This window comes from Streptomyces graminofaciens (assembly GCF_030294945.1).
Classification (GTDB): Bacteria; Actinomycetota; Actinomycetes; order Streptomycetales; family Streptomycetaceae; genus Streptomyces; species Streptomyces graminofaciens.
This window is the reverse complement of the sequence record NZ_AP018448.1, coordinates 4,016,021-4,246,706: the sequence shown is the minus strand read 5'-3', so window position 1 is coordinate 4,246,706 and position 230,686 is coordinate 4,016,021. Positions and strand designations below refer to the sequence as shown.

Sequence of the window (230,686 nt, the reverse complement as noted above, 5' to 3'; positions counted from 1 at the left end):
AGGTGAGCGCGCCCGCGATGTCGAACCGTCCCGGGTGGCGCTCCGACTCGCTGATGTACATCGGCGCGAGCACGGCGATCAGCACGCCGATCGGTACGTTGACGAAGAGCACCCAGCGCCAGTCGAGCCACTCGGTGAGCATGCCGCCCGCGAGCAGGCCGATGGCGCCGCCGCCCGCCGAGACCGCGGCGAAGACACCGAAGGCCCGGTTGCGTTCCGGGCCTTCGGCGAATGTCGTGGTGATCAGTGCCAGCGAGGTGGGCGAGGCTATCGCGCCGCCCATGCCCTGCAAGGCGCGTGCGGCCAGCAGTTGCCAGGGCTCCTGCGCGAGTCCGCCCAGCAGCGAGGCGAGGGTGAAGAGCAGGATTCCGGTCATGAAGACGCGACGACGGCCGAGGATGTCTCCGGCCCGGCCGCCCAGGAGGAGCAGGCCGCCGAAGGTCAGTGTGTAGGCGCTGACCACCCAGGTCAGGTCGGTCGTGCTGAACTTGAGAGCGTCTTGAATGTGCGGGAGTGCGATGTTCACAATCGTCGCGTCGAGTACCACCATGAGTTGGCAGGCCGCGATGACCGTGAGCGCGATGCCGGGGTGTCCCTCCCGGCGGGCCGCTCCCGGCTTCTGATCCCGAATCAACGGAGAGGTTGTCACTATGGGTCCCCCACAAGTGAGTTAGTGAACGCTCGCGTTCACTGTCACGTCAACGGTAGTGAGTCCCCCTTAGTGAACGCAAGCGTTCACCAAAGTCGCCGCCGAGGCGTGTGCCGTCCGTCCGCTCGTACTCCCCGAAAACCCACCTCAAGGCTCAACGGAGAAGCACAGATGGTCACTTCGCGCTGGACGACCGCCCCCGATCAGACGGTCTCCCCGCGCCGGCGCGGCGCCGTGCTCGAACGCGCGATCCTCGACGCCGCGCTGGAGCAGCTCAGTACGGTCGGCTGGAGCGGCCTCACCATGGAGGGCGTCGCCGCCGGTGCCCAGACGGGCAAGGCCGCGGTCTACCGGCGCTGGCCCTCCAAGGAGGACCTCGTCGCGGACGCGCTCCAGGCCGGAATCCCGCGCTTCGACGAGGCGCCCGATCTCGGCAGCGTGCGTGCGGATCTGCTGGAGCTGTGCCGGCAGGCGCGCGAGGCGATGTTCTCCCGCCCCGGGTTCGCGCTGCGCTCGGTGATTCACGAGTGCGACAACATTCAGGCCGAGCGCTTCCATGGTGTGATCATCGGAGGGGTCGTGGAGCCGATGGTCAAGCTGCTGCGTGAGGTCATCGAACGGGGGATTCGGCGGGGAGAGGTGCGGGCCGACGCGATAAACGGCCATGTCCTCGATGCCATTCCGGCGATGATGATGTACCGGTCGAAGATGTGCGGCAGCGAATGGAGTGTGCAGGACATCGAGGAGATGATCGACCAGTTGATGGTGCCGCTGCTGTGCCGGCGAGGTGTGTGAGCCGGGGCTGTGGGCTCGGCCGGGCGAGGTTCGAAGGGGCAGCGGGCTTGGCCGAACCGGGTGCGACGGCCTGGCCGAACCGGGTTTGGGGGCAGGGGCTGAGCAGGTCCGGGGTGTCGCTGGAGATGCCCGGGGAACCTGGGTGTCGTGCGGGGTTCCGGGCGGCGTAGGCTAAGGCTGCCATGCCGTACGAACCACCCACTCACACCGTCGAGCGCTCCCTGCGCGCCACGACCGGAGCGAAGGTCATTGCCGGTGTCGACGAGGTGGGGCGCGGAGCCTGGGCCGGACCCGTCACCGTCTGCGCGGCGGTCACCGGACTGCGCCGACCGCCCGAGGGCCTCACCGACTCCAAACTCCTGACGGTCAAGCGTCGCGAGACGCTTGCCGAGCAACTGCGGACGTGGGTGACGTCGTACGCCCTCGGTCATGCCTCTCCGGAGGAGATCGACGACCTGGGTATGACGGCCGCGCTGCGGCTCGCCGCCGGGCGGGCCCTCGAGGCGCTCCCGGTCCGGCCCGACGCGGTCATCCTCGACGGCAAGCACGACTACCTCGGCTCGCCCTGGCAGGTCCGTACGGTGATCAAGGGCGACCAGTCGTGCATCGCGGTCGCGGCGGCCTCGGTGATCGCCAAGGTTCAGCGCGACAAAATGATGGCCGAACTGGGTGTCGACCATGCAGACTTCGGATTCGCGGCCAACGCCGGGTATCCGTCGCCGGTGCACAAGGCCGCGCTGGCGGAGCGGGGACCCACCCCGTACCACCGGCTGTCGTGGGCGTATCTTGATGCGCTGCCCCAGTGGCGGCACCTCAAGAAGGTCCGCAACTGGGCGGACGCAGGCGTTCCGGGGATCGAGGGGCAGCTCGGCTTCGATTTCTGACCGTTTCGTTCGCACTCATGTGCCACCCGCCGACGCGAGTCGCACCGGCGTTTGATAAACATCAGCTCATGCCTCTCATTCCCGAGGAGCCTCAGATTCACGAGAGTGCCCAGGGCCCGCGTGTTACTCCGGCCAGCGGCCGTGTCGCGCCGACCCCCCGTCCCGTACCCGGTCCCCGTCCCGCGGCCCCGCCGCGTCCCGGCCGCCCGGGTCCCGCCCGGCCGGTGCCGGTCCAGCGCACGCCGCACGCCGCGGCCAAGCCCGGTCCGCCCGCTCCGGCCGCAACCCCGCAGATCCAGCTGATCCCGGCTTCGGCCGAGGGCGCGCTGGACGCCGCCGAGGAAGCCGTCGACCTGCTGCTGGAGTCGGGCCGCGCCCCCGGCGACGTGCTGGTCGTCACCACCGGCGAGCCGCATCCGTGGGCCGCCCACGAGCTGTCCTTCGGCGACGCCGCCTACTGGGCGCAGCACGACGCCGGTGACGACGTCTTCTACGCCGATGCCTCCGTCGTCGGCCGGGCCGCGTCCCGCCCGGTGGTCGTGGTCGCCGTCAACGGCGGTGCCGAAGACATCACCGCGCGGACACTGCCCCTGGCCCTCGGCCGTGCCGGTGCCCTGCTGATCGTCTGCGGCGACGCGCAGAAGATCAACTCGATGCTGGGCGCCGGAGTCTGAGCGGCTGCGCACCTCGCCCCGGTCGGCCCTGACAGGGTCCGGCCCGGGGTTCGGCGAGGTGCGTCGGGGCAGCCGTTCCCGTCCGGGAGAAGTGCTGAGGGTGCCGCTCGGGCCGCACCTCGACGCGGGCGGGCGTCGTGCCCGCGCGGCGCCTGCGGGGTGCCCTGGGCAGCTTGCCGCCCATGGCTCTACCCGCTGATCCCGTACGGGTTCATGGCGCCTGATCCCGTACGGGTTCATGGCGCCGTCGGACCTGCTCGTGTGAGTTCCGTACGGCTGGAGTCGTGGGCGTGCTTGTCATGCCCGCGCTCCAGCGATCGGCGCCGCCGGGGGCGTGGGCGGCCTTGAGCTTCGCCGAGTTCCGTCGCCGGGGCCCGTCCTTCGCCGGGTCGGCCGTCGTTTCGGGACCTGGTCGGTGTTTCCGCTCGCCTGGCTCGACGGCGGCTGCGCGCCAGTCGGCTTCAGCCGCCACCCCCAGCCACGCCGTCCGAAGGTCGGCTGGTGACGGGTGTGTGCGTCATCGTTCCCGGGCCCGGGCGCGTGAGCCGCAGCCCGGGTTCGCCGATTTCACCGGCGTACGCGCCGGTCTCGTGCTCGGGAGACCGGCGCTTCAGCGTGCTGCCGCGCGACGCAGCACTTCGGACGCCACTCCGCCCGTGCGCGGCATCGGTGGCGGTGCCTCGGACAGGGCGAACGGCTCCGCCGGTGAGTCCGAGTTGGGCCGACGCCCGCCGCGGCCCTCGCCGAGGACCTGCCAGCCGTCACGTGTCAGCGTGATGTACGCCCCGCAGCGCAGCCCGTGCAGCGTGCAGGCGTCCCGCAGCCCCCACATCCACGCCCCGTCCTCCTCCGTCCAACGCGCGTCGCCGTCACGGCAGTAGAGCAGCACGGCCGTACGCACCGGCGTGCGACGACGCAGGTCGTGCGGGATGACCCGGCGCAACTGCGCGAGCAGGGCGTTGCGGAACATCCAGCCGTCGGCCGGGGCGGCCGTGCGTCTGGTGAACGAGGCGCTGGCCCGCAGTCGTTCGTCCGGATCCAGCACGGCGACCACCGCGGTCGCCGGCCGGGGCCGGTGCCGTGCGTGCAGCCCGCTGACGACCTCCCGGGGATTACGCAGCAGCGGAATCCCGGCGGCGGCCCATTCCGCGGGCTCGAGCAGACGGTTGGCGGAAGCGGCGGACAAGTCGGCAGAGGTCGACATGGAGGCCGCCGAGGACGGAGCGAATCCGAAGGTCACGATCCTCCCTTCGGCTACGCGCCCACACAGCGGGCGGGGGTCGGACTTGGGGGAGCGCACGCCGCAGCAGAAGCCCTACCGATTCACAGTTGGCCGTGCGGGGAGCGGACTCCAATTCTTCCTGCCGAACTTGGTTGCGGCAACGAGCAATTGGGGCCACTGGCGGTTTTGTGGCGATCCACCGCTTATATCCCTGCACACTGGTTTCACGAAACCACCCGATGCGGCCCAACACAGGCGGACGGCAGCGTGATTCGGGGTCCGGTTCGCGCCGGATGTCGACGGGGGCGTACGGCGAGTACCAGTGGCGCCACTCACTGTGCACTCGCACGCCGGAGCGCGTCGTCACGCTGGGTGAGGTGGCCCGCTGCCCTCGCGATCGGGTTGCATGGGGGTATGGACGTTCTGGAGCTGCGCGCCGAAGCCGATGCCATCCTCGCCGAGCTCGTCGGTGACCCGGGGGGCTCGGCGCGGCTGCGCGAGGACCAGTGGCAGGCGGTGGCGGCCCTGGTCGAGGACCGTCGGCGGGCGCTGGTGGTGCAGCGCACCGGCTGGGGCAAGTCGGCGGTGTACTTCGTCGCCACGGCCCTGCTGCGCCGACGTGGCTCCGGCCCCACGGTGATCGTCTCGCCGCTGCTGGCGCTCATGCGCAACCAGGTCGAGTCGGCGGCGCGGGCGGGCATCCGCGCACGCACCATCAACTCGGCCAACCCGGAGGAGTGGGACTCCATCCACGAGGAGGTCGAGCGCGGCGAGACCGACGTTCTCCTCGTCAGCCCGGAACGCCTCAACTCTGTCGATTTTCGCGAGCAGATGCTGCCCAAGCTGGCGTCCACGACCGGTCTGCTGGTGGTCGACGAGGCGCACTGCATCTCCGACTGGGGCCACGACTTCCGCCCCGACTACCGGCGGCTGCGGGCGATGCTCGCCGAGCTCGCCCCCGGTGTGCCCGTGCTGGCCACCACCGCGACGGCCAACGCGCGGGTCACCGCGGATGTGGCCGAGCAGCTGGGCACCGGCGCCGGTGAGGCCCTGGTGCTGCGCGGCACGCTGGAGCGGGAGAGCCTGCGCCTGGGAGTGGTCCGGTTGCCGGACGCCGCACACCGCCTGGGCTGGCTCGCCGAGCACCTGGACGAGCTGCCGGGCTCCGGCATCGTCTACACCCTCACGGTGGCCGCCGCCGAGGAGGCCACGGCCTTCCTGCGGCAGGCAGGCTTCCGGGTGGCCTCCTACACGGGGCGCACGGAGAACGCCGACCGGTTGCAGGCCGAGGCCGATCTGCTGGACAACCGGGTCAAGGCGCTGGTCGCGACCTCGGCGCTGGGCATGGGCTTCGACAAGCCGGATCTGGGCTTCGTGGTCCATCTCGGCTCGCCTTCGTCGCCGATCGCCTACTACCAGCAGGTGGGACGCGCGGGCCGTGGAGTCGAGCACGCCGATGTGCTGCTGCTGCCGGGCAAGGAGGACGAGGCCATCTGGCGCTACTTCGCCGACACCGCCTTCCCGCCCGAGGAGCAGGTCCGGCAGACCCTCTCGGCCCTGGCCGCCGCGGGACGGCCGCTCTCCGTGCCGGCGCTGGAGGCCCAGGTCGACCTCCGGCGCACCCGTCTGGAGACCATGCTGAAGGTCCTGGACGTCGACGGCGCGGTGCGGCGGGTGAAGGGCGGCTGGATCTCCACCGGCGAACAGTGGGTCTACGACTCCGAGCGGTACGCCTGGGTCGCCCGCCAGCGCGCGGCCGAGCAGCAGGCCATGCGCGACTACGTGAGCACGTCCCGGTGCCGGATGGAGTTCCTGCGCCTGCAGCTGGACGACGAGGGGGCGGCCCCCTGCGGCCGGTGCGACAACTGCGCGGGAGCCTGGGCCGACTCCTCTGTGTCGGCCGGCACGCTGACGGGCGCGGCGAAGGAGCTGGACCGCCCGGGGGTGGAGATCGAGCCCCGCCGGATGTGGCCGACGGGGATGCCCGCGCTCGGCATCGACCTCAAGGGCCGTATCCCGGTCAACGAGCAGTGCGCCACCGGGCGTGCCCTGGGCAGGCTCTCGGACATCGGCTGGGGCAACCGGCTGCGCCCGCTGCTGGCCGAGAACGCGCCCGACGGGCCGGTCCCCGACGACGTCCTGCGGGCCGCGGTGGCGGTCCTCGCCGACTGGGCGCGCTCTCCGGGCGGCTGGGCCCCGGATGTCCCGGATGCCTCCGCCCGGCCGGTGGGAGTCGTCGCCGTGCCGTCCCTGGCCCGCCCGCAGCTGGTCGGATCCCTCGCCGAAGGGATCGCGACCGTCGGCCGCCTCCCCTTCCTGGGCACCCTGACCTACACCGGGCCGGGCGGTGCGCACGCGGCACGACGCAGCAACTCCGCGCAGCGCCTGAAGTCGCTGTTCGGCGCCTTCACGGTCTCCGAGGAACTCGCCGGTGCCCTGGCGGGCTCTCCCGGCCCGGTCCTGCTCGTGGACGACTGCACCGACTCCGGCTGGACCCTCGCGGTCGCGGCCCGTCTGCTCCGCCGGGCAGGCGGCGAAGGGGTTCTTCCGCTGGTCCTCGCCGCGGCGGGCTGAGCCGGTCGCGGCGGGTCGCCAGGGCCTATGGCGGTCATGTCGCGGAACACGTGGGCTCGGGGCGGTGGCGGTGGCTGTGCGGTTGACGTCGGGGCGGTTGCCTGCGGACGGGCACGCTGACGTCAGTCGGTGTCAGGGCGCGGGCGTGGGCCCATGCCCCTGTGTAGCGTTGCGGCCAGGCGCGGCCGGCGCATCCGGGGCCGGTCGAGACCCGGTTCTTCGAGGTGATCAATACCCGGAACGCCGCCGTCACCGGCCGGTTCCATATGCCCGAGCCGGTCGTCCGGGCCGCGCTGAAGGCCCTCGAACGGGACCGGGCGTACGTGACGCCGGGACTCGGCAACGCCCTCATGGCGCACCTGATGCCCCGGCGCCCGCGCACGCTGGTCGCCCGGGTCGGCGAGCGGATCCGCCGCAAGGCCCTGGAGCCGGAGGGGGGCCGGGTCGCTGCCAGGGCCCAGGGCTGAACGGCCGCCCGAGGAACGGGCCCTCCGCCTCAGGTGAGGCAAGCCTCAGTCGAACCGGTCCGGGGACAGGAAGCCGAGCGGCACCTTCGTCGGCTCGCCCTGTACGAGGTCCGCCAGGGCCTCGCCGATGGCGGGCGCGTGGGCGAAGCCGTGCGCGTTGCCGCCGGCCGCGACGACCACGCGCGCGTCGTCCCCGGGGCGTCCGACCACGAACTGCCCGTCCGGGGTGCGGGTCCGCAGACCCATCGCGATCCGGGCGGGCAGGGGCCGCAGGCCGGGCACCTTGGCGGGCAGCAGGCGCGCCAGGTCCTGCCAGTCGTCGGGCGTCACCGAGCGGTCGTCGTCCTCGGGCTCGACCGGCTTGGCGGCCGCCCCCGGGTCCTCAAGGCCGAGCCTGACGTCGTGGCCGCCCTCCAGGCCGCTGCCCCACAGCACCCGGCCGTCGTCCAGTTCGCGCACGAAGGCGGGGAAGCCCTCCAGCTCGAAGTCGCCGTCGGACTCGAGCGGCCGGAACCAGGTGACGGGTGTGCGCACCGTGTCCAGCGGCAGCCCGGGCAGCAGCGCCGGGAGCCGGGCTCCGACGGCCAGAACGACCTGGCGCACCTTCACCAGACCGTGCGGGGTGTGCAGATGAACACCGCCGGGCACCAGCTCGACGGAGGTGACGCGGGTGTCGGTGTGCACGCGTGCGCCCGCGTTCCGGGCGAGCGTCACCGTGGTCCGTACGGCGTGCTCCGCGCGCAGGAGCCCCGCGTGCGGATCCCATACGCCGATGTGGTGGCGCGGCAGGCCGACGTGGCGTGGGTACTGGATGCGCAGTGCGGTGGCCGTGAAGGTGCGGACCCTGACTCCGTACTCCCGGGCCGTGCGGAGGGTGCCGCCGGCGACGCGCCCGTGTTCCGGGCCGATCAGCAGTCCGCCCGAGGGCACGAAGAGCTTCGTCTGCCCGGCGTCCTCCAGTTCGGCCCACAGCTCCCTCGACCGGTGGGCCAGCGGGATCAGCCCCGGATGCTCCGGGCATGCCAGCCGGAACAGCTGAGAGCCGCCGTGCGACGAGCCGGGCGCCTGCCCCGGCGTGAAGCGTTCGAGTCCCAGGACGTCGACGCCCCGCGCCGCCAGCCGCCACAACGCCGCGGCTCCCCATGCTCCGAGCCCCACGACCGCGGTCTCGGCATCCCAGTGGGCCATGCCCTCCACTCCCTTCGTCGTCACGCTGCCTGAGCTCCAGCCGACCACGGGCGGTCGTGCGTGCACGTGAGTAACCGGCACTCACCTTCCGGCCCCCCACCGGCCCCCGGGCCGCCACGGCGGCCGGACGGTGTGACCGAGGACACGGTTTCCGGCGGAGGTTTGGAGTACCTGAGTACTCATGTCGCGGGGCACCGGCCCGTGATGACCTCGTTACGCCGCGCGGTGCGGGCCGCGACGAGCGGGTGGAGGTTTCTCATGCAGTTCCGGGTACTGGGACCCCCTGGGATCTACGACGACGTCAGGCAGCGGAGTGTCCAGCTGTCGAGTCCCAAGCAGCGGGTGCTGCTCGGCGCGCTGCTGGTGCGCGCGGGGGCGCCGGTGCCGACCGACGAGCTGATCTTCGAGCTGTGGGGCAACAACGCACCGGACAAGGCGGGGAACGCGCTGCAGGCACACGTCTCGCGGCTGCGCCAGCAGCTGATCGAGGTGGAGCCCGCGCGTGCGAGCTGCCCGCGCCTGGTGGCACGCGGCCAGGGCTATCTGCTGCAGGCCCGGCCGGAGGAGCTGGACAGCGTGCAGTTCCGGCTTCAGGTCGCGCGCGCGGGGCGGCAGCTGGAGGCCGACCCGCGTACCGCGTCCGTGCTGCTGCGCAGGGCCCTGGGCCTGTGGCGCGGCCCCGCGCTGGAGGGGGGCTCGCACGGCCCGCTGTGTGTGGCCGCCGCGGCCCGGCTGGAGGAGGAGCGGCTGCTCGCCCTGGAGGACCTGTGCGACGCCACGCTGAGTCTCGGCCAGCACCGCCAGGTCGTGGACCAGCTGGAGCAACTGGTGGCGGCCCACCCGCTCCGCAAGCGGTTCCGCGACCAGCTCGTGCTCTCGCTGCAGCGCTGTGGGCGGCAGGGCGAGGCACGGGCCGTGAAGGACATGGCCGGGCACCGCCGGAGCGCGGAGCATGGCGGCACGGGCGCGCCCGTCGGCCGCCCCGGCAACGTACGGCTGCTCAGTGACGCGGCGCACGGCCGCACCGGGCTCCTCGCCGCCGAGCACACGCTCACGGAGCCGCCCGTCGGCCGCCCCGGCGACCGGGAGCCGGACGGCCGCCCCGGCGTCGCACCAGGCGTCGCGGCGGGTGTCGCACCAGGTGGCGTACCCGGCCACGAGCTGCTGCGGCTGCGCCGGCGCGTGGAGGAGCTGACCTCGCAGCAGGACGAGCTGCGGTCGGAGGTGAGGCGGCTGATGGCCCTCATGGAGGAACGCACCCTGAGCCAGAGCCGGGATTCCGCGTGACGGGACGCCGTACGGCGTTCGTGGCGCCCGCCTTTGTCAAGTGCGGGCGCGTTCGCCTGTCAGGGTGTCAATTTCATGTCAGGTGAAGGCATTCAGCCGCTCCGTCGAGTGGTTTTCGACCCTAAACTGCGGTGCGCCGCGGGGCGGTAATTCGCGTTTCCAGAAATTTTCGAGAAGGGGATTTCCATGGCCGTACTGCACACCACGCGCAGGGGTGCCGGAACACCGGATCAGGTGTGGAAGGTGCTGCGCGACATCGAGGCGTTCCCCGATTTCATGGAGGGCGTCAACGAGGTGACGGTCACCGGCGAGGACAGCGGCCGCCGCACCAGCAGCTGGATCGTCGAGCTCAAGGGTTCCGAGATGGAGTGGGACCAGGAGGACGTCCTCGACCCGGAGCGGCGTCGCTGGGAGTTCCGCCAGACCGACGGCGACCTCGCCCACTACCAGGGCTACTGGCAGATCCACGAGGACGAGGCGGGTACGGCGCTCGAACTCAACGTGGAATTCGACATCGGCCTTCCCATGGTGGAGGAAATGATCCACCCCGCGGTGGCGAAGGCCCTCGAGAGTTACCAGCAGGGAATCGTCGACCAGACCCAGTGAGGGGGCGGAAGAACATGTTTGAGCGACGTTCGGCAGTCAGTGCCGAGGCCAGCGCCGAGGGCAGTGTCGATGTAAGTGCCAAGGAGACCGCCAAGGAAACGTTCCGGCGTGTGAAGCGCCATTTCTCCCCCGCGCTCTCCGTGGCCGGGAAATTCACCGGCCAGGGTGCCGTCGAGGCGGCCGCCGAGGGCAGCCGCGTGACCCTGTCGGACGGCCGGTCCGTGCTGGACTTCGGCAGTTACGCGGTCGCCCTGCTCGGGCACCGCAACCCCGCGGTCGTGTCCGCGGTCCGTGCCCAGCTGGACCTGATGCCCGCGTCCACGCGGACCGTGCAGAGCCCGGTGCCGCCGCTGGCCGCGGAGACCCTGACCGGTTACCTGGGCGGCGGCCTCGACCGGGTGTTCTTCGGCTGCGGCGGGGCGGACGCCGTCGAGGTGTCCGTCAAGCTCGCCCGCATGGCCACGGGCCGTATGACGGTGATCGCGGTCGAGGGCGCCTTCCACGGCAAGACCCTCGGCGCCCTCGCGCTCACCGACAACCCCCGCTTCAAGAAGGGCATCGAGCCGCTCCTCCAGGGGGTCGTGCACGTCTCGCCGGACGATCCGGAGGCGGTCGCGAAGGTCGTACGGGAGCACGACGTGGCGGCCGTGATCTTCGAGCCGGTGCAGGCCGAGAACGGCGTACGGCTGCTCGACGAGACCGTGCTCGCGCGGTGGTGCGAGGACGCCCACGCGCACGGCGCGCTGGTCATCGCCGACGAGATCCAGGTCGGCCTGCGCCGCTGCGGACCCCGGTCGGTCGCCCTGGACGCCGGGCTCCCGGTGGACGGCGTACTGCTCGGCAAACCGCTGGGCGGCGGCATCGTGCCGGTCTCGGCGGCCGTCTGCAACGACCGGCTCTACGCGCCGCTGCTCTCGGACCCGCTGCTGCACACCGCCACCTTCAGCGGTCACCCGCTGGGCACCGCGGTGATCCCGGCGGCGCTCGACGCCATCGAGGGGCAGGCCGAGAACGGGGCCCGGGTCGCCGCGGCGATGAAGGAGGGCCTTTCCGACCTGCGCCGTCAGTACCCGGACGCGCTGGTCGAGGTGCGCGGCCGAGGCCTGTTGTGGGGCATGGACTTCCGCTCGCCGGAGATGGCGGGCGACGTGCTGACCGGGCTCGCCCAGGCCGGCCTCGTCGTCTCGCCCTGCATCAGCCGGCCCACCACGATCCGGCTGCTCCCGCCGATCGTCGCCACCGACCAGGACGTCAAGGAAGCGCTCTCGCTGCTCGGCGAGGCCATAGCAAAGGCCGTCGCGGCGTAACACCGACCGCGGCGGTATTCCCGGCGACGGTGCCGGGAGTCGGAACGCCACCGGGAAGGAACGTACATACGTCATGACTTCGACGACGCTCAAAGGAGTCGCCGAGGAGTTCGCAGCCGACATCGTGCTGGCCGAGGACATCACCGGTTTCGAGGCACCGGAACCGCATGAGGTGTCCGAGGTGCTGCTCACCGGCGCGACGGGCTTCCTCGGGGCATTCCTGCTGCGGGACCTGCTGGCACACGGCCTCGTCGTGCACTGCCTGGTGCGCGGCGCGGACCCCGGCGCGGGCCTGGACCGGCTCAAGGAGAACCTGCGCGGGTACGAGCTGCTGGACGGCCTCGACCTGGACCGGGTGAGGGTGCACAACGGGGACGTCGCCAAGCCCCGCCTCGGCATGACCGAGGAGGCCTACGCCGAACTGGCGGGCCGGGTCGACGCGATCTACCACTCCGCGGCCAAGGTCAACTTCCTCACCGTCTACAAGTGGCTGCGCAAGGCCATCGTCGACGCGACCCACGAGATCCTGCGGTTCGCGGGCGAGGCCCGGGCCACCCTCCACCACGTCTCCACCACCGGGGTGTTCCTGCCGGCCGAGGACGGCACCCCGCGTGGCGAACTCGACCGCAGCGGGCCCCCCGAGGACCTGGCGCTCGGCTACACCAAGAGCAAGTGGGTCGCCGAGCAGCTGGTGCTGGAGGCCCGGCGCCGGGGCGTACCGGTGACGATCCACCGCCCCGGTCAGGTGTGGGGCGACTCGAGCACCGGGGCCTGCCAGCCGAACGATTTCGTGTGGCGGTTCATGAAGGGCTCCATCCAGGCCGGCTGCTACCCGCGGAAGTTCCGGCTGCGGATGAACATGGTCCCGATCGACTACGTCAGCCGGGCCATCGTCGCCCTGTCCCGGGACCCGCAGGCGCTGGGCGGGGTCTACCACCAGGTCAGCCCCGGCTCGCTGGACGCCGCGGACCTGCTGAGGCTGCTGCGCGCCGCCGGGTACGAGCTGACGGAGCTCAGCACCCTGCGGTGGATGAAGGCCGTCTCGGCGGACGTCAACAACTCCATGGTCCCGCTGATGCGCGTCCTGGTGGACACGGAGAAGACGGAACTGGCGGAGTTCTCGGACGAGCTCACCCGGGAGCGGCTGAAGGGCACCGACGTGACCTGCCCGGTCATCGACGACAAGGTGTTCGGCGCCTACGTGGACTACTTCGTGCGCCAGGGAGTGCTGCCCGCTCCAGGGCTGTGAACCCCCAAGCCGAACGACGGTGCCCCCGCGAGGAATCCCTCGCGGGGGCACCGTCGTGACGGGCGTCAGGCGACCCGCTCCGCCCCGGCGGGCCGCATCAGCTGCAGCGGCGCCGTGAGAGGGGTGCTCTCCGTGCGCGCGATCACCGCTTCCAGACCCCGTCCGAGGTCACTGCGGGCGGTGATGCCCAGCTTGTGGTAGATGCGGTGCAGATGGTTCTCGACCGTGCGGACGGAGACCACCAGACGATCGGCGATGTCCCGGTTGGACAGGCCGGTCGAGGCGAGCGCGGCGACCTCCCGCTCGCGCGGGGTGAGCGGCGCGACGTCCCGCTCCTGTGTACTCTCCCGGTCCGTCCACGGCGGCAGCCCGGAGTCACAGCCGCGCAGCAGCTCCCGGCAGGCGGCCCACGCCTCCCGGCCCTTGCGGCGCTGCCCCGATGCCCGGTGGGCACGGACCGCCAGGGCAGCGGCCTCCGCGGCGAGCGGCAGCGCGCCCATGTCGCTGAACTGCTCGGACACCTTGGTCAGCGCGTTGCCGTCGCCGTCGGCGAGCGCCCGGACGTGGTCGGCGATCACCCGGACGATGCCACCGGTGTTGCGTGCCGCCAGCAGCAGGGCCTGGTCGCGGAAACGGAGCGCGGCGCCGTCCGTGATCCGCGCCGCGAGGTGCAGCGCGAACACGGCCCGGACCAGGCGGCCCGCGGCACCGGCCCGCTCGACGACCTCCCGGGCCTGCGCGACGGCCCCGGAGTGGTCGCCCGTGTGCGCGAGTACGAGAGCGCTCTCGTACTCGATCTCGTCCTCCGCGATGGGGGAGGAGAGGATCTCGCTGCGCACCGAGCGGACCTCGACCAGGGTGCGCAGCGCCTCCGCGTGGCGGCCCGACTCGGCGAGCGCGCCCGCCAGTTGGGCCAGCGGCCAGGCCTTGGTCGCGGGGAACTCGTGCGTCGTCTCCACCGCGAGCGACTGCCGCAGCAGGATCACCGCGTGCTCGGGCTGCCCCAGCAGCCGCAGCAGCCGGGCCCGGTCGAGGACGCTCTGCATCAGCACCGGCTGCCGGTCGGCGGCGTCGCGGTGGATTGCGTCGAGCTCCTCGGCGGCCCCCCTGAGGTTGCCGAGGAGGTACGAGCAGCGCGCGGAGACGGCGTTGGCGAGGAGCATGGCGTCGGTGTCCCAGTCCAGGGAGACCTCGCGGTAGCGGTCCAGGAGCGCCAAGGCGCCCGCCGGATCGCCGAGTTCGGTCCGCGCGAACGTCACCGTCGGCAGCAGCGTCTGGGTGACGGGCAGGTCGGCGGACTCGTCGCACAGCACCGAGTCCCCTATGTCGACCGCGCTCTGCAACTGGTCCGAGAGTACGGCGATCATGGCCCGGGTGGCGTGCAGCATCCCGGCGTGCTCGGGGCCGATGGCCGCGATGGCGGTGGCCAGCACGCGGCCGGCGTCGGCGACGCGCCTGAGGCTCCACGCCATGTTGATCACCCGGGCGTGCGTGGCGACGACGTACTCGTCGAGCGGTACCTCGACACCGGAGTCCAGGGCCGTGGCGAGGACCGTCTCGGCGTCCTCGTGGTCGCCCTTGCCGACGAGCACCTGGCCGAGCAGCAGAGCCGCCCGTACACAGTCGGTCGCGTTCGCCGGGTCGCTCCCGACGCGTGCCAGGACCCGGCGCAGCCCCGCGCCGTACCGGGCCGACTGCGGCACCGGGTCGAACAAGGACGTCTCCGCCTCCGAGGGGGAGTCCCGCAGCGCGAGCAGGCACAGGCGCTCGGCAAGCGTGTTGTCCTTGCGCCGGATCGCGGTGCGGGCCGCGGTGAGCAGCTGTTCGCGCCCGGGGACGAGTCCGGCCTCCATGCGCAGCGAGACGATGCGCAGGATGTCGTCCTCGCGGCGGGCACCCGTGCGTTCCAGCGCGTCGGCGACCTGACGGCGCAGCCGCTGGGCGGTGAGGTCGGACATCCGCGACGCCACCACGACCCGGCTGAGGGGTATGGCGAGACGCAGCCGGACCCGGGCGCGGGTGCGCTCGACGCTGATGATGCCGCGCAGGTCGAGCGACTCGGCCGCCTTGGCGAGGCCGAAGGAGGTGACGATCTCGGCCTCCAGCGGCTCGGCGACGGCGAGCATGTGGACCAGTTCGTGCTCGTCGTGGCTGAGATCGCGCAGTCCGACCCGGATGACGTCGGAGAGCCGCTTGCCCGGGCGCTCGGTCAGACCGCCCCACACCCAGGTCCCGTTGACGCAGGTCAGGGACTCGTCCTCCAGGGCGTGCTCGACGAGTTCGCGCAGCATCAGGGCGTTGCCGTGGGTCGCGGCCCACAGCCGCTCCAGCGTCGAGGTGTCGATGTGGCCGCCCAGCCGGGCGTGCAGGACGCTGCCCAGTGCGGTGCTGTCGAAGGGCGCCACCTCTATGTGTTCGACGAGCCGCTCCACCCAGAGTTTGTCTATTCCGGGCGGTGCGGACGCGTCCTGCCGGGCGGTGGCCAGGACGCTGAGGCGTCCGGCGGCGACCAGCCGGTGCAGTCGGTCGCCGGCGACGGCGTCGACCAGGTGGGCGTCGTCGATGCCCACGAGGGGACGGTCGGACGCGCTGCCCACCAGAGTGGACGGATCGAGGGATCCGAGGCATTCGGCGAGCGAGCCGAATCCCCGAGCCCTGGTTCCGCTGATCCAGCTCGCTCCGCCGACCGAGAGGACCATTCTGCCCTCGTCGGCCGCCTGTTGGAGTGCGGTGGACAACAGGCGGCTCTTGCCTACGCCCGTGGGGCCCACCAGTAAAGCGCCACCGCCGCTCACGACGGCTGTTCTGCTGGCGCGCAGTTCGTTTTCACGCGCGGTTATTGGCCAGTGAAAGGAATTATCCGTTGACATCCGCTTCAAACCCCCGCTCGAATAATGTCAACACGTAGTGATCAATGTCCGAATTTCATCGGGAGGTTGCCCATGACCGTTCGGTGAAAATCCTGCCGCAGGAAGAGGAACCGATCCTTGGGCGTATGCTCGACTGCCCAGGGGAGTCGCTCCGTCGATCGGCAAGTTCGCTCCAGTCCCGGTCAAGAATGATTATAGGACAACTCGACGGAAGGGAATCTGGAATTTGTTTCGCAGGGCTTCGATCTATTGAAATGCCTGGTGACGCGGCCATTCGGAACCCGGCTTCACGTCCGGGGCGGCAACTTCGACCGGCAATTCTTTATGCCCGAGCGAGTTGCCGCCCCGGGGCGGCTGGAAACTTTTCGTTGAACGGTGAAATGGTTGCTTACCCGAGGCGACTTTTCATCGGGTGTTCTGTCGGGCGAGACGCCATCCCTCCGCCCTGCTGCGCTCGGCCCAGAACGACGCGTACCGGCCGCCGGCGGCGACGAGACGCGCGTGTGTGCCGTTCTCGACGATCCTCCCCTCGTCGAGGAACAGGATCTGGTCGGCTGCCGCCACGGTCTGCAGCCGGTGGGCGATGACGAGCAGAGTGCGCCCGGCGGTCAGGGCGCTCAGCGCGTCCTGGACCGCCTGCTCGTTCTCCGGGTCGAGCGAGGCGGTGGCCTCGTCGAGCAGCACGATCGGCGCGTCCTTGAGGATGGCGCGGGCGATCGACACCCGCTGGCGCTCACCACCGGAGAGCAGTGCGCCGCCCTCGCCGACCTTCGTGTCCCAGCCGTCGGGCAGCCGGTGCACGATCTCCTCGACCCGGGCGAGCCGCGCGGCCTCGCGGACCTCGGCGTCGCTCGCCGTGGGGCGCCCGACGCGGATGTTGTCCACGATGGTGCCCTCGAAGAGGTACACGTCCTGGAACACCACCGAGATCCGGGACATCAGCTCCTCCGGCTCGATGTCCCGCACGTCCACACCGCCCACGCGCACCACGCCCGAGTCCACGTCCCAGAACCGCGGGATCAGCTTGCCGATCGTGGTCTTGCCGGAGCCGGACGGTCCGACCAGCGCGGTCATCGTGCCCTCGGCCAGGGTCAGGGACACGTCGTGGAGCACCGGCTTGCCGTCGTAGCCGAAGTCGACCTCACGGAACTCGACGTCGTTGCCGTCGGGCACGCGCGGGTCGTCGGCGGGGGGCAGCACGGGCTGCGCCAGCAGATCGGCGACCCGGTCGAGCGCCGAACGGGCCGTGCGCAGGGTCGAGCCGAGCACCGCGGTCTCGGCGATCGGCTCGGTGAAGCGCACCGCGAGCACCAGGATCGCCAGCAGCTTGGCGACGTCCAGGCTGCCGTCCAGCGCCAGATAGGTGCCGGTGACCAGGATGACGGTGAACGCCGCCTGGATCACCAGCGCGAAGCTGATCAGCCCCGGCACCCCGGTGACCAGGGAGCGGCGGGACGCCTCGGTCTGCGTGCGCAACGCGTCGTCGAGCCGGGTGTCCGAGTGCGCGCCACTGCGGCCGAACACCCGCAGCACCGGCTGGAGCTGGGCGAACTCGACCACCCGGCCGCCCGTCTCGGCGTGTGCGGCGGTGCGGACCTCGTCGGCGGCGCGGGTCAGTCGGGTGCTCCACCGGTAGACCGCGACGATCACCGGCACGGTGAGCGTGGCGGCGAGCGCGAGGCGCCAGTCGAAGAGATACATCAGCGCGACCACCGTCACCGGCGTGACATAGCTGGTCACCAGGGGGCGCAGCAGATGTGCCGGCACACCCATGATGTCCATGACGCTCTTGGTGGCGAGCTGCCCCAGCTGACCCACCCGCTCCGGCGCGAACCAGCCGAGCGGCAGCGAGGACACCCGGTCGCCGATGCGGTGGTGCAGGCTCCTGGAGAGCGCCGCGCCCGCGTCGAAGCCGGTGCGCATGCTGTCGTAGTAGGCCAGGCAGTACAGCACCGACACCCCGAGCATCGCCCAGAGCCAGGGCCAGACCTCGTCCGGGTCGGAGCCGAGCAGTGCCTGGAGGATCGGGACGAGCAGGGCGAAGGCGATGCCCTGCAGCACCGCGCCCACCACCAGACCGGTGACCATCCTGCGCAGAGGCCGGGCGTGCTCGGGGCCCACCACGTCGATGAGTTGACGGATCATCAGCTGTTGCCTCCTGTCGCGGTGCCCACGACGCTCGCGGTGCTCGTGGCCGACGCGGCCGCGATGTCCGTCAGGGCCGTGCTGTCCGGCGCCGGGCCGTGCGGCTGCCACCGGGCCGTGCGCTCGTGGGCGTGCCACATGCGGGCGTACCTGCCGTCCGCGGCGACCAGTTCCTCGTGCCTGCCCCGCTCGACGATCTTGCCGTCCTCCAGCACCGCGATCTGGTCGGCGCCGACGACGCTGGACAGGCGGTGGGCGATCATCAGCACGATCTTGCCCCGGGTCAGCTCGGACAGGGCGTCCTGCACGGCGGCCTCGGAGTGCGGGTCGGCGTAGGCGGCGGCCTCGTCGAGGACGATCACCGGGGTGTCCGCGAGCAGGGCGCGGGCGATCGAGACGCGCTGCGCCTGACCGCCGGACAGCCGTGCGTCCTGCCCGATCACCGAGTCGTAGCCCTGCGGCAGCGCCTCGATCACGTCGTCGACACAGGCCGCCCGGGCCGCGGCGCGCACCTCGTCGAGACTCGCGTCGGGCCGCGCCATACGGATGTTCTCGGCGACGGTGTCCTGGGTCAGCCGTACGTCCTGGAAGACGAACGCGACCCGGCGGTACAGGTCCTCGAGCGGCATCTCCCTGATGTCGACGCCCCCGATGCGGATCGCGCCGCCGGTCACGTCCCCGAACCGGGGCAGCAGCGTGGCCAGGGTGCTCTTGCCCGAGCCTGACGGTCCGACCAGCGCGGTGACCGTGCCCAGGGCGAGCTCCAGGTCGACGCCGGCGACGGCGTCCTGCTTGCCGTCGTAGCTGAAGCGCACGCCCCGGTAGCTGACGTGGTTGTCGACCGGGACGCTCGGGTCGTCCGGCACCGGGAGCTCCTCGGTGTCGAGGATCTCGGTGACGCGTTCGGCGGCGCCCTTGGCGATGCGCAGGTCGTAGCTCGAGTAGAACAGCGAGAGGATCGGCGCGGTCAGGCCGACGCCGATGAGCGCGAAGGGGAGCAGGTCCACGGCGTCGAGCCAGCCCTGGGTGACGAACAGCGCGCCGCCGACCAGCGTGGCCACGAGCCCCGCGACCGGCGACAGCACGATCTCGGCGGCTGCCTTGGAGCTCTGGGTCGACTTGACCCAGGACCGGAAGAACGAGGAGAAGTCGTCGGCCGCCGAGGCGAACTCGCGGTGCGCCCGGCGGGTCTGGCCGAAGGTCTTGACGACCGCGATGCCCTGCACGAACTCGACGGCGCTGCCGTTGATCCGGCCCATCGCCCGGTCGTACTCGGGCAGGTGCTTGGACATCCCGGCCATGGTGGCGCTGTACAGCGACAGCCCGACGATCAGCGGTGTGATCGTCACCAGCGTCATCCGCCAGTCCACCCAGAACAGGTACGCCAGCGAGGTCGCCGGGACGACGGTCGCCGCGGTCATGTCGAGCATCGAGTGGGCGATCAGATGGTGCATCGCCTCCACGTCGTCCTGCACGGCCTTCTTCACCTGGCCGGAGTTGCGGGACGAGAACCACCCCAGCGGCACCCGGCCGAGGCGGTCGACGAGACCGCGCCGGATGTGCAGCTGGAGTTCGTTGTCCGCGAAGTGGGAGACGGCGCCCGATGCCAGCAGGAAGACCAGCCGGATCAGCAGGGCGCCGGCGCCGATCGCGGTGACGGTCCAGGCGTCACCGTCACGGTCGGGGCCGTCGTCGAGCAGTATCCGGCCCAGTTCGGCGATGGCGATGAAGGGCACGACGCCCGCGGCCGCCGAAACGGCCTGCGCCGCGATCGCCCACCGCAGCCTTCCCTTGATCGGGCGGAGAATCGCGCCGAGTGCGGCCTTTTCCGCGGCCATCCGGTCCTCCAGGTCCTTGGCTTGGACGGCTGTTAGACGATGTCTAACAGACGTTACGACTGTAGCGGAAGCCCGACACGGCACGTCAAGCACCGGCGGGCGGGACAAGTGGTGAATTCCCTTGCGGGAGTGGGTTGTTGAGCGTCCGAGCGGAGTTCCGGGCTCCAGTTCCGCCGGCATGGAGCGGGGCCGAAGTGCCGCGGGGGATCGGCACTTCGGCCCCTCGGAGGGAAGGTCAGCCTGCGACGGGGACGCGCTCCGGCGATTCCGATGCCGCGGGCACTCCGTCGGTCTCCTTGATGCCGTACTTGGTGTAGAACCGGGCCAGCGGACCCGGGGCCCACCAACCGGCCCTGCCCATCAGCTTCATGACGGCCGGCACCAGCAGGATGCGGACCACGGCCACGTCCAGCAGGATCGCGATCACCATGCCGACGCCGAACAGCTTCATGGTCAGCACACCGCTGGTCGCCATCGCCGCGAGCGGCACGATCATCAGCAGCGCGGCGCTCGCGATCAGCCGCCCGATGCTCTGCAGCCCGGTGGCCACGGCGGCCGTGGGGTCGCCCAGCAGGTCGTACTGCTCGCGGATCCGGGACACGAGGAACACCTCGTAGTCCATGGAGAGGCCGAAGATCAGCGCGAACAGCATGATCGGCATGTTGGGCTCGATGCTGCCCGTCGGGTCGAAGCGCAGCACGTCCTGCAGATGGCCGTCCTGGAAGAGCCAGACCAGCACACCGAAGGTCGCCGACAGCGACAGCAGGTTCATCGCGATCGCCTTCAGCGGCAGCAGCACCGAACCGAACGAGAGGAACAGCAGGATGTACGTCGCCACCGCGATGTAGAGCAGCATCCACGGAAGCACCCCGCCGAGCGCGTCCAGCGTGTCGTCGAACACCGCCGTCTCACCGCCGAGGTACACCTTGGCACCGGGCGGCGCGGGCACGTCCTTGAGCCGGTTCACCAGGTCGCGGGCCTCCGTGGAGACCGCGGTGCCCTCGAACGTGACCGACACGCGGGCCGTCCTGCCCGTGGCCCCGGTGATCTGCGCGCCCTTCGCGCCCTTGGTGCTGCCCAGCTTCTCGGCGTAGGCCTGCAGAGCGGCGCCCTGCTCCTTGGAGGTGGCGGCACCCTTGAGCGTCAGCAGCGCGTCGATGGACTTGGCGGCGTCGCTGTCGAAGTCGCGCTCCAGGGTGTTGTGCACCTTGCGCCCTTCGGCGCTGTTCGGCAGCTGCCGTGCGTCGTTGGCGCCGAACTCGATCCGCAGGAACGGCAGCGCGAGAGCCAGGAGGACTGCCAGTGTGCCGAGGCCCACCACGGCCGGGCGGCGCATCAGACCGTGCGCCAGCCGGTACCAGGCACCCTGGCCGGTCGGCGCGGCGGCCTTCTTGCGGCGCAGCGACAGGGCGTTGACCTTCTGGCCCATCACCGCGAGCGCGGCGGGCAGCGCGATCAGCGAGAAGAACACCGACAGCACGACCGCGGCCACACCGCCGTACGCCATGGACTTCAGGAACCCGAACGGGAAGAAGGTCATGCCGGCCAGCGCCACCGCGACCGTGATGCCGGAGATGACCACGGTGCGCCCGGCGGTGGCCACCGTGCGTGCGAGGGCCTCCTCGCCGGCGTGGCCGCGCTCCAGCTCCTCGCGGTAGCGGCTCACGATCAGCAGGCCGTAGTCGATGGCGACCGCGAGGCCGAGGACCGTGACCAGGCTCATGGCGAACACCGAGACATCGGTGATCTGTGCGATCACCCGCAGTACGGCCATGGAACCGAGGATCGACAGACCGCCGACCACCAGCGGCAGACTGGCCGCGGCCAGGCCGCCGAAGACGACCACCAGCAGGATGAACAGCACGGGGAAGGACAGCCCCTCGGCCATGCCGAGGTCCTTGCCGATCTCGTCGCCGGCCTGGTGGCCGGTGGGGACGGGCCCGCCGCGCAGGGTCGTCAGACCCGGCACCGCGAGCTTGTCCTTGATCGCCTTGTACGACTCCTCCTTGCCGTTGTCGTCACTGCCCCGGAGGTTCATGGCGACGTAGGTGGCGTGCCGGTCCCGGCTCACCTGCTCCGGCATCTTGGTCATCCAGAAGTGCGCGTAGCCGGTGACCTCGGACTTCGGCAACGACTCCATGCGCTTGACGACCGCGTCCCGGAACGACGCGTCGTCGACCGTCCGGTCGTCGTCGCGGTAGACGATCACCGCGTCGGGTGCTCGTTGTGGGAAGGCCTGCTCGGCCAGCCGCGCCGCCTTCCGGCTCTCCGAGCCCGGATCCTCGAATCCGCCGGGCTTCATGTCGCCGAAGACGCCGACGCCGTAGGCACCGGCGAGTACGGCGAACAGCAACGTCAGAACCAGTAGAGGCTTCCGCCTCTGGTGAATGAAACGCCCCAACCCCTCAAACATGGGTCTCCCTAGATCGATCGCGAGCGTGCCGCATACCGCGGCCCGGATCTGGCGCCGCCGCAAACGTAACACCGTTTTTATCGCCTCCTCCAGCCCTATTAGACGCTGTCTAACTGAACGATCATCAAGTTACCGTCTCTGACCTGCGAAGATGCGTCGAAAAAATTCGCTGACATGGAGCTCGGCGGCTGGCCCGGCATCCTGACGGCAACCTGACACGGCTTGGGGGGCTCAATGAAAACGCTGTTGCGGTAACGTTGAGGGATGATGGCCAGGCCAAAGACACATGACGAAGCACTCCGTCAGCGCCTGCTCCACCGTGCGGCCGCCACGGTCTTCGACCGTGGCCCGACGGCGTTGAGCCTGCGGCAGCTCGCGGCGGACGTGAAAACCTCGACCACGGCGGTGTACTCGCTGTTCGGCAACAAGTCGGGACTGCTCGACAGCCTCCTGCAGGAGGCCGCCCGCCTCTTCGTCGCGCGCCTCGCGACGGTGCAGCAGACGCCCGACCCGGCCGGAGACGTCATCCGGCTGGGTCTCGCCTATCGCGAGTACGCCGTCGCCAACCCGCATCTGTACGCGATCCTCTTCTCCGCCCGCACCAGCAGCTTCGAGCCCACCGACGAGCGCCAGGGAGAGGTGCTCGAGACCTACCAGCCACTTGTCGACGCGGTGCGCCGGGGGCAGTCGGTGGGACAGTTCACGGCGGAGTTCGACGCCGAGGCCATCGCGCTGGCGTGCTGGGCGACGGCGCACGGTCTGGTGTCACTGGAGATCGCGGGGCAGGAACCGCCCGGAGTGAAGACCGTCGACTGCTACGAGCGCACCCTGCGCTCGGTCGTCGTCGGGTGGGGGGCGGATCGGGTACTGGTGTGAACGGACGCGCGCCGTTCGTGGGTGAATTCCGGGCGGGGGCCCGTGATGCCGATCCCGTCGCCGGCGCCGGTCCCGCGGTCCGCCCGGAGGGCGGACCCCACGGGTGGGTGAGGATTGTCCGACGTGTCCCAGGGGCGAAATCCGGTGCCCTGACCGGCGCCTGCGCGCCCCCACGGTCATCGTTGTCACGGTAGCGATGCGGCTCACCAGTGCGGCTCACCAGGGTGACTTCTAATTCCCGTAGTTGCTTTTCCGCCTCTACGAGCTAGTCACGGCTGATTTCCAACTCTTCGCACACGCCGCCAAATCTCCATACTTGAGCAGCCGTCGCCGTATGGCCTCCGCCAGGGGGTTGACCGACGTGCGTCGCTTCCGTGTCGTCATCACAGATGCGGTTGCGACAGTCCACAACTGCTCGTGAAAGGCGGGGGGATGGCTGATGACCGCTGGGGAGATGTTCTGCGCAGTGCTCGGATCCGGGCGCAACTGACCCAGGACGAGGTGGCTCGGCGGGCCGGGATCAGCGTCAGGACGGTGCGGCACATCGAGCGCGGCCAGGTCACACCGCGCCCGGCCACGCTGGAGCGCATGTCAGAGGTGTTCGGTTACGACGTGACCGATGTCGGCCGCGGGCCGGGAAGTTCCCGAATGCCGTGCGAGATACGGGTGTTGGGGCCGATGACGGTGCGCTGCGCGGGGCTTCCGGTTGACATGCCCCTGAAGCAGCGCATGTTGCTCGGCCTGCTCGCGGTCCAGCCCGACCAGGTCGTCGGCCACGAGGAGATCGCCGACGCGTTATGGGGCGACGGGGCACAGTCCTGCCGCCGGCACCTGGTGTACACGTACGTTGCGCGGCTGCGCCGGCTCATCACACCGCGCGACGACCGCAAGGGGGCGGGCGGGGACCATATCAGCACCGTGCACGGCGGCTATGTGCTGAACAGCCGTGGCATGGGGCTCGACCTGTGTCGGTTCGAGGAGCGGGCGGCCCGGGCGGCCCGCATGGCCGGCACCGATCCGGTGGCCGCGCTCGACCTGTACGCCCAGGCGCTGAACGGCTGGCAGGGGCGGCTCCTGCAGGACCTGCCCCATCTGCGGCAGCACCCCGCTGTGGTGCAGGTCGCGCAGCGGCACATCGACGTGGCCGTCGACTTCGCCGACCTGGCCCTGAGCCTCGGCCGGCCCGCCTGCGCGGTGGAACAGCTCACCGTCGCCTCGTCCGAGGAGCCGCTGCACGAGGCGTTGCAGGCACGGATCATGCTGGTCCTCGCCGGCACCGGCCGCCGTGCGGCGGCACTGCGCCTCTTCGGCGACCTGCGGCTGCGGCTGAGCGCGGAACTCGGCGTCGAACCGAGCGAGGAGCTCTGGGAGGCCCGACGCGCCATCCTGGACCGAAACGGACCCGAGCGCGGTTCCGAGCCCGACGAGTCGGATTTACCCGAGGAGCCCGACCAGGCGTCTGCCGCGTCTCCCGCTTCCTCAAGGGGTGTGGACTCATCCGACACCGGTGACGTTTCCCAGGAGAAGGTGTTCCTGCCGCGGTAGGGACAGCCCTGCCGCTGTTCACAGGCATTCGGTCGCAGGCCTCGTAAACGTGGCGCGCGTGTCGAACGGCGGGCGCCCGGCAGGGGTGCGGAGACCGGCTCTCGGCCGGGTGTACCGAGCGGCCGGGCGTGTGCCCGGCCGCTTTCTCGCGCGTGCTCGTCGCCCTCCACACGGTTGCCCCTATTCACGCGGTCGCCCGCACGACCCGCGGTCGGCCGCATTCTTCTGCTCGCCCCCATTCGCGCGCCCGTCCCGATTCACGAGGACTTCGCGGAACTCTCGTACGGCGCGGTGGAATTCCCCGCACGGGAAGCAGGGGCACCGCCCGCGGTACGCGTGGAGCCGGACTTCTTTCCCCGGTCCACGAGAAATCGGCGGCCCTTCGCGGCAATGGCCGACCGGCTGACACGGACGCTGACAGCCTTGCGTGAGGCTGACGTGTGTGTCATTCCTTCTTCGGGCCCTCGCAATCGCCGCAGCTCAGCGGCTGGAATGCGGAGCAATTCCGGCCGGCCGCCGGGGCCGTCGACGCCGTATCACCCTTTGTTGACACGGAGTTCGGTTGCCCGGAGTGAGGCATCGGCCTAAGTTCACAGCCTGCCGGCACGGCCCGCGTCGAGGCCTCTGCCCGTCAATCCCCATGTCTGCCCCAGAGGCGTAGCGCGGGTATTTCCCGACGTCCCGGCATGCGTGCGACAAGCCGTTCGGAGAGGATCGGAAATGGTTAGCATTACGGCCGACGAAGCCCAGAAGTGGCTGATCGAGGAGATCGCCAAGCGCGTGGGCGTCGAACCGTCCGAGGTCCCGCCGGACCAGTACTTCGACGAACTCGACCTGGACAGCACCGCCGCGCTGATCATCGCCGGCGAGATGGAGAGCTGGCTGGGCTTCGAGCTCGGCACCACCGCCCTCTGGTACCACCCGACCATCGAAGCCCTGTCGGCCCACATCGCCGAGGAGTGCGAACGGCGCGCGGCCGCGGCATAGCCGGTGGGCCCCTACCCCGGCCCGGTGTCCAGACCCGGACCGGGGACCCACCGCGCGGCCCGGCGAGTGCGCCCCCGCTCGCTCGCCGGGCCGAACTCCGCGTAGGTAGCGGGCCCCTCCGGGGAACGCAGCCGCTCGCTTCGGGCCTGCGCTGTCCGCGGTCCCCGCACCGCGACCGAATCGAAGTCCCTGTTCGCCCAGATCCAGAGAGACTTGCCGTGAACTCTTCACAGGAATCCGACCTCGACCGTCGGCTCGCCCGGGACCCCATCGCCATCGTCGGCCTCTCCGCGCTCTACCCCAAGTCCAGCAACCTGCGGGACTTCTGGGCGAACGTCGTCTCGGCCGCCGACTGCATCGACGACGTCCCCGCCGATCACTGGGACGTCGCCGAGCACTACGACCCGGACCCCACCGTCCCGGACAAGACGTACTCCACGCGCGGCGGCTTCATCCCCGACGTGCCCTTCAACCCGCTGGAGTTCGGCCTCCCGCCGAACACCCTGGAGGTCACGGACGTCCTCCAGCTGCTCAGCCTGGTCGTCGCCCGCGACCTGCTGAAGGACGCCGGAGCCGAGCAGCCCTGGTACGACAAGTCCCGTACCGGTGTCGTCCTCGGCATCACCGGTGCCAACCAGCTCACCCAGCCGCTCACCGCCCGGTTGCAGAGCGGCGTCCTGAAAGAGGTCGTCCGAAGCTGCGGACTGACCGACCGGGACGCCGAGGAGATCGTCGCCAAGTTCCGCCTGGCTTACGCCCCGTGGGAGGAGAACTCCTTCCCCGGCATGCTCGGCAACGTGGTCGCCGGCCGGATCGCCAACCGGTTCGACCTCGGCGGCATCAACATGACGATCGACGCCGCCTGCGCCAGCTCGCTCGGCGCCGTGCGCACCGCCGCCAGCGAGCTGCTGGAGCGCCGCGCCGACACCATGCTGGTCGGTGGCTGCGACGCCGAGAACACCATCTTCATGTACCTGTGCTTCAGCAAGACGCCCGCGCTGTCCAAGTCCGGCCGTATCCGGCCCTTCGACAAGGACGCCGACGGCACGCTGATCGGCGAGGGCATCGGCATGCTCGCCCTGCGCCGCCTGTCCGACGCCGAGCGCGACGGCAACCGGATCTACGCCGTCCTGCGCGGCATCGGCACCTCCAGCGACGGCCGCTTCAAGTCCATCTACGCCCCGCGCAAGGAGGGCCAGATGGTCGCCCTGCGCCGCGCGTACGAGGACGCCGACTGCTCGCCCGCGAGCATCGAACTCTTCGAGGCGCACGGCACCGGTACCGCCGTCGGCGACGCCACCGAGCTCAGCGCCCTGTCCGCGGTGCTCTCCGAGACCTCCGAGAGCACCCGGTACGCGGCCGTCGGCAGCGTCAAGTCGCAGATCGGGCACACCAAGGCGGCGGCCGGCGCGGCCGGCATGATCAAGCTGGCGCTCGCGCTGCACCACAAGGTGCTGCCGCCCACCATCAACGTCGACGAGCCCAACCCCACCATCGACTTCGAGTCGGGCCCGTTCTACGTCAACACCGAGGCCCGGCCCTGGATCCGTACCCCGGAGCGCCCCAAGCGCCGTGCGGCCATCTCCTCGTTCGGCTTCGGCGGCACCAACTTCCACATGGTGCTGGAGGAGCACGGCGACGGCGACGACGTGCGCGTGACGCACCCCGTGGCCGCGGTGCACCTGTGGCACGCCCCCGACACGGCCGCGCTCACCGAGGCCCTCGTCTCCGGCGCACCCGCGACCGGCGGCCCCGCCCCCGAGGGCCACGCACGCGTCGCGCTCGTCGCCCGCACCGACGCCGAGCTGGCCACCCTGCGCGAGCTCGCGCTCGGCGAGCTGCGCTCCCGACCCGACGCGGAGGCCTGGTCGCACCCCAAGGGCGTCCACTTCCGCCGCCGCGCCGCCCAGCTCGGCAAGGTCGCCGCGCTGTTCGCCGGGCAGGGCAGCCAGTACGTCAACCTCGGCCGGTCCGCCGTGATGGCGCTGCCGCCGTTGCGGGCCGCCTTCGACGCCGCCAACCGGCACTTCGAGGGCGCCGAGCCGTTGTCCCGGATCGCCTTCCCGCCGCCCGTCTTCGGCGACACCGCGCGCGCCGAACAGGAGACCCAGCTGCGCGCCACCGCCTACGCCCAGCCCGCCATCGGCGCGCTGTCGGCGGGGCAGTACCGCTATCTGACCGAACTCGGGTTCACCGCCGAGGGGTTCCTCGGCCACAGCTTCGGTGAGCTGACCGCCCTGTGGGCCGCCGGCGCCCTAGACGACGAGGCGTTCTTCGCGCTGGCCCGCGCCCGTGGCCGGGCGATGGCCCCGCCGAGCGAGGCCGGCTTCGACGCCGGCGCGATGGCCGCCGTCTCCGCGCCCGAGGAGCGCGTCGCCGAACTCCTCGCCGCGGACAAGGACCTGGTGATCTGCAACCGCAACGCCCCCGACCAGATCGTGGTCGGCGGCGCCACCGAGGCGGTCGACCGCCTGGTCGCGCGGGCCACCGAGGCCGGACTCCGGGCGAGCAGGCTGCCCGTGTCCGCCGCGTTCCACACCCCGTACGTCGGCCACGCCGTGGAGGCGTTCCGCGCCGACGTCGAGCGGGTCGAGGTGGGACGGCCGAACGGCACCGTCTTCGCCAACACCCGTGGCGCGGTCTACGGCGACGACGTCGCAGCCAACCGCGGCGTCCTCGCCGAACAGCTCATCAACCCGGTGGACTTCGCCGCCCGCGTGGAGGAGATGTACGCCGCCGGGTACCGGGTGTTCGTCGAGTTCGGGCCCAAGTCGGTGCTCACCCAGCTCGTTCGCCGAGTCCTCGGGGACCGCGAGCACACGGTCCTCGCCCTGGACGCCGGGCCCGGAAAGGACGCGGACGCCGCCCTGAAGCAGGGTGTCGCCCAGCTCGCCGCCCTCGGCCTGCCGCTCGCCACCGCCGACCGTTACGTCGCCGAGCCGGTCGTGGCCGAGCCCACCAAGGGCATGTCGATCCTCCTGAACGGCATCAACTACGTCTCGCCCGAGCGGCGGGCCGCCTACCGGGACGCGATCGAGAACGGCTACCGGATCGCGGTGCCGTCGGTGCCGGGTGCGCCGGCCGCGCTCACCCCCGGGCGCCCGTCCGACGGTACGGCCGCACCCGTGTCCGGCGGCTCGGGCGGGGGAGCCTCCACGGCTCCGAGCCCGGCCGTGCCCGGACGTGTGCCCGTCGCCGTCGGCGCTCTTCCGGGCGCGAACGGTTCCGGTGCGCCGCTGAGCGGTTCCGGCCCGGTTCCGGCCATGCGTCCGGCGATGCCGGCCCCGGTCGCCCCGGTCGCCCCGCTCGCTCCGGCCGCCGTCGCCGAACACGCGCCGGGCGCGGTCGGCACAGCGGTCGCGACCGCGCCGGCCGCCGTGCCCGCGCCGACCCCCACTCCCGTCCCCATTCCCACCGCCATGGAGTCAGCTCACGTGGACAGTGACCGCCTGGCCGGTCTAGTGGCCGACCATCTCGCCCTGCACGACGACTACCTGAACAGCCAGCTGCAGAGCGCCGAGCGCCTCACCGGCCTGCTGGAGCGCGCCGCCGAGCAGGGCCGACTCGGCCAGGTGCTCCCCGGCATCAACGCCGTGAAGGAACACGGCCTGGACATCGGGCGCAGCCACCTGCGGGCCAACGAGATCCTGCGCGATCTGGCGGCCCTCGAACTGGGTACGGCTGCTCCGGCACCGACCCGCGCCACCACGGCCGCGACGGCGCCGGCCACGTTCCAGCCGGCCCCGCAGCACGCGCTCCCGGCCCCGGCGACCACCGCACCGGCGGCCACCGCACCGGCGGCTCCGGCCCCGGCCCCGGCCGCACTCGCCCCGGCCCCGGCCGCGCTGGCCCCGGCCCCGGCCCCGGCCGCGCTGGCCCCGGCCCCGGCCGCACTGGCCCCGGCCCCGGTGGCGACCCCCACCCCGGCCCTGGCCCCCGCACCCGCCCCGGCCCTGGTCGCCTCCGCGGTGAGCGTCGCCGACCGGCTTCCCACCCCCGCGCCGACCGGCCCGGACGCGGCCGGCGTCGAGGCGGCGCTCCTGGAGGTCGTGGGCGCCAAGACCGGCTACCCGGCGGAGATGCTGGATCTGGATCTGGACATTGAGGCGGATCTGGGGATCGACTCGATCAAGCGGGTCGAGATCATGGGTGTGATGCAGGAGCGGTTCGGTGGTGGTGTCGCTGCTGGTCCGGAGCAGCTTGCGGAGTTGCGGACGCTGCGTCACATCGTGGACTTCATGGCGTCGGCTGCTCCGGCCGCTGCTCCTGTGGCTGCTGCTGTTCCGGTCGTTGACGCGGCCGGCGTCGAGGCGGCGCTGTTGGAGGTTGTGGGCGCCAAGACGGGTTATCCGGCGGAGATGCTGGATCTGGATCTGGACATTGAGGCGGATCTGGGGATCGACTCGATCAAGCGGGTCGAGATCATGGGTGTGATGCAGGAGCGGTTCGGTGGTGGTGTCGCTGCTGGTCCGGAGCAGCTTGCGGAGTTGCGGACGCTGCGTCACATCGTGGACTTCATGGCGGGTGCCTCGGATGCTGTCGCGCCTGTTTCTGCCGCTGCCGCGCCGGTTGTCGACGCGGCAGCTGTCGAGAAGGCGCTGTTGGAGGTTGTGGGCGCCAAGACGGGTTATCCGGCGGAGATGCTGGATCTGGATCTGGACATTGAGGCGGATCTGGGGATCGACTCGATCAAGCGGGTCGAGATCATGGGTGTGATGCAGGAGCGGTTCGGTGGTGGTGTTGCCGCTGGTCCGGAGCAGCTTGCGGAGTTGCGGACGCTGCGTCACATCGTGGACTTCATGGCCGGTGCCTCGGGCGCTTCCGCTCCGCAGGGCGCCGCCGTGCGAGCGGACGAGTCCGCCGGGACCGGCGCCGCCACTCCGAAGGGCATAGGCCGAGCCCAGGCCGCCCTCGTCGAACTGCCCACGCCTGACCTGCTGGTCGGCGCATACCCCCAGGGGTCCGGCGCGCTCGTCGTGGACGACGGGTCGGAGCTGGCGCCGGCGGTCGCGGCCGCGCTCGTCGACTCGGGACGGCACGTGCATGTGCTGCGGCTGCCCGGTGTGGCCCAGCGGATCACCGGCGTCAAGGACCACGCCCTGTCCGGCTGGGGGGTGACGGAGCTGGCCGAGCGTATCGAGTCCATCCTCGCCGACCGGATCAGCCTGGTCCTCGACCTCGCCGCCACGCGTCACGACGACTGGGCCGACGGCACGCGACGCCTGGCGCACACGCTGCTCGTGGCCAAGCACGCCGTCGAGCCGCTGACCACCGCGGCCGGGACGGGCCGTGCAGCCTACGTCACCGTCACCCGGCTCGACGGCACCTTCGGCCTCGGCGGAGTGAACGAACACCTCGCCCCGGCCGCCGGTGTGACCGGCCTGGTCAAGACGCTGGCCGTGGAAGCCCCGCGACTGTTCTGCCGGTCCGTCGACCTGGCCCCCGCGCTCACCCCGGAAGCCGGCGCCGCCCTCGTCCTGGACGAGCTGCACGACGTCGTCACCGACACCACGCAGGTCGGCCACGACGGCACCCGCCGCCTCGGCCTCGGCCTCGCCGAGCAGCCGCTGACCGCGCCGGAGGCCGAGGTCCCGGGACTCACCTCCGACGACCTGCTCGTCGTCACCGGCGGCGGCCGCGGCATCACCGCCGCCTGCGTCACCGAACTCGCCCGGAACCACCGCACGGGGCTGCTCCTGCTCGGCCGTACCCCGCTGGCGGACGAGCCGGCCTGGGCCCAGGGCGTCGAGGACCCCGCCCTCAAGGCCGCGGCCGCCGCACAGCTGAAGGCGGAAGGGGAGAAGCCCACCCCGAAGCGCGTCGAGCAGCTCTACGGTGCCGTCATCGGCGCCCGGGAGATCCAGGCCACCCTGGCGGACATCCGGGCCACCGGCAGCACGGCCGAGTACCTGGCCGTCGACATCACCGACGCGACCGCCACCGCCGCCGCGCTCGCCCCGTACAAGGGGCGCGTCACGGGCCTCGTACACGGCGCGGGCGTCCTCGCCGACCAGCTCATCGCCAACAAGAAGGCCTCCGAGATCGAGCGGGTCTTCGCGCCCAAGCTGACCGGCCTGCGCTCGGTCGCCGCCGCGCTCGACACGGACACCCTGCGGCACGTGGTCCTGTTCTCCTCGGTCGCCGGCTTCTTCGGCAACCGCGGCCAGTCCGACTACGCGATGGCCAACGAGGTCCTCAACGCCTGGGCCTCCTCCTTCAAGCAGCTCCACCCCGCCGCCCGCGTCACCTCGCTCAACTGGGGCGCCTGGGACAGCGGGATGGTCTCGCCGCAGATCAAGGCCGTGTTCCAGGAGCGCGGCATCACCCTGATCCCGGTGGACACCGGAGCCCGGCTGTTCACCGAGCAGTTCGCCGCGGAGCGCGCCGCCGACGTGGTGACCGTGCTCGGCCCGACGACCCCGCTGTCCGAGCCCGAGCGGCCCGCCGCGACCGGCACCGTCACCGTCGAGCGGGCGATCGGCTCGCTGCGGGCCGAGCCGATCGTGGCCGACCACGTCATCGGTGACGCCCCGGTGCTCCCGGCGGCCGTCGCGCTCGGCTGGGCGATCGGCGCGGTCGAGCGGACCACCGCCACAGAGGTCCGGCAGATCCGCGACTTCTCGGTCCACAAGGGCATCGTCTTCGACGGCACCCAGCCCGAGCGCCTCACCCTGGCGATGACCCCGGCGGGCGACACCGTCGAGGTCGCCATCCGGTCCACCGGCGACGAGGGCACCGTACGACCGCACTACGCGGCCGTGGCCGTACCGGGCACGGCGCCCGCCGTGACCACCGCCGGCAGCCTGCCCGCACTCGGCTCCGGCCGCGACGCGGCGGAGCTGTACACCGACGGCACGCTCTTCCACGGCCCGGCCCTGCGCGGTGTGCGCCGGGTCCTCGCCGAGGCGGAGAACCGCCTTGTCCTGGAGTGCGACCTGGCCGAACTCAGCCCCGAGGGCGGCGCGTTCAGCGGCTCCCGGTACGCGCCCGGCACGGCCGACCTGCTGCTCCAGGCGGGCCTCGTCTGGGTGCGCCTGTTCCGCGGCACGGCCGGACTGCCCCTGTCGGTGGGCCGCGCCGACCTGCACCGCGCACTGCCCGACGGCGAGCCCTTCCTGGTCGTCGTCGAGCCGGCCGAGCCGGTCAGCGGCACCACCGCCTCGCTGACGATCACCGCCTGCGCCCCCGACGGGACAGTGCTGGCCCGGTTCGACGGCGTACGCGTCGTCTCGGCGCCGCAGCTGGCGGCCAAGTTCATCAGCGGCTGATTTCCGCTCCGTGTCCGACGCAAGCGATCGGGCCGGCCCGGACGGTTTCGCCAAGTGCCGACCGTCCGGGCCGGCCGCCCCCAGAAGGGACCCGAGAGCTCTCATGAGCAAGTACGCCATTGTTGGCCTCTCCTGCCTGTTCCCGGGAGCGGAGACGCCCGCCGAGTTCTGGCAGAACCTCCGTGCCGGCGCCGACAGCCGCCGGGAAGGGGGCGAGGAGGTGTTCGGCCGCAAGCCCGAGGCCAGGGACGCCGATCCTCAGCACGAGATCTACTGCGTCCGGGGCGGATTCCTCACCGACTTCGCCTTCGACCCGAGCGGCTATCTCCTCGACCCAGGTCATCTCGCCGGCCTGGACCGGCTCTTCCACTGGTCGCTGCACGTGGCCAGGGAAGCGCTGCGGGACAGCGGACACGCCGACCGCCCCGACGTCCTGGCCCGCACCGCCCTCGTCCTCGGCAACTACTCGTTCCCGACGCCCTCCTCGGCCCGGGTCAGCGTCCCGCTGGTCCAGGAAGCGGTCCTGGAAGGGCTGCGCCGCGCCGGGCACCCACCGCTCGGCGCGCTCGCGCACGCCGAGGACCGCATCGACCCGGCCCGGCTGAACCCCGAGGACCTGAAGGTCAGCGGCTCCCCGGCGTCCGTCGCCGCCACCGCCCTCGGCCTCGGCGGCCCCCGCTACGCGCTCGACGCGGCCTGCTCGTCGGCGCTGTACGCGCTCAAGCTGGCCTGCGACCACCTCGCCGCCGGTCAGGCCGACCTGGTCCTCGCCGGCGGCGTCTGCGCGCCCGATCCCACGCTGATCCACCTGTCCTTCGGTGACCTCCAGGCCTATCCGCGCGACGGCTTCAGCCAGCCCTTCGACTCCCGCTCCGGTGGCATCCTCACCGGGCAGGGCGCGGGCATGGTCGCCGTCAAGCGGCTGGAGGACGCGGTACGCGACGGCGACCGCATCCACGCGGTCGTCGACGGCATCGGGCTCACCAACGACGGCAGCGGCCGCCACCTGCTGGTCCCGCGCGGCGAGGGACAACTGCAGTCGTACGAACTCGCCTACGCGCAGGCCGGCATCGACCCGGCCACCATCGACTACCTGGAGTGCCACGCCACCGGCACCCCCATCGGCGACGCCACCGAGGCCCAGTCCGTGGCCGACCACTTCGGCGCCGCCGGGAAAATCCCGCTGATCGGCTCCGTCAAGGGCAACATCGGCCACCTGCTCACCGTGGCCGGGCTCAGCAGCCTGCTCAAGGTCGTGCTCGCCATGGGCAACGCGCACATCCCGCCGACGATCGGGGTCGATCAGCCCATCCGCTCCAAGGACGGGCGGGTCGGCGAGGAGACCATGGTCCGCGCCGGCCGCGACTGGCCGCGCGGCGACGGTCCGCGCCGGGCGGCGGTCTCCGCGTTCGGCTTCGGCGGCACCAACGCACACGTGGTGCTCTCCGAGGCGCGGCACGCCGAGAACGGCGTGGACGCGGCGAACGCCGACGGGCCCGCCACCGCCGTGCCCGCGCTCGACGTCGTCGGCCTCGGCGCGCACTTCGGCTCGTTCGACTCCCTCGACGCGTACGAGCGTGCCGTCCACGCGGGACAGGACGCCCTGGTGCCGCTGCCCGAGCGGCGCTGGCGCGGCCTCGACCAGACCCGGGACGGCACGCTCACGCACGGTGCCGGCGTCACGCCCGACGCGCTGCCGCACGGAGCGTTCGTGGACGGCCTCGGCATCGACCCGATGGACCTCAAGATCCCGCCCGCGGACCTGCGCACCTACAACCTCCAGCACGCCCTCGCCATCAAGGTCGCCGACGAGGCCCTGCACGACGCCGGATTCAGCCGCGCCGTGCCCAAGGGGCAGACCGCGCCCGCACCGCGCCGGATCGCGGTCGTCGTCGCCATGGAGATGGAGCCCACCACCCACCTGCGGATCACCCGCTACGGCCTCGGCGCCTTCGTACGCCAGGAGTTCGAGCGGGCCGGTGTGCGGGTCGACGAGGCCGAGCTCGCCCGGCTCACGGCCGCCGGCCGGGACGCCGTGGTCGACCCGATCGTCGCCAACGAGGTGCTCAGCTACATCGGCAACGTCATGGCCAGCCGCATCTCCTCGCTGTGGAACCTCACCGGGCCCTCCTTCACCGTCTCCTCCGACGGCTCGGGCACCGCCGAGGCCCTCCAGGTCGCGCGGCTGCTGCTGCTCGACCCGGGCATCGAGGCCGTCGTGGTCGGCGCCGTCGACCTCGCCGGCTCCGCCGAGAACCTGCTGCTGCGCCCCGACGTCGTCGCCGAGGCCGGACTGACCTTCGGCGAGGGCAGCCGGGGCCGCCGCATCGGCGAGGGCGCCGGAGCGGTCGTCGTCACCCGGCCCGGCGACTCGCAGGCACCGGTGTACGCACGCCTGGACGCCATCGCGATCCGGCACGCCACCCCTGTCGACGGCACCGTGCCCGAGGCGGACGCGGAGACCTACGCGGCCGCCGCCGAGGAGGCGTTCGCCGCGGCCGGCGTCACCGCCGCCGACATCGGCTACACGGAGGCACACGCGGGCGGCACCGAGGCCCAGGACCGCGCCGAGATCGCCGGGCTCGCCCGCGTCCACCCGGCCGACGGCCACCAGGTGGCGCTCGGCAGCGTCAAGGCCCAGATCGGCGACGCGGGGTGCGCGGCGACCATGGCAGGGCTCATCCGGTCCGTGCTGTGCCTGCACCACGGCTATCTGCCCGGCACCCGCGACTGGAGCGGCCCGGCCACCGAACTCGCCGAGGACTTCGCGGCCTCCGGGCTGTACGTGCCGGACGCCTCGCGCCCCTGGCTGCGCGCGGCCAGGGGATCCCGCCGGTACGCGGCCGTCGGCTTCATCGGAGCCTCGGGCGCGCACGGGCACCTGGTGCTGTCCGCCGGCGCCACCCGTGGCACGGTCGTACCGAACGACTGGCAGCGTGGCGGCGGGCCCGTGGTCCTGCCGCTGTCCGCCGACTCCTTCGACGGGCTGCTCGCCGAGGTCGCCCGGCACCGGGACCTGATCGCCGACGGCGCCGACTCCTACGCCCTCGCCCGGGACGCGGCCCGCCTGCTGCCGGGCCGGAGCCGGCGCGTGGTGCTCGTCGGCCGGGACCGCGACGAACTGCGGGCCCAGCTCGACCTCGCCGTCCGCGGCCTGCCCGCCGCGCACGCCTCCGGCGGCGAGTGGGCGACACCCGCCGGGAGCTGCTTCACCGAGCGGCCCATCGGCCCCGGCGGCAAGGTCGCCCTCGTCTACCCGGGCGCGTTCAACTCGTACCCCGGACTCGGCCAGGACCTGTTCCGCGCGTTCCCGAGCCTGCTCGACGGGTTCGAGGACATGGCCGACGAGCCGGAGCGGCACCTGCGGGCCGCCGCGCTGTACCCCCGCTCGCAGAAGCCTCTCGGCCGACGGGAGCTGATGGGCCTCGAAGCGGGGCTGTCCGAGGACATCCCGTTCATGCTCGCCACCGGCACCAGCTTCGCGATCCTGTACACGGACCTCGTCCGCGAGATGCTCGGGGTCACCGCGCACGGCGGGTTCGGCTACAGCCTGGGCGAGTCGAGCATGCTCTTCGCCACCCGGGGCTGGCTGCCGGACAGCCGCGACGACGCGCTGATCAGCAACACGCCGATCTTCAAGGACCGGCTGTGCGGGGCGCGGCGCACGGTGCGCGAGGCCTGGGGCCTGGCGGACGGCGTCCCCGACGAGGCGGTCTGGGCGAGCCACGTACTGCTCGCCGACGAGGAGTCCGTACGGGCCGTGCTGCCCCGCTACGACCGCGTCCACCTCACCCACGTCAACACGCCCGGAGAGCTGGTCATCGCCGGGGACCCGGCGCAGTGCCGCGCGCTCATCAAGGACGTCGGCTGCTCGGCCGCCCGCTCGCCCGTCAACGCGGTCATGCACTGCCCGGTCGTGGACGCGGAGTTCGACGGGCTCGCGGGCCTGAACGACTACCCCACGGGCTCGTTCGGCGACCTGGAACTGTTCAGCGCCTACGACTACGACGCGCTTCCCGCGGGCCTGGACCGCAAGGAGATCGGCCGCCGCATCGCGACGACCCTGCGCTCACCGATCGACTTCCCGCGCCTGGTCCGTACCGCGTACGAACGAGGGTTCCGCTACTTCCTGGAGGTCGGCCCCAGCGCCACCTGCGCCCGCTGGATCCGCGACACCCTCGGCGACACGCCGCATGTGGCGGCCCCGATCGACCGCCGAGGCGTCCCGACGGCGAAGTCGATCGCCCAGCTGGCGGCCCGCCTCACGGCCCACGGCCTCGACCTGGACCTGACCCCGCTGCTCAGCCCGGCGGCCGAACGCGTCCCGGCCCGCCCGGCCCGCCCGACCCCCTTCCGGGTGGGCGGAGCGGACCCGGCCCCGGCACGCATCGCCCGGGAACTCGCCGTGGCGCATGCCGCCACCGGCGTCGCCTCGACGGGCGGCGGCACGGCCGCCACGCCGTCCCCGGCCACACCCGCCCACGCGTCCGGCGACGCCGGCCTGGTGTCGCTCGCCGGTTCCACGACGTCCGTCGGCCGGATGGCCGCCGGTTCCGCTCCGGCCGCGTCGTCCGGCACCCCGACCGGCCGGGTGTCCGGCGCCGGTCCCACGACGCGCACGGCCACCGCCCACGCCACGGGCGGCTCGGCTCCGGGGCCCCGCCCGACCGCGTCCGGTGCCGGTTCCGGTGCCGGACAGGTTCCCGGACGCCGCCCCGCCGACTCGTCGGCCCCGTCCACTCCGTCCGCCCCTCCATCGTCCGTACCGCCGGAGGACTCCGCTCTCATGCCTGCAGACCCGACTCTCGCCGATGCCGAGGTCATCGCCTTCGACGGCACCCCGATCTCGTACCTGCCCTGGGCGCCGTCCGCCCCGGCCGCCGCGCCCGAACCGGCCGGCACCGCCGTGACGCCCGCCGCCCCGACTCCGCCGCCCGCCCCGGCCGCCCCGGCCGCCCAAGTCCCGGGGGAGGGGCCGGGGTCCGCCGCCGAGCTCGTCCGGGAGATACGCCGCCAGATGCTCACCACGCACTCGGTGGTGATGGAGACCCAGCACATCCTCCAGTCGGCCACGCTCAACCGGGTCGAGTCCCTGCTGGACGGGACACCGCAGACCACCGCGTACGCCGAGGAACAGCCGGCCCTCCGGGCCCCGGCCGCCCCGCAGGCCGCCCGCCCGGCCCTGCCCCCGGCCCCCGCTCCCGTCCCGGCCGTGCCGGCCCCGGCCGCGCAGCGCCCCGCCGAGCCGACTCCGGTGGCCCCGGCCCACGGCGACCCCGCCCCGGCCGACGGCCGCGTCAAGGAAGGCGTCATCTGGGACGAGGAGGACCTGCTCGAATTCGCCGTCGGCTCCATCGCCAAGGTCTTCGGCCCGGAGTTCGGCGTGATCGACGGATACGCCAAGCGCGTGCGGCTGCCCGCGCCGCCGTACCACTTCGTCACCCGCGTCACCGCGCTCGAAGGCACCACCGGCGAGTTCAAGCCCGCCACCATCACCACGGAGTACGACATCCCGGAGGACGCCTGGTACGCCGTCGACGGCGGCGCGCCCCCGGCCGTCACCGTCGAGGCGGGCCAGTGCGACCTGCTGCTCGTCAGCTACCTCGGGATCGACTTCCGGAACAAGGGCGAGCGCGTCTACCGCCTGCTGGACAGCACGCTGATCTTCCGCGGCGACCTGCCCCGCGTCGGCCAGACCCTGCGCTACGACATCTCCATCGACCGCTTCGTGCACCAGGGCGACACGACCCTCTTCTTCTTCAGCTACAAGTGCTACGCCGACGGCAAGCTGATCCTCGAACTCCACGACGCCTGCGCCGGGTTCTTCAGCCAGGCCGAGCTCGACACCCCGCTCGGCGTCGTGATGACGGACAAGGAGAAGGCCGAGCGGGCCGCCCTGCCCAGGGGGTACTTCAAGCCGCTCGCGTACACCGACAAGAACCGCCTGACCGAGCACGACCTGGAACTGCTCGCCGAAGGCCGCCCCGGTGACGTCTTCGGGCCGGACCACGCCCAGGACCCGGGGATCAACCCCGGCCTGCGCCTGCCGGACGCCAGGATGCGGATGATCGACGAGGTCGAGATCGACCGCAAGGGAGGCCCGCGCGGCCTCGGCAGGATCAGCGCCGTCAAGCGGCTGCAGCCCGACGCCTGGTACTTCACCTGCCACTTCCCGGACGACCATGTGCTCGCCGGCTCCCTGGTCGCCGAGGGCGCCGTCCAGCTGCTGCAGATCTACCTGATGCACCAGGGCCTGCACCTGACGCTGCCGGACGCCCGCTTCCAGTGTGTGACCGACACCCCCATCGAGGTCCAGGTCCGCGGCCAGATCACCCAGGCCGACGCGGAGATCCGCTACGAGGTCGAGGTCATGGAGCTCACCCTCCTGCCGCGCGCCACGGTCATCGCGGACGTCCTCATCTACCTCGGCGACAAGCCGGTGGTCCGGATGAAGAACCTCGGCCTCCAGGTCCGCGAGAAGGAGGGCACGCCGTACCGCCCGGAGACCGGCGGCATCCCGAAGTTCCTCGGCCGCCGCAACCGGGCCGGCGAGCCCGCGATGATCAACGAGCTGCACCTGGCGCACGCCGCCAAGGGCCTGCTCGACATGGCGATGGGCCCGGAGTTCGAGGTCTACCGCAACAGCCGCGCCCCCTACATCCCGAACGGCGACTTCCAGTTCGTCGACCGCGTCATGTCCCTCAAGGGCACACGCGGCGACCTCTCGCCCGGCTCGGAGATGGTCACCGAGTACGACTCCCCGGTCGACGCCTGGTACTACGAGCAGAACGCGTACCCGCACATGCCGAACTGCGTGTACATGGAGACCTCGCTGCAGGCCGCGATCTTCCTCGGCTACTACCTCGGCGCCACGCTGAAGAACACCGACGAGCAGTACGCCATCCGCAACCTCGACGGCCGCGCCACCCTCGTCAAGGACATCGACCTGCGCGGCAAGACCATCCGGCACCACTCCAAGCTGCTGATGACCAGCGCCGTGCAGGGCGCGGTGCTGCAGAACTTCAGCTACGAACTCTCCGCGGACGGCGAGGTCTTCTACACCGGCGAGTCCCTCTTCGGCTACTTCAGCGACGCGGCCCTCGCCAACCAGGTCGGCCTCGACAACGGCCAGTACATCGCCCCCTGGATCGAGGCCGAGCGACCGGACGCCACCCGCGTACGCCGCATCGAACTGCCCGGACACGCACCGGCGTTCACCGACCCCGCCGGCGGTCACCTGCGGCTGGCCGGCGAGAACTTCGCGCTCGTCGACCACGTCGACCTGGTCGCGGACGGCGGCCGGCACGGCCACGGCTATCTGCACGGCCGCCGCGAGGTCCGCCCCGACGAGTGGTACTTCGACTGCCACTTCCACCGCGACCCCGTGATGCCCGGCTCGCTCGGCGTCGAGGCGGTACTGCAGGCCATGCGCCTGTACGTACTGGAGCAGAACCTCGCCGACGGCATGGAGCGGCCCCACTTCGCCATGGCCACCGACGTGGAGATGTGCTGGAAGTACCGCGGCCAGATCCTCCGCCACGACAAGGAACTCTTCTTCGACGTGCACGTCAAGGAGGTCCGCCGCGAGGAGGGCCGCCTGCTCGTCATCGCGGACGCCGACCTGTGGAAGCCGGGCCTGCGCATCTACGAACTGACCGACGTGGCCATCGAGGTCCGTTCCGCCGGGGAGTGACGGCCCACCCGCCCCGCCGCATCGCCAAGGAGCTTCGTTTTCCCATGGACATTCGCGACACCCCTCTCCGGTGGTACGGAGAGCGGTACCCCAGCACGGACCCCGCCGGCATCTACCACGTGCTGGCCGACCTGGACCAGCCCTGCTTCATCACGGTCACCCCCGAGGGCATCGGCGCGGTCTCCGGAGGCTTCGCCGCCGCCGAGGGCGACGGCCTGCCGCTGCTCGCCGCCGCCCAGCCGCTGCCCCCGGAGCGCCTCGGCTCGGCCGCCTTCCGCGCCGCGCACGGCGTCGCCCAGCCCTACATGGCCGGGGCCATGGCCGGCGGGATCGCCTCCGCCGACATGGTCATCGCCCTGGCGAGGGAGGGCTTCCTCGCCTCCTTCGGCGCGGCCGGCCTGCTGCCCGAGCACATCGAGCGGGCGCTGGCCCGGTTCGCCACCGAGATCCCCGGCCTGCCGTACGCCGTCAACCTGATCCACAGTCCCAGCGAGGACCGGCTGGAGCGGGAGGCCGTCGAGCTGTTCCTGCGGCACGGTGTGCGCTGCGTGGAGGCGTCCGCGTACATGGGCCTCACCCCGCACGTCGTGCGCTACCGGCTGGCCGGGCTGCGCCGGGACCCCGACGGCCGTGTGGTCGCCGAGAACCGGCTCATCGCCAAGGTCTCCCGGGCCGAGACCGCCGAGCGGTTCATGCGCCCCGCCCCGTCCACCCTGGTCAGCGCCCTCCTCGAACAGGGCCTGATCACCGCCGACCAGGCCGCGCTCGCCCACCACGTGCCGCTCGCCGACGACATCACCGTGGAGGCCGACTCCGGCGGCCACACCGACCGGCGCCCGCTGCCCGCGCTGCTGCCGACCATCCTGCGGCTGCGCGACACCGTGCAGCGGGAGTTCCGCTACGCCGTGCCGGTGCGAGTGGGCGCGGGCGGCGGGCTCGGCACCCCGGCCGCGGTGGCCGCGGCCTTCGCGATGGGCGCCGCGTACGTGGTCACCGGCTCGGTCAACCAGTCCTGCCTGGAGTCCGGCGCCTCCGCCAAGGCGAAGGCCATGCTCGCCGAGGCGGGCATCGCCGACTGCGAGATGGCCCCGGCCGCCGACATGTTCGAGATGGGCGTGGAACTCCAGGTCCTGAAGAAGGGCACGTTCTTCCCGATGCGGGCCAAGCGCCTGTACGAGCTCTACCAGACGTGCGACGGCCTGGAGGCGATCCCGCCGGCCGACCGGGCCAAGCTGGAGCAGCAGGTCTTCAAGCGGTCCCTGGAGGACATCTGGCAGGACTGCGTCACCTACTTCAGCCGCCGCGACCCGGAACAGCTCGAACGCGCCGCGGGCAACCCGAAGCGCCGGATGGCGCTGGTCTTCCGCTGGTACCTGGGCATGTCGTCACGCTGGGCGGTCGTCGGCGACGAGGACCGCGCGATGGACTACCAGGTCTGGTGCGGCCCGGCGATGGGCAGCTTCAACGACTGGGTGACCGGCAGCTACCTCAAGACGCCGGGCAACCGCCGGGTCGCCGACGTGGCCCACCACCTGATGCGCGGCGCCGCCTTCCACACCCGGCTGGCCCAGCTGCGGACCGCGGGCGTGCACATCCCGCCGTCCGCCGCCGACTACCGGCCCGTTCCGATGGAGAGCCCGGCCCCCGGATCCTCGGTGGGGCTGCGATGAGAGCGCTGACACCCGAGGAACTGGAGGAGCGGCTCGGCGACCCCGCCGACGCGACCAACCCGTACGGCTTCGCGGCCGCCGTCGCGCGCGACGAGCGGGAGGAGTTCCCCGAGGAGCTCTGCAAGGAGCTGGTCCGCGCCGGGTTCCACCTCAACTACCTGCCCGTGGAGTGGGGCGGCGCCTTCGAGTCCTTCGACCGCAGCCTCACCCTGGTCCGCTCGGCCGCCCGCCGGGACGTCAACATCATGCCCGGCACGATGTTCAGCATCATCGCCGCCACCTGTCTGCAGCTCCACGGCAGCGAGGAGCAGCGGCGGCGGGCCGCCGAGATCCTGTGCGGCGGCGGCGCGGTGGCCTTCGCCCTCACCGAGGCCGCGCACGGCAGCGATCTGCTCGCGGGCGAGGTACGCCTCAGCCCGGACGGGGTGCTGAACGGCGAGAAGTGGATGGTCGGCCTCGGCCGGCGCTGCGAGGCGGTCTACGTGGTCGCCCGCACCGGTGAGCGCGGCCCGGCCGCCTTCTCGGCGGTGCTGCTGGAGACCGCGGACGTGCCCGAGGGGCGGCTGGAGCGGGTACCCGCGCCGCGCACGGGCGGAATGCGGGGCATCGACCTCGCGACCCTGCGCTTCCACGACACCCCGGTTCCGGCCGAGGCGCTGGTCGGCAAGGAGGGCGAAGGCCTGGAGGCCGCCGTCAAGGCCCAGCAGGCCGTACGGCTGATGAGCATGGCCGGCAGCCTGGGCATCGCCGACACCGCCGTACGCCTCGCCCTGGACTTCGCCACCGAACGGCGTGTCGGCCGTACGGTGCTCGCCGAAACCCCCTACGCCGAACGGGAGCTGGCCGTCGCCTCGACGGCGCTGCTCGCGGCCGACGCGGTGGGGCTGAGCGCCGCGCGGGGCGTGCATGTGGTGCCGGAGGCGTTCAGTGTGTGGGCGCTCGCCGCCAAGCACGTGGTCGCGGAGGCCTCCGACGAACTGATCCGGCGCTGCGGCACGGTCCTCGCCACCCGCTCGGTGCTGCGCGAGGGCGCCCCGGGTGCCGGGCTGTTCCAGAAGCTCCAGCGCGACTCGGCGGTGGTCCGCGTGATCGACGCCAGTACGCTCGCCAACCTCCGCTCGTACGCGGGCCAGCTGCCGACCCTCACCGAGGGCGAGGGCCGTCCCGACCCGGCCGCCGTGGAGAAGGTGTTCACCCTCGACGCCGAGCTGCCGCCGTACGATCCCGCCCGGCTCGACATGTTCGCCCGCGGGGCCGACCCGGTCCTCGCCGGCCTCCCGCAGGCCGCGGCCGTCGCCGACGAGCTCGGTGAGGTCGGCGTCCTCGTACGACAGCTGGCCGACGCGGTGGCCGGGCTGGGGGAGCTGACCCGGGCCGCGCGAAAGCCCGGCGCCGACCCGAACGCGCTGGTCGACGCCGCCGAGCGGTACGCGTGGCTGCACGCCGCCGCGTGCTGCCTCCACCTGTGGCGCGCGGGCCGCGACCGCTCCCTGTACGGCGCCGAACCGGGCGACACGGGCTGGCTCGGAGCCGTGCTCGGCTACCTGCTGGCCCGCGCCGACGGCGTGGACCCCCGCCGCCACGGGGCCCTGCTGACGCCCGCGCTCGACGCCGTCCGCGCACTGCGGGACTCGGGCCGACTGTTCACCGCCCTGCCCGTACGCCTGGCCGCCTCTCATCAGACAGCCCGTTAGGAGCGCACTCATGTCCAAGGCAGATCTCGTCGCCCTGGCCGCCGAACTGGAGCGGTACCTCGGCGACCCGTACGACGCCGAGAGCCGGATGTCCTTCGCCCGGGTGCTGCGCGGCGACGAGCGCGAGGAGTACCCGCACTCCTTCGTGAACCAGCTCCGCCGCTTCGGCGTCCACGAGTACTCGCTCCCCGCCGAACAGGGCGGCCGGGCCGGCAACGTGGAGACCGGGTTCAACCTGATGCGGATCGTCGCCCGCCGCGATCCCACGACCGCCACCGCACTCGTCATCACCAACCTCGCCTTCATGCCGGTCTGGATCGCGGGCACCGACGAGCAGAAGCAGCGGCTCATCGCCGACTTCAAGCACGGCGGCGGACTGTCGTGGGGACTGTCCGAGCGCGACCACGGCAGTGACCTCCTCGCCAACGAGACGGTCGCCGAGAAGGTCGACGGGGGCTACCTCCTCACCGGCGAGAAGTGGCTGATCGGCAACGCGACCGTCGCCGACAAGATGGCTGTCTTCGCCCGCACCGGCAAGCGCGGCGGCCCGGCCGCCCACTCCATCTTCATCCTGGACAAGACCACGGCCGCGCCGGACACCATCGAGGAACTGCCCGGCGAGCCCCTGCACGGGCTGCGCGCCCTCGACCTGAGCGGGGTGCGTCTGAAGGGCGCGTTCGTGCCGGACGAGTGGCTGATCGGCGGCGAGGGCCAAGGCCTGGAGATCGCGCTCAAGGCCAGCCAGGCCATGCGCGCCGTCATCAGCAGCCTCGCGCTCTCGGCCGTCGACACCACCCTGCGGGTCAACCTCGACTTCACCGAGAACCGCGTGCTGTTCGGCGGCGCCGTCAGCGACGTCCCCTACACCCGGCGCCAGCTGACGGAGGCGTTCGCCGACCTGATGGTGGCCGACGCGGTGAGCATCGGCGCCTCCCGAGGCCTCCAGGCGGCCCCGGACCAGGTCAGCGTCGTGTCCTCGGTGGCCAAGTACCTGCTCCCCACGCTGTTGGAGAAGTCCATGGCGGAGCTGAACACGGTGCTCGGCGCCCGTATGTTCCTGCGCGGGCAGGGGCACTACTCCATGCATCAGAAGATGCTGCGCGACCTGCTGGTGACCAACTTCGCCGACGGCAACACCGTGGTGAACCTGCGCAACCTCGGCCATCAGCTCGGCGGGCTGCTCAACACGATCACCAGCGCCGGCCCGGAGACCGACGCGCGGGCCGCCGAGCGCGTCGAGGTCCTCTTCGGCATCGACCGCGAACTGCCGGTCTACGAGCCGTGGAAGCAGGAGCTGTTCAGCCGGGGCCTCGACGACGTCGTGCAGGCCGCCCCCGACGGACTGCTCCGGCTGCGCGCCCTGGCCGCCGCCGCCAAGGGAACCGAGCGCGACCGGCTGCGGCTGGCCGCCGACGTGGCCGAGGAGATACTCGACCGCGTCTGGCCGCTCGCCGACCGCGCGGCCGCCTACAAGACCTCGATGGGCCGTGCCTACGCGCAGTCGCCCGAACTGTTCGACATGGCCAAGGAGTACTGCCTGCTGCACGCCGCCGCCGCGTGTGTCCACACCTATGTGCACTCGCACGAGGTGCTTGAGGACCCGCTGCCCAGCGGGGCGCTGCTCCTGCTGCAACTGGAGCGACTGCGCAGGCAGTTGTGGCCGCACGAGCTCATCACCGACCAGTCCGTCGTCGACGAGGTCATGCAGGTGCTGCGCCACCTCCACCGCGAGAACCGGCTGTTCTCGCACTGGCAGTTCCCGCTCGCGGAGCGCGCCGACGACCTGTAGGCCGCTCCGCCGTGCCCCGGGGGCGTGTGGCGGAAGCCCCCACACGTCCCAGCCCGCCCCCGATCGCCGAGGAGTGCCGTGTGACCCGGAGTGAGACGACCCATCTGTGGCTGCTGCCCGAACGGGCCGTGGACTCCTTCGCCGACGCCCTCGGCGGCACCCGGCTGCTCACCGCCGAGGAGCAGGTGGGCCTCGACCGCCGGCTCACCCTGGGCGCGCGGCGCCGTTACCTCGGCGCACGCCTGCTGTGCCGCTACGCGCTCACCGCCCGCACCGGCCGCCCGCTGGACCACTGGCGCTTCACGACCGGCGGTCACGGGCGGCCCGAGCCCGAACCGGCCCACGACGGCGTACGGTTCAACCTCTCGCACAGCGCGGGGCTCATCGCCTGCGTCGTCACCCGGGGCCGCGGCTGCGGCGTCGACGTGGAGAGCACGCCCGCCTCCGCCGAGCTGACGGCCCATGTGGCCCGGCGGCTCGCCCCGGCCGAGCGGGCGGAGCTCTTCGACGCCGCGCCCGGTGCGCGGGGGGCGCTGGCCAGCGAGCTGTGGGTGCTGAAGGAGGCGTACCTCAAGGGGCTGGGCACCGGGCTGACCCGGGACCTCGGCTCGTTCGCCGTCGCACACCGTGCGGGGGACCGCATCACCGTGCGGGACCCGCTGGGGCCGCCGGGCGCGGACGCCCGCTGGTGGTTCGACCTGCTCCGTCCCGGCCCCGGCCACGTCCTGGCGGTGGCGACGGAGCACGGCCGGCCGGGAGGCCTGCGCCGCACCGACCTGGCGGACCTGACCGACCCCTCCGCTTCCTCGGGTCTCACCGTTTTCGCCGACCTCTCGTACGTATGACACCGATTGTGAAGGACATGACCATGCCGCAGCCCACCATTCCCCGTATCGCCGTCGTCGGTGCCGGTGTCTCCGGTATCTCCGCGGCCTACCACCTGCGCGACCGCGCCCGCATCACGATCTTCGACCGCGAGGACCGGATCGGCGGCCACGCCAACACCGTGGAGGTCGAGGAGAACGGCAGGACCCTCGGCATCGACACGGCGTTCGTCGTGTTCAACCGGCCCGCCTACACGAACCTCTGCGAGTTCTTCGAAGAGCTGGGCGTGGAGATGGTCGAGCACAAGGGCGCCTTCAACTTCTTCGACCTGGACAGCGGCCTGGAGTACGGCACCAGGGAGTTCGACCTCGCGGAGGAGGAGGTGGCGGCCCGCTACTCGGAGGAGTTCCTGACCATCTGGCGCGACGCGCGCCGCTTCCACACCGAGGGACGCCGGGACTTCGTCCGCAAGAAGGCCGACATCCCGCTCGGTGAGTACCTCGACCGGGGCGGCTACAGCCAGGCGTTCCGCACCTCGTACGTCATCCTGCTGTGCTCGGCCGTCTGGTCCATCCCCGCCGAGCTGATCTGGAAGATGCCCGCCAGCACCGCCATCGCCTTCTTCATGGGCCACGACGAGGGCGGTCTCGGCGGCCGCGAGGTGGACTGGCGCACGGTCGGCGGCGGTTCGATCTCCTACGTCCGCAAGGCGCTCGCCGCCATCGGCGCCGACATCCGCACCGGCGAGCCGGTCACCTCGATCCGCCAGGACGACGACGGTGTCATGGTCACCACGGCCAAGGGCAGTGAGCGCTTCGACCACGTCGTCGTCGGCGCCCACGCGGACGAGGCGCTCGCCATGCTCGACAACCCCACCGAGCGCCAGCGCGAGGTCCTGTCCAAGGTCCGCTACAACGGCTCCCGGGTCGTCCTGCACACCGACCCCTCGGTGATGCCGGCCGACCGTGAGCGGTGGGAGGCCTGGAACTACGGCAAGGTGCAGGTCGACGGCCAGGACCGCACATATGTCGCGTACTACATGAACAAGCTCCACGGATTCACCGCCGAGAAGGATTACTTCGTCACACTCGACTATCCGCGGGAGGTCGCCCCGGAATCGGTCATCGCCGAATTCCCCTACACGCACCCGATCATCGACGTGCCCGTCCGTGAGATGCAGAAGGACATCTACGACGTGAACATCGGAACCCGGGTCAAGCTGTGCGGTTCGTACTTCCACGCGAAGCGTCACGGTGTGGACCAGATCGGGTCCCACGAAGCCGGGTATTCCTCCGGAATGGACGTCGCTCGGCAGATCGTCGGCGAGCTCTGATTCCCTCACCCGTAAAACGCCTTGCGCCCCCGCTTTCCGGCGGGGGCGCAAGGCGTTTTACGGGTGCCGGGGCCTTTCGGCTCCTCACACACGTGGGGACAGCAGGACCTGTCCGCTGAGCAGCTCCGCCAGATAACCGAACACCGAGTGCACGGACTCGTGGTCCGCCTCGGGCCGGACGGCCTCCCGGGGTCGGGCGTCGGGGGCGGGCGGCACGAGGGAGCGGGCGCCGATGCGCGCGAGGCGTGCGGTCAGCAGCGGCGTGCGGTCGGCCTCGGCGGGCAGGTGGCGACGGGCCCGGTGGTAGACGCCGATCGCGTCGGCCTCCCGCCCGCAGCCGCACAGGGCCTCCATCAGCTGGTCGTGGAAGCGCTCACGACGCGGATGGGCGGCGGTGACCTCCTCCAGCTCGGGCACGATGTAGCGGTGCAGGCCGGCGCGGAGCGCGCAGTCGAAGAGCAGCTCCAGGGCCTGCTGCCGTTCCTCCTCCAGACGGGCCGTCAGCTCCGCGCACAGGGGGCCGTGGGCGCCGCCCTCCAGTACGGTGCCGCGCCACAGTCCGAGCGCCTCGCGCAGCGCCGTGCAGGCGTTCTCGGGGTCCAGGGCGGCCGTTCGACGCGTCCGGTCCAGCGCCTGGCCGAAGCGCCCGAAGTCGGTCTCCTCGGGGGCGGCCTCTAGGAGGTATCCGGAGCCCCGTGCCACGAGCCGCGGCGCGTTCGCCCGCTCCGGCTCCACCTCGAGCAGGGCTTTGCGCAGCAGCGAGACATGGGCGTTGAGTGTGCTCGCCGATTTTCGTGGCGGTGTTCCGCCCCACAGTTCCCTGACGAGTGTCTCCCGCGGCACCGTGCGATTGGGGTGAGAGAGCAGAGCGCCGAGCAGCAGGCGTTGTTTGGGAGCATTGAGCGGAATGTGTCGGTGGCGGACGTCGTCGTACAACTCGGGTGATCCCAGAATTCGGAAGCGCATTTTCTTTCCTCCCCGCGAAGTGTTTCGGGCACGGTGGGCGTGCCGTCCGTTCGCACCGAGAAGACCATGCGGAAGGGCATGCGTTCCTGAGTTGTGGGTACTCAGTTGTCCATGTGGAAAGCAGAGTCCCGCACCGGTGGAGAGCGCGGTATCCGAAGGGAATTGAGTACCTCTCACTCACGCCTGGCCGTGCTCCGGGGCGCTGAAGTGGGGGAGGCGGGGAAGCGGATCAGGTGCCGTACCGGGCCTGGGACTCGGCCTCCTGCGCGAGCCGGCGCAGCGCGAGCAGCGCGGGCTCCAGCAGGAACGTCAGCAGCACCGCGCGCTCGGCCTTCTCGATCGGGTCCAGCGGTGCCTGGAGCTGGTCGAGGTCCAGGGCGGCGGTCTGCTCCGCGAGCCGGGCGTAGGGCACGAGCGACCGCCAGTCGTAGTCCACGCCCAGCGAGCGCAGGGTCTGCAGCGTCTCGTCGATGACGTGCCGGGCCGGGTTGTGCTCCGTGGTGGACCATCCCATCTCGGTGAGCAGGGCGCCGGCCTCCGAGTCGCCCGGTGCGCAGGACTCCGGTTCGCCGGGTTCCTCGCCGGGTTTGGCGGAGGTCGACAGTCCGAAGACGAGGCCGAGCATCGAATGCGTGTCGGTCTCGCCCTCGGACATGGCGTCCAGCACGTTCCTGGCCGCGCTGACGGACAGTCCCCGCACCCCGATCAGGGCGCGGATCAGCCGCAGCCGGCGGACGTGGTGCTCGTCGTACTCCGCCTGCGTCGCGGCGGTCGGGCGACCGGGCGGCAACAGACCTTCTCGCAGGTAGTACTTGATCGTCGCGGTCGGCACACCGCTGCGACGGCTCAGCTCCGAGATACGCACAGCTTTTCCGCTCCATCCACTGGCAATTGGGCAGTGTCACTGTCTAGTATAGATACCGCCACTCACCAACTGTGGAGGCGAGACTACCGTGCCCACTCTTCCCTGGGCGAAGCCGAACCCGGCCAGGCCCGACACCACCGCCTTCGTCATGGCCTCGCGGCTGGAGGTGCGGTCGATGAAGGACGTACCGCGCTTCTTCCTGAAGTCCCTCTCCGCCTGGGGGCAGGTGCGCAAGGCGCCCGGGGCGCTCGGCGCCTCCCTGGAGGCCCAGCTGACGAAGGGCGTGTTCTTCACGCTGTCGGCCTGGGAGAACCGCGACGCCTTGTACAAGTACGCGAGGACGGAACCCCACAAGAGCATCATGATCGGCCTGCGCTCGACCATGCGTGACTCGACGTTCACCTTCTGGGAGGTGCCGGTCGAGCAGCTGCCGATCGACTGGAAGGACGCGAAGCGGCGCATCGACGACCAGGCGCGCGCCGACGCGGCCGGCGGCGGAACCGCCGCCCACTGAACGTCCGGTCCGGGGACACCCCCGCCCCCGGGCCGGGCCAGCAGAACAGAGGCCGCCCACCGTTAAAGGTGGGCGGCCTCTGCCGTGTGTCCGCGTGGGCGTGTCAGTGTCCGCGTCCGCGTCCGCGTCGCGCGAACGGTGTGGTGCGGTGTCTCTCCGGTGCCGATGGTTCTCCGGTCCCGGGCGTTTCCCGGTCCCGGTGGTTCGGATGGTTCGGACACAGGCTCAGGCTGTGCCGTCTCGTACGGACGTCACAGCCTGAGCCTGCCTTGTGCCGGGCGGCGCCGCGTCCGACCGGTGCCGGGTGCGCGGTGCCGCGTCCGTCCTAGGCCGGATGTGCGGCGCTCTCCGCCGGCTCCGCCGCGCGCGTGTGCTGCTCGTCGACGGGTTCCGGTCGCGCGGAGGGGCGTACGACGAGCAGGACGAGGACGCCGGCGACGAGGGCCGCGAGGCCGCTCGCCAGGAACGCCAGGTCCAGACCGGCGGCGTAGGCGTCCTCGACGACGGTCGCCGCCGCGGCCTTCGACTGCTCCGGGACCCCGGCGAGCACGCTCGCCGACTGCCCTCCGGTGACGAGTTCGGCCGCGCTGTCGGCGTCGTCGAACAGCCCGCTGTCGGTGAGCTTGGTCGCGACCGCGCCGGACACGAGGGTGCCCACGGCCGGGATGCCCAGCGCGAAGCCCAGCTGACGGAAGGTGTTGGCGGCGCCGCCCGCCATGCCCGCGCGGTCGGCCGGGGCGGCGGCGAGCGCGGCCGAGGCGAGGATCGGCGAGGCGATGCCGACGCCGAGGCCGGTGAGGAGGAAGCCGGGCAGCAGGGCGATCCAGCCCGAGGAGCCGGTGACGAGCATTTCGAGCAGTGTGCCCGCGCCGATCAGCAGCAGGCCGGCGCCGATCGGGTACTGCGGCGGCACCTGGGCGAGGAAACGGCCCGCGAGCCCCGCGGCGACGAACGACATGAGGCTGAGCGGCATCAGGATCAGGCCCGCCTTGACGGGGCTGAAGTCGAGCACCGTCTGGGCCCACACCGACACGAACACCAGATTGGCGAAGGCGGCGGCGCTGAACACGAGGGCCCCGGTCATCAGGCCGCCGAAGGACGGGGTGCGCAGCAGGCCGAGGTCCAGCATCGGGTCCCGCCTGCCGCGCTCGGCGAGCACGAACAGGATCAGCGCGAGCGCGCAACCGCCGAACAGCAGCAGGGTGCTCGTCGCGCCCCAGCCGTCCTCGCCCGCGCGGATCAACGCGAAGATGAGCAGGGTCGAGGCGAGTGTGAAGGTGACGGTGCCCGGCAGGTCGACGCGACGGTCGGTCCGGGTGGACGAGCCGCTCAGGTGCTTGCCGCCGATGTACAGGGCGACGGCGGCGACGGGCAGGTTGACCAGGAAGATCCACCGCCAGTCGAGGTGCTCGGTGAGCACGCCGCCGAGGATGGGCCCGGCGGCCGCGGCGGCGCCGTTGACCGCGCCCCACATGCCGAACGCGACGCCGCGGTCACGGCCCTCGTAATTGCTCGCGAGGAGCGCGGTGTTGGTGGCGAACATGGCCGCCGCGCCGAGGCCCTGTACGCCGCGGGCCGCGATCAGCAGCTCGCTGCTGTTGGCGAGGCCGCAGGCGAGTGAGGCGACGGCGAACACGGCGAGACCGGCCAGGTAGACGCGGCGGGCGCCGGTGAGGTCGGACAGCGAGCCGAGCGCCATCAGCAGGGCGGCGAGCACCAGGACGTAGATGTCGACCACCCACTGCAGGGCGGAGAACGACGCGTCCAGGGAATCGGTCATCTGGGGCAGGGCGACGCTCACGATGGTGACGTCGACGAGGAGCATGAAGGTGCCTAGGCACACGGCCAGCAGTGGCATCCATTTACGCATGGGCGTGGAGCCTCTCCGGGAGGAGTGGGTCGGGATCGAGTGGGATGGATCGAGGGGCGCGCGTGGGCGCCCGGGTGCGGCGCGAGGGGCCACGGACGTATCGGGACGAGAGTCGTGCGGGCCGCCGGCCGTACCGGACGGGTGGTGCGCGCGGGTCGGCCCAGAGGGTCGACGGGAATCCTCTTAGACAGTGGCTAATAGATTACAGCATCCTCTTAGACAGTGGCTAATAGGTTAGGGTTGGACCTGATAACGCGTCTGGTGGGAACTGCCGCCGCCGCGCCGACCGACTCCCATTGATAGGTGGTTTCGCCATGTCGCAGACAGCGCCCCGCCGCAAGTCACGCGCCTCGGCGGGCCTGCCGCCGATCACGGCGGACAAGATCATCGACAGCGCGCTCGAACTCACCGCCGAGCGCGGGCTGGACGGCTGGTCGATCCGTCAGGTCTCCACGAAGCTCGGCGTCTGGCCAGGCGTCATCGCCCATCACGTCGGCGACCGCGAGGCGGTGGTCATGGGGGTCACCGATCGCGTGATCTCCCGGATCCCGGTGCCGGACACGGACGTGCCGTGGCGCGACTGGTTCGGCACGCTGATGCTCGAAGGGCGGGCGGTGCTGCGGCAGTACCCCGGGGTGGCCCGGCGGATGGTCGTGGTGGGGCCCAATGTCCCGGCGGCTCTGTCCACCATCGACAAGGGCATAAAGGTGCTGCTGGACGCCGGGTTCGGCGGGCAGGCCACGCAGATCTACCGCTACCTCCTCAACAGCGCCTTCATGCTGGTGGCCGTGGAGGACGACCGTGGTGACTTCCCCACGGCGCGGGCGGACATGGGCCGCGCGATGGCGGCCTTCGCCGACGACGACTCCCACCCCGGCCTCGCCGCCGCGGCCGCCCAGGCGATCGCCCGCAGCGAGGCCCAGGCCGACCACGCCGAGCACGAGCTGGACTTCTTCCGCTTCACCGTCGAACGCTCCCTGGACGGCGCCGAAGCGATGCTGAACAGGCCCGCTGACAGTCGCTGACGCGTCCCTGGCAACGAATCCGCCGAGTTCGAACGGCCGGCGAAGCCGTCCCGAAAGGGGCGCTCCGCCGGTGCGAGGCCCCGGCGACGACGTCGGCCGGCCGGCCCGCGCCTGACAGCGATCCGGGCTCGCTGGGTGAGCCCTCCGGTGCGGGCGGATTCGTGGAGCCGCTGGGGCGGTCGTGGTGGATACCCCCGGTGCGGCCGGACCTGTCATGCGGAGAGGCCCGTGGTGTGGGCGAGCCGGTGACGCGCCCCGATCCGCGATGCGGGCCGGGCGGCGACGGGCGGGCCGGTGACGGCCGGAGGGGCCGGACGCGACGGCGTCCGGCCCCTCGGTCTGTCGGCTTCGTCGGTCGGATCCGCACATCCGTCCCTGTCGTGTGCCGACAGCCGCCGCGGTCACCGGGACCGGCCGCACCCGGTCGTGTGCCGGTGAGCGCGGCGGCAGATGGGCGACGGCCACCCAGGAGGCCGCCGCCACGTGCTACGCCGTGGGCTGTTCCTCGACGGCGTGGGCGTCCGTGAGGACGCCGGCCAGGTAGCCCGCGATCTCGCTCACCGTGGGGTAGTTCCACAGCAGCGTCGCGGGCAGGGCCACACCCAGATCCCGTTCGAGGGCGACCCGGATGGCCGCGGCGAGCAGGGAGTCGACGCCCGCCTCGGTCAGGGGCCGGTGGACGCCGACGGCCTCCGGCCGCACCCCGAGCACGGACGCGACCCGTTGCCGTACGTCGTCCAGGAGGTACTCGGCCAGCTCGTCGCCCGTGAGGCCGACCCAGTCGGGCACCTCCTGGGGCTGAGCCGAGCCGTCGACGGCCAGTTCGGCGAGGAGCGCGGGACGCGGCCCGGTGTGGCCGCGCAGCAGACCGATCACGGCCACCAGGCCGCTCGCGACCCGCCCGACGGTCTGGTCGAAGGCGCGCAGCGCCTGGTCCGGGGCGATGTCGGCGGTGCCACGGGCCGCCAGCTCCATGTCGGTGGCCTCGGCCGACGTGGCCATGCCCATACCGCGCCAGCTCGTCCACGCCATGGAGACCGATTCAGCGTGCCCGCCGGTCCGCCGGTGCGCCGCGAGCGCGTCGAGGAACGCGTTGGCGGCGGCGTACGCGCCCTGGCCCGGCAGGCCGAGCAGCGGGCCGGCGGAGGAGAACAGCACGAAGAAGTCCGTCGTACCCGGCGGGAACAGCTCGTGCAGGACCAGCGCGCCCTCGACCTTGGGCCGCATGACCGCACGCAACTCGCCGGCCCCCAGACGGTGCATCAAGGCGTTGTGCACCGTGCCCGCGGCGTGCACCACGCCCCGCACCGGCGGCAGGTCGAGCGCGTCGAGCGCGGTCCGCACCCGCTCCGCGTCCGTGATGTCGGCGGCCACCGTGCGGACGGTGACCCCGGCCGCCTCCAGGCGCCGCAGCGCCTCGACGCGCGGATCGCCGTCGACCCACTGGGCACGCCGCGGCACCGGCGTACGGCCGAGCAGCACGATCCGGCGGGCGCCGCGCGCGGCGAGGTGACCGGCCAGCTCCAGACCGAGCACGCCGAGACCGCCGGTGACCAGGTACGTACCGTCCGGGCGGCAGGTGAACTGCTCGCCGTCCGGGGCGGGTTCGGCCGGCACCAGCCGTGGCGTGAACACCTCGCCGCCGGACACGGCGAGCACCGGCTCGGCGGGCCGCAGATGCAGCAGGTGGAACAGCGGCCGCGCGGGCAGCTCCTCCGCCGGCCCCACCGGCAGGTCGACGACGCCGCCCCAGAACTCGGGGTGCTCGCTCGCCGTGACCCGGCCCATGCCCCACAGCGGGGCCCCGCCGAGGTGTCCGACGGCCGCCGCGTCGCGCACCCCTCGGGTCAGGCACCACAGCAGCGGCTTGCGGTCCGGCAGCGCGGCGATCTCGGCCACTAGGCGGGCGAACTCCACGGCGACGTCGGCCGGTTCGGCGGCGCCGGGCGCGAACAGCACGTGGTCGGCGTCGGCGAGCCCGGACCGGTCGACGCTCACCGTCGCTCCGTGCGCGGCGGCCTCCGGCACCAGCGCCCGTGCCAGGTCGGTCGCGCCCAGCACCAGGACGGTGCGGCCCACCAGACTGGACCGTGCCGCGCTGTCCACCGGGAACGGCCGCCAGGCCATCTCGAACCGGCCGCCGGCGCACTGCTCCTCGCCGGACAGCTCGCCGTCGAGCTCGCCGTAGTGCAGCCCGCGCAGCGTCAGCACCGACTCCGGACCGTCCGCGTCAACCGCCTCTTCCGTGTCGTCCGGCACCCCGCGCACGTCGACGTGCACGGTGGTCGGCTGGTCCTCGTCGAGCCGGACCGAGATGACGGCCCGGCGCGGCGGCGCGCCGCGGCGGGTGACCTGGTCGATGTGCGCGGGCATCCGCAGTACCCCGGGGCCGGAGAAGATCACCGACGCCATGGACAGCGCGGCGTCCAGGATCGCCGCCCAGCTGCGGTCGAGGTCCGCGCTCGCGACGGCCGTCAACGTGCCCTCGCCGCGCCGGAGTTCCTCGATCGTCCACGGGTACCCCATGTCGGCGACGCCGAGTTCCGCGAGCCGCTCGACCACATACCCGGGGTCGAGCGACTCGGAGGCGTTCGTGACGACGACCGGGGCGGTGGGCTCGGGGCTCTCCCCGACCGCGGCGAGCGTGTGAGCCGCCCACGACGCGTCGGGCGCCCCGAGCCGGCGCGAGACCAGGCGCAGCCCGCCCTCGTCGCACACGACCTGCACCTCGCGCGTCTCCTGCTGCGGGACGACCACCGGCTGCCGCAGCCGCAGGTCGGTCAGGACGTCCGTACGGCCCGCCGTGAGGAAGGTGTTGACGAGGACGGCGGCCGGGACGATCTCGGTGCCGAGGACGGGATGCCGTCTCGGATACGGCCGGGTGCGCAGGTCGAGCGTGGTCTGCCAGACCCGGGTGCGCGAACCGTGCACCGCGGTCTCGGCGCCGAGCAGCGTGTCGACCGGCGGCTCGGTGCCGCCGCGCGCGTCGACCCAGTGCCGGTCGTGCTGCCAGGCGGTGGTGGGCAGATCGGTGCGGCGCCCCGTGGGCTGCAGGACCGACCAGTCGACCGCCACGCCCCGGCAGTGCAGCGCGGCCAGCGAGGTCAGCAGCGTGGCCTTCTCGGGCCGGTTGCGGCGCAGGCTGGGCACGACCAGCGCGTCCCCGGCGCCGGCCAGGATCTCGGTGATCGAGTGGCTGACCACCGGGTGCGCGGAGACCTCCAGGAACAGTCGGTGCCCGTCCTCGACCGCCGCCTGCACCGCCTGGTGGAAGCGGACGGGGTTGCGCAGGTTGGCGGCCCAGTAGTGCGCGTCCTGCCGTCGGCCGCAGCGCGGGTCGTCGACCGCGGTGAGGTAGAGCGGCACCTGGGCCGGGCGGGGCTCCAGATCGGCGACGGCGACGGCGAGGTCGGCGCTGATCTCGTCCATGTGGCTGCTGTGGAAGGCGACGTCGGAGTCGACCCGGCGGATCGTCCAGCCGAGAGCGGCCCACCGCTCGGCGGCCTCGTCGACGGCCGCGATGTCGCCCGCGACGACGGTCGAGGAGGGGGCGGCGGCGATGGCCGCGCGCAGGTCGTCCCGGGCGACGCCGATGCGGTCGCTCACCTCGTCGAAGGACCGGTCCACCATGATCATGGCGCCCTTGCCCGCGACCTTGCGCAGCAGGGCGGAGCGGCGGCAGATGAGCCGGGCGCCGTCCTCCTCGGTCAGCACACCGGCCGTGACCGCCGCGGCGATCTCGCCCACGGAGTGCCCGATGATCGCGTCCGGCGCGAGGCCGTGGCGGCGCCACACCTCGACGAGGCCGATCTGCACGGCGAACAGCATCGACTGGATGACGTCCACCGACCCCAGATCGTCGCCGGTGAGCACCTCGCGCGGGGTGATGCCGAGTTCCTCGGCGTAGACGGGGCCGAGGCGGTCGATCGCCGCGGCGAACACCGGCTCCTCGGCGAGCAGGTCCCGGCCCATGCCCGCCCACTGGGCGCCGTGGCCGGAGAACACCCACACCGGGTTCCGCGGCCGGCCCGCGGGCTCGCCGGTCACCACGGCGGGGTCCGGCCGGCCCTCGGCCAACGCGCGCATCCCCTCGGCGAGTTCGTCCCGGCCGGTGGCGAGGATCACCGCGCGGGCGGCGAGGTGCGTTCGGCGGTGGGCGAGCGTGTGACCGACGTCGGCCGGCTCGTGCGCGTCGAGCGCCCCGGCCAGCCGGGCGGCCTGCGCGGCGAGCCCCGGCACGGTCGCCGACGACACCGGGTACAGGGCGGGCCCGGCGGCCTGTGGGGCCTCATGGCCCTCATGGCCCTCATGGCCCTCATGGCCCTCATGGCCCTCATGGCCCTCATGGCCCTGTGGGTCCTGCGAGTCCCGCGGGTCCTGTGGCGCCTGTTCCAGCACCGCGTGCGCGATGGTGCCGCCGTACCCGTAACTGGCCACGCCCGCCAGCCGCGGGCGGCCGGTCTCGGGCCACGGCGTCGGCTCGGTGACCACGCTCAGGCCCGAGGTCGCCCAGGGGATGTCCCGGCGCGGCCCGGCCACCGACAGGGTGGGCGGGATGACGCCGTGCTCCATGGCGAGCGCCGTCTTGATGAGCCCGGCGATGCCCGCCGCGGCCTCGCAGTGACCGATGTTGGTCTTCACCGAGCCGATGAGGCACGGCCGCCCGTCCTCCGCCCGGGCCCCCACGACCGCGGCGAGCGCGGACGCCTCGATGGGGTCGCCGACCCGGGTGCCGGTGCCGTGCGCCTCCACGTAGTCGACCTCGTGCGGGGCGACACCGGCCGCCTCGTACGCCTTGCGCATCAGATGCGCCTGGGCGGTGGCGCTGGGCGCCATGATGCCGTCGGTGCGGCCGTCCTGGTGGACGGCGGTGCCGCGGATCAGCGTGATGACCCGGTCGCCGTCGCGGCGGGCGTCGGCGAGGCGCTTGAGTACGACGATGCCGCAGCCCTCGCCGCGGCCGTAGCCGTTGGCGGCCTCGTCGAAGGCCTTGGAGCGGCCGTCCGGCGAGATGGCGCCCGCGAGGTCCAGGACCGTGGTCAGGCCCGGGCCCGCCATCAGCATGACACCGCCCGCGAGAGCGACCGGCACCTCGCCGGAGCGCAGGCTCGCGCACGCCTGGTGCACGGCCACGAGCGAGGACGAGCACGCGGTGTCGACGGCGAGGGACGGGCCGCGCAGGTCGAGGGTGTACGAGATGCGGTTGGGCACGCCGCACAGCGAGGAGCCGATACCGGTCCAGGCCTCCACCCCGGGCAGGTCCTCCAGCAGCCGGCGTCCGTAGTCGTCGGTGCCGACGCCGATGAACACGCCCGCGTCGGTGCCCGCGAGGTCGGAGGCCGGGATGCCCGCATGCTCCAGCGCCTCCCAGGCGACCTCCAGCGCCATCCGCTGCTGCGGGTCGAGCTGGCGGGCCTCGGTGGCCGAGATGCCGAAGAACGACGCGTCGAACCCGGCGATGTCGTCGAGGAACGCGCCGTTCGCCGTCACCCGGGACAGCACGGCCGCGTTCTCGCGCGACTGCGCCCGCTGCGGCGCCCACCGCTCCTCGGGTATCGGACCGGACGCGTCCACCGCGTCCATCAGCAACTCCCACAGGGCCTGCGGCGAATCGACGCCACCGGGGAAACGGCAGCCGATGCCGACCACCGCGATCGGGTCCTCGGGGCTCGGCGGAAGGGGGGACAGCTCACTCATGGGGTCACCGCTCAGCGTCGGCGTCGTCCGCGGTGGACGACGAGAAGGGGAAGGGAGGTCAAGGGAGTCGGCCGAGGTGCTCATGAGAACGTGACCCCCTTGCTCCACGCGTCCCAGTCCTCGCCCTCCGCGTAGAGATAGCGGGCCTTGAGGATGTCCCGCTGCGCGGTGAGGGCCTCGGCGGGGACGAGCGTGCCGGGGGCCAGGCCGGTGACACGGTGCGGGACTCCGAGCTCGCGGTCGATGGCCTCGCCCAGCTCCTTGACGGCCCGGTCGCGGACCGCGTCCGGCACCTCGAACTCGACGCGCAGCACGTCGTGGTGGGCCATGGCCCGCCAGAACAGCACCTCGTAGCTCGCAGGGAGGCCGAACACCAGCTCCTCCAGGCGTTCCTGAGTGACCGAGGCGGAGCCCACCGGGTATGCCGTGCCCGCGCGGCCGAGCACCCGCACCGTCGGCAGCAGCCATCCGCAACCGCACGGGTCGTGGGACACCTCGACCTCGTCGGCGAGGTTGTAGCGCAGCAGGGGCATCGCGTCGCGGTACAGCGGTGTCACCACGATCTGGCCGCGCCCGGACTGCGACAGCTCGCCCGTCCGGGGGTCGTACACCTCGAAGATCGCGCGGTCCGCCCACAGGTGCAGCACCCCGTCCGGGCACTGTCCCGCGATCGTGCCGGTCTCGGTCGAGCCGTACTCCTCGACGATCGGGATGCCGCCCCACAGCTCGCTGAGCCGCTGCCGGCGCACCGCCGTGAGCGGCTCGGCCGCCGTGAACATCGCCCGCAGGGACGGGAAGTCCTCCGCAGGGCGCAGACCGGCCGCCCTGGCCGTGGCGGCCAGCAGCGCGATCTCGGTCGGATTGCACCAGGTGAGGGTCACGTCGAGGGACTTCATGACGCGCACGATCCGCGACAGCGGAGTGGCGAGCGAGCGCGCGTCGCCCGGCACGACGGTGGCACCGCGCAGTCGGCCGGCGGCCTGCGCGAGATGACCGGTGATCACCAGACCGTAGGGGGTGCGCACCAGGAACGTGTCGGAGGGGTCGATCCCCACCCACTTGCGCGCGAACCGCTCGGCGAGGTCGGTCCAGTCCTCGTCGGTGTAGTACGAGGCGGTCGGGTCGCCCGCCGTACCGCTGGACTCGTGGTAGGTGGCGAGCCGCTCGCGCTCCACCGCGAGCATCCCGAACGGGTACTGGTCGCGCAGATCCTGCTTGGTGGTCGGCTCGACGCCGGTGAAGTCCTCCGCGGTGCGCGGCGCGTCACGGCCCTCGTAACGGGCCGCGTAGAACGGCGAGCGCAGCGCCTGGGCGAGCACTCTCGGCAGCTGTGCCCGCTGGAGCTCGGCGAGTTCCGCGGCATTCGACCAGTCGCCCGGTTCCGGACGCGACCTCGACATGGGTTCTCCCTCGTGACCTCGTGAGTGCCTGGGCCCCAGCAGCACAGCAGCGAGGCCCGCACAGCGGCGCGAGTAGTCGGTACTCAAATCAGCCATCGGGCGCGCCGCGCGAAAGGGGGTGCAGGACCTGCGCAACCCACCCCGGCCGGGGGGTGAGCGGGCCCCGGCCGGTTGAGTACCGCCTACTCATGAGCCCCGGACACGACCGGTGTTGTGCTTGCGGCCGACGCACCCAGGGCCCGTCCGGGGCGGCGAACGCCCCACCCCCACCGCTCACGTGCGTGATCCACCCACGAAGGAATCAACCCCGTGAAGGAGTCGGCTCGATGAGGACTGCGAACCTGTATCTCGCCGGGATCGGCAGCCACCTGCCGCCCCTGCTCCCGGCCGAGCGCGCGGTCGCGGAAGGCCTGTACGACGAGGGGGCCCGTACGGCCTCGGGCATGCGGTCGGCGGCCGTCAGTGAGTCGACTCCCGCCCCGCAGCTGGCGATCGACGCGGCACGGACCGCGCTGGCCGGCTCCGGACACGGCCCCGACGACATAGGCGTCCTGCTGCACAGCTACACGCACCACCAGGGCCCCGACGGCTGGTCCGCGGTGCACTACATCCTCAACAACACCGTCGACCGTCCGGTTCCGGCCGTCGAGGTCAAGCAGGGCTGCCTCGGCATGCTGGCCTCCGTGGAGATCGCGGCCAACCGGCTGATCGCCAACCCCACCCACGACGCGGCGTTGATCACCACCGGCGACAACTACTCGACGCCCGGTGTCGACCGCTGGCGTGCCTCGGGGCTGTTCGTGCTCGCCGACGCGGGCTCGGCCGTGGTCCTCTCGCGCCGCTCCGGCTTCGCCGAGCTGCTCGCGGTCGGCTCCCTGTCCGACTCCTCGATGGAGATCCTGCACCGCGCGGGCGAGGAGCTCTTCCCGCCCGGCGTCACCCGCGGCCGGGGCCTGAACTTCGCCGAGCGCGCCGAGAAGGTCCGCGAGCAGTGGGCGGAGGGCCAGGCCCCGCCCATCAAGAACTTCGGCGACCGCGTCGCCGAGATCACCGAACGCACCCTGAAGGAAGCCGACCTGACGTTCGACCAGATCACCAAGGTGTGCCACGTCGGCTTCGGCCGGCCCGCCCTGGAGGCCATGTTCCTGCTGCCGCTCGACGTGCCCGAGGAGAAGACCGTCTGGGAGTACGTCAGCACGATCGGGCACACCGGCGCGGCCGACCTCTTCCTCGGCCTGGAGCACGTGTGGCGCACCGGACAGGTGGGCCCCGGCGACAACGTGCTGCTCATCGGCGCGAGCACCGGCATGGAGGCCGGCGCCGCCGTGGTCCGCATCACCGAAGCCGCCCCGGAAGCCGCGTAGGAGCCGACGATGCTTGACGGATGCACCCCCTGGCCCGAGGACGTCGCCCGCCGCTACCGCGAGCAGGGCGTCTGGCGCGGTGACACGCTCGGCACGGTGCTGCGCGACTGCGCGCGGCGCTACGGCGACAAGCCCGCGCTCGTGCACGGCGACCGCCGTATCGGCTACGCCGAACTCGACCGCTGGGCCGACCGGCTGGCGGCCGGATTCGCCGCGCACGGTGTGCGCCCGGGCGACCGGGTCGTCGTCCAGCTGCCCAACGTGCCGGAGTTCGTGGCGATCGCCTTCGGCCTGATGCGGCTCGGCGCCAAGCTGGTCTTCTCGCTCCCCGCGCACCGCGCCAGCGAGATCACCCACCTCGTCGAGCTGAGCGGAGCGGTCGGGTACGTGGTGCCCGAGACGCACCGGGGCTTCGACCACCGCGAACTGGCCCGCCAGGTCCAGGCCGCGACCGGCACCCTCGACTCCCTGTTCGTGCTGGGCGACAAGGCCGAGGGCTTCGTGTCGGTGGCCGAGCTGGAGGCGGCGGCCGGCGAGGCGAAGCCGTTGCCCGAGCCCGACCCCACGGACGTGGCGTTCTTCCTGCTGTCGGGCGGCACGACGGCTCTGCCGAAGCTGATCCCGCGGACCCACGACGACTACGTCCACATGTCCGACCGAGCCGCCCAGGTGTGCGAGCTGACCGAAGAGGACGTCTACCTCGCCGTACTGCCCATCGAGTTCAACTTCGCCTTCGGCTGCCCCGGTGTGGTCGGCACCTTCCAGACCGGTGGCACCGTGATCCTCGCCGACACGCCCAACCCGGCGGACTGCTTCCCGCTGATCGAACGGCACGGGGCCACCGTCACCGCGATGGTGCCCTCGATCATGGCGCTGTGGCTGGACGACGCCGAGTGGACCGACGCCGACCTGTCCAGCCTGCGCCTGGTGCAGGTCGGCGGGGCGCGCATGCCGCGCGAGTTCACCGAACGCATCCAGCCCACTCTGGGCGCCCGGCTCCAGCAGGTGTTCGGCATGGCCGAGGGCCTGCTCACCTTCAGCCGGCCGGACGACCCGGACGACTCGGTGCTCACCACCCAGGGCAAGGCGGTCTCCGAGGGCGACGAGATCCGCATCGTCGGCGAGGACGGCGCGGAGCTGCCCGCCGGCGAGATCGGCGAACTCCTCACCCGCGGCCCGTACACGCTGCGCGGCTACTACCGGGTGCCGGAGTACAACAAGCGGGCGTTCACCGAGGACGGCTTCTACCGCACGGGTGACCTGGCCCTGCTCACCGCGGACGGCGACCTGGTCATCGCGGGCCGCATCAAGGAGATGATCATCCGCGGCGGCGACAAGATCTCCGCCGGCGAGGTGGAGGACCTGCTGCTCGCCCACCCGGCCGTCGCGGCGGTGGCCGTGATCGGCGTACCCGACGAGTTCCTCGGCGAGCGGATCTGCGCCTACCTCGTCGCCGACGGCGCCGAGGTCCCGCTCGCCGAACTCAAGCGGTCGGTGCACGCCCGGGGCGTCGCCGACTACAAGCTCCCCGACGCGGTGCGGTACCTGCCCGAACTTCCCCTGACCCCCCTCGGCAAAGTCGACAAGAAGGCGCTGGCCGCACACGCCGCGTCCGAGCAGGAAGGCTGACGTGGACACCTCTCCCATACCCACCGAACAGGAGCTGCGGGCGATCCTCGCGCCCGTGCTCGGGGTCGAGCCCGCCGACATCGACGCGGACGCGAGCCTCGTCGTCATGGGCCTGAGTTCGCTGGAGATCATGCGGTTGGTCAGCCGCTGGCGCAAGCAGCGCGTCCCGGCCGACTTCGAGGCGCTGGTCGGCGCGCCCACGCTGAAGGGGTGGCTCGCGCACTTCGAGTCCCTCGCCCGGCCCGAGCCCGGGGTGGTGTCATGAGTGTCCAGCTGATCTCCGGCGGCACCGTCTACACCGCCGACGCCCAGGAGTCGGTGCACGCGCGCGGCGCCGTACTGATCGTCGACGACAAGATCGCCGCGGTGGGATCCGCCGCCGAGGTCGACGCGGCGGTCGCCGCCCTCGACCCCGCCCGCCGGGCCGAGCTGCGCACCGTCGACGCGGGCCGGATGATGGTCCTGCCCGGTTTCGTGAACGCGCACTGGCACGAGATGTTCGCGATGCGCTTTCCGATGCGCGGCGCGCTCAGGCCCGTCTCGGACCGTGACGACCAGGTCGCGTTCATGGGCGGCGGCGGTGACATGCACCAGATCTCCGCCACGTTCGACCGATTCGACGACCTGATCGACGGCATGACGCCGGACGAGGCGCAGGCCATCGCCGAGTACTCGATGTGGACGCAGCTGCGCGGCGGCGTCACCACCCTCGGCGACATGGGCTCCCTCAACCGCCCGGCGTCCATGGTCGCCGGGGCCCGCCGGCTCGGCATCCGCTTCTCGGCCAGCACCTGGGCGAGCGACGCGATCTGCCCGCCCGAGCAGTCGCGCTTCGTACGCACCCGGGACACCGAGGGGGTCCTCGCCGGCTTCGAGGAGCTGCTCGGCCTGGTCGCGGCCGACACCTCGGGCCGCCTGAGGTGCCGGCCGAGCATCGCCTACGTCACCAACATGACGGACGAACTGGCCCGGGGCATGGCCGAGCTGGTCGCCCGCCACGACCTGCCCTTCGCCACGCATGTGGGCGCGCTGCGCAACGAGGCCGACCTGATGCGCACCTACTACGGCGAGTCGGGGCTGCGGCGGCTGGCCGAACTCGGCCTGGTGGACGACCGGCTGATGGCGGGCCACGCCGGGTTCCTGGACGAGCACGAGCAGAAGCTGATGCTCACGGCCCGGGCCCACATCAGCCACTCACCCGGCAAGTACGGCCCGTCCGGCGAGTCCTCACTGACCGAGACCGGCGTCGTACCGGCGCTGCGCCGCGCCGGACTGGACGTGTCGCTGTCCACCGACGGTTCGTCGATGCCCAGCGCCGGTATCGCCGAGACGATGCGCGCCGCCTGGCAGATGTACAACGAGATGAGCGCCGACCAGACCGAGGTGCTGCCCACCGACGCGCTGGCGATGGGCACCCGGATCGCCGCCAAGGGGCTGCGCTGGGACGACGCCGTCGGCAGCCTGGAGCCCGGCAAACAGGCCGACCTGCTGCTGATCCCGGCCGACGACTGGCGCTACCTGCTCAACCCGCGACCGCTGGAGAGCTTCCTGTGGCTGGCCGGGTCCGCGGACGTGGACACGGTGATCGTCGGCGGCCGTACCCTGCTGCGCGGCGGCAGGGGAGTGGAGGTCGACGAGGCTGCGCTGCAGGACCGCTACCTGGAGGCGCTGCGCGGCTTCACGACCCGCACGCTGCGGATCCCCGACGAGGTGGTCGGGCGCGTCCTCGGGCAGGTGACCCGATGACCGCCCCGGCCGTACGCACTGGACCGGCCGCGCCCTCGCACGAGCTGTCCGGGGTGGCCGTGGTGACCGGGGCGGCGGGCGGCATCGGCGCCGAGACCGTACGGGCGCTCGTGGCCACCGGCATCCCGGTGGCGCTGCTCGACCGGGACATCACGGCGCTGTGGCAGCTGGCGGCAGCCCTGGAGGAGCACGGCGACCGGGTGCTCGCGGTCGCCGTGGACGTCGCGGACAGCGCCGACGTGGACGCGGCGATCGCCAAGGTGGAGGCCGAACTGGGGCCGATCACCCACCTGGTGAACGCGGCGGGTGTGCTGCGCAGCGGAACGGCCAGCGAACTCACCGACGAGGAGTGGGACATCACGTTCGCCGTCAACGCGAGCGGGGTGTTCCACGTCAGCCGGTCCGTCGCCCGCCGCATGGCACCGCGTGGCCGGGGCTCGATCGTGACGGTCGCGTCCAACGCGGCGTTCACGCCCCGGGTGGCGATGTCCGCGTACGCCGCGTCCAAGGCGGCCTCCGCCATGTTCACCAAGTGCCTGGGCCTGGAACTGGCCGGCCAGGGCATCCGCTGCAACGTGGTCGCCCCCGGCTCCACCCGCACCCCGATGCTGACGGCCCTCCAGGGCGACGCGGCCGAACGCGCCTCCGTCGCGGGCGTCCCGGACGCCTACCGCCTGGGCATCCCCCTCGGCCGTATCGCCGAGCCCGCCCACATCGCCGACGCGGTCCTGTTCCTGCTGTCGGACCGGGCCGCCCACATCACGATGCACGAACTGACCGTGGACGGCGGAGCGGCACTGGGCGTCTGAACCCCGGGCCCAGGGCACCCCGCCGACGGCCCACGGCCCCCCGTCGTGCGACCGCCGCCCCACCGGTGGCCGCTCACGCCCCAGCCGCACGACGACCGCTGCCCCACACGGCGAACGTCACCGTCCGCGCCCGCACGGCGCCGAACGTCCCCGACCCGTGAAAGGAACCGCGACGTGGCGATCGCACCGATCGACCCGTACCAGATGCCTCACCCCACCGAACTGCCGGTGAACACCGCCACCTGGACGGTCGACCCGAGCCGGGCGGTGCTGCTGGTGCACGACATGCAGCACTACTTCCTCGCCCCCTTCGCCGGGGCCGCCCAGCCGCGTACCGACCTGCTGGCCAATGTCACCGCGTTGCGCGAGCGGTGCGCCGAGGCCGGCGTCCCCGTCGTGTACACGGCGCAGCCCGGCGGCATGACACCCGAGCAGCGCGGACTGCTCAAGGACTTCTGGGGAGCCGGCATGTCCGCGGACCCGGCGGACCGCGGCATCCCCGAGGCGATCGCGCCCGGCGGGCACGACACCGTCCTGACCAAGTGGCGGGCCAGTGCCTTCCACCGCACCGGCCTGGTCGACCTGCTCCGCGAACAGGGCCGCGACCAGCTGGTGATCTGCGGGGTCTACGCCCATGTGGGGATCCTGCTCACCGCCTGCGACGCGTTCGCGCACGACGTCCAGCCCTTCGTCGTGGCCGACGCGGTCGCCGACTTCACGCCCGAGTTCCACCGGATGGCCCTCCAGTACGCGGCGACTCGGTGCGCCATGACCCTGCCGACCGCCACGGTGCTCCAGGCGCTCCCGGCGGCTGCCCTCGCGCCCGTAGGAGACCCCTCATGATCGGACTGGCGGAACTCGCCGACTCCGGACGCCCCTTCGCGGTGCTCCACCGCCCCGAGAGCGGCACCCCCGGCCGGATCGACCTGCTGACCGGCGACTTCACCGAGGTGGCCGGCACCGCCGAGCTGCCCGTCCCCGACCTGGGCCGGGCCGGCACCCACGAGGTGCTCGCCGTGCTGCCGTACCGGGTGATCGGCGAGCGCGGCTACGACCACCACGACGACGGCGAACCCGTCCTCGCCATGTCCGTGCGCGAGCAGACGCTGCTGCCCGTCGACGAGGTGCTCGACCTGGTGCTGCGGTGGCCCGTCGAGACCGGCGAGGGCGGCTTCGACCTGGACGACGAGGCGTACGGCGACCTCGTGCGCCGGGTCCTGGCCGAGGAGATCGGGCACGGCTCCGGAGCCAACTTCGTCCTCAAGCGCACCTACCTCACCGAGATCCCCGCCTGGTCGGTGCGCACGGCACTGGCGCTGTGGGGCCGGCTGCTGCGCGGCGAACCCGGGGCGTACTGGACGTTCCTCATCCACACCGGAGAGCGCACCTTCATCGGCGCGAGCCCGGAGCGGCACGTCAGCCTCGACGACGGCGTCGCGGTGATGAACCCGATCAGCGGCACCTACCGCTACCCGGACGGCGGCCCGACCACCTCGTCGGTGCTGGAGTTCCTCGCCGACGGCAAGGAGACCAACGAGCTGTACATGGTGCTCGACGAGGAACTGAAGATGATGAGCCGCGTGTGCGACGACGCGCACGTGGTCGGGCCGAACCTCAAGGAGATGGCCCACCTAGCCCACACCGAGTACCGCATCGTCGGGCACAGCCACCACGACGTACGGGAGATCCTGCGGGAGACGCTGCTCGCGCCCACGGTCACCGGCAGCCCGGTGCAGAGCGCCTGCCGGGTCATCGCCAAGTTCGAGCCCGGGGGCCGCGGTTACTACTCCGGCGTGGCCGCCCTGATCGGCCGCGACGCCACGAACCGCCGCCGCATGGACTCGGCCATCATGATCAGGACGGCGGACGTGGACGCGGCGGGCCGGATGCGCATCGGCGTCGGCGCCACCCTCGTACGCGACTCCGACCCGGCGGGCGAGGCCGCCGAGACCCGGGCGAAGGCCGCCGGGCTGCTCGACGCCCTGCACCGCGGGGCACGCACCGGACGTCCGGCCGGACTCGACGAACATCCGCAGATCAGAGCCGCGCTGGACCGGCGCAACGCCCCCCTGTCGGACTTCTGGCTCGCTCCCGCCCCCGTACGATCCGGAGCGCGCGGCAAGCTGCTGATCGTGGACGCCGAGGACACGTTCACCGCGATGAGCGCACTGCAACTGCGCAGCCTCGGCTACGACGTGACCGTCCGCCGCTTCGACGAGCCGTACCGCGTCAGCGGATACGACCTGGTCGTGCTCGGCCCCGGCCCCGGCGACCCGCGCGACGGCGACCACCCCAAGATCGCGCATCTGCGCGCGGTCACGGGCAGCCTGCTCAACCTGCGCATCCCGTTCGTCTCCGTGTGCCTGAGCCACCAGGTCCTCTGCCGGCTGCTCGGACTTCCGCTGCGCCGGCTGGACTTCCCGAACCAGGGCGTGCGGCGGACGATCGACCTGTTCGGCACCCCGGAGCCGGTCTACTTCTACAACACGTTCACCGCCCACTCCGACAGCGCGCTGCTGGCCAGCCCGCTGTGCCCGGGCCTGGTGGAGGTGGCGCACGACCCGGTCACCGGCGAGGTGCACGCGCTGCGCGGACCCGGCTTCACCTCGGTGCAGTTCCACCCCGAGTCCGTGATGACCCGGCACGGCTCGGCGATCCTCGACGACCTGGTCACCGGTGCGCTCGCGCCGGTGCCGCACGGAGCGGAGCTCACGGCGTGACCCCAGGAACGGACTCCTTGACGGAGCCTCTGACGGACCTACCGGCCGCGCACGCCGAGACGAGCCGGCGCTCGCTGCCGGCCAGGCAGCAGCCCCGGTGGCCGGACCCGGTCGCACGGGACGCGGCGGTCGCCGCGCTCTCGGCGAGCCTGCCGCTGGTGGTGCCGCGCGAGTGCGATCGGCTCACCGGCCGGCTGGCCGCGGTCGCGCGCGGCGAGGCGTTCCTCGTCCAGGGCGGCGACTGCGCCGAGTCCCTGGAGGCGGTCGACGCCGCGTCCATCGGCCGCAGCGCGAGCCTGCTCCAGCAACTCGCCACCGTCTTCGGGTACGCGATGTCGCTGCCGACGGTCACGGTCGCGCGCATGGCCGGACAGTACGCCAAGCCGCGCTCGGCCCCGACCGAGGTGCGGGGCGGTGTGGAACTGCCGGTCTACCGGGGCGACGCGGTCAACGGCCACGCGTTCACGGCGGCCGACCGGACCCCCGACCCGCACCGGATGCTCCGCGTCTACCACGCGTCCGCCGCCACCCTGAACCTCGTCAGGGCGTACGTCGGCGGGGAGCACTCCGATCCCTCGTACGCCCTGGAGCGCGTCCTGCGGTTCGCGAACGCCTCGCCGGAGCGGGCCCACCACGCGGTGCTCGCCAAGGAGATCGAACGCGCGGGTGGCTTCACCGGGGCCGACGGCTGGTACACACCGGGCGAACTGTTCATGTCGCACGAAGGGCTGCTGCTGGACTACGAGTCGGCGCTGACCCGCGTCGACCCGGCCACCGGCCGCGCCTACGCCACGTCGGGCCATCTGCTGTGGATCGGCGAACGCACGCGGCAGCTCGACGGCGCGCACGTGGAGTACTTCGCCAAGATCAGCAACCCGATCGCGGTGAAGGTCGGACCGACCGCCACCGAGGACGAACTACTGCGCCTGATCGACCGGTTGTCCCCCGAGGGCGAGCCGGGCCGGCTCACCCTGGTGGTGCGCATGGGCGCGGACCGTATCCGGGCCGCGCTGCCCGCCCTGGTCGAGCGGGTCACGGCCGAGGGCCGTGCCGTGGCGTGGATCTCCGACCCGATGCACGGCAACACGATCACCGCGCCCACCGGCCACAAGACCCGCCGCCTCGACGACGTCAGGGCCGAACTCACCGCCTTCTTCGAGATCGTCCGCGCCCAGGGCGCCCACCCAGGCGGTGTCCACCTGGAACTGACGGGCGACGATGTGACGGAGTGCGTCGGCACGGACACCGGCTTCGACGACCTCCCCACCCGCTACCGATCGGTCTGCGACCCCCGGCTGAACCCCGCCCAGTCCCTGGATCTGGCCTTCCACCTCACCGAAGTCCTGACCACGGCGGGCTCGACGAGCTCCTGACCACGGCGGGCCCGACGGTGCGAGCTCCGCTGCCCCGTGCCACGCACGGAGCAGCGGGGTGAGTGGCGACCACTCAGAGCGGCTTGCGCATACAGGCCCGCGGCCACCTGTCCAGCCCGTGCGCGGCCTCAGCGGCCCGGATCTCGCGGAGCCCCGGCGTCCACTCCGACTCGGGCAGCAGCCGGAACCCGAGCTTCTCGTAGTACGGCCCGTTCCAGACCACCTCGGTGAAGGTCGTGAGGGTGAGTGCCGGCGCGCCCTGTGCCCTGGCCCAGTCCTCGGCGTGCTCGATGAGCGCCTTGCCGATCCGCTTGCCGGCATGGTCGGGATGGACGGACACCTGCTCCACATGCCCGTTGCCGTCCACCAGTTCCGCGATCAGATAGGCGACCGGCAGATCGCCGTCGTCCGCCCACACCCAGGCCCGGCCGTCCCGCTCGAACCCGCCGAGGACCTCCAGCGACGGCGGCGCGTCCTCCGCGACCGCGAGCATGCCGATGTCGGCGAAGACCTCTCCGGCGGCCCGCTCGATGTCCTGCAGAATCGGCAGTTCCGCCGCTCTGGCCAACCGGATCATGACACTCCTTCGTTCATCCCGTGTGTGCGTCGAAGGAAGATTAGCCGCCCATGACCGATCAGGGGCGAGCTTGGCTGAATACGAAATTCCGCTAGGGAATGAGTAGTGACTACTCAGGCCGCCTGACGGCCACCGTGTTGTGCTTGCACCCAGATGAGGACGCCGTCAAGGCACGGACATCTTCGCCGGACGGTTTCGCGGCCGGTTCAGAATTGAATTCGTAGTCGGAGTCGGATTCGCAGTCGGTTTCAAAGGGGGGAAAGAATTTATGGAGTCGGCAACGGGCGGGGACCGAAGGAAAGGGAATCCGGGGTCCCCGCACTTACCGTCGATCGTTTCCGAGGACGGCGTACGGTGGGTCGACTACCGCAGGACGTTGCAGCCCCGCTACGGAATCGTGTGGCGCGACATCGGCTTCTGCCATCTCTTTCTGGCCGTCGGCGCCCTCGCCGTCCCCGTCGCGTCGCAGGTGCTCCCCGCGGCGGCGACCGCCGCGCTCGTCGTACTCGCGGCCTGCTGGATCGGCTTCTGGCTGCACTCGCTGTTCCTGTTCGGTCACGAGGCCGCGCACACCAATCTCGCGTCGCGCCGCAAGACCAACGACCGGCTGGGTGACTGGTTCGTCTGGATCCTGTACGGCTCCACGACCGTCAACTACCGCTACACACACATGACCCACCACGCGCACCTCGGCGACCACGAGGACACGGAGACCACCTACCACCTGTGCCTCTCCGTCCTGAACATGCTCAAGGCGGTCACCGGAATCCATGTGCTGGAGGTCCTGCTCCGCAACCGGGGTCACAGCGAGAAACACAAGAAGTCCACGCGTACGTCCAGCGGCGTGCTGGCCTCGCTGCGCTCGGTCGTCGTGCACGCGGCGGTCGTCGCCGGCCTGCTCGCGGCGGGCTCCCGGCTCGGCGCGCTGACCTGGGTCATCGCGGTCGGAGCGGTGTTCCCGCTGCTGGCGACCGTACGGACGATCGTCGAGCACCGGCAGCTGGAGGCCCCCTGCGACGTCGACTTCTCGGTCGAGCTGCACGGGCCGGTGAACCGGCTGTTCGGGACGGGGCCGGTGTCGCGGACCTTCGGCTCGGCCGGCTTCAACCAGCACCTGCTGCACCACTGGGATCCGGCGATCTCGTACACCCGCTTCGCGGAGATGGGGGAGTTCCTTTCCCGCACCCCGCTCGCCGCGGAGATGGAGGCCAGTCGCACCGGCTACGGCGCGGCCTTCAGGACGCTGATAAGGGAGGCTCGTCATGGCTGAGAAACTGATGGCTTGCCCGGTCTGCGGAGAGACCGCGGTCGAGTTGTTCGCCAAGGCGTACGACAAGGAATACTTCACCAGCGACAAGCAGTACAGCTACGCACGTTGCCCGTCGTGCACCGCCGTGTACCTGGATTCGCCGCCCGCGGACCGGCTCGACGAGATCTATCCGCCGAACTACTACTCGTACGGCGGCATCGCCGAGTCGACCAATTTCACCGAGCGCGTCAAGGAATGGCTCGACGTGCGCATGCTCGCCAAGGTGCTCAAGGGAATACCTGGCGAAAAACTGCGGGTGCTCGACGTCGGCGGCGGGGCCGGCTGGCTGCTCACCACCGTGCGCCGGGCGGACGAGCGGGTCACGGAGACCCACGAGGTCGATCTGCAGGAGGAGGCCGCGCGGGCGGCCGAGGCGGCGGGCCACGTCTACCACTGCATGCCCATCGAGGAGTTCACGTCGGACGAGCCGTTCGACCTGATCCTGATGATGAGCATCATCGAGCACGTGCCCGACCCGCGCAGGGTCATGGCCGCGATGACCGGCCTGCTGTCAAAGAACGGCGTCCTGCTGATGAAGACGCCCAACACCGCCACGGTCGACGCGCGTGTCTTCCGCCATCGCAACTGGGGCGGACTGCACTGCCCGAGGCACTTCGTCCTGTTCACCGAGCCCGGCCTCGACCGGCTCGGCGCCGAGGTGGGCCTCGTCAAGTCGGACAGCTACTACACCCAGGGCGCCCCCCAGTGGGCGATCAGCGTGATGGCGTGGCTCAGCGACCGCGGCTGGATCAAGGTCACTCCGCAGCGGCCCGCCTACATGAACCGGGTGTACGAGCCGCTGACCGCGTTCTTCGCCGCCATCGACTTCGCGCGCGCCAGGTTCGCGCCCACCGCCCAGATGATGATCAGTTTCAAGCGATCCGCCTGATACGTGTTCAAACGATCCGCCTGATACGTGCCGCCTGATGGCAGAGGCCGTCAGAGCCGGCCACGACCGTAGGGACAACATGAGCCGGATACTCAACGAGCAGCACACCGACTCGGCCGACAGCGTGGACCTCAGCTTCGTCATCCCCATGTACAAGGAGGAGGACATAGCCCGGGAGGCCGTGGAGCGGGCGGTGCGGGTCGGCAAGAACTGGGGCCGTTCCTTCGAGGTGCTCGCCGTCGACGACGGCAGTACGGACGCCACCCCGCGCATCCTGGCCGAACTACGGGCCACGACACCGGAGTTCCGCTGGGTCCAGCTCCGCCCGAACTGCGGGCAGCCCGCGTCGAGCAAGGCGGGCATGCTCTCCGCACGCGGCGCGATGGTCTGCGTGCTCGACGCCGACATGCAGACCCCGCCCGAGGTGGTGCCGCAGCTGGTCGCCGCGCTGGAGCAGGAAGGCCCCGACGTCGCCGCGGTGTTCGGGGTGACGTCCACCCGCAAGCGCGACGACCCGGCGCGGCTGCTGGCCGGGCAGGCGGTGTTCTACTTCCTGGAGACCCGCTTCGGCAGGCACCCGATCCCGCACGGCGCCAGCTCGTTCTTCGTCATGCGCCAGGACGTCGCCCGCAGGCTGGGCGACCTCACGTTCACCAAGGGCAACGTCGGCGCGATCATGGCCGCGCTCGGACTCGGCATGCGCACGGTCTCCTACGTCAAACCCAAGAGTTACCGCGACGATTCCCGGCTGGGCCTGCGCGGCCACGTCGAGGAGGCGGTGGGATCGCTCGCGCTGACCGGGGTGCTGAGCCGGTTCGGCCTGGCCGGCGGGGCGGCGGCCGCGATCGCGGGCGCCCGGTCCGGCAGGCGATGGGTCCGCGTGGCGGCCGGTCTCGCGGCGGCCACGTCGCTGGGGTCGGTGGCCGCCGCCGAGCGGTTCAACAGGCGCTCGCTGCGGGTCTCCAGCACCCCGCTGCCGATGTTCGAAGGCGAAGCGGCGGTCCTGGAGCAGGTCTGAACACCCGCCCGTCCACCACGGGCGAAGCCATGGGCACGTCCGGGGCCGGGCGCTGCCACAACCGATTACGACGAAAGGGGGGAACGTGCGAGTCGCAGCCATCGGGCAGGGGTACGTGGGTCTGCCGCTTTCCATCGCCATCGCGTCCTCGGGCCACACCCTTTACGCGGTCGAGATAGACCCGGCCCGGTTCGAGTCACTGCGGGCCTGTCGGTCGTACCTCGTCGACGTCACCGACGAGGAACTGCGCAGAGAGACCGAGAACAAGCGCTACGTGCCGGTGAACGACCTGGCCGAGGTGCCGGAGGTCGACATCTACGTCATCTCCACACCCACTCCGCTCACTGAGGAGAAGACACCCGATCTCACCTATCTCGACCGGGCGTTGGCGCAGATCGCCCAGGTCGCGAGGCCGGGCGCCCTGATCGTGATCGAGTCGACGATCTTCCCCGGCGCGACCCGCCGGCACATCGCGCCCCTCTTCGAGGAGCTCTCCGGACTGAAGCCGGGCGTCGACGTGTTCTTCGCCTACAGCCCGGACCGGGTCGACCCCGGCCGCGACAGCGTGCTCTGCGACGTGCCCAAGCTGGTCTCCGGCCTCGACGCCCCGTCGCTCGACGCGATCAGCGACTTCTACGGGACGGTCTTCAAGGAGGTCGTACCGGTCTCCAGCTGTGAGGTGGCCGAGTTCACCAAGCTCCTGGAGAACACCTTCCGCTATGTGAACATCGCCTTCGTCAACGAACTGAGCAAGGCGACCTCGCAGATGAACATCAGTCTGCGCGAGGTGATCTCCGCCGCGTCGACCAAGCCGTTCGGCTACATGCCGTTCCACCACGGGCCGGGCGTCGGCGGGCACTGCCTGCCCAACAACGTGCACTACCTCAACCACGCGCTGAACTCCGCGGGGCACAAGAGCGAACTGCTCAACGCGGCGGCCGAGATCAACGACTCGATGCCGCGGCACGTGATGCAGCGGCTGGCCACGTGCCTGGAACGGCAGGGCAAGAGTCTGCAGGGCGCGACCGTGCTCATCCTCGGAGTCGCGTTCAAGTCGGGGGTGGCGGACTCGCGCAACTCGCCCGCGCTCGCCATCGGCGCCGAACTGGTCAGCATGGGCACCACGGTCAAGGTCACCGACCCGTGGCTGGGCATCGACATGGCCTCCCAGTCGTTCACCGCCGTCGAGCTGACCGCGGAGGAGTGCCGCGGCGCCGACGCCGTACTGCTGGTGACCGACCACGAGGAGATCGACTACGACACGGTCCTCGCCTCCTCGAACCTGATCCTCGACTGCCGGGGCACGCTCAACGCCGCGGAGGTCGAGCAACTGTGAGCGGAGCGCGAGCGACGCTGCGGCTGACCTTCGACGGCCTGCGGCGCGGCCAGATCGACACCCGGTGGGCCCGTGAACTCGGCGGCCTCGAGGCGTATGTCTTCGACGGCGACGACATCGCCGACGAGGACCAGTGGCGGACGCTGGGCGAGAACCTGCGTCACGCGTCGGACCTCGGAGCCCGGGCGCTGACCCTGCACTTCCCGACGGAGAACGCCGACTGGGTCGCCGACCGAGCCGTCTACGACCGGCTGCGCCGGTTCTGCGACCTGGCCGCCGAGACGGGTGCCCGGGGCGTCGTGCTGCACGCGAACCAGTTCGTCTCCCTGGCCGACTGGCCCACGTTCGACCTGCCCACCACCCGGGCCGGGGTGGTGGACAGGGTCGCCGAGCTCGACGAGTACCTGGGCGACTCGCCGATCTGGATCGGCATCGAGAACCTACCGGTCATCGGCGCCCAGGGAATCGACTTCGACTCGGTCTTCGTACGGCCGGCCGACTTCGACCCGCTCGCCGAACTCGGCTCGGACCGCGTCGGGGTCACCTGGGACGTCTGCCACTGGGCGGTGACGTACTCGACGCTGACCGCGATGGCACGGCTGGAGCAGCGACCGGACCCCGTGTCCGCGTTCGAGCTCCCCGCGCTGCCCGTCAAACACGTGCACTTCGCCTCCTTCTCCGGGCACGCCATGCCGACCTGGCCGGACCAGTGCCTCGAAGGCGTACCGCCACTGGCCGGCGACATCTCGCCCGACCTGCTCGCGGGCATGCTCGCCGCCGCCCTCGACGCGGCGACCGGCGACGGGGGAGAGACCGGCGTCGTCTTCGAGGTGCAGGAGAGCGACTACGAGAGCCGCAAGAACTGCTGGGCGACCTACGACTGGCTGGCGTCAGTCCCCGAACTGGCCGCGCGCGTCGACTGCACGAGGAGGGCCGATGGCTGAACCCGAACTGCCCTACGCCCGCCCCCACTGGGACGCCGAGGAAGCCGCGGCCCTGATGACGACCCTGGAGTCCGGGTTCTGGACCAACGGCGGCCAGGTGCTGCGGTTCGAGGAGGAACTCGGGCGCCTCACCGGTGCGCCCACGGTCACCGTGTCGAGCGGAACCAGCGCGGTCTTCGCACTGCTGCACGCGCTGGGGCGTTCGGTGTCCGGGCCGAAGCTGCTCGTGTCACCGGCGCTCAACTTTGCAGCGGCCCCGGCCTCCGCCAAGCTGCTCGGCTGGGACGTCGCCCTGTGCGACGTGATCGCCGACGACCTGACCGTGTGCCCCGCGAGCCTCGCCGAACTCCTGGACCGCGTGCACCTCGACTACGCCAGGATCGTCGTGCTGCCCGTTCACTACGCGGGTCACTCGGCCGACATGGCCGCACTGTCGGCGCTGTGCGAGCGCTACGGCGCGGACCTGGTCGAGGACGCCTGCCACGCGATCGGCGGCACCTACGACGGCACCCTGCCGGTGGGCTCGTGGCTGACGTCCGTCGCGGCGTACTTCAGCTTCCACCCGACCAAGCCGGTCGCGGCCGGCGAGGGCGGCGCGGTCAGCACGACGGACCCGGCGCTGCTGCGGGAACTGCGCGCGCTGCGCAACCACAACATGTCGCCGGTCGACGCGCACACCGGCGATCACGACCCATGGCCGTACTCGATCCCGGCGCCGGGACTGAACCTGCGCCTGTCGGAGTTCAACGCGGCCGTCGGCGCGGTGCAGGCGGGCCGGGCGGAGGAGTCCCGGCTGGAGCGCGCCCGGCTGGCCGCGCGCTACCACGAGCGGCTGGACGGACTGCCGTTCGTACGCGCCGTGCCGGGGCAGCGGCGCGCCGGGTCCGCGCACCATCTGTTTCCCGTCGTCTTCGACGTCGAGGGCCTCGGAATGTCCAAGAAGGACCTGCTGGACACCTTCTTCTCCCGCCGGATCCGGTGCCAGGTGCACTACACGCCGCTGCACCGGCTGCCCGCGTTCGCCGATATCGGACCACGGCTGACGACGTCGTTCACCACGGTGGACACCGCTTTCCCCGGACTGGTCTCGCTGCCGCTGTGGCGCGGGATGACCGACGACGACTGCGACCGGGTCGCCGACGCCGTCGCCGGGATCGTGCACGGATCGACCCACGCGAGGGGGAGGGCATGACCGAGTCACGCGAGGGGGAGGGCATGAGCGAGCGGCACACCGCGCCACGCACGTTGATCACCGGCGGATTCGGCTTCCTGGCCACCTGGGTCGCCGCCGGTCTGGTCCGCTCGGGCCACCGGGTGGTCCTGGTCGACAACCGGGAACCGGAGGGCACGCCCGCCTGGCTCTCCGGGCTGCTGGGCGACGCCGCCGTGGAGACCGGCCGGGCCGACATCACCGAGCGCGGCTCGCTCGACGAGTTCGGCGAGGTCGACCACGTGGTCCACGCCGCCGCGCTGCTCGGCGTGAACAAGGTGCGCAGCGCGCCCCGCGAGACCCTGCGGGTCAACATCGACGGCACCGCGGTCGCCCTGGACTACGCCGCCCGCAATCCACGGCTGCGCCGCTTCCTGCTGCTGAGCACCAGCGAGGTGTACGGCAGCGACGCCAAGGGCGCGGAGGAGAACGAGTGGCTGTCGGTACGCGCCGACGACCCGCGCTGGTCCTACGCGGTCAGCAAGGTCACGGCGGAGTCGATGACCGCGGCCTGGGGCACCGAGGACGACCTGCCGTTCGCGATCGTGCGGCCCTTCAACGTCTACGGCCCCTACCGGACCGGCGCGTACGCGGTCGGAGTCCTGGCGGCGCAGGCCGTGGCCGGGCAGCCGATCACCGTGCACGGCGACGGCTCGCAGTCACGGGCCTGGTGCCACGCCGAGGACTTCGCCGCCGGCCTGATCCGCGCCCTGCAGGTGCCCGAGGCCGTCGGAGAGGCCTTCAACATCGGCGACGACACCAACGACATGACGGTGGCGGAACTGGCCGGGCTGACCCGCGACCTCAGCGGAACCCCGGCCGGGATCGAACACATCCCGCACACCGGCCCGGACATCCAGTCGCGCAAGCCCGACCTGACCAAGGCCCGCACCCTGCTGGGCTACCGGCCCAGCCGCGACTTCGAGGCCGGACTGCGCGAGACGATCGAGTGGGTCCGCGGGGGCGGCGGCGCATTGCCGCTGCGCCTGGAGCGCACCGACTGGCCGCGGTGGAACGACCAGGCGGGGGCACGGCGACCGTGATCCTCGACCGGACCGAGCCGTCCGACCTGTGGTACGCGCCCCCGCCGCGCCGCCCGGTCGGCTATCTCCACCCCTCCCGCATGACCGCGGGCCGCCTGGCCGCGACCATGGGCGCGGCGGCCCGGGCGGGGCACGCCCGCACGGACCTCGCCGCCCGGCTGCGCGAGCACACCGGACGGAAGCGGTGCGTCCTGACCGCGACCGGGCGCGCCGCGCTCGCACTCGCGGTGCGGCAGACCGGTGCGGACGAGGTCGTGCTGTCCACCTTCAACTGCTCCGCCGTGGCGGACGCCGTCCTCGCGGCGGGTGCCCGGCCGGTGCTGGTCGACGCGGATCCCGAGCGGGGCCCCGCGTTCACCTCGGTGGACCTCACCGGCCGTGCGGTGGTGCTGACCAACGGGCTCGGCCTGGACGAGTGGTCGGCCCACGCGGCCCGGATCGCCGAGCGCGGCGGCCAGGTGGTCCTCGACCTGGCGCAGGCCGGCGTCTCGCCCTCGGTGCTGCGCCGGTTCCGGGAGTCCGGCTGCCCCATCGTGCTGAGCTTCGGCGAGGGCAAGCCGCTCGGCGGACTCGGCGGCGGGGCGCTGCTCACCTCGGCGCCGGTCACCGGCGGGGGAGGACTGCGACGCGGCGGGGAACTGGCTCCGCTGCGGCGGGCGGTGGCCTCGCGGCTCGTCGCCCACGCGCCGGGTGTGGTCCGTGCCGCGGTGCGGCGGGCCGAGGCCCGCACGCCCGGCTGGTCGCACACCAAGGCCGACCATCTGCCCGCCGAGGCGGGCGAGGTGCGCCAGGACGATCCGTCGCGCTGGGAGATCGCGTCGGCGGCCGCCCTGCTGCGGACCGCGTCCGGCGTCGCGGACGCTGCCGCGGCCCTCCACGAACGGGTCCGCGCCGCGGTGGCCGGCGAGCTGACGACCTGTGAGCCGATCGCCGCCGACCCCGACCTCGGGCCGGGCGTCGAGCTGCTGTTCCGGCGCCCCGGACAGCGGTTCCCGTTCGCCCGGGCACTGGCCGAACGCGGCGTTCCCAGCACATGGAACTACTACCCGCTCCACAGGCTCGCCCCGTACGCCCGGTTCGCGGCGGGGCCGATGACGGCCGCGGACTCGCTGTGGCCGCGCGTGCTGACGGTGGCCAAGCAGCCGCAGCCGCGGCTCACGGCACGGCTGCTGGTGGAAGCGATGATCGCGGCCGACCGGTCGGTGCGGGACCAGGAGGCCGGCCGTGGCTGAACCGGGGGAGAAGGCCGTCGTGTCGGTGCTGTCGGAGTCCGCGTGGGACGCCCGGCTGGCGGCCGCGCGGGCGGAGCTGCCGTTCGCGCGGCGCCACTGGCTCGCCCTCGGCCTCGCGGACTCGCCACAGCTGCGGCTCGTCCCGACGGCCGTGCGGTGGGGGCAGTCCGACGAGGTCCTGGTGCCGCTGTGCGTGTCCGGCAGGCGGGCGCAGATCGGCTGCTACGGCTACGGCTCCCTGGCCGGGCCCGCCGCCCGGCGGGGTGAGCCGGTCGACTTCGCGGACCTCGCCGAGGCCGTGTGCCGCGACCAGGGGCTGGCCGAACTGACCACGCTCCTGCCACCGGAGGGCGCCTTCCCGGGCCTGGACCGGCAGAGCGGGCACTGGCCGACCCGGCCCGGCCGGGACACGTACCTCCTCGACCTCGGCGAGGGCGCGCGGGTGGTGTGGCAGGCGGCCAGGGGCAGCTGCCGTACGGCGGTCCGGCGGGCCGGCGCACTCGGTCTCGTCGCGTCCGCCGCGGTGCCCGGGCACGAGGACGAACTGCTGCGACTGCACCGGCAGACGCTGGCGCGCCATGACGTGGAGTCGGCGCTGAGCGCGCCGGACCTCGCGTTCCTCGTCGGCGGCGACCACGCCGTCACCACGGTGGTCGCCGACGACGACGGGCTCCACGCGGCATCGGTGTTCGCGGTGGGCGCGGCGGGCGCGTTCCACATCATGCAGCTGACCTCCGAGCGCGGCCGCGCCGCCAACGCCGGTCACCTGGCGTTCTGGTCGGCGGTCACCGAGCTGGCCGAGCGCGGTGTCCGGACGGTCGATCTCGGCGCGGCGACCGGAGAGGGCCACGCGAGGTTCAAGACGGGCTGGGGCGCGGTCGCGGCGGCGGCACGCGTCGTCCACTGGCGGAACGGAGAGGCACGATGATCATCAGCGCGCACCAGCCGGCCTATCTGCCGTGGCTGGGCTACTTCGCCAAGATCGCCCGCTCGGACCTGTTCGTCCTGCACGACCGCAGCCGGATCGGCCGGCGGAACATGCTCAACCGCAACAAGATCGGCGGCCCGGGCGGCGAACTGCTCCTGACCATTCCCCTCGACCATGCGGACCTGCGGGCCGAGCGGCCCCTCGACGAGGTGCGGCTGGTCGACGACGGCTGGCGGCGCAGGCACTGGAAGGCCATTCAGATGGCCTACCGCCGGGCCCCGTACTTCCGGCTGCACACGGACTTCCTGGAGGCCTACTACGCGACCGAGTTCGCCACGCTCGACGACGTGTGCCTGCCGTTCATCGACTACTGCCTCGACCAGCTCAAGATCGACTGCCCGGTGCACCGGATCTCCCGGCTCCAGCTGCCCGAGTTCGACCGCCAGACGATCATCCCGCTGCTGTGCGAGACGTTCGGCGCCGACACGTTCATCGCGGGACCGCAGGCGGCGAACTACCTGGAATCCGCCGGCCTGAAGGACATCCGGATCGACTACTTCCACTACGCGCACCCCGTCTACCCGCAGACGGGCGACAGCTTCCTCTCGCACCTGTCGGTGCTCGATCTGTTGATGAACTGCGGGCCGGAGAGCGCCGACATCGTCAGGGGGACCCCGTCATGAGCACGGTGCTCGCCGTCGTCGCACACCCCGACGACGAGGTGATCGGCCCGGGCGGCACGCTGGCCCGGCACGCCGAGGCAGGGGACGAGGTGCACGTACTGATCCTCGCCGAGGGCAAGACGTCCCGGGCGGACGACCCGGACCCCGGGGCCAGCGCGGCACTGTCGGCGCAGGAGACGGAGGCGTCCCGCGCGGCCCTGGGGAGCACCGCGGTGCACCGGCTCGACCTCGCCGACAACCAGCTCGACACCTACCCGCTGCTCACCCTCGCCCAGCAGGTCGGCGCGGTCGTCGAACGGCTCGCCCCGCACACCGTCTACACGCACCACAGCGGCGACCTCAACGTCGATCACGAGCTGACGGCCCGCGCCTGCATGATCGCGTGCAGACCGCACGCGAGTCCGGTGCGCTGGCTGCTCGGGTTCTCCACGCTGTCGGCCACCGACGCCGGTTACGCGGGCCGCGACCCCTTCGTGCCCGCCCTCTACAGCGACATCACCGACACGCTGGACCGCAAGCTCGACGCGATGCGCTGCTACCGCTCGGAACTACGGGACTTCCCCCACCCGCGCTCACTCAAGGCCATCGGTCTGCAGGCCGAACTCTTCGGCGCGCACGCCAACACCGCCGCGGCGGAGGCGTTCTCCGTGCTGCGCGGCGCCTGGGGCCCACACATCAGTCAGTCGAAGGAGGTGTGACCGCTGTGGCCGGTCACTTGGCGCCGCCGGCGCCGACGAAGGTGAAGAACCATCCGTTCATGGTGTGGGGCCGACGCGTCGAGCCCGATGGCGACGCCCGCGTGCTGGAGTTCCCCAACGGAGCGAGGAGCGCGGTCCCGCTGCTGACCCCGGCGCTCGCCGATCAGCTGCGCCACCCTCCGACCGAGCTCGCCGAGACCCCGCTGCAGGAGATCGTCGCCTACCTCAACCGGATCGGGCACCTGTGGAACAACGAGGAGTACGCGCGCCGCAGGCTCTACATCCGTGAGCTCAAGCGGATGCACGGCTACTCGCAGCAGATGGCCGACGCCGAAGCCGATCTGATCTCGACGACCCTGCGGGCGCACGGGCACCTGCACGACATGGTGGCCGTCGAGCTGGGCCACCGGCAGATCATGGACCGCTGGATTCCCCGTGAGGACGCCGAGGTGCGGGCCTACCCGCGAGGGCGCAGCGTGCACATCCTGCCGGGCAACGTCCCGTACTCGACCACGGTTTCCCTGGTCCGCGCGCTGCTCACCAAGAACACCTCGGTGCTCAAGTACGCCGCGGGCGAGCCCGTCACCGCGGTCGTACTGGCGCAGAGCTTCACCGACATCGACCCCGACCACCCGGTGACCCGATCGGTGAGCGCGGTGTTCTGGGAGCGGGACAGCGAGCTGGGCCGGCAGGTCCTCGCGGACGCCGATGTGATCTGCGCGTGGGGCGGCGCCGAGGCGGTGAACACGGCCTACCGGAACTGCTCGTCCGAGGCGATAGTGGTCCCCTACGGCCCGCGCCGCAGCTTCACCGTCGTCGGCAAGGACGCCGACATGGCGCGGGCGGCCCGCGGTATCGCGCACGACGCGTCGATGTACGAACAGCGCGCCTGCTTCTCCACGCACCAGGTGTTCACCGACGCCGACCCCGAGGAGTTCGCCGACCGGCTCCAGGCCGAGCTGGTGCGCTACGAGGACATGCTGCCGCGCACGTCGGTCACCGCCGACGAGGCCGCACAGGCGTCGATGGAGGTCGCCGCCCAGCGGTTCCTCGGCCGGCGGACCCGTACCGGCTCCTGGGGATCGATCCTGATCACCGACCCGGCCACGGTCACCGAACTGCCCAGCGCCCGCACGGTGTTCATCCATCCGGTCAAGGACCTGGCCGAGGTGGCGCAGTGGGTCGACCCGACGGTGCAGACCATCGGCCTGGCCCCGTGGACGCTGCACGAACGGCTGCGCCACGAGCTGGCCCGGCGCGGCGCCTGCCGGTTCGTCGAGGCCGGGCTGTCGCCCCTGTTCCGGCTCGGCGGCTCCCACGACGGCCTCCAGCCGCTGCAGCTGATGACCCGGATGGTCTCGGTCGAGGCGCCACGGCTCGACTACGGCAAGGGAATGGTCGTACCGATCGACCAGTCGGAGTTCCTGGAGCACCGCCGTCTGCGCGACCTGCTCATGTGACGGACCGCATCCGACTCCCGTCTTTCCACGGCCGATCCGGCCCCTTCACGGCCGATCCAGGCCTTCGCAACGGACAACTGATCAGAGGAGAAAACTGATGGACATGGGCGTGATGCTCACGACGGCCCACCCCGACCACTGGACCGAGACGGAGGTCTTCGACAACTCGATCGACTTCGCCGTCGCCGCCGACGAGCTCGGCTACCAGTCGGCGTGGCTGCTCGAGCACCACTTCACCCGCTACGGTCTGTGCCCGAACACGCTGACCATGGCCGGCTACGTGCTCGGCAAGACCAAGCAGATCAAGGTCGGCACGGCGGTGGTCATCCTGCCGCTGGACCACCCCATCCGTATCGCCGAGCAGACCAACATGCTCGACCAGCTCAGCCACGGCCGGTTCATCCTGGGTGTGGGCCGCGGCTACTTCCCGAAGGACTTCGAGGCCTTCGGTGTGGACCCGGCCAAGTCGCACGTCCTGCAGACCGAGTACGTCGACGTCATCCGCAGCATCTGGGAGACCGGCAGCGCCAAGTGGGACGGCCAGGAGATAACCCTGCCCGATGTGACGCCGTTCCCCACGCAGTACACCCGCCCGAACCCGCCGATGTACGGCGTGGGCCAGTCCCCCTCGACGATCGAGTGGGCCGCCTCCCGCGGCCTGCCGCTGATCATGCCCGTCATCGGTACGCACGAGGCGATGCGCTCCATCCTCGACCTCTACAACGAGACCGCCGAGAGCCACGGCATCGACCCGACCACCGTGGAGCACGCCATGTGCACCGTCGCCCACGTCGCCAACACCACGCAGGAGGCGCGGGACGAGATCTGGAAGCACATGTGCTGGTGGGAGCAGGAGCACGACGACGCCGCGTTCACCATGGAGCAGCTCCAGAAGCTGCCGAACTACCGCTTCCAGTACGGCGAGTGGCAGGCCGCCGCGCTGCGCGGCGACCGCACCAACGCGGACTTCACCAACTACATGCTGGACCACAGCATCGTGGGCAGCGTGGAGGAGTGCGTGGACCGCATAGGCCGCACCATGGAGGTCACCGGCGTACGCAACTTCCAGCTCGGTGTGGAGGCCACCCTCAACCGCGGCCGGATCCTCGAGAACATGAACATGTTCGCCGAGGAAGTCCTGCCGCGCGTCGGCTGGAAGCCCAACGGGGCCACCTCGTGACCACTCCGACCGGCGCCGGGCCGCGTTCGTCCGGTCCGCTCACCGGCACCGAGTTCGCCGAACTCGACCGGCTGATCTTCGAGGACGACGACTGGTGGGCGATGCCGAGCGCGGACCAGACCGCGCTGCGCCACCGGCTCGTCACCGCGGCGGTGACCCACCACCTGGAGCACAGCGCGGACTACCGCCGGTTCGCCGAGGCGAGCGGGTTCACCCTCGCGGACCTCGACGACCCGGCCGGCCTGGCGCGGGTGCCGCAGTTCCCCACCCGGATGTTCAAACGGATGGAGATCCGCAGCGTCCCCGCGCAGGACTGCGACGTGTTCAAGTCCAGCGGCACCAGCGGCACCCAGAGCAGGGTCTGGCGGGACGAACCGTCCCTGGAGCGGCTCGCCGGCTCGCTGCGCCCCGAGGGAGACATCTGGCGCACCCTCTACGGCGACATCGATCTCGACGACGACGGCGAGATGGTGCACCTCGGCCCGCACCGCCATGAGGCGGACGGCGTGTGGATCAGCTACCTCATGACCCTGGTCGAGATGTTCGCCGCCACCCGCTCCTACGTCCACGACGGGGTGCTGTGGCTGCAGGACGCCGTACGCGACGTGGGGACCGCGCTGGCCGACGGACGGTTCGTCTGTGTGGCGGGCCCGCCGGTGTTCGTGGCGGAACTGCTGCGGCACATGGCGGACAACAGCATCAAGCTGTCCGCGGGCGACCGGATGGCGGTGATCACCGGCGGCGGCTGGAAGAAGAACGAGTCCACCAGGCTCGACCCGGACGAGCTGCGCTCGCTCGCGATGGACACCTTCGGCCTGGCCTCGGCGTCCCAGGTGCGCGACGTGTTCAACCAGGTCGAACTGAACACGGCGTTCATCGAATGCGAGCACCACCGCAAGCACGTGCCGCCATGGGTCGAGGTGATCGTGCGCGACCCGCACGATCTCGCCCCGGTCCCGGCCGGGCGGCCCGGCCTCATGTCCTATCTGGACCCGACGGCGCGCAGCTACCCGTGCTTCCTGCTGGCGGAGGACTTCGGAACCGCCGAGACCGACACCTGCCCGTGCGGGCGCGGCGGCACCACGGTCGACATCCACCGCAGGATGCGGACGTCCAGCCACCACGGCTGCGCCCTGCGCCTCGCCGAGACCGTGCGGACCGCCTGACCGGCAGGACGGACAAGAGACACATCAACGGAGGGAGAGCCATGTCGACAGAGTGCTTCGACGTGAAGACCAAGGAGGGCAGGACCGTCGCGGTGTGGCGGGACAGCCCGCCGGACAAGGACGCCACCGGGCCCGTCGTCGTCATGGCGCCGGGGTTCGGCCAGCGGATGCGCAGCTCCGGGGTGCTCGCGCTGATGCTGACGTACAACGGCGCCACGGTGTACCGGTTCGACGCGCTCGACCATGTCGGGCTCAGCGACGGCGAGATCGTCGACTACTCCACCACCCAGCTGATGGAGGCCCTCACGGCCGTGGTCGACACCGTGTGCGAACGCGAGGGGGTGGCGTCCGTCTCGATGGTTGCCACCAGCCTCTCGGCGCTGCCGGTGCTGCAGCTCGCGGCGGACAGGAAGTGCGCGGACAACATCGCGCTGATGCTCGGTGTGGTCAACGGCAGGCAGACCCTGCTCAAGGTGCTCGACACCGACTATCTGGACTGGGAGTTGGACGACCTGCCGGCCCGGGTGCAGATCGACAAGCACTCGGTGGACCCGCGTCCGATCGTCGCGGAGACCAGGGTCGTGGGCTGGTGGGAGCTGTCCGCCACGGTCGACGCCCTGTCGGTGCTCAACATCCCGGTGCGCAACTTCGTCGCCACCGACGACGACTGGGTCGACATCGCCGATGTGCGCACGGCGTTCGAGGCCGCCAACCTCGACCAGGGCAACGTCGTCGAGGTCGCGGTCTCCGGGCACGCGCTGCTGCGCAACCCGGTGGCTCTCAAAGCCCTGTTGACGGATGTGACCCGCAGCCTGGTCGGCGGTGACGACGAGCCGGTCATGCCGAGCTTCGAGGAGATCGTCTCGCTGCGCGGTTCCGAACGCGAACTCGAGCGCCGGCATCTGGCCTCCCGCACCGGCGGCCGGACAGAACCCACGGAGTAGGTCTGATGAAGGTGGATCCGGCAACCCAGGACCAGGGCGGGACAGCGGCCGACCCGACAGCGGACTCGACCCTGATGGACGCCGCGTACAGCGGTGTCTACGGCGAGATCTACCGCACGCACTGGTGGTGGCGCGCCCGCGAGCACCAGGTGCTGCACTACGTCGGCAAGCACGGCCGGTGGCACGGCCGCCGCGCGAAGATCCTCGACGTCGGCTGCGGCGACGGGTTCATCTGGCGGCGACTGGAACCCTTCGGCGACGTCGAGGGGATCGAGCCCGACCGGTTGCTCGTGGCGCCCGATTCACCGCGCCGCGACCGCATAGAGGTCGCGGACTTCGCGCAGGGACGGCCGCGCGGCGCGGACCACGACCTGGTGCTGATGCTCGATGTGCTGGAGCACATCGACGACCAGGGCGCGGCGCTGCGCCGGGTGGCGTCCCTGCTCGGCCCCGACGGCCGGGGCGTCATCACCGTCCCCGCGCTGATGGCCCTGTGGAGTGAGTTCGACGAACTGAGCGGCCACTTCCGGCGCTACACCCGCACCTCCCTGCGCACCGCACTGGAGAGCGCGGGGCTGCGGGTGCTGGACGTGCGCTACTACTACGCGTGGACGGTGCTGCCGCTCTTCCTGCGCCGGCTGCTCTTCAAGGCGGACGCCTCGGAGCACAGCCACTTCGTGAAGGCCCCCGCGTGGCCGGTCAACCAGCTCATGTACCGGCTGAGCCGCATCGATCACTGGCTCACCCGCCGACTGCCCGCCCCCGCCGGCAGCTCGCTCATCGCCGTGGTCGCCAGAAAACCCTGACACCGGACAACGACGAACCACAGCGACAGCGACGAACGACAAGAACCTCGAACGACAAGAACCTCGAACGACAAACCACGAACGACGAAACGACGAAGGAACAGACATGTCGGAAGATCGTGCGCGGTGGTCCCGCCGCGTCCGGGCCGTCGCCGTCGCGGCGTGCACCGCAGCCCTCGCGGCGGTCGTACCGGGTTCGGCCGGAGCCGCGGAGCCCAGCGCCGCCGCGGTGGACGAGATCGCCTGGGCCGACTGTGGTGAGGGCTCGGTGCCCGATGCCCAGTGCGCGGCGATACAGGTGCCGCTGGACTGGGCGAAGCCCGACGGCGAGAAGATCACCCTTGCCCTCTCCAGACTGCCCGCCCGGGACCCGGAGAAGCGGATCGGCCCGCTGCTGTTCAACCCCGGCGGCCCCGGAGGCTCCGGCGCGGCCGTGGTGGCCTACAGCGATCTGCTCACCGCCGCCCCCGAGTTCGAGCCGCTGCGGGACCGGTTCGACCTGATCGGGTTCGACCCGCGCGGTGTCGGCCAGAGCACGCCGATCACCTGCCCGAAGCCGCTGCACGACCCGGCGGTCAGCGTGTTCCCGCGCACCCGGACCGCGTTCGAGGACCTGAAGCGGACCAACCGCACGGCGGGGCGGGCCTGCCGCGAGGCGACCGGCCCGCTGATCGACCATGTCGACACCGCCAGTGTCGTCTCCGACGTCGAGGCCCTGCGCAAGGCCCTCGGCACGGAGAAGATCTCGTGGCTGGGCCTGTCGTACGGCACCGAGATCGGCTCGCTGTACGCCCAGCGCCATCCGGACCGGGTACGGACGATGGTGCTCGACGGAGTCGTCGACCACAGCCTGTCGGCCCGCCGGGCCGCGGTCGACGAGGCCCGCGCCACCGAGAAGGCACTGCGGCGCTTCGCCCGGTGGTGCCGCGGCGACGAGCAGTGCGCACTGCGCGGCACCGACGCGGTCGCCGTGTACGACACCGTCATGGCCCGCGCCGGGACCTCCGGCATCCCCGCGGCGGGCCTGGGCCGCGACGCCGGCGCGGAGGAACTCGCGAGCGGCGCCTACACCTACCTGACGCAGCCGTCCACGTGGCCGTACCTGGCCGGCGCGCTCGCGGCAGCCTCGGGACAGGCCGGGGACGCCGACGCCACCGACCTGGCGGCTCCCGCGTCCTACCTGCAGCCGGAGTACAAGGCGTACCGAGCCGTGGGCTGCCACGACTTCGCGCCGGACACCCGCGACTTCCTCGACCTGCGTGCGCAGACCGCCCACCTGCGTGCCGTCGCCCCGCACACCTGGCGTTACTCGGAGTTCTGGGACTGGACCAGCGGCTGTCTGGACTGGCCGGTGGCCGCCGCCAATCCGCCGGCCCCGCTGAAGGTCCGCAATGCGCCGCCCATCCTGCTGGTCAACACACGCCACGACGCGGCGACCCCGTACCGCTGGGCGGAGCGGGTCGCGGCGAAGATCGTCGGCGGCAGGCTGCTCACCGTCGAGGGCGACGGCCACACCGGCATCCTCAACTCCTCCTGCGCACGCGCCCACGAGGCCGAGTACCTGGTGACCGGGAAGACGCCCGCGGCGGGCACGACCTGTGCCGCTTCGCAGTCGGCCGAGGTCGCCGCCTCGATCACCGGAGGCGGTCCGCGGTGACCGGGACACCGGACGCGCCCGTCGCCGAGGACACCGAGGCCCCGCACGGCAAGGCCACGTACCACGAGTGGCTCGGCCTCGTGGTGATCGTGCTGTGCTGCGTCCTCGTGGCGATGGACATCAGCGTGCTGTTCTACGCGGTGCCCTTCGTCGCGGCCGACCTCAGCCCCACCACCTCCGAGGTGCTGTGGGTGATGGACATCTACGGCTTCCTGCTGGCGGGCCTGCTGATCACGATGGGCGCGCTGGGCGACCGCATCGGGCGGCGCAGGCTGCTCATGCTCGGCGCGGCCGGGTTCGGGGTCGCGTCGGTCCTCGCGGCCTACTCGAGCAGTCCCGGACTGCTCATCGCCAGCCGGGCCCTGCTGGGCGTCGCCGGCGCGACGCTGGCACCGTCGACGCTGTCCCTGATCCGCAACATGTTCCACGACGAGGGACAGCGCCGCGCGGCGATCGGTCTGTGGACCGCCGGGTTCGCCGCCGGCGCGATGTTCGGTCCGATCACCGCCGGCGTGCTGCTGGAGCACTTCTGGTGGGGCTCGGTGTTCCTCATCAACGTGCCGGTCATGCTCATCGCGCTCGTACTCGGCCCCATCCTGCTGCCGGAGTACCGCAGCCCGAGCCCGGAACGGTTCGACCTGTTCAGCGCGGCACTGTCGCTGTCGGCGGTCCTGCCCGTGGTCTACGGGGCCAAGAGGTTCGCCGAGGGCCACCTCGACGGGAGGGCGGTGGTGTCGGTCGTCGCCGGACTCGCGGTCGGCGTGCTGTTCATCCGGCGGCAGCGCCGCTCGCCCGACCCGCTCATCGACACCAAGCTGTTCCGGGACCGCGCGTTCAGCACCGCCATCGCCACCACCACGGTGGTGCAGTTCGCGATGCTCGGCATGATGATGCTCACCTCGCAGTACGCCCTGTCGGTCCTTGGACTGCGACCGCTCATCGCGTCGTTGTGGCAACTTCCCGCGATCGTCACGCTGTTCCTCGGGCTCACGGTGGCGGGGGTGCTGGCCCAGCGGGTCCGGCCCGCGGCCGTCGTGTGCACCGGCCTCACCCTCGCCGGTGCGGGCTTCGCGGTGATGAGCCTGGTGGAGTCGGACGGCGGGCTCGCCGTCATCGTGACCGGCGCGAGCATCATGACCTTCGGGGTGGGCATGGTCGTCCTGCTGGCGACCGATGTCGTGGTCGCCACCGCGCCACGGGAACGCGCGGGGTCGGCGTCGGCTCTGTCGGAGACCAGCAACGAGTTCGGCGGCGCCATCGGCATCGCGATGCTCGGCAGCATCGCGCTGACGGTGTACCGCCGCGAGGTCGAGGACGTCATCCCGGCCGGTCTGCCTCCCGAGGCGGGCGAGGCCACCCGCTCCACCCTGCAGGCGGCGGTGGAGGTCTCCAAGACCCTGCCCGACCCCGCGGGCCCGGCCCTCGAACAGGGCAGCATCGAGGCGTTCACGGACGGGTTGCAGGTCGCGGTGCTCACCGGATCGGCGATCCTGCTGGTCGTCGCCGTGGCGGCGGCGATCGCGCTGCGACCGGTACGCATCGAGGCGCACCCCCCGGGGGACTGACAGCGACTCCCCACCACGCGGCCTTCCCCGACAGCGGGGCCCGGCCCCTTCCCACCACCCGGGGCCGGCCCCTTTCTCCTCTGCCCCTGCCAATGTCTTCCCTGCCTCTATCAATCGATCAATGGATCGGAGGTCCAAACGGTGAACGGGACCTGGCCATGACCATCGACGGAACGGCCCTGCGCACCGCCCTGCGACCGTACGCGTCGGGGGTGGCGGTGCTCACCGCCACGGACTCCGCAGGCCCTGTGGGGGTGACCATCACCTCGCTGACATCGATCAGCACGGAACCCGCGCTGGTCTCCTTCGCCCTGGCCGACACCTCTTCGACGTGGGCCCGGATCAAGGACAGCCGCTGGTTCGGCATCCACATCCTGGCCGGGGACCAGATGGAGCTGGCCGGACGCTTCGCCACCCGCGGCGTCGACCGCTTCGCCCCTCCCACCCGCTGGCACATCGGACCTCATGGTGTCCCCCTCCTCGACGACTGCCTGTCCTGGCTGGTCTGTTCCCGCTACGACCGCATCCGGCTCGGAGACCACCACCTGGTCGTAGCCGCCGTGGATCACGCGCAGACCGGCGCGGAAGGAGACAGCCTGATCCACCTCCACGGCGCCTTGCACCCGGTCGCCCCCATCGTCCTCACGACAGGCATGTAGGGCAGGCAGGCAGGACACGTCTCCGTCGCTCATGGCCCCATACAAACCGATGCCTCGGACATCGCGGGGACGAGCAGGTCGAGCTGTGGACAACTGCTGACGCGGTCATGCCCGAACTTGTCCACAGGTCAAAGCGGAACTCCAAGATCCGCGAGATGGTCGCCGCATGACGAATCACAGCGAAGCAGCCGGGACCGCCGGCAACGGTGACATCAACGGGCAGAGCGAGTACGGCGAGCCCGCCCCGCACACGGGACACCGGCACCCCGCGCCCGCCCCGTACACGGGACACGGCCACCTCGTACCCGCCGGGCCCTCCTCGTACGCAGGACAGGGCATGACCGGCCGCCTCCGTGGCGAGCAGCAGGTCACGCTGCGCACACCGGCCGAACTCGCCGACGCCTTGCCGTATCTGCTCGGCTATCGGCCCGAGGACAGCATCGTCCTCGTCGCGCTGCACGACGGCGACGGACCCGGACGGTTCGGCGGGCGGGCCCGGCTCGGGATCCCGGCCCACGCGGACGACTGGCCGTCCGTGGCCCAGCAGTTGGCCCACGGGCTCGTGACGGGAAGCGAGCGCCGCGGCGTCAAGCCGGGGAGCATGGTCGCCTTCCTCTGCCAGGACCCGTCGAGCGGTGAGTCGGGCCGAGAGGTCATGGAGCGACTTCGGCCGCTGGCCCAGCTGTTGCGGCGGGCCTGCGGCAGCCTCGACGTCCCCGTGGTGGAGGCCCTGTGCATCTCCGACGGCCGCTTCTGGTCGTACTGCTGCCCGGGCAACGGGTGTTGCGCGCCCGACGGCCAGCCGATGGGCCTGCCGGGCACCTCGGTGCTGGCCGCCGCCGCGACCTACGCGGGTCTGCGGGTGCGCGGCAGCCTGCGGGAGCTGAGGGCGCGGCTCATGCCATGGGAAACCGCCGCCGCGCTCCGGCAGGAGGAGGCCCTCGACGCCGCACAGTCGGCCCTCGTCCCACGGATCCTGGACGCGGAGAGCCGAGCGGCCGTGGGCGAGGAGACGCTGGCGCTCGCCCACCGCGTCATCGGCCGGCTCACGGACACCCCGCCCCCGTCCGACACGCTCGACGCGGACCTCCGCGACGACGAACTCCTCGGACACGAGGACGCCGCCACCCTGATCCTCGGCCTTCAGGACCGCGCGACCCGCGACCGCGCCGCCGAGTGGATGGAAGGCGACGAGGCCGCCCCGGCGGTTCGGCTGTGGCGCGCCCTGGCCCGTCGCTGCGTCGGCCCCTACGGCGAGCACGCGGCGGCGCCGCTCACACTCGTCGGCTGGGTCGCCTGGTCCACCGGCGACGAACTGGAGGCCCGTGAGGCCCTGGCCATGGCCCTCGCCGCAGACCCCGACTACCTCTTCGCCCGCCTCCTGCACCAGGCCTGCAACGAAGGCCTCGACCCGGAGTCGATCCGCCGCTGCCTGCGCGCGGAACGCAAGGGGCGCGACCGGGCGGAGCCGATTTTGGAGCCGGCATCGACGGACCGGAGCGGACCCGTGGGCCGTCAGGACCAGGCAACGGCCTCGCAGAAGCCTGTCGCGCCGGAAGACGCGGTGATCCCCGATCCCGCCGACGAGCCGACCCCCTCCGAGCGGCCCCGAGACACGGACTCCCGCTCCGACCAGCCGTGCGCCACCTCCACCCGGCGCCGACGCAGGCCGCGCCCGGAAGAGGGCACCCGTGCTCGCGGCCCCCGACGATCCCCAGGAGGGGCCGACGCCCGACGCCCACACCCCCACGACGACACCTCGGCCCCCACCCGACGACCGGGACGTACGGCCGACGGCGCGACCGGCCGGGCCCGTGCCCGGCACGGCGACGGAGGACAGGGCACTGAGGGTGACACGTGAGTGCGCCACCCCCACCGGACGAGCACGAGCACGCGTGGACCACGACCCACCACGACATCCCGCCCCGCGCGACCCCGGCTCATTGCCTTTCGGCCCCCCCGCGCCACACCACCCCGCGGCCATTCGGTCGGCTTCCCGGAACGGGGGCGTGACCCGGAGCGGAGCCGCTCCGTTCACCTGAGTGGCGGTACCCATGGTTCGCATGCCGCCGTGTCAGTCCTGTCCCGCCCGATCACCCGGTGCCGAGCACACCCCACGCGCGCCGAGCGCGGAAGAAGCCGCCCCATGCCCCTGCACTCCTCGCCCGACGCCTTCGATACCTCAGACGACGACGGCCTGCCACTGCGCGGGCTCACAGAGCCCTCCACGCGCGGGGCGGGCACGCGGACACCGCGCACGGACACGCGCAGCCCGACTCCACACCTCATGGGCGCGCGCCCAGCGGCCACGGGGGGCACCGCGCCGCTTCCCATGGGTGCGGGCGGCGCTCCGGAGCGCGCCCCCGCCGGGGCGCGCGGCCAGGTGCCCCCGCCGGCGCCGCCCGCCATTCCGCGCAAGCCCGCAGAGCTGCCGCCCGCCCACACCACGCTGATCTGTGTCGCCCTGCCGGGCCTCGCGATCTCGACGGACCAGGGGCAGTTGACCGGGCAGGGCCTGGAAGGCTTCTACCGCGCGGGCCGGCGCATGCTCTCCCGCTGTGAGGTACGGGTGGCCGGGCGGGAACCCCTGGCGGTGCAGGCACGGATGGTCACGGCCGACCGGGCCAGATTCATGGGCACCCTGCGCATGTCCGCCGACGCCGGGCCCGACCCGGACGTCATGGTCGAGCGCACACGGCACGCGGACGGCACGGAGCGGATCACCCTGCACAACACGGCCCTCCGCCCGATGCGCCTGCCCGTCGAGGTGGCCCTGGGCACGGACCTCGCGGAACTGGGCGCGGTGGCCTCCGGCAGAGCCGGGCCGGAGCTGCCGGCCAGCGTCCACGACTCCGGCCTGCGCTGGTCCGGAGCCACAGGGCAGTCGACCGTCACGGCCCACCCGCCGCCCGCGGACGCGCTGGCCTCCGCCGGGCTGCTGCGCTGGGAGCTCGAACTACCACCGGGGGGCACACGCAGCGTGGAGCTCCGGGTACGGCCGGACGGGGCGGGACCCATCCGGCCGGTCGGGCGCGGTGCCACGAGCCCCATCGCCCAGGCCCGTGCTGCGGGTGACGACCCCGGAGCCCAGGCACTGCTGCACACCTGCCTGGAGGACCTCGAAGCGCTGCTGCTCCGCGATCCCGCGAACCCGTCCGACACCCACCTCGCGGCGGGCGCGCCCTGGCGCTGCGGCATGGCACCGGCCGACGCGCTGGCCGCCGCCCGGATGACGCTGCCGCTCGGCACCCGCCTCGCCGTAGGCACCCTGCGCACGCTCGCGCGCACCCAGCTCGCGGGGCCGGGAGCACAGTTCGGCCTGATCCCCGGCCCCCGGCGGGACGTGGGCCCGCACCTGCCGCCGGGCTGCACCGGCACCGAGGCGACCCTCCTGTTCCCCGTACTCCTCGCCGAAGCCAGACGCTGGGGTCTCCCCGAGCAGGAGACAGCGGAACTGCTGCCCGCCGCCGAGCGCTGTCTGCAGTGGCTGCGGACCACGACCGGAGACATCACCTACCTGGCCGACCCGCGCCCCGGCGGACCACTGCGCTGCGAGACACAGGCACATGCCCATCGGGCCGCACTGCTGGGCGCGGACCTCCTCGACGCGTACGCCAGGCCGGGCGGAGCGGAGCTGAGGGAGTGGGCCCGGCTGCTGCGGCACCGGTTCCGGGCGGACTTCTGGGCAGAGGACCGCGGCGGCGGCAGACCCGCTGCCGCCCGCACCCCGGACGGCCGCCTCGTGCCGCACCTGGGCGCCGCCGCCGTCCACCTCCTCGACACCGGCCTGCTCGGCGCGGGCACCCACGCGCCAGGACTGCTCGACAAGGTGCAGACCGAGCAACTCGCGCGGCTGCTCGGCGGCCCGGCCATGGACTCCGGGTGGGGACTGCGCAGCCTGGGCGCGAAGGAATCGGCGTACAACCCCTTCGGGCATCGCAGTGGAGCCGTACGTGTCCACGAGACGGCGGTCGCGGTCGCGGGGCTGGCGGCCGCCGGGTACGAGAAGGAGGCGAGTTCGCTGTTGCGGGGGGTGCTGGCGGCGGCCGACGGCTTCGGCCACCGGCTGCCCGAGATGTACGCGGGGGAGCAGCGGACGGCGGGCGGCGCGCCCCTGCCCCATCCCGCCGCCTGCAGACCGGCCGCGACGGCGGCGGCCGCCGGGGTCCTGCTCCTCACCACCCTCGCCGGTATCCGCCCCGACGCCCCTGCCGGGACGGTGACGCTGCGCCCGGTGTGCAGCGCGCCGCTGGGCGAGATCGGCCTGACCGGACTGCGAGTCGCGGGCGCCCCCTTCGCCGTACGCGTCAGCAGACTCGGACTGGCCATGGTCGAGGAGGCGGCCGACGGGCTGCAGTTGGGAGTGTGACCCCAGGTGAGAAGTGATCGCACGATCAGTGGCGGCTCATCAGCGCCGCCTCGGCCGGAATTCATGAGTGCCGATGGGACAGAACGCAGGAGAGCGGTATCGGACAGAAGTGGATCAAGCTGGCCGTGACCGGTGAAGGGAGTGTTTATCGTCAGGCAGACGACTATGATCGCGGCATGCCCTACGACCCGTCGGCCTACCCGCCCTTCGCCGTAACCGTGGACCTGGTCGTACTGACCGTCCGTCGTCACGCGCTCTGCGCGCTGACGGTACGGCGGGGCGAGCAGCCGTTCCAGGGCCGGTGGGCGCTGCCCGGCGGCTTCGTGAGACCGGACGAGGACCTGGCGCAGGCCGCGGCACGCGAGCTGGGCGAGGAGACCGGGCTGAGCGCCCACGACCCGTCCGCCCCCGCACAGGACAACGGCGCCCACCTGGAACAGCTCGCGACCTACGGCGACCCGAAGCGTGACCCGCGGATGAGAGTCGTCAGCGTCGCCCACCTCGCGCTCGCCCCCGATCTGCCGGCCCCCCGGCCGGGCGGCGACGCCAACAGCGCACGCTGGGCACCCGTCGAGGAACTGCTCCAACAGGGCGGTTACGGCCGAGACGGCGAACCGGTGGCGCCGCTGGCCTTCGACCACGCGCAGATCCTCGCGGACGGCGTCGAGCGCGCCCGCTCCAAGATCGAGTACTCGTCGCTGGCCACCGCCTTCTGCCCGCCGGAGTTCACCGTCGGTGAGCTGCGCCGGGTCTACGAGGCCGTCTGGGGCGTGGCCCTCGACCCACGGAACTTCCACCGCAAGGTGACGGGCACCCCCGGCTTCCTGGTGCCGACCGGCGGGACCACCACACGCCAGGGCGGCCGCCCGGCCCAGCTCTTCCGCGCAGGTGGCGCCACCCTCCTCAACCCGCCGATGCTGCGCCCCGAGGTCTGACGGACGCGAGTGCGGGGTGCGCTCCGCGAACGCCTGCCCAAGCCGTGAGAGGCCTGCCTCGAAGCGACCTGTGGCCTGCCCCCGAAGCGAGGCTCGAGCTGCCCGGAAAACCGGACATACCGCGCTATCTTGCTTTGGGTGATCCAGGCCATCGGACTGACCAGCAACCCTCGCAGGGAGCTTCCGCCAACCGTCGACGACGTGTCCTTCGAGGCCCGTTCCGGCCGCGTCACCGCACTCCTCGGCACCCCGGGCGCGGGCAAGACGACGGCGCTGAGGCTCGCGCTCGAACTCCAACAGGGCCGCGGCATCACCTACTTCAGAGGCCGCCCCCTCCACCGCATCGCCCACCCGACCCGGGAGGTGGGCGTGCTGCTCGGCGACGTACCCGGCCACCCGTCCCGTACGGTCCGCGGCCACCTCCGCATGCTGTGCGCCGCCGCGGGCCTGCCCGTACGGCGCGCCGACGAAGTCCTCGAAGTCGTGGGCCTGATCGGCCTGTGCGACGCGCGCCTGGGCACGCTCTCACGGGGCATGGACCGCCGTCTCGGTCTGGCCTGCGCCCTGCTGGCCGACCCGCACACGCTCGTGCTCGACGGCCCCGCCGACGGACTGTCGATCCGTGAAAGCCGCTGGCTGCACGGGATTCTGCGGGCCCACGCCACCCAGGGCGGCACCGTCCTGTTCGCCACGCGTGACCCCAAGGAGGCGTCCCGGACCGCCGACCGGGTCCTCACCCTCGAACAGGGCAGGCTCGTCGCCGACCAGGAGGCCACCGACTTCTCCCGCACCAGGCTGCGCCCACGCGTCGTCGTCCGCACGCCGCACGCCGCACGCCTCGGCGCTCTGCTCACCAAGGAGGCCAGGTCCGCACGACGATCCGTGGAGATCGTCCGGGAGGGCGGCAACCGGTTGTCGGTGTACGGCAGTACGTGCGCCGAGGTCGGCGAGACAGCGTTCCGGCACGGCATCCTCGTACACCAACTCGCGGACGAGATCGGCGACATGGGGCCGATGCGGATGCCGATGGCAACGCCGCCGTCGACGCCGGGCCTGGATCCGTCCTCGGCCGACGGGCCCCAGCCTTCGGTCGAGGGGTCGCACGCGCCCGCCGCGGGCCCCCGACCACCGATGGCGGATCCTCCGGCCACGATCGAAGACCCTCACCCGTCGGCCGAGCCCCTTCAAACGCCCTCCGGACCCTGTCGGCCGTCGGGCGAGAGCCTGCCGCCCGCCGTCGAAGCACCTCGGTCCACCGAATCACCTCGGTCCACCGAATCACCTCGGTCCACCGAAACGCCTCCGTCCGCCGCCGACGGGGAGCAGACCCCGGCCGAGACCCCGGAGGCACCCCGCGGCCGACCTCGGGCGAGCGTCGGCAATCCGCAGGCGTCAACCCGCGTCCAGGAAGCCGACGGGCCCGTACCTCTTTCGGGGCGGGCCCCGGCGACCGATCCGCTGCCTCCGCTTCCGCCGAGGATCACCGTCCGCCCGGCCCGCAGCCCCCTGCGCCCGGTGCGCTACGAGCTGCGCCGGGCCACCGGGATCGGCACCGCGTACGTCACCGCGGCCGCCGTACTCGTCACCTCCGCGCTCACCGCCGTACTGCTGGCCCGGATCGGGCACACCCCGCAGCCGCGGTTGCTGGCCGCGTGGCCCCGGGAGCTGCCGTTGCCACCGGCGGCGCTCGGCGCGGGGCTGCTCGGCGCGCTCGCCTTCGGTGACGAGTTCCGCCACCCCGCCCTGGCCGCCGACCGCGGCACCGTCCCCCGCCGCCTGGGACTGCTCGCCGCGAAGCTCCTTGTCGCCGCGGCCACCGCGCTGCTGCTGGCCTTCCTCACCGTGGGCTGCGACCTCGAAGTGCTGTATCTCGTCTACGGCCGGGAGCTGACCTCGCCTCCCGCCGACTGGTTCGCGCTCGGCGCGAGTTGGCTCGGCCTGGTCGTGGGCTGCGCCTGGGCGGGAGTGCTCGCGGCCGGAGTCTTCCGTTCCACGACCGCCGGGCTCGCGGCCGTGCTCGGCGTGCCCCTCCTCGTCGTACCCCTGGTGCAGAAGGTGCTGGAGGGGCCGACGGTACGGACCGCGGCCGGTCTGCCGCTGCGTCTGCGTGAGCATGTGCTGGTCCAGTGGCCGTTCGGAGGGGAGCGGTACCTGGCCGCTGCGGCGCGTGTGATCGCCCAACCCGTGGGCGGCGCCCTGCTGTTGTCGCTGACCGTGCTGCTGTGCGCGTATCTCATGACGACCATGCGAAGCCGGGTTCGGTGACGACCGTTCGTATCTCTCTGCGGTCACCGTTCGTGACCCTGTGTTCCCCTCGCGCGCACAACTCCTCGAAAAACGCCCATTTCTTTCAGATAAGGCGTCAATTGCGACGGGGTGAGCGATCACCCTTTCGTGTGCTTTTCACCAAAGACCTCAAGGGAGTTGAGACGGCAGCCGACAAAGGATGCGTGAGTACCCTTGCGCACACCATGATGACCGCCGCCCGCTCCGCCGACTCCGGCCTCGCAGGACCGGGCGAACTCGACCGCTATCACTACGCGGAGCCCCCCGGCGTCGACCGCGTCGGTGCCCCCGTCTGGGACACCACGGACGCCGAGCTCGGGCGCGTCGGCCGACGCGCCGCGGGGAGCCGCGGCCGCGGGCTGCACGGCCAACTCGTCCAACAACTGGGCCAGATGATCGTCTCCGGCGATCTCGGCGCAGATCGCCCCCTCGTACCCGAGGAGATCGGCCAGCGGTTCGAGGTCTCCCGCACCGTCGTCCGTGAGTCCCTGCGTGTCCTGGAGGCGAAGGGGCTGGTCAGCGCCCGTCCCAACGTCGGCACGCGCGTGCGCCCGGTCAGCGACTGGAACCTCCTCGACCCGGACATCATCGAGTGGCGCGCCTTCGGCCCGCAGCGCGACGACCAGCGGCGAGAGCTGAGCGAGCTGCGCTGGACCATCGAGCCCCTCGCCGCGCGCCTCGCCGCCGGGCACGGCCGCGACGACGTCCAGCAGCGGCTCGGCGACATGGTCGAGCTCATGGGCCACGCCATGGCCCAGGGTGACGCACTGACCTTCTCGCGCGCGGACGCAGAGTTCCACTCGCTGCTCATCCAGGTCGCGGGCAACCGCATGCTGGAGCACCTCTCCGGGATCGTCTCGGCCGCCCTGCAGGTCTCCGGCGGCCCGGTCACCGGCTGTGACAGGCCGGGCGAGGTGTCACTCGCGCACCACGCCCGGATCGTCGACGCCCTCGCGGCCGGCGACGGAGCGGCGGCCGAGACGGCCGTGCGGCAACTGCTCACCGTTCACCCCGAGGTCGAGCGCGTGGTGCCCGCACCGCGCGAACACTGAGCGCGCCGAGAGCACCGCAAGCGTGGCACGGCCGCGGGCCTGAGCCCTTTCGCGGCATCGCTCGACCGGCGACCCCTTGTGCCGCCGGACCCCATCGGATCCTTCCGGGACCCGACGGCGTCCGGCGGCGCGCCGGAGCACGGACATCACGCGAGGCATGAGGTGGCGCACGTCACGTGCGCACCACGTGCCCACCGCCGGGCGGCGCCGGGAAGCGACGGGACGGCGATCCCCGCTCTGCCGCCGGGGCCCTCTTCGGCCCCGCCGAAGATCGCCCGTGAGCGGTTCAGAAACTCATCGAACGTTCGGGAACCCGTCGAACGGGTATGACCCCGACTGTGATCGATGACCTCTGACCATATTTGACCTCTTTTGCGCGCTTACGGGGTGTGACTCGGGCCACGCAGATTGGGCGTAACGCTCGTGGGACCAGCGCGATGACCTAAGAGGTGACAGCCGAGGAGGGAATACGGACGCCGTTCACGGCGCTGTGCATCTTCCCGGCCCGCGCCCGCGCCGTCGGCCCATCCCCAAGCCGGTGGTCGGCTCCTGTTCGCTATGGACGGGGCCGGAAGCCGTTTTCCAACGTTCCGAGAGGTTGTTCGTGTCGGCCAGCACATCCCGTACGCTCCCGCCGGAGATCGCCGAGTCCGTCTCTGTCATGGCGCTCATCGAGCGGGGAAAGGCTGAGGGGCAGATCGCCGGCGACGATGTGCGTCGGGCCTTCGAAGCCGACCAGATCCCGGCCACTCAGTGGAAGAACGTACTGCGCAGCCTCAACCAGATCCTCGAGGAAGAGGGTGTGACGCTGATGGTCAGTGCCGCGGAGCCCAAGCGCACCCGAAAGAGCGTCGCAGCGAAGAGTCCCGCCAAGCGCACCGCCACCAAGACGGTCGCGGCGAAGACGGTGACCACCAAGAAGGCCCCCGCAGCCACCGCCCCCGCGGCGCCTGCGGTCGACGCCTCCACCGAGGACGCCGCGCCCGCCAAGAAGGCGGCGGCGAAGAAGACGACGACCGCCAAGAAGGCGGTCGCGAAGAAGACCGTCGCCAAGAAGACGGCGGCCAAGAAGACGACCGCCGGCAAGGACGACGCCGAGGTCCTCGAGGACGAGGTCATCGAGGACATCAAGCCCGGCGAAGAGGAAGAGGAGGGGGCCGAGAACAAGGGCTTCGTCCTCTCCGACGACGACGAGGACGACGCGCCCGCCCAGCAGGTCGCCGTGGCCGGTGCCACCGCCGACCCCGTCAAGGACTACCTCAAGCAGATCGGCAAGGTCCCCCTGCTCAACGCCGAGCAGGAGGTCGAGCTCGCCAAGCGCATCGAGGCCGGTCTGTTCGCCGAGGACAAGCTGTCGAACGCCGACAAGCTGGCGCCGAAGCTCAAGCGCGAGCTGGAGATCATCGCCGAGGACGGCCGCCGCGCCAAGAACCACCTCCTGGAGGCCAACCTCCGTCTGGTGGTCTCCCTGGCCAAGCGCTACACCGGCCGCGGCATGCTCTTCCTGGACCTCATCCAGGAGGGCAACCTCGGTCTGATCCGCGCGGTCGAGAAGTTCGACTACACCAAGGGCTACAAGTTCTCCACGTATGCCACCTGGTGGATCCGCCAGGCGATCACCCGCGCCATGGCCGACCAGGCCCGCACCATCCGTATCCCGGTGCACATGGTCGAGGTCATCAACAAGCTCGCGCGTGTGCAGCGCCAGATGCTCCAGGACCTGGGCCGCGAGCCCACCCCGGAGGAGCTGGCCAAGGAACTCGACATGACCCCCGAGAAGGTCATCGAGGTCCAGAAGTACGGCCGCGAGCCCATCTCGCTGCACACCCCGCTGGGCGAGGACGGCGACAGCGAGTTCGGTGACCTCATCGAGGACTCCGAGGCCGTCGTCCCGGCCGACGCGGTCAGCTTCACGCTCCTGCAGGAGCAGCTGCACTCCGTCCTCGACACCCTCTCCGAGCGCGAGGCGGGCGTCGTCTCCATGCGCTTCGGTCTCACCGACGGTCAGCCGAAGACCCTCGACGAGATCGGCAAGGTGTACGGCGTCACGCGTGAGCGCATCCGCCAGATCGAGTCCAAGACGATGTCGAAGCTGCGCCACCCGTCCCGTTCGCAGGTGCTGCGCGACTACCTCGACTAGGACACCCGTCCGGACGGCCGTGTTCGAGGCCGTTCCGTACGACCGTCAAGGCCCGGTTCCCCCGAGGGAGCCGGGCCTTCGGCGTGTGTGCGGCATGCGGGCGCCCGGTCCGTGGATGACGCTGGGTGTGCCATCAACGCCCCAGAGTGAGGAGTGCGAATGCGTCCGTCCTTCGCTCGGCTGCTGGCCCTTGCGGCCACCACGGCCGTGATACCGCTGGCGTCACCCCCGTCCGCGACCGCCGATGTCGTCATCGGTGGTCATCCGGTCGACATCTCGACCGCGCCCTGGACGGTGGCACTGTCCAGCCGTGACCGGTTCGGGGGTACGCGGGCCGGACAGTTCTGCGGCGGTGTCGCGGTCGACCGCTCGACGGTGCTGACAGCCGCCCACTGCCTCAGCGAGGACGTACTGGGGGCGCCGCCCGACCTCATTGGGGACCTGAAGGTCATCGCGGGCCGCGGCGAGCTGATATCGAACGAGGGCCAGGAGATCCCGGTGCACGGCACCTGGATCGACCCGGACTACGACGCCGATACGAACGCCGGGGACTTCGCCGTCATAACCCTCGCCTCGCCGCTGCCGGCAGACTCCGTCATCCCCGTGGCGAGCGCGGGTGATCCGGCGTACGAGCCGGGCACGGGTGCCGTCGTCTACGGCTGGGGCGACACCACAGGGGCCGGAAACTACCCGCGGAGTCTGCGGGCCGCGAACGTCACAGTGCTCTCCGACAGCGTCTGTCAGCAGGCATACCCAGGAAGTGTGGAGGGCCGATACCTGGCCGACTCCATGATGTGCGCGGGGGAGATCACCGGTGGTCGGGACGCCTGCCAGGGGGACAGCGGCGGGCCGCTCGTCGCCGAGGGAAAGCTGATCGGGCTGGTGTCCTGGGGGATCGGCTGCGGGGTAGCCGGAAACCCCGGTGTCTACACCGGGGGCTCGTACATCGCCCGGAAGCTGGCCGAGGCCGCTGAGAGCGGCCGGCGGCCGCTGACGGTCGACCGGCCGACGATCACCGGCGGCGCCGTCCCGCTTGTCGCGGCGGGTGCGGTACGCGAGCGGGCGGCCACCCCGAGGGTACGGGAGTGGCCGCCCGGTCACCGGCCTTGAGCCGGCGGCGGCTCGTCGTGGACGCGAAGTGTCAGCGTTCGTCGTCGTTTGCGCTCGCGGGAACGGACGTCAGCCGCTCCGTCTCGTCCTGTATGTCCGCGGCGATCTTCTTGAGTTCCGGCTCGAACTTACGCCCGTGGTGGGCGCAGAACAGCAACTCTCCACCGCTGAGCAGAACGACGCGCAGGTAAGCCTGGGCGCCGCAGCGGTCGCATCGGTCTGCGGCCGTCAGCGGGGTCGCGGGGGTCAGAACAGTAGTCACGTCGCCTCTTCTCTAGCTCGACGAGCTGTCGTACCAGGGTCAACATCCAACCAGGCCGAAAACGTTCCCGCTCGCGGCTTTAACTCGAAAAAATCTTTCCGGGCCGGCTGTCTGCTGCCGGTTGGCGGCGAATGAGCCGTAGTGCGTGTCTTCGTGTCGTACGGGTTCGCGCTGGCTGTTGGGGGGTTCTTGTTGGTTGCTTTTTCGGTTGTACGGTCCTCCCGGCTGCGTTGCCGGTTGTTCATGAGGACGTGCCCGGAGCCTAAATGGTTCATGCCTCGAAGGGAACGTGATATGTACTTCACTCCATCGAGGGATCGAACACGCATACGACTCTGGACTAGTCTGCGTTCAGACGAGGGTGGCGTTACAACGGCTCTACCAGGCCTCGGTACCCTCGGAGCGGCAACAGAGCCGGGCCCCTTACCCAAAAGGGCCTCACCTGAAATTCAGCGAGGAGCGAACCGCGTGACCGCCGAGACGTCCGTGCCGTCCACAGCGTTGCTGACCGGAGCCGACCGGGACGGTTCCAACTACACCGCGCGGCACCTGCTCGTCCTCGAGGGCCTCGAGGCCGTACGCAAGCGCCCGGGTATGTACATCGGCTCGACAGACAGTCGTGGCCTGATGCACTGCCTCTGGGAGATCATCGACAACTCCGTCGACGAAGCCCTCGGTGGCTACTGCGACCACATCGAGGTGATCCTCCACGACGACGCCTCGGTCGAGGTGCGGGACAACGGCCGCGGCATCCCCGTCGACGTCGAGCCCAAGACCGGCCTGTCCGGTGTCGAGGTCGTCATGACCAAGCTGCACGCCGGCGGCAAGTTCGGCGGCGGCTCGTACGCGGCCTCCGGTGGTCTGCACGGCGTGGGCGCCTCCGTGGTGAACGCGCTCTCCGCCCGACTGGACGTCGAGGTCGACCGCAGTGGCTCCACGCACGCGATCAGCTTCCGGCGCGGTGTGCCGGGAGCCTTCGCCGGGGCGGGCCCGGACGCCAAGTTCGAGACGGGCGGTCTGCGCAAGACCAAGCGGATCCCCAAGACCCGCACCGGCACGCGCGTGCGTTACTGGGCCGACCGCCAGATCTTCCTCAAGGACGCCAAGCTCTCGCTGGAGCACCTGCACCAGCGGGCCCGCCAGACCGCGTTCCTCGTGCCGGGCCTGACCATCGTGGTCCGTGACGAGTTCGGGCTCGGTGACGGCGGCAGCAAGGGCGAGGAGTCCTTCCGCTTCGACGGCGGCATCAGCGAGTTCTGCGAGTTCCTGGCCACCGACAAGGCTGTCTGCGACGTGCTCCGCTTCACCGGCACGGGCACCTTCAAGGAGACGGTCCCGGTCCTGGACGAGCACGGTCAGATGACCCCCACCCAGGTCACCCGCGAACTCGGTGTGGACGTCGCCATGCGCTGGGGCACCGGCTACGACACGACCCTCAAGTCGTTCGTGAACATCATCGCCACGCCCAAGGGCGGCACGCACGTCGCCGGCTACGAGCAGGCCGTGGCGAGCACGATGAACGAGGTGCTGCGCGCCAAGAAGCTGCTGCGTGTCGCCGAGGACGACGTCGTCAAGGACGACGCCCTCGAAGGCCTGACCGCCGTCGTCACCGTGCGCCTCGCCGAGCCGCAGTTCGAGGGCCAGACCAAGGAGGTCCTCGGTACCTCGGCGGCCCGCCGCATCGTGGCGCAGGTGATCGCCAAGGAGCTCAAGGCGTTCCTGACCTCCACCAAGCGGGACGCCGCCGCGCAGGCCCGGGTCGTGATGGAGAAGGCCGTCGCGGCCGCCCGTACGCGTATCGCCGCCCGTCAGCACAAGGACGCGCAGCGCCGGAAGACGGCTCTGGAGTCCTCGTCGCTGCCCGCCAAGCTCGCCGACTGCCGCAGCGACGACGTCGACCGCAGCGAGCTGTTCATCGTCGAGGGCGACTCGGCGCTCGGTACGGCCAAGCTGGCCCGGAACTCCGAATTCCAGGCGCTGCTGCCGATCCGAGGCAAGATCCTCAACGTCCAGAAGTCGTCCGTGACCGACATGCTCAAGAACGCCGAGTGCGGCGCGATCATCCAGGTCATAGGGGCTGGGTCCGGGCGTACGTTCGATATCGACACGGCCCGGTACGGCAAGATCATCATGATGACCGACGCCGATGTGGACGGCTCCCACATCCGCTGCCTGCTGCTGACGCTGTTCCAGCGCTACATGCGGCCCATGGTCGAGGCCGGCCGTGTGTTCGCCGCGGTGCCGCCGCTTCACCGGATCGAGCTGGTCCAGCCGAAGAGGGGCCAGGACAAGTACGTCTACACGTACTCGGACCGTGAGCTGCGTGACAAGCTGCTGGAGTTCCAGACCAAGGGCGTGCGCTACAAGGACTCCATCCAGCGGTACAAGGGCCTCGGCGAGATGGACGCCGACCAGCTGGCGGAGACGACGATGGACCCGCGTCACCGGACGCTGCGGCGGATCAACCTGTCGGACCTCGAAGCCGCCGAGCAGGTCTTCGACCTGCTGATGGGCAATGACGTGGCCCCCCGCAAGGAGTTCATCTCCAGCTCTGCGGCCACGCTGGACCGCTCGCGCATCGACGCGTGACCGCTCACGCGGGAGGTGCCCACGCACCTCCCGCGGGCCCGGTGACTTCGCCGAGAGTCACCTGATGGGGTGAAGAATGGTGAAGGGGAGAGTCGGGGATCTTCCCGTTCTGCCCATGCTTGGGCATGCAGTCAAGCACCGGTCACCCCCGCAGACGCGGGGGCGGTCCTGAAAGTCCGGTCGAGCGGCACGAGGGCCATGACCCCGTCCCCGCCGATGTGCGGTTCGACGACCCCTGGTACGACGCGTTGGCCTCCGGCTGGGGCGAGCTGGACGGTACGGGCGCTCCGGCGCCGATGGTTCCGTCCGCCCGGGAGGAGAGGAGCCGGGGCGCGGCCGACGTCTATCTGGAGGTGCAGCGCAGCGCTGCCTTCCAGGAGGTGCGCAGCCGCTACCGCAGGTTCGTGATCCCGGGCGCCGCCGTCTTCTTCAGCTGGTACGTGGGCTATGTGGTGACGGCGACCACGGCCCCTGCGCTGATGGCGAGGCCGGTGGCCGGCGCGGTCAACGTGGCGATGCTGGCCGGGCTCGGACAGTTCCTCACCACCTTCCTGTTCACCTGGGCGTACGCGCGCCACGCACGGCTGCGCCGGGACCGGGCCGCGCTCGATCTGCGCTGGGACACCCAGGAATTGACGCGCGGGATCGGAAGGGGCGAGCGGTGACGGCCGATCAGCAGACCCTGGCGCTGCTGCTGTTCAGCGCGTTCGTCGCGGTCACACTGGGGATCACGACCTGGGTGAGCCGCAACCGACATGGCTCCGCGGAGGAGTTCTACGCCGGTGGGCGGCTGTTCTCGCCGATGGAGAATGGTTTTGCCATCGCGGGCGACTACATGTCGGCGGCCTCGTTCCTCGGTATCTCCGGGCTCATCGCCCTCTTCGGGTACGACGGGCTGCTGTACTCGGTGGGCTTTCTCGTCGCCTGGCTCGTGGTTCTCTTCCTGGTGGCCGAACTGGTACGCAACTGCGGCCGGTTCACGCTCGCCGACGTGGTCGCGGCGCGGATGAGCGAGCGGCCGGTGCGGATCGCGGCGGGAACTTCCTCGGTGACCGTGTCCGTTCTGTATCTGGTGGCGCAGATGGTGGGAGCGGGCACCCTCGTCGCGCTGCTGCTGGGGGGTACGAGCGGGGCGGCGCAGGCCTGGACGGTCATCGGCGTCGGCGCGCTCATGGTCGTCTATGTGTCGTTGGGAGGGATGCGGGCCACCACGTGGATCCAGATCGTGAAGGCGGTCCTGCTGATGGGCGGGGCGATCGCGCTGACCGTGCTCGTCCTGGTGCGCTTCCACGGCGACTTCGACCAGCTGTTGCGGACGGCGGCCGCGCGCAGCGGACACGGGGACGCGTTCCTCGCACCCGGACTGAAGTACGGCGGTGACTGGGCCGCGCGCCTCGACTTCATCAGCCTCGGTCTCGCCCTGGTGCTGGGCACGGCCGGGCTGCCGCACATCCTGTCGCGCTTCTACACGGTGCCCACCGCGCGGGCCGCACGCCGCTCGGTGGTCTGGTCGATCGGCCTCATCGGGGGCTTCTACCTGATGACGATCGTGCTGGGCTTCGGCGCGGCCGCGATCGTCGGCCCGGACGCCGTACGTGGTTCGAACGCGGCCGGGAACACCGCGGTGCCGCTGCTGGCACTCGATCTGGGCGGCGGCGCGGGCTCCACTGGCGGAACGGTTCTGTTCGCGATCGTCGCCGCCATCGCCTTCGCCACGATCCTCGCGGTCGTCGCCGGGATCACCCTCGCCTCGTCAGCGTCCGTGGCCCACGACCTGTACGCCTCGCTGCGGCGCCGACGCGCCAAGCCGTACAGCGAGGTCGCCGTGGCGCGCGCTGCCGCCGTCGGCATCGGCGTGGTCGCGATCGGCCTCGGCCTGCTCGCCAAGGACCTCAACGTGGCCTTCCTCGTCGGCCTCGCCTTCGCGGTCGCGGCCTCGGCCAATCTGCCCGTGCTGCTGTACTCCCTGTTCTGGCGCGGCTTCACGACCCGTGGCGCGGTCTGGTCCGTGTACGGCGGCCTGGTCCCGGCGGTGGTTCTCGTGCTGCTGTCGCCGGTCGTGTCGGGCAGCCCGGACTCGCTCTTCCCCGGCGTCGACTTCCAGTTCTTCCCGCTGCAGAACCCCGGCCTGGTCTCGATCCCCCTGGGCTTCCTCGCGGGCTGGCTCGGCACGGTGACCTCCGCCGAGCCGCCGGACGAGGGGAAGCACGCGGAGACGGAGGTGCGGTCGCTTACGGGCGCGGGGGCGGTGTGACGGCTCTGTCGGCGCCTTCATGCGCCTTCACCTTCAAGCGCCTTAAGCGGCTTCTGGGGCTTTCCGGGCTTCCTGGGGCTTCCTCTCCTCAGAGGTTGCCCAAGGGCCGGGACACATCGGTCTCAGGCGCGTGTGGCCCACTCGTAGCGGTGCTCCGGGCGTCCGGCGTCGCCGTATTTCAGGGTCAGCCGGGCCCGCCCCGTGCGCTCCAGGAGCTTCAGATAGCGCTGGGCGGTCTGGCGGCTCAGGCCCGTCCGGTCGGCGATCTCCTGGGCGGACAGCGGGCCCTCGGCGGTCATCAGGGCGCGGCGCACCACTTCGGTGGTGGTGGCGGAGTGGCCCTTGGGCAGGTCCGGCTCGCCGCCCGCCGAGAGCGCGCCGAAGATCCGGTCCACCTCGGCCTGTTCGGCCTCGCCGCCGCCGTCCAGCGTCCGGCGCAGCTCGGCGTACGCCTCGAGCTTCGCGCGCAGCCCGGCGAACGCGAACGGCTTGACCAGGTACTGGAGCGCGCCCTGCCGCATCGCCGCCTGGACCGTCGAGACGTCTCGGGCCGCCGTCACCATGATCACGTCGGTCTGGTGGCCACGTCTGCGCATCTCCTGGACCACCGCGAGACCTGTGCCGTCCGGCAGGTAGTGGTCCAGGAGGACCAGGTCCACCTGGACCAGTGACTCCAGCCGGCTCAGCGCCTCGGCCGCGCTGTGCGCCTCGCCCGCCACGTGGAAGCCCGCCACCTTTCCCACGTAGGCGGCGTTGACCCGGGCTACGCGGACATCGTCGTCCACGACCAGGACCTCGATCATCGCGACTCCTTTTCGGCGAAGGTGGCGGCTGGGGCTGGGGCCGGGGCTGGGATTGGGGCCTCGGGTGTGGTTGTGGCTCTGGCTGTGGCTTCGGGTTCCTCGGCCGTATCCGGACTCGGTCCGTTCCCGGGCGCCCTGGACGTAGGCGTTTGCGTCGACGTTTGTGTCACCAGACCCGGCTCCGTCAGGGCCTCCGGGAGTACGACGGTGAACTCCGCGCCCCCGCCCTCCGCCTCCGCGACCCGGGCGCTGCCTCCCTGACGTTCGGCGAGGCGGCGCACCAGGGAGAGCCCGATGCCGCGCTCGCGGTGGGCGGGCGGTGTCTTCGTGGACCAGCCCTCCGTGAAGATCAACTCCCGCTGGTCGGCCGGGACTCCGGGGCCGGTGTCGCGGACGCGGAGCGTCGCCGCACGTCCTTCGGCGCGCAATTCGACCTCCACGCGCGCGTGCGGTGTGCCCGCGACGGCGTCGAGCGCGTTGTCGACGAGGTTGCCGACGACGGTGACCAGCCCACGCGGGTCGACCACGCGGTCGGGTAGCAGCGTCCCGTGGGCGATCGACAGGGCCACTCCGCGCTCGGCTGCGACGGCCGCCTTGCCGACCAGCAGTGCGGCGAGGAGCGGATCGTGGATCTTCTCGGTGACCTGCTCGGCGGTCGCCCTGTGGTCGCCGACCACCTCGCCGACGAACTCCATGGCCTCGTCGTACATCTCCAGATCGAGCAGACCCAGGAGCGTGTGCATCCGGTTGGCGTGCTCGTGGTCCTGGGCGCGCAGGGCGTCGATCAGGCCGCGCGTCGAGTCGAGTTCGCGGCCCAGCTGATCCAGTTCGGTGCGGTCGCGCAGGGTGGCGACGGCGCCCCCGTCGTCGGTGGGCATGCGGTTGGCGATCAGCACGCGCTGGCCGCGCACGGTGAGCAGATCGGTGCCCGTGACGCGGCCGGTCAGCACATCGGTCGTACGGCCGGGTCCGAGCGCGTCGTCCAGCGAGCGGCCGACCACCTCGTCGCCGATGCCGAGCAGTCGCTGCGCCTCGTCGTTGAGGAGGCGTACGCGCCCCGCGCGGTCCAGCGCGACCACGCCTTCCCGGATGCCGTGCAGCATCGCCTCGCGCTCCGCCAGCAGCCCCGAGATATCGGAGAAGGCCAGGTCACGGGTCTGACGGTGGACCCGGCGGGAGATCAGATAGGCGGCCAGCGCACCGACTGCCATGGCCCCGCCGGCGTAGGCGAGGAGCCCCGGGATCGCGTGGATCAGCCGGGCGCGCACACTGTCGTACTCGATACCGACCGAGACCGCGCCGACGATCTTCCCGTCCGCGTCGCGCAGCGGCACCTTGCCACGGGCGGAGCGCCCGAGGGTGCCCGAGTCGATCTCCATGATCTCGTCCCCGGCCAGGGCCCGCCTGGGGTCGGTCGAGACCTTCCTGCCGATCTCCGCCGGGTCGGTGTGCGACCAGCGGATTCCCGTCGTGCCCATCACGACGACGTACTCGGCTCCGCTGGCCTTGCGGATCCGCTCGGCCTCGGCCTGCACGGGCCCGTCGGCGGACGGCTCGCTCGACACGAGATCCTCGGCGAGCTGCGGCTGGGCCGCCGTGGTCTGCGCGATCGCGAGGGCGCGGCGCATCGCCTGGTCGTCCAGCTGTTCGCTGAGCGGCGCGAGGAACAGCCCGGTCGCGAGCACGGCGACGCCGGCGGCGATCGCCACCTGCATCAGCAGCACCTGCGAGAACACCCGCCGCGGCAGACCTAGACGCAGGCGGCGTGCGGGGGGAGTGGGGCTCATACCCATGACGGTACGTGGCCGGATGGGGTCGGTCGTAGAGGGGTGTGGCGTGGATCTCAGGCGAGAGGTGTTTGCGTCCCGGCGTCGACAGAAGAGGAGCCTGGCCGGTGCGAGGGGACGGTGACCGTGCTGAGTGGTGCGAGCGCGACGAGGGGGGTCCGCCGGTCACGAGAGGGTGCGACCGCGACGAGGGGGGTCCGCCGGTCACGAGAGGGCGCGACCGTTCGGTCGGTCCGCGAGTCGGTCAGCCCGCGAGCACCGCCGGGAACAGCTCCCTTACGGCCACCACGTCCATCCGGGCCGGGGAGCCCAGCGCCGAGCCGCAGCTCTCCTGGCGGGGCGGCAGGGAGGCGCCCTGGGCGACCGCGACGCTCCAGCGGCGGCCGTCGGCGTGGGCGACGGTCACGTCCCAGTGCGGAGCCGCTCCCTCCGTCCGGATCACGGCGAGCGCGTCCGAGGCCTCCTCACCGGTCGCCGCGCGCACCGCGAGTTCGGCGGCCTGTCCGGGCCGCTCCCAGGCGGAGGCGCCACGGCAACCCTCGGTGACGATCCGGCCCTCCCGTACGCCCCGGAGGACCTCCTTGACGTGTTGGGCCTCGGCGCGGCCGTACACGTAGCCGAACGGCAGTACGAGCAGGGTGGGGGAGAAGCGGTGGCCGCCCAGGTGGGTGACCTCCCAGGTTCCCCTCACCCCGGAAGCGCTCAGTTCGGCGGCGAGCGGCCTGCCGAGCAGGGCGCAGCAGCGGTCGCGCTTGCCGTTGGTGCAGATGAACGCGAGCGGGTCGCCGATGTGGGGTCGGCCCCCCAGCACCGCGTCGAAGGTGCGGTGGTCGCCCATGCCGAGCGCGGTGAAGTCGAGGTCCAGCAGGGTTCCGGGGTCGGTCGTCGTGGCTTCGCGCAGCCATGCGTTCCCCGGAACGGTGTGGGCGACGTACACCTGACGCTCGCGGACATCGCGGCAGTCCGCGTGGCGGCCCGGACGGCGGATGAGCGCCACGCGTACGCCGGTGCCCTCAGCGGCGGCTTCCAGGGCGCGGCCGAGCACGGGGTCCAGGTGGCTCGAAGTGAGCGCCCTGACACCCCAGGGACCCGGCTGTTCCAGCAGCAGCCATGTCCGCGCCGTGGGGGCGGTCCCGGCGAGAGGCTCGGCGAAGTGCCGGGACGCGGATGTGCACGTACTCACAGAGGTGAGCCTAACCTGACTTACGCGCGGGTGACTGCCTGCCGGGCCGAACGGGTGTGAGAGCCGGGCCGAACGGCGGCTGGGGCGGTCGCGTCCGCACGTACGCCCCGCTCGGGCGCCTCCGCCGCGGGCGCTCCCCGTACTCCTCCAGGGTGTGGACGATCCAGCCCGCCGTGCGTGCCACCGCTGGCAGTGGCCAAGCCCGGGACACGGCGGCGGCCCGCGCGCGATTCCTCTGCGACCACCGGGGCGGCGCTGCCGTGGTCCAGCACGTCGAGGAGCCGCCGGTGGGCAGTGCGCCGGCTGCGCCGTGCAGCGGGCCCTTCCAGGCGCCGAGTCCGGCCGGGACGGCGGCGTACGCGTGGCGGGGGCCGACGCGGCGACGCGGACCGTGAAGGTGGAGGCGGCAAGGTCGTGGTCGACGAGCAGCCCGAGTGCCCTGTCCTGGACACGCGGTGACGTCTCGTCGGGGGCGCGGTCGCTGAGTCGTGTCCAGGGGGCGGTGGGCCGGCGGGACCGAGTCGCGGTGACTGCCCAGGGAGCCCGGGGAGGGTGATCCGGGTGGGTGCGGACGGACACCGCTGGTCGGGGCGGGAGGCCCGGCGGCGACCCTCAAGTCGGCGACAAGGAGTTGCCTGCCACCTGCCCGGGGACGGCGCACAGAGACTCAAGGCGGGTCGGCGGCCGATCAGCGGCCCCTCGGGGGCCTGTCCGCCCACTCGTATCCTGGGGCGGCATTCCAAGGTCGTACGAAAGCCGCAGCGTTCCGGCGATGCGATGGTCGAGAGAGAGCGTGTGTTGAGTCAGACGTCGAGTTCCGGTTCCCGGGGTTCCCAGCAGATCCCGGTCGTCGTCCTCGCCGGGTTCCTCGGCTCCGGCAAGACCACCCTGCTCAACCACCTCCTGCACCGCAGCGGCGGCAGCCGTATCGGTGCCGTCGTGAACGACTTCGGGGCCATCGAGATCGACGCGATGGCCGTGGCCGGGGCGCTCGGGGACTCCACCGTGTCGCTCGGCAACGGGTGTCTGTGCTGTGCCGTCGACGTCAGCGAGCTGGATCTCTATCTGGAGCGGCTGGCCGACCCGTCGGCGCGGATCGACGTCATCGTCATCGAGGCCAGCGGGCTCGCCGAGCCGCAGGAACTCGTGCGGATGGTGCTCGCCAGCGAGAACCCCAGGGTCGTCTACGGCGGGCTCGTCGAGGTCGTCGACGCCGCCGAGTTCCTCGAGACCCGGCAGCGGCATCCCGAGATCGACCGGCATCTCGCCATCGCCGACCTCGTCGTCGTCAACAAGGTCGACCGGGCCGAGGACGGGGACCGCGTTCTCGAACTCGTGCGTTCGCTCGGCGAGGGCGCCGCAGTCGTACCCGCCACCTACGGCCGCATCGACCCCGAGTTCCTCTTCGACTGCCGCCCGAGCGAGGAACGCGTCGGGCAGCTCTCCTTCGACGACCTGCACCGCCACGACGACGGCGACGACCATGGCGACGGGCACGGCCACGGCGGCCATGACGGTCACCTCGGCCACCTGCACACCGCCTACGACAGCGTCTCGTTCACCTCCGACACGCCCATGAACCCCCAGCGGCTCATGGAGTTCCTCGACACCCGGCCCGACGGGCTCTACCGCATCAAGGGGTACGTCGACTTCGGGCCGCACGACGCCCGTAACCGCTATGCCGTGCACGCCGTCGGACGGTTCCTGCGGTTCTATCCCGAGCCCTGGGCGGCGATCGCGGGCGAGGAGCGTCGGCTCACCCAGCTCGTCCTCATCGGCGCCGGGATCGACGCCACAGCCCTCGCCAAGGAACTGGAGGCGTGCAAGGACGACGCCCCACACGCCGACGAGCACAGCATGTGGGGCGTCCTCCGCTACGTACCGGAGAAGGACGGCGACGAGGTCTAGGGCCTGACCGGCGGATCATGCTGGCGCCGCGGGGCAGGCCCTACGCGGACCTCCGCACTCACACCGGCCCGGCCGCCGACCACACCGTCTTCTGCAGGGACACGCCCGAGCCGTCGCGGCGCGGGTCCATCTCCGGGAGGTCCGCCGGCATGCCGGTCTTCTGCGCGGCGCGGGCGGGGGTGGGACCGGCCCAGGCGAACGACAGGCAGTCCTCGCCCTTCAGGAACCGCTGGCAGCGGACGCCGCCCGTGGCGCGGCCCTTGCGCGGGTACTGGTCGAAGGGGGTGAGCTTGGCGGTGGTCTGGACGGAGTCGTCCAGCGTGCCGCGGGAGCCCGCCACGGTGAAGACCACCGCGTCCGCGGCCGGGTCGATCGCCGTGAAGGAGATCACCTTCGCGCCCTCGGTGAGCTTGACGCCGGCCATACCGCCGGCCGGGCGGCCCTGCGGGCGGACCTGTGAGGCCTGGTAGCGCAGCAGCTGGGCGTCGTCCGTGATGAAGACCAGGTCCTCCTCGCCCGTGCGCAGCTCGACCGCGCCGACGATCCGGTCGCCCTCCTTGAGCGTGATGACCTCCAACTCCTCCTTGTTGGACGGGTAGTCGGGGACCACACGCTTGACGACACCCTGCTCGGTGCCGATGGCCAGACCGGGCGACGACTCGTCGAGCGTCGTCAGACAGACCACCGTCTCGCCGTCCTCGAGGGTGAGGAACTCGGCGAGCGGGGCGCCGCCCGACAGGTTCGGGGCCGCCGCCGTCTCCGGCAGCTGCGGCAGGTCGACCACGTTCAGCCGCAGCAGGCGGCCCGTGGACGTCACCGCGCCCACCTCGCCGCGCGCCGTCGCCGGCACCGCGGAGACGATGACGTCGTGCTTGGTGCGCTTGCCGTCCTCGTCCTCCGCGAAGGGCTCAATGCCCGCCGTACGGGCCAGCAGACCCGTCGAGGACAGCAGCACCCGGCACGGGTCGTCCGCCACCTGGAGCGGGACCGCGGCCGTCTGGGTGCCCGCCGCCTCCAGCAGGACCGTACGACGCTCCGTGCCGAACTTCTTGGCCACCGCGGCCAGTTCGGCCGACACGAGCTTGCGCAGCTCCGTGTCCGACTCCAGGATGCGGGTCAGCTCCGCGATCTCCGCGTTGAGCCTGTCCTTCTCCGACTCCAGCTCGATACGGTCGTACTTGGTGAGGCGGCGCAGCGGGGTGTCCAGGATGTACTGCGTCTGGATGTCCGACAGGGAGAAGCGCTCCATCAGGCGCTCCTTGGCCTGCGCGGAGTTCTCGCTGGAGCGGATCAGCCGGATGACCTCGTCGATGTCCACCAGCGCCGTGAGCAGGCCCTCGACCAGGTGCAGACGGTCCCGCCGCTTGCCGCGGCGGAACTCCGAGCGGCGGCGTACGACGTCGAAGCGGTGGTCGAGGTAGACCTCGAGCAGCTCCTTGAGGCCGAGCGTGAGGGGCTGGCCGTCGACCAGCGCCACGTTGTTGATGCCGAAGGACTCCTCCATCGGCGTCAGCTTGTAGAGCTGCTCCAGGACGGCTTCCGGGACGAAGCCGTTCTTGATCTCGATGACCAGGCGCAGGCCGTGCTGGCGGTCGGTGAGGTCCTTGACGTCGGCGATGCCCTGCAGCTTCTTCGAACCGACCAGGTCCTTGATCTTGGCGATCACCTTCTCCGGGCCGACGGTGAACGGCAGTTCTGTGACGACCAGGCCCTTGCGGCGCGCCGTGACCGTCTCCACCGCCACCGTGGCGCGGATCTTGAACGTGCCGCGGCCCGTCTCGTAGGCGTCCCGGACGCCGGAGAGGCCGACGATCCGGCCGCCCGTGGGCAGGTCGGGGCCCGGGACGTACCGCATCAGGGTGTCCAGGTCGGCGTTCGGATATCTGATGAGGTGGCGGGCGGCCGCGATGACCTCGCTCAGGTTGTGCGGCGGCATATTGGTCGCCATGCCGACGGCGATGCCCGACGAGCCGTTGACCAGCAGGTTCGGGAAGGCGGCGGGCAGCGCCACCGGCTCCTGCTCCTGGCCGTCGTAGTTCGGGGAGAAGTCGACCGTGTTCTCCTCGATCGACTCCGTCATCAGGCTCGTCGCGTCGGCCATCCGGCACTCGGTGTACCGCATGGCGGCCGGCGGGTCGTCGTTGCCCAGCGAGCCGAAGTTGCCGTGGCCGTCGACCAGGGGCAGGCGCATGGAGAACGGCTGGGCGAGGCGCACCAGGGCGTCGTAGATCGACGAGTCTCCGTGCGGGTGCAACTTACCCATGACCTCGCCGACGACGCGCGCGCACTTCACATAGCCGCGGTCGGGGCGCAGGCCCATCTCGTTCATCTGGTAGACGATCCGGCGGTGTACCGGCTTCAGACCGTCGCGAGCGTCGGGCAGGGCTCGGGAGTAGATGACCGAGTACGCGTACTCCAGGAAGGAGCCCTGCATCTCGTCGACGACGTCGATGTCGAGGATCCGCTCCTCGAACGCGTCGTCGGGCGGCGGGGTCTTCGTGCTGCGGCGGGCCATCGCTGCCGGCTCCTTGCTGAGGCGTGAACGGGATCTGACGCGACCATTGTGGACTGCCGCACTGACAACGCGGACACGACCCGGCCCCGACCGCCCGGCCGGGCCGTCCGGGCCCCGCGTCAACATGGTGTGCCGACCTTGATCGGCCCGTGGTGTCGGTAACTCCGGTCTCGCTCTGGGCGTACGACCTCCGGGAACTTCGCCGGACGTCCGCGCGCTTGCATACAGTGACAGGACCGGCAGGAAAACTGCGGTAGCGAACGACCGCTCTCGCGATCGAAGGGACGTACATGCCCATGGGTCACACGGCCACAGCCGAGGCAGGCTCCGGAGGCCTGACAGCGACCGAGCATCGTCTGGCCAACGGCCTGCGCGTGGTGCTCTCCGAGGACCACCTGACCCCGGTCGCGGCGGTGTGCCTCTGGTACGACGTCGGCTCCCGTCACGAGGTCAAGGGCCGTACCGGCCTCGCCCACCTCTTCGAGCACCTGATGTTCCAGGGCTCCGCCCAGGTCAAGGGCAACGGCCACTTCGAACTGGTCCAGGGCGCGGGCGGCTCGCTGAACGGCACGACCAGTTTCGAGCGCACCAACTACTTCGAGACCATGCCCACCCACCAGCTGGAGCTCGCCCTCTGGCTGGAGGCCGACCGCATGGGCTCGCTGCTCGCGGCCCTCGACGACGAGTCGATGGAGAACCAGCGGGACGTCGTCAAGAACGAGCGCCGCCAGCGCTACGACAACGTCCCCTACGGCACCGCCTTCGAGAAGCTGACCGCCCTCGCCTACCCGGAGGGCCACCCCTACCACCACACCCCGATCGGGTCGATGGCGGACCTGGACGCGGCCACCCTGGAGGACGCCCGCGCGTTCTTCCGCACCTACTACGCGCCCAACAACGCGGTGCTCTCGGTGGTCGGCGACATCGACCCCGAGCAGACGCTCGCCTGGGTCGAGAAGTACTTCGGCTCCATCCCGGGGCACGACGGCAAGCCCGCCCCGCGTGACGGCGCGCTGCCCGAGATCATCGGCGAGGAACTGCGCGAGATCATCGAGGAAGAGGTCCCCGCGCGCGCGTTGATGGCCGCCTACCGGCTGCCGGAGGACGGCACGCGCGCGTGCGACGCGGTCGACCTGGCGCTGACGATCCTCGGCGGCGGCGAGTCGTCCCGCCTCTACAACCGGCTCGTACGCCGTGACCGCACCGCCGTCGCCGCCGGCTTCTACCTGCTGAGGCTGGCCGGCGCACCCTCCCTGGGCTGGTTCGACGTGAAGACCTCCGGCGACGTGGAGGTACCGGTCATCGAGACCGCCGTCGACGAGGAGCTCGCCCGGTTCGCCGAGGAGGGCCCCACGGCCGAGGAGATGGAGCGCGCCCAGGCCCAGTTGGAGCGCGAGTGGCTGGACCGCCTCGGCACGGTCGCGGGCCGCGCCGACGAACTGTGCCGCTTCGCCGTCCTGTTCGGCGACCCGCAGCTCGCCCTGACCGCCGTCAAGCGCGTCCTCGAGGTGACCCCCGAGGAGGTCCAGGAGGTCGCCAAGGCCCGCCTGCGCCCCGACAACCGCGCGGTGCTCGTCTACGAGCCGGTCGCCCCCGAAGCCGACGACGCCGAGACCACCGACGAGAACGAGGAGTCGGCGAAGTGACCGAACTCGCGAACATGGAGTTCCACCCGCAGCCCCAGGCCGGCGACGCCAAGCCCTGGGCGTTCCCGGCGCCCGAGCGCGCCGCGCTGGACAACGGCCTGACCGTCCTGCGCTGCCACCGCCCCGGCCAGCAGGTCGTCGCCGTGGAGGTCCTCCTCGACGCGCCCCTGGACGCCGAGCCGGCCGGCCTCGACGGCGTCGCCACGATCATGGCCCGCGCCTTCTCCGAGGGCACCGACAAGCACACCGCCGAGGAGTTCGCCGCCGAGCTGGAGCGCTGCGGCGCCACCCTCGACTCGCACGCGGACCACCCCGGCGTACGCCTGTCCCTCGAAGTCCCCGTGTCGCGGCTGCCCAAGGCGCTCGGTCTGCTCGCCGACGCCCTGCGGGCCCCCGCGTTCGCGGACAGCGAGGTCGAGCGGCTCGTCGCCAACCGCCTGGACGAGATCCCGCACGAGACGGCCAACCCGGGCCGCCGTGCCGCGAAGCAGCTCTCCAAGGAGCTGTTCCCGGCGGCTTCGCGCATGTCCCGCCCGCGCCAGGGCACCGAGGAGACCGTCGAGGGCATCGACTCCGCGGCCGTACGCGCCTTCTACGAGAAGCACGTACGCCCCGCGACGGCCACCGCCGTGGTCGTCGGCGACCTCACCGGTGTCGACCTGGACGCGCTCCTCGGCGACACCCTGGGCGCCTGGACCGGCTCCTCGGCCCAGCCGCGCCCCGTGCCGCCGGTGAGCGCCGACGACACCGGACGTGTCGTCATCGTGGACCGTCCCGGCGCCGTCCAGACGCAGCTGCTCATCGGCCGCGTCGGCGCCGACCGCCACGACCGCGTGTGGGCCGCCCAGGTGCTCGGCACGTACTGCCTCGGCGGCACCCTCACCTCCCGCCTGGACCGCGTCCTGCGGGAGGAAAAGGGCTACACCTACGGTGTGCGCGCGTTCGGCCAGGTGTTGCGTTCCGCGCCGGACGGCTCGGGTGCCTCGATGCTCGCCATCAGCGGTTCGGTCGACACGCCGAACACGGGCCCGGCGCTCGACGACCTGTGGACGGTCCTGCGCACGCTCGCCGCCGAGGGCCTGACCGACGCCGAGCGCGATGTCGCCGTGCAGAACCTCGTCGGGGTCGCCCCCCTCAAGTACGAGACGGCCGCGGCCGTGGCGAGCACGCTGGCCGACCAGGTCGAGCAGTACCTGCCGGACGACTACCAGGCGACGCTCTATCAGCAGCTCGCCGCGACCGGCACGGTGGAGGCCACCGCGGCCGCGGTCAACGCCTTCCCGGTGGACCGTCTGGTGACGATCCTCGTCGGCGACGCCGCGCAGATCGAGGAGCCGGTCAGGGCCCTCGGCATCGGCGAAGTCACCGTCGTACCGGCCGAGTAGAGGACCGGGCGGATCCGGGCGGAAGCTCGCAAACCGCAGGGGCCCCAGTGACTGAAGAGTCACCGGGGCCCCTGTTTGTCCCTATTAATGGGGGAGGTTGTGTGTCTGACCTGTGGCGTACGCAACAAAACCCGTGATCCGTTTGTTATTTCGAAGTGGCCCACTTAGCGTCGGTCCGGCTGTTCGCCAGCAGTTCGCCGCAGCCGCGGCACCGGACAGTCATCGCCGAGTCCCCGTACGGCGCGAGCCAGGGGAGCCGGGGACCCAACCGCAGTCCCTGGGGTGAATCGGACGCCCTTCACCAGTTGAGGGGTTTCCGTAGGAGACCTTCCTGCTCCGAACCCGTCAGCTAACCCGGTAGGCGAGAGGGAAGGAAAGGACCAGCCACTTGATGGCGTTCACCCGTGCCGCTGGGAAGCATCGCCGTCCCGGCCGTGTGAAGCGCTCGACCACGAGGACCGTGGGCGTCGCCGCTCTCACCACCACCGGTGTCATAGGCACCCTTTCGGCTCCGGCGCTCGCCGCGGGCGCCTCCGTCCCGGAGTCACCCTCCGAGCAGACCGGGCTGAACCAGATCATCACCCTCGGCGACACGGTCGCCGAGCAGGTCGACACCCAGGCCGCCGCCCAGCAGCAGGCCGCCGAGGTGGCCGCCGCCAAGAAGCAGGCGCAGGAGCAGGCCCGGGCGCAAGCCGCCGCGAAGGCCAAGGCGGACCGCGAGGTCGAGGTCCGCGCCGCCCGCGCCGCCGAGCGCAAGCGCCTCAACACCTTCGTCTCCCCGATCAGCGGCTCGTACATCTCCACCGGCTACAAGGCCGGCGGCGCCGTCTGGTCCTCCGGCACCCACACCGGTGTCGACTTCCACGCCGCGTCCGGCACGGTCGTCCACGCGGTCGGCTCCGGCACCGTCGTCGAGGCGGGTTGGGGCGGCGCGTACGGCAACAACATCGTCATCAAGATGAACGACGGCACGTACACCCAGTACGGCCACCTGTCGTCCATCGGCGTCTCCGTCGGCCAGACGGTCACCCCCGGCCAGCAGATCGGCCTCTCCGGCGCGACGGGCAACGTCACCGGCCCGCATCTGCACTTCGAGGCCCGTACGTCGCCCGACTACGGCTCGGACATCGACCCCGTCGCGTACCTGCGCTCGCACGGCGTGAACGTCTGACGAACCGCTCAGCGCTTCCCGCGAGGCCCCGGCTCACCGAGCCGGGGCTTTCGTCGTTGTGCGGGACCTCCTCGTTGTGACGTACCTCCTGTCCAAAAAATATCCATGGATTCCGGCCCGCCATCGGAAATTCCGGCCCGCTGCAATAGAGTCGCTGGAACACACGTCAATCATCGACGTTTCACGGGGATTAAGGCGGAGGTCGGTCATGCGTATTCCGGCGCATTCGGTATGCACGGCGATCCGTGATGACATCGTCGCGGGTGTCTACGAGCGCGGCGGCCGTCTCACCGAGGAACTGCTCGCCCGCCGCTACGGCGTCAGCCGCGTCCCCGTGCGCGAGGCGCTGCGCACGCTGGAGGCCGAGGGCTTCGTGGTGACGCGCAGGCACGCGGGCGCGTGCGTCGCCGAGCCGACCGAGCAGGAGGCCGCCGACCTGCTGGAGATGCGCATGCTGCTGGAGCCGCTGGGCGCCGCCCGTGCCGCCCAGCGCCGTACGGAGGCGCACCTCAAGGTGCTGCGCGGCCTGGTCAGGCTGGGCCAGGAGCGGGCCAGGCGGGGCAACAGCGAGGACCTGCGCTCCCTGGGCGGCTGGTTCCACGAGACGCTCGCCCAGGCCTCCGGCAGCCCCGCGCTGACCTCGACGCTCGCCCAGCTGCGGCACAAGATCGCCTGGATGTACGCGGTCGAGGCGCCGGCCAACCCCGTGGAGTCCTGGGCGGAGCACGGCGGCATCGTGGACGCGGTCGCGCGCGGCGACAGCGACCGGGCGCGGACGATCACCGCCCTGCACACCGAGCGGGCGACCGCCGCACACCGTCTCCGATTTCCGGGCGGGCCCGCCGGGGCGGAGCGCGCGGACCGTGTGAGGACTTCGCAACATCACGTAAACATGACGGGCCCGCGGCTTTAACACGGGAGCCGTATACAAAGACAGTGGGAATTCGCGGGGCATTATTTTTGCTGCCCGCAGAAAGATTTCCCTGCCAACGTCCCGTCGTTCGCCGAACGAAAACAGGCCGCCTGCGGAACGGAAATGCGAAGGGCCCGCCCGATAAATCGGACGAGCCCTTCGGTGTCGCGTGCGGGTGGTGGTGGCCCTCAGGGCCTCACCGCGTCGCTCAGACCGTCTCGGGAAGCTCCTCGAGCCCCTCGGAGACGAGCTTGGCCAGACGGTCGAGCGCGATGTCCGCGCCCTCCGCGTCGGAGGCCAGGACGATCTCCTCGCCGCCCTGGGCGCCGAGGCCCAGGACCGCCAGCATGGAGGCCGCGTTGACGGCGTTGCCGTCGGCCTTGGCGATCGTCACGGGGATACCGGCGGCCGTGGTGGCCCGGACGAAGATGGATGCGGGGCGGGCGTGGAGGCCCTCGGCCCAGCCGACGTTGACGCGGCGCTCAGCCATGTGATGCTGCCCTTCGGATGTATTGAGTGACTCAAGAGGTCTAGACCGGGTTGTCTAGACCAGTTTCCCATATCGTGAAGCGCGCCGGAATCGGGCCCACGGCCTGACCGTCAACCGGCAGTTGTGCTTCCCCAGACTGCCTCGCGCCGCACACGGACGCGAGCCGTACTCTGGGGCCCATGCAGACCTCGTCGGACCGGCACGAGTACCCCGCCCACTGGGAGGCCGACGTGGTGCTGCGCGACGGCGGCACCGCACGCGTCAGGCCCATCACCGTTGATGACGCCGAGCGCCTGGTCAGCTTCTACGAGCAGGTCTCGGACGAGTCGAAGTACTACCGCTTCTTCGCGCCGTACCCTCGCCTGTCCGCCAAGGACGTCCACCGCTTCACGCACCACGACTTCGTGGACCGGGTGGGACTCGCGGCCACGGTCGGCGGCGAGTTCATCGCCACCGTACGCTATGACCGAATCGACGCCGACGGCATGCCCGCGTCGGCCCCCGCCGACGAGGCCGAGGTCGCCTTCCTCGTCCAGGACGCCCATCAGGGGCGTGGCGTCGCCTCCGCTCTCCTCGAACACATCGCCGCTGTCGCCCGCGAGCGCGGCATCAGGCGCTTCGCCGCCGAGGTGCTCCCTGCCAACAGCAAGATGATCAAGGTGTTCACGGACGCCGGGTACCAGCAGAAGCGCAGCTTCGAGGACGGCGTCGTACGCCTCGAATTCGGCCTGGAGCCCACCGACCGCTCCCTCGCCGTGCAGCGCGCGCGGGAGCAGCGCGCCGAGGCCCGGTCCGTGCAGCGACTGCTCGCCCCCGGCTCGGTCGCCGTCGTCGGCGCCGGGCGCGCGTCCGGGGGAGTGGGCCGCAGCGTGCTCGCCAACCTGCGGGACGCGGGGTTCTGCGGGAAGTTGTACGCGGTGAACAAGGGCATGCGGGAAGAGGAGAAGGAACTCGACGGCGTCCCGGCGTACCGCTCCGTCGGGGACATCGAGGGGCCCGTCGACCTCGCGGTCGTCGCCGTCCCGGCCGCCTACGTCCCCGAGGCCGTCGCCGAGTGCGGCGAGCACGGCGTGCAGGGGCTCGTGGTCGTCTCCGCCGGGTACGCCGAGAGCGGTCCCGAGGGGCGTGAGCGCCAGCGCGATCTGGTCCGCCAGGCGCGCACGTACGGCATGCGCATCATCGGCCCGAACGCCTTCGGCATCATCAACACCTCCCCCGAGGTACGGCTGAACGCCTCGCTCGCCCCCGAGATGCCCCGCTCCGGCCGTATCGGCCTCTTCGCCCAGTCCGGCGCCATCGGCATCGCCCTGCTGTCCCGGCTGCACCGACGCGGGGGAGGAGTCACCGGGGTCACAGGCGTGTCGACATTCGTGTCGTCGGGCAACCGGGCGGACGTCTCGGGGAACGACGTCCTCCAGTACTGGTACGAGGACCCGGACACCGATGTCGTCCTGATGTACCTGGAGTCCATCGGCAACCCGCGCAAGTTCACCCGCCTCGCCCGGCGCACGGCCGCGGTCAAGCCGCTCGTGGTGGTGCAGGGGGCGCGTCACGGCTCCGCTCCCCAGGGGCACGCCGTACGAGCCACGCGGCTGCCCCACGCCACGGTGTCCGAGCTGCTGCGCCAGGCAGGGGTGATCCGGGTCGACACGATCACGGACCTGGTCGACACGGGGCTGCTGCTGGCCCGGCAGCCGCTGCCGGCGGGGCCGAGGGTGGCGATCCTGGGGAACTCGGAGTCGCTGGGGCTGCTCACCTACGACGCGTGCCTCTCCGAGGGGCTGCGACCGCTGCGTCCGCTGGACCTGACCACGGGCGCCTCGGCGCAGGACTTCCACGCGGCGTTGTCGCGGGCGCTGGCCGACGACTCGTGCGACGCGGTGGTGGTGACCGCGATACCGGCGCTCGGGGAGGTGTCGCCCGGCGATGCGGAGCTGGCGGAGGCGTTGCGGGCAGCGGCGGCGGCGACGCCGTCGAAGCCGGTGCTCGTGGTGCACGTCGAGCTGGGCGGCCTGGCGGCGGCGTTGTCCGCTGCGGCCAGCACCGGGCCCCAGGCGGCCGAATCGGCACCCGGCGCCGCAGGCGGTGCCCACCCGTTCCGCCCTGCGGAACGACCTCCCACCGAAGTGCGGGAGGCGTCGGACGCGCCCTCTTCGGACGCCCGCCTCATCCCCGCCTACCCCGCCGCCGAGCGCGCCGTCCGCGCCCTCGCCGAAGCCGTGAAGTACGCCCAGTGGCGGCGGGACGGGGTGGACCCCGGGAAAGTGCCCGTGTACGAGGACATCGACGAGAAGGGGGCCGCCGAGCAGATCGACGGGCTGCTCGCGCGAGGCGAGGGGCTCACGCTCGGTACGGCCGAGACCTGTGAGCTGCTCGCGCGCTACGGCATCCGGGTGCGGGAGGCTCGGCCCGCGCCCACCCCGGACGAGGCCGTGGCCGCGGCCCGCGCGATCGGCTACCCCGTGGCGCTCAAGACGACCGCCCCGCACCTGCGGCACCGCGCCGACCTGGGCGGCGTCCGCCTCGACCTGGCGGACGAGGAGCAACTGCGGCGGGCGTACGCCGAGTTGACGGAGCTGTTCGGCGGGCCGGAAGAGCTGCGTCCGGTCGTCCAGGGCATGGCCCCGCGCGGCGTCGACACGATCGTGCGGACGGTGATCGACCCCGCGGCCGGAGCGGTGCTGTCCTTCGGGCTCGCCGGGCCCGCGTCGCAGCTGCTCGGAGACATCGCGCACCGGCTGATTCCGGCCACCGGGCGGGACGTGGCCTCACTGGTCCGGTCGATCCGGACGGCACCCCTCCTCTTCGGCTGGAGGGGCTCGGCCCCGGTCGACACGGGTGCGCTGGAGGAACTGCTGTCCCGGGTGTCGCGGCTGGTCGACGACCACCCCGAGGTCGTCGCGGTCTCCCTGGAACCGGTCGTCGTCGCCCCGCGAGGACTGAGCGTGCTCGGCGCCACCGTGCGGCTCGCGCGCCCGCCCGTCCGCGACGACCTCGGCCCGAGGACGCTCCCGGTGTACTGACCGGGCGCCGGTCAGGTGCCGACCGGGCGGCGGGCGGGTACCGATGGTGTGCGGCCGGGTACACATGGAGTACAGACCGTCGTACCGATCCGTCCATGACAGAGAGGGCAGAGCGGTCCCTCGCAGTCAGTGCGCCACCGTAGGATGGACGTCATGGCCAAGACCAGTACGACGACCCAGGGGCTGCGTGCGGCGATCGAGCGCAGCGGCTACTACCCGGCCCTCGTGGCCGAGGCGGTGGAGGCCGCTGTCGGCGGCGAGGCCATCAAGTCGTACCTGGTCCATCAGGAGACCACGTTCGACGCCAACGAGGTGCGGCGGCACGTGACCGTGCTGGTCCTCACGGGCAACCGCTTCATCGTCAGCCACACCGACGAGCAGGCCGCGGACAACACCTCCCCGACGCCGTACGCCACGACGTCCACGGAGTCCGTGAAGCTCGGCCGGATCTCATCGGTCGTCGTCAGCCGCGTGGTCGCCAACCCGGAGTCGTACAAGCCGGGCACGCTGCCCCGTGAGGTCGTCCTGACCATCGGCTGGGGCGCCGTCTCCCGCATCGACCTGGAGCCCGCGGCCTGCGGCGACCCCAACTGCGAGGCGGACCACGGATACACGGGCAGCTCGACGGCGGACGACCTCAGCCTGCGCGTCAGCGAGGCCGGGGACGGCCCGGAGACCGTGCGTCAGGCGCTCGCCTTCGCGCAGTCCCTCTCCGAGGCGACCGCGGACCTCGCCCGCTGATGGCACTGCCCACCTGGGACCACCCGGAGCCCCTCGCCGTCGGATCCGCGCCCGTCCCCGAGTACGGCGCCGGCTCGCTCGCCGACCTCCTGCCCACCCTCGCGGCGGGCATGAGCGTCCCCGGGGCGACCGCCGCGATACCGGAACTGACCGCGGCCGACCGCAACTGCGTCTTCCTGATCGACGGGCTGGGCTGGGAGCAGCTGAGGGCGCACCCGGACGAGGCCCCCTTCATGACCTCGCTGCTGGCGTCCTCGCGCGGCGGCACGGGCCGCCCCATCACCGCGGGCTACCCGGCGACGACGGCGACCTCACTGGCCTCCGTGGGCACGGGCCTGCCGCCGGGGGCGCACGGCCTGCCCGGATACACCGCCCGCAACCCGGAGACCGGCGAGCTGATGAACCAGCTCCGCTGGCAGCCGTGGACCTCGCCGCGCGCATGGCAGCCGTACCCCACGATCTTCCAGCTGGCCGACGACGCGGGTGTGCACACCGCCCAGGTCTCGTCGCCGGCCTTCCAGAACACCCCGCTCACCCAGATCGCCCTCAGCGGCGGCACGTTCCACGGCCGTCTCTCCGGCGAGGACCGCATGGACCTGGCCGCCGAGCAACTGGCCGCCGGGGACCGCTCGTTGGTCTACACGTACTACTCCGAGGTGGACGGCAAGGGGCACCGCTTCGGCGTCGACTCCGACGCCTGGCGCGGACAACTCATGTACGTCGACCGGCTGGTCCAGCGCCTCGCGGAGCAACTCCCGCCGCGCACGGCCCTGTACGTCACCGCCGACCACGGCATGATCGACATCCCGTTCGACGAACAGCACCGCATCGACTTCGACGAGGACTGGGAACTGCGCGCCGGGGTCGCCCTGCTGGGCGGCGAGGGCCGCGCCCGTCACGTCTACGCGCTGCCCGGCGCCGAGTCGGACGTGCTGACCTGCTGGCGCGAGGTGCTCGGCGAGCAGTTCTGGGTGGCCTCACGGGACGAGGCGATCGCGGCGGGCTGGTTCGGCCCGCAGGTGGACGAACGGGTGTACGCCCGGATCGGTGACGTGGTCGCGGCCGCCCGGGACGACGTCCTGATCATCGCCTCCGAGCGGGAGCCCAAGGAGTCGGCGATGGTCGGCAACCACGGCTCGATGACGCCGGTCGAACAGCTCGTCCCACTCCTGGAAGTACGTTCCTGAGCCGCGGGCCGTCCGCCTTGCCTCTCCCGCATCCTCTCCTCCGCCGAAAGGTCCTCAACTCCCCATGCCCGAGCTTGTGTTCTTCTCCGGAACCATGGACTGCGGGAAGTCGACGCTGGCCCTCCAGATAGAGCACAACCGCTCCGCGCGCGGCCTCCAGGGCATGATCTTCACGCGTGACGACCGCGCGGGCGAGGGTAAGCTCTCCTCCCGCCTCGGCCTGGTCACGGACGCCGTGGAGGTCGAGGACGGCCAGGACCTCTACGCCTACCTCGTCGACCACCTCTCGAAAGGCCGCCGCGCGGACTACGTGATCGCGGACGAGGCGCAGTTCCTCGCCCCCGAGCAGATCGACCAACTGGCCCGCGTCGTCGACGACCTGGGCCTAGACGTCTACGCCTTCGGCATCACCACCGACTTCCGCTCCAAGCTCTTCCCCGGCTCCCAGCGACTCGTCGAACTCGCCGACCGGGTCGAGGTCCTCCAGGTCGAGGCCCTGTGCTGGTGCGGCGCCCGCGCCACCCACAACGCCCGCACCGTCGGCGGCCACATGGTCGTAGAGGGCGCCCAGGTGGTCGTAGGCGACGTCAACCAAGCGGAAGCCGTGGGCTACGAGGTCCTCTGCCGCCGCCACCACCGCCGCCGCATGACGGCGGCCACGGCCCGAGCGGCAGCCCTGTCCCCGGACGTACTGCCGGTGTCCCAGACCTAGGTCTGTCCCTGGCCCGACGTCGGCGGAGAAGCCGCGCCCCCGTACGACCTCTTGGCGGCCCGACCCCTCAGTCTTCACCCCGCACCATGTGCACCAGTGCGAACACCGCCCCCTCCGGGTCCGTCACCTTGGCCACACGGCCCTGGGGGGTGTCGTGGGGCGGGGTCAGAACATGGCCGCCCAGTTCGACCGCTCGGGTGGCCGCCTCGTCGGTATCGGCGACCTCGAAGTAGGTGAGCCAGTGGGCGCCGCGGTCGCGGGGGAGGGTGTTGCCGACGCCGTGGATGCCTGCGACCGGGTGGCCCTTGATGTTGAGGGTGACGGGGTCGAGGTCGGCGGAGACGACCGTCTCCTCCTCGTAGCCGAAGGCGGTCCGGTAGAACTTGGCGACGTTCGCGGAGTCGTAGGTGAGGAGTTCGTCCCAGGCCGGGGTACCGGGCACCCCCGTGATGTCCGTGCCGAGGAGTTCGGCGGCCTGCCAGATGCCGAAGACCGCGCCCATGGGGTCCGAGGCGATCGCCAGCCGTCCGGCCGCGCCCGCGTCCAACGGACCGACCCCCACCGTGCCACCGCAGTGCCGTACCGTCTCGGCAGTCAGGTCCACGTCGTCCGAGGCGAAGTACGGCGTCCACGCGATGGGCAGGTGCCGGTCGGGCGGCAGCTGGCCGATGCCCGCCACCTCATGCCCGTCGAGCAGTGCGCGCACGTACGGCCCTAGCTGCTGGGGACCGGGTTGGAATTCCCAACCGAACAGCTCACCGTAGAACTCCTGGGTCGTGGCCAGCCCGTGCACCATCAGACTCACCCAGCAGGGTGTGCCGGGCGGGTGCCTCTCACCGTGCAGGCCGGTCGACCCCCGTGCCTCGGTCATCGTCACTCTCTCCTCGGCCCCTCGCGGCGGCCGTGTCCATCCGCTCCGCGATACACGCGCACCGCGGTCACACGCGATCACACTCCGTGCCGATGCTCGCACCACGCGTCGCGCCCCGCGCCCGTGCCGCACCGTCGTGACTCGGTACGGCGAAAGGGTGCCCGGCCTGCCTTCGCTCATCCGTGTCGGCGCCCTTGCCAACCGCGATGCCCATCGGCTGTACGGCATGTGCCCGATCCCATACGCCACGTGATCGGACCCGCCGGCGGGCAGAGTATCCGGAGCGGAGCCAGGCGGCCACCCCGTGCGCAAGGATGGGCACCATGAACGCCATCATTTCCGCAGCCGAACTCGCCGACGAGCTGGCGGGATCCAATCCGCCCGTCCTCCTGGACGTCCGCTGGCAGTTGGGTGGCCCGAAGCTGCGCACCGAGTACGAGAAGGCGCATCTGCAGGGAGCCGTTTTCGTCGATTTGGATTCCGAACTCGCCGGCCCGGCCGGCGACGGAGGCAGGCACCCGCTGCCCGACCTGGAGGTCTTCGGCGCGGCGATGCGGGCCGCCGGAGTCTGCGCCGACCGGGACGTCGTCGTGTACGACGGCGGTCTGGGCTGGGCAGCCGCGCGCGCGTGGTGGCTGCTCCGCTGGACGGGACACCCGTCGGTACGCGTCCTGGACGGCGGCCTTGCGGCCTGGGACGGTCCGCTGACCGACAAGATCCCGGAGCCGTTCCCCGGCACCTTCGCCCCGGCCCCGGGCACCCTCCCGCTGCTCGACGCGGACGGCGCGGCCGCGCTGGCCCGTTCGGGGCTGCTGCTCGACGCGCGCGCGGCCGAGCGGTACCGCGGTGACGTGGAGCCCATCGACCCTGTCGGCGGCCACATCCCGGGCGCGGTGTCCGCACCGACCACCGAGAACGTGACCGAATCCGGTCGGTTCCGCCCGGCCGCCGACCTCGCCGACCGCTTCGAGTCCCTCGGCGCGACGGGCGCCACCGAGGTCGGCGTCTACTGCGGCTCAGGTGTCTCCGGCGCCCACCAGGTGCTCGCCCTGGCCGTCGCGGGCATCCCGGCGGCCCTGTACGTCGGCTCGTGGTCGGAGTGGTCCCGCGACGGCGATCGACCGGTGGCGACAGGCCCCGACCCGCAGTGACACATGACGTGGGGTCCGCGTCTGAACGACGCGGACCCCACGCACGTATGAATGAACGGTCCTGCAGTAACTGAAGAGCGGAGATCACCGCAACCGAAGGCCGTCGAAGCTCGACCCTGTTTCCGCTACTCCTGTTTCTTGCGCCGTGTGCCGAACACGATCTCGTCCCAGCTCGGCACCGCCGCGCGGCGGCCCGGCCGGACGCCGTCGGCCTCGGCCTGGCGGTCGGTGGCGCCGATGAGCCGGTCGCGGTGGCCGTTGACCGACCGCGGCGGCATGAGGACGTCCGCGTAGGCGGAACCGGCCGAGGCGGCAGGGGCCGCGGACTCCTCCTCCGCCGCTTCCTCGACGGACTCCTCCTGAGGCTCCCCGGAGGGGAGTTCGGGCACCACCAGGTCGCCGCGATAGCTCGGCACGGCTTCCAGAATGCTGGTGAGCGAGTCACGTTCGCGCTCGCTGACGCTCTCCTCGTCGAGCTCGGACGACTGCCCGGGCAGGGCGGGACGTTCCGCCTGGCGGTCCAGGGGGCGATCACGCGGAAGCCGCGCGATCCTCGGTACGAACGGAAAGCTGGGCTCGGGCGCGCCGAGGTCGTCGGACTCGCCGATCAGCGAGCGCGCCTCCTCGTCGACGGCCTGGACGAGCCGCCGGGGCGGGTCGTACGTCCAGCTCGCCGAGTGGGGCTCACCCGCGACGCAGTAGACCAACAGGACTTCCCAGGTGCCGTCGTCGCGGCGCCACGAGTCCCACTGGACGGTGTCCTTCTCGGCGCCGCGCAGCAGCAGCCGCTCCTGGACGGCTTCTCCGAGCTGTGGCCCCGCCGCGTTCTCACCGGGGCGGCGGACAGGCGTCTTGCGCGCCCGCTCGGCCATGAAGGCGCGCTCGGCGAGGACGGGTCCCTCGAAGCGGCGCACGCGGTCGACGGGGATACCGGCGAGCTGCGCGACCTCCTCGGCCGTCGCACCCGCGCGTATACGCGCCTGGATGTCACGGGGGCGGAGATGGCTCTCGACCTCGATCTCGATCTGGCCGAGGCGCGGGCGGTCGCCGCGGACGGCGGCGCGCAGCCGTTCGTCGATCGGAAGCGTGTACTCCGTTGCGTCGGCAGCCTTCAGCACCAGCCGTGTGCCGTCATTGGAGACGGCCACGACACGCAGTTCGGGCATGGGGACCTCCCGGGTGGTGCCTGCCGACGTCACGTGCGTCGCTGCTTCCGCTAGTCGAGTGTGGCCTGCCCGGGTGCAGCCTGCCACAACCTTGCCGAGTTGCCCGGCGTGTCGGGCGTGAGCCCGAGGTCGCCGTTATGGCACGGTTATCTATTCGCAACGCTAAGTGACGAACTTCATCACCCTGTGCAACGATCCCCCTCCCGGCGGTCCTCGTAGGCCCCGGACACCCTGGCGGGAGTCCGGTCCCAGGGCTCGCAACACTACTCCATTCGGGCCACTTGCGTGGATCGGCACGCCGCTCAACTTCTCATGAGAGGCGGGAGTTGGCTGCCCGAAGCGCCGTTTTCGTACCCTCGAAACGTGGTCCGGTTCGCGTAATCACCACAAACGGAACCAATCGCTTCGCTCGTACGTCCCCTTCTCGTACGGCCGATCGCGGCGCCCGGCGTCCCGGCTACGGACCCAGGACGCGGCGCAAGTAGTCGTTCTGGAAGCGCCGGTCGGGGTCGAGCCGGTCCCTCAGAGCGGTGAACTCGCCGAAGCGGGGGTACACCTTGGAGAAGTAATCCGCGTCGCGGGTGTGCACCTTGCCCCAGTGCGGCCGGCCCTCGTGCGCGGTGAAGATCCGCTCGGCGGCGGTGAAGTACGCCTGATAAGGCGTGCCCTTGACCATGTGGACGGCGATGTACGCGCTGTCGCGACCGGAGGCCGTGGAGAGCGTGATGTCGTCGGCCGGGGCGGTGCGGACCTCCACGGGAAAGCTGATCCGCAGGTTCGACTTGTCCACCATCGCCTTCAGTTCACGGAGTGTCTCCGCCAGCGCCTCGCGCGGCACGGCGTACTCCATCTCCACGAAGCGCACCCGGCGCGGAGAGGTGAAGACCTTGTAGGGGATGTCGGTGTAGGTCCGCGCGGACAGGGCCCGGCTGGAGATCTGGGCGATCGTCGGGATGGTCGCGGGCACGGCCTGGCCGACCCAGTTGGCCACCTGGAAGACGCCGTTGGAGAGGAACTCGTCCTCGAACCAGCTGTTCAGCTGGGGCACCGGCCTTTCCGGGCCTGCGCTGCGGTTGTTGCGCTTGGTGTTGGTGTTGCCGGTGTGCGGGAACCAGTAGAACTCGAAGTGCTCGTTCTCGGCCCAGAGTTCGTCGAAGTCGGCCAGCACCTTCTCGAACGGCATCGGCTCCTCCCGTGCCGTGAGCAGGAAGAGGGGCTCCACGGCGAAGGTGATCGCGGTGATGATCCCCAGCGCGCCGATGCCGACCCGGGCGGAGGCGAAGACGGCTCGTTCTTCGTCGGTCCCCGTCTCGGAACAGGTGAGGACAGAGCCGTCGGCGGTGACCAGCTCAAGGCCCTTGATCTGGGCGGCGATCGAGGCCGACTCGCGACCGGTGCCGTGCGTGCCGGTGCTGGTCGCGCCGGACACCGTCTGCTCCATGATGTCGCCCATGTTGGTGAGCGACAGACCCTCACGCGCGAGCGCCGCGTTGAGACGCTTGAGCGGGGTGCCGGCCTCGACGGTGACGGTCATGGCATCGCGATCGATCTTGCGTATGCCGGTCAGCAGTTGAGGGCGGATCAACACACCGTCGGTCGCGGCGGCGGCCGTGAAGGAGTGGCCCGTGCCGACGGCCTTCACCCTGAGGTCGTCCTCGGCGGCCTGCCGTACGGCGGCGGCGAGTTCCTCCACCGAGGCAGGGGTGACCTCCCGTACGGGCCGGGCGGTGACGTTCCCCGCCCAGTTACGCCACGTGCCGCTCTTCCCGATCACTGTGGTGCTCATGGGGCCCTCCCCGCCTTGGAGCCGGCCTGCGCAGCCGGCGGTACCCGAAGAAACCGACCGTGACCGCGACGGCTCCGGACACCGCCGGAACCCCGTACCCCGCGTCCGCACCGGCCGTGTCGATCACCCAGCCGGACGCGGAGGAGCCGAGCGCGACCCCGACCGCGAGCCCGGTGCTCACCCAGGTCATGCCCTCGGTCAGTTGCGCGCGTGGTACGTGCTCTTCGATCAGGGACATCGTCGTGATCATCGTGGGTGCGATGGACAGGCCCGCGACGAAGAGCGCCACGGCCAGAAACGGCAAGTTTCCGACCAGTAGGAGTGGGATCATACTCACGGCCATGCCGCAGACACCCAGCAGCCAGCGAAGCTCGGCGGCTCCGGTGAAGCGCAACAGCCCGAAGACGATGCCCGCGAGACACGAACCGGCCGCGTAGACCGCCAGGACCACGCTCGCGGCGGCCTTGTGGCCCCGCTCGTCCGCGAAGGCCACGGTGACCACGTCGACGGCTCCGAAGATCGCCCCGGTCGCCACGAACGTGGCCACCAAGACCTGAAGTCCGGGCGAGCGCAGTGCCGAGCGACCCTCGTCGTGATGCTCACGCGGGTGCGGCTCCGGCTCGGTGGCGCGCTGGGCCGTCAGCCAGAAGACGCCCGCGGCGAGGAAGCAGGCGGCGAGCAGTGGACCGGCCTCCGGGAACCACGCGGTCGACAGCCCGATGGAGAAGATCGGCCCGAAGATGAAGCAGACCTCGTCCACCACGGACTCGAAGGAGTACGCGGTGTGCAGTTGCGGGGTGCCTCGGTACAGGGCCGCCCAGCGCGCGCGGGTCATCGCGCCGAGGCTCGGCACACAGCCGATGCCGGCCGAGCAGATGTACAACACCCAGTCCGGCCACCCGTAGTGCGCGGCGAACAGCAGGCCCGCGGCGGCGGCCAGGGCGAAGAGCGTCGCGGGGCGCAGCACCTGCCGCTGCCCGTGCTGGTCGACCAGGCGCGAGATCTGCGGGCCGATCACGGCGGCGGAGAGCGCGATGGTCGCCGACAGGGCGCCCGCGAGGCCGTACCGCCCGGTGAGCTGGGAGATCATCGTGACCACGCCGATGCCCATCATCGACAGGGGCATCCGGCCGAGGAGGCCCGCGGCGGTGAAGCCCTTGGTGCCGGGAGCGGCGAACAGGGCGGTGTAGGGGCTGGGCACGAAGGTCTCCGGTGGGTCCGGGAAGCGGAGGAACGGGCTGCGGCAGGGGTGCCCGCGTGTCTCCGCAAGGCGTGTGGCAAGCCTCTGTAAGGCGCGAAGCGAGCTGATACAGCTTACGGGTTAGGCAAACCTAATGCATGCTCGAACGAGGGCCGGGATCCCGGCTGTCGGCGCCGGGTGGCAGGATCGAGGACATGCGAGACGCGCTCGAAGCCACCCCCCACGGTGCCACCCCCTACGACGCCCTGCTCCTGCTCTCCTTCGGCGGTCCCGAGGGCCCGGACGACGTGGTTCCGTTCCTGGAGAACGTGACGCGGGGCCGCGGCATCCCCAAGGAACGCCTCAAGGAAGTCGGGCAGCACTACTTCCTGTTCGGCGGGGTCAGCCCCATCAACGACCAGAACCGCGCCCTGCTCGACGCCCTCCGCAAGGACTTCGCCGAGCACGGCCTGGACCTGCCGGTCTACTGGGGCAACCGCAACTGGGCGCCCTATCTGACCGACACCCTGCGCGAGATGGTCGCCGACGGGCGCCGCCGCATCCTGGTCCTCGCCACCAGCGCGTACGCCTCGTACTCGGGCTGCCGCCAGTACCGCGAGAACCTGGCCGACTCGCTCGCCGCCCTGGAGGCCGAGGGCCTGGAGCTGCCGAGGATCGACAAGATCCGGCACTACTTCAACCACCCCGGCTTCCTTGAGCCCATGATCGACGGCGTCCTGGAGTCCCTCGCCGACCTCCCCGAGGACGTCCGTGACGGCGCGCACATCGCCTTCTGTACCCACTCGATCCCGAACGCGTCCGCGGACACCTCCGGCCCGGTCGAGGACCACGGGGACGGCGGCGCGTACGTCGAGGAGCACCTGGACGTCTCGAAACTCGTCGTCGAGGCCGTGCGCGAGCGGACCGGCGTCGAGCACCCCTGGCAGCTCGTCTACCAGTCCCGCTCCGGGGCCCCGCACATCCCGTGGCTGGAGCCGGACATCTGCGACCACCTGGAGGAGTTGCACGGCGCCGGGGCCCCGGCCGTCGTGATGGCGCCCATCGGCTTCGTCTCGGACCACATGGAGGTCCTGTACGACCTCGACACCGAGGCCAGGGCGAAGGGCGAGGAGCTGGGCCTGCCGGTGCGCCGCTCGGCCACCGTGGGCGCCGACCCCCGGTTCGCCGCCGCGATCCGCGACCTCGTCCTGGAGCGTGCCGCGACCGAGCGGGGCGAGTCCGTCGCGCCCTGCGCCCTCGGCGCGCTCGGCGCGAGCCACAACCTGTGCCCGGTCGGCTGCTGCCCGGCCCGCGCCCCACAGCCCGCCGCCGCGGGCGTCGACAGTCCGTACGCGTGAGGAGCACCGTGACCGACAAGCCGGAGCAGCCGGGCGGCCTGAAGGCCGAACTGCTGGAGATCGCCCTCGACGCCGCCCATCGCGCGGGAGCCTTCCTGCGCGACGGCCGGCCTGAGGACCTCGGTGTGGCCGCCACCAAGTCCAGCGCGGTCGACGTCGTCACCGAGATGGACATCGCCTCCGAGAAGCTGATCACCGGTCTGCTGGCCGAGCGCCGCCCGGACGACGGCGTGCTCGGCGAGGAGGGCGCGAGCGTCGAGGGCACCAGCGGTGTCCAGTGGGTGATCGACCCCCTCGACGGCACGGTCAACTACCTGTACGGCCTGCCCAGTTGGGCCGTCTCCATCGCGGTCCGGGTGGACGGCGAGACGGTCGTCGGCGTCGTTTACGCCCCGATGCGCGGCGAAACCTACCGGGCCGTCCTCGGTGAGGGCGCGTACGTCAACGACCACCCCGCGCGCGTACGCCCCGCCCCCGACCTGGAGCTGGCCCTGGTCGGCACGGGCTTCGGCTATCGCGCCGAGCGCCGCGCCCGCCAGGCCGACGTGGTCCGCGCGCTGATCCCCCACGTGCGCGACATCCGCCGTGGCGGCTCGGCCGCGATCGACCTGTGCGACGTGGCCCTGGGCCGTCTGGACGCGTACTACGAGCGCGGGCTCAACCCCTGGGACTACGCGGCGGGCGACCTCATCGCCCGGGAAGCGGGCGCCCTGACCGGTGGACGCCCGTCAGAGCCCCTCTCACCCGATCTGACGGTCGCGGCCCCGCCCGGCCTCTTCGAGGTCCTCCAGAGCCGCCTGGACGAGCTGGGCGCCTGGCACGACTGACACCACGCGCGACCGCGTGGACAACACAGTGGGGCCCCGGCCGGATCGCCGGGGCCCCACTGCCGTACGGGTTCTTAATCAGACGCTGTACGCGCCGACCTCCACACCGTGATCGGCGGCGAGGCGGTGCAGGTCGTCGAGCTCGGCCTGCTCCACCTCCGCGAGGAAGTCGTCGCCCTCGTCACGAGCCCGTGTCAGGTCGGACTCGGTCGCCCTTATGCGCTGCAGAAGTCCTGCGGTGAATGCGTCCATGCTGCGCCCCCTCGTCCTGGGTCGTGGGTCGGTGGCACGGGGGTGTGCCGTTCGGAAGGGGCGATCACGTCTCATGCGGGTGCCCAGCGCTGCCCAGCCTGGGCGGCGACGGCGCCGGACTCCCACACCCGCTCTGCGGAAAGCGGATCGCTGCGTGCCGCATGGTGGTACGGCACAAGCAGAGGGTGATCGCGGGGTGTAAAGCCGTCCTCCCCCCGCTTTCTTTCGTGGAAACCTCAACCGGACGAAAAAAACACGCATTCCCGGCTCCCGCCTCCGACCCTGCCCGCGCACCGGAGGGCCCGCAGCCGCCTTACCGCCGACTTATGGCCGAAAAGGGCAGGATGGAGGTCACACACCCACGTACCCCTGCCCGTGCGCGCCTGAAGGCGCGCTGCGCGGGTTGGCCAGAGGAAGGACAAGCGACGTGCGCGTACTCGTCGTCGAGGACGAGCAGCTGCTCGCGGATGCGGTGGCCACGGGACTCCGCCGGGAGGCCATGGCCGTCGACGTCGTGTACGACGGCGCGGCCGCCCTGGAGCGCATCGGCGTCAACGACTACGACGTGGTCGTCCTCGACCGAGACCTCCCGCTCGTGCACGGCGACGACGTCTGCCGCCGGGTCGTCGAGCTGGGAATGCCCACGCGCGTGCTGATGCTCACCGCCTCCGGCGACGTCAGCGACCGCGTCGAGGGCCTGGAGATCGGCGCCGACGACTACCTGCCCAAACCGTTCGCGTTCAGCGAGCTGATCGCACGCGTGCGCGCCCTCGGACGGCGTACGAGCGTGCCGCTGCCGCCCGTCCTGGAGCGCGCCGGCATCAAGCTCGACCCCAACCGCCGAGAGGTGTTCCGCGACGGCAAGGAGGTCCAGCTCGCGCCCAAGGAGTTCGCCGTTCTGGAGGTGCTCATGCGCAGCGAGGGAGCGGTGGTCTCCGCCGAGCAGCTGCTGGAAAAGGCCTGGGACGAGAACACCGACCCGTTCACCAACGTCGTGCGCGTGACGGTCATGACGCTGCGCCGCAAGCTCGGTGAGCCGCCGGTCATCGTCACCGTGCCCGGCTCCGGCTACCGGATCTGATCCCCGTGACGACGACACCCGCGCCGCCCCTGGCGCCTCCCAAACCCACCTGGGACCCCAGGAGGCCGCAGACCTCGTTGCCGTGGCTGCGCCCGACCATCCGCATAAGGCTCACGCTGCTCTACGGCGGCATGTTCCTGATCGCCGGGATCCTGTTGCTGTCGATCATCTACCTGCTGGCGGCGCAGGCGCTCCACGAGGGCGGCGGCCCGTCCTTCCAAGTGACCGGGGCCAATCTCGACATCACCAGTTCGACCTGCCCTGCCGTGAACACGGTGCCTGACAGCGAGATCAACTCGGTGCTCAAACAGTGTGACGCCATCGAGCGCCAGCAGGCCCTGGACACGCTGCTCAGCCGCTCGCTGCTGGCCCTGCTCGGCCTCGCCGTGATCGCGTTCGCCTTCGGCTACGCGATGGCGGGCCGGGTGCTCGCGCCGCTCGGCCGGATCACCCGCACCGCGCGCGCGGTGGCCGGCTCGGACCTGTCCCGCCGGATCGAGCTGGACGGTCCGGACGACGAGCTGAAGGAACTGGCGGACACCTTCGACGACATGCTGGAACGGCTCCAACGGGCCTTCACGGCCCAGCAGAGATTCGTCGGGAACGCCTCGCACGAACTGCGCACACCGCTCGCGATCAACCGCACACTGCTCGAGGTGCATCTGTCGGACCCGCACGCGCCCACGGAGCTCCAGCAGCTCGGCAGGACGCTGCTGGCCACCAACGAGCGCAGCGAACAGCTCGTGGAGGGCCTGCTGCTGCTCGCCCGCAGCGACAACCAGATCGTCGAGCGCAAGCCCGTGGACCTCGCCGAGGTCGCCTCCCAGGCCATCGACCAGGTGCGCACCGAGGCGGACGCCAAGGGCGTGGAGATCCGCGGTGAGCACGCCCCGGCGGTCGTCCAGGGCAACGGCGTACTGCTGGAGCGCATCGCGCTGAACCTCGTCCAGAACGCCGTGCGGTACAACGTGGCGGAGGGCGGCTGGGTCGAGGTGACGACGGAGCTGCAGCACGGCCGGGCGGTCCTGGTGGTCACGAACACGGGGCCCGTGGTCCCCGCGTACGAGATCGACAACCTCTTCGAGCCGTTCCGGCGGCTGCGTACGGAGCGCACGGGCAGCGACAAGGGTGTGGGCCTCGGCCTGTCCATCGTCCGGTCCGTGGCGCGCGCCCACGGCGGTCATATCGCCGCTCAGCCGCGTGAGGGAGGCGGGCTCGTGATGCGCGTGACCCTACCTGTCTGAGACCATGGCGCCCGGCAATGGGACGTGTTCGCTTTGCGCGGAATTCTCCGGGCGCCTGCTTTAAATGGTCGTGCGCGATCGATGTGTGATCGATCACAAGGGCGAATTTCCGGCCATATACTCTCAGTGATCATGAGACCGTCGGAAAGCCGGGAAAATCCGGGTTTTCGGGGGTTGAGATCACGGGAAGTACATGCTGAGACGCCTTTGAAGTGCGGCATCGGACCGTGTACGGTCCCGTTCGCCATCCATGCCGATCACTCTTGAGGAGTGCGGTTGGGTGTCGATTGAGTAACAGACCTTGATGTGAGGCAAAATCTCCGCCTCAGGTCGGGCACAAGTCCGGCCTCTCACGCGTTACGTGCGCTGAGACACCGCAGACACCCAGAGGGGGAGAGCGACATGGCAACGGATTACGACACCCCACGCAAGACCGACGACGACGTCGACTCGGACAGCCTGGAAGAACTCAAAGCCAGGCGGAACGACAAGTCGACCTCTTCGGTGGACGTCGACGAGTTCGAGGCCGCAGAGGGCCTGGAACTGCCGGGCGCCGACCTCTCGAACGAGGAGCTGGCCGTCCGAGTGCTGCCCAAGCAGCAGGACGAGTTCACCTGCATGAGCTGCTTCCTGGTGCACCACCGCAGCCAGCTGGCCCGCGAGAAGAACGGTCAGCCGATCTGCCGCGACTGCGACTGAGGCAGGGTCGGCCGTGACTGGCTCGACCCCTCCTTGGAAGCGCCGCTTCCGAAAGGGGGCGGACCTGGAGCCGCATGGCGGCTCCGACGGCCTGCGTGACGACGAGCGGGGCTCCTCCGATCAGGGAGCGGCCTCGCTCGAAGGTGCGTCCGGCGAGGCGTCGGGGGGTGCCACGGATGAGCGGGGACGCCTGCCCATTCCGGTGGACACTCCGGCGCCCGTCTCCCGGCGGCACGGTGCCGTCGTCCTGGACGGCCTCAAGGAGGGCCTCAAGGAGGGCTTCAGGGTCGGAGCCCGCAAAGGCGGGGTCCGGGCCAAGGCCGGTCTGACGTATGTCGCAGACCGGATCATCGAGATGGCCCCGCGGATCCCCGTACGGGACCTCGCGACGCTCCGTCGGCAGTTCCCGGGTCTCGGGCCAGAGGAGATCGCGGACAAGCTCGTCGCGGGGGCCGCGAACGCCTCTTCCACGGTCGGCGCCGGGATCGGCGCCGCCGCCATGCTGCCGACACCACCGGCCATGCCGGCCGAGCTGGCCGCCGAGATCACCGGTGTCGCCTCGATCGAGCTCAAGCTGATCGCCGAGCTGCACGAGGTGTACGGGGTGCGGCCGCCGGGGAATCTGTGGGAGCGCAGTACCGCCTATCTGAACTCCTGGTCCGGTGAGCGCGGGGTCGAGGTGACCAAACCGTCGACGATCAACGCGGCGCTCGGTGGCCAGATGAGGCGTGAGCTGCGCCAGCAGATCATGAAACGTATGGTGCGCAATCTGCCGAACCTGATTCCGTTCATGGTCGGGGCCGCGGTCGGAGCGTTCATGAACCGCCGCGACACCACACGCCTCGCACAGCGCATCCGCAAGGACCTGAGACGTCTACAGGTGCCGTGGGACGCGCTGCCGGAGCTGCCGCCGCTGGACAAACAGCCGGACGCCCTCCGCCCCCGGGAACAGCCGAAGGAACTGGGCGAGGGCTGAGAAGGCCGATCGGGCCGCCGTCGAAGGCGCGAATCATCGGGCGCCGACGGTAAGAATCGGGCGAGAAACCACGCCGCCGCGCGAGCGGTCCCAAGGCCGCCGGGGGCACCGGACCTGCCGTCACGGCCGCCCGCCGCCGCGCTACGCCGTCGTGCGCGCCGCCTCCAGCGCCGCCGCCAGACGCTCCGGCTCCCTCGTCGACAGGTACAGGTACGGCGTCGGGTCCGCCGGGTCGGTCACCGGGATACGGATGGCCGTGGGGATGTAGGCGCGCAGGAGCATGAAAGCGCGGGCGTCGGCTTTGTAGGTGCGCCAGGCGCGGGCCTCCTCCGGCACGAGGATCTCGGGCTCTCCCAAGGCGCTCACCGGGATCTTCGCTTCGCCTGCCACCAGGGCGTCGCCGACCACGCGGATACGGACCGAGCCGTACGAGCTGGCCGCGACCGCCGCGGCCGCGGTGCCACCGGCCAGGCCGGCCAGCAGGGGCAGCGTGCCGAACGGCAGCAGGATCAGGGCCATGGACACCCCGACCAGGAAACACACGAGCCACCAGGTGCGGGGAGCGGTGAGGCGTTCTTCGTACGGCGAGGCGGAGAGCTGCATGGCGTCAAGCTTGGCACGCGCACCGTCCCGCCCCGGAAATGGGGGCGTCCGAGGGGAAACCCTGCCCCTCGGGACGATGGCCGGGGGCTGACGGACGGGTAAGGTCTGCGGCTGTGAGAGGTACTTCCGCGGCACTGCAGCCGCCGGCCGACGCCACGGCGCCCGTGCGGCACCCCGAGGCACCCGCCCCGGGTGAACTGCTCGGCGCGCATTACGAGCAGTGCTTCGGGTGCGGCGGAGATCAGCCCCATGGGCTGCATCTCGAGGCAACGGCCGGGGAGGGCGTGTCCCTCACCGCCGAGTTCACCGTGAAGCCCGCCCATCAGGGCGCGCCCGGGCTGGCGCACGGCGGGGTCCTGGCCAGCGCCCTCGACGAGACGCTCGGCTCCCTGAACTGGCTGCTGCGCACCATCGCGGTGACGGGACGGCTGGAGACCGACTTCGTCCGGCCCGTGCCCGTCGACACGGTCCTGTACCTCCAGGCCGAGGTGACGGCCGTCGCCGGGCGGAAGATCTACGCGACCGCCACCGGACGCGTCGACGCCCCCGACGGCCCGCTGGCCGTCCGCGCCGACGCGCTCTTCCTGGAGGTCAAAGTCGATCACTTCATCGACAACGGCCGCCAGGAGGAGATCCAGGCGGCCATGAACGACCCGGACCAGGACCGGCGCGTCCGTGCCTTCGAGGTGAACCCGTGAGCGGCAGCCGTACCCCCGTCGACGTCCTCATCCGGCGCGTCGACCCGGACGTCCCGCTGCCCGGCTATGCGCACCCCGGGGACGCCGGCGCCGATCTGCGCACCACCGAGAGCCGTGAGCTGAAGCCGGGGGAGCGGGCCGTACTGCCCACGGGTGTGTCCATCGCGCTCCCGGAGGGGTACGCGGCCTTCGTGCACCCGCGCTCGGGTCTTGCCGCCCGCTGCGGTGTGGCCCTGGTGAATGCCCCGGGGACGGTTGATGCCGGGTACCGTGGGGAGATCAAGGTGATCGTGGTGAACCTCGACCCGCTCGAACCCGTGCGGTTCGAGCGCTTCGACCGGATTGCCCAACTCGTCGTCCAGCAGGTCGAGAAGGTCCGCTTCCAGGAGGTGGCGGAGCTTCCCGACTCGGCGCGGGCCGAGGGGGGCTTCGGGTCCACCGGCGGTCATGCCGCCGTGGGCGTCACAACGGGTGGGAATCGATACGCTTCGGTCGTATCCGACCGGGAAGGACAGTGACGTGTTCGGACGTCGCAAGAAGAAGGGTGCCGCCGAGGACGCGGCCGGCGAGGCCGAGCAGGTCGTCGACAGCGTCGACACTGAGGCGGACGAAGAAGAAGAGGGCGAGCGCGAGCGCGTACGCCTGGAGCCCGAGCCGCGCCCGGACGGGCCCTGGGACAGCACCGAGGTGCGCGAGCCCGGCGAGGGCCGGGTGGACCTCGGCGGGCTGTTCGTGCCCGGGGTCGAGGGCATGGAGCTGCGGGTGGAGGTCGCGGGCGACGCGATCGTCGCGGCGACCGTCGTGCTGCGCGACAGCGCCGTCCAGTTGCAGGCCTTCGCCGCACCCAAGCGTGAGGGCATCTGGGGCGAGGTGCGCGAGGAGATCGCCTCCGGGATCACCCAGCAGGGCGGTGTCATCGACGAGGTCGAGGGCCCGCTGGGCTGGGAGCTCCGTGCTCAGGTGCCGGTGCAGCTGCCGGACGGCACGGGCGGCTTCCAGGTCGTCCGGTTTGTCGGCGTGGACGGCCCGCGCTGGTTCCTGCGCGGTGTGATCTCCGGCCGGGGCGCGGTGGAGCCGCAGACCGCCGGGCTGCTGGAGCAGATCTTCCGGGACGCGGTCGTCGTCCGTGGCGAGGGCCCCATGGCGCCGCGCGACCCGATCGTCCTGAAGCTGCCGAACGACGCCCAGATGGTTCCCGAGGGCGTCCAGCAGGAGGAGCAGAGCGGTTCCCGCTTCTCCGGCGGCATGGGACAGCTGCAGCGCGGACCGGAGATCACCGAGGTCCGGTAGCTCCGCTCCGCGCGCGTACCCCTCGTACATGCGCATGGGCCGTACCCCTTCGCGGGGTGCGGCCCATTGTCATGTTCGCGGTCTTCCGGGCTGTCCGTCGGGGCTCTTCGGGCGCGGCAGGCATTCCAGCGCGATGGTGACGCCCCGCACGGCGCGGGCTCGGCCTCGCGGTCGCCAGCGGCTTCGCCGAAGCCATGGGGGGACCCTCACGCCGAGGACACACTCGGCGGGGGCCTCACCATGGTGCTCACTGTGCGGGCGGCGGAGAACGGCGGTCAGAGCCCCTCTCCGGCCACGTGCCCGGAGAGGGGAGAGGGGACGGAGACGGCTACGGCCTCGGACCGGCCGCTTCTGCGGGGGAGGCTGCGACCGTGCGCACGGCAGAGGCGGTCACACCTGAAGAAGCGCACGGCTGCGTGCCGCCGTCCGCCGTCCCGAGCCCGTCGGGGGCGACGAGGGTGACGAGGGCGACATGATCGTGGGAGAGCGACGACTTCACCGTCGGAGCGCGGGATACCGGTTCGAGCGCTGGTTCCGGGGGTCGGTGACGGGGGTTACGGTGCTGTCGGTGGCCCCCGGTACGCTTTCGGTATGAGTGCTGTCCCTCGTTCCGAGAAGCCGGTCGGCCGGTTCCGGCGCATGCTCGACCGGCTCTCGTCGTCCCAGGAGGACCTGGAGTCGGAGGAGCTGCGCGAGGACGCCGAGACAGCGGGCTGCACACGGATCTGCGACTGCCACGACCGACAGATAGTGACGGTTACTGGTACCTTGCGCACGGTCACGCTACGGCCGCGCGCCGGCGTCCCCGCCCTGGAGGCCGAGCTGTTCGACGGTTCGGCAGCGCTGGACGTGGTGTGGCTCGGCAGGCGCTCCATCGTCGGCATAGAGCCGGGGCGCAGGCTGATCGCGTCCGGGCGGATCTCGATGAGCCGGGGCCGTAAGGTGCTGTTCAATCCGAAGTACGAACTCAGACCGCTCGGACGGGAGTAACCGGTGACGTCGCTCGACAAGCCGACGGAGGGCGCCCAGAGCGCCCAGGGTGTCCAGGACACCCCGCAGGACTCCAGAGCCGTGACCGAGGCCGCGCTGTTCGAGGCGTTCGGCGGCGTACGGGGCATGGTCGAGACGGTCGTGCCCGGCCTGCTCTTCGTCACCATCTTCACGATCAAGAAGGACCTGCACGCGGCGGCCATCGCGGCCCTCGCCGTGTCCGTGCTGCTGGTCGTGGTGCGGCTCGTCATGAAGGACACCGTCAAGCACGCCTTCAGCGGTGTCTTCGGCGTCGCCTTCGGTGTGGTCTTCGCGATGATGACCGGCAACGCCAAGGACTTCTATCTGCCGGGCATGCTGTACACGCTGGGGCTCGCCCTCGCGTACATCATCACGACGCTGTGCGGGGTCCCGCTGATCGGGCTGATCCTCGGGCCGGTGTTCAAGGAGAACCTGTCCTGGCGGACGCGGAATCCCGGCCGTAAGAAGGCGTACGCGAAGGCGAGTTACGCGTGGGGGCTGATCCTGCTCGCCAAGTGCGCGATTCTCTTCCCGCTCTACTGGTGGGCCGACACGGAGCACCTCGGCTGGGTGCTGGTGTCGCTGAAGATTCCGCCGTTCCTGCTCGCGGTGTGGCTGACGTGGGTGTTCCTGGCGAAGGCGCCGGCGCCCATCGATGTGTTCGCCGAGATGGAGGCCGAGGAGCGGGCCGAGGAGGAGCGGAAGGCCGCGGAGCGGGCGGGTGCCGCCGGGGAGTGAAGTCGCCCCCGTCACTACCCGTCCCATCCCAGGGGGCATCCCTGTCCCTGGGGGCATCCCTGAGGGCTGCCGCCCCCAGACCCCCGCTTTTGGCCTGAACGGCCTCGTCCTCAACCGCCCGACGGGCCGAGAAGAGGGCGCCCGGAGAATTCCGGGCGCCCTCTTCTCGTATCGGAGACCCTGTCAGCTCGTCGCGTCCTCGCGCCGTACCGACAGCAGGTCCTCCAGCTGTTCCTCGCGGGCCTGGGCGGCCACGAACAGCAGCTCGTCGCCCGCCTCCAGGGAGTCGTCCCGGGTGGGGGTGAGGACTCGGGTGCCGCGGATGATCGTCACCAGGGACGTGTCCTCCGGCCACTCGACGTCGCCGACCTGGGTGCCGGCCAGGGCGGACTCCGGCGGCAGGGTCAGCTCCACCAGGTTCGCGTCGCCGTGGCTGAAGCGGAGCAGACGCACCAGGTCGCCGACGCTCACCGCCTCCTCGACCAGGGCCGACATCAGGCGCGGCGTCGAGACGGCCACGTCCACGCCCCAGGACTCGTTGAACAGCCACTCGTTCTTGGGGTTGTTGACGCGGGCGACGACGCGCGGGACGCCGTACTCCGTCTTCGCCAGCAGGGAGACGACCAGGTTGACCTTGTCGTCGCCCGTCGCGGCGATGACGACGTTGCAGCGCTGGAGGGCCGCCTCGTCCAGGGACGTGATCTCGCAGGCGTCGGCCAGCAGCCACTCCGCCTGGGGGACGCGCTCGACCGAGATGGCGGTCGGCGCCTTGTCGACGAGAAGGACCTCGTGGCCGTTCTCCAGAAGTTCGCCCGCGATCGAGCGACCGACCGCGCCGGCTCCGGCAATGGCGACCCTCATCAGTGACCGCCCTCCTCGTCGGGGCCCTCGGCGAAGGACGCCTCGACCTTCTCCACGTCGTCCGTACGCATCATCACGTGCACGAGGTCGCCTTCCTGCAGCACCGTCTGGGAGGTGGGCAGGACCGCCTCGCCCAGGCGGGTGAGGAAGGCGACGCGGACGCCGGTCTCCTCCTGCATCTTGCTGATCTTGTGGCCCACCCAGGCCGACGAGGCGTGCACCTCGGCGAGCTGGACGCCACCGGTGGGGTCGCGCCACAGCGGCTCCGACCCGGCGGGCAGCAGCCGGCGCAGCATCTGGTCGGCCGTCCAGCGGACCGTGGCGACCGTGGGGATGCCCAGGCGCTGGTAGACCTCGGCGCGGCGCGGGTCGTAGATCCGGGCCGCCACGTTCTCGATGCCGAACATCTCGCGGGCGACGCGGGCGGCGATGATGTTGGAGTTGTCGCCGCTGGAGACCGCGGCGAACGCGCCGGCCTCCTCGATGCCCGCCTCGCGCAGGGTGTCCCGGTCGAAGCCGACACCGGTGACCCGGCGACCGCCGAATCCCGAGCCCAGTCGACGGAAGGCCGTGGGGTCCTGGTCGATCACGGCGACCGTGTGCCCCTGTTGCTCCAGGGTCTGGGCGAGGGTGGAACCCACTCGCCCGCAGCCCATGATGACGATGTGCACGACCGTCCTTCCGGTGTCAATAGCTACTGTTCAGCCGAAACATCAAAAACAGGGTCTCAGACCGTCGCCCAAGCTACACACGCGCGGTCAGCAAAGGGCACCCCTGTGCACCGTCGTACGTTTCCGCCTGCGGTTTTCGCCGGCCGGGCGCGTGGTCCCGCTCAGGTCGGCGATCGTCTGCGGCTGATCCGGCGGACGCTGATCACCGTCAGGACGCCGAGGCCGACGAGGGACACCAGGGCGCCGATCAGTTCGGCGGTCGCGGCCTGCATGGGGCCTCCAGGGGGAGAGTGAGCGGATCTGTCCTATAGGCCTACAGGCATCTATAGACATGAGGACGCGCTTCATTAGGCCCGAGGATGCGTGGCGTGACTCACTTCGTGGTCGGTACCGGACAGATTTCACTCCGGGGCCCGCCGGGATTTCACCCGGATGTGCCCAGAACCAGTCACGGCGCTTACGATCCTCTCCGTGTCCAAACTGACCGACGTGCCCAAACGGATCCTGATCGGGCGGGCCCTGCGCAGCGACCGGCTCGGAGAAACGCTCCTGCCGAAGCGCATCGCACTCCCCGTCTTCGCCTCCGACCCGCTGTCCTCCGTGGCGTACGCACCAGGCGAGGTGCTGCTGGTCCTCTCGATCGCGGGCGTGTCGGCGTACCACTTCAGCCCCTGGATCGCGGTCGCGGTCGTGGTGCTGATGTTCACCGTGGTGGCGTCGTACCGGCAGAACGTGCACGCCTACCCGAGCGGTGGCGGCGACTACGAGGTGGCGAACACCAACCTCGGCCCCAAGGCCGGGCTGACCGTCGCCAGCGCGCTCCTCGTCGACTACGTCCTCACCGTCGCCGTGTCGATCGCCTCCGGCGTCGAGAACCTCGGCTCGGCCGTCCCCTTCTTCGTCGAGCACAAGGTGCTGTGCGCGGTCGGCATCATCGTGCTGCTGACGCTGATGAACCTGCGCGGGGTGAAGGAGTCCGGCAAGCTCTTCGCGATCCCGACGTACGTCTTCGTCGTCGGCGTCTTCGTGATGATCGCCTGGGGCGCGTTCCGCGGGCTGGTCCTCGACGACACCATGCGGGCGCCCACCGCCGATCTGGAGATCAAGGCCGAGCACCAGGGGCTCGCCGGCTTCGCGCTGGTCTTCCTGATGCTGCGCGCCTTCTCCTCCGGCTGTGCCGCGCTCACCGGTGTCGAGGCGATCTCCAACGGCGTGCCCGCCTTCCGCAAGCCCAAGTCCAAGAACGCGGCGACGACGCTGGCCGCGATGGGCCTGCTCGCCGTCACGATGTTCTGCGGCATCATCGGGCTCGCGATGGCCACCAACGTGCGCATGGCCGAGAACCCGGCGAACGACCTGCTGCGCGACGGCTCCCCGGTCGGCGACTCCTACGTCCAGAACCCGGTGATCTCGCAGGTCGCGGCCGCCGTCTTCGGTGACGGCACGTTCTTCTTCATCCTGCTGGCCGCCGCCACCGCGCTCGTGCTGTTCCTGGCCGCCAACACCGCGTACAACGGCTTCCCGCTGCTCGGCTCGATCCTCGCCCAGGACCGCTACCTCCCGCGCCAGCTGCACACCCGCGGGGACCGCCTCGCCTTCTCCAACGGCATCGTGCTCCTCGCGGGCGCCGCCGGACTGCTGGTGTGGATCTACGGCGCGGATTCGACCCGCCTCATCCAGCTGTACATCGTGGGTGTGTTCGTCTCCTTCACGCTCAGCCAGATCGGCATGGTCCGGCACTGGAACCGCCATCTGGCGGCGGAGAAGGACCAGGCCAAGCGGCGCCACATGGTCCGCTCCCGCGCGATCAACGCGTTCGGCGCGTTCTTCACGGGCCTGGTCCTGGTCGTCGTCCTCGTCACCAAGTTCACGCACGGAGCCTGGGTCGCGCTGCTCGGCATGGTGATCTTCTACGCGACGATGACGGCGATCCGTAAGCACTACGACCGGGTCGCCGAGGAGATCTCGGCACCGGAGGGCCCGAGCGACGACGTCGTACGGCCGTCGCGGGTGCACTCCGTGGTGCTCATCTCGAAGATCCACCGCCCGACCCTGCGGGCCCTCGCCTACGCCAAGCTGCTGCGCTCGCACACCCTCGAGGCGCTCAGCGTCAACGTCGACCCGGCCGAGACCAAGGCGCTCCAGGAGGAGTGGAACCGGCGCGGCATCGACGTACCGCTGAAGGTCCTCGACTCGCCGTACCGCGAGATCACGCGGCCGATCATCGAGTACGTCAAGAGCCTGCGCAAGGAGTCGCCGCGGGACGTGGTGTCGGTGATCATCCCCGAGTACGTGGTCGGTCACTGGTACGAGCAGATCCTGCACAACCAGAGCGCGCTGCGGCTCAAGGGCCGGCTGCTGTTCACGGCGGGCGTGATGGTGACGTCCGTGCCGTACCAGCTGGAGTCCTCCGAGGTGGCCAAGCGGCGGGCGCGCAAGCGGCAGGAGTGGAGTGCGCCGGGCTCGGTGCGGCGTGGTCCGGCGGACGAGCGGGCCAAGGAGTCGGACAAGGCGTCCACGAAGGCGTCCGCGAAGGCGTCCACCAAGGGTTCGGCCGCCGAGTCCTCGGACGGCAAGAGCTGAGGTCGTCCGGGCCGGTGCCCGTCGGCGGCTCGTGGTGAACGGCCGGGCGCGGTCCACGTAGACTGGTGGGCTGTTGTCCGGCCGTTCCCTTTCCCGATCGTTGTGGAGTCACCCCGCCATGCAGGCAGAAGAGAAGAAGTCGCTGGTAGGGGAGGAGTACGAGGTCGAGGTCGGCCCCGTCGCCCACGGTGGACACTGCATCGCCCGTACGTCCGAGGGCCAGGTCCTCTTCGTACGGCACACACTGCCCGGTGAGCGGGTCGTGGCACGGGTGACCGAGGGCGAGGAGGGCGCGCGCTTCCTGCGGGCCGACGCGGTGTCGGTTCTGTCGCCGTCCAAGGACCGCGTCGAGGCCCCCTGCCCGTACGCCGGTCCGGGCCGCTGCGGAGGCTGCGACTGGCAGCACGCCAAGCCGGGTGCCCAGCGGCGGTTCAAGGGCGAGGTCGTCGCCGAGCAGCTGAAGCGGCTCGCGGGCCTCACGCCCGAGGAGGCGGGCTGGGACGGCACGGTGATGCCGGCCGAGGGGGACAAGGTTCCGGCGGGCGAGGTCCCGGCCTGGCGTACGCGGGTGCAGTACGCGGTGGACGACTCGGGCCGGGCCGGGCTGCGTCGGCACCGCTCTCACGAGGTCGAGCCGATCGACCACTGCATGATCGCGGCGCCCGGGGTGAGCGAGCTGGGCATCGAGAAGCGCGACTGGTCGGGCATGGCGTCGATCGACGCGATCGCGGCGACGGGTTCGCAGGACCGCCAGGTGATCCTTGAGCCTCGGCCGGGTGCGCGACTGCCGCTCGTCGAGCTGGACAAGCCGGTGTCGGTGATGCGCGTCGAGGAGAAGGACGGGGGCGTGCACCGCGTCCACGGGCGCCCCTTCGTCCGCGAACGCGCCGACGACCGTACGTACCGCGTGGGCAGCGGCGGCTTCTGGCAGGTCCACCCGAAGGCCGCGGACACCCTCGTCAAGGCGGTCATGCAGGGCCTGCTGCCGCGCAAGGGCGACATGGCCCTCGACCTGTACTGCGGGGCGGGCCTCTTCGCGGGCGCCCTCGCCGACCGGGTCGGTGACAAGGGTGCCGTCCTCGGCATCGAGTCCGGCAAGCGCGCGGTGGAGGACGCCCGGCACAACCTGGCCGACTTCGACCGCGTACGCATCGAACAGGGCAAGGTCGAGGCGGTGCTCCCGCGCACGGGCATCACGGAGGTCGACCTGATCGTCCTGGACCCGCCGCGGGCCGGGGCGGGCAAGAAGACGGTCCAGCACCTGTCGTCGCTGAAGGCGCGCCGGATCGCGTATGTGGCTTGTGATCCGGCGGCGTTGGCTCGGGACCTGGGATACTTCCGGGAAGGGGGGTATCGGGTGCGGATGTTGCGGGCGTTTGATTTGTTCCCGATGACTCATCATGTGGAGTGCGTGGCGATCCTGGAGCGGGTGCGGGAAGGCTCCTGATCTGCGGGTTCGCAGTGTCCGTCGTCTGCTCGACCTGTTCCCACCCATCCAACAGTCGAAGCACAGGGCTTATCTGTGATGCCCGCCTGACCTGCGGTTTCAGGCGGGCACGCCGATGGTGGCACACGGCGTATCCGCGCGGTCGTCGGGTTGCTGACGCTCGTTCTGAAAGCTCATCACATCAGGCGGGTATCGTTCGAGGTGGCTGTGAGGTCCTGTTGACACGGCTCCGTGATTGCCGGGGTCTCGGGGCGCCAACCAGGGGCACTGACGCCATCGCGGTCGATGCAATTCGGTCCGGCTTTCGTCCGTGCGGATCACGAGGCGCTATGTGCCTACGACGAGGCGCTTGGGTGGCGTAGCACTCCCCAGATGGTCGCACTGCGTGACATCTTCATGGGGCTGTATGTCTCTCTCGTCTTGGCGGCTGAGAATGAGCCCGATCCGGGCGCGATGCATCTCGCGCTCGACGGGCTTTCGCTTTCCCGGTTCGTCAGGGGAGGGGGGCCGGGAGAGCCGGTGTGGCGTGGGTCCAGGTCGCGTCGAATTGGCGCAGGGCAGCGGTGTACAGAAGGCCGGGCGCCCGGGCGTACAGGCACGGGGAGTTCCTGCCGTGTGCCGACGCACTGTAGAAAGTGAGGTAGGCGGCGCGATCCGTCGCGATCACACGGCAGTTGTTCGGCAGGTTGAAGGTGCGCAGTTCGATGCCGTCCCTCGCCTGCGTCACCCGGGCCAAGTAGTCGATGTTCGTTCGGACCTGGCTTCTGAGCAGACCCCGCGTGAAGCCCGGGTCGAACCGAGACACCTCCTGAGAGCGTCGATCGAGCCACGAGTCCTCTCGGGGATCGGGGTCGGGCAACAGGATCTGCACGGACGGCGGGGACGGCTCTGCCGACCACAGGGGTGAGAAGACCTCACGAGTGAGCACGTTTCCCCGGCCTGCCAGGACTTTGACCCAGCGGGCTCGCCGCAGGTCGCGGGCGATGTCCTGTTCGGCGGAGGACTGGTGACGGTAGACACGCCCGAGCCCGGTCCCCGTGTACCGGGAGCAGGCCGCGAGCAGCCACCACAGGGGACGGGCGCCGCGTAGCAAGCCGAGGACGAGGAGGATCGCGCTGGCTGCCAGCGAGCCGAGGATGCCTAACAGGAAATCGGTCATGTGGAGCCCTCTCCCGGTGTCGGATCGCATTCGGCTGGGCATCGATCGCGTCAGCAGACGAAGGGCAGCAAGAGCCGCAGGACGTGGGCGGCGTTTCGGGCCGCGAGTTCGTGGTGTGCGTGCCCCTTCTTTTCGTCGGCGTTGTCGGACACGCCTCGGACGACGATCCAGCCGGGGTTCGTCTCGTCGTGGACGGAGTTCTCCTGCCAGTACTGGCTCAAGCCGCCCGCCTCCATGTCCACCGCCAGTACCTTCTCGTTGTAGTGCGCGAGATATCGGCGGATGTCGCTGTCGCGGTCGGCGACGACTGCTTCACCGGAGCCGATCAGCCCCGGATACACCTCGTATTCCTGTGAGGATCGCGAGGCGAGCTGACCGTGGATACGGGCGGGGGTGCCGTGCTCCGTGAAGAAGGCGTTCACGGCGTGCACCACCTGGGCCGGGGCCTGCCGGTGTTCGCCTCGCCTGCGGACGTCACCGAGCGGATTGATCTTGCGGTTCTCGTAGTAGACGACTTCGGTCGAGACGATGACGTTCCCGATGCGGGCGTGCTCGTCGTGAATGCCTCCCCCCACGCCGACGAGGGCCCACAGTCGAGGCGCGTAGTGGCGTCGCAGATTCTCCAAAGCGGCCATGGTGGACCGTTGCCCCTGGCTCTGAGCCTGAATGGCGACGATGCGGGCGGTCGAGTCCGGGGCGGGGTGTTCTCCGCGATAGAAGTAGAGGCCGCCGGGCTCCTTGTGCCGTTCGAGTTGCAACTCGTCGCGCAATGCGCGCAGTTCCTCGCTGAGGATGGTGACGATCCCCATGTCCCACGTGCCGCGACCTGTGGGTGCCACGGAGCTGGCGATCGGTGCGCCGATTCGTTCTGCGGGCGGCGTCGCGATGACTCGGGCGTGGCTGCCCACGGCGTTGTTGCTGATGGTGTTGCCGTTCCCGTAGGAGCTGATGCCTCGGTTGGTGTTCACGGAGTTCCTCCATCGCTGGCGTTGTCGGTCCCCGTGGCGGGGTGTGCGGGTGCGCCGACTTGGGCCGCATCGCCTATGGCGTTGTTGCTGATGGTGTTGTTGTCGCCGAAGTTGAAGATGCCACTATTGATGATCTTGAGCGCTCGATTGTTGAACTCCGACGCGTCCACGTCCTTGGTCAGCAGGAAGTCGCCTGCCGCCCGCAGCAGACGCTGCTCGATCGTCTTCATCCGCCCCAGGATGTCGGTCTTCTCCAACTGAACCTTGGACCACGCCTGGGCCGACTGCTCCCGGATGCTCACGCGACTGCCGATGAGGACGTTGCGTATCGGTGTGGAGGTGAGATCAGGGGGGAGGACGGCGGCTTTGATCAGAGCGCGGAGATACCAGATGATGCGCCACGAGTGCTGGACATGCCGGGGGAGGGCGGATAGTTCGCGGAATGCGGCCCATACGACCGCGACGACGCCGTGCTGGCCGAACTCGGCTGTCCGTTGGAAGGACCTCGGAGTGTGTGCGAGCACGCATGCCGCCGTGGAGATGATCAGGGTCCGTCCCCGTACGCTGACGTGGAGCAGGACGGTCGCGACGTACTCCGCTCCCTCCAGCGGCGTTGTGACCTCAAGGAAATGATGCCCCCTTGATCCTGGCGTGTTGATGATCTCCCGTAGATCCACGTCGGTGAGCTTCCGGGGGAGCAGGGAACGATCGGTGGCCACGTCGGTCTCGGACACGTAGACGCGGTCCCTGACTTGGGCGGGCAGGCGGACGTCGTGGCTGTCGGTGTTCAACAGGCGGACTGCCTCGCGCAGGTGCTCGACGAGTTCGTGGGCATGGAACGGTGGTACGGGGTGTTCCCGTTCGTGCAAAGGGGCGTCATCGTCCTCGACAGGACGCAGGAGTTGGACGCTCATGGGCGGGTTCCACTGGTAGACGATCTCTCCGGCACCTATGAACGGCGATTCCTTTCCGAAGAGGGTGAACACGGCCACGTCATCGTCGGCCGCTCCCTTGTCCTGGTTGTGGCAGGGGCGGCGATACACGGTGTGCACGGCTTTCTGCTGAACGTCGGCCACCCGCTGCCGGGGGGTCAGACGGTCGGGGCGCAGGGTCGGTGCCCGAAGGATTCGGTTGAGTTGCAGTTGACGCATCGCTCCGACGGCGAGGCACATGAGCACGATGTTTGCCCCCACGCCGAGGGCTGTGGCGGCGTGATGGGGGTGGATGAGTCCGATCGCGAGGCCGGTCGTCACCAGGCCGAGCGCGGTGCCTGCGACGCGTTGTAGCGCCTGAGACTTCTCCGATTGCCTTCGCGGGAGGATCCGTCGGAGACGGCGCCGATGACGGTCCTGCCGTTCCTTGTTGCGGAGTCCGGGCTTTCGGTCGGTGCGGGGCTCGCGGTCGCCCCGGTGTATGAGCAGTGCCAGACGGAGCAGCCACAGGAGGGCGAGGCCGCACGCGACGAGAACGCTCGTGGGCAGGGCGTCTGCGCAGGCCGGCGCGATCACGGACCCCAGCAACGTGACGCGCAGAACGGCCGTGAGGGCGGCGGCCCGCCACGCATGGCGCATGACGGGGACGATGTCGAAGCCGTAGGACGGGGCGACCCTGCGGTGCGGCGACGTGCAGACCTTGTCAATCACGAGGTCGCGGAAGTGTTCGTCCACGTATGGGCCCGCGCACAAGTGACGCGTTGCAGCCGTCGGTTCGACGCCGGAATCCTTTGCGGGTGGTACGGAAGGAGCGGCCATGCCCTGCCCTCGCCTCCTGGGTTAAGGTCTGTGTGACCATAAGTGGCAAGGGTGTTCAAGTCAATGTGACCTTTAGGGGTTCTTGTGGATGGCTGGCTGAAAGACTCCGATGAGGTGGAGGCCTCGTGGGTGACGGTGGACCTGGCGATTTTCACGCTGCGGGGCGCCCGCCTGATGGTGCTTCTGATCGACCGGGGGTTGGAGCCCTTCCTCGGTCGGCCTGCGCTCCCCGGCGGGTATGTCCAGAAAGGCGAGACCCTGCGGGAAGGGGCTCTGCGCGAGTTGTGGGAGGAAGCCGGTATCGACGGTGGGCTGTTGCACCTGGAACAGTTGGGTGCTTACGGTGATCCAGGACGAGATCCGAGAGGGCGAGTGGTCACCGTCGCATACCTGGCCCTGGGGCCCGACCTGCCCGTGCCCGTGGGCGGCACCGATGCGGAAAACGCCTACTGGGCACCTGTGGAGGAGCTCGGCCGTGACGGGACGAGGCTGGCATTCGATCATTCCGAGATCCTCGCCGAGGCTTTGGAGGAGGTCCGCCGCAAACTCGAATACACCCCTGTCGCCACAGCCTTCTGTGCCTCGGAGTTCACCCTCAGCGAGTTGCGCACGGTCTATGAAGTGGTCTGGGGGCAGCCGCTGGACCCGAGCAACTTTCGGCGCAAGGTACTGAGGACCACAGGATTCGTAGAGCCCACGGGCGAACAGAGGATGCCCTCGACAGGCCGCCCGGCTGCGCTCTACCGCAGAGGGAGTGCATGGGTGTTGAGCCCGCCACTCCTGCGTGCTGGCGGGTAGCCTGCGTAGTTGGCCGAATTCCGAGGTCCTGAGGTTCCCCCGGCGCGCGGGAAGTGCTGATCAGCTGGTCAGAGCAGGTTGACGGGGTTGAGGTTCGTTCGTTCGGTCGTTGTCCTGGTTGGCGTAGTGCTTCTCCTCGAACTCGACGGGGCTGAGGTAGCCGAGCCGTTTCTGGATGTGCCGGGAGTTGTAGAAGCCGTCGATGGATTCGAAGAGCGTGAGGTTGGCCTCGGCCCGGGTGGTGAAGGTGCGGCCGCGGATGCATTCGGTTTGGATGAGCATCCAGAGGTTCTCCGCGAGGGCATTGGCATAGGAGTCCGCGACGGAGTCCATGGAAGCCTGAACTCCCGCTCGCAGCAAGTGGGTTGTGAGCTTCATGGACGTGTATTGCCTGGACTCAAGCGGTCGTCGCAACACCGGCTTCCTGGACCGATAGCAGGTGCTCATTGAGGGCTTCAGCAGGCGTGTTCCAACCGAGCGTTTTCCGGGGCCTGGTGTTGAGAGCGTGAGCAACAGCATCGAGCTCGTCGGCGTCCCATCGCGACAGGTCTGTTCCTTTGGGAAAGTACTGGCGCAGGAGTCCGTTCGTGTTCTCGTTGGTGCCCCGTTGCCAGGGGCTTTGCGGGTCGGCGAAGTAGACCTGCAGCCTGGTGTCGACGCTCAGTTGGGCGTGCTGGGCCGGCTTCTTGCCGCGGTCCCAGGTCAGTGAGCGGCGCAGTTGCTCGGGCAGCGTGGTGATCGTGGTGGCGATCGCGTCTTTCACGGCCTCGGCGCCGCGGCCGGCCAGGGCCGGGCCGTTCTTGACCCGTAGCTCGACACCGTAGCCGTCCATCCGCGGCAGGTGCAGCAGCGTGGTGAACCGGGTCGTGCGTTCCACGAGGGTGCCGATTGCGGACCGGCCGGTGCCGATGATGAGGTCGCCCTCCCAGTGGCCCGGCACCGCGCGGCCTTCGGCCTCGGCAGGCCGCTCGCTGATCATCATCTCGGGCGTCACGTGACCGTTCGCGCGTTGCCAGGAGCGTGCTTGCAGGACCCGTAGCGCACGCCCGGTGCACAGGCAGGTGACCAGCTCGCGCTTGAGCGCTCCGCGCCCCTGGATATAGAGGGCCTGGTAGATCGCCTCGTGGGCCATGGATCGGTAGCGCGCCGGGCTGGGCGCATGGATCCGTCTCCACGCTCGGGGAGGATTGACACTGGTTGGTCTCGTCAGCGCTTTGCAGATGCGGACTCATCCGGACGTGATCAGTCGATGTCCGGATGCTCGGCCTCTTCGAGGAGACGGGCCGCGAGGTCGTCGGCCCACTCCACGGCCCAAGCACGTAGCGCGGTGATGATGGCGTCATCGATCCCGTAGGCGGCGAAGGCTTCGTCATCGGTCCACTCGGCGCCCGTGAGGTTCGACTGCAGATCCTCGGGCTCGAATCGTCCGCGGGCGTGGCGGCGGCCGAACTCCTCAAGCTCGGCATTGGTCCAGCGGCGAGAGGCTGCGAACACGTCGATCAGGTCGCGGGGCGCTCCGCGGTCGGCGAGGGCGCGGACCTTGGTCCCGATCACGTCCTCCTCCGCGAGGACGGGGCCGTACGGGCTCTGGGCGACCGGCCGCCAGAAGATCTCCTTGAGGATGTCGACTTCTCATTCCTGCCCGGTGGCCGGGTCGGTCACGGTGAAGCGGGCGGACAGCGGGGCGGTCTCCAGGGCGTGTACCTTCCAGCCGTGGGCTTCCAGGCCGACGCGGAGCGTGGCGGCGATGTCGGCCATGGGCGCCGGGTTCTCGGTCGCGACGTCGAGGTCCTGGCTGGGGCGGTTCACAAGGCGGTGTGCCCGTACGGCATATCCGCCGGTGAGGACCAGTGGGTATGGGGAGCCGAGGGCGATTACGTCCGCCAGGAGCCGCGTGTGCAGCTCCGGCATGTCCGTCACGCGGCTGCCCGGGTGCGGGAGGCGAGCTGGGGGAAGGCGTCTTCCCATACGGCGCGCACCGTGCGACCGACGAGGGTGCGCAGCACCGGCCACAGCTGGAGGAGCAGATCCTGGTTGAGGTAGCGGGGCAGGTCGTCGTGCAGGCCCTCGTGCAGGACGGTGCGGTACAGGCCCATGCGCTGGCGCGGCTTGCCTAGGTCGTATGAGGTCATCCCGGACCAGGCCATGTGCAGCGGCAGATCCACGACACCGTGGGTCGGCCCGTGCAGCTCGTCCAGCGACTCCGGCAGACGGCGGCGGAACTTCTCCCGGTACAGCGCGAGGTCCTCGGCGTCCGCGCCCGAGACGACCCTCGGGGTGGGTGCGGGGCGTTGTGGGCTGGAGGGCATGACTCCATTATGGCGGCCGGAGACGTTGCGAGGGTCATGATGTGCGAGCTGGCGTCCGGAGTGAGCGGGGGTGGGTCCCCGGGTGAGCTGGTTGCCGCCGTCCTGCTCAGCCCTGAGCAGGACGGACTCGGCCTTGACGCTCGTTTGACGCTCTGGGCGTTTGCATTAAGGATGATGAGCCGAGCAACCGGCTCTGAACAGGGCTTTTCTGGGATCCGTTCAGGCTGAAATCTTTCCGATGACGGCGCACGTGGAGTGCGTGGCGATTCTTGAGCCTGCTGCGAAGGGCGTTTGACCTGCTGCTTTGTATTTCGGATGCTCGACTCGACTTGTTTTCGCTCGCGGGAACGCGTCGGCCGAGGTTCGTTTGTGCAGAACGGTCTGAGCTGCAGCTTCACGGGCTGGCGAGGGTCTCGCGGGCGACGTGGCGATGCGGAATGCAGAATTTTGGCGCTCGGATGAGGCTCGAATCGGGTCTCAACCTCACGTACCTCTCCGTGGTCCGTGGTCCGTGGTCCGTGGTCCGTGCTCTGTGGTCCGAGCGGCTGGTATCACCTCGCCACCTAGATACCAGTCCGGTATCATCGCTGCATGGCGATGACACTCCGACTCCCGGACGACCTTGACGCGAAGCTCACCGAGCGTGCTCGTCGGGAGCGCCGCAGCAAGCAGGAACTTGCCATTGAGGCCATCCGTGACGCCCAGAATCGGGCCGAGCTGAAGGTCGATGACGTCCTGGCCGAGCTCATGGACAGCGATGCGGAGATCCTGGACTACCTGAAGTGACCGAAGTGCGCTACATCCAGATCGACGAGATCCTGGCCATCGCTCGCACGGTCAACGGTACCGAGCACAGCGTGCGTGACATGGGACTTCTGGTGTCAGCGATCGAACGGCCCCGGACCAACGTGTTCGGGGCCGAGCTGTATCCCACGCTGCACGAGAAGGCGGCGGCACTGCTGCACTCCGTTGCCCGCAATCACGCGCTGATCGACGGCAACAAGCGCACCGCCTGGCTCGCCATGCGCGTCTTCCTGCGGCTCAACGGCGTCAGCGCCGGTACCGTCCCGCCGCCCGTCTCCCTCGCCGGTCCGTTCGTCGAGGAAGTCGCGCAGGACAACATCGATGTACCGGTCATTGCCAAGCGGCTGGCGGCCTGGTTCCCCGTTTCCTGACGTTCGACGTCGTAAGGTCCGGGACGGAACGAGGTTCCGTGAGCGGTGCTGATCACCTGGACTGACGGCTACTCCGGCGCCGGCCCGGCGTCGTGGCCGCCCTTCTTGTACGCGCCCCAGTGCTCGGCCAGCTTCCCGTCCCTGATCCGGAAGACGGTGGGGATGAACCAGTCGTACGTCGTGCCGGGGGCCGTCGGATCGGGCCACGGCTTCTGCATCAGCAGGCATACGAGGTCGCCTTCAACGATCAGCGCGACCGGAGGGGGCGGCGCGTCCCCGGTCAAGGGGATCTTGCGGAATCCGTCCGCCAGGAATGCGCGCCCGTTGCCGGGCACGTTCGGATCGTTCTGGATGTAGTCGTCGACGATGAACTTCTCGAGGACACCGTCGACCTGCTCGTCGACCCGGCCGCTCAGCATCATCCGGGCGAGAGCCGCTTCGAACTCGATGACCAGGCGCTTCATCGCGGTCACCTCGGCTGTCGGCGACTGGGACAGTGCATCGACGAAGTCATCGCGGTGCATCCATGCCTCGAAGAAGGCGGGATCGTGGATCTGTGCAACCCCGCCTGCGATCGTGTACTCCTGCAACGTTTCCTCCGGTGATTTCATCTTCGCTCGCGGCACCGACGATTCGGCTCCTGCGTGACGCGCTCCGAGGTCGCCCCGAGAGGCTGTTAGAGGCTGAACTGGTCCATATGCCTCGAGCGATGAGTGTGGTGCGCGAGCAGAGCCGCGCGCGCGATGGCTTTTGCGTGTGCGATTCGAGCAACTTCGCGTCCGGCCGGAAGTCAGGGTTGGCCAGGGCGTCCAGTTGCAGACTTTTGGCAGCCGTGCGAATAGGCATGCATCGTCGTCCGGCCTGCCGGTATCGACCTCTCTCCGGGCGCCGGCTTCTTCGAGGGGCCCCAGTGCTCGGACGGTCGGCCGTTGCCGAGGCGGAAGACGGCGAGGCTGTACCAGTCGTAGGTGCTGCCGGGGATCATCGGGTCCGGGGTGGGCTGCCGCGTCATCACGCTCGCGAGTTCGCCCTCGGCCATGACGTTCACCACGGCGGGTGGCGGTCCGCCGTCCAGCGGCGCGTGAGGCAGGAATTCGATCAGTTGTTCGCGACCGTTTCCGGGGGCGTTCGGGTCGTGCTGGATGAACTCCTCGGCGACGAATCGGTCATACGAGCTCCTTCTCGGGGGCGGTCACGCCGCGCTGCGGTACGGCGGCGCCGATCATGGGGAACGGTTCGATCCCGAGGAGGCGTCGGCCGTTCTGCTCGGCGAGCGGATCCACGCGGATCGCGCCGTGCGAGGTGACCACGCGCGCGTCGCGGACGAAGCGCTGGATCGGGTTGGACAGCGAGACGGTCGAGGAACCGAGCGTCTTCTGGAGCAGGTTGATCGCGTCCTCGCAGAGGTTCGCCGCGTATGCGACGGCGAGGCTGATCTCCGACTCCTCGTCGTCGCCGAATTCGAGACCGGCCTCGGTGCGTGCGTCCACCTGGTCCGCGTAGCGTTCGATCGTCGAGCCGGCGAGAAGGATCATCGCCTGGGCGCGCCCGGCCGCCACCTGGGCCGACGCCATCTCGGCGACGCTCGGGTAGGGCAGGGTGAACGGCTTGCGCCTGATCGCCTGTTCGGCGAAGCACGACAGCGCACCGCGCGCCATGCCCAGCGCGATCGAGGTGTTGCTGAGCGCCACGGTCATCAACAGCGCCCGGCCGCTCTGCCGGAAGGCGGCGCCGCTGTAGTGGTGTCGGATCTGGTCGAGCCGCGGCGGGAACTCGCTGAGGTCGAGGAAGCGGTGGTCCGGGACGAAGATCTCCTCGGTGACCCGCAGGCTGTTGCTGGACGTTCCGGAGAGCCCCATGACGTGCCAGTCGTCGAGGATCTCGAACTGCTCCCGCTCCAGCACCACCACGCCGCGGCCGGTGCCTCCGGCCTCCGCGGGGTCGAAGGCGACCCCCACCATCGCCCAGCGGGCGTGCTTGCAGCCGCTGCCGAAGGCCCACCGGCCGTCGACCATCCAGCCGCCGTCGACCTTGCGGGCGTTCCCGACCGTGGTCGCGAACACGGAGGCGCCGACGAGAGCCGGACCCACCCAGCCCTCGACGTCCTTGCGGATCTCCTCGATCAGCTTCGGCTGGAGCCCGAGGAAGTTGCGCAGTCCGACGCCGACGAAGGCACTCCAGGCCGCCGACCCGTCGGCCTCACCCAGGGCCGCGACGACCTCGACGAGGTCCCGTGCGCCCAGCGCGCTGCCGCCCCACTCGACCGGCATCGTCATGCGGTAGACGCCCGCCTCGTCCAGTGCCTGAAGCACGTCGGGAGTCAACGCCCCGATCCGCTCCCCCTCGCGCGCCCGCGACCGGATCAGCGGCTTGAGTTCGCGGATGCGGTCGCGCAGCTCGCGTCCGGCGTCGGTGAGCCACTGCGATTCGACTACCCCGACCTCTGCGATCGGACCCGGCGGAGGCATCGGTGGCTCCCTGTGAGTAGTGGGCTGGGACATGGACTCTCCTTGTTGATCGAGAACACGAACTGAATGAACTGTACCGTTCAGTTCAGTGTGACTGTCAAGGCCGACCGACCTCGGCAGAGCGATTCGGTGGGGTCGGAACGGCCGGGTGGGGGATCGTGGTGTCGTAGGCAGTCAGCGCCCTGCCGCGCAGGCCGCGGTCGCAGTAGGGGCCGCAATCACTGGGTGTCCGTTGCCATCGCACCCCTGATCAGGCCGGCAGGCAGCCGTATGCCGGACAGGGCCCGAGCCTGTGCGGCTTCCCGACCGGAGAGGGGCGCCTGGTTCTGCCGACGCGCACCGGTCGACGAACGGCTTCCTGTCTCGGCGGCTCTGCGTAGATGCCGACCTGGCCCTTGGGCGCCTGTGCGAGACCCGGGCCTTGTGGCCCAGGCCCGGCACCGTGGTGAGGGTCGCGACACCGTCGTACGGTCTCGCTTCGAACATGAGCGGGCGGCGGCACTCAGGCGTTGCCCCGGCTTGCGTCAGACCGATTCCGGCTGTGCTGCCTCGTCCGCCGCCGCGGGTTCGAGCTTCTCCTCGGCCGGGTAGCGCGGGAGCAGGAAGACGAGTGCCAGGGTGAGCACGCTGAGCGCGGTCAGGGCGATCAGGGGCCCGTTGTAACTGCCCGTGGCCTCGGCCGCTGCCTGCACAAGGGTCGGGGTCAGGCCGACGCCCAGGAGAGTGATGATGATCAGCGTGATGCCCTGTACCTGTGCGAAGGCGCGCATGCCGAAGTACCGGCCCGCCAGGTACGGCGCGACCGACGACTCCGCGCCCATCACCCCACCGAGCAGAGCCATGGCCAGCAGCAGTGCCCAGGTGCCACCCCTGGCGGCGAAGATCGCGACCGTGCCGACCACGAGACACGCGACGAACGGCACGAAGGCGCGTGGGCTCCTCGAACGGTCCATGGCCACACCGGCGAGGAACATTCCGACGAAGGAGGCCACGAGCAGTACCGACAGGGAGAGGGACACGGTCGTGGCCGAATAGCCACGGTCGCCGAACAGTGAGACGGCGTTCGACCGCACGCTCGTCGCCACCCCTGCGGTCAGGACGATGGCCGTCACCATGATCAGCCAGGCCCGGCTGCGCAGCACGGCGCCGAGCGGCATGCCGGGCAGTTCTCCCGGGCCCCGTCCGTCCTTCTTCGCCGCGACGTCCGCAGGGTTCCGCGTCGGCTCGGTGAGCAGGAAGTACTGGGCGGGGAAGACGATCACGAGGATGCACAGGGCGAACAGGAGGTAGGTCTGGCGCCAGCCGAAACCGTCGATGGACAGCCGGCACAGCGGGGCGATGACCGCTCCGCCCAGGCTGGTGGCGCCGCCGATGAACAGTGAGTAGCCCATGCCCCGGTGGCGGGGGAACCACTCCGCGACGACCTTGTAGGTCAGGCCCATGATGCCGATGTATCCGCAGAGGGAGGCAGCCAGCATCGGCAGGAGCAGGAGCGCGGCGTTGCCGTCGGCGAGTGCGATCGCCGCGGTGAAGAGGCCGTACAGCGCGACGCACGGTACCGCGACGGCGCGGGTGCCCCAGCGGTCGACCCAGCGGCCGGCCAGCGGCAGGATGAGCGGAGAGGCGATGAGGGGGATGTTGAGGATGGTCAGCGTCTGCGACTGCGACCAGCCGAAGTCCTGGGCCACGGGCCCGACGAAGAACGTGATCGTGGCGCTGGAGGCGGCCGGGCTCAGGGCCATGGCCAGCACGCACGCGATCGCGGCCTTCCACGCGGCCGCGGGGTAGCCCCGCAGGGAGGCCGCGTACGCGCGCAGGGAGCCCGTGGAGTGTGTCGGTTCATCCGGTGCCGTGACGTCGGCATGAGGGTTCGGGGACATCGTCGTCCTTCCGTACGCGGCGTGTGGCGCACGCCCGCGTTCGGTCCGGGGCCGGTGCGGTGCGCAGTTGGGCTGCGCGTCGGCACCGAGCGTCCTATGTAGGCTCAGTGACTGTACGGTCCAGTTCACATGGCGGGTCAAGAGGGCTGCACACCTCACGGCAAGTTCACAGGCGCGCCCCCGACGCCCGAACGCGGCCGGGGCGTCTGACGCGGCACCCACGGGGAGACGTTCCCCGCCACCGTCGGGAACCTTCGGCAGCGCCCTCGGCGCCCTGTCCTGTCGCCCGGGAATTCGCGGAGTGTTGACACGCGGACTTTCCGACGGCGGCTTGCCGCGCCGGCATTGTTGGTAGCGTCAGTGGCGTTGGATCGCTTGGCCGGAGCGGGCCCTGGAAGTCGGCCCGGCCCCAGCCCAGTTGGCGCTTGACGTGTTTGCGATCCTGCTCGGTCCGGCCGTGCGCAGCCCGTACATCTGACGATCCCGGCCATGTCGGCGGGCGGCAGCGGGCAGTTCTCGGGGGTGTGGCATCGCGGTGGTGGCGGGTGACATGGCGTCGGGCCCCGACGGGAGGGGGAGGTGCATCGCATCTGTCGGATGGTCTGCGACGGTGTGCGGCCGGTAGTGCACGTGCTCGTCGGCCCGGGCGGTCTTCAAGAGGGCCTGGAGCAGGGGAAACAGGAAGCCGCTGATTCATGGCTGCCCACCCGTCGGATGAAGGGCCGCACTCTCACCGTGCCGCAGGAAGCCAAGATCCGGAGCACCATCCACCGATCACTGCGGAGCACCCCAGGTCGACCGGACGCGGTGGGCGTGTGACCGGCCGGTCGGCGCCCGCGGTGCTGCCCCCGTCGCTGCGCGTGTGGCTCGGGCCGGTCGCGGCCCTCGCCGCGCTGGTGGTCGTCGTGCTCGGGGTCCTGTATGCCGACGACAGCAAGCCCGGCACGGTGGACGCGCGGATCTGGGCGGCGGTGGACGGTGCGGGGCCGTCGTGGCGGTACATCGCTCTGGCCACGGACTTCTTGGGGGAGCCCGTGGGAGCGGCGATGCTGGTCGTGGCCGCCGTGACGGGCTGCCTGCTGCTTCGGCGTCCTCGCGCGGCGGTGCTCGTCGTCGTCGGCGTCGGCATGACCGTGGGGACGGCGAAACTGCTCAAGTCGCTGGTGGGACGCACCATCCACGGCGACGACAACCTGTCCTATCCGAGCGGGCACACCGCCTTCCTCACCGCGCTCGCCCTCGCCGTGGCGCTGCTCGCGACCGGCCGGCTCGGCCTCGGCAGGACGGCCGGCACGTCACTCGTGCTCGGCGCGGCGCTGGTCGCCGGCGCCACCATGGGCTGGGCGCAGGTCGCCCTGGGCGCGCACTACGCGACCGACGTCCTCGGCGGTTGGTGCACCGCGCTGGTGGTGATACCCGCGACCGCGTGGCTGGTCGACCGGGTGGCTGACCGGCTGGTCGACCGGACGGCCGACTCCGGTCGGCTGGAGCGTCGCTGACCTCACGTCACGTCACGTCACGTCACGTCATGCCACGCCACGTCACGCCAAGCGGCGGAACACGGGCTTCACCGGCCGTCCGGCCAGCCAGGGGGTGGGGTCGGCGGCGTCCAGCGCCTTCCGGTACACCGCACATGCCTGGGCCACCACGTCGACGGTGTGATCGATGTCGGCGTCGCTGAGCGCGCCGCTCACCACGAACGACGGGGCCAGCACCCCGCCCGCGAGGAGCCGACGCAGGAACAGCGTGCGGTACTGCTGCGACGGCTGCCCGTTCTCGTCGAGGGTGGCGAAGACCAGGTTGCTGGCCCGGCCCCGGACGACGAGGTGGTCGCCGACGCCCATGCCGGCCGCGGCCTCGCGGACACCGGCGGCCAACCGCTCGCCGAGGGCGTGCAGCCGCGCGGTGACGCCTTCTTCGACGTAGGTGGTCTGCACGGCCATCGCGGCCGCCAGCGAGTGCGTTTCCGCACCGTGCGTGGTGGACAGCAGGAACACCCGGTCGCCGGAGTGACGCAGCCCGCCCAGCTCCATCAGATCGCGGCGCCCCGCCAGCGCGGAGACGGCGAACCCGTTGCCCAGCGCCTTGCCGAACGTGGAGAGGTCGGGGACGACGCCGTACAGGCCCTGGGCGCCCGCCTCGGACCAGCGGAAGCCGGTGATCATCTCGTCGAAGATCAGTACGCAGCCGTGCCGGTCGGCCAGCTCGCGCAGGCCGGATAGGTACCCGGGCGGCGGCTCGGTGTGGGTGGCGGGTTCGAGGATCAGGCAGGCGACCTCGTCCTGGTACCGGGTGAGCAGCTCCTCCGTGGCGGCCAGGTCCCCGTAGGGGAACGCCACGGTGAGCTCGTTGGTGGCCGCCGGGATGCCGGCGGACATCGGCGTGGTGCCGATGAACCAGTCGTCGGTGGAGAAGAACGGATGGTCGGCGCAGAGGGCCACCCGCGAGCGCCCGGTGGCGGCGCGGGCGAGGCGCACCGCGGCGGTGGTGGCGTCGGAGCCGTTCTTCGCGAACTTCACCATCTCGGCGGTCGGCACCGTGGCCAGGAAGCGTTCCGCGGCTTCGACCTCCACGATGGACGGCCGGACGAAGTTGCTGCCGCGGTCGAGTTCCCGTCGCACCGCCTCGGTCACGCGGGGGTGGGCGTGGCCGAGGCTGACCGACCGCAGGCCGGAGCCGTACTCGATGTAGCGGTTGCCGTCGATGTCCCACACGTGGGCGCCGCTGCCGTGGCTGATGACCGGGGCCAGGTTCTCGGGGTACTGGTCGTCACCCTTGGCGTACGTGTGCGCGCCCCCGGGGATCAGGGCGTGCAGCCGCTCGTTCGCCGCCCGCGACCGGGGCAGGAGCAGCTCTCCGGTGTCTGCGGTGTCTTCGGTGTCCACGCCGACCTCAACTCTCTGCTTGCTTCAGGACATAGGCGAGGCTCGGCGCCTCCCGGTCCCGCTGGGACATCGATGTGACCGGCAGCGGCCAGGGGATGGCGAGCTCCGGGTCGTCGAAGGCGATCGTCACGTCCTCGGCCGGATCGTGCGGGCGGTCGATCCGGTACGAGGTGTCGGCGGTATCGGTGAGCGCCTGGAAGCCGTGCGCGCACCCCGCCGGGATGTACAGGGTCGTCTGCGTCTCGTCGGACAGTTCGAAGAAGGCCCGGTTGCGGTAGGTCGGCGAGTCGGGCCGCAGGTCCACGACGACGTCGAAGATCTTCCCGTACGAGCACCGCACCAGCTTGGCCTCGCCGGCGCCGGAGCGCAGGTGCAGGCCGCGCAGCACGCCCCGGACCGAGCGGGACAGGCTGTCCTGGACGAAGGAGTCCGGGTCGAGGCCCACCGAGCGCACCACGTCGGCGTCGAAGGTGCGGCAGAAGAAGCCGCGCTCGTCGGCGTACGGCGTCGGCTCGAACAGGTACGCGCCGGCGATCGCCGGGACTTCGGTCGCTTTCATGGAGTCTCCTGACGGGCGTGGGCTCGGGCGTGATCGGCCGCCGGGAACAGGGCCGCGGTCAAGGCGGCGAACTGGTGCTGGACGCGCCGGGCGACGACCAGATTCCGCTCGGAGAGGGTCCGCCGAACCTCCGCCGACCGCCGCTCCAGTTCGCGGAACTGCTCGAGTAGTCGGGCGGTGTCGACCGCGCGGGCCGGGTGGCAGTACGCGCCCAGCCCCATCTCGGCCATGAGCGTGTCGCTCTTCGCCGAGTAGCTGAGTGCGAGCGTCGGCGTGCCGACCTTCAGCGCGCAGACCAGGTTGTGGTACCGGGTCGCCACCACGCTGTCGGCAGTCGCCATCTCCTTCATCAGGTCGGCCAGCGAAGCCGTCTCGGCGGCGGTGACCAGCGGCGAGTCCACCGCGTCGAGGATCGCCTCGGCCACCGGCCGGTCGAGCTCGTCGCCGGTGAGCAGCCGGACCGGTCTGCCGTCCTCGACCAGCGCGCGGACGAAACGGGTCGTCCCGTCGAGGTAGCGCCGGTGGATCTCCTCGGCCCGGGCGCGCTCGTCGTTGCTCCCGTGGAAGTCCATGACGCCGACGCAGACCACGCCCGGCGGCCCCGGGGGCTCGTTCGTAGGCGGCGTCGGCAGGGCGAACACGAGGTCCGTGTAGACCTCGTCGCGCGCGGTGTCCACGCCCATCGCCCGCATCGCGTCGCGGGACATGGCGTCGCGGTACGACCGGTACGCGGCCAGCCGCGCCGACCAGCGCGTCAGAGCCCGGGTCGGCCGGTTGCCGATCGCGGCGGCGCCGACGCTGACGAGCGCGACCCGGGTGCCGAACAACCGTCCGGTCGCGCAGAGCAGGAACAGCGAGTACGGGAAGCCCCACGGCCGCAGCGGCAGTGTGGTCTCCAGTACGCCCGTGCCCGGCACGATCACCACGTCGTGCCGGCGCGCCCAGGCGGCGGTGCGGACGACGTCGACGAGTTTGCCCAGACCCTTGGCCGCGATCGCGCCCGCACGGGACGCGGTCCGGTACTCCCCGCGGTACCAGTGCAGCCGCGTCGCGGGGATCCCGTACCCGGCCGTGACCTCCTCGGGTCCGCCGCACAGCGCGTCCACGACCGCGTCCGGATGCTCGGCGCGGAGGTAGCCGAGCACGGCCTCGAGCGACCCGTCGTTGCCGACGTTGCCGGAGCCGAGCAGGCCGAACAGCCCGACGCGCACCGGAGATTCGTCCGCGGACGTCATGCCTGCCTCCCCTCACGGCCGGCGACGAGGGCGTCGACGGAGACGGTGAGCCGGCCCGGGTCGACCGGGGCGCGGTCCTCGACCCGCTCGCCGGCGCCCGGCCGGACCCGGCTGGTCATCCACCCGGCCAGGTGGCGGTAGCACGCGCGCCGGTCGGCCGGGGACAACGGCGCCCGCCGGATCGCCGTCACGAAGCCCCAGACGTACTCGGCGAGCAGCCGGGGCGTCGGGTGCAGCGGGCCCGCCCGGCGCGGGTCCAGGTTGACGCATCGGGAGCGCTTGCCGGGGTTGGCCCGCTCGGCGCGGGTGGGGTGGTCGCGGCGGAAGTACAGCAGCTCCGGCACCTGGTGGAAGGGCCCGTGCAGGGTGATCTCGGCGACGAACGTGCGGTCCGCGTGGTGGTAGCTGTCGTGCGGCTTCACCCGGCGCAGCACGTCGGCCCGCATCACCCCGTAGAAGTCGTCGCCACCGGGCTCGAACAGCAGGCTGCGGAAGCGCTCCGGCGCGTGCGGCGAGTCGGTGGCGAGCCCGTACTCGTACGGGACCTTCACCTGGCCGTCGCCGTCGATGACCGCCTGGCCGCTGTGCGCGAGGATCACGTCCGGCCGCTCGTCCAGCGCCTGAACGCAGCGCAGCAGCAGGTCCCGGGCGTACAGGTCGTCGTGCGAGGCCCACTTGAACAGCTCGCCGCGGCATTCGGTGAACACGTAATTGTGGTTGGGCGCGGCGCCGATGTTCCGGGGCAGCCGGATGTAGCGGATACGCGAGTCCCGCGCGGCGTACTTGCGGCAGATGTCCCGGGTGCCGTCGGTCGAGGCGTTGTCGGAGATGACCAGCTCGAAGTCCTCGTAGGTCTGGCCGAGCAGGGCGTCGAGCGCCTCGGCGAGGTACTCCTCGCCGTTGTACACGGGCAGGCCGATGCTCAACCGGGGAAGGGCGGTCATGGTGTCCTCTCTTCGCGAAGGGGGGTGCGGTGGTGCTCGCGCAGGGCGGACCGCAGCTGCAGCCACCACACGGCCGAGCCGCAGGCGGACGCGGCGGCGACGCCCCAGGCCGAGCCGATAGTGCCGCCGACGACCGCTCCGCCGATCCCGCCGCCGGCATAGCAGGCGGAGGCGAACAGCTGGCAGCGCAGGCTGAGCCGGGCCGCGCCGAGCGCGCGCAGCCCGGCCGCAGCGCCGCTGCCGAGACCGGCGCCCGCGACGCTGAGCGTGGCCGGCACGATGAGCTCCGAGGAGGAGTGCCAGACGTCGCCGAGCACGAGCTCGCCCGCCCGGCCCGGCATCATCAGCAGCACCATCCCCCAGAGCAGCGCGGCGGCTGCCTGCCCGCCGCCCAGCAGGAGGCAGAACCTGCCCAGCCGGTGCGGGGCCTGCCGCAGCATCCGTGACGCCTCCGCGACGGTGACCAGCGACAGCCCCATCAGCACGGCGAGGAACGGGCCGAGCAGCAGCTCGGCGCCTCGGACCACACCCACCGCGCCGACCCCGACGATCGCGCCGAGCCCGTACGCCCGCAGCTGACCCGCGCCGCTGACGCTGGTGTTCTCGACGAGGTACCGGTAGCCGAGGTCGCGGTGCTCGCGAACCCACTCGCGCGCTCCGGTCAGGTGGGGCCTGATCCCGGACTGGAAGCAGCCGTACACCGCGGCCACCGCGGCGGACGCGCCCCAGGCGAGCACGAACGCGGCCACGCTGCCCACGCGGGCCGCCACCACCAGGGCCGGGACGAGTGCGACGCCCCACACCAGGTCGTTGACGAACGCCTTGCGCCCGGCGCCTGCGGCGAAGAACGAGTACCGCCAGGCGTCCTGCAGCAGCAGTCCCGGCAACATGACGCCGAGGCAGGCGAACGCGGACCCCACGCGGCCGCCGACAGCCGGTCCGGCCACCAGACACACCGCGCCGATGGCGGCACCGACGCCGAGCGCGGTACCCGACGACCGGGCCACCGCCCCGCGCCAGGAGGTGTCCGACACGCCGCTGAAGCGCACCACGAGCGGGTCGGTGGCCAGGCCGCGGGAGACGCTGAGCACCACGCCGTAGGTCACCCAGGCCAGGCTGAACACGCCGAAGGCGGTCACCCCCAGCGATCGCGCCACGTAGATGCCCACCGCGAAGTTGCTGATGCTGGAGGCCGCCTGGTCGGCCAGTCCCCAGGACAGCCGGCCGACGAAGGCCCGCCGGGCGGATCCGGCCGGTGCCGTCGTCTTCTTCTCGCCGGTGGTCATCGGCGTCATACCTTGATCAGCCCGGCGCCGTGCAGGGCGCCGGCCGCGGCGGCGACGGTGTCGAACGGCAGCCCGGACCGCTCGGTGACGTCCAGCAGACTGTGCTCGCCGTCGGACAGGCTGAGCACCCAGAGCATGGCCATCTGGGCCTGCTTGGTGTCGCTGCGGCCGCCGAGTGCGTCGTACAACCCGCGCCGGCCCAGCTGTGGTTCGCCGTAGGGGCTGAGGTTGACGTACCGCCGGTTGCGGTCGAGGACGGCGAACGCCTCGCGGCAGACGGCGAGCGTGTCCGCCATCGCCTCCGGGGAGACGAAGTCCGGGTTGTCCGCCGAGGTGTGGTACTCGGGGTAGCCGGCGTACGGGGTCCGGCTGAGCGAGCCCACGCCGAGATCGAACCCGGGGGAGCAGTACTGCCGCTCGTCGTAGCCGTACGGAGTGAACTCGGCGACGCTGTGCGGGCGTTCGGAGGCGGCCAGCACGTGCCGCATCACCCGGTCGATCTCCGCGTCGCCGCGCCTGCTCTGCTTGTACGTCAGTTGACCCGGGTCGCCGGCGCAGGCCAGCACCAGCCCGTGCTTGACCCGGTCCACCCGCTCCGCGTTGCGGGCCAGCCAGGTGATCGCGCCGATGGTGCCGGGCGCGAAGATGAACCGGTAGGTGTAGTACGGCGTCCGCTCCGCCAGCGACCGGGCCAGGAACGTCGCCACCGCGATCCCGGCCAGGTTGTCGTTGGCCAGCGACGGGTGGCAGACGTGGCAGGAGACGATCACCTCGTCGGCGATCTGCCCGGGGACCACGTGCTCGGCGTAGGTGAGATGGCCGTCGGCGAGGGTGGAGTCGATACGCACCTCGTACTCGCCGTCCGGCAGCGCGTCCAGGGTCTCCTGGGCCAGGCAGAACCCCCACTCCGGCTTGTAGTAGCTGGTTCGGTACGGCACCCAGGACGGGTGGTCCGGCAGGGTGTGCAGATGTCCGCGCAGCTCCGCCAGCGGCATGGTCGCCGACACCGGCACGCTGTAGCCGAGCACATGCAGGCTGGACGCGGCGAAGTCGACGACCCGGTTTCCGGCGGCGTCGGCGATGTACGCGTCCCGGATGTTCCACTCCTGCGGCACCGTCCAGTCGAGCACCTGAGTCCCGGTCGGCACCTCGTGCACCTGCAGCGGGACGTACTCGCCGACGATCTCCAGGGTGGCGCGCACACCGTCGCCGGTGATGCTCCGGCACAGCGGGTACAGCCGCTCCACCAGCGCGTGCATCTCCTCGCCGGCCGCGGTCATCGGCGCCACCGCAGGGTGTCGTCGACGGCGCCGGCGTCGGACGCCGCGCGCAGCACGGCGAGCCGGGTGAAGCGTCGCTCGAAGTCCTCCCGGGTCAGCCCGTGTTTCCGGTAGGCGTCGGCGAGTTCGAGCGCGCCCTGCTTCACCGTCCACTCGCAGTCGAAGCCGGGGATCGCGGCGCGGAACCGGGCGAAGTCCACCCGGTAGGACCGCGGATCGGCCCCGGTCTCCCCGGTGATCACCACCTTCGAGCCGGACACCGCCTCGGCGACCTGCTCGGCGATCTCGGCGACCGTGACGTTGTTGATCTCGCTGCCGATGTTGAACGCCCGGTCGTGCACCGCTTCCCGCGGCGCGACCAGCGCGGCCGCGAAGGCCCGTGCGATGTCGGCGGCGTGCACCAGCGGGCGCCAGGGGGTGCCGTCGGAGAGCACCAGCACCTCGCCGGACAGGATCGCGTGGCCCACCAGGCTGTTCAGCACGATGTCGGCGCGCAGCCGGGGTGAGTAGCCGAACGCGGTGGCGTTGCGCATGAACACCGGGCTGAAGTCGCCGTCGGCCAGCGCGTGCAGGTCGTCCTCCACCCGCACCTTGGACTCCGCGTACGGCGTCACCGGGCGCAGCGGGGCGTCCTCGGCCACCAGGTCGTCCCCGCCTGCGGCGCCGTAGACCGAGCAGGTCGACGCGTACAGGAAGCGCCGCACTCCGGCGTCGTGGGCCAGTCGGGCCAGCCGTACGGAGGCGTGGTGGTTGATGTCGTAGGTGAGGTCCGGCGCCAGCGATCCCAGGGGGTCGTTGGACAGGGCGGCCAGGTGGATCACGGCGTCCACCCCGGCCACGTGGTCGGCCGTGACGTCGCGCAGGTCCACCCGGTGCCCCTGCGGGTCGGCGGGAGACGGGCCGAGGACGCAGTCGGCGAACAGCCCGGCGTCGAGGCCGACGACCTCGTGCCCGGCGGCCGCGAGGACCGGGGCCATCACGGTGCCCAAGTAGCCCTGGTGTCCGGTCAGTAGTACGCGCAAGGTTCATTCCCCCAGGTCGAGCGTGAGTTTGGTGGCGGCGAACGCCTCGGCGTATCGCGCGTGGCATTCGATGCCGCGGATTCGTGCAAGGCCGAGGAAGGCCTCCCGGTCGTACCAGGGCCGGTGCCGCTGCGAGGGGTAGTGCTCCTGCAGCAGCCGCACCTTCTGTTCGGCGATCTCCGGCGACAGCGGCTGGTACGCCGACGGACGGCCGAGATCGCCGTCCCACTTGACGATCTCGTAGCCGAGTACGAGGTGGTCGCGGAACGCGGTGGTCATCAGCTTCGCCAGGCCGCGGTGATCCTGGTGGGCGTCCTCGGTGCGCGGGGCCAGTACGAGATCCGGCTCGGTCTGCGCGCGCAGCTCCTCGACCGCGGCCTTGGCCTCGTCCCAGTGCGCCGGCAGCCGGCCGTCCGGCAGCTTGTGCACGGTCAGCCGCAGGTCGGCGCCCGGGCAGAAGGCGGTGAGCGCGGCCTGTTCCTCCTGCTCCCGCTCGCTGCCACCGCCGGAGAGCACCAGCGCGTCGACGCGGATGCCCGGCCGTGCGAGGCACAGCGTCAGCAGCGTGCCGCCGGCGCCGATGGCGATGTCGTCGCAGTGCGCGCCCACCGCGACTATCCGGTCCAGGCGCCCGGCCCCGAGCCGGATCACGCCCTCGCTCCGGAGCCGTCCCTGCTGCCGGTCGCCGCGCCGTCCCGTTCCCACACGGCCCACGGGCGGTCGCCCCGGGCGTAGGCGTCGTCGAGCGCGGCCCGCTCCTTCACGGTGTCGGTCGGCTTCCAGAAGCCGCGGTGCTGGTGCGCCACCAGCCGGCCCCGCTTGGCCAGTTGGGCGCATCCGTCGGCGACCAGGTCCCCGCCCTCCGGGATGTGGTCGAAGATCTCCTGGCGGAGCACGAAGTAGCCGCCGTTCTCCCACAGCGGCATGTCGCTCACCGCGGTGATGCCCCCCACCAGGCCGTCATCGCCCAGGTCAACGCAGTGGAACGAGGACTGCGGCGGCACCACCATCATCGACGCGCCGGCGTCGCGCCGGGCGAACCGGTCGATCATCTCCGGCAGCGGGGCGTCGGTGAGCACGTCGGCGTAGTTGGCGAGGAACATCTCGTCGCCGTCCAGGTGGTGCCGCACCCGGCGCAGCCGCTCCCCGATCGGCGACTCGATGCCCGTCTGCGCGAACGTGATCGTCCAGTCGGCTATGTCGGTGGACAGCAGCTCGGTCCGCCCGCCCCGCAGCACGAAGTCGTTGGACGTCGTCTCCTCGTAGTTGAGGAAGAAGTCCTTGATGTGGTGGGCCCCGTACCCGAGGCACAGGATGAACTCCGTGTGCCCGAAGTACGCGTAGTAGCGCATGACGTGCCAGATCAGCGGCCGCGGGCCGACCATCGCCATCGGCTTGGGCACGTCGTCGGAGGTTCCGTTGCGCATACGCAGCCCATAGCCGCCGCAGAACAGTACGACCTTCATGCCTTGACCTCGACAATGCTCAGTTCCGGTATCGGAAAGACCAGCCGGCCGCCCCAGTCGTGCACGAAGGACAGCTGCTCGACCAGCTCGGCCCGCAGGTTCCACGGGAGGACGAGGACGTAGTCCGGCTTGTCGGCCGCTATCTGCTCGGGCGGCAGGATCGGGATGCGGGTGCCCGGGGTGAACCTGCCGTGCTTGTAGGGGTTGCGGTCGACCGTGTACGGGAGCAGGTCGGGCCGGATGCCGCAGTGGTTGAGCAGGGTGTTGCCCTTGCCCGGGGCGCCGTAGCCGACGACCGTCTCGCCGCGCTCGGCCGCCTCGATGAGGAACCGCAGCAGGTCCCGGCGCACCTTGGCCACCCGGGCGGAGAACTCGGTGTACCCGGACAGCTCCTGCAGCCCGGCGGCCTTCTCCCGGTCCAGCACGTCGGCCACCCGCCGCGTCGGCTCGCCGGCCACCTCGGCCGGCCGGGCCCACAGCCGGATGGAGCCGCCGTGCGTGGGCAGCAGCTCGACGTCCACGAGTGCGAGTCCGCCGCTCGCAAGGGCTCGGATCGCGGACGCGACCGTGTAGTACTGGAAGTGCTCGTGGTAGATCGTGTCGTACTGGTTCTCCTCGATCAGGGTCAGCAGGTGCTGCACCTCGATGGAGACCCAGCCGTCGTCGGCGACCAGGGCGCGCAGCCCCCGGGTGAACCCGACCACGTCGGGGATGTGCGCGTACACGTTGTTCGCCACGACCAGGTCCGCCGGGCCGTGCTCGGCGCGGACGTCGGCGCCGGTGGCCGGGTCCAGGAACTCCGTGAGCGTGGGCACACCCGCGTCGCGCGCGGCGGCGCCGACGTTCACCGAGGGCTCGATGCCGAGGCAGCGGATCCCGCGGTCCACCACATTCCTCAGCAGGTACCCGTCGTTGCTCGCGACCTCGACCACGAAGGCGTCGGTGCCCAGCCCCAGCCGCCGCACGGCGTCGTCGACGAACGTGCGCGCGTGCTCCACCCAGGAGGTCGAGTAGGAGGAGAAGTACGCGTACTCCTTGAACGTCTCCTCCGGCGTGATCAGCGGAGGGATCTGCGCGAGCCAGCAGTCGGTGCAGACCCGCAGGTGCAGCGGGTACGCCGGTTCCGGTTGATCCAGTTGGTCCGCGGCGAGAAAGCTCTCACATGGTGGCGTCGCCCCAAGATCGACGACGCTCGCCATCGCTTCCGAGCCGCAGAGTCGGCATCGTGTCATCTACTGTCCCCATCCCCCCTGCTCGCGCGGGTGTCCCCGCCGCGAGCCAGTGCTGACCGACCCGCGATCGCGGTGCGGTACGCATCCACCAGGCGCTCCAGCCCGACGGCCGGGCTGAAGCCCTGCTCGTAACGGCGCCGGGCCGCCCGGCCCATCTCCCGGTTGCGGGCCGACCCGGCCGTGATCCGGCGCAGGCAGGACGCGAGCGAGGCGGTCTCGCCCGGCCGGTGCAGCAGCCCGGTCACCCCGTCCTCGACGAGTTCGACGAAGGCGCCGTGACCGGCGGCGACGACCGGGACCCCGGCCGCCATCGCCTCCACGACCACCAGGCCGAACGCCTCCAGCCACGTGGAGGGAGCCACCACGGCGACCGACCGCGCGATGGCCTGCCGGCACTGCGCCGTGTCGTACAGGCCGACGTACCGCACGTCGTCCCGGCCCGCCGCCCAGGCGGTCACCTCCCGCTCCAGCGGCCCCGTGCCGGCGATCACGAGCGGCACGCCCACCCCGCCGGCGGCGGCGATCTCGTCCCACGCGGCCATGAGCAGCCGCACGCCCTTGGCCTCCGCGAGCCGGCCGAGATAGAGCAGATGCTCGCCGTCGCCCTCTCGGCATGAGCCCGGGTCGGGCACGAAGTTGTGCTTCACCGCCAGCCGCTCGGCCGGCATGCCGGCCCGCACCAGGACGTCGCGCTGCGCCGCGGAGATGCAGAAGAACCGCTCCACGCCGGACCACCACCGCCGCCGGTTGACCGACAGGCTGACCGCGAGCGGCACCGTCGCCAGCCGGGAGTTCCGGTAGCAGCCGTGCCGGACGGCGGGCAGCGGCGAGGACCCGACGCACTCGGTGCACGGCCGGCCGTCCCGCTGCAGCGTGCCGGGCGGGCAGACCTGGGTGTAGTTGTGCAGCGTGGCGACGGCGGGCACACCGGCGTCGGCGCAGGCGGCCAGCACCGCCGGCGACAGCAACGGGAAGACGTTGTGGACGTGCACCACGTCCGGCCGCTCGCTGCGAAGCCGGTCGGCGAGCTCCGCGCGGACCGCCGGGTTCCACGGCACCAGCAGCGGTATGGCGGCCTTGCCCAGCAGGGACCGGGCGGCGATGTCGTCGCTGCGCCGCTCGAACACGTCGACCCGGTGGCCGGCCCCGCGAAGCAGCGCCACCTCCTGGTCGACGACCTTGTTCTCCCCGCTCGGCTGCGCCGAGGCGTAGCGGTTGTGCACCACCAGGACGTGAACGCCGTGCATGCTCAGGTCACCTCCGATCTCTGGGCCCATCGCGGGACGCGTCGTCGAGGGAGTTCGGATGTCGAGAGGGGAGTGGCCGCGGCAGGTGCCGCCAGCAGCGAAGCGGCCACGGCCAGATGCAGCAGATACGGTGAGGCGTCGCCCAGCCCGGCCTCGGTGTACGACGCGATCGCGCAGTAGCTGATCAGGAAGATCGCGCAGGCCCTCGACAGCGACGGTGGCCGCAGCAGCGCGACGCCGCCCAACACGATGATGATCGCCGCCACCAGGGCGACGCCGGTCATGCCCTGCTCGTGGTAGACGGCCAGCCAGCTGTTGTCGATCGGCAGCCCGCCGAACGACTTGTCGCCCAGGCCCGCGCCGAACAGATACTCCGAGGTCGTCCGGGGCGCTGCCAGCAGGGCGTCCCACACCTTGGCCCGACCGGTGAGGCTGGTGAAGTTCTCCTGGCTCTGTCCGCGCAGGAACCACGCCTGCAGCGCGGAGCCGAACCCCACCGCGGTCACGGCGGCGCACAGCACCGCCCAGGTGAAGAACCGGCGGGCGGCGGCGCTGGTCAGGAAGAGCGAGCCGATCGCCAACACCAGCCCGATGAGCAGGCCGAGCGTGGCCGTCCGGGTATGGGTCAGCGCGAGCAGGACGAGTGCCGGCACGACGACCACCGCCGCGCTGCGCCTGTCGGTCCGGCGGCCCAGAACGAGCAGCACGGAAAGCCCGATGATCACCGCGGCGTACTGTCCGATCTGCGGCGGGGTGAGCGGCCACAGCGCGCCGACCAGCCGCCCGCCGTAGAGCTCGGGCATGGCGGCGCCCGGTGAGATGATCGCGCCCGCGGCCACCGACCCGAGGACCACGAAATACATCCGGATGTGGTGCCGGACGAACGTCGGGCTGCCGTCCCACCAGCGGCTGAGCAGCCACAGCGTGCCGATGAAGAGAGCCAGCCGGACGCAGCGGAACACCGCGCCGAACCCGGACTCCAGGTCCGCGCTGGAGATCACGCTCGGCACCAGCAGCAGGGTGAGCAGGAACAAGAAGGCGCTGGCTCGGATGCGCAGCCGGAGATTGACGGCGAGCGCCAGCGCGAACGCGGCGACCAGCGCGCCCATGGTGACCATCTGGATGAGGGAGCGGGGCAGCGGGACGATGGTCTTCGCCCCGGCGGAGCCGAGCGTGTTGAGGACCAGCAGCCCCCAGACCGTCCCGACGATCTTCGACGTGTGGTCCGTATGGTTTGGGCTCATCTCAACCACCGGCCCGTGCGCGGAACGTGCTGCCCGCGTCCTGCCGGTACGGCGTGTCCTGCCACTGCCCGGAGTCGAGTATCCGGCTCGGGTCGTGGGCGACGAATTTCCATGGTCCGAGGTAGACGTTGTCGTGCCAGCGGTTGTGCTGCTTGCGCGTGATCGCCTCGGCCACCCGCTCGCCCTGGTACGGCGACCAGTCCGGATAGGTGCCGTAGTTGGCCAGCACCGCCATGCGGTCGCACCGCACCGTGCAGTCGACGACGGATTTGTCCAGCACGAAGCGGTTGCCGTGGATGTCCACCCGCTGGGTCTTCCACCGGCAGTCGGCGTAGAGCGGTGCGGTGGCGATCGCCGGCTGTGCGCAGCGGTCGGTCTTCTTCACCAGCAACGTGCAGTCACCGGACGAGGTGTTGGCCGGGCTGTTGCAGAACCGGTCGGCGTTCTCCCACAGGGTGATCCCGGACCAGTTGTTCTCCAGCACGTTCCGATAGATCTCGATCTTGTCCGTGCGGGCTGGGATCCGTGGTTCGCCGCCGGACTCGGACAGGTAGACGGTCGCGAACGGGAAGTTGTCGCCGCGGTCGGCGTATTTGCGGCCCTCGACCCAGTTGTTCCGCCGGATCGTGTTCTTCCGGATGACCGCGTTGTAGCTGGTCTCGTAGATCAGCGCGGCACCGTCGTTGTCCTCGAGCACGTTGCCCTCGATGCGGAAGTCGTTGTTGTTGGTGTCCGCCCACAACCCGGTTCCGCGGTTGTCGTGCACCCAGTTGCCGCGTATGTCGGCGCCGTCGACGGCCCAGAACTTGACGCCTCCGGTGCAGCCGCAGCCCTTCCGCCGCCGCTCCCAGTCGCCGGTGTTGTTGCCCACGATCTCGTTGCCCTCGACCACCAGGTCGGTGATGCGGCCGTTGGCCTTGTACGCGTTCATGCCGTACTGACCGTTGTCGCGCAGGCAGCTGGCGCGGACCTGCTGGCGGGCACCGGCCATCAGCCCGGCGCCGGAGTTCTTCTGGATCGTCGCGTGCTCGATCACCCACCCGTCGGCCGAGTCGTGGTTGACCACGCCCTCGTCGTTCGGCGCGACGAAACCCTGCACGGTCAGGTAGCGGATCGTGACGTCGGGGGCGGTGCCGCCGAACGCGTACTGGTTGGTCTTCCGGCCGTCGAGCACCGCGCCCGGCGCGCCGAGGTAGCTGTTCCCCTCCTTGGGGAACACCTGGGCGTAGCGGTTCGGGTCGAGCCTGTGCTTGCCCGGTCGAAGCCAGAACGTGGTGTGCGGGGGGTTGCTCTTGGTCTTCGCGGCCAGGTCACCGGTCACCGAGGGGTCGACCGTCACCGCGCCCGCCGGCGCCTTCGCCGGCCCGGCCGCGGGCTCGGCGCACACCCGGGCCACGGACGTGGACGGCGCGGCGGTCGGCTTCGGCCGCGCGCCCGGCGTGCTCTCACAGCCGGTCGCCGCCAGCAGGGCCAGCGCCAGTGGTGCCGCCGGCCATGCCCAGTGCCGCCACTTGATCCCCAAGCGTCCTCCCTAGTCGCGGAACCTGAGTACGGTGGTGAACCCCTGCGCGTCGTCGGCGAAGCCGGTGCCGACCAGCGTGGTGGTGGGTTCCTTGCGCCCGAAGCCGGCGGAGTACCAGCCCAGCGGCGGGTCGCTCTCGCCGCGATGCGCCCGCCAGGACAGCTGCCCGGGCAGGTCGAGCGTCGCGGAGCGGTCCTCGCCGTCCCGGGTCCAGGTGAGCACCGCCCGGTTCCCCTCCAGGTCCGCGGCGATCGTCGGGCCGAGGTGGAACGCCAACCGCAGGGCCCGGCGCGGGCTGAGCCCTCCGTGGACCTCGTCGACCACCCTCAGCTCCTGGCTCGCGGCCGTCAGCTCCACCCGGCGGCGGTGCACGGAGGGCTGGTAACCGTCGTGCTCGGCGCACCAGCGGGCCGTCCCCCCATCGGTGGCGCCGGATGTGTCCGCGACCAGGACGCGGCTGCGGGCGTGCCGGGTCCACAGGAACGGGCCGCCGGAGACGGACTGGTCATCGCCGTCCAGTCGCAGGGTGTTGTGGCCGAGGGTCGACCGGAAGTACTGCCGCCACTCGGGCTGCCCGTGGTAGCAGTACGTCCCCGGGTCGGCGAGCACGTCGACCCCGTCGTGCCGGACCTCCACGGACAGCGCGTCCGCGTGGGCATGCGCGGCGATGGACAGGAACCCGTGCGGACCACCGTCGCAGCGGCACCAGATCTCCCCCGGACCACGCAGGATGGTCATGCCCGCGTCGGCGAAATGGGCCGGTCGGCTCGCCGGTCGGGACACGGCCGGCGCGGCTCCGTTTTTCGAGTACGGCCGGATGAGCGCGGCCAGCAGCGGGGTGCGCACATCGGTGCCGGTCACCGCCGGCCACCAGGCGAGCCGGCCGAACACGGCGTCCCCGGTGGCCAGCAGCGAGGCCCAGCGGTCGGTGCCCGCGCCGTCCACGACCAGACCGTGCCCGTCGTCCGCGTCCCCCTGGCGCGGCGGCCGCAGCCGGTTGTCCACGACGGCCGCGAGCGCGTCGGTCATCCGCAGCAGCACCAGCCGGATCGACGCGGGGACCGGCACGCCGGCGGCATCCGCCTCGGCCACCGCGGCCAGGCCGAGCTCCAGCACCAGTCCGTGATACTCGGTGGCCAGCTCGCGGTTGAGGCCGGAGGGGAAGGTGTTGCTCCGCAGCTGCCGCTCCAGCGACCGCAGCGCGTCGGCTCGCAGGCGCGCCGAGGAGGGGAACCAACCGAACGCGCAGGCCGCGGCGAACTGCCCGGCGGCCTCGGCGACGACGTGGTTGTTCGCCGAAGACCCCCGGCTGGGGAAGGCGGCCAGCCAATGCTGGTGGTGCCAGATCTGGCGGAGCGCCACCGGGTTGTCCTCGAACAGCCCGGCCGCGCCCGGCCAGCCGTCGAGCAGCCGGCGGATCCACACCCAGGACAGCAGCCGGATCCCCAGCTCGATGCCGCTGGTCCAGTGCACTCCGCGCAGCGGCGCGTTGCCCGCCCACCACGACCGCAGGTGCTCGGCCACTCGCTCGGCGTACCGCTCGTCCCCGGTGATCGCGTAGGCGGCGGCGAGCACGGTGAGGTACTGATGCCGGGACAGCTCCCAGATCTGCTTGATGTCCCCGACCGCGTCCTCGTTCCGGTACGGCACGTCGAAGGCGTAGCCCCACGGAGCCCGGCGCCCGGTCTTCGGGTCGTACCACCAGTCCGGGTCGGCCAGGTCGTCGCGGTCCACCCCGAAGTACTCGGCGTGCCCGGCCATCAGCCGGTCCGCCTCGGCGACGAGACGTTTCGCGGCGTCCGGTGGCACCGCGGCGATCGTCCCCGCGGGCAGTACCGCGGTGAACCGGGCGCCGGTCACGCTCGGGCTGTCCGGCCGCGCCGACCGCCACCGCCGCCTGCGCACCGCGTCGCCCACCCGGCCGCCGACCTCCCGCGGTCCCATCCGGGACAGCCGCCGCAGGTACCAGCCCGGACTCCCTGAACTCACAGTCATCGCGCCCCCGCCAACGTCACCGGCGCGCCGCCGACCAGGCCGGCCTGCACGGCGAGGGTGGCCGCCGTGGTGGCGACCAGAGACTCCAGCGGCACCGGCATCGGCCCGCCGGTCCGCACGGCCTTGATGAACGCGGCCAGTTCGGCGGACTGGCCCTTGTCCCGGGCCTTGGGCAGCCGCGAGCTGACCCACCGCTTGCTGCCGACTGTGCCGTCTGAATACAGCGAGGCACGGACGAAGTCGTCGAGCCGTAACACCTTGCCGTCCGCGACCAGATCCAGCGTCTCCTTGGGGAAGCCGGCCGCGCCGGTGGTGACGTAGCTGATGGTGGCGGTGGACCCGTCCGGGTAGCGCAGCACGACCTGCAGATCCTCGTTGCCGGACGTGGCGACCGCGTACACCGAGACCGGGTCGGCCTCGAGCAGCCAGCTCGCCGTGTCGATGAAGTGTCCGCCCTCGCCGGCGAACCGCGAGCCCTCGGTGCCCTGTTGGAGGTACCAGCTGCCGTGCTGCAGCCGGCCCGCGTTGACCAGGTAGCGGAGGCTCGCCGGACCGGTCCTGGCGCCGAACCGCTTCCTGGCCTCCTGCAACAGCGGCGCGAACCGGCGGTTGAAGCCCACCTGCAGCCGGTCGTTGCCGGACTCCTCCACCGCCGCGAGCACACCGGCCAGCTCGTCCTCGGTGAGCGCCAACGGCTTCTCCACGAACACGGTCTTGCCGGCCAGCAGTGCCTTCCGGGTCAGTTCGGCGTGCGAGCTGTGCCGGGTGACCACGAACACGGCGTCGATGGACTTGTCGCCGAGCACGGCGTCGAGATCGGTGGTCGCCTCGGCGAAGCCGAACTTCCGCTGCGCGTTGGCCGCGGACAGCGCCGTCGTGGTGACGACGGTCGACAGCTCGACGCCGTCGCGCTGTGCCAGGTGCGGCAGCAGCATCGACGTCGCGTAGTTTCCCGCGCCGACGAACGCGAGGCGCACCGGCGTCCTGGCGGCCCGGCCCGAGGTGGACACCCCGCCGCCGGGTCGCTTCACCGCGGGCACGGCCACCGCCGGGGCCTCGGCCGCCACCTCGGCCGCGTGTTCGGGGTACCGGAACAGCACGGCCACGGCCTTCAGGTCGCCGTCCTTCAGGCGCTGGTACGTCTCGACGGCGTCATCGAAGTCGGCGATGTGGGAGACCAAGGGCTCCACGTCGACGCGACCGCGGGCGACGAGGTCGAGGAAGCACGCCAGGTTGCGGCGCTCGGTCCAGCGCACGTAGCCGATCGGGTAGTCCCGCCCCTCGAGCTCGTACTCCGGGTCGTAGCGCCCGGGGCCGTAACTGCGGGAGAACCGGACGTCGAGCTCCTTCTCGTAGTACGCGTTCCACGGCAGGTCCAGGCGGCACTTGCCGATGTCGACGACCCGGCCGCGGTCCCGGCAGAGCCGGGCGGCCAGCTCGACGGGCTGGTTGCTGCCGCCGCCGGCGGCCAGATACACCTGGTCCACGCCGTGACCGTCGGTGAGCTCGGCGACGGCGGCCTCCACGGCCGCGGACGCGGGATCGCCGCAGGCCGCCGCGCCCAGCCGCTCGGCGAGCTCGCAGCGCACCGGATCGGGGTCGACCCCGACGACGCGGACCCCCGAGGCGGCCAGCAACTGCACCACCAGCTGCCCGATCAGCCCGAGGCCGATGACGAGCGCCACCTCGCCGAGCTGCGGCTCGCCCTGGCGGACACCCTGCATCGCGATCGACCCGACGGTGCCGAAGGCCGCGTGCCGAGGCGCGAGGCCGTCCGGCACCCGGGCGTAGAGGTTCTTCGGCACCCAGTTCAGCTCGGCGTGCAACGCGTGCTCATTGCCGGCGCAGGCCACGAGGTCGCCGACCTTCACATCGTCGATCCCGGTGCCGACCTGCTCGACCACCCCGCACAGCGAGTAGCCCAGCGGTGTGTAGGAGTCCAGCTTGCCCATCACCTTGCGGTAGGTGGCGGGCACCCCGTTGGTGGCCACGCTCTGCATGACCTTGGCCACCTGGTCCGGCCGGGAGCGGGCCTTGCCCAGCATCGACATGCCGGCCTCGGACACCTTCATGAGCTCGGTCCCGGTGGATATCAGCGAGTAGGCGGTGCGGACCAGCACACCGCCCGGCTTGCACCCCGGCACCGGCACGTCGAGCAGCGCCAGCTCGCCGCTCTTGTAGTTCTGTACAACCTGTTTCACCCGAAGTCCTCTTGTCTCTACGCCGTGAAGGGAGAGTTCTGGCCGGCCCCGGAGGTCGCGCCGCGGTACCAGTACTCGAGGGTCAGCACATGCCACAGATGCTTGGAGAAGTCCCGGTGCCCGGCGGCGTCCTCGGCGACCATGCGCGCCAGGGCGTCGCGGCGCAGGAGCCCTGAACGGACGAGCTCGCCGTCGTTCACCACCTCGCGCACCAGGGGCGCCAGATCCCGGCTCATCCAGGCCCGCAGCGGGGCGCTGAACAGGCCCTTGGGCCGGTACACGATCTCCCGGGGCAGGATCGAGGTGGCCGCCTCCTTGAGGACTGCCTTGCCCTGTCGTCCGACGATCTTGCGGTCGCCGGGGACGGCGAACGCCGCCTTGACCACCTCGACGTCCACGTACGGCACCCGCACCTCGGTCGACGCGGCCATGCTCGACCGGTCCGTGTAGGCGAGGTTCAGGCCCGGCAGGAACATCCGGGCGTCGCCCAGGCACATGCGGTTGACGAAGTCGTCGAGGTCGTTGTCCCGGTAGATGTCCGCGTGCTCGGTCAGCACGTCCTCGACCGTCCCGGCCAGGTCCGGATCGAGCAGGGCGAGCAGCTCGTCCTGGTCGTACATGGTGTAGCTGCGCCGGAACGCGGTCTCCTCCGGCAGATCGGCGAAGGACAGGAACCGCTTCGCGAACCGCACCGACCGGTACCCCCGGCGGGCCGAGGCGACCGGCAGCCGGTCCACGGCCCTGGACAGGCCGCGCCGCAGGGGCCGGGGTACGCGCTGGTAGCGCAGCGCGAGCAGGTTGGCCAGGTGCTTTCGGTAACCGGCGAACAGCTCGTCGGCACCCATCCCCGAGAGCATCACCTTGACCCCGGCCTCCCGGGCGGCCTGGCAGATCAGGAAGGTGTTGATCGCGGCGGGGTCGCCGATCGGCTCGTCCAGGTGGTACGTCATCTGCGGCAGCAGGTCGAGCACATTCGGAGCGATCTCGATCTCGTGCAGGTCGACGCCGAACCGCTCGGCCACCTGCCGGGCGTAGCGCAGGTCGTCCGGCATCGCCTCGAACCTGGCGTCCTCGGCGCGGAACCCGATCGTGTAGGCGGAGATCCCGGGTCGGTCGCGGGCCGCCAGCGCGGTCAGGTAGCTGGAGTCGAGACCGCCGGAGAGGAAGGTCGCCACGGGTACGTCGGAGAGCAGGTGGAGCCGGGTCGACTCCTCGACGATGGCGGCCAGGTCCGGCTGCTCGCCGCTCCGGGCCCGCTCCCGGCCCTCGGCGGCGACGTCCTTCAAGTGCCAGTACCGGCCGCGCTCCACCCGGCCGTCGGGCCGGCACCTGAGCCAGCTCCCCGGCGGCAGCTTCTCCGCTTCGCGGAACGCGCACCGAGAGTCCGGCACCCAGTAGTACAGCAGCGAGGCCACCAGCGCCGCGTGGTCCACCTCCAGCGACCCGCCGGTCGCGGCGGCGAGCGCCTTGAGCTCGGAGGCGAACACCAGACCCTCGCCGCGCCGGAGCAGGAACAGCGGCTTGATGCCGAGCTGGTCGCGGGCGAGCACCAGCTCACCGGTTCGCTCGTCGAAGATCCCGAACGCGAACATGCCGCGCAGCCGGGGCAGACAGTCCGTGCCCCAGCGCCGCCAGGCCTCAAGGAGCACCTCGGTGTCGGAGGTACCGCGGAAGCGCACCCCGGCGGCTGCCAGCTCGGCACGCAGCTCGGGCGCGTTGTACAGCTCGCCGTTGTACGTCAGGACGAGGCCGCCCGAGACCATCGGCTGGGCGCCGGTCTCGGACAGGTCGATGATGGCCAGCCGACGGTGCCCGAGGTGCACTTCGCCGTCACCGGCGGGGTGGCTGTACCGGCCCGCCCCGTCCGGACCGCGGTGGGCGAGGGTATCGGTGAGCCGGTCGGTCACGACCTTCCCGTCCGGCCATCGGTAAGTGCCTGCGATGCCACACATGTCCTACCGTGCCTCCTGGTCGCTGTCCGGGACCCGATCCGCCCACACCGGCAGCCGCTCCGTCCGATGTCGGCTCGTCCCGTTCTGCCGGGCCAGCCGCTCGTTCTGGCCGCGCAGCGCGGTGCGCAGCCCGTCCCACAGCGTGCCGTCGGTCCGGTCACGCGGATCGGGGTCGATCAGCACCACACCGATCACCGGAATGCGCTGGTCCGCGAGCTGCCGCGCCACGGTGTGCAGCCATGCGGCGCTGCCGTGCCCGGCACGCACGACGAGCACGGTCTGAGTGCCGAGGTACTGGAGGTCGGTCCACGCCGTGCCGGGCGCCACCGAGCCGACGCCGAGCCGGCGCTCCTGAGGCGACACGGCCGCGGCACGCTCGCCGCTGACCACGGTCGGGTCTCCTGGTTTCGGGCGGCGGCCGGCGAGCCGCAGGTCGGGCAGGCCATCGATGACGACCACTGGCCCGTCCGCCGCCAGTGCCCCGGCGAGGTCCAGGGCGATCACGCTCGCGCTGCGCGCACAGCCCAGTTCCAGCAGCGACACCGGGTCCGCGGAGCCGCGCACGGCGCGGGCCAGGGACATGGTGAGCCGTTCGCGTGCCGCCCGGATCCGTCGGCGCCGCCACAGCCCGGCCGACCGGCCGGGCAGCTCCGCGATGACCGAGGCGCCGAGGTTCGCCGCGATGTCCCGGCGCAGCACGGGGCGGTCCGCCACCACCGTGCCGACCGCGGCCACCGCGAGCCCGAGGGCGAGCCCGAGGAGGAGCCCGATCGCGGCGTTGGTGGCAGCGGTTTTGGGCAGGGAGTGGCGCACCGCGCGCGGTGCGTCCACGATCTGTGTGCCGGCGACGAGTTGGGGCGTGCCGATGCGCGCCTCCGCTGCGCGCTGGTCGAAATCGGAGATCCGCGAGGTGAGTTCGGCCCGGCGGGCGAAGAGCGACTCCATGTCCGCCGACGACTTCGGCCCGCTGTCCGGTGATCCGTCTCCGATCGCCTTGTTGACCTGGGCGAGATCGTCCTGTAGCCGGTCACGCTGGTCGAGCAGGGCTTTGGCCTCGGCGTTCGCGGCTTCCCGTATCCGCTTCACATGGTCCGCGACGAACGCGTCGGCCAGCGCCTTGGCGCGGGCCACCGCTTCCGCGTCGCTGTCACCCGTCACATTGATCTGCAGCAGGTTGTTGGTCAGGCCGAGACCCTCGTAGTCCTCCATGAAGTCCTCCGGTTTTTCCGAGGACTCGAGGGACTGCAGGGCCTCACTGGCGATCCGCGTGGTCTGCAACAGCGCGACGTCGGTGCGGATCAGCGTTCCGGGGTCGTTCGGCTGGTCCGCCTGATGCGCGACCAGCACCTTGGTCACCGCGGTCGGCGGCGGCGGCAGCAGGACCGCCACCGCCACGCCGGCGAGCAGCCCCAGCAGCGCCATGGAGCACCAGAGGCGGCGGCGCCTGCGCACCGCCACCACCAGCGCCTGCAGGTCCAGCAGCGGAGCGGCGGCCGACGACTCCGAAGTCGTACGCGTCGTCACCGTGAACCTCCCGTCGCGTCGTCGCCGACCGCGAGCCCCGGCGTGGCGGCATCCCGAGGACGGCCGGCGGACCGCGTCGGACGGGCCCGGACCGGGCCGGCGAGGACGATGCCGACGATCTCGTGCTTGGCGTCCGCACACGCCTCGGCGATGCCGGCGAGCTCCCCTGCGGTCCAGCTGCCCGCGCTGAGCACGACCAGGGCACCGGACTCGTTGTCGCGGTCCGGCACCATCGGCCGGGACACCGAGACCCCCACCACCCGCAGCAGCGGATCGCTCTCGGCCTCGGCGACGAGCTGCCCGGCGGCCCGGCGGGCGATCTCGTCGCCGTCCGGGACGACAACCAGCAGCCGCCGGGGGACCGGCAGCTGGTCCCGGAGGCGGGCGCACACCCGCCGGTAGCGGATCTGCCTGCCGGCCTCGTCGCCGGAGGTCCGCGGGGTCGGTAGGTCCCACCGGATGTCGGCGCCCAGCAGCCTCCGGATCCGGGCCCGCGGGCCACGGCCTTTCGGCCGGTACGCGGCCCGTTCACCGGGTACGTCGACGGTGCCCAGCAGTGCCGAGCCCAGCGCCGCGGCGATCTCCGGTTCGGTGCGCAGCCGGCGACTCATCCGAGCGGCGACGAGATGGCCGATGACCGTGAGGAGGAAGAACAGCAGCGCCCCGGCGACGATGAGCTGCGTCCTCGTCGGCGGTGTCTCCCCGGTCGGCCGGGCCGCCGGCCCCATGACGACCAGGTTGGCCTGTTCGGAGGCCGGGTCGGCCTGGTCCAGCTTGTCGATGGCCTGCTGCAGCGCGGCGCGCAGCTTCGCGAGTTCGGTGCGGGTCTGCACGCTCTCCACGGTCTGCCCCGGACCGGCCGCGTCGGCCAGCTCGGTGATACGGCGGTTGGTCTTCACCACCATCTGCCGCAGTGCCTCGGGCGCCGCCGCTTCGGACTCGGTGTCCTCGCCCGCGATCCGCGCGGCGAAGGCGACGAACTGCTGGGCCACCTGGTCGGCGAGCTGCTGTGCGCGCTTCGGGGTGTCGGCCGTGCCCGAGATCTTGATGATGTTCCCGTCGGTGGCCTCGGCGCTCACCCGATCCCGCAGCTCGCTGCCGCCGACCCCGGTCCAGTCGAGCGTGGCGGCCGCGCGGTCGACCACCACCGAACTGGTCGCGATCTCCGTCTGGGTCAGCAGCTCGCGCTCCTCCCACGCACCCGGCAGCAGTACCGATGCCGATGTCGTGTAACGCGGCGGAAGCAGCAACGAGGTGCCGTAGCCGACGAGCGCACCCACCACGGCGAGGATGGTGAGAAGCCGTCGGCGCCGACGGAGTATCCGCCCGATCGTGACCAGGCGTATCGTGTCATCGCTCAACGGCGCGGCCTCTTTCTTACCCGGTTCGGGTGGCCCGCCGACACCGGAGAGTCGTCACGGCAGGCAGCGGCGTAGGCGGCGAGCAGTGATCGCTGGGAGTTGCGCCAGGAGAGCGCCCCGCTGATCCGCTCCTGGCCGATCTTGCCCATCCGGGCCCGCTTCTCCGGATCGTCCAGCAGCAGCGCGATGAGCTTGGCGAACTCGGCCTCGTCGTTGGCGGGCGCGTAGTCGGCGGCGTCACCGGCGGAGACTCGCGCCTCCCGGAGGTCGAACGAGACGATCGGCCGGCCCATCGCCATGTACTCCAGGACCTTGTTCATGGTCGACACGTCGTTGAGCGGATTGCGCGGGTCGGGGGAGAGGCACACATCCGCGGTGGACAGGTAGCGCACCAGGTCGGCGTCCGGAATGCGCCCGGTGAACTGCACCTGCTCGGAGAGCCCGAGCTTCCGGGACAGTTCCACCATCGCGTCGAAGGCGTCGCCGGCGCCGACGAACACCGCATGCCAGTCGGTCCGCCCGAACTCGTCGCGCAGCTTCGCCAGGGCCCGCAAGGCGTAGTCGACGCCGTCCTGCGGGCCCATGACGCCGAGGTAGCACAGCAGATGAGGCTTGCCGCGCTTCAGCTCCGGCTCGGCCGGTACCGGTTGGAACCGTTCGATGTCGGGCGCGCTGCGCACCACGAAAACGTCCGCCGGCCGCCGGCCGCCACGGCGCACCGCGACGTCCCGGTAGCTCTCGTTCGTGGCGAGCACGACGTCCGCGGCCCGGTAGGTCAGCCGTTCCAGCGCGCACACGGCGCGGTAGAGCAGATCTTCGCCGCGGCCGAACCGGGAGAGGTACAGCTCGGGTACCAGGTCGTGCTGGTCGAAGACGAACCGCGCTCCGCGCCGCTTCAGCCACAGTGCCGGCAGGAACAGCAGGTCGGGCGGGTTGCAGGCATGGACCACGTCGACCGGGCCGACCTTCCGGGCCAGCCGGACCGTGTGCCACAACGCCGATCCGTACTCCCGCAGGTAGCCGGCCGGCCCTCCGGTGGCCGCGCGCAACGGGTAGCGGTGTATCCGCACCCCGTCGATCTCCGCCTCCGCCTCCGTGTCCCGCTTGGTCCCCCGGGGACAGATGACGTGCACCTTCCAGCCCGCGTCGCGCAGCGTCGTGCACTCCTGCCACACCCGCCGGTCGAACGGCACCGACAGGTTCTCCACCAGAATCAGCGCGCGCCGGCCCGGCCGGTCGTCGCTCGTCGTGTCACCAGGCAAGGCCTATGTACCCCGGTTCGGCCCGGCGCGCCTCGGCGTCGGGAAGGTGGATGAGGTCGACTATCACCGGGCCGTCGTCGCCATGGGGCAGCGCCGACAGCACGGCCGGATCCCTGGTTCCGACCAGGACCACCTCGGCGTGTTCGAGCACCTCGTCCACGGAGTCCGCGAGCAGCTGCGCGAGGTGCGGCAGCCGGGTCTCGATGTACTCGCGGTTCGCGCCGAGCAGCCGGGAGAGGCTCACATTGGCGTCGTAGATCTTCAGGTCGTACCCCTTGCCGTAGAGCCTCTCCGCCAGCTCGACGAGCGGGCTCTCGCGGAGGTCGTCGGTGCCGGGTTTGAAGGACAGCCCGAACAGGCCCGCCCGGCGCTTGCCGGTGCGCTCGACCAGCTCCACCGCGCGCTGCAGATGGTCGGAGTTGGAGGGCAGCACATGGGCGAGGATGGGCACCGAGACGTCGGCCCGCTGCGCCGCGTGGACCAGGCTGCGCAGGTCCTTGGGCAGGCAGGAGCCGCCGAAGGCGAAGCCGGGCCGCAGGTAGGCGGGGCTGATGTTCAGCTTGCGGTCGGCCAGGAACACGTCCATCACCTGGTGCGAGTCCACCCCGAGCGCCTGGCACACAGCGCCCAGCTCGTTCGCGAAGCCGATCTTGAGGCCGTGGAACGCGTTGTCCGCGTATTTGATCGCCTCGGCCGTCGGGATCGGCACCCGGAACACCTCGCCGGGCAGGCCGTCGTACAGCGCCAGCACCGCGTCGCCGCTTACCGGGTCGAGCTCGCCGATGACGGTCTTGGGCGGGTCGAAGAAGTCCCGCACGCTCGTGCCCTCGCGCAGGAACTCCGGGTTGACCGCGACCCCGATGTCCACCCCGGCCGTGCCGCCGACGTACTTCTCCAGGATCGGTACCAGCAGGTTCAGGCAGGTGCCCGGGAGCATGGTGCTACGGAACACGACGGTGTGCCGCCCGCCCCGCTCGGCCAGCGCGGCGCCGATCTGCTCGGTGACCCGCTCCAAGTACGTGGTGCACAGGCTGCCGTTGGGCTCCGACGGCGTGCCCACGCAGACCAGCGACACCTCACTGCCCATGATCGCCTCGCGGACGTCAACGGTGGCGCTTAATGCTCCGGTCCGCACGACGTCGGCGATGAGCTCGCCGATCCGCTCCTCGACCACCGGGGCCCTGCCGTCGTTGACCAGGTCGACCTTCACCTGGTTCACGTCCACCCCGATGACCTCGTGACCCATGCTGGCCAGGCACGCGGCCGACACACAGCCCACGTAGCCGAGCCCGAAAACGCTGACCCTCATGACCCGTTCCTCCCCCAGGGCAGGCCCTTGGGGCCTGCGGTCCGCGCGTCGGCGGGACCGTTGAGTTGCAGACTCCCGCGCATCAGTAGGCCCCCTGCCCATGGAGCACCGCACGCAGCGTCTTCCACAAGATCACTGTGTCCAGGGCGAGCGACCAGTCCTCCACGTACCGCAGGTCCAGCCGGACCGCCTCCTCCCACGACAGGTCGCTGCGTCCGCTGATCTGCCACAGGCCGGTGAGTCCGGGCTTGACCAGCAGCCGTCGCCGGATGTCCGGGCCGTACGCGGCGGACTCCTCCGGCAACGGAGGCCGCGGACCGACGAGCGACATCGATCCGGTGAGCACGTTGAAAAGCTGCGGGAGCTCGTCGAGGGAGTACCGGCGCAGCATCGTTCCCACCCGGGTCACCCGCGGGTCCCGGCGGAGCTTGAACAGCGGGCCGGCGCCCTCGTTGCGGCCGGCGAGCGCGGCCCGAGCCCCGTCAGCCCCGGCGACCATGGTGCGGAACTTGAGAATGGTGAACTCGAGGCCGTCCTTGCCGACCCTGCGCTGGCGGTAGAACGCCCCACCCCGACTGTCCACCACCACGAGCAGCCCGACGATCAGCATCAGCGGCGCGAACAGCATCAGCAGAATCGTTGCGCCTATCCGGTCGACGACCTCTTTGACCGCCCGGCGGCCCCCGGTGAAGGTCGGCATGCTGACCCGCAGCAGCGGGATCCCGAGCACCGCGTCGACGTGCAGCCGCGGCCCGGCCACCTCCATCAGCACGGGGGCCACGACCATCTCGGCGTCGCTGCCTTCGAGGTTCCAGGCCAGCCGCTGCAGTCGGTCCGGTGACCAGTGCGGGTCCGGTGTGACTGCGACGACTCGGTAGCCGTCGTGGCGGACGTGCTTGGCGACGTCCTCCAGCCGGCCGACGACCGGCACTCCGTCCAGTTGGTCATCGTCGAGCCCGCGACCGTCCGTCGTGCACACCGCGTCCACCCGCCAGCCGAGGTGGGGGAACTTACGGGTCCGGGTGATCAGGTCGCGCACGGTGGCCGGGCTCCCGGCGGCGAGCACCGGTCTCAGGCACCGCCCTTCCTTCCGCTGCTTGTGCAGCGAGAGGCGCAGCAGGTACCGCATGGTCATGGTGACCAGCGCGATCGCCGGAATCGCGACGAAGATCCAGAGCTTGATGTTGCGCGAGGTGAGGGCGATCCCGCCGAGCGCCAGTACGACGGTCGCCATGAACAGTGAGCGTCCGAGCCGGCGGAATTCCTCGGCTCCCTGGCCGAGCACGGCCGGAGCCCATGCCCGGCTCACCGCGAGCGACCCCAGCACCAGCAGCTCGGTGCCGAACGCGAGAATTCCCCACTTCTCGTGCCAGTTGGCCGCGTCCCGGGCCCCGAAGAAGTTGCCGATCGCCGCCACCACGAAAGCGGTGGCCGCGGTATCGCTGATGATCACGGTACGGCGGTACCGCTGCTCCCATTCGATCGCGGGCCGGCTGATTGCCCCGTTCGCCATACGCCCGCGCGCCGATGGAAACGGGCTGGCCAATTCCCCTTGCCGCACAGAACCCCCCAGGTCCCCAGTGGTTCGACGTGTTCGCCTAACACTGTTGCTCCCCCTCGGGAGGCCCCCGCCCCCCGTACTGTCCTCCCCCCGGAAGGCCCCCGCCCCCCGTGCATGAATGACATTCCGGCTATTTCAGAGCCAGTTGAACAACCCGCCCTGGCGGCAGCAGACCCGCATGTCCTGCCAGACCCTCGAGGTGTGTGTGAACCGTCGAACCCTCGGGTGCTCCCCGCACCCAAGGCCCCCTCTCGGGCTCCAAGAATTGATCACCCCCACGTCTGGCGCCGGGGACGCGACTACTGGCTTTCCGTAACGCCGGACCTATAGATCATTATTGGTCGCCTCGTGTCCGAACAGCTGAAGCACGGTCAATCTAGACCATCGGGGCCAGTATTGAAGAGGGGATGTGTGTAATTTGTGTTCAAGCTTTGAGACTGGATGCACCGATCGGTGACCGCCTACGGGTGCCTTAAAGCCACCGGGCGCTCCAGAAGCTCGCCCGGCTCCCGGCGCGGCTTCTGCGCGGCAGTGATCGGCTAGCTGCAGCGGGCCTTCTGCGGCGCCCGGTTCGGCGACAGCTTCCCGCTCGTTCGTGCACTACGGGGTGCCGCTGTGGGTGAGTGCCCGAGGTGGGCGGGGCGATCGGCCCGGACAACGAGGCGCATCTTGTGACGCCCATCGATTGGTAGAGCCTGGCTGGAAGGCCTGAAAACAGGGCCTGACTTGGGGGTTTGACCCGCGGGGATCAGTTGCGCATCTTCCCGATGACCTCGCACGTGGAGTGCGTCGCGGTCCTGGACCCGGTGCCGCCGCCAGGCTGCTGCGATCGAGGCCGCCGCCCTGCGCCGGGCCCGCCCCGAGCGCGCTGTTCGCGAAGCCGGGACGGCGGTCCTCGTTTCAGGCTTGCCGCTGGGTGGCACGGCCTGGGCGTCGCCGCAGGCGCCGGGGCCCAGAAGTCTTCGGGGTCACGTACCTGCGTTGGCCAGGGCCGGTCCGCGCTCCTCCTGGGGCATCCCGTACGGGAGAGTCTGAGCGCCGACCTGGCCGCCGTGGTGACCGCCGAAGCGAAGCGCCTGGCGGGGCGTCAGGGGCCCCTGACCGCCGAGGTGGCAGGCCCAGGCCCCGGAAACGGAGTGACCGGGCCGGCGCGTTCGCGACCCGGGCCGGCGGGGCGTGGGCCGCGCCGACGCCGTCGCGTGCGTTCCCCGTCAGTGGATCTCGACGCCCGGGGCACAGATGCCCGGGAACACCAACTGCTTGACCTCCTCCCAGCGTTCGAGGATGTCCCGGCGCTCGTGCAGGGTGTCGGAGATGTGCTGGATCCCGAAGAACGCCGCCACGATGACGCGGGCGGCCATCTGTGGCGAGCACTCGGGGCGCAGGTGGCCGTCCCGGTGCGCGGCGCCGAACAGGTCGGTCAACAGAGTCGTCCAGCCCACGAACGGTGTGGGCAGCGGGATCCCGATGGTCGAGCGCTCTATCTGCAGTCGGGCGCTCGCCTGGACGAGCGGGTCGTCCCGGAAGACCGTGGCCACCCGCTCCAGCAGGGCGACGATGGTCTCCATGGAGTTCAGCCCCTGGGCCCGGGTCTCGGCCACCAGGGTCGGCCACAGCGAGTAGTGCTCCTCGACCACGGACGCGGCGAGGTTCTCCTTGTTGCCGAAGTGGTGGTAGATCGCCCCCTTGGTGATGCCCGCCCGCTTGGCCACGTTCGCCAGTGAGGTGGACCGGAACCCGTTCGTGGCGAACTCCTCCGCGGCCACCCGCAGGATCAACTGCCGGGTCTGCCGCGCGCGTTCCTGATGGATCGGGGGACCCGCGCTGGCGATCTTCGTGGCCCAGGGGTCCGCCTCCGACGTCTGTTTCATGTCTCGCCGCCGTAACTCTCTGTCGCCTGCCGATTCTTCATTGCAATATACCTTCTGGAAGGTATATTTTCGATCCGGCAGCGGCCGCGTCTGTGTAGAAGCGGTAAAAATCCTGCCAACCGATCACTCCACGGGGGGATTCCGACAGTGATGATCATGAAGCCGTCCGCCATCGGCACGCTCGTCGCCGACAGCGATACGGACTTAGCGGACTCCGGGCTCGCATTCGACCGCGGCGTACCGCGTACGCTCGTCCACAAGACGGCCGTCTCCGAGGTCCTTCTGACGGACGCCGTCCGTACCGGCCCGCACCGGTTCACCGTCGCCGCCCAATGGCCCCGGCACCACGTGCTCTTCGGGAACGGGACGTGTCCGGCCGGCGCCGCCGATCCGCTCCTCCTTCTCGAGACGGTCCGCCAGGCGGGCATTTACGTCTCCCATGTCTACTACGACGTACCGCTGGCCCACCCCTTCCTGCTCACGAGCATCGACTACGAGGTGGAGGGGCCCACCCCGGGATCCGCTGCTCGCAAGGGGCCGCACTGCGTCCTGCTCGACGTCCAGTGCGTCGTCGAACATCACACCGCCGACCGCCTCGGCATGTCACTCGAGGCCAGGCTCGTGATAGACGGACGCCTCGAAGGCCGCGTCGGCCTGTGCTGGCAGGCCGCCGCCCCCGAGCGCTACGCCCGCATGCGCTACCCCGCGGGCCCGGTCGAGGTCCCGCCCACCGGTCCGGGCACCGCGCTGCTCGCTCTCGCCGACCCGGTCGCGGCCCCGCACATCCTGGGCCGGCTGCACGAGCGCGACGTGATGCTGGCCGCCCTCCCCGCGAACCTCGGCCCCTCGCACAACGCCCTCCAGGGCACCGGCCAGGACGTCTGGTCCCTGCGCCTGGACACCACGCACCCGGTCTACTTCGACCACGTCTGCGACCACATCCCCGGCATGGCTCTGGCCGAGTCCTTCGCCCAGGCCGCCGCCCTCGCCTCCGGCCGCGTGGCCGGCGTACCCCCACAGGAGTTGCGCTGGACCCTGGAGTCCAGCGCCCTGTCCTTCGCCTCCTTCGGCGAACTCGGCCGGCCCGTGGTCATCACCGCGGAACCGGTACCGGAACCCCCCGAGCACGGCCGGCGCGCCATCCGCGTCAGCGCGGAACAAGGAGGACGGCTGCTCGCCTGCGGCGCGCTCATCGGCATCACCTCCTCCGCCGTCGACGGAGCGGCACGGTGAGCCTGACCGTCACCGCGGCCGCCGCCCTCGCCCGCACCCAGGCGGCCGAGACCGAGCGCGCCCGCATGCTCTCCCCGGTCCTCGCCGACTCCCTCACCGACGCCGGCTTCGCCCGGCACTTCGTACCCAAGCCGTGGGGCGGCGAGGCGGGTTCGTTCACCGAGGCCGCCGAGGCGGTCGCCGAGCTCGGCGAGGCCTGCGCGGCCACCGCCTGGTGCGCCGCCCTGTACGCGGCCCACGCCCGACTCGCCGCCCACCTGCCCGAACAGGGCCGCCAGGACCTGTGGGAGCACACACCGGACGTCCGTATCGCCGCCTCGGTCGTGCCGCCCGCCGGCACCGCCGAGGAAGCACGCCCTCCGCAGGCCGCCACGCCAGCGACCGCGACCTCCGACGCCGGGGTCCGGGCCGCCGACCCGGCCGGGGACACCGCCGAGGGCTGGTGGCTCGAGGGCACCTGGCACCACGCCAGCGGAGTCGACCACGCCCACTGGATCCTGCTCGCCTCCTGGACCGGCAGCGCAGCCGACCGCACCGTACGGCTCTTCGCCGTCCCCCGCGAGGCCTGCGAGGTGTCCGACACCTGGCACACCCTCGGCCTGCGCGGCACCGGCAGCAACACCGTCCGGCTCGAGCGCACCTTCGTCCCCGCCCACCGCACCTGCACCCTCGCCGACCTCGGCCGCTTCGAGCCCGGGCGGGACCGGTGCCACAGCGTGCCCTACCAGATGGTCGCCGGAGCCCAGTTCCTCGCCCCCGCCCTCGGAGCCGCCCGGCAGGCCCTGCGCGACTGGCACGAGCTGACCGCCCACCGCATCCGCCCCGACGGGAGCCGTGCCGCGGACGCACCCGCGCAGCGCGCCGCCGCCGCCCGTTCGTCGGCGGAGATCCACGCGGCCGGCCTGCTGCTGGACCACGCCCTGCAGCAGGCCGACCTCGGCGAGGTCACCCCCCGCGCGGTCGCCGAGAACGCCCGCGACTTCGCCCTCGCCGCCGAACTGATCGCCGCGGCCGCCGACCGCCTGGTGCGCGCCGCCGGCCTGCGCGCCCAGGCTGAGGACTGCCCGCTGCAACGCCGTTGGCGCGACATCCGGGCCGCCGCCGGTCACGCCGCCCTCGACTTCGAGGCCGCAAGCACCCTCTACGCCCAGGCCCAGGCGACCGTGGACGAGGCAGCCCGATGAAGCACGCGACGGCACCGCGCACCCTCGTTCCCACGGAACAGCCCCGGCACGTCGGCCGCCCTGCGGCCACGATCGCCCGTGCCGCCCTCTTCGACGTGGACCAGACGCTCGTGCACGCCAAGACCATGGTGGAGTTCTGGCGGTTCTGGACCACCCGGTGGCTCGCCGACCGCGCCCCCGACGAGGCCGACCGTCCCATCCGGCCGCTGCTGACGCTGCCCCGGGAGGAGGCGAACCGCGGCTACTACCGGCTGTTCCGGGGCGTGGCCGCCGAGGACCTGGCCGAGGCCGGACGCGCCTGGTACGCCGACTTCATGAGCCGCGGCGACACCCTGCTGCCCGACACCGTGCGGGAACTGCTGCGTCACCAGGCCCGCGGCGACCGCATCGTCCTGGTCTCCGGGTCCATGCACGCCTGCCTCGACCCGCTCGCCCGCGTCTTCGGCGCCGACGTGCTGTGCACCGAGCAGGAGGTCGACGCGGACGGCCGCTTCACCGGCCGCCTCGATCGCTCGGTGATCGGCACGGGCAGGCTGCGCACGGTCCGCGCCGCCCTCGAGGCCTGGGACATCGACCCCGCGCACTGCTCGGCATACGCGGACCACGAGACCGACCTCGAACTGCTGCACGCCGTGGGCGACCCGGTGGTCGTCGGCGACGACCCGGTGCTGCTGGCCGTGGCCGAGGCCCACGGCTGGCGGAGCCTGCCCGGGGCGATGCCCCGGCACGAGGCCCGCCCCGAACGGTCCGCGTCCGACCGGCAAGGGACCACACGGTGAAACAGGACAGATCTCGGCGCACCCACGAACGCATCCTCGACGAGGCGGCGGCGGAGTTCACCGCCAACGGGTACGCCCACACCACGATGCAGGACATCGCCCGCCGCCTCGGCATGACCAAAGGCGCGCTCTACGGGCAGTTCGACTCCAAGAAGGCCGTGGCCGACGCCCTCACGAGGCACGGCCTGGCCAGGGTCGAGGGGCTGCGCGCCCTGGCACGGGAGGACGACCCGCTGTCCGCCCTCGGCCGCTTCGTCGTCGGACTGGCCCGGTGCCTGCACGACGACGTACGGCTGCGGGCGGCCTTCCGGCTGCTGGCCGACGAGGCCGAGGCGCAACTGCCCGGCCATTCGCTGGGCGAGGTGGTCGAGCAGGTCGTCGGCCTGGTCGAACGCGCCCAGTGCGACAGCCGGATCTCCCCAGGGCACGACCCGGCCGACGTGGCCCGGCTGCTGCTGTGCGTGGCCTTCGCCGTGCAGACCAGGCTCTTCACGGCCGACGGCGAGCGCCACCCGCAAGCCTGGGCGGAATGGGCCTGGGGCTGCGTCTCCCGGTCCCTGCACGAGGCCCCGGCCTGACGACCCGCGTACGGGCCGCCCGTACAGGTGGCGCGTACGCCCGCCGGTACAGGTGGCGCGCGCGTACGGGCGGCCGTGCGGTGCCCGGCCCGACGCCCGACCGGCCGTGCGGTGCCCGGCCCGACGCCCGACCGGCCGTGCGCCCCGGACGGGCGGTCAGCCGTACACCCCGGACGAGTGCGCCGGATGGGCACCCCACTCGGCACGCAGTACGTCGCAGACCTCGCCGACCGTGGCACCTGCGGCCAGCGCCCACTTCATCGGGTACAGGATGTTGCCGCCCCGGTCCGCGGCGGCGGCACCCAGCCGCGCCAGCGCCGCCGCCACCCGCTCCTGGCAACGCCAAGCCCGCAGTTTCGCGATCCGCTCCCGCTGCCGGGCCTCCGCCGTCGGCCCCCCACGCACCAGGGTGCCGACGGCGGAGGCAGCCGCGGGCGCGGTTCGCCACCGGGGTACCTCCGCCCGGCAGTAGGCCAGCAGGTCGGCGGCCAGCCGCCGGGTGGGGCGGGGCGGGAAGATGTGCACCCGGCCCACCGCGTACTCCTTGAACGCGGAGAGCACCGTGCCGGACAGCCGGTTCACCGGCACTCCCTGCTCCTCCGCCACCAGTTGGTAGAGCAGCAGCATGACGGCCGCCGGAGCCCCGCCGGCCATCGCGGGGGACACCCGGCCCAGCGGGATCCCGCTGAACAGCACCCGCATGTCGTCGAGCGAGTCGATCGCCACCCCGGTGCGCCCGACGTGCCCCGCGGCCGGCGGGCTGTCGGAGTCGCGGCCCAGCCGTGTCGGCAGGTCGAAGGACACCGGCAACTCCCGAGTCCCACGGGCGACGAGCTCCCGCAAGCGGCCGTTGCACACCACCACCGTGGTCGGCACGCCGGTCACCGCGACAACATGAGCCGTCGGGGGTGTTCCAGCGCCGCGGCGGTGTCGGCGAGCACCTTGGAGCCCAGTTCGCCGTCGACCAGCCGGTGGTCGAACGACAGCGACAGGGTGGCGACCTCGCGCAGCGCCACCTTGCCCTTGTGCGCCCAGGGCCGGGCGCGTACCGCGCCGACGGCCAGGATCGCCGCCTCGCCGGGGTTGAGCAGCGGAGTGCCGCCGTCGACCCCGTACACGCCGATGTTGGTGATCGTCGTGGTGCCGCCGGTCAGGTCGGCGGGGGCGGCCCGGCCCGCGCGTGCCGTGCGTACCAGGGTGCCCAGGGCGTCGGCGAGTTCGGCCAGTGTGAGCAGGCCGGCGTCCTTGATGTTCGGTACGACCAGGCCGCGCTCGGTGGCGGCGGCGATGCCCAGGTTCACGTGGTGCTTGAGGACGATCTCCTGGCTCTCCTCGTCCCACGAGGCGTTGATCTCCGGATGCCGGCGTACGGCGGCCAGGTAGGCCGCGGCCACGAACAGCAGCGGACCGACGGGTGCCTCGCCCAGCTCGCCGGACTTCCGCAGCCGCCGCACCAGTTTCATCGTGCGGGTCACGTCCACGTCGATGAACTCCGTGACATGGGGCGCGGTGAAGGCCGACGCGACCATGGCCCTCGCGGTGGCCTTGCGCACCCCCCGCACCGCGATCCGCGTCTCGCGCGCGCCGTCCCGCACGGGCACCGGCCGCGGCGCCGCGGGGGCGGCGCCGGGAGCGGGCGCCAGGGCAGGAGCGGTGCCCGGGCCCGCGGCGGCCCCGGGCGCGGCGGCCAGCACGTCATCGCGGGTGACGACCCCGTGCGGCCCGGACGCCGGGACGGCAGACAGGTCCACGCCCAGTTCCTTGGCCAGTTTGCGCACCGGCGGCTTGGCCCGCGCCGGTGCGGCCGTCGGCACCACGGCCGTCGGCACCACGGCCGGCGCGGCCACGGCAGGTTCGGCCCCTGCGGCCACCGGCTTGCGGCGGCGCCGGGCCGTGGCGGAACCCGCCCGCGGCCCGTAGCCGACCAGCACCCCGCCGGTCGGCGCGGAGTCCGGGCCCGCGGACGCCGCCGGATCGGCGGTCGGCGCCGCGCCCCGGTCGGCCTCCGTCGGCAGGACGGTGATGATGGGCGCGCCGACCGCGACCGTCGTGCCCGGAGGGCCGAGGATCTCGGCGACGGTGCCGTCGTACGGAATGGGCAGCTCCACCGTCGCCTTGGCGGTCTCCACCTCGCACACGGTCTGCCCGTCGGTGACGGTGTCGCCCACGGCGACGTGCCAGGTGAGGATCTCGGCCTCGATCAGTCCCTCGCCCACGTCGGGCATGCGGAAGGTCAGTGTGGCAGTCATGGGTCGTCTTCCTCGGGTCGCTCGGGTCGCTCGGGTCGCTCGGGTCGCTCGGGTCGCTCGGGTCACTCAGGGGTGGCGGCGGTACGGATGTCGGCACGGGTCGCCGCGACGACTCAGTAGGCGATGGCCCGGTCCACGGCCTCCAGCACCCGGTCCAGATCGGGCAGGTACGCCTCCTCCACCCGTGACGGCGGATAGGGCGCGTGGAACCCGCCGACCCGCAGCACCGGCGCCTCCAGGTCGTAGAAGCACCGCTCGTGCAGCCGGGCAGCCAGCTCCGCCCCCATGCCGAGGAACACCGGCGCCTCGTGCACCACCACCGCCCGCCGGGTCCGCTCCACGGACCGCTGGAGCGTGCCGAAGTCCACGGGTGACAGCGAGCGCAGGTCCACCACCTCCAGCCTGCGGCCCTCCGCCAGCGCCGCGTCCGCGGCGTCCAGGCAGACCTTGACCATCGGCCCGTACGCGAGCAGTGTCAGGTCCCGGCCGGGCCGGACCACTGCCGCCTCGTGCAGGGAGCGGGCCGGGGCCGGACCCACCTCGCCCTTGTCCCAGTACCGCCGCTTGGGCTCGAGGAAGATCACCGGATCGTCGTCGGCGATCGCCTGCCGCAGCATCCAGTGCGCGTCGTCGCTGTTCGACGGAGTCACCACGCGCAGCCCCGCGGTGTGCGCGAACAGCGCCTCGTGGGACTCGCTGTGGTGCTCCACCGCGCCGATGCCGCCCGCGTACGGGATGCGGATCGTCACGGGGAGCCTGACCTTGCCCAGCGCGCGGGCGTGCATCTTGGCCAGCTGGCTGACGATCTGGTCGAAGGCCGGGTAGACGAACCCGTCGAACTGGATCTCCAGCACCGGCCGGTAGCCGCGCAGGGCCAGCCCGAGGGCGGTGCCGACGATCCCCGACTCGGCCAGCGGGGTGTCGAAGACCCGTTCCTCGCCGAAGTCCTTCTGCAGGCCTTCGGTGACCCGGAAGACACCGCCGAGACGGCCTACGTCCTCTCCCATGACCAGCGTCCTGGGGTCCTCCTCGAGCGCCGCGCGCAGTGCCGAATTGAGCGCCTGGACGATTGTGGCCCGGGTCATCGCGCCCCTCCCTCCGCCGTGTCGAACGCGCCGGACGTGCCGGACGTGTCGAATCCCGCGAGATAGTGCTCGTACTGCGCCCGCTCCTCCTCGACGAGCGGGTGCGACCCCGCGTAGACGTGCTGGAAGATCGACCCCGGGTCGGGGTCGGCCATCTCCCGCACCCGCCGGCGCACGTCCCGCGCCAGCTCGTCGCTCTCCGCCGCGACCGAGTCGAGGAAGGCCTGGTCCGCCCAGCTCTCGCGCAGCAGGTACCGGCGCACCCGCTCGATCGGGTCGCGGCCCGCCCAGAGTTCCTCCTCGGCATGGCTGCGGTAGCGGCCGGGGTCGTCGGAGGTGCTGTGCGCGCCCATGCGGTACGTGAACGCCTCCACCAGCACCGGGCCGTTGCCTTGCCGGGCGAGGTCCAGCGCCCACCGGGTCACGGCCAGGCAGGCCAGCACGTCGTTGCCGTCCACCCGGATGCCGGGGAAGCCGAAGCCGTCGGCCCGCCGGGCCAGCGGGATCCGCGACTGGCGGTCGGTGGGCTCGGAGATGGCCCACTGGTTGTTCTGGCAGAAGAACACCACCGGCGCGTCGTACACGGCGGCGAAGGTGAAGGCCTCGCTGACATCGCCCTGGCTGGAAGCGCCGTCGCCGAAGTAGGCGATGACCGCCTCGTCCCCGCCGTCCTTGGTCACACCCATCGCGTAGCCGGTGGCGTGCAGGGTCTGCGCGCCGATGACGATCGTGTACAGGTGGAAGTTCTTCTCGTCGGGGTCCCAGCCGCCGTGGTTGACCCCGCGGAACATGCCCATCAGGCTCACCGGGTCCACCCCGCGGCACCAGGCCACCCCGTGCTCGCGGAACGTCGGGAACGCGTAGTCGGTCGCGCGCAGCGCCCGCCCCGAGCCCACCTGGGCGGCCTCCTGCCCCAGGGACTGGGTCCACAGGCCCAGTTCGCCCTGGCGCTGCAAGGCCGCGGCCTCCCCGTCGAAGCGGCGCACCAGCACCATGTCGCGGTAGAGGCCTCGGACCTCCTCGGGCGTGGGGTCCAGCGAGAAGTCGGGGTGCGCCACGCGCTCGCCCTCGGGGGTCAGCAACTGCACCATGGGGGTCGGTTCAGTCATGGGAACGTCCTTGGTCCGGTCGGGGCGCGCGCAGCACGGCACGGCCGCCGGCGACCGGCAGGCCCGCGCCGTCCACGGCGGTCACCGCGAGTGCGCCGCCGGCCGCGGGCAGGTCGCGGACGGTCAGGGCGGCGCCCTCGGCGGGCACGGTCAGGGGCCGGGAGAAGCGCAACTGCAGGTCCGCGCAGGCCGCTTCGCCGACGGCCGCGGCCAGGTGGTGCGCCACCAGCGCGAAGGTCAGCATGCCGTGCGCGATCAGGTCGCCGAAGCCGCCGGCGCGCGCGGCCTCGGGGGAGAGGTGGATCGGGTTGTGGTCCCCGGAGAGCTCGGCGTACCGGCGCACCAGCTCCCGGGTCACGGTGTACGAGGAGCAGCGCGCTCCCACCGGCGCGGCCGGCGGCACAGCCGGGCGCGCGGCAGCCGGCGCCGGCACGGCGGCGGACCTGGGCGAGTGCACCAGCAGTGACACGGACTCGGCGACGGGCGTGTCGTCGTCAGTGGTGAAGACCACCGCCACCTCCGTCGCCGTCCCCGCGCCCAGCGGCCGCACCGAGCGGACCTCCGCGCGGGAGACCAGCGGCTCGCCGACGGCCGCCGCGCACTCCACCCGCAGCCGCTGCGTGCCGTGCAGGGCCACGCGGTCCCCCGGCGCGTGCTCGGGTTCCAGCAGCCGCTCGCACATGCGCAGGGCGACGGCCGCGAGCTGCGCGGGCGCGACCGTGCCGGGCACGGCCCCGGTCAACGGCACCGCGGAGGCGACCGCGCACAGCGCGCGGAACGCCTCGGCGTCCTGGGCGGTCACCAGGTGACGCCCGGTCAGTACGGCGGCGGCCGCCACGTCGTGGGACTGCGCCCTTGAGAGCGTCGGGGCCATCGCTCAGCGCCCCGGACGCTTGCGCAGCAGGCAGGTCAGCCGGGCCGTGGAGACCAGCTGGTCACGGTGGTCGCGCACGGTGATCTGGTACGTGCCGACCTGCGTGCCCTGGTGCAGCGGCTCGCACACGCCGGTGACCAGGCCCTCGCGGGCCGCGCGGTGATGGGTGACGTTCAGCTCCAGCCCCACCAGCATCCCGTCCGGTGCCACATGGGCCCCGGCGGCCAGCGAACCCAGGGTCTCGGCCAGGGCGGCGGTCGCCCCGCCGTGCAGCAGCCCGAAGGGCTGCAGGTTGCCGCGCACGGGCATGGTGGCGACCACACGCTCGGCCGACCACTCGGTGATCTCGATGCCCAGCTTGGTGATCAGCTGCTCCGCCACCAGCTCCGGCGGCATGAAGGCCATCAAATCGGCCAGGGACTGCTTCATCGTTCCTCTCCCAGGGGGCGCCGCGCGCGATCGGCCAGCGCGGCCAGGCGGTACAGGTGGCCCGCGGCGGCATCGCCTCGACCCTGGCCCGCGGCCTCCAGCTCGGCGGGCACCGCGGCCCGGCCGTCCGGGCCGGGCCGCCGCAGCAGCAGGGCCACGGCGAGGTCGGCGGCCGGCGGGCGCCCGTCGTGCCCGAGGGCGGCCAGCTGCTCGAAGGCGGCGGCGGTGCGGGGGTTGGCGGCCAGTTCCACGCCGATGACGAGGACCTGGTCGATCGTGTCGTCCAGCAGGAGCAGCGTGGCCGCGTCCAGGGCCGTGGAGTCCGCGCCGTCGTCCGCGGCCATGCAGTGGATGGGGCCGGTCAGCCCGTACTCGATCGCCAGGTGCCCGACGATCGAGGTGGTCACCGACTGGAAGAACAGCAGCGGATTGTGCACCCGGCCGGCGATCAGCTTCTGGCTGGCGGTGTCGGAGGTCGTCGCGTCCGCGGCCACCGTGGCCAGCACGATCGCGGTGCTGTCCGGGAACGGCCCGGTCAGCGGGTTCGGCGCGTCCGGCGTGCCGGGCTCGCCCAGGCAGCGCCGTACCGTCTCGCGGACCAGCGGGTTGAAGGCGGACACCACGAATCCGGGCACGCCCGGCAGCTCCTCGCGCTCCGTCGCGGTGTCCACCACGGCTGCCGCGACGACGGCCGGGTGCTGGACTGCGGGGGTGCCGTTGAGGGTGACGGTCACGGCTGCTCCAGGATGATGGCGGTGTTCAGGCCACCGAAGCCGGCGTTGAGCGAGAGCACCCGCTCGAGCCGCGCCGACCGGGCCTCGTTCGGTACGCAGTCCAGATCGCAGTCCGGATCGGCGCTGTCGTAGCCGGAGGTGGGCGGCACGGCCTGCTCCTCCAGCGCCATCAGGCAGACGGCGAGCTCCACCGCGCCGGTGGCCTCGAGCATGTGGCCCGTGGTGCTCTTGGTGGAGCTGACCAGCAGGCGGTCCGCGTGCGCGCCGAAGGCGCCGCGCAGCGCGGCGGTCTCGGCCGGGTCGTTCAGCCGGGTGCCGGTGCCGTGCGCGTTGACGTAGCCGACCTCCTCGCCCGACAGCCCCGCCGAGGCCAGCGCCCGGGTGATCGCCCGGCCCATGCCCACGCCCCGCGGGTGCGGCTGGACCACGTGATGGGCGTCGGCCGCCGCGCCGAAGCCGGGGATGCGGGCCAGTGACCGGGCGCCGCGCCGCAGCGCGTGCTCGGGCGACTCCAGGACCAGGGCGGCCGCGCCGTCCCCGAGCAGCATGCCGCTGCGGCCCGCGGCGAACGCCCGCAGCCGGCCGTCGCGGGCGAAGGTGCGCCCGGAGTCGAACTTGGCGAACTGCTCTTCGTCGACGAGGTAGACCCCGCCGACCACGGCGACGTCCACCTGCCCGGCGGCGATCATCCGGCACGCGTGGATCACGGCGCTCGCGGAGGCGACGCAGGCGTTGATGAAGGCCGCCCGCGGTCCGGTGAGCCCCAGGTCGGCGGCGATCATCTCGGGGATCGACCCGGCGAAGCTGCGGTGCGCCTCGGCCGGGTCGCTCGTCCGGCCGGCGGCCTGGTCGGCCCAGAAGTTGTGCAGCCCGGTGAAGTCGCCCTGAGTGCCGATGAGGACGGCCGTACGGGCCGGGTCCAGGTCCGCCAGGTCGAGCTTGGCGGCCGCCAGCGCACCGCGTACGCAGTCCCGTACGGTCTCCAGTTGGCGGGGCGCCTCCCCGGGGCCGCCGTACGTGGCCCCGTAGGCGTTGCGGAACGGCGCGGTGTCGAAGCGGGTGATGGGCGCGAACGCGGGACGGCCCGCGAATACCCGTTCCCGCAGGACGTCCGCGCCGGCACCGAAGGCGGAGAACGTCTCGTATCCGGTGACCCGGACGTCAAGCGGCATCGATGCCTCCTTCCGTGAGTGTGCTCAGGTACGTGTGGATCCCTTGCACCGAGGTGAAGAAGTCCAGGTCCGGCCCGAACGGGTCGACGCTGATGCCGTGCTCCTCCTCCAGCACGTGCTGGAGCCAGACCAGGGCCAGGGAGTCGAGGGTCAGGGGAGTGTCCTCGCCCAGCTCCTCGAAGCCCTCCGGAACGATCTTGTTGTGGGTGAGGAGCCGGCGGATCTCGGCTGTGTCGATCACGCCGCGGCCTCGGCGGCCGCGCCGTCCCTGGTCCGCTCGACGGCCGCGACGAACTGACCCAGGGTGGCGTCCGGCTGGACCGCCGGGTCCTCGTCGGCGATCTTGGCGTCGAACTCGTGCTCGACCTGGACCAGCAGTTCGACCAGGGCGAGCGACTCCAGCTCCAGGCCGCCCGGGCCGAGCGGCAGCTCGTCGGAGACGTCCTCGGTGACGCTCGGGTTGATCTCGCTGATGATGCCGACGACGAACGAACGGATCTCGGACATGGCGGTACTCCTTGTCGGTGGGTGTGATCGGTCCGGCGCCGGGCGTGGGGGACCCGGGCACCGAGGACGTGGGGTTGGGGTGGGGGGAGGAGGGGCGTACGCCCGGGCGGGCACTCAGGCCGGCGAGAACACCGGCCGCGCGGCCCCCGCCGGCACGAGCACCGGATCGGTCAGCTCCCGCACCGGATCGGTGTCGGCCGCGTAGTCGACCGAGGAGAGCCCGAAACCGTTCAGGGCCAGCGACTCGGCCCGGTGCGCACAGGGCGCACCCAGCCGGCCGATGTTCTCGGTGGTGACCAGCGCCAGCCGCCGGTCCACCTCCGCCTGCACGTCGGACCGCAGCTCCAGGTCGTCCAGGCGCAGTCGGCCCAGCTCGTCGGTCGTGGGGTGCGGCGGCCCCGCCAGCAGGCGGGTGTCGCCCCCGGAGTACAGCCGCTTGGTCAGAAGCCGGTGCGCCTGCTCGATCGGGCCCTCCTGCAGACCCATCTCGAGCATGACGCGGGTCAGCACGACGGTGTACAGGGTCTGCGCCGGGATCACCGAGCTGGCCTGGGTGACCATCGCCCGCATCACGGCCGTCAGCGCCCGGCCGCCCTGCGGGCGCAGCACGGCGTCCAGCTCCCGCCCGGTGGCCTCGAGGTCCTCCTTGGCCAGGCCCAGCGTGCCGCCCCGGTACGTCGGCGCCAGCCTCGTGTTGCCGACGTAGCTGAAGGCGACCGTCACGGCTTGCGGGGCGAGCACCCCGCCCGCGCTCAGGGCGTGGATCCAGCGCCGCCAGTCGGCACCGCCCATGACCGCGACGGTGTCCTCGATCTCCTGCTCGGTGGCCGGCTCCACCGTGGCGGTCGACACCTCGCGGCTTGCCGCGTCGTACGCCTTGGCGGTGAACGGCCGACCGAGGGTCTTGAGTGCCGAGCGGTGCGTGTGCCCGGTCTCGGGGTGGGTGCGGCGCGGCGCGGCCAGGCTGTGGACCACCAGGTCCACCTGGCCGAGGTCGTCGCGGATGGTGCGCACCGTGTGCTCCTTGACCGCGTCGCTGTACGCGTCGCCGACCACGGTGCGCCCGTACAGCCCGGCCCGGGCCAGCTCCGTCTCCAGGGCGGCGGTGTTGTACCAGCCGGCCGTGCCCGTCCGGTTGGCGGTGCCGGGGGACTCCTGGCACACGTTCACGGTGGCCGCGCCGGAGCCGAAGGCAGCCGAGATCCGCGTCGCCAGGCCCAGGCCCGCCGACCCCCCGATGACCAGGACGTTGCGGGGCCGGTCGGGGCCGGTCGGACCGGGCCGGGACCGGACCGCGGCGATCTGCGCCCGGACCCGCTCGGCACAGCCGTCGGGATGGGCGTTGGCGCACAACGTGCCGCGCAGCATGGGCTGGACGATCACCGCACACCTCCGACCAGTCCGGTCGGGGCTGCCGCAGCACCCGCCGACGGGTTCATCCGGGCCATCAGCAGTTCGCGGTTGCGCACCAGCTTGCCGTTGCTCGTCCGGGGGATCGCCGGAGCCAGCTCGAACCGGCGCGGGATCTTGAAGTGGCTGAGCCGGTCGCGGCACCACGCCTGGATCTCCCGGGCGGTCACCCCGCCGGTGACCCCGACGAAGGCCTCGATCGTGCCGCTGAACAGCACCACGGCCTCGGTCACACCGGGGTGTTCGGCCAGCGCCAGCTCCACCTCGCGCAGGTCCACCTTCAGACCGCCGATGACCACCAGCGAGTCGCTGCGCCCGTGCACCGACAGCGCGCCCGTCCCCGGGTCGAGCGCCGCCAGGTCGTGGGTGCGCAGCCAGCCGTCCATGTACCGGCTCGCGATGTCGTTGACGTACAGGTAGGGGGAGACGTCGGCGCGCACCTGCAGTTCCCCGCCGCGCACGCGGACCTCGGTGCCGGGCACCGGGTGGCCGACGGCGGGCGGTGCCAGGCGGCCCGTCAGGTCGGTGGCGATGATGCCGGTCTCGGTCATGCCGTAGGCCTGCCCGATCCGCACCCCGTACCGCTCGTGGAAGCGCTCGTAGATCTCGGGGTGAATCACCTCGCCGCCGGAAACGGCCAGCCGCAGATCAGGCAGCGGGCTCCAGTCCGCGATGCGGCTGAGCAGCTCGAAGTGGAAGGGGACGCCGAAGAGCACGTCGGCCCGCGACTCCACGAGTGTCGACAGCAGCGTCCTGGGCTGCGCGTTCGGGGTGAACACCAGCGTCGCACCCACCCGCAGCGCGTGCAGGAAGCCGCCGATCAGCCCGAATGAATGGGTCAGCGAGTTGCTCAGCAGCACCCGCTCGCCCGCCTTCGGCATCTCCGGCAGCGCGTCGAAGGCGTCCAGCTCGGCCAGCAGCGACTGCGACGTCCGCCCGATCACCTTCGGATAGCCGGTCGAGCCGGAGCTGAACTGCAGCAGGACGTGCGGGTTGCCGGCGATGTGGCCGGTACGCCGGACCTCGACCTGCACCTCGCACTCGTCCTGGAAGACGACCCGAACCGCGCCGGAGGAGCCCGAGCTGATCATGAACCTGGGTTCGCACAGGTTCAGCAGCCGGTCCAGCTCGGCGCGGGTGAGCCGCGGGTCCATCAGAATCACCTGGGCGCCGCGGGACCACAGGGCCAGCACGGTCCACAGGTAGGTGAAGCTGGGCACCATCTGCACGGCCACGGTCGAGCCGGGCCGGATGCCCTGGATCTCGAACAGCCGCTCCAGTTCGGCGACCTTGGTGCGCAGGGTGCCCCAGGTCACCTCGCTCTGGGCCCGGGCCCAGACCGTGTCGGGGGGCTGCCTGCGGAGCGTGTCCGCGATCCAGCCCTTGAGCCGTGCGTTCTCCATTGACCTCTCCGAAAGTGTTCGGGCCGCCGGGCGCGGGCGCGTCCCCGTGGGCCGGGGACGCACTCGCCGGACCGGCCTGCTTCCCGGGCCCGGGCTGTCCGGGCCCGATTCCCGGCCTACTTCTCGACGCAGAACTCGCCGACGGGCCAGCCGACATGGCGCTTCTCGGTCGCGATGTGGCCGAGGACCTGGTCGCCCTTCTTCAACTCGGTGACGTTGAGGACCTTGGCGCCGGGGCCCAGGACGCGGACGTGCCAGTCGTCCTGGACGATGAGGTTGACCTCGACGCCCTCGGGGGAGGTGGCGTGGATGCTCAGCAGCGGGCGCGACTCGAGTTTGATGCGGCCGACGGTGATACGGCGGGTGCGGCCGTCGGCGCCCACGGCGAGGACCGGGTGGCCGGCCTTCAGCTCGCTGAGGTAGTTGGTGCGGTTGTCCTGGCCGAAGGCGTAGGAGTGCAGGGCGCCGGCGTTGATGCGGAAGGGCCGGGTGGGCATGTAGGGCAACGGGTGGGTCTCGCTGACGCACAGGATGAATCCGTGTGCGTAGGAGCCGATGAGCATGCCCTCGTCCTTTTCGAAGTGCGAGGTGGTGTCGATGCAGACGCGGTCGCCGAGGCCCAGGTGCTCGATGCGGTCGACCGTCAGCGTGGTGAGCTCGAGGGCGGAGGTCTTCACGCGCAGGGCCTCGACGAGTTCGAAGACGTCGTTGGCGGTGGCGGGAGCGATGAGGACGCCCTCGGAGCCCTTTTCGAGTACGTCGATGATGACCTTGGCCTCTTCGAGGTCCGCGGCCTTGCAGACGAGCTGGCCGGGGGAGCGGTCGGCGGCCGCGATGACGATCTCGAGCGGGATCTTCGTCGGGTCCTTGAACTCCACCAGGGTGTAGGGGAGTGCGATCGCGGTCTCGCAGGCCAGCGTCAGCGTCGGGTCGTCGATGACGTCGACCCGTCCGGCGATGTTCTTGTCGCCGTCCTGGTGGCGGGTGCGGAGGTCGGCCAGGGCGTCCTGGTCGGCGACGTCGTGGAGGACGATGAGATCGTCGCCCTCGGCCCGGGTGCCGACGAGGATGCGCTTCACGGTGGTGGGCAGGGTCGCGAGGAGAGCGGGGTCGTCGGAGACTATGCCGTCGACGCGGGCGTGGATGGCAGCGTCGACGATGGCCTCGCGCTGCTCGGAAGAGGCGGAACGGACGTCGATCCAGGCGAACTTCACAGGAATCCCTAACGGAAGAGGTGGAGGAGGACGCGGGCGCGGGCCCCTGACGGGGACGGGACCCGCACCGGTCAGAGCGCGGCGGTGGCGCCGTACAGCTCGGGCACGTCCACGGGGAGGTCGACCGGCTGCTGCCGCGGTGCGTGCACGATCGCGGCCAGCTCGCGGACCAGGGTCTCGGGGTCGGGGTCGGTGAACACCCGGCGGCCCACCGCCAGGCCCGCGCACCCGGCGTCGACGGCCGACTGCGCGTACTGGGTCAGGCTTTGACCGCTGGGCCGGCCGCCCGCGACCAGAATGGGCACCGGGCAGCTGGCCACCACGTCCGCCATCGCGCTCATGGGCGCGGCGGCCGAGGTCTTGACCAGATCGGCACCGAGGTCCACGGCGATGTTCACGACGTGGGCCAGGAGATCGGGGTCGTGCGGGTCGGAGATCCGGGGACCGCGCGGGTAGATCATCGCGAGCAGCGGCATCTCCCAGCGCGCACACTCCGCCGCGACGGCGCCGAGGTCGGCCAGCTGCCGGCTCTCGGTGTCGGATCCCACGTTGACATGGACGCTCACCGCGTCGGCGCCGAGCTGTACGGCCTCCTCCACGCTGGCGACCAGGACCTTCTGATCTGTATCGGCGGCGCGGGACGTGCCTGCGCTCAAGTGGACGATCAGCGCGCACTCCCGCAGGTGGCGGGGGGCGATGCTGCGCGCCCGGCCCTTGTGGACGATCACCGCGTCGGCGCCGCCGGCGACGAGTGACCCCATGAGCTGGTCGAATTCATCGGCGTTGACGACCGGTCCGTCCGACACGGAATGGTCCAGTGGAATGAAAAGATAACGCTCGTCGCCATGCCGCGATAGGCGGTTCAGGCGAATCTCCCTCCCGCTGGAAAGGGAATGTGACATGGGAATGGCCGCCCTTTCTGGACGATGAATTCGAATCCGCGGAGCACCTGGGGTCGTGATGTTCCCCCAGTGGTGTCACGTGGTCGGCAGGATCGCTGCCGGCGAGTGCGGTGCAGCGGATGGCCAGGAATTTAGGCGGCCGTTTCCGGACGGGTCAAGGGATCCGGCCCTCCACCTCCGTGCGGCGAAAAGGCCTGGCCGGGCGTGGGACGCCGGGCGGTGCGCCCCGAGAGTGCACCCCGAACGGGTACCCGGATGGGGCTGGTGTGTTTCCCGTGGAAATGAAGGATGGAGCCATGACTGAATGGAAGGCGGGTGGACATGAATTCGGCCATTGACCACGAGCGAATACGCCCGGACGGGGCGGATTTTCGCCGGGCGATGGGGCGGTTCTGTACCGGCGTCACCGTCGTCGCCTGCGGCTCCGGTCCCACCACCGAGGCGATGACCGCCAACTCCCTGGTGTCGGTCTCCCTCGACCCCCTGCTCCTGCTGGTGAGCGTACGTACGACCGGGCGGCTGCACCGGCGGCTGAGCGACGGCGGGAACTTCTCCGTCAGCGTGCTGGCCGAGGACCAGGGGCCGCTCGCGGCCCTGCTGGCCTCCCCCGAGCGGCCCCGCGGCACCGAGGCCTGGCACCGGCTCGGCTCGTGGCACGGCCGCAACGGCGCGGCCCTGACGGCCGGTTCGCTGGCGGCCTTCGAGTGTTCCGTCGAGGCCGCCCACCCGGGCGGCGACCACACTCTCTTCCTCGGCCGGGTGACCGAGGTCCACCACGGGCGGCCGGCCCAGCCGCTGCTGTTCTGGGCGGGCGACTACCCCAAGCTCGCCGATCAACTGTCCATGCCTGCCCCGAGCAGGCCCCGCGAGGTGGAGAGCACCCATGTCTGAACCGTCCCGCACCGCGCGGAGCCCGTTGCCGCGACCGGCCGACCCCACCGACCCCGAGGTAGCCATCGTCGGCGCCGGCCCCGCGGGCCTGCTGCTCGGCCTGCTGCTGGGCCTGCGGGGCCGCCGGGTTCTGCTGATCGAGCGCGAGGACGAACCCGTCCTCGGCGGCCCGGGCAACGGGATCTGCCCGATCCTGCAGCCCGCCACCCTGGGCATCCTCGACCGCCTGGGCCTGCTGCCCGAACTGGCCGCGAACACCACCCCGGTCACCCACGGCGAGGTCACCGCGGGCGGCGCCGCCGTCGCCTCGTACGCCTACGCCGACCTGCCCGGGGCGCCCGTCCCCTTCGCCCTTCCCACCTCGATCGTCCGGCTGCGCGACGTGCTCACCACCGCCGTCCGCGCCACCCCCGGCGTCGAGCTGGTGTACGGCGCCACGGTGCGTGCCCTGCCGCAGCGCGACGGGGCCGCCCCCGGTGTGCGCGGCCTCGAACTCGAGGACGCCCAGGGCGTGCGCACCCTGTACCCCTCACTGATCATCGGCTGCGACGGCAAGCGCTCGGCCGTCCGCGAGATGGCCGGCATCACTGCCCCTGCCCGTGCCTTCGAGCGCGGCTACACCGAGCTGCGCCTGCCGCTGCCCGAGGCCTGGGGGCCGGTTATGCGGGCCGCCTTCACCGCCGACGGCTATGTGCTGGGCACCCCGATCGCCGACGAGACCCTGCTGTTCGCCTGGATCACCGGACCGGACACCGCCGGCGGGGCCGTCGACGGCCCGCTCGCCGCGCTCGCCGAGCGCTACGCGCGGGCCGTGCCGCAGGCCGCCGACTGGATCCGTGAGCACACCACCGACCGCTCCCAGGTCCGCGAGTTCCTGCACCACATCGTGCGCCCCGAGCGCTGGACCGACGGCAACGTCTTCCTGGTCGGGGACAGTGCCCACGGCGTGCACGTCTACGGCGGCCAGGGACTGAACCTCTCCCTCCAGGACGCGGCCTGTGTGGCGACCGCCGCCGACGAGGCCATGACCGCGGGCGACAGCGCGGCCCTGCACCGCTTCGAGGAACTGCGCCGGCCCTTCACCGAGGCCTTCCAGGACATGCAGGAGGCGCACCTCGACGCCCTCGCGGCGCGGGCGGGCCAGGCGGCCGGCGCGGGCGCCGGACACCTGCCGGACTTCGCCCCGCTGGCCCTGGGCCAGGAAGAACTGCGCGCCGCGCTCGCCACGGCCGTCCCCGAGGGCGCACCGTCCTCCCCGGCCGCGGTGCCCGCCGGAGTCCGCTCGTGAACCTGACCGACGAGCAGCGGCGCTCGTACCTCGCGCGCGTCGGATATGACGGCCCGCTCGAGCCGACCCTCGAGGTGCTGACCGCGCTGTGCCGGGCCCATGTGCGGGCCGTGCCCTTCGAACTGCTCGACGGGCCCGATGGCGTGATCCCCGGCATCGACGCGGCCAGCGTGTACGAGAAGGTCGTGGTCCGCCACCTGGGCGGGGCCTGCATGGAGGTCAACAACCTCTTCGCCGCCCTCCTCGGCGACCTCGGCTTCGAGGTGACCACGCACGCCTCCCGCCCCTGGCTGCCGCAGGACCGCGCGTACACCGACACCGGCGACCACATGGTCCTGGTGGTCCGGATCGAAGGCGTCGCGTACCTCGTCGACGTCGCGTACTCCCAGCTGATCGCCGTGGCGCCGCTGAAGCTGGACGGCAGCGAGCACACCGAGCACGGCTGGCGCTTCCGCGTGGTGCGCGCCCAGGACGGCGACGACCACGTCGCCCAGCGCGCGGGAGCCGGCGGCCGGTGGTCCCCGATCCACCGGTTCACCCTCGAACGGCGCGGCGGCGAGCACTTCGCGACCATCCTCGCCCTCTACCTCACCCCCGGCACCGGCTCGCCCATCCCGCGCACGCTGATGTGCTCCCGGGTGACCGGCACCGGCAAGGTCACGCTCGTCAACGACGTGCTGATCGAGACCTCCGAGGGCGGTACGGAGCGCAGCAGCCGGGTCGACACCCCCGAGGCGGCCCGGGCCGCCCTCGCGCGGGTCTTCGCCGGCCACCCGACCCTGGCCGAGCGCGGCACCCGCATCTGGCAGCGACTGGTGGGCGACGCCGCGACCGCCCCGACCTCCGCGGCCGCCGCCCCCGCCCCGACTCTTGAGGAGACCTCCGCATGACCCGGCCGCAGATCGGCTTCGGCGCGTTCATCTCGCCTCTGCACCCGCACGGCGAGAACCCCACCCTCCAACTCTGGCGCGACCTGGACCTCGTGCGGTGGCTGGACGAACTCGGCCTGGCAGAGGCGTGGATCGGCGAGCACCACTCCGGCGGCTGGGGCACGATCTCCTCGCCCGAGGTCTTCCTCGCGGCGGCCGCCGAACACACCCGCCACATCCGCCTGGGAACCGGCGTCACCAGCCTGCCCTACCACCATCCCTTCCACGTGGCCTCGCGCATCGTCCAGCTCGACCACCAGACCCGAGGCCGCGTGATGCTGGGCGTCGGAGCGGGCTCGGCGCCCGGCGACGCCCACATGCTCGGCATCCACCCCTCCGAACAGCGCCGGATGACCGGCGAGTCCCTGGAGGCCGTCCTGGAGCTCCTCGCCGGCGAGGGCCCGGTCAACCGCGCCACCGACTGGTTCACGCTGCGCGACGCGCGCCTGCAGCACCGTCCCTACCGCCCCGGCGGCATCGAGGTGGCCATCTCCAGCGCGGCCTCCCCGCACAGCATGCAGCTGGCCGGCCGGCATGGCCTGAGCCCGCTGTCCTTCGCCTCGCCGCGCCCTGGCGGCACCGTCCCGGACCTGCGTCGCCAGTGGCAGTACGCCGAGGAGGCGGCCGCGGCCGCAGGCCGCACCGTCGACCGCGCCGACTGGCGCCTGGTGGTCAACGTGTACGTCGGCGAGTCCCGCGAGCAGGCCCTGGAGGACCTGCGCGAGGGCGCCGCGGCCTGGCTGCGCGGCTACTTCGGCGACATCGTCGGCCTGCCGGTCGACGCCCTCGGCATCGAGCCGGGCAGGGAGATCGAGTACCTGGTGGAGACCGGCACCGCGATCATCGGCTCGCCGGACGAGGTCGCCGCGGGCGTCGAGGAGCTGTACGAGAGCAGCGGCGGTTTCGGCACCCTGCTGGTCGCCGGCGCCGACTGGGCGTCCCGGGAGAACACCCGGGCCTCCTTCGAGCGCTTGGCACGGTTCGTCGTACCGCGCTTCAACGGCTCGCTGGAGGGCTTCGAGGCCTCCGCCGCGTGGGTGCGCGAGAACCGGTCCGAGTTCGTCACCCAGGCCGTAGGCGCCTTCCAGAAGGCGTTCACCGACGCCGGGGTGACCGCCCCCAGCCTGCCGGTGACCGAACCGGCCGGCGCCGGCTCCCGCTGAGCCCACCTCGCACGTCGGGGCCGTCCGCCGCGAACCCCCGCGCGGAGGACGGCCCCGATCCCTGTTCAGGCCCCGCCGCGGGCCCCCACCGGTCCCTGGCGGGTCCGGCGCTCCCACTTGGAGGTCAGATGAGTTCCCCAAGCCCCGCACGTCCCGCATCCACGGCACGCACCGGCCGGCCCGGCCGTACCGCCCATGCCTTCGCGAAGCTCACCCGCTACGAGCGCCCCGGCGCCCGCGAACTGAACCTGCTGGTCGGCCGCGGCTCCCGGCTCGAGTCGCTGACGGGCCTGCGCTGGTGGGCGGCGCTGCTGGTGTTCGGCGAGCACCTGGCCGCGCTGAGACTGGCCAGCAGAGTAGGGTCGGACGACACCGGCCCCGCCGACACGGTGCTGCACTGGCTCTTCGGCACCGGAACCATCGGTGTGAGCTGCTTCTTCGTGCTCAGCGGTTTCGTCCTGGCCTGGACGTACTGCCCGGAGACCGACACCGTCGGCCGGTTCTGGCAGCGGCGGTTCGCGAAGATCTACCCCGTCTACTTCGTCTCGACCGTGTTGGCCTTCGTGATGTTCGCCGGCATGGGCCAGACCCCGTCGGGCACCAACGTGGCACTGCACCTGACGCTGCTGCAGTCCTGGACCCCCGACCAGTCCCTGTACTTCGGCCTCAACCCCGTGACCTGGTCGCTGAGCTGCGAAGCCTTCTTCTACGCGATCCTGCCGCTGGTCTTCGTGGGCCTGCGGCGGCTGCCCGCGAACGCGCTGTACGCCACGGTGGCGGTGGCGGTGGTGGGGGCCTTCGTGCTGCCGTACACCCTGGGCGAGCTGGTGGACCTGCCCTACCCGGCCAAGGAGATCATCTCCACCGGCCCGGTCGGCGGCCCCTTCCCGTACTGGTTCACCTACGTCCTGCCGGCCTTCCGCGCGCTGGAGTTCGTCGCCGGCGTGGCCGCCGCCCTGTTGGTGCGGCGCGGCCAGTGGCGCGGTCCCGGCGTGCCGGCCGCCCTGCTGATCTGCCTGGCCGGCTGGCTGGTCAATCAGGAGCTGCCGCCGCGCCTGCAGCACCAGGCCGGCACCTTCCTGCCGTTCGTACTGCTGATCGCCGCCCTGGCGACGGCGGACGTGCACGGCACATGGTCGCCGCTGCGGGGGCGGGTGATGCGCTTCCTCGGCGAGATCTCGTACTGCCTGTACGTCTTCCAGCTGCTGCTCCTCGCGGTCGTCGCGGGCGCGCTGCGCCCGGCGCTGGCCGCCGCGGGGGTGCTGCCCGACAAGGACGCGGCCTTGCCGACCTGGCTGGTGGGCCCGGTGGCGCTGGGTTGTCTGGGGCTGTGCGTGCTGGCGGCCTGGGCGGCGTACCGCTGGATAGAGGTCCCGCTGATGCGCCGACTGCGCCCACGCTCCGTCGCCCCGGCGGCCCGCGGGTAGACCCAGCAGACCCCGGCCGCCGTCAGCGCCGACCGTACGCACGCATGAACATGCTGATGCCCCGCTCCACCACCGCGTCGATCCCCGCCTCGTCCAGCGCGACCTGACCGAGCATCGACTCCAGCTGGGCCTCGCCCACCAGCAGCGCCCGCAGCTGCCGGGCCGCCGCCTCGGCATCGCCGACGTCCAGGTGGCCGGCCCGGCCGAGCAGCGCGAGCTGCTCGGCCACGGCACGGACGCCCGCGTCCCGGTCGATGCCGCGCAGCGCCCGGCGCAGGGACTCGTCCAGCGCGGCGTCTGCCAGGATCCGCCAGCGCAGCGCGGCGGTGTCGCACAACATCAGCCGCACCCAGCGCCGACCGAAGTCCCGGAACTGCGCCGGCAGGTCGGTGCCGTCGTGGGCGGCGATGGTCTCGTGCACCAGCGTGTCGAACTGGCTGGCCAGCGGGTCCATCGCCGCCGCCACGACTTCGGCCACGAGCGACTCCCGGTCGCCGAAGTGGTTGTAGAGGGTCTGCTTGGCCACCTTCGCCTCGGCGGCGATGGTGTCGACGCTCGCCCGCGCGAAGCCGTCGCGGGTGAACACCGTGGCCGCCGCCTGGAGGATCTGCGCCCTGCGGTCCCGCCTGCCGTGCATGCGGCGCGGGCGGGGCCGGGTCGTCTCCTGGGTGTCCACCACTGCCTGTTCCTCCTGAGCCACTCGCCGACTTGATTTCTGGACGACCCAGTCTACTATTTAAAACCTAGACGAGGCAGTCCAAGTTTCTGCTTCGCCACGTTTACGGAGGGGACCCCTGCCATGAACCGACCCGCACCTGCGCCCGCCGCCGCGGAGCAGGACACCCACATCGACGGCCAGCTGTGGTGGCTGTGCGGCGTCCTGGTGCTGGGGGCCGTGACCACCCTGCTCGACGGCACGATCGTCAACGTCGCCATCGACGCCCTCACCCGCGAGCTGGACGCCCCGCTCGACTCGATCCAGTGGTCCGTCACCGGCTACCTACTGGCCCTTTCCCTCGTCGTCCCGCTCGCCGGCTGGTCCATGGAGCGCTTCGGCGCCAAGCGGGTGTGGCTGGCCGCCCAGATCCTCTTCCTCGTCGGCTCGGTCCTCTGCGGCCTCGCCTGGTCCGTGGAGAGCCTGGTGGTCTTCCGCGTGATCCAGGGCCTCGGAGGCGGCATGGTGATGCCGATGGCGCAGGCCATGCTCGCCCGCGCCGCGGGCCCCGCCCGGCTCGGCAGGGTGATGGCCGTGGTCTCCGTGCCCGCCATGCTCGCCCCGATCATCGGCCCGGTCATCGGCGGGTTCTTCGTCGACGAGCTGAACTGGCGCTGGATCTTCTTCATCAACATCCCGATCGGCCTGGCCGCCATCGTCCTCGCCTGGATCAAGCTCCCGGCCGACCGCCCGCAGACCGACCGCCGGCTCGACGTCCTCGGCCTGCTGCTCCTCTCGCCCGGCCTCGCCCTGCTCCTGTACGGCCTGGCCGAGGCCGGCAGCGGCGGCTTCACCGACGCCGGCAGCCTGCCCTGGACCCTGGCCGGCGTGGCCCTGCTGGTCGGCTTCACCGTGCACGCCCTGCGCACCCCCGGCACCCCGCTGGTCGACCTGCGGCTGTTCGCCGACCGCGGCTACTCCGCCGCTGTCGTCACCCAGTTCACCCTGAACGCCGGCGTGTTCGGCGCGATGTTCCTGCTGCCCCTGTACTTCCAGCTGGACCGCGGCGCCACCGTCCTCGAGGCCGGACTCATGCTCGCCCCGCAGGGCGTCGGCTACGTCATCGCCATGGCCGTGGTCGGCAAGGCCACCGACAAGATGGGGGCGGGACCGCTCGCCCTCGCCGGCGTCCTCGTCACCCTGCTGGGCACCCTGCCCTTCGCGCTCCTCGACGACGGCACCAACGAGGCCCTGCTCGCCGCCGCCATGGTGGCCCGCGGCATCGGCGTCGGCGTGGTGACCCTGCCCAGCCTCGCAGCCGCCTACCGCTCGCTGGCCCCCTCCGCGATGCCCCGAGCCTCCAGCGCCATGAACATCTTCCAGCGGCTGGGCGGTTCGGTCGGCACGGCCGCGGTCGCCGTCGTCCTGCAGAACGGCCTGACGGACGCCAAGACCTCCGGCGCCCCGCTGTCCGAGGCCTTCGGCACCTCCTTCTGGTGGGTGTTCGGCTTCACCGCCGTCACCCTGCTGCCCGCGCTGTTCCTGCCGCGCACCGTGGCGGCGCCCGCCACCGAGGCCGTCAAGGTCCCGGCGGAGGCGCCCGCCGCCTGAAGACATCCCCCGTCGGCGGCGACAACGCTTCGGCCCGGCCCCTCCGTCAGGAGGGGCCGGGCCGAAGTCGCCGTACCGGCAGCAGCCGAGGGACCGGGACTCAGGGCACCAGCACGACCTTGCCGAACAGCTCGCCCGCGTCCATGGCCGCCAGCCCCTCCCGCACCCGCGACAGCGGCAGCACCCGGTCCACCACCGGCCGCACACCGGTGCGCACGCAGAACGCCGCCAGCCGGGCCAACTGGTCGGCCGTCCCCATGGTCGAGCCCACCACCGACAGCTGGTTGGCGAAGAGCCGCCCCAGATCGGCAGGCGGCAGGCCCCCCGTGGTCGCCCCCGAGAGCACCAGCCGCCCGCCCGTGCGCAGCGCCTTCAACGAGGCCGCGTACGTGGCCTCGCCCACGGTGTCGATCACCGCTTCCACCTTGTGCGGCAGCCGCTCATCCGGCGCCAGCACCCGCTCCGCGCCCAGCTCCGTGAGCCGGCGCCGCTTCTCCGCGGACCGGCTCACCGCCCACACCCGCAGCCCCGCGGCGCTGCCCAGGCGCACCGCGGCCGTGCCGACACCGCCGCCCGCGCCCTGCACCAGCACGACACCGCCCGGCTCGACCCCGGACTTCTCGAACAGCATCCGGTAGGCCGTCAGCCAGGCACCCGGCAGACAGGCCGCCTCGGCGAAGCTCAGCTCGGCCGGCTTGGGCACCAGGCAGCGGTGCGGTACCGACACCCGCTGCGCGAGCGTGCCGGGCCAGTGCACGGAGAGGAACTCCACCGCCGGGTCGAGGGTCTCGTCCCCGCGCCCGGCCAGCGGATCTCCGATCACCGGGTAGACGATCACCTCCCGGCCGTCCTCGTCGACGCCCGCGGCGTCACTGCCGAGGACGACCGGCAACTGCCCGGGCAGCACCGCCACCCCGCGCAGCGTCCACAGGTCGTGGTGGTTCAGGGCGGCGGCCCGTACCTCGACCGTGGCCCAGCCCTCCGGGGGCCGCGGCTCGGGCCACGGCCCGGTACGCAGGCCCGCGAGCGGGTCCTCGGGCACGGAGCGCTCGGCCACGACGGCGTACATCCGCGCTCACCCGGCCCGCAGGCAGAGGGTGCCCCAGATGAACCCGGCTCCGATGGCCGAGACCACCACCAGCTCCCCCGGGGCCACCCGGCCCGCCTCCATCGCCGCGTGCAGCACCGTGAAGACGGTGGCCGCACCCGTGTTGCCGTACCGGTCCACGCTGATGCCGGCCCGCGAGCGGTCCACCCCGAGCGCGTCCATCGCCTCGTGGACGATGTTCAGGTTCGCCTGGTGCAGCATGTAGTGATCCACGTCGCCCGGCCGCAGGCCCACCTTGTCCAGGGTGGCCAGGATGCTCTCCGGCATGCGCTTGGTGGCCTCCGTCCACACCGTGCGCCCGTCCATCTTCAGGAACTGGTCGCGCGCCGCGACGCTGTCCGCGGTCGTGGGCCGACTCGCCCCGCCCGCCGGGATCTCCACCGCGTACGACAGCGAGGCGTCCAGCTCCCAGGACAGCAGCCCGAAGCCCGGCTCGGTCCGGCTCATCACCACCGCGCCCGCGGCGTCGCCGAAGAACACCCGCGTGGAGCGGTCCTCGGGGTCGGTGACCCGCGACAGGCACTCCGCGCCGATCACCAGCACATTGCGGATCCGGTCGTTCTGCAGCAGGTGGGCCGCGGTCACCATGCCGTACACCCCGCCCGCGCAGGCCGCCTGGCTGAGGTCCAGCGGGAACGCCCCTGTCGCGCCGAGGGCCTCCTTCACGATCAGCGCGGTCGACGGCAGCGGCTGGTCGTAGGTGAACGTCGCCACGATCACCGCGTCGAGGTCCGCGGCCGACCGGCCGCTGCGCTCCAGCGCCTCCAGCGCGGCGGCCACACACATGTCGGAGGTCGTCCGGCCGTCCTCCAGCCAGCGCCGTTCACCGATACCGGTACGGCTCCTGATCCATTCGTCGGTGGTGTCCAGCGTCGCGACGAGCTCTGCGTTGGGAACCACCCGCGAGGGCACGTGACAGCCGGTGCCGACGATTCCCACCGGAATCCGCAGGCCACCGGTGGCGATACGGGAAAGGCCGAGGCTCTCCGCGGTACTGGCAACGGTCATGGGCATTTCTGCTCTCTTCCCGGAAGAAAGGGGAGACGCCGATCCAGGGGGCGTCTCCCAGGTTCGCGGAACCATAGGCAGCCGCACCTCGCCGCAAGAAGGCGCGAAAGTCCAGGTAGGGCGGTGAATTCGAGCCGCACATCCGGCGCCGCCGGATGCTGCCGCCACACGCCCTGCCCGAACGGGCAGGGCAGCCACCGGCCTTGGTGACGGTGGCGATGGGCCAGTCGGAACGAGCCTTCCCGCTCCCCGGGGCGGCGGAAAGACTCGGCCCCATGGAATCCATCGCATACGACAGGCCCCGGGGTGTGGGCATCCGGGCGATCGGCGGCCACCTGCCCGAGCGGGTCGTGACCAACGCCGACCTCGAACAGCGGCTGAACACCACCGACGCGTGGATCAGCGAGTTCATCGGCGTACGGACCCGCCGCTGGTCGGCCCCCGACGAGTGGTCCTCCGACCTGGGAGCCAAGGCCCTGCTCGACGCGTGCGAGCGCGCCGGGGTCAGCCCCCACTCCGTCGACCTGGTCATCTGCGGCACGTACACCCCCGACAACCTCATCCCGGCCACCGCCGTGGCCATCATGGGCAAGGCCGGCATCCAGGACGTGCCCGGCTTCGACGTCAACACCGGCGGCTGCCCCGGCGGCACCTGGGCCCTGGACGTCGGCGCCAAGTACGTGGCCTCCGGCGCCTACCGCCGGGTCGCCGTCGTCCTCGCCGACGTCAGCACCAAGACCTTCGACCCCGAGGACCGCACCGTCGGCGTCATCTTCGGCGACGGCGCGGCCTGCTATCTCCTCGAGCCCGTCGAGGCCGGCAAGGGCGTCTCCTCCGCGCTGTTGCGCAGCGATCCGACCGCCTACACCACCGCCTACGTCAAGCGCGAGAAGCGCACCTGGGAGGACGGCACTCCCAAGCAGTCCGCCTTCGGCGACAACTTCGCCCACATGCACGGCCGCGGGGTGCGCGATTTCGCCCTCGAGCGGGTTCCCGGTTTCGTGGAGGAGCTGGCCAAGACCCACGGCATCACCGTGGACGACATCGACCTCATCGTCTTCCACCAAGCCAACTACCACCTGATCCACCTGCTGATGGAGAAGCTGGGTCTGCCCGCCGAAAAGACCATGACCAACGTCCAGAAGTACGGCAACACCTCGGGCGCCGGCGTGCCGCTGGTACTGCGCGAGGCCATGGACACCGGCCGCCTCGGCCCCGGGGACAACGTCGTCATCGTCTCCTTCGGCGCGGGCATGAGCCACGGCGGCACACTGATCCGCTGGACCGGCGCCGACGACTTCGGGCACCAGCCGTGACCCTCGACGCCCCCTGCCCGGCCGCGGCCCCGACACCGGCCCTCCGCGCGCCGGCCGGCCCGGTCGCGATCGTCGGCGCCGGCACCATGGGCGCCGGCCTGGCCCAGGTCGCGGCCGCCGCCGGCCGCCCGGTGGTGCTCTACAGCCGCACCCAGGAGTCCCTGGCCCGCGCCCGCGCCGCCATCGAGGACTCGCTGCGCCGGCTGGCCCGCAAGGGCGCGGCTCCCGACCTGCCGGCGCCGGCCGACCCCACCGAGGTCCTGGACCGTATCCGGCCCACCACCCGCCTGGAGGACTGCGCCGGCGCGGCCCTGGTCGTCGAGTCGATCGCCGAGGACCTGGCCGTCAAGCAGGAGGTGTTCGCCCGGCTCGACGCGCTCTGCACGGACGCGGCCCTGCTGGCCAGCAACACCTCCGGCATCCCCATCGGTGCGATCGCCCGGGCCACCACCCGCCCCGAACGCGTCGCGGGCACCCACTTCTTCTCTCCGGTCCCGATGATGCGGCTGTGCGAGATCGTCCGGGGCCCCGCCACGTCGGACCACGTCCTCGCCCTCGCCCAGGCCTTCGCCGCCGAGATCGGCAAGGAGAGCGTGCTGGTCGAGCGCGACACCCCCGGCTTCATCACCACCCGCCTGCTGACCGTGCTGATCCTCGAGGCCGTCCGGATGGTCGAGGACGGCACCTGCAGCCCCGCCGACCTCGACCGGGCCTGTCGGCTGGGCTTCGGCCATCCCATGGGGCCGCTCGCCTCCGTGGACCTCAGCGGGATCGATGTGTTCCACGACGTGGCGGCCGCCCTGCACCGCGCCACCGGCAACCCGGCCTTCAAGCCCCCCGCCCTGCTCGGGGAGCTCGTCGCGGCCGGCCACCACGGGCGCAAGAGCGGGCGCGGCTTCCACCACTACCGCGCCGCCGCCGACACCGGCCCGGCCACGACAGGAGCACGATGACCACCGGCCCCGCAGCCCGGTTCCGCCGCATCCAGGTCACCTGGGAGAACGGCGTCACCCGCCTGCACCTGGCGCGCCCGGAGCGGCGCAACGCCATCGACCTCAGGCTCGCGCAGGAGTTGCTGCGCGCCGCCCTGCTGGAGCGCACCGCCACCAGCGGCTGCGTTCTGCTCACCGGCGCGGGCGACCACTTCTGCGTCGGCGGCGACCTCACCTCCTTCGAGAAGGCGGGCGACCTGCCGAGCCACCTGATGGAGGTCACCAGCTATCTGCACGCGGCCCTGTCCCGGCTCGCCGCCATGCCCGCCCCGCTGATCGTCGCCGCCCAGGGCCATGTGGCGGGCGCCGGTTTGGGCCTGGCCTGCCTGGCCGATGTCCTGCTGACCGCCGAAGGAGCCACCTACCGTTCCGCGTACGGCGCCCTGGGCCTGACCCCGGACGCCTCGACCAGCCACCTGCTGCCCCGGCTCGTCGGACTGCGCCGCGCCCAGCACATCACGCTGCTGGGCCACGTCCTCAGCGCCGAGGACGCCCAGTCCTGGGGCCTGTCCACCGAGACGGTCCCCGCCGACCTGCTGCACCAGCGGGCCGTGCAGCTCGCCGAGGAGATCGCGGCCGGCCCCACCCGGGCGTACGGGCAGACCAAGCGGCTGCTGCGGGCCTCGTTCGCGCGCTCGCTGGCCGAGCACCTGGAGGATGAATCCACCCAGCTCAGCGCGGCCGCGGCCACCGCGGACGCCATGGAGGGCATCGCCGCGTTCCGCACCCGCCGCAGCCCCCGGTTCGCCCCGGCGGGCGCGGCGCAGGCCTGGGGCGGAGGCGCCGCGTGACCGCCCCCGCGGCCCCCGCCGGCACGCCCGACGCCCCCGGCACGGCCGCGCCCGACACCGACGCGCCGCTCGTACGCTTCGAACGCCGGGGCCCCGTCGCCGTACTGACCCTGGACCGCCCCGCGGTGCGCAACGCGGTCGACTCCGCCCTCGCGGCCGCCCTCGGCGCCGCCCTGACCGAACTGGACCGCGACCCGGCACTGCGGGTGGGCGTACTTACCGGCGCCGGGCCGGTCTTTTGCGCCGGCGCCGACCTGAAGGCGCTGGCCGACGGCGGCGTGGTGCACGACCCGGACCACGAGGAGTGGGGCTTCGCCGGCATCGTCCACCACCCGGTGCGCTCCCCGCTGATCGCCGCCGTCGAGGGCGCCGCGCTGGGCGGCGGCCTGGAGATCGCCCTGGCCTGCGACCTGGTGGTGGCCGCCGAGGACGCCAGGTTCGGGCTGCCCGAGGTGACCCGGGGCCTGCTGGCCGGGGCCGGCGGACTGATCCGGCTGCCCCGACTGGTGCCCGTACGCGCCGCCATGGAGGCCGCGCTCACCGGCGAGCCGGTCTCCGCGGCCACCGCCCGTCAGTGGCACCTGGTCAACCGCCTCGCCCCACCCGGCCACGCCCTGCACGCGGCCCTGGAGCTCGCGGAGCGCATCGCCGCCCACGCGCCGCTCTCCCTCCAAGCGGGCAAGCGCCTGGTGCGGGCCGCGGCCGGCGGCACGCCCGAGGACGAACTCTGGCGGATCAACGCCGAGCTGAGCGCCCGGTTGCTGGCCAGCCGGGACGCCCGGGAGGGCATGGCGGCCTTCGCCGAACGCCGCCCGCCCGTCTGGCACGGATGCTGAAGGAGGCACCATGGACATGCACGACAGCATCGCGCTGGTCACCGGGGGCACCTCGGGCCTGGGGCGGGCCGTCTCCCAGCGGCTGGCCGCCGAGGGCGCCCGGGTGGTCTTCATGGGCCGCGCCTCCGAACGCGCGGAGAAGGTCGCCGGCGACCTCGGCGACCGGGGTGTGTTCGTACCCGGCGACATCACCCGCACCGAGGACGTGGCCCGCGCCGTCGACACCGCGGCCTCGCTGGGCCGGCTCGGTGCCGTGGTGAGCTGCGCGGGGATCGCGGTACCCGGCCGCACCCTGGGCAGGCGCGGCCCGCTGCCGCTGGAGACCTTCGCGGAGGTGGTCCGGGTCAACCTCCTGGGCACCTTCGACGTGGTCCGCCAGGCGGCCCGGGCGATGGCGGCCAACGAGCCGGTGGACGGCGACCGCGGAGTGGTGGTGTGCACCTCCTCGATCGCCGCGTACGAAGGCCAGGAGGGCCAGGCCGCGTACACCGCCTCGAAGGCGGCGGTGGCCGGCATGACCCTGCCGCTGGCCCGGGACCTGGCCCGGTACGGCATCCGCGTGGTGACCGTGGCTCCGGGGCTGTTCGACACGCCGATGGTCGCGGGGCTCGCCGAGGAGGCCCGCGCCTCGCTCGCCGCACAGACCCCGCACCCCGTCCGGCTGGGCCGGTCCGAGGAGTTCGCCTCATTGGTCGCGCACATCATCGAGAACCCGATGCTCAACGGCGAGGTCATCCGACTCGACGGGGCGGTGCGCCTTGGCCCGATCTGACGGCGCGCCGGCCCTCGGCATCCGCGTCTGGTCGGCGCGCACCGACCGCCCCGCAGCGCAGGAGGAGGCCCTGCTGGACCTGCTCACCCCCGCCGAGCGCGACCGGTACGCCACGATGCCGCATCACGCGTCCTCCCCGTACGTCACGGCCCACGCCCTGCTGCGCCTCGGCGTGGCCCGGGTCCTGAAGGTGGCACCGCACCGGCTGCGCGTGGCGCGGGACGCCGTCGGCCGGCCGGTGGTCCCCGCTGCCCCCTGGCTGCGGCTGAGCCTGTCCCACACCAAGGGCGCCGTCCTGGCGGGCTGTTCGGCCACGGGCCCGCTGGGCCTGGACATCGAGTGCGTCCGTCCGGTGCGCAGGGAGCGGGAGCTGGCCGCGCGGGTGCTCGACCCGGCGGACCTCGCCCGCTGGTCGCAACTGGCCCGCCCGGTGGCCCTGCTGGCCCGCTGGACGTGTAAGGAGGCGGTGCTCAAGGGGCTCGGCACGGGCCTCGCGGGCGGTATACGCCGCGTGATCGCCGACCCGGCCGACCCGCACTGCTGGTCCGTCGCAGGGGCTCACGTCCCCCGCTGGCGCACCACCGCACTGGCCGTCGGCCCCCGCCACGTGGCCGCCCTCGCGCTGCCCGCGGGCGCGGGCTCAGACCAGGCCCTCCTGGAGGGCGAGTGCCACCGCCAGCGTGCGGTTGGGGGAGTTGAGCTTGGCGAGCAGATTGGTGACATGCCGCTTGACCCCGTGTTCGGAGATGGTGAGCCGTCGGGCGATCTGCTTGTTGCTCAGGCCCTGGGCGAGCAGCGAGAGCACCTGCTGCTCGCGGGGGGTGAGGGAGATCTTGCGTGAGGTGCCCACCGGGCCGGCCCCGCGCACCCGCACCATCAGGGACCGGGCCAGGCCCGGAGGCAGCGGCATCTCGCCGCGCTCCAGGCGTGTGACGGCCTCGTGGAGGTTGGCGGCCGTCAGGTCGGACTGCATCAGGAAACCGTGGGAGGAGAGCATGACCTCCTCGTCGATGGACTCCAGCCGCAGGTCCTCCAGAAGCAGCAGCACTCGTGTCTCGAAGGCCTCGGCCTCCCGGATCAGCGACGGCGCGGGCTCCCCGCTGCCGTGGCAGACCACGATGTCGGGCCGGTGCTCGGCGAGCAGTTCGCGGGCCGCGACCGGCCCGCTGCACGCCCAGATGTCCCGGACCGAGGGGACCGTGCGCAGCAGGCTGGTGACTCCGCAGCGCACCAGCTCGTTCTCGAGCATCACGAGCACGGACGTCCGCGCCGGGCCGGTTGCCGTGGCCGCCGCCTGCAGGTGTGGCTGCGGCATGGTCATCCCCGGCCCCGGATCAGGGCCCAGGTCAGGTCGGCCACCTCGGCCACACCCATGCCGTCCTCGCCTTCGCCGTCGAACTCGCCGCGGGTCCACCGGCCGATGACCGCCAGCATGGCCCCGCTGAGGAAGTGCGCGCGCACCAGCAGCGCCGTCTCGTCGAACGCGCCCGGCGGGGTCTCGGTCAGCAGCTGCTCGAACCAGGCCTGTGCCAGCAGCCGTTCGAAGCGGGCGGCGAAGCGCTGGCTGCCGTCCTCGCCGAGCATCCGGCGGTAGACGGCGCGGTGCTTGTCGACTTGTGCGAACAGGCTGATCAGGTGCACCGGAGTGGTGTCGGACAGGGCGTGCGCGTCCGCGATCAGGCGGCAGGCGCGGGCCGCCTCGACCACTCCCTCCATCGTCGACTCGGTGGCGTCGAGCAGCAGGTCCTCACGGTCCTTGTAGTGCAGGTAGACCGTGGCCCGGTTCACCTCCGCGCGCTCGGCGATGTTGCTCATGGTGATGCCGTCCAGGTCCTTCTCCATCGAGAGGTCCAGGACGGCGGCGCGCAGCAGTGCCCTGGTTCTGCGGGCGCGAGGGTCGCTCGAGGCGCCTCGGGTGTTCGAGATGTTCGCCATGGGCGCCACGGTTCCACATCTCATGACGTAAATGCAACACCTGTTTCTTAAGCGACACGTGTCGTACAGTCGGGAAGGAGCCGGCCGCACCAGGCCGTGCGCATCCCGCAGACCACCCATCCCCTGACAAGGAAACGGTTGAGATGAGCGCGATATCCCAGGCCTACATCGTCGACGCGGTGCGCACCCCGGTCGGCCGCCGCAAGGGCGGACTCGCAGGCGTCCACTCCGCGGACCTCGGCGCCCACGTCCTGAACGCCCTGATGGACCGCACGGGCATCGACCCCGCCGCCGTGGACGACGTCGTCTTCGGGTGCCTCGACCAGATCGGCTCGCAGTCCGGCGACATCGCCCGCACCAGCTGGCTGGCCGCCGGACTGCCGGAGAACGTGCCGGGCGTCACCATCGACCGCCAGTGCGGCTCCTCCCAGCAGGCCGTGCACTTCGCCGCCCAGGCGGTCATGAGCGGCCTGTCCGGACTCGTCGTCGCCGGCGGCGTGCAGAACATGTCGCAGATCCCGCTCACCGCTGCCGCCCTCGTCGGCGACCAGTTCGGCCACCCGGATCCGTACTCGGGCTCCCGTGGCTGGCGCAAGCGGTACGGCGACCAGACCGTCAGCCAGTTCCACGCCGCCGAGCTGATGGCCCGCCATTGGGACATCTCCCGCCAGGAGCTGGAGGAGTTCGCCCTGGCCAGCCACCGCCGGGCCGCCCACGCGGTCGACTCCGGCTGGTTCGAGCGCGAGATCGAGCCCTACGACGACGGCGAGCACGCCCTCGCGGTCGACGAGGGCCCCCGCCGCGACACCACGCTCGAGTCGATGGCGCGGCTGAAGACCCTGGACCCCACGGGCCGGATCACCGCCGCCACCGCCTCCCAGATCTCCGACGGCGCGGCCGCCCTGCTCATCGCCTCCGAGGAGGCGGTACGCGAGCACGGCCTGACCCCCCGGGCCCGCGTCCACCGGATGACCGTCCTGGGCGACGACCCGATCATGATGCTCAGCGCCCCGATCCCCGCTACCCGCAAGGCACTCGCGGACGCCGGACTCACCGAGGACGACATCGACGCCGTCGAGATCAACGAGGCCTTCGCCCCCGTCGTCCTGGCCTGGCAGCGCGAGATCGCCATCGCACCCGAGCGGGTCAACCCCGTCGGTGGTGCGATCGCCCTCGGCCACCCCCTCGGCGCCACCGGCGCCCGACTGATGACCACGATGCTGCACCACCTGGAGCGCACCGGCGGCCGCTACGGCCTGCAGGCCATGTGCGAGGGCGGCGGCCAGGCCAACGTCACCATCATCGAACGCCTCTGACAACGCACGGGGCCCGGACCGCTCGAGGCGGTCCGGGCCCTTCATGTGCTCACACGCGACGACAAGGCGCGCGTGCTGGCACGGGAGGACATGACGCGCGTGCTCACACGGGAGGACATGAAGCCCGTGCTCACACGGGATGACATGATCGCGTGCTCACACGCGACGACACCGGGCGGTGCCGACCGCCAGGCAGAGGTCAGCCGGCCTTCCCGTATTCGGGATTCATCGCGGCGGCGATCCGCAGATGCGGCGCGGCCTCCTCGCCCTTCCCCTGACGCTCCAGAACCCGGCCCAGCATCAGCCGGGCGTACGCGTCGTCCGGAATCTCCGCCACCAGCGTCTCCAGCCCGCTGCGGGCCCGCGACAGCTGCGCCGAATGGTAGTGGGCACGTGCGGCGAGCAGCCGTACGCTCCGCTCCTCAGGGTGCTCCGCCATCAGCTTGCCCAGCAGCGTCAGGCAGCCCAGCGGATCGCCCTTGTCGAGCAGCGCCTGGGCCAGCCGCAGCCGCTCGACCTCGGTCGGCAGCTCCCGCCGCGGCTCGGCCACGGCCCGCGCCACGAACTGCGCGATCACCTCGGGTGCGTGGGCCCCGGCCAGCGCCTCCCCGCCGATCACCAGGGTCGGCGAGGTCGTCACCCCGATCGCCTTGCCCCGCAACAGGGTCTCCCGTACGTACTCCTCGGCCCCGCCCTCGCCCAGCAGCCGGCCCCCCTCCGAGAACCCGGCCGCAGCGGCGATCTCCTGAAGCGTCTCCTTCAGGCTGATGTCCCGCTGCTCCACGAAGTGGGCGCGCAACACCCCCTCCAGCACGGCGTCCTGAAGGGCGGATCCACCCTCCTGGTACGCCAGGGCGATCAGCCGGTGCGCATCATGACTCGAGGCCCGCCACGCCGCGCCCCAGCGCGACCCCAGCCCCTCGGCGGCGGCGATCTCCGAGACCCTGACCCGGTTCTCGGCCGGGGTCATCCCGGGCGCACAGCCCTGAAGCGCCGCGTCCACCACCGGGTCCCGCAGCACCTCCTCCATCGGCTCCGCTTGCGTCGGCGCCATCGGGTCGATCCGGAACGGCCGCCACACCACCTCGACGGGCTCGCCGTCCCACCCTTCCAGCGCCTGTGCCAGCCGCCGCTTGCCGATGTACGCCCAGGCGCAGACCACGTCCGCCCACACTTCGATGTGCCTCATGCCCCCAAGTTATTCAACACATGTCGCTTATTCAACGTCCGTCGCACATGCTGGCCGAAAAACGAGCAGCTGACGCTCGGGCTGCCCGGGCGGCGCTAGCGGCGGTGGCGGCGGTGGCGGCGGTGGCGGCGGTGGCGGCGGTGGCGGCGACGGGTGTCGCGGGTGCGGAGGGCGTGAGCCGGTCCGCTGCCATGTGCCTGCTGGACGCCTTCATGAAACGTTGCGCTCCCAGTGGACCAATATCTGTGCCCGCGAAGTGAGAGTTTTGCGGACCATGCAGTGAGAGTTTTTGCCGCGATGAGCAGAGTGGAATTATGTAACGTGCACAGGCCGTTCCGGCGTGCTACTGTCGATCCAAGTTGCAGTTGTGGTTCCCGAAACTTCAAGTGCCCCCACCAGGCTTTGCCGGTCGGGAGCGCTTTTGTATTTCCCGGTCATATCCGGGCGGGGTGATCATCGCGGCGACACGGCGTTCGCGCAGTGCGGATTCCGATGTACTGCCCCAAAGGAGATATGACATGGCCAGTGGCACCGTGAAGTGGTTCAACGCGGAAAAGGGCTTCGGCTTCATCGAGCAGGACGGTGGCGGCGCCGACGTGTTCGCCCACTACTCGAACATTGCCACCCAGGGCTTCCGTGAGCTGCTCGAAGGTCAGAAGGTGACCTTCGACATCGCGCAGGGTCAGAAGGGCCCGACGGCCGAGAACATCGTTCCGGCCTGACGCTGACGCGCAATCTGTAGCTGGGGCCCGCATCCCTCGGGGTGCGGGCCCCAGCTACACGCATTTCCCGCAACGGTTTCACCTGCGGGCCGACTCGGAGGAATCCGCAGTCCCACCACACGCGGCTCCTCCTTCAGCGATGCAGGCGCATCCTGAAGAGCTGCACCGCGACCGACGCCCGGATCTTACGTCCCCATCGCGTCACTCATTTCAGCACCTGTGCCCCCGGACCTTTCCGTCGGCCAGATCTGCATTCTTTTTCCACCGGTCCATACTCGTAATTCTCCATGCCGCTCATCGCTGCGGGAATTCCTTGATATGTGCC

179 protein-coding genes, 4 pseudogenes and 1 riboswitch (1 of these 184 only partly in view) are annotated in these 230,686 nt (G+C 71.5%); of the genes and pseudogenes, 103 read left to right on the top strand and 80 right to left on the bottom strand.

Annotation, left to right across the window (positions count from 1 at the left end; genetic code table 11):
• Positions 1–649, bottom strand: the 5' end (the start) of a protein-coding gene (locus SGFS_RS18065; RefSeq protein ID WP_286251553.1) for an MFS transporter. Its footprint begins 902 nt before the window's first position; 649 of the gene's 1,551 nt are visible here — the first part of the coding sequence; the start codon lies at positions 647–649; the stop codon falls past the left edge of the window.
• A gap of 171 nt (positions 650–820) precedes the next feature.
• Between SGFS_RS18065 and SGFS_RS18060 the strand changes: the two genes are divergently transcribed.
• The 3 genes from SGFS_RS18060 (at position 821) to SGFS_RS18050 (ending at position 3,002) form a co-directional block, all read left to right on the top strand.
• Positions 821–1,444 (top strand): TetR/AcrR family transcriptional regulator, encoded by a 624-nt coding sequence (locus SGFS_RS18060; RefSeq protein ID WP_286251552.1) that lies wholly within the window; start codon positions 821–823, stop codon positions 1,442–1,444.
• A 182-nt stretch (positions 1,445–1,626) separates the two neighbouring features.
• Positions 1,627–2,328 (top strand): ribonuclease HII, encoded by a 702-nt coding sequence (locus SGFS_RS18055; RefSeq protein ID WP_286251551.1) that lies wholly within the window; start codon positions 1,627–1,629, stop codon positions 2,326–2,328.
• 68 nt (positions 2,329–2,396) lie between these two features.
• Positions 2,397–3,002 carry a hypothetical protein gene (locus tag SGFS_RS18050; RefSeq protein ID WP_286251550.1) on the top strand — a complete coding sequence of 202 codons (606 nt, stop codon included), beginning with the start codon at positions 2,397–2,399 and terminating at the stop codon, positions 3,000–3,002.
• 610 nt (positions 3,003–3,612) lie between these two features.
• Here SGFS_RS18050 and SGFS_RS18045 read toward each other — a convergent pair.
• Positions 3,613–4,242, bottom strand: coding sequence for a hypothetical protein (locus SGFS_RS18045; protein ID WP_286251549.1), 630 nt, complete (start codon positions 4,240–4,242; stop codon positions 3,613–3,615).
• 396 nt (positions 4,243–4,638) lie between these two features.
• On the opposite strand from SGFS_RS18045, the gene SGFS_RS18040 reads away from it, so the two are divergent.
• Together SGFS_RS18040 and SGFS_RS18035 are read left to right on the top strand one after the other, a co-directional pair.
• A complete protein-coding gene (locus tag SGFS_RS18040) occupies positions 4,639–6,798 on the top strand; it encodes a RecQ family ATP-dependent DNA helicase (RefSeq protein ID WP_286251548.1) in 2,160 nt (719 codons plus the stop codon).
• Between the two features lie 224 nt (positions 6,799–7,022).
• The gene (locus SGFS_RS18035) at positions 7,023–7,265 is read left to right on the top strand and encodes a hypothetical protein (RefSeq protein ID WP_286251547.1); all 243 of its coding nucleotides are present in this window, start codon (positions 7,023–7,025) and stop codon (positions 7,263–7,265) included.
• A 45-nt stretch (positions 7,266–7,310) separates the two neighbouring features.
• Here SGFS_RS18035 and solA read toward each other — a convergent pair whose 3' ends face one another.
• The gene (gene solA / locus SGFS_RS18030) at positions 7,311–8,477 is read right to left on the bottom strand and encodes an N-methyl-L-tryptophan oxidase (RefSeq protein WP_286251546.1); all 1,167 of its coding nucleotides are present in this window, start codon (positions 8,475–8,477) and stop codon (positions 7,311–7,313) included.
• A gap of 234 nt (positions 8,478–8,711) precedes the next feature.
• Between solA and SGFS_RS18025 the strand changes: the two genes are divergently transcribed.
• The 4 genes from SGFS_RS18025 (at position 8,712) to SGFS_RS18010 (ending at position 12,902) form a co-directional block, all read left to right on the top strand.
• Complete coding sequence (locus SGFS_RS18025) at positions 8,712–9,740, top strand: AfsR/SARP family transcriptional regulator (protein ID WP_286251545.1); 1,029 nt, start codon at positions 8,712–8,714, stop codon at positions 9,738–9,740.
• Between the two features lie 186 nt (positions 9,741–9,926).
• A complete protein-coding gene (locus tag SGFS_RS18020) occupies positions 9,927–10,346 on the top strand; it encodes a type II toxin-antitoxin system RatA family toxin (RefSeq protein WP_286251544.1) in 420 nt (139 codons plus the stop codon).
• Between the two features lie 110 nt (positions 10,347–10,456).
• Positions 10,457–11,653 carry an aspartate aminotransferase family protein gene (locus SGFS_RS18015; protein WP_286251543.1) on the top strand — a complete coding sequence of 399 codons (1,197 nt, stop codon included), beginning with the start codon at positions 10,457–10,459 and terminating at the stop codon, positions 11,651–11,653.
• Positions 11,654–11,726: 73 nt separating this feature from the next.
• Positions 11,727–12,902: a thioester reductase domain-containing protein gene (locus SGFS_RS18010; RefSeq protein WP_286251542.1), complete on the top strand. Its 1,176-nt coding sequence runs from the start codon at positions 11,727–11,729 to the stop codon at positions 12,900–12,902.
• 65 nt (positions 12,903–12,967) lie between these two features.
• Here the strand turns inward: SGFS_RS18010 and SGFS_RS18005 are convergent, their stop codons facing one another.
• From SGFS_RS18005 to SGFS_RS17990, 4 genes are all read right to left on the bottom strand, one after another.
• Positions 12,968–15,640: a LuxR family transcriptional regulator gene (locus SGFS_RS18005; protein WP_286251541.1), complete on the bottom strand. Its 2,673-nt coding sequence runs from the start codon at positions 15,638–15,640 to the stop codon at positions 12,968–12,970.
• Between the two features lie 537 nt (positions 15,641–16,177).
• Positions 16,178–17,917: an ABC transporter ATP-binding protein gene (locus SGFS_RS18000; protein ID WP_286251539.1), complete on the bottom strand. Its 1,740-nt coding sequence runs from the start codon at positions 17,915–17,917 to the stop codon at positions 16,178–16,180.
• Positions 17,917–19,755: an ABC transporter ATP-binding protein gene (locus SGFS_RS17995; RefSeq protein ID WP_286251537.1), complete on the bottom strand. Its 1,839-nt coding sequence runs from the start codon at positions 19,753–19,755 to the stop codon at positions 17,917–17,919. Before SGFS_RS17995 ends, SGFS_RS18000 begins: the two co-directional genes overlap by 1 nt.
• Positions 19,756–19,990: 235 nt before the next feature.
• Positions 19,991–22,108, bottom strand: a complete 2,118-nt coding sequence (locus SGFS_RS17990) for an MMPL family transporter (RefSeq protein WP_286251535.1) — start codon at positions 22,106–22,108, stop codon at positions 19,991–19,993.
• A gap of 324 nt (positions 22,109–22,432) precedes the next feature.
• On the opposite strand from SGFS_RS17990, the gene SGFS_RS17985 reads away from it, so the two are divergent.
• From SGFS_RS17985 to SGFS_RS17940, 10 genes are all read left to right on the top strand, one after another.
• Positions 22,433–23,044, top strand: coding sequence for a TetR/AcrR family transcriptional regulator (locus SGFS_RS17985; RefSeq protein ID WP_286251533.1), 612 nt, complete (start codon positions 22,433–22,435; stop codon positions 23,042–23,044).
• Between the two features lie 432 nt (positions 23,045–23,476).
• On the top strand, positions 23,477–24,589 hold the full coding sequence (locus tag SGFS_RS17980; protein WP_286251531.1) for a BTAD domain-containing putative transcriptional regulator: 1,113 nt from the start codon (positions 23,477–23,479) through the stop codon (positions 24,587–24,589).
• 720 nt (positions 24,590–25,309) lie between these two features.
• Positions 25,310–25,576, top strand: a complete 267-nt coding sequence (locus SGFS_RS17975) for an acyl carrier protein (RefSeq protein ID WP_286251529.1) — start codon at positions 25,310–25,312, stop codon at positions 25,574–25,576.
• 218 nt (positions 25,577–25,794) lie between these two features.
• A complete protein-coding gene (locus tag SGFS_RS17970; RefSeq protein ID WP_286251526.1) occupies positions 25,795–32,844 on the top strand; it encodes a type I polyketide synthase in 7,050 nt (2,349 codons plus the stop codon).
• Between the two features lie 103 nt (positions 32,845–32,947).
• A complete protein-coding gene (locus tag SGFS_RS17965) occupies positions 32,948–40,537 on the top strand; it encodes a beta-ketoacyl synthase N-terminal-like domain-containing protein (RefSeq protein ID WP_286251525.1) in 7,590 nt (2,529 codons plus the stop codon).
• 44 nt (positions 40,538–40,581) lie between these two features.
• Positions 40,582–42,207: a PfaD family polyunsaturated fatty acid/polyketide biosynthesis protein gene (locus tag SGFS_RS17960; RefSeq protein ID WP_286251523.1), complete on the top strand. Its 1,626-nt coding sequence runs from the start codon at positions 40,582–40,584 to the stop codon at positions 42,205–42,207.
• On the top strand, positions 42,204–43,901 hold the full coding sequence (locus SGFS_RS17955) for an acyl-CoA dehydrogenase family protein (RefSeq protein WP_286251521.1): 1,698 nt from the start codon (positions 42,204–42,206) through the stop codon (positions 43,899–43,901). Before SGFS_RS17960 ends, SGFS_RS17955 begins: the two co-directional genes overlap by 4 nt.
• 10 nt (positions 43,902–43,911) lie before the next feature.
• Positions 43,912–45,690, top strand: a complete 1,779-nt coding sequence (locus SGFS_RS17950; RefSeq protein ID WP_286251519.1) for an acyl-CoA dehydrogenase family protein — start codon at positions 43,912–43,914, stop codon at positions 45,688–45,690.
• Positions 45,691–45,770: 80 nt separating this feature from the next.
• The gene (locus SGFS_RS17945) at positions 45,771–46,535 is read left to right on the top strand and encodes a 4'-phosphopantetheinyl transferase family protein (RefSeq protein WP_286251517.1); all 765 of its coding nucleotides are present in this window, start codon (positions 45,771–45,773) and stop codon (positions 46,533–46,535) included.
• A 23-nt stretch (positions 46,536–46,558) separates the two neighbouring features.
• Positions 46,559–47,848, top strand: a complete 1,290-nt coding sequence (locus SGFS_RS17940) for an NAD(P)/FAD-dependent oxidoreductase (RefSeq protein ID WP_286251516.1) — start codon at positions 46,559–46,561, stop codon at positions 47,846–47,848.
• Between the two features lie 84 nt (positions 47,849–47,932).
• Here SGFS_RS17940 and SGFS_RS17935 read toward each other — a convergent pair whose 3' ends face one another.
• The gene (locus tag SGFS_RS17935; RefSeq protein ID WP_286251515.1) at positions 47,933–48,814 is read right to left on the bottom strand and encodes an AfsR/SARP family transcriptional regulator; all 882 of its coding nucleotides are present in this window, start codon (positions 48,812–48,814) and stop codon (positions 47,933–47,935) included.
• A 229-nt stretch (positions 48,815–49,043) separates the two neighbouring features.
• Positions 49,044–49,679 carry a MerR family transcriptional regulator gene (locus SGFS_RS17930; protein WP_286251514.1) on the bottom strand — a complete coding sequence of 212 codons (636 nt, stop codon included), beginning with the start codon at positions 49,677–49,679 and terminating at the stop codon, positions 49,044–49,046.
• An 88-nt stretch (positions 49,680–49,767) separates the two neighbouring features.
• Here SGFS_RS17930 and SGFS_RS17925 point away from each other — a divergent pair, with 88 nt between their 5' ends.
• Positions 49,768–50,193: a DUF3291 domain-containing protein gene (locus SGFS_RS17925; RefSeq protein ID WP_286251512.1), complete on the top strand. Its 426-nt coding sequence runs from the start codon at positions 49,768–49,770 to the stop codon at positions 50,191–50,193.
• 325 nt (positions 50,194–50,518) lie between these two features.
• Here the strand turns inward: SGFS_RS17925 and SGFS_RS17920 are convergent, their stop codons facing one another.
• Positions 50,519–52,063 (bottom strand): MFS transporter, encoded by a 1,545-nt coding sequence (locus SGFS_RS17920; protein WP_286251511.1) that lies wholly within the window; start codon positions 52,061–52,063, stop codon positions 50,519–50,521.
• A 314-nt stretch (positions 52,064–52,377) separates the two neighbouring features.
• Here SGFS_RS17920 and SGFS_RS17915 point away from each other — a divergent pair, with 314 nt between their 5' ends.
• Entirely contained in the window at positions 52,378–53,088 is a 711-nt protein-coding gene (locus SGFS_RS17915) for a TetR/AcrR family transcriptional regulator (protein ID WP_286251509.1), read from the top strand.
• 486 nt (positions 53,089–53,574) lie between these two features.
• On the opposite strand, the gene SGFS_RS17910 is transcribed toward SGFS_RS17915, so the two are convergent.
• Complete coding sequence (locus SGFS_RS17910; RefSeq protein ID WP_286251507.1) at positions 53,575–58,785, bottom strand: type I polyketide synthase; 5,211 nt, start codon at positions 58,783–58,785, stop codon at positions 53,575–53,577.
• A gap of 80 nt (positions 58,786–58,865) precedes the next feature.
• Positions 58,866–60,185, bottom strand: coding sequence for a phenylacetate--CoA ligase family protein (locus SGFS_RS17905; protein WP_286251506.1), 1,320 nt, complete (start codon positions 60,183–60,185; stop codon positions 58,866–58,868).
• 326 nt (positions 60,186–60,511) lie between these two features.
• Between SGFS_RS17905 and SGFS_RS17900 the strand changes: the two genes are divergently transcribed.
• The 8 genes from SGFS_RS17900 to SGFS_RS17865 all read left to right on the top strand — a co-directional run bounded on the left by SGFS_RS17900 (position 60,512) and on the right by SGFS_RS17865 (position 69,826).
• Positions 60,512–61,549, top strand: coding sequence for a ketoacyl-ACP synthase III family protein (locus SGFS_RS17900; protein WP_286251505.1), 1,038 nt, complete (start codon positions 60,512–60,514; stop codon positions 61,547–61,549).
• Positions 61,550–61,558: 9 nt separating this feature from the next.
• Positions 61,559–63,178, top strand: a complete 1,620-nt coding sequence (locus SGFS_RS17895; RefSeq protein ID WP_286251504.1) for a (2,3-dihydroxybenzoyl)adenylate synthase — start codon at positions 61,559–61,561, stop codon at positions 63,176–63,178.
• Between the two features lies 1 nt (position 63,179).
• Positions 63,180–63,443: a phosphopantetheine-binding protein gene (locus SGFS_RS17890; protein WP_286251503.1), complete on the top strand. Its 264-nt coding sequence runs from the start codon at positions 63,180–63,182 to the stop codon at positions 63,441–63,443.
• Entirely contained in the window at positions 63,440–64,924 is a 1,485-nt protein-coding gene (locus SGFS_RS17885) for an amidohydrolase family protein (RefSeq protein ID WP_286251502.1), read from the top strand. The genes SGFS_RS17890 and SGFS_RS17885 overlap by 4 nt, the downstream gene beginning before the upstream one ends.
• Entirely contained in the window at positions 64,921–65,733 is an 813-nt protein-coding gene (locus SGFS_RS17880; RefSeq protein WP_286251501.1) for a 2,3-dihydro-2,3-dihydroxybenzoate dehydrogenase, read from the top strand. Before SGFS_RS17885 ends, SGFS_RS17880 begins: the two co-directional genes overlap by 4 nt.
• Positions 65,734–65,907: 174 nt before the next feature.
• Positions 65,908–66,576, top strand: coding sequence for an isochorismatase family protein (locus tag SGFS_RS17875; protein WP_286251500.1), 669 nt, complete (start codon positions 65,908–65,910; stop codon positions 66,574–66,576).
• Positions 66,573–68,453, top strand: coding sequence for an anthranilate synthase family protein (locus SGFS_RS17870; protein WP_286251499.1), 1,881 nt, complete (start codon positions 66,573–66,575; stop codon positions 68,451–68,453). The genes SGFS_RS17875 and SGFS_RS17870 overlap by 4 nt, the downstream gene beginning before the upstream one ends.
• Positions 68,454–68,470: 17 nt before the next feature.
• The gene (locus tag SGFS_RS17865; protein WP_286251497.1) at positions 68,471–69,826 is read left to right on the top strand and encodes a 3-deoxy-7-phosphoheptulonate synthase; all 1,356 of its coding nucleotides are present in this window, start codon (positions 68,471–68,473) and stop codon (positions 69,824–69,826) included.
• Positions 69,827–69,899: 73 nt separating this feature from the next.
• On the opposite strand, the gene SGFS_RS17860 is transcribed toward SGFS_RS17865, so the two are convergent.
• Positions 69,900–70,403, bottom strand: coding sequence for a GNAT family N-acetyltransferase (locus tag SGFS_RS17860; protein WP_286251496.1), 504 nt, complete (start codon positions 70,401–70,403; stop codon positions 69,900–69,902).
• 376 nt (positions 70,404–70,779) lie between these two features.
• Here SGFS_RS17860 and SGFS_RS17855 point away from each other — a divergent pair, with 376 nt between their 5' ends.
• The 26 genes from SGFS_RS17855 to SGFS_RS17730 all read left to right on the top strand — a co-directional run bounded on the left by SGFS_RS17855 (position 70,780) and on the right by SGFS_RS17730 (position 103,022).
• The gene (locus SGFS_RS17855) at positions 70,780–71,673 is read left to right on the top strand and encodes a fatty acid desaturase (protein WP_286251494.1); all 894 of its coding nucleotides are present in this window, start codon (positions 70,780–70,782) and stop codon (positions 71,671–71,673) included.
• Positions 71,666–72,601, top strand: a complete 936-nt coding sequence (locus tag SGFS_RS17850; RefSeq protein WP_286251493.1) for a class I SAM-dependent methyltransferase — start codon at positions 71,666–71,668, stop codon at positions 72,599–72,601. Before SGFS_RS17855 ends, SGFS_RS17850 begins: the two co-directional genes overlap by 8 nt.
• A 79-nt stretch (positions 72,602–72,680) precedes the next feature.
• The gene (locus tag SGFS_RS17845; RefSeq protein WP_286251492.1) at positions 72,681–73,619 is read left to right on the top strand and encodes a glycosyltransferase; all 939 of its coding nucleotides are present in this window, start codon (positions 72,681–72,683) and stop codon (positions 73,617–73,619) included.
• Between the two features lie 85 nt (positions 73,620–73,704).
• The gene (locus tag SGFS_RS17840; protein ID WP_286251491.1) at positions 73,705–74,955 is read left to right on the top strand and encodes a nucleotide sugar dehydrogenase; all 1,251 of its coding nucleotides are present in this window, start codon (positions 73,705–73,707) and stop codon (positions 74,953–74,955) included.
• The gene (locus SGFS_RS17835; protein ID WP_286251490.1) at positions 74,952–75,899 is read left to right on the top strand and encodes a sugar phosphate isomerase/epimerase family protein; all 948 of its coding nucleotides are present in this window, start codon (positions 74,952–74,954) and stop codon (positions 75,897–75,899) included. The genes SGFS_RS17840 and SGFS_RS17835 overlap by 4 nt, the downstream gene beginning before the upstream one ends.
• Positions 75,892–77,091 carry a DegT/DnrJ/EryC1/StrS family aminotransferase gene (locus tag SGFS_RS17830; RefSeq protein WP_286251489.1) on the top strand — a complete coding sequence of 400 codons (1,200 nt, stop codon included), beginning with the start codon at positions 75,892–75,894 and terminating at the stop codon, positions 77,089–77,091. The genes SGFS_RS17835 and SGFS_RS17830 overlap by 8 nt, the downstream gene beginning before the upstream one ends.
• Positions 77,088–78,152 carry an NAD-dependent epimerase/dehydratase family protein gene (locus tag SGFS_RS17825; protein ID WP_286251488.1) on the top strand — a complete coding sequence of 355 codons (1,065 nt, stop codon included), beginning with the start codon at positions 77,088–77,090 and terminating at the stop codon, positions 78,150–78,152. Before SGFS_RS17830 ends, SGFS_RS17825 begins: the two co-directional genes overlap by 4 nt.
• Complete coding sequence (locus SGFS_RS17820) at positions 78,119–79,384, top strand: DegT/DnrJ/EryC1/StrS family aminotransferase (protein ID WP_286251487.1); 1,266 nt, start codon at positions 78,119–78,121, stop codon at positions 79,382–79,384. The genes SGFS_RS17825 and SGFS_RS17820 overlap by 34 nt, the downstream gene beginning before the upstream one ends.
• On the top strand, positions 79,377–80,312 hold the full coding sequence (locus SGFS_RS17815) for a GNAT family N-acetyltransferase (RefSeq protein WP_286251484.1): 936 nt from the start codon (positions 79,377–79,379) through the stop codon (positions 80,310–80,312). The genes SGFS_RS17820 and SGFS_RS17815 overlap by 8 nt, the downstream gene beginning before the upstream one ends.
• Positions 80,309–80,995, top strand: a complete 687-nt coding sequence (locus tag SGFS_RS17810; RefSeq protein WP_286251482.1) for a WbqC family protein — start codon at positions 80,309–80,311, stop codon at positions 80,993–80,995. The genes SGFS_RS17815 and SGFS_RS17810 overlap by 4 nt, the downstream gene beginning before the upstream one ends.
• Positions 80,992–81,693, top strand: coding sequence for a PIG-L deacetylase family protein (locus tag SGFS_RS17805; protein ID WP_286251480.1), 702 nt, complete (start codon positions 80,992–80,994; stop codon positions 81,691–81,693). The genes SGFS_RS17810 and SGFS_RS17805 overlap by 4 nt, the downstream gene beginning before the upstream one ends.
• Entirely contained in the window at positions 81,690–83,153 is a 1,464-nt protein-coding gene (locus SGFS_RS17800; protein WP_286251478.1) for an aldehyde dehydrogenase family protein, read from the top strand. Before SGFS_RS17805 ends, SGFS_RS17800 begins: the two co-directional genes overlap by 4 nt.
• A 97-nt stretch (positions 83,154–83,250) precedes the next feature.
• Entirely contained in the window at positions 83,251–84,333 is a 1,083-nt protein-coding gene (locus SGFS_RS17795) for an LLM class flavin-dependent oxidoreductase (RefSeq protein ID WP_286251477.1), read from the top strand.
• Positions 84,330–85,499: a LuxE/PaaK family acyltransferase gene (locus tag SGFS_RS17790; protein ID WP_286251476.1), complete on the top strand. Its 1,170-nt coding sequence runs from the start codon at positions 84,330–84,332 to the stop codon at positions 85,497–85,499. Before SGFS_RS17795 ends, SGFS_RS17790 begins: the two co-directional genes overlap by 4 nt.
• Before the next feature lie 41 nt (positions 85,500–85,540).
• The gene (locus SGFS_RS17785; RefSeq protein ID WP_286251474.1) at positions 85,541–86,443 is read left to right on the top strand and encodes an alpha/beta hydrolase family protein; all 903 of its coding nucleotides are present in this window, start codon (positions 85,541–85,543) and stop codon (positions 86,441–86,443) included.
• Positions 86,444–86,448: 5 nt separating this feature from the next.
• Positions 86,449–87,249 (top strand): class I SAM-dependent methyltransferase, encoded by an 801-nt coding sequence (locus SGFS_RS17780; protein WP_286251472.1) that lies wholly within the window; start codon positions 86,449–86,451, stop codon positions 87,247–87,249.
• 106 nt (positions 87,250–87,355) lie between these two features.
• Positions 87,356–88,906: an alpha/beta hydrolase gene (locus tag SGFS_RS17775; RefSeq protein ID WP_286251471.1), complete on the top strand. Its 1,551-nt coding sequence runs from the start codon at positions 87,356–87,358 to the stop codon at positions 88,904–88,906.
• A complete protein-coding gene (locus SGFS_RS17770; protein ID WP_286251470.1) occupies positions 88,903–90,471 on the top strand; it encodes an MFS transporter in 1,569 nt (522 codons plus the stop codon). The genes SGFS_RS17775 and SGFS_RS17770 overlap by 4 nt, the downstream gene beginning before the upstream one ends.
• 158 nt (positions 90,472–90,629) lie before the next feature.
• Positions 90,630–91,130 (top strand): flavin reductase family protein, encoded by a 501-nt coding sequence (locus tag SGFS_RS17765; RefSeq protein ID WP_286251468.1) that lies wholly within the window; start codon positions 90,630–90,632, stop codon positions 91,128–91,130.
• Between the two features lie 166 nt (positions 91,131–91,296).
• On the top strand, positions 91,297–92,991 hold the full coding sequence (locus SGFS_RS17760) for a DUF4192 domain-containing protein (RefSeq protein WP_286251466.1): 1,695 nt from the start codon (positions 91,297–91,299) through the stop codon (positions 92,989–92,991).
• Positions 92,992–93,462: 471 nt separating this feature from the next.
• Positions 93,463–95,499, top strand: coding sequence for a glycogen debranching N-terminal domain-containing protein (locus tag SGFS_RS17755; RefSeq protein WP_434028203.1), 2,037 nt, complete (start codon positions 93,463–93,465; stop codon positions 95,497–95,499).
• 176 nt (positions 95,500–95,675) lie between these two features.
• On the top strand, positions 95,676–96,434 hold the full coding sequence (locus tag SGFS_RS17750; RefSeq protein WP_286251464.1) for an NUDIX hydrolase: 759 nt from the start codon (positions 95,676–95,678) through the stop codon (positions 96,432–96,434).
• Positions 96,435–96,572: 138 nt separating this feature from the next.
• Positions 96,573–98,699: an ABC transporter ATP-binding protein gene (locus SGFS_RS17745; RefSeq protein WP_286251463.1), complete on the top strand. Its 2,127-nt coding sequence runs from the start codon at positions 96,573–96,575 to the stop codon at positions 98,697–98,699.
• A gap of 185 nt (positions 98,700–98,884) precedes the next feature.
• Positions 98,885–99,772, top strand: coding sequence for a FadR/GntR family transcriptional regulator (locus SGFS_RS17740; protein ID WP_286251462.1), 888 nt, complete (start codon positions 98,885–98,887; stop codon positions 99,770–99,772).
• Positions 99,773–100,376: 604 nt separating this feature from the next.
• Positions 100,377–101,912: an RNA polymerase sigma factor gene (locus SGFS_RS17735; protein WP_286251460.1), complete on the top strand. Its 1,536-nt coding sequence runs from the start codon at positions 100,377–100,379 to the stop codon at positions 101,910–101,912.
• Positions 101,913–102,071: 159 nt separating this feature from the next.
• Positions 102,072–103,022, top strand: a complete 951-nt coding sequence (locus tag SGFS_RS17730; protein ID WP_286251459.1) for a S1 family peptidase — start codon at positions 102,072–102,074, stop codon at positions 103,020–103,022.
• Between the two features lie 31 nt (positions 103,023–103,053).
• On the opposite strand, the gene SGFS_RS17725 is transcribed toward SGFS_RS17730, so the two are convergent.
• Positions 103,054–103,284: a DUF7455 domain-containing protein gene (locus SGFS_RS17725; RefSeq protein WP_286251456.1), complete on the bottom strand. Its 231-nt coding sequence runs from the start codon at positions 103,282–103,284 to the stop codon at positions 103,054–103,056.
• Positions 103,285–103,752: 468 nt separating this feature from the next.
• On the opposite strand from SGFS_RS17725, the gene SGFS_RS17720 reads away from it, so the two are divergent.
• The 3 genes from SGFS_RS17720 (at position 103,753) to SGFS_RS17710 (ending at position 108,127) form a co-directional block, all read left to right on the top strand.
• Positions 103,753–105,873, top strand: coding sequence for a DNA gyrase/topoisomerase IV subunit B (locus tag SGFS_RS17720; RefSeq protein ID WP_286251455.1), 2,121 nt, complete (start codon positions 103,753–103,755; stop codon positions 105,871–105,873).
• A gap of 125 nt (positions 105,874–105,998) precedes the next feature.
• Positions 105,999–106,538 carry a DUF485 domain-containing protein gene (locus SGFS_RS17715; RefSeq protein ID WP_286251454.1) on the top strand — a complete coding sequence of 180 codons (540 nt, stop codon included), beginning with the start codon at positions 105,999–106,001 and terminating at the stop codon, positions 106,536–106,538.
• Positions 106,535–108,127, top strand: coding sequence for a solute symporter family protein (locus SGFS_RS17710; protein ID WP_286251453.1), 1,593 nt, complete (start codon positions 106,535–106,537; stop codon positions 108,125–108,127). Before SGFS_RS17715 ends, SGFS_RS17710 begins: the two co-directional genes overlap by 4 nt.
• A 122-nt stretch (positions 108,128–108,249) precedes the next feature.
• Here the strand turns inward: SGFS_RS17710 and SGFS_RS17705 are convergent, their stop codons facing one another.
• The 4 genes and pseudogenes from SGFS_RS17705 to SGFS_RS17690 all read right to left on the bottom strand — a co-directional run.
• Positions 108,250–108,930, bottom strand: a complete 681-nt coding sequence (locus tag SGFS_RS17705; RefSeq protein ID WP_286251452.1) for a DUF7342 family protein — start codon at positions 108,928–108,930, stop codon at positions 108,250–108,252.
• On the bottom strand, positions 108,927–110,717 hold the full coding sequence (locus SGFS_RS17700; RefSeq protein ID WP_286251451.1) for an ATP-binding protein: 1,791 nt from the start codon (positions 110,715–110,717) through the stop codon (positions 108,927–108,929). Before SGFS_RS17700 ends, SGFS_RS17705 begins: the two co-directional genes overlap by 4 nt.
• 244 nt (positions 110,718–110,961) lie before the next feature.
• Entirely contained in the window at positions 110,962–111,900 is a 939-nt protein-coding gene (locus SGFS_RS17695) for a sucrase ferredoxin (protein ID WP_286251450.1), read from the bottom strand.
• Between the two features lie 10 nt (positions 111,901–111,910).
• Positions 111,911–112,395 (bottom strand): annotated as a pseudogene (locus SGFS_RS17690) (citrate/2-methylcitrate synthase); the annotation flags it as partial.
• A gap of 303 nt (positions 112,396–112,698) precedes the next feature.
• Between SGFS_RS17690 and SGFS_RS17685 the strand changes: the two are divergent.
• Entirely contained in the window at positions 112,699–113,808 is a 1,110-nt protein-coding gene (locus tag SGFS_RS17685; RefSeq protein WP_286251449.1) for a CobW family GTP-binding protein, read from the top strand.
• A 58-nt stretch (positions 113,809–113,866) separates the two neighbouring features.
• Here the strand turns inward: SGFS_RS17685 and SGFS_RS17680 are convergent, their stop codons facing one another.
• Positions 113,867–116,323, bottom strand: a complete 2,457-nt coding sequence (locus SGFS_RS17680) for a DNA gyrase/topoisomerase IV subunit A (protein WP_286251447.1) — start codon at positions 116,321–116,323, stop codon at positions 113,867–113,869.
• Between the two features lie 296 nt (positions 116,324–116,619).
• Between SGFS_RS17680 and SGFS_RS17675 the strand changes: the two genes are divergently transcribed.
• The 4 genes from SGFS_RS17675 (at position 116,620) to SGFS_RS17660 (ending at position 121,438) form a co-directional block, all read left to right on the top strand.
• Positions 116,620–117,969, top strand: coding sequence for a M16 family metallopeptidase (locus SGFS_RS17675; protein WP_286259963.1), 1,350 nt, complete (start codon positions 116,620–116,622; stop codon positions 117,967–117,969).
• Positions 117,966–119,354, top strand: coding sequence for a M16 family metallopeptidase (locus tag SGFS_RS17670; protein ID WP_286251446.1), 1,389 nt, complete (start codon positions 117,966–117,968; stop codon positions 119,352–119,354). The genes SGFS_RS17675 and SGFS_RS17670 overlap by 4 nt, the downstream gene beginning before the upstream one ends.
• Before the next feature lie 213 nt (positions 119,355–119,567).
• Positions 119,568–119,733, top strand: a riboswitch (cyclic di-AMP (ydaO/yuaA leader).
• Positions 119,734–119,745: 12 nt separating this feature from the next.
• A complete protein-coding gene (locus SGFS_RS17665) occupies positions 119,746–120,525 on the top strand; it encodes a M23 family metallopeptidase (protein WP_286251443.1) in 780 nt (259 codons plus the stop codon).
• A 208-nt stretch (positions 120,526–120,733) separates the two neighbouring features.
• On the top strand, positions 120,734–121,438 hold the full coding sequence (locus tag SGFS_RS17660; RefSeq protein WP_286251441.1) for a GntR family transcriptional regulator: 705 nt from the start codon (positions 120,734–120,736) through the stop codon (positions 121,436–121,438).
• A gap of 208 nt (positions 121,439–121,646) precedes the next feature.
• Here the strand turns inward: SGFS_RS17660 and SGFS_RS17655 are convergent, their stop codons facing one another.
• Entirely contained in the window at positions 121,647–121,928 is a 282-nt protein-coding gene (locus SGFS_RS17655; protein ID WP_286251440.1) for an HPr family phosphocarrier protein, read from the bottom strand.
• A 179-nt stretch (positions 121,929–122,107) separates the two neighbouring features.
• Here SGFS_RS17655 and SGFS_RS17650 point away from each other — a divergent pair, with 179 nt between their 5' ends.
• The 4 genes from SGFS_RS17650 (at position 122,108) to SGFS_RS17635 (ending at position 127,591) form a co-directional block, all read left to right on the top strand.
• Positions 122,108–124,951: a bifunctional acetate--CoA ligase family protein/GNAT family N-acetyltransferase gene (locus SGFS_RS17650; protein ID WP_286251439.1), complete on the top strand. Its 2,844-nt coding sequence runs from the start codon at positions 122,108–122,110 to the stop codon at positions 124,949–124,951.
• A gap of 153 nt (positions 124,952–125,104) precedes the next feature.
• Entirely contained in the window at positions 125,105–125,692 is a 588-nt protein-coding gene (locus SGFS_RS17645; RefSeq protein ID WP_286251437.1) for a DUF5998 family protein, read from the top strand.
• The gene (locus tag SGFS_RS17640; RefSeq protein WP_286251435.1) at positions 125,692–126,879 is read left to right on the top strand and encodes an alkaline phosphatase family protein; all 1,188 of its coding nucleotides are present in this window, start codon (positions 125,692–125,694) and stop codon (positions 126,877–126,879) included. The genes SGFS_RS17645 and SGFS_RS17640 overlap by 1 nt, the downstream gene beginning before the upstream one ends.
• Before the next feature lie 64 nt (positions 126,880–126,943).
• The gene (locus tag SGFS_RS17635) at positions 126,944–127,591 is read left to right on the top strand and encodes a thymidine kinase (protein WP_286251433.1); all 648 of its coding nucleotides are present in this window, start codon (positions 126,944–126,946) and stop codon (positions 127,589–127,591) included.
• A gap of 67 nt (positions 127,592–127,658) precedes the next feature.
• On the opposite strand, the gene SGFS_RS17630 is transcribed toward SGFS_RS17635, so the two are convergent.
• A complete protein-coding gene (locus SGFS_RS17630; RefSeq protein WP_286251432.1) occupies positions 127,659–128,462 on the bottom strand; it encodes a VOC family protein in 804 nt (267 codons plus the stop codon).
• 323 nt (positions 128,463–128,785) lie between these two features.
• Here SGFS_RS17630 and SGFS_RS17625 point away from each other — a divergent pair, with 323 nt between their 5' ends.
• Complete coding sequence (locus tag SGFS_RS17625) at positions 128,786–129,613, top strand: sulfurtransferase (RefSeq protein WP_286251431.1); 828 nt, start codon at positions 128,786–128,788, stop codon at positions 129,611–129,613.
• Between the two features lie 125 nt (positions 129,614–129,738).
• Here the strand turns inward: SGFS_RS17625 and sepH are convergent, their stop codons facing one another.
• From sepH to SGFS_RS17610, 3 genes are all read right to left on the bottom strand, one after another.
• Entirely contained in the window at positions 129,739–130,779 is a 1,041-nt protein-coding gene (gene sepH, locus SGFS_RS17620; RefSeq protein ID WP_286251429.1) for a septation protein SepH, read from the bottom strand.
• A 457-nt stretch (positions 130,780–131,236) separates the two neighbouring features.
• Positions 131,237–132,565: a D-arabinono-1,4-lactone oxidase gene (locus SGFS_RS17615; protein ID WP_286251428.1), complete on the bottom strand. Its 1,329-nt coding sequence runs from the start codon at positions 132,563–132,565 to the stop codon at positions 131,237–131,239.
• Positions 132,525–133,766, bottom strand: a complete 1,242-nt coding sequence (locus SGFS_RS17610) for an MFS transporter (protein WP_286251426.1) — start codon at positions 133,764–133,766, stop codon at positions 132,525–132,527. Before SGFS_RS17610 ends, SGFS_RS17615 begins: the two co-directional genes overlap by 41 nt.
• 194 nt (positions 133,767–133,960) lie before the next feature.
• On the opposite strand from SGFS_RS17610, the gene SGFS_RS17605 reads away from it, so the two are divergent.
• Positions 133,961–135,103 carry a ferrochelatase gene (locus SGFS_RS17605; RefSeq protein WP_286251424.1) on the top strand — a complete coding sequence of 381 codons (1,143 nt, stop codon included), beginning with the start codon at positions 133,961–133,963 and terminating at the stop codon, positions 135,101–135,103.
• A gap of 8 nt (positions 135,104–135,111) precedes the next feature.
• Positions 135,112–135,930, top strand: coding sequence for an inositol monophosphatase family protein (locus tag SGFS_RS17600; RefSeq protein WP_286251423.1), 819 nt, complete (start codon positions 135,112–135,114; stop codon positions 135,928–135,930).
• Positions 135,931–136,008: 78 nt separating this feature from the next.
• Here SGFS_RS17600 and SGFS_RS17595 read toward each other — a convergent pair whose 3' ends face one another.
• On the bottom strand, positions 136,009–136,182 hold the full coding sequence (locus tag SGFS_RS17595) for a hypothetical protein (protein WP_286251421.1): 174 nt from the start codon (positions 136,180–136,182) through the stop codon (positions 136,009–136,011).
• 427 nt (positions 136,183–136,609) lie between these two features.
• Between SGFS_RS17595 and SGFS_RS17590 the strand changes: the two genes are divergently transcribed.
• The 4 genes from SGFS_RS17590 (at position 136,610) to SGFS_RS17575 (ending at position 140,182) form a co-directional block, all read left to right on the top strand.
• Positions 136,610–137,263 (top strand): response regulator transcription factor, encoded by a 654-nt coding sequence (locus tag SGFS_RS17590; RefSeq protein WP_094216398.1) that lies wholly within the window; start codon positions 136,610–136,612, stop codon positions 137,261–137,263.
• Between the two features lie 5 nt (positions 137,264–137,268).
• A complete protein-coding gene (locus SGFS_RS17585; RefSeq protein ID WP_286251414.1) occupies positions 137,269–138,507 on the top strand; it encodes a sensor histidine kinase in 1,239 nt (412 codons plus the stop codon).
• A gap of 402 nt (positions 138,508–138,909) precedes the next feature.
• Positions 138,910–139,206 carry a DUF4193 domain-containing protein gene (locus tag SGFS_RS17580; protein ID WP_003997302.1) on the top strand — a complete coding sequence of 99 codons (297 nt, stop codon included), beginning with the start codon at positions 138,910–138,912 and terminating at the stop codon, positions 139,204–139,206.
• A 13-nt stretch (positions 139,207–139,219) separates the two neighbouring features.
• The gene (locus SGFS_RS17575; RefSeq protein ID WP_286251374.1) at positions 139,220–140,182 is read left to right on the top strand and encodes a hypothetical protein; all 963 of its coding nucleotides are present in this window, start codon (positions 139,220–139,222) and stop codon (positions 140,180–140,182) included.
• A gap of 141 nt (positions 140,183–140,323) precedes the next feature.
• Here SGFS_RS17575 and SGFS_RS17570 read toward each other — a convergent pair whose 3' ends face one another.
• On the bottom strand, positions 140,324–140,785 hold the full coding sequence (locus SGFS_RS17570; protein WP_286251372.1) for a DUF3093 domain-containing protein: 462 nt from the start codon (positions 140,783–140,785) through the stop codon (positions 140,324–140,326).
• A gap of 113 nt (positions 140,786–140,898) precedes the next feature.
• Between SGFS_RS17570 and SGFS_RS17565 the strand changes: the two genes are divergently transcribed.
• From SGFS_RS17565 to SGFS_RS17540, 5 genes are all read left to right on the top strand, one after another.
• Complete coding sequence (locus tag SGFS_RS17565) at positions 140,899–141,483, top strand: PaaI family thioesterase (protein ID WP_286251370.1); 585 nt, start codon at positions 140,899–140,901, stop codon at positions 141,481–141,483.
• On the top strand, positions 141,480–142,001 hold the full coding sequence (dut, locus tag SGFS_RS17560; RefSeq protein ID WP_286251369.1) for a dUTP diphosphatase: 522 nt from the start codon (positions 141,480–141,482) through the stop codon (positions 141,999–142,001). Before SGFS_RS17565 ends, dut begins: the two co-directional genes overlap by 4 nt.
• 1 nt (position 142,002) lies before the next feature.
• Positions 142,003–142,773: a DUF3710 domain-containing protein gene (locus tag SGFS_RS17555; RefSeq protein WP_286251368.1), complete on the top strand. Its 771-nt coding sequence runs from the start codon at positions 142,003–142,005 to the stop codon at positions 142,771–142,773.
• A gap of 591 nt (positions 142,774–143,364) precedes the next feature.
• Positions 143,365–143,763 carry an OB-fold nucleic acid binding domain-containing protein gene (locus tag SGFS_RS17545; RefSeq protein ID WP_286251366.1) on the top strand — a complete coding sequence of 133 codons (399 nt, stop codon included), beginning with the start codon at positions 143,365–143,367 and terminating at the stop codon, positions 143,761–143,763.
• Between the two features lie 3 nt (positions 143,764–143,766).
• Complete coding sequence (locus tag SGFS_RS17540) at positions 143,767–144,522, top strand: DUF3159 domain-containing protein (protein ID WP_286251364.1); 756 nt, start codon at positions 143,767–143,769, stop codon at positions 144,520–144,522.
• Positions 144,523–144,705: 183 nt separating this feature from the next.
• On the opposite strand, the gene SGFS_RS17535 is transcribed toward SGFS_RS17540, so the two are convergent.
• Both SGFS_RS17535 and SGFS_RS17530 read right to left on the bottom strand, forming a co-directional pair.
• Positions 144,706–145,383 (bottom strand): potassium channel family protein, encoded by a 678-nt coding sequence (locus tag SGFS_RS17535; RefSeq protein WP_286251363.1) that lies wholly within the window; start codon positions 145,381–145,383, stop codon positions 144,706–144,708.
• Positions 145,383–146,054 (bottom strand): potassium channel family protein, encoded by a 672-nt coding sequence (locus SGFS_RS17530; protein WP_286251360.1) that lies wholly within the window; start codon positions 146,052–146,054, stop codon positions 145,383–145,385. Before SGFS_RS17530 ends, SGFS_RS17535 begins: the two co-directional genes overlap by 1 nt.
• A gap of 471 nt (positions 146,055–146,525) precedes the next feature.
• Between SGFS_RS17530 and SGFS_RS17525 the strand changes: the two genes are divergently transcribed.
• Both SGFS_RS17525 and SGFS_RS17520 read left to right on the top strand, forming a co-directional pair.
• Positions 146,526–148,637: an APC family permease gene (locus SGFS_RS17525; RefSeq protein WP_286251358.1), complete on the top strand. Its 2,112-nt coding sequence runs from the start codon at positions 146,526–146,528 to the stop codon at positions 148,635–148,637.
• A gap of 118 nt (positions 148,638–148,755) precedes the next feature.
• On the top strand, positions 148,756–150,084 hold the full coding sequence (locus SGFS_RS17520) for a class I SAM-dependent RNA methyltransferase (protein WP_286251357.1): 1,329 nt from the start codon (positions 148,756–148,758) through the stop codon (positions 150,082–150,084).
• A gap of 493 nt (positions 150,085–150,577) precedes the next feature.
• Here the strand turns inward: SGFS_RS17520 and SGFS_RS17515 are convergent, their stop codons facing one another.
• From SGFS_RS17515 to SGFS_RS17505, 3 genes are read right to left on the bottom strand one after another with little or no spacing between them, the layout of a single operon-like run.
• Complete coding sequence (locus tag SGFS_RS17515) at positions 150,578–151,243, bottom strand: hypothetical protein (protein ID WP_286251355.1); 666 nt, start codon at positions 151,241–151,243, stop codon at positions 150,578–150,580.
• A 50-nt stretch (positions 151,244–151,293) separates the two neighbouring features.
• A complete protein-coding gene (locus SGFS_RS17510; protein WP_286251354.1) occupies positions 151,294–152,211 on the bottom strand; it encodes a 5'-methylthioadenosine/S-adenosylhomocysteine nucleosidase family protein in 918 nt (305 codons plus the stop codon).
• Positions 152,208–153,854 carry a hypothetical protein gene (locus tag SGFS_RS17505; protein WP_286251352.1) on the bottom strand — a complete coding sequence of 549 codons (1,647 nt, stop codon included), beginning with the start codon at positions 153,852–153,854 and terminating at the stop codon, positions 152,208–152,210. The genes SGFS_RS17510 and SGFS_RS17505 overlap by 4 nt, the downstream gene beginning before the upstream one ends.
• Positions 153,855–154,046: 192 nt before the next feature.
• Here SGFS_RS17505 and SGFS_RS17500 point away from each other — a divergent pair, with 192 nt between their 5' ends.
• A complete protein-coding gene (locus SGFS_RS17500; RefSeq protein WP_286251351.1) occupies positions 154,047–154,760 on the top strand; it encodes an NUDIX hydrolase in 714 nt (237 codons plus the stop codon).
• Between the two features lie 60 nt (positions 154,761–154,820).
• Here the strand turns inward: SGFS_RS17500 and SGFS_RS17495 are convergent, their stop codons facing one another.
• The 4 genes and pseudogenes from SGFS_RS17495 to SGFS_RS17480 all read right to left on the bottom strand — a co-directional run bounded on the left by SGFS_RS17495 (position 154,821) and on the right by SGFS_RS17480 (position 157,069).
• Positions 154,821–155,093 carry an IS3 family transposase gene (locus SGFS_RS17495; RefSeq protein ID WP_286251350.1) on the bottom strand — a complete coding sequence of 91 codons (273 nt, stop codon included), beginning with the start codon at positions 155,091–155,093 and terminating at the stop codon, positions 154,821–154,823.
• 64 nt (positions 155,094–155,157) lie between these two features.
• Positions 155,158–155,892 (bottom strand): annotated as a pseudogene (locus SGFS_RS17490) (IS30 family transposase); the annotation flags it as partial.
• Positions 155,893–156,002: 110 nt separating this feature from the next.
• Positions 156,003–156,671, bottom strand: a pseudogene (locus tag SGFS_RS17485) (nucleotidyl transferase AbiEii/AbiGii toxin family protein).
• A gap of 5 nt (positions 156,672–156,676) precedes the next feature.
• On the bottom strand, positions 156,677–157,069 hold the full coding sequence (locus tag SGFS_RS17480; protein WP_286251348.1) for a hypothetical protein: 393 nt from the start codon (positions 157,067–157,069) through the stop codon (positions 156,677–156,679).
• Between the two features lie 591 nt (positions 157,070–157,660).
• Between SGFS_RS17480 and SGFS_RS17475 the strand changes: the two genes are divergently transcribed.
• Together SGFS_RS17475 and SGFS_RS17470 are read left to right on the top strand one after the other, a co-directional pair.
• Positions 157,661–157,855: a ribbon-helix-helix protein, CopG family gene (locus SGFS_RS17475; RefSeq protein WP_147995503.1), complete on the top strand. Its 195-nt coding sequence runs from the start codon at positions 157,661–157,663 to the stop codon at positions 157,853–157,855.
• A complete protein-coding gene (locus SGFS_RS17470; protein ID WP_286251346.1) occupies positions 157,852–158,244 on the top strand; it encodes a type II toxin-antitoxin system death-on-curing family toxin in 393 nt (130 codons plus the stop codon). Before SGFS_RS17475 ends, SGFS_RS17470 begins: the two co-directional genes overlap by 4 nt.
• 68 nt (positions 158,245–158,312) lie before the next feature.
• Here SGFS_RS17470 and SGFS_RS17465 read toward each other — a convergent pair whose 3' ends face one another.
• The 3 genes from SGFS_RS17465 to SGFS_RS17455 form a co-directional block, all read right to left on the bottom strand.
• The gene (locus SGFS_RS17465) at positions 158,313–158,870 is read right to left on the bottom strand and encodes a nuclear transport factor 2 family protein (RefSeq protein WP_286251345.1); all 558 of its coding nucleotides are present in this window, start codon (positions 158,868–158,870) and stop codon (positions 158,313–158,315) included.
• A 540-nt stretch (positions 158,871–159,410) separates the two neighbouring features.
• On the bottom strand, positions 159,411–160,712 hold the full coding sequence (locus SGFS_RS17460; protein ID WP_286251343.1) for an acyl-CoA dehydrogenase family protein: 1,302 nt from the start codon (positions 160,710–160,712) through the stop codon (positions 159,411–159,413).
• Positions 160,713–161,236: 524 nt separating this feature from the next.
• Positions 161,237–162,592: an MFS transporter gene (locus SGFS_RS17455; protein WP_286251342.1), complete on the bottom strand. Its 1,356-nt coding sequence runs from the start codon at positions 162,590–162,592 to the stop codon at positions 161,237–161,239.
• Positions 162,593–163,407: 815 nt separating this feature from the next.
• On the opposite strand from SGFS_RS17455, the gene SGFS_RS17450 reads away from it, so the two are divergent.
• Positions 163,408–164,091 (top strand): phosphatase PAP2 family protein, encoded by a 684-nt coding sequence (locus SGFS_RS17450; protein WP_286251340.1) that lies wholly within the window; start codon positions 163,408–163,410, stop codon positions 164,089–164,091.
• Positions 164,092–164,133: 42 nt separating this feature from the next.
• Here SGFS_RS17450 and SGFS_RS17445 read toward each other — a convergent pair whose 3' ends face one another.
• From SGFS_RS17445 to SGFS_RS17340, 22 genes are all read right to left on the bottom strand, one after another.
• Positions 164,134–165,477, bottom strand: coding sequence for a glutamate-1-semialdehyde 2,1-aminomutase (locus SGFS_RS17445; RefSeq protein ID WP_286251338.1), 1,344 nt, complete (start codon positions 165,475–165,477; stop codon positions 164,134–164,136).
• A gap of 7 nt (positions 165,478–165,484) precedes the next feature.
• Entirely contained in the window at positions 165,485–166,036 is a 552-nt protein-coding gene (gene rfbC / locus SGFS_RS17440; protein WP_286251336.1) for a dTDP-4-dehydrorhamnose 3,5-epimerase, read from the bottom strand.
• Positions 166,033–167,271 carry a polysaccharide pyruvyl transferase family protein gene (locus SGFS_RS17435; protein WP_286251335.1) on the bottom strand — a complete coding sequence of 413 codons (1,239 nt, stop codon included), beginning with the start codon at positions 167,269–167,271 and terminating at the stop codon, positions 166,033–166,035. Before SGFS_RS17435 ends, rfbC begins: the two co-directional genes overlap by 4 nt.
• Positions 167,268–168,215 carry a glycosyltransferase family 2 protein gene (locus SGFS_RS17430; protein WP_286251333.1) on the bottom strand — a complete coding sequence of 316 codons (948 nt, stop codon included), beginning with the start codon at positions 168,213–168,215 and terminating at the stop codon, positions 167,268–167,270. Before SGFS_RS17430 ends, SGFS_RS17435 begins: the two co-directional genes overlap by 4 nt.
• Entirely contained in the window at positions 168,212–169,510 is a 1,299-nt protein-coding gene (locus tag SGFS_RS17425) for an MATE family efflux transporter (RefSeq protein ID WP_434027321.1), read from the bottom strand. The genes SGFS_RS17430 and SGFS_RS17425 overlap by 4 nt, the downstream gene beginning before the upstream one ends.
• Entirely contained in the window at positions 169,507–170,790 is a 1,284-nt protein-coding gene (locus SGFS_RS17420) for a DUF4910 domain-containing protein (protein WP_286251329.1), read from the bottom strand. Before SGFS_RS17420 ends, SGFS_RS17425 begins: the two co-directional genes overlap by 4 nt.
• On the bottom strand, positions 170,778–171,803 hold the full coding sequence (locus SGFS_RS17415; RefSeq protein ID WP_286251327.1) for an NAD-dependent epimerase/dehydratase family protein: 1,026 nt from the start codon (positions 171,801–171,803) through the stop codon (positions 170,778–170,780). Before SGFS_RS17415 ends, SGFS_RS17420 begins: the two co-directional genes overlap by 13 nt.
• A 3-nt stretch (positions 171,804–171,806) precedes the next feature.
• Complete coding sequence (locus tag SGFS_RS17410; protein WP_286251325.1) at positions 171,807–172,454, bottom strand: PIG-L deacetylase family protein; 648 nt, start codon at positions 172,452–172,454, stop codon at positions 171,807–171,809.
• Positions 172,451–173,269, bottom strand: a complete 819-nt coding sequence (locus tag SGFS_RS17405; protein ID WP_286251323.1) for a glycosyltransferase family protein — start codon at positions 173,267–173,269, stop codon at positions 172,451–172,453. The genes SGFS_RS17410 and SGFS_RS17405 overlap by 4 nt, the downstream gene beginning before the upstream one ends.
• Positions 173,266–174,501, bottom strand: a complete 1,236-nt coding sequence (locus SGFS_RS17400; RefSeq protein ID WP_286251321.1) for a class I SAM-dependent methyltransferase — start codon at positions 174,499–174,501, stop codon at positions 173,266–173,268. The genes SGFS_RS17405 and SGFS_RS17400 overlap by 4 nt, the downstream gene beginning before the upstream one ends.
• On the bottom strand, positions 174,498–175,778 hold the full coding sequence (locus SGFS_RS17395) for a glycosyltransferase (protein WP_434027316.1): 1,281 nt from the start codon (positions 175,776–175,778) through the stop codon (positions 174,498–174,500). The genes SGFS_RS17400 and SGFS_RS17395 overlap by 4 nt, the downstream gene beginning before the upstream one ends.
• Complete coding sequence (locus SGFS_RS17390; protein WP_286251318.1) at positions 175,751–176,992, bottom strand: O-antigen ligase domain-containing protein; 1,242 nt, start codon at positions 176,990–176,992, stop codon at positions 175,751–175,753. Before SGFS_RS17390 ends, SGFS_RS17395 begins: the two co-directional genes overlap by 28 nt.
• 1 nt (position 176,993) lies before the next feature.
• Positions 176,994–178,514, bottom strand: coding sequence for a right-handed parallel beta-helix repeat-containing protein (locus tag SGFS_RS17385; protein ID WP_286251316.1), 1,521 nt, complete (start codon positions 178,512–178,514; stop codon positions 176,994–176,996).
• A 9-nt stretch (positions 178,515–178,523) separates the two neighbouring features.
• The gene (locus tag SGFS_RS17380) at positions 178,524–180,509 is read right to left on the bottom strand and encodes an alginate lyase family protein (RefSeq protein WP_286251314.1); all 1,986 of its coding nucleotides are present in this window, start codon (positions 180,507–180,509) and stop codon (positions 178,524–178,526) included.
• Complete coding sequence (locus tag SGFS_RS17375) at positions 180,506–182,710, bottom strand: bi-domain-containing oxidoreductase (RefSeq protein ID WP_286251313.1); 2,205 nt, start codon at positions 182,708–182,710, stop codon at positions 180,506–180,508. Before SGFS_RS17375 ends, SGFS_RS17380 begins: the two co-directional genes overlap by 4 nt.
• Positions 182,711–182,727: 17 nt before the next feature.
• The gene (gene asnB / locus SGFS_RS17370; protein ID WP_286251310.1) at positions 182,728–184,662 is read right to left on the bottom strand and encodes an asparagine synthase (glutamine-hydrolyzing); all 1,935 of its coding nucleotides are present in this window, start codon (positions 184,660–184,662) and stop codon (positions 182,728–182,730) included.
• 3 nt (positions 184,663–184,665) lie between these two features.
• Positions 184,666–186,186, bottom strand: a complete 1,521-nt coding sequence (locus SGFS_RS17365) for a Wzz/FepE/Etk N-terminal domain-containing protein (RefSeq protein WP_286251308.1) — start codon at positions 186,184–186,186, stop codon at positions 184,666–184,668.
• Positions 186,183–187,547 (bottom strand): Wzz/FepE/Etk N-terminal domain-containing protein, encoded by a 1,365-nt coding sequence (locus tag SGFS_RS17360; protein ID WP_286251306.1) that lies wholly within the window; start codon positions 187,545–187,547, stop codon positions 186,183–186,185. The genes SGFS_RS17365 and SGFS_RS17360 overlap by 4 nt, the downstream gene beginning before the upstream one ends.
• On the bottom strand, positions 187,544–188,809 hold the full coding sequence (locus tag SGFS_RS17355; protein ID WP_286251304.1) for a glycosyltransferase family 4 protein: 1,266 nt from the start codon (positions 188,807–188,809) through the stop codon (positions 187,544–187,546). The genes SGFS_RS17360 and SGFS_RS17355 overlap by 4 nt, the downstream gene beginning before the upstream one ends.
• Complete coding sequence (locus tag SGFS_RS17350) at positions 188,799–190,118, bottom strand: nucleotide sugar dehydrogenase (protein WP_286251302.1); 1,320 nt, start codon at positions 190,116–190,118, stop codon at positions 188,799–188,801. Before SGFS_RS17350 ends, SGFS_RS17355 begins: the two co-directional genes overlap by 11 nt.
• 82 nt (positions 190,119–190,200) lie before the next feature.
• A complete protein-coding gene (locus tag SGFS_RS17345; RefSeq protein WP_286251300.1) occupies positions 190,201–191,679 on the bottom strand; it encodes a sugar transferase in 1,479 nt (492 codons plus the stop codon).
• A 1,211-nt stretch (positions 191,680–192,890) separates the two neighbouring features.
• A complete protein-coding gene (locus SGFS_RS17340; protein WP_286251298.1) occupies positions 192,891–193,550 on the bottom strand; it encodes a ScbR family autoregulator-binding transcription factor in 660 nt (219 codons plus the stop codon).
• A 156-nt stretch (positions 193,551–193,706) separates the two neighbouring features.
• Between SGFS_RS17340 and SGFS_RS17335 the strand changes: the two genes are divergently transcribed.
• From SGFS_RS17335 to SGFS_RS17320, 4 genes are read left to right on the top strand one after another with little or no spacing between them, the layout of a single operon-like run.
• Complete coding sequence (locus tag SGFS_RS17335) at positions 193,707–194,783, top strand: ScbA/BarX family gamma-butyrolactone biosynthesis protein (RefSeq protein ID WP_286251295.1); 1,077 nt, start codon at positions 193,707–193,709, stop codon at positions 194,781–194,783.
• Positions 194,780–195,967, top strand: a complete 1,188-nt coding sequence (locus SGFS_RS17330) for an acyl-CoA dehydrogenase family protein (protein WP_286251292.1) — start codon at positions 194,780–194,782, stop codon at positions 195,965–195,967. Before SGFS_RS17335 ends, SGFS_RS17330 begins: the two co-directional genes overlap by 4 nt.
• A complete protein-coding gene (locus SGFS_RS17325) occupies positions 195,964–196,746 on the top strand; it encodes an HAD family hydrolase (protein ID WP_286251290.1) in 783 nt (260 codons plus the stop codon). The genes SGFS_RS17330 and SGFS_RS17325 overlap by 4 nt, the downstream gene beginning before the upstream one ends.
• Entirely contained in the window at positions 196,743–197,324 is a 582-nt protein-coding gene (locus tag SGFS_RS17320) for a TetR/AcrR family transcriptional regulator (RefSeq protein WP_286251288.1), read from the top strand. The genes SGFS_RS17325 and SGFS_RS17320 overlap by 4 nt, the downstream gene beginning before the upstream one ends.
• 156 nt (positions 197,325–197,480) lie before the next feature.
• On the opposite strand, the gene SGFS_RS17315 is transcribed toward SGFS_RS17320, so the two are convergent.
• From SGFS_RS17315 to SGFS_RS17250, 14 genes are all read right to left on the bottom strand, one after another.
• The gene (locus SGFS_RS17315; RefSeq protein WP_434027307.1) at positions 197,481–198,209 is read right to left on the bottom strand and encodes a methylmalonyl-CoA mutase family protein; all 729 of its coding nucleotides are present in this window, start codon (positions 198,207–198,209) and stop codon (positions 197,481–197,483) included.
• On the bottom strand, positions 198,206–199,573 hold the full coding sequence (locus SGFS_RS17310; RefSeq protein WP_286251284.1) for a dihydrolipoamide acetyltransferase family protein: 1,368 nt from the start codon (positions 199,571–199,573) through the stop codon (positions 198,206–198,208). Before SGFS_RS17310 ends, SGFS_RS17315 begins: the two co-directional genes overlap by 4 nt.
• 113 nt (positions 199,574–199,686) lie before the next feature.
• Complete coding sequence (locus SGFS_RS17305) at positions 199,687–200,658, bottom strand: alpha-ketoacid dehydrogenase subunit beta (RefSeq protein WP_286251282.1); 972 nt, start codon at positions 200,656–200,658, stop codon at positions 199,687–199,689.
• Entirely contained in the window at positions 200,655–201,767 is a 1,113-nt protein-coding gene (gene pdhA / locus SGFS_RS17300) for a pyruvate dehydrogenase (acetyl-transferring) E1 component subunit alpha (protein ID WP_286251280.1), read from the bottom strand. Before pdhA ends, SGFS_RS17305 begins: the two co-directional genes overlap by 4 nt.
• The gene (locus SGFS_RS17295) at positions 201,760–202,641 is read right to left on the bottom strand and encodes a MaoC family dehydratase (protein WP_286251279.1); all 882 of its coding nucleotides are present in this window, start codon (positions 202,639–202,641) and stop codon (positions 201,760–201,762) included. Before SGFS_RS17295 ends, pdhA begins: the two co-directional genes overlap by 8 nt.
• 3 nt (positions 202,642–202,644) lie before the next feature.
• Complete coding sequence (locus tag SGFS_RS17290; protein ID WP_286251277.1) at positions 202,645–203,070, bottom strand: PaaI family thioesterase; 426 nt, start codon at positions 203,068–203,070, stop codon at positions 202,645–202,647.
• Complete coding sequence (locus SGFS_RS17285) at positions 203,067–203,804, bottom strand: beta-ketoacyl synthase N-terminal-like domain-containing protein (RefSeq protein ID WP_286251275.1); 738 nt, start codon at positions 203,802–203,804, stop codon at positions 203,067–203,069. The genes SGFS_RS17290 and SGFS_RS17285 overlap by 4 nt, the downstream gene beginning before the upstream one ends.
• Entirely contained in the window at positions 203,801–204,976 is a 1,176-nt protein-coding gene (locus tag SGFS_RS17280; protein ID WP_286251273.1) for a beta-ketoacyl-[acyl-carrier-protein] synthase family protein, read from the bottom strand. The genes SGFS_RS17285 and SGFS_RS17280 overlap by 4 nt, the downstream gene beginning before the upstream one ends.
• On the bottom strand, positions 204,966–205,217 hold the full coding sequence (locus SGFS_RS17275) for an acyl carrier protein (RefSeq protein WP_286251271.1): 252 nt from the start codon (positions 205,215–205,217) through the stop codon (positions 204,966–204,968). The genes SGFS_RS17280 and SGFS_RS17275 overlap by 11 nt, the downstream gene beginning before the upstream one ends.
• Positions 205,214–205,483 carry an acyl carrier protein gene (locus SGFS_RS17270; protein ID WP_286251269.1) on the bottom strand — a complete coding sequence of 90 codons (270 nt, stop codon included), beginning with the start codon at positions 205,481–205,483 and terminating at the stop codon, positions 205,214–205,216. Before SGFS_RS17270 ends, SGFS_RS17275 begins: the two co-directional genes overlap by 4 nt.
• A gap of 114 nt (positions 205,484–205,597) precedes the next feature.
• The gene (fabV, locus tag SGFS_RS17265; RefSeq protein WP_286251267.1) at positions 205,598–206,866 is read right to left on the bottom strand and encodes an enoyl-ACP reductase FabV; all 1,269 of its coding nucleotides are present in this window, start codon (positions 206,864–206,866) and stop codon (positions 205,598–205,600) included.
• The gene (locus SGFS_RS17260) at positions 206,863–208,296 is read right to left on the bottom strand and encodes a class I adenylate-forming enzyme family protein (RefSeq protein WP_286251265.1); all 1,434 of its coding nucleotides are present in this window, start codon (positions 208,294–208,296) and stop codon (positions 206,863–206,865) included. The genes fabV and SGFS_RS17260 overlap by 4 nt, the downstream gene beginning before the upstream one ends.
• A 116-nt stretch (positions 208,297–208,412) precedes the next feature.
• On the bottom strand, positions 208,413–209,510 hold the full coding sequence (locus tag SGFS_RS17255) for a 3-dehydroquinate synthase II (RefSeq protein ID WP_286251264.1): 1,098 nt from the start codon (positions 209,508–209,510) through the stop codon (positions 208,413–208,415).
• A 71-nt stretch (positions 209,511–209,581) separates the two neighbouring features.
• Positions 209,582–210,412: a 2-amino-3,7-dideoxy-D-threo-hept-6-ulosonate synthase gene (locus SGFS_RS17250; RefSeq protein WP_286251262.1), complete on the bottom strand. Its 831-nt coding sequence runs from the start codon at positions 210,410–210,412 to the stop codon at positions 209,582–209,584.
• A 321-nt stretch (positions 210,413–210,733) separates the two neighbouring features.
• On the opposite strand from SGFS_RS17250, the gene SGFS_RS17245 reads away from it, so the two are divergent.
• The 5 genes from SGFS_RS17245 to SGFS_RS17225 all read left to right on the top strand — a co-directional run bounded on the left by SGFS_RS17245 (position 210,734) and on the right by SGFS_RS17225 (position 216,110).
• A complete protein-coding gene (locus SGFS_RS17245; protein WP_286251261.1) occupies positions 210,734–211,303 on the top strand; it encodes a flavin reductase family protein in 570 nt (189 codons plus the stop codon).
• Positions 211,296–212,591, top strand: a complete 1,296-nt coding sequence (locus tag SGFS_RS17240; RefSeq protein ID WP_286251260.1) for an FAD-dependent oxidoreductase — start codon at positions 211,296–211,298, stop codon at positions 212,589–212,591. Before SGFS_RS17245 ends, SGFS_RS17240 begins: the two co-directional genes overlap by 8 nt.
• Complete coding sequence (locus SGFS_RS17235; protein WP_286251258.1) at positions 212,588–213,481, top strand: arylamine N-acetyltransferase family protein; 894 nt, start codon at positions 212,588–212,590, stop codon at positions 213,479–213,481. Before SGFS_RS17240 ends, SGFS_RS17235 begins: the two co-directional genes overlap by 4 nt.
• Positions 213,478–214,683: an LLM class flavin-dependent oxidoreductase gene (locus SGFS_RS17230; protein ID WP_286251256.1), complete on the top strand. Its 1,206-nt coding sequence runs from the start codon at positions 213,478–213,480 to the stop codon at positions 214,681–214,683. Before SGFS_RS17235 ends, SGFS_RS17230 begins: the two co-directional genes overlap by 4 nt.
• 128 nt (positions 214,684–214,811) lie before the next feature.
• Positions 214,812–216,110 (top strand): acyltransferase family protein, encoded by a 1,299-nt coding sequence (locus tag SGFS_RS17225; RefSeq protein ID WP_286251254.1) that lies wholly within the window; start codon positions 214,812–214,814, stop codon positions 216,108–216,110.
• 22 nt (positions 216,111–216,132) lie between these two features.
• On the opposite strand, the gene SGFS_RS17220 is transcribed toward SGFS_RS17225, so the two are convergent.
• Positions 216,133–216,789 (bottom strand): TetR/AcrR family transcriptional regulator, encoded by a 657-nt coding sequence (locus SGFS_RS17220; protein ID WP_286251252.1) that lies wholly within the window; start codon positions 216,787–216,789, stop codon positions 216,133–216,135.
• A 120-nt stretch (positions 216,790–216,909) separates the two neighbouring features.
• On the opposite strand from SGFS_RS17220, the gene SGFS_RS17215 reads away from it, so the two are divergent.
• Positions 216,910–218,376 carry an MDR family MFS transporter gene (locus SGFS_RS17215; protein WP_286251251.1) on the top strand — a complete coding sequence of 489 codons (1,467 nt, stop codon included), beginning with the start codon at positions 216,910–216,912 and terminating at the stop codon, positions 218,374–218,376.
• A gap of 100 nt (positions 218,377–218,476) precedes the next feature.
• Here the strand turns inward: SGFS_RS17215 and SGFS_RS17210 are convergent, their stop codons facing one another.
• Together SGFS_RS17210 and SGFS_RS17205 are read right to left on the bottom strand one after the other, a co-directional pair.
• Positions 218,477–219,445, bottom strand: a complete 969-nt coding sequence (locus SGFS_RS17210) for a zinc-binding dehydrogenase (RefSeq protein ID WP_286251250.1) — start codon at positions 219,443–219,445, stop codon at positions 218,477–218,479.
• Positions 219,446–219,451: 6 nt separating this feature from the next.
• Positions 219,452–220,492: a 3-oxoacyl-ACP synthase III family protein gene (locus SGFS_RS17205; RefSeq protein WP_286251248.1), complete on the bottom strand. Its 1,041-nt coding sequence runs from the start codon at positions 220,490–220,492 to the stop codon at positions 219,452–219,454.
• Positions 220,493–220,767: 275 nt separating this feature from the next.
• Here SGFS_RS17205 and SGFS_RS17200 point away from each other — a divergent pair, with 275 nt between their 5' ends.
• The 6 genes and pseudogenes from SGFS_RS17200 to SGFS_RS17175 form a co-directional block, all read left to right on the top strand.
• Complete coding sequence (locus SGFS_RS17200; protein WP_286251247.1) at positions 220,768–221,808, top strand: 3-oxoacyl-ACP synthase III family protein; 1,041 nt, start codon at positions 220,768–220,770, stop codon at positions 221,806–221,808.
• Entirely contained in the window at positions 221,805–222,761 is a 957-nt protein-coding gene (locus SGFS_RS17195) for a 3-hydroxyacyl-CoA dehydrogenase family protein (protein WP_286251245.1), read from the top strand. The genes SGFS_RS17200 and SGFS_RS17195 overlap by 4 nt, the downstream gene beginning before the upstream one ends.
• The gene (locus SGFS_RS17190) at positions 222,758–223,591 is read left to right on the top strand and encodes an enoyl-CoA hydratase/isomerase family protein (protein ID WP_286251244.1); all 834 of its coding nucleotides are present in this window, start codon (positions 222,758–222,760) and stop codon (positions 223,589–223,591) included. Before SGFS_RS17195 ends, SGFS_RS17190 begins: the two co-directional genes overlap by 4 nt.
• Entirely contained in the window at positions 223,588–224,427 is an 840-nt protein-coding gene (locus SGFS_RS17185) for a crotonase/enoyl-CoA hydratase family protein (protein ID WP_286251243.1), read from the top strand. The genes SGFS_RS17190 and SGFS_RS17185 overlap by 4 nt, the downstream gene beginning before the upstream one ends.
• Positions 224,428–224,437: 10 nt before the next feature.
• Entirely contained in the window at positions 224,438–225,199 is a 762-nt protein-coding gene (locus SGFS_RS17180) for an SDR family NAD(P)-dependent oxidoreductase (RefSeq protein ID WP_286251242.1), read from the top strand.
• 115 nt (positions 225,200–225,314) lie between these two features.
• A pseudogene (locus SGFS_RS17175) lies at positions 225,315–225,698 on the top strand (4'-phosphopantetheinyl transferase family protein); the annotation flags it as partial.
• Between the two features lie 141 nt (positions 225,699–225,839).
• Here the strand turns inward: SGFS_RS17175 and SGFS_RS17170 are convergent.
• Complete coding sequence (locus SGFS_RS17170; RefSeq protein ID WP_286251241.1) at positions 225,840–226,514, bottom strand: response regulator transcription factor; 675 nt, start codon at positions 226,512–226,514, stop codon at positions 225,840–225,842.
• Between the two features lie 2 nt (positions 226,515–226,516).
• The gene (locus SGFS_RS17165; RefSeq protein WP_286251240.1) at positions 226,517–227,134 is read right to left on the bottom strand and encodes a TetR/AcrR family transcriptional regulator; all 618 of its coding nucleotides are present in this window, start codon (positions 227,132–227,134) and stop codon (positions 226,517–226,519) included.
• 152 nt (positions 227,135–227,286) lie between these two features.
• Here SGFS_RS17165 and SGFS_RS17160 point away from each other — a divergent pair, with 152 nt between their 5' ends.
• Positions 227,287–228,450 (top strand): acetyl-CoA C-acetyltransferase, encoded by a 1,164-nt coding sequence (locus tag SGFS_RS17160; RefSeq protein WP_286259961.1) that lies wholly within the window; start codon positions 227,287–227,289, stop codon positions 228,448–228,450.
• A 199-nt stretch (positions 228,451–228,649) separates the two neighbouring features.
• On the opposite strand, the gene SGFS_RS17155 is transcribed toward SGFS_RS17160, so the two are convergent.
• On the bottom strand, positions 228,650–229,639 hold the full coding sequence (locus SGFS_RS17155) for a DsbA family protein (RefSeq protein ID WP_286251239.1): 990 nt from the start codon (positions 229,637–229,639) through the stop codon (positions 228,650–228,652).
• Positions 229,640–230,157: 518 nt separating this feature from the next.
• Here SGFS_RS17155 and SGFS_RS17150 point away from each other — a divergent pair.
• Positions 230,158–230,361 carry a cold-shock protein gene (locus SGFS_RS17150; protein ID WP_030563973.1) on the top strand — a complete coding sequence of 68 codons (204 nt, stop codon included), beginning with the start codon at positions 230,158–230,160 and terminating at the stop codon, positions 230,359–230,361.
• Positions 230,362–230,686: the final 325 nt, after the last annotated feature.

Bases quoted from the DNA above. Each gene is read 5' to 3' on its own strand.
- SGFS_RS17250 (WP_286251262.1), bottom strand. From the start codon at position 210,412: ATGTCACATTCCCTTTCCAGCGGGAGGGAGATTCGCCTGAACCGCCTA.
- SGFS_RS17985 (WP_286251533.1), top strand. From the start codon at position 22,433: ATGATGGCCAGGCCAAAGACACATGACGAAGCACTCCGTCAGCGCCTG.
- SGFS_RS17295 (WP_286251279.1), bottom strand. From the start codon at position 202,641: ATGGCCCCGACGCTCTCAAGGGCGCAGTCCCACGACGTGGCGGCCGCC.
- SGFS_RS17700 (WP_286251451.1), bottom strand. From the start codon at position 110,717: ATGAGCCCCACTCCCCCCGCACGCCGCCTGCGTCTAGGTCTGCCGCGG.
- SGFS_RS17595 (WP_286251421.1), bottom strand. From the start codon at position 136,182: ATGGACGCATTCACCGCAGGACTTCTGCAGCGCATAAGGGCGACCGAG.
- SGFS_RS17495 (WP_286251350.1), bottom strand. From the start codon at position 155,093: ATGGACTCCGTCGCGGACTCCTATGCCAATGCCCTCGCGGAGAACCTC.
- SGFS_RS17245 (WP_286251261.1), top strand. From the start codon at position 210,734: ATGAATTCGGCCATTGACCACGAGCGAATACGCCCGGACGGGGCGGAT.
- SGFS_RS17210 (WP_286251250.1), bottom strand. From the start codon at position 219,445: ATGTACGCCGTCGTGGCCGAGCGCTCCGTGCCCGAGGACCCGCTCGCG.
- SGFS_RS17475 (WP_147995503.1), top strand. From the start codon at position 157,661: ATGGCGATGACACTCCGACTCCCGGACGACCTTGACGCGAAGCTCACC.
- SGFS_RS17885 (WP_286251502.1), top strand. From the start codon at position 63,440: ATGAGTGTCCAGCTGATCTCCGGCGGCACCGTCTACACCGCCGACGCC.
- SGFS_RS17915 (WP_286251509.1), top strand. From the start codon at position 52,378: ATGTCGCAGACAGCGCCCCGCCGCAAGTCACGCGCCTCGGCGGGCCTG.
- SGFS_RS17570 (WP_286251372.1), bottom strand. From the start codon at position 140,785: ATGCAGCTCTCCGCCTCGCCGTACGAAGAACGCCTCACCGCTCCCCGC.
- SGFS_RS17340 (WP_286251298.1), bottom strand. From the start codon at position 193,550: ATGAAACAGACGTCGGAGGCGGACCCCTGGGCCACGAAGATCGCCAGC.
- SGFS_RS17535 (WP_286251363.1), bottom strand. From the start codon at position 145,383: ATGAGGGTCGCCATTGCCGGAGCCGGCGCGGTCGGTCGCTCGATCGCG.
- SGFS_RS18020 (WP_286251544.1), top strand. From the start codon at position 9,927: ATGGCCGTACTGCACACCACGCGCAGGGGTGCCGGAACACCGGATCAG.
- SGFS_RS17785 (WP_286251474.1), top strand. From the start codon at position 85,541: ATGTCGACAGAGTGCTTCGACGTGAAGACCAAGGAGGGCAGGACCGTC.
- SGFS_RS18060 (WP_286251552.1), top strand. From the start codon at position 821: ATGGTCACTTCGCGCTGGACGACCGCCCCCGATCAGACGGTCTCCCCG.
- SGFS_RS17280 (WP_286251273.1), bottom strand. From the start codon at position 204,976: ATGCCGCTTGACGTCCGGGTCACCGGATACGAGACGTTCTCCGCCTTC.
- SGFS_RS17480 (WP_286251348.1), bottom strand. From the start codon at position 157,069: ATGCCCTCCAGCCCACAACGCCCCGCACCCACCCCGAGGGTCGTCTCG.
- SGFS_RS17260 (WP_286251265.1), bottom strand. From the start codon at position 208,296: ATGGAGAACGCACGGCTCAAGGGCTGGATCGCGGACACGCTCCGCAGG.
- SGFS_RS17650 (WP_286251439.1), top strand. From the start codon at position 122,108: ATGCAGACCTCGTCGGACCGGCACGAGTACCCCGCCCACTGGGAGGCC.
- SGFS_RS17935 (WP_286251515.1), bottom strand. From the start codon at position 48,814: ATGCGCTTCCGAATTCTGGGATCACCCGAGTTGTACGACGACGTCCGC.
- SGFS_RS17390 (WP_286251318.1), bottom strand. From the start codon at position 176,992: ATGAGCCCAAACCATACGGACCACACGTCGAAGATCGTCGGGACGGTC.
- SGFS_RS18010 (WP_286251542.1), top strand. From the start codon at position 11,727: ATGACTTCGACGACGCTCAAAGGAGTCGCCGAGGAGTTCGCAGCCGAC.
- SGFS_RS17895 (WP_286251504.1), top strand. From the start codon at position 61,559: ATGCTTGACGGATGCACCCCCTGGCCCGAGGACGTCGCCCGCCGCTAC.
- SGFS_RS17200 (WP_286251247.1), top strand. From the start codon at position 220,768: ATGGAATCCATCGCATACGACAGGCCCCGGGGTGTGGGCATCCGGGCG.
- pdhA (WP_286251280.1), bottom strand. From the start codon at position 201,767: ATGACTGAACCGACCCCCATGGTGCAGTTGCTGACCCCCGAGGGCGAG.
- SGFS_RS17775 (WP_286251471.1), top strand. From the start codon at position 87,356: ATGTCGGAAGATCGTGCGCGGTGGTCCCGCCGCGTCCGGGCCGTCGCC.
- SGFS_RS17395 (WP_434027316.1), bottom strand. From the start codon at position 175,778: ATGGGCCCAGAGATCGGAGGTGACCTGAGCATGCACGGCGTTCACGTC.
- SGFS_RS17205 (WP_286251248.1), bottom strand. From the start codon at position 220,492: ATGACCGTTGCCAGTACCGCGGAGAGCCTCGGCCTTTCCCGTATCGCC.
- SGFS_RS17605 (WP_286251424.1), top strand. From the start codon at position 133,961: ATGCGAGACGCGCTCGAAGCCACCCCCCACGGTGCCACCCCCTACGAC.
- SGFS_RS17615 (WP_286251428.1), bottom strand. From the start codon at position 132,565: ATGAGCACCACAGTGATCGGGAAGAGCGGCACGTGGCGTAACTGGGCG.
- SGFS_RS17665 (WP_286251443.1), top strand. From the start codon at position 119,746: ATGGCGTTCACCCGTGCCGCTGGGAAGCATCGCCGTCCCGGCCGTGTG.
- SGFS_RS17630 (WP_286251432.1), bottom strand. From the start codon at position 128,462: ATGACCGAGGCACGGGGGTCGACCGGCCTGCACGGTGAGAGGCACCCG.
- SGFS_RS17880 (WP_286251501.1), top strand. From the start codon at position 64,921: ATGACCGCCCCGGCCGTACGCACTGGACCGGCCGCGCCCTCGCACGAG.
- SGFS_RS17520 (WP_286251357.1), top strand. From the start codon at position 148,756: ATGCAGGCAGAAGAGAAGAAGTCGCTGGTAGGGGAGGAGTACGAGGTC.
- SGFS_RS17765 (WP_286251468.1), top strand. From the start codon at position 90,630: ATGACCATCGACGGAACGGCCCTGCGCACCGCCCTGCGACCGTACGCG.
- SGFS_RS17760 (WP_286251466.1), top strand. From the start codon at position 91,297: ATGACGAATCACAGCGAAGCAGCCGGGACCGCCGGCAACGGTGACATC.
- SGFS_RS17625 (WP_286251431.1), top strand. From the start codon at position 128,786: ATGAACGCCATCATTTCCGCAGCCGAACTCGCCGACGAGCTGGCGGGA.
- SGFS_RS17705 (WP_286251452.1), bottom strand. From the start codon at position 108,930: ATGATCGAGGTCCTGGTCGTGGACGACGATGTCCGCGTAGCCCGGGTC.
- SGFS_RS18055 (WP_286251551.1), top strand. From the start codon at position 1,627: ATGCCGTACGAACCACCCACTCACACCGTCGAGCGCTCCCTGCGCGCC.
- SGFS_RS17715 (WP_286251454.1), top strand. From the start codon at position 105,999: ATGCAGTCAAGCACCGGTCACCCCCGCAGACGCGGGGGCGGTCCTGAA.
- SGFS_RS17190 (WP_286251244.1), top strand. From the start codon at position 222,758: ATGACCACCGGCCCCGCAGCCCGGTTCCGCCGCATCCAGGTCACCTGG.
- SGFS_RS17675 (WP_286259963.1), top strand. From the start codon at position 116,620: ATGGGTCACACGGCCACAGCCGAGGCAGGCTCCGGAGGCCTGACAGCG.
- SGFS_RS17180 (WP_286251242.1), top strand. From the start codon at position 224,438: ATGGACATGCACGACAGCATCGCGCTGGTCACCGGGGGCACCTCGGGC.
- SGFS_RS17680 (WP_286251447.1), bottom strand. From the start codon at position 116,323: ATGGCCCGCCGCAGCACGAAGACCCCGCCGCCCGACGACGCGTTCGAG.
- SGFS_RS17870 (WP_286251499.1), top strand. From the start codon at position 66,573: ATGATCGGACTGGCGGAACTCGCCGACTCCGGACGCCCCTTCGCGGTG.
- SGFS_RS17950 (WP_286251519.1), top strand. From the start codon at position 43,912: ATGTCCAAGGCAGATCTCGTCGCCCTGGCCGCCGAACTGGAGCGGTAC.
- SGFS_RS17325 (WP_286251290.1), top strand. From the start codon at position 195,964: ATGAAGCACGCGACGGCACCGCGCACCCTCGTTCCCACGGAACAGCCC.
- SGFS_RS17910 (WP_286251507.1), bottom strand. From the start codon at position 58,785: ATGAGTGAGCTGTCCCCCCTTCCGCCGAGCCCCGAGGACCCGATCGCG.
- SGFS_RS17905 (WP_286251506.1), bottom strand. From the start codon at position 60,185: ATGTCGAGGTCGCGTCCGGAACCGGGCGACTGGTCGAATGCCGCGGAA.
- SGFS_RS17310 (WP_286251284.1), bottom strand. From the start codon at position 199,573: ATGACTGCCACACTGACCTTCCGCATGCCCGACGTGGGCGAGGGACTG.
- SGFS_RS17795 (WP_286251477.1), top strand. From the start codon at position 83,251: ATGGACATGGGCGTGATGCTCACGACGGCCCACCCCGACCACTGGACC.
- SGFS_RS17975 (WP_286251529.1), top strand. From the start codon at position 25,310: ATGGTTAGCATTACGGCCGACGAAGCCCAGAAGTGGCTGATCGAGGAG.
- SGFS_RS17850 (WP_286251493.1), top strand. From the start codon at position 71,666: ATGGCTGAGAAACTGATGGCTTGCCCGGTCTGCGGAGAGACCGCGGTC.
- SGFS_RS17940 (WP_286251516.1), top strand. From the start codon at position 46,559: ATGCCGCAGCCCACCATTCCCCGTATCGCCGTCGTCGGTGCCGGTGTC.
- SGFS_RS17170 (WP_286251241.1), bottom strand. From the start codon at position 226,514: ATGCCGCAGCCACACCTGCAGGCGGCGGCCACGGCAACCGGCCCGGCG.
- SGFS_RS17545 (WP_286251366.1), top strand. From the start codon at position 143,365: ATGAGTGCTGTCCCTCGTTCCGAGAAGCCGGTCGGCCGGTTCCGGCGC.
- SGFS_RS18025 (WP_286251545.1), top strand. From the start codon at position 8,712: ATGCAGTTCCGGGTACTGGGACCCCCTGGGATCTACGACGACGTCAGG.
- SGFS_RS17405 (WP_286251323.1), bottom strand. From the start codon at position 173,269: ATGAAGGTCGTACTGTTCTGCGGCGGCTATGGGCTGCGTATGCGCAAC.
- SGFS_RS17980 (WP_286251531.1), top strand. From the start codon at position 23,477: ATGGCTGATGACCGCTGGGGAGATGTTCTGCGCAGTGCTCGGATCCGG.
- SGFS_RS17750 (WP_286251464.1), top strand. From the start codon at position 95,676: ATGCCCTACGACCCGTCGGCCTACCCGCCCTTCGCCGTAACCGTGGAC.
- SGFS_RS17215 (WP_286251251.1), top strand. From the start codon at position 216,910: ATGAACCGACCCGCACCTGCGCCCGCCGCCGCGGAGCAGGACACCCAC.
- SGFS_RS17640 (WP_286251435.1), top strand. From the start codon at position 125,692: ATGGCACTGCCCACCTGGGACCACCCGGAGCCCCTCGCCGTCGGATCC.
- SGFS_RS17430 (WP_286251333.1), bottom strand. From the start codon at position 168,215: ATGACCGCCCTTCCCCGGTTGAGCATCGGCCTGCCCGTGTACAACGGC.
- SGFS_RS17635 (WP_286251433.1), top strand. From the start codon at position 126,944: ATGCCCGAGCTTGTGTTCTTCTCCGGAACCATGGACTGCGGGAAGTCG.
- SGFS_RS17350 (WP_286251302.1), bottom strand. From the start codon at position 190,118: ATGAGGGTCAGCGTTTTCGGGCTCGGCTACGTGGGCTGTGTGTCGGCC.
- rfbC (WP_286251336.1), bottom strand. From the start codon at position 166,036: ATGAAAGCGACCGAAGTCCCGGCGATCGCCGGCGCGTACCTGTTCGAG.
- SGFS_RS17400 (WP_286251321.1), bottom strand. From the start codon at position 174,501: ATGACACGATGCCGACTCTGCGGCTCGGAAGCGATGGCGAGCGTCGTC.
- SGFS_RS17150 (WP_030563973.1), top strand. From the start codon at position 230,158: ATGGCCAGTGGCACCGTGAAGTGGTTCAACGCGGAAAAGGGCTTCGGC.
- SGFS_RS17230 (WP_286251256.1), top strand. From the start codon at position 213,478: ATGACCCGGCCGCAGATCGGCTTCGGCGCGTTCATCTCGCCTCTGCAC.
- SGFS_RS17460 (WP_286251343.1), bottom strand. From the start codon at position 160,712: ATGCCTCCGCCGGGTCCGATCGCAGAGGTCGGGGTAGTCGAATCGCAG.
- SGFS_RS17900 (WP_286251505.1), top strand. From the start codon at position 60,512: ATGAGGACTGCGAACCTGTATCTCGCCGGGATCGGCAGCCACCTGCCG.
- SGFS_RS17810 (WP_286251482.1), top strand. From the start codon at position 80,309: ATGATCATCAGCGCGCACCAGCCGGCCTATCTGCCGTGGCTGGGCTAC.
- SGFS_RS17165 (WP_286251240.1), bottom strand. From the start codon at position 227,134: ATGGCGAACATCTCGAACACCCGAGGCGCCTCGAGCGACCCTCGCGCC.
- SGFS_RS18040 (WP_286251548.1), top strand. From the start codon at position 4,639: ATGGACGTTCTGGAGCTGCGCGCCGAAGCCGATGCCATCCTCGCCGAG.
- SGFS_RS17455 (WP_286251342.1), bottom strand. From the start codon at position 162,592: ATGTCCCCGAACCCTCATGCCGACGTCACGGCACCGGATGAACCGACA.
- SGFS_RS18050 (WP_286251550.1), top strand. From the start codon at position 2,397: ATGCCTCTCATTCCCGAGGAGCCTCAGATTCACGAGAGTGCCCAGGGC.
- SGFS_RS17335 (WP_286251295.1), top strand. From the start codon at position 193,707: ATGAAGCCGTCCGCCATCGGCACGCTCGTCGCCGACAGCGATACGGAC.
- SGFS_RS17240 (WP_286251260.1), top strand. From the start codon at position 211,296: ATGTCTGAACCGTCCCGCACCGCGCGGAGCCCGTTGCCGCGACCGGCC.
- SGFS_RS17860 (WP_286251496.1), bottom strand. From the start codon at position 70,403: ATGATCCGGTTGGCCAGAGCGGCGGAACTGCCGATTCTGCAGGACATC.
- SGFS_RS17730 (WP_286251459.1), top strand. From the start codon at position 102,072: ATGCGTCCGTCCTTCGCTCGGCTGCTGGCCCTTGCGGCCACCACGGCC.
- SGFS_RS17225 (WP_286251254.1), top strand. From the start codon at position 214,812: ATGAGTTCCCCAAGCCCCGCACGTCCCGCATCCACGGCACGCACCGGC.
- SGFS_RS17845 (WP_286251492.1), top strand. From the start codon at position 72,681: ATGAGCCGGATACTCAACGAGCAGCACACCGACTCGGCCGACAGCGTG.
- SGFS_RS17515 (WP_286251355.1), bottom strand. From the start codon at position 151,243: ATGACCGATTTCCTGTTAGGCATCCTCGGCTCGCTGGCAGCCAGCGCG.
- SGFS_RS17660 (WP_286251441.1), top strand. From the start codon at position 120,734: ATGCGTATTCCGGCGCATTCGGTATGCACGGCGATCCGTGATGACATC.
- SGFS_RS17965 (WP_286251525.1), top strand. From the start codon at position 32,948: ATGAGCAAGTACGCCATTGTTGGCCTCTCCTGCCTGTTCCCGGGAGCG.
- SGFS_RS17780 (WP_286251472.1), top strand. From the start codon at position 86,449: ATGAAGGTGGATCCGGCAACCCAGGACCAGGGCGGGACAGCGGCCGAC.
- SGFS_RS17290 (WP_286251277.1), bottom strand. From the start codon at position 203,070: ATGAAGCAGTCCCTGGCCGATTTGATGGCCTTCATGCCGCCGGAGCTG.
- asnB (WP_286251310.1), bottom strand. From the start codon at position 184,662: ATGTGTGGCATCGCAGGCACTTACCGATGGCCGGACGGGAAGGTCGTG.
- SGFS_RS17960 (WP_286251523.1), top strand. From the start codon at position 40,582: ATGGACATTCGCGACACCCCTCTCCGGTGGTACGGAGAGCGGTACCCC.
- SGFS_RS17655 (WP_286251440.1), bottom strand. From the start codon at position 121,928: ATGGCTGAGCGCCGCGTCAACGTCGGCTGGGCCGAGGGCCTCCACGCC.
- SGFS_RS17580 (WP_003997302.1), top strand. From the start codon at position 138,910: ATGGCAACGGATTACGACACCCCACGCAAGACCGACGACGACGTCGAC.
- SGFS_RS17920 (WP_286251511.1), bottom strand. From the start codon at position 52,063: ATGCGTAAATGGATGCCACTGCTGGCCGTGTGCCTAGGCACCTTCATG.
- SGFS_RS17380 (WP_286251314.1), bottom strand. From the start codon at position 180,509: ATGACTGTGAGTTCAGGGAGTCCGGGCTGGTACCTGCGGCGGCTGTCC.
- SGFS_RS17830 (WP_286251489.1), top strand. From the start codon at position 75,892: ATGGCTGAACCCGAACTGCCCTACGCCCGCCCCCACTGGGACGCCGAG.
- sepH (WP_286251429.1), bottom strand. From the start codon at position 130,779: ATGCCCGAACTGCGTGTCGTGGCCGTCTCCAATGACGGCACACGGCTG.
- SGFS_RS17435 (WP_286251335.1), bottom strand. From the start codon at position 167,271: ATGACGTCCGCGGACGAATCTCCGGTGCGCGTCGGGCTGTTCGGCCTG.
- SGFS_RS17755 (WP_434028203.1), top strand. From the start codon at position 93,463: ATGGGTGCGGGCGGCGCTCCGGAGCGCGCCCCCGCCGGGGCGCGCGGC.
- SGFS_RS17825 (WP_286251488.1), top strand. From the start codon at position 77,088: ATGACCGAGTCACGCGAGGGGGAGGGCATGAGCGAGCGGCACACCGCG.
- SGFS_RS17155 (WP_286251239.1), bottom strand. From the start codon at position 229,639: ATGAGGCACATCGAAGTGTGGGCGGACGTGGTCTGCGCCTGGGCGTAC.
- SGFS_RS17645 (WP_286251437.1), top strand. From the start codon at position 125,105: ATGGCCAAGACCAGTACGACGACCCAGGGGCTGCGTGCGGCGATCGAG.
- SGFS_RS17425 (WP_434027321.1), bottom strand. From the start codon at position 169,510: ATGACGCCGATGACCACCGGCGAGAAGAAGACGACGGCACCGGCCGGA.
- SGFS_RS18000 (WP_286251539.1), bottom strand. From the start codon at position 17,917: ATGATCCGTCAACTCATCGACGTGGTGGGCCCCGAGCACGCCCGGCCT.
- SGFS_RS17995 (WP_286251537.1), bottom strand. From the start codon at position 19,755: ATGGCCGCGGAAAAGGCCGCACTCGGCGCGATTCTCCGCCCGATCAAG.
- SGFS_RS17955 (WP_286251521.1), top strand. From the start codon at position 42,204: ATGAGAGCGCTGACACCCGAGGAACTGGAGGAGCGGCTCGGCGACCCC.
- SGFS_RS17270 (WP_286251269.1), bottom strand. From the start codon at position 205,483: ATGTCCGAGATCCGTTCGTTCGTCGTCGGCATCATCAGCGAGATCAAC.
- SGFS_RS17305 (WP_286251282.1), bottom strand. From the start codon at position 200,658: ATGACCCGGGCCACAATCGTCCAGGCGCTCAATTCGGCACTGCGCGCG.
- SGFS_RS17805 (WP_286251480.1), top strand. From the start codon at position 80,992: ATGAGCACGGTGCTCGCCGTCGTCGCACACCCCGACGACGAGGTGATC.